Consider the following 228246-nt stretch of genomic DNA (forward strand, 5'->3'; position numbering starts at 1 on the left):
CCACGCGTCTGGCTGCAAATCCCGCAAGACAAAGGCTGGGTCGAATGTGGGTATTGCGACTGCAAGTTCATCCACGCCGAGTTTGAGGGCAAAGTCTGACCAAAGCGTTACGATGGCTGGGCGCCTTTGCGCTTGTGCCAGCGTGTTTTGTGATTGCTGCCCTTATTGGCGCCGTCTGGGCGCCCGGCGTAGCCCAAGACCGTGCGATGCCCACGCGCGACGTGCTTCTGATCCACGGACCGATCCATTACGATCTGCTGATTCCGCTCGATGACATTTCGCGGCCGCGTTTTGCAGCGCTCGAGGCGCGTGGCGTGCCGCTATCGCACCCTGATGCGCGCTGGCTGGTGATCGGCTGGGGCGCGCGCAAGTTTTATACGGAAACCCCGACCTATCGCGAGCTGAAGCCCGGCAATGTCTGGCGCGGTGTTATCGGCGATGACGCAGTCTTGCGGATTGACGTGATCGGCCCAATAGACCGGCAGATCAAACGCCGGAGCGTCGCGATGACAGAACGGCAGTATCGCACGCTGGTAGATAATGTCTGGTCCGAGCTTACACTCGGGCCCGATGGCCTGCCCGAACGCGTGGGGGTCACAGGGTATACCACCACCGACGGATTCTTTGCGGCCAAAGGGCGTTTTAGCATCCTGCGCACCTGTAATGTCTGGATCGGCGACCAGCTGCGTGCGGCGGGCTTGCGTTTTGGGCGTTGGACGCCGCTGCCTCTTTCGGTCAGCCTGTCCTATCAACTTTACCAAAGCGATCACCGCTGACGTGGGACGCTCCGCAGGGAGTTTAAGTGGCAAAATGAAGCCGGTCCCTGTCAATTGGCCGCTGGAGAGTTTGGCTGCTTCGTGACAAAAGAAGGCTTGTCTGAAAGAGGAGCACCGACATGTCCGGCACATTTGGCAAGGGTCACCATCTGCATCTGATCGACGGGTCGGCGTTTATTTTTCGCGCCTACCACGCGCTGCCGCCATTGACGCGCAAATCAGACGGGCTGCCGATCGGAGCCGTTGCAGGATTTTGCAACATGTTGCAGCGCTATGTCGAAGGCAACACCGGGCCCGATGCGCCAACCCATGTGGCCGTGATCTTTGACAAGGGGAGCCACACCTTCCGCAATGACATGTACGACAAGTACAAGGCCAACCGCGAGGCCATGCCCGAAGACCTGCGTCCGCAGATCCCCCTGACCCGCACCGCCACCGAAGCCTTCAACATCGCGTGCAAGGAAAAGCAAGGCTATGAGGCGGATGATATCATCGCGACGCTCGCCGTGCAGGCCCGTGCCGCGGGCGGGCGCTGCACCATCATTAGCTCGGACAAGGATTTGATGCAGCTGGTCGGCGGCGGCGTCGAAATGCTGGATGCGATGAAGAACAAAAGCATCGACCGTGATGGCGTGTTCGAGAAATTCGGCGTGTTCCCCGACCGTGTGGTTGATGTGCAAGCCCTAGCCGGCGATTCCGTCGATAACGTGCCCGGCGCACCCGGAATCGGGATCAAGACCGCCGCGCTGCTGATTAACGAATATGGCGATCTTGATACGTTGCTTGAACGCGCGGGTGAGATCAAACAGCCCAAGCGCCGCCAGACCTTGATCGACCACGCAGATCAAATCCGCCTGTCCCGCGCTCTGGTTCAGCTGGACGAGAATACGCCGCTGGACTTTACGCTGGACGACCTCGAGGTACGCGACCCCAATGCCGACCAGCTGCTCGGTTTCCTTGCCGAGATGGAGTTTCGCACGCTGTCAAAACGCGTAGCAGAGGTTTTGGGCAAAGAGGCCCCCACCATCGCGGACGCACCGGTTGCTGCCGATGCCCCCGCCGCGGCGGACGTGCCCTTTGATCCGGATCTGTATGAACATGTCAGCGACACAGAGGCGCTGAAGGCCTGGATCGACCGGATTTACGAATTCGGCTATGTTGCCGTCGATACAGAGACCACCGGGCTGGACGATATGGTCGCGCAGCTGGTCGGCGTATCGCTTTGCGTCGAACCCGGCAAAGCCTGCTATATCCCGCTCATCCACAAGGCGCGTGGCAGCGATGATCTGTTTGGCTCTGACGATCTGGCTGAGGGGCAGATCCCCCTTGAAGATGCGCTGCGCCTGTTGACCCCGATGTTGCAGGACCCCACGATCCTGAAAATCGGGCAGAACATGAAATACGACAGCAAGATATTTGGGCAGCTCGGCATCAATGTCGCCCCGATCGACGATACGATGCTGCTGTCTTATGCGATGCACGCCGGGCTGCACGGTCACGGCATGGACACGCTGTCAGAACGGTACCTGTCGCACACACCGATCCCGATCAAACCTTTGCTAGGCTCGGGTAAATCCGCGATCACCTTTGATAAGGTACCGCTGGCCGATGCCGTAAAATATGCCGCGGAGGATGCGGATATTACCCTGCGTTTGTGGCAGCTGTTCAAGCCGCAGCTGCACCGCGTCGAGGTGACGAAGGTGTATGAAACGCTTGAACGTCCCTTGGTGCCTGTGTTGGCCGCGATGGAACGGTCTGGCGTCAAGGTTGACCGCGATACGCTAAGCCGGATGTCGAATGCCTTTGCGCAGAAGATGGCAGGGCTTGAGGATGAAATTTATCAACTCGCCGGTCGCAAATTCAATGTCGGATCGCCCAAGCAGCTTGGTGAGATCCTGTTTGACGAGATGGCGCTGGAAGGCGGCAAAAAGGGCAAGACAGGTGCCTATGCCACTGGTGCCGACGTGCTCGAAGATCTGGCAACAGAGCATGACCTGCCCGCACGTGTGCTGGACTGGCGGCAACTGTCGAAGCTGAAATCGACCTATACCGACGCGCTTCAGGACCACATCAACCCTGACACCGGACGCGTACACACCTCATACTCCATCGCGGGGGCATCGACGGGCCGGCTGGCGTCAACCGATCCAAACTTGCAAAACATCCCGATCCGATCCGAAGAAGGCCGCCGCATCCGCGAGGCCTTTGTTGCCGAGCAGGGTAAAGTGCTGATTGCGCTGGACTATTCCCAGATCGAGCTGCGGATCTTGGCGCATATTGCCAACATCCCCGAGCTCAAGCAGGCCTTTCAGGACGGCATCGACATTCACGCCCTGACCGCATCAGAAATGTTCGGCGTCCCCCTCGATGAAATGACATCGGACGTGCGCCGTCAGGCTAAGGCGATCAACTTTGGTGTCATCTATGGCATCTCGGGCTTTGGCCTGGCGCGCAACCTGCGCATTCCGCGAGCCGAGGCACAGGGCTTCATTGACCGTTATTTCGAACGTTTCCCCGGCATCCGCACCTATATGAACGACACCAAAGCGTTCGCGAAAGAGCATGGCTTTGTGCAGACCCTGTTCGGACGCAAAATCCACACGCCAGAGATCAGCGCCAAAGGCCCCCGCGCCGGGTTCGCCCAACGGGCCGCTATTAACGCGCCGATCCAGGGGACAGCCGCAGACGTAATCCGCCGCGCGATGATCCGCATGCCCGACGCGATCAAGGGCTTGCCCGCCACGATGCTGTTGCAGGTGCACGATGAACTGCTGTTCGAGGTGGAAAAAGGGGCTGAAGACGCTCTGATCGACGCCGCGCGTCATGTGATGGAAAACGCAGCCGATCCGGTGGTCAAACTGGACGTAAAGCTGACGGTGGACGCGGGCATCGGGTCAAACTGGGCAGAGGCGCATTAAGCGCCTTTGCCGTTTGTCTAGGTGAGCACCATCCAGTGAGAGCTGCCTTTGGTCCGCGGGAATGGTATATTTTCACCGCCTAACCAGCCGTGATACCCCATGCCGCGCGTCGCAGCGGCTCGCTTTCCGCGCACAAAAAATCAGTCAGGTAGTTCGTCCGACGGGATGATTCCAAAGAAGCTGCCGCCGGACCATACGCCGAACCATCCCTCGTGGTGCTGACCCAGTTCGACCAGCCGGTAAAAGCTTTTCCGGTCGATCAGCGCCTCAAGGTTGCGGCGGATGCGGACATAGGGCGCGGGCTCTCCGGTATCGGGGGCACGCTCGATACGGATCGGCAGATCGGGGCCCGCAACCGCGATATCCCCAAGGTTGGTCTGGAACGTGAGCGTCTGGTCGGTGCCGCTGCCTTCGGCCTCGAAATCGATGGCGACAAAGGGGGCATCTTCGACCTTGATGCCGACCTTTTCGACCGGCGTGATCAGGAAATAATCGTCATCTTCACGGATCAGAATCGACGCAAAGAGTTTCACCAGCCCCATGCGGCCAATCGGGGTGCCTTGATAGAACCAGGTGCCGTCGCGTTTGATCTCCATGTCCAGATCGCCGCAAAACGGAGGGTTCCACTTCTCTACCGGCGGCAATCCGCGTGTTTTGGCGGCGGAAACAGACGCGGCAAGGCTTTCTGCTGTTGGGGTCACGGTTTTTTGTCCACTCATTGCTTTTGCCATTTCCTGTTCACACGATACACTTACATCTAACTGATATAACTCCAAGGACGCAAAAGTCATGACCCAAGCCCGCGATATGGTAGCAGAAATCGAGACGCTTGGCGAAAAGCTGGCCGAGGCCAAGGCGTCGATCAACCGGCGCTTTATCGGACAGGAGCGGGTCGTTGATCTGACACTGACGGCGCTGCTGTGTGGCGGGCACGGGTTGCTGATCGGTCTGCCGGGTCTGGGCAAGACGCGGCTGGTCGAAACGTTGAGCACAGTTATGGGGCTGGATGGCAATCGGGTCCAGTTCACGCCCGACCTAATGCCTGCCGATATTCTGGGGTCAGAGGTTTTGGACACCGCCGCCGATGGCACCCGCGCATTCCGTTTTGTCGAAGGCCCGATTTTTTGCCAGCTGCTGATGGCGGACGAGATCAACCGCGCCTCGCCGCGCACTCAATCCGCGTTGTTGCAGGCGATGCAGGAAAAGACAGTGACCGTTGCTGGACAGGACCGCGCCTTGGGGCATCCGTTTCACGTGCTTGCCACCCAGAATCCGATTGAACAAGAGGGCACCTACCCGTTGCCAGAGGCCCAGCTTGACCGTTTCCTCGTGCAGATCGACGTGGCCTATCCCGACCGCGATACAGAACGCGATATCCTGATGGCGACCACGGGCGATACCGATGCGCAGGCCACGGCTGTGTTTACCACGGAAAAGTTGTTGGCCGCGCAAACGCTGCTGCGGCAGATGCCGGTCGGTGAATCCGTGGTCGAACTGATCCTTGATCTGGTCCGCGCCTTCCGCCCTGACGGTCCCGACGCCAGCCAGAACGTGCGCGATACCGTGGCTTGGGGCCCCGGCCCCCGTGCTGCGCAGGCGTTGATGCTGACCGTGCGCGCGCGCGCCTTGCTACAAGGGCGGTTGGCCCCCTCGGCCGAAGATGTGATTGATATGGCCCGCCCCGTTTTGATGCACCGAATGGCACTGAACTTTGCCGCGCGCGCACGGGGTGACAGCCTGAACACGTTGATCGACGCAACCACGGCCATCCTGATCGGGAAAAAGGCCGCGGCGTGAACAGCCCCGACACCCTTCGCATCCGATCCGAGGAGCAAGCAGCCCGTTTGCCCGCGCTGCTGGCCCGTGCAGAGCATCTGGCCGGCGCGGTCCTGCTGGGCGCGCATGGACGTCGTCGCGCAGGGGTGGGGGATGACTTCTGGCAATACCGTCCGGCACAGGTCGGCGACAGCCGGCGCAGCATCGACCACCGGCGTTCGGCTATGGGGGACCATGAATTTGTGCGCGAACGCGAATGGCAGATCGCGCAGTCGGTCATGCTCTGGGTCGATCAGGGGGCCTCGATGCGCTTTGCCTCGACCGCCGCGCTGGAACAGAAAGCTGACCGCGCACGGCTGCTGGGACTGGCGCTGGCGGTTTTGCTGCAACGGGGCGGTGAACGCGTCGGCCTGACCGGCAGCGCCCTGCCTCCGCGGTCGGGCAGGCCTCAGATTTTACGACTTGCCGAAGCGCTGTGTCAGGACGACGCCGCGGATTATGCGCCGCCGGAGCACCGCGCCATGATCCCCCAAGCGCGGGCTGTATTTATCTCTGACTTTATGGGCGATCTTGCGGGGGTCGCCACGGCCCTGACCAAGGCCGCCGACCGCGGCGTGCGGGGCGTGTTGCTCCATGTGCTTGACCCGTCAGAAGAGGCCTTCCCGTTTGCCGGCCGCACCATCTTTGAAAGCGTCGGCGGCACCTTGCGTCATGAAACGTTGAAGGCGAACGACCTGAAACACCGCTATCTTGAACGGCTCGCCGAACGTAAGGCAGAGCTGCAGCAACTTTGCGCCCTGACCGGCTGGCAGTACGGGCTGCACCACACCGACAGCACGGCGCAATCGGCGCTGCTGTGGCTGTATGGTGCGCTGGATACGCGCAGCGGGGGGGCGGCATGACCGTGTTCGGGGGTATCGGTTTTACCGCGCCTTGGATGCTGCTTGCGCTTCTGGCGCTGCCGATCCTGTGGCTGATCTTGCGGGCTGTGCCACCAGCCCCCACCCGCCGCCGTTTTCCCGGCGTGGCGCTTTTACTCGGCCTCAGCGATGCCGAAAGCGTGTCGGACCGCACGCCGTGGTGGCTGCTGTTGTTGCGCATGCTTGCCGTGGCGGCGCTGATCATCGGGCTGGCTGGACCTATCCTGAACCCGCAAGAAGAACAGACCCAAGGCACCGGCCCGCTCCTGATCGTAGTGGACGGGTCCTGGGCCGGCGCGACCCGCTGGCCGCAGCAAACCGAAGCGCTAGAAGCACAGCTGACCCGTGCCGCACGCGCCGGACGCACCGTTGGCTTCCTGACCCTCACCCGCCCCGAGCAACCCGCCTTTCAGTCTGCCGACGCGGGGCGCAGTCGGCTGGCCGGATTCAAGCCAGCACCATGGCAGCCCGCCCCCACCGATATCGACCGCGCGATTGAGATTACCAGCACACTTGGCGGGTTCGATACAATTTGGTTCAGTGACGGGCTCGCCTATGACGGGCGCGATGCGATGCTTGAGGCGTTACAGGATCAGGGCAGCGTAGAGGTGTACCAGACCGGCGCAGATGTGCTGGCGATGGCACCCGCAACCTATGAGGACGGGGCGATCACCCTTACCGTCAAACGCGCCCTGCCCACTGCCGAACGTGCCGTGACGATCAATGCGCAGGGCCGCGATCCGGCGGGGAATATGCGCACCCTCGCCAGTGTGCCCGCCACATTCGAAGCGGGATCGACACAGGCCACCGCCGCCCTGTCGCTCCCCGCTGAACTGCGCGCCCGGATCACCCGGTTTGACATTGCAGGCCAACGCTCTGCCGGAGCGACAACGCTTGTGGACGATGCGTTGCGGCGGCGCGAGGTCGGGCTGATTGCCGGACGCGAGAACCGCGAGGGGCTAGAGCTGCTGTCGCCGCTACATTATATTGAACAGGCCTTGGCCCCCGCCGCCGACCTGATTGACGGCGCGCTTGGCGATGTGCTGCCCGCCAACCCCGATGTGATCGTGCTGGCCGATATTGCGACCCTGTCCGAGGCAGAACAGGCACCGCTGCTCGACTGGATCGAAGCGGGCGGGATGTTGGTCCGCTTTGCCGGGCCACGCATTGCCGCCAGCGATATCAGCCGCGACACCGAAGACCCGCTGATGCCCGTGCGCCTGCGGTCTGGCGGCCGCAGCGTTGGCGGCGCGATGAGCTGGGGAGCCCCTAAAACACTCGATGCTTTCCGCGAAACCTCTCCGTTTTTCGGGCTGGAAATACCGGAGGATGTGACTGTATCCGCCCAAGTCGTCGCACAGCCCGATCCCACCCTGTCGGACCGCGTGATCGCGGCGCTCAGCGATGGCACGCCGCTCGTCACACGCAAGCAACTGGGTCAGGGGCAGATCATCTTGTTTCACGTAACCGCCACAGCCGAATGGTCAACGCTGCCGCTTTCGGGATTATTTGTGCAGATGATGGAGCGTTTAGCAATTTCTTCATCCTCTGCAGGTATCGAAGCCTCCGACCTGAAGGGCACGACATGGACACCCCTGCGGGTGATGGACGGGTTCGGCACGTTGTCCGACGCGGGCACGCTGCCGGGTGTGGATGGCGCTGATCTGGCGGATGCCCCTGCGGGGCCGAATTTGCAGCCGGGGGTCTATGCTTCTGGCGACAGGCGTATTGCGCGCAACGTGGTGGTGGCCGATACCACGCTCGGGCCTGCAACGTGGCCTGCGGACGTGCCAGTGCGCGGGCTTGATGTCGCAGATGAGCAGCCGCTTTCCGGATGGCTGTTGTCGCTGTCGATTCTGCTGTTGCTGGCCGATGTTGTCGCGTCGCTGTCCCTGTCTGGGCGGCTTCTGAAACACAGCAATGCCGCAGGGCTGATCCTTGCCGCGCTGATTTATGCGCCGACGCAGGCTGATGCGCAGGCAGACGACAGCTTTGCCCTCAACGCCACGGCAGAGATGACGCTGGCCTATGTGGTCACCGGCAATGCGTCGGTCGACGAGATGTCGGATGCCGGATTGCGTGGGCTGTCGGATACGCTCTATTTCCGCACGTCGGTTGAACCTGCCAACCCCATCGGCGTCAATCTGGAGCGGGACGAGCTTGCGTTCTTCCCCATGCTTTATTGGCCCATCACGCCAGAGCAGCCCCGCCCTTCGGATGCTGCCTATACCAAGCTGAACAACTATCTGCGGTCCGGCGGGATGATCCTGTTTGACACGCGTGATGCTAATATCGCGGGGTTCGGTGCCGCAAGCCCCAATGGCCGCAAGCTGCAAGACCTCGCCGCCCCGCTGGACATCCCGCCGCTAGAACCCCTGCCTGCGGATCACGTTCTGACCCGCACTTTCTATTTGCTGCAGGATTTTCCTGGTCGGCACAGCGGGCGCGATCTTTGGGTAGAGGCATCGGCCCCCGATGCAGAGCAGGTAGAAGGAATGCCATTTCGCAATCTCAACGATGGCGTCAGCCCGGTTGTGATTGGCGGCAACGATTGGGCCGCGGCTTGGGCCGTGTCGCCGAACGGTGCCCCGATGGTACCCATCGGGCGCGGCTTTGCGGGGGAACGTCAACGCGAATTGGCATATCGTTTTGGCGTCAATCTGGTCATGCATGTGCTGACCGGTAACTATAAATCCGATCAGGTCCATGTGCCTGCGCTGCTGGACAGGTTGGGCCAATGACGTCGAGCGTTATATTCGATCCGCTAATCCCCTTGCCATTATTGGCGGTGGTTGCAGCGCTGGCGCTGGCCGCCGTGGTCTTGGCAGTGCTGCGCGGGTTGCAGGGTTGGGCGCTACGGGGGGCGGCGATGGCCGTTATTCTTGCGGCCCTCGCCGGCCCCTCCGTCCAACAAGAAGATCGTGCGCCGCTCACGGATATTGTCGTGATGCTGGAAGACGCAAGCGCCAGTCAGAAACTCGCGGATCGCCCCGCACAAACCAGCACTGCCGCGGATACGCTGGCCGCCCAGATCGCGACCCGCGACAACACCGAACTGCGCCGCGTGACCGTGCCGGACGGCGAAGGGGACAGCGGTACGCAGCTGATGACTGCGCTATCAGAGGTGCTGGCTGAAGAACCGCGCGCCCGTATCGCTGGGATTCTGGCACTGAGCGACGGTCGTATCCATGACGCTGATCTACCTGTGGATCTGCCCGCGCCGATGCACCTGCTGATGACCGGAAAGCAAAGCGATTGGGATCGCCGCCTGTCCGTACGCAACGCCCCGGCCTTTGCCATCATCGGCGAACCGGTAATCCTGACCCTGCGCATCGACGACCTTGGTGCCGCCCCGCAAAAAGACGCGCTGGCCCCGCTTGAAATCTCGGTCGACGGGGAGCCGCCGCAAACCTTCCGCGTGCCGGTGGGCCAAGACCTCGAATTGCCCGTGACCCTGCCCCACAGCGGCCGCAACGTCATCCGGTTTTCGCTGCCCGAAGCCAAAGGAGAGCTGACCGACCGTAACAACGCTGCGCTGATCCAGATCAACGGCGTGCGGGATCGGCTGCGCGTTCTGCTGGTCAGCGGCGAACCGCACCAGGGCGGGCGCACATGGCGTAACCTGCTGAAATCCGACAGTTCTGTCGATCTGGTGCACTTTACGATCCTGCGTCCGCCCGAAAAACAGGATGGCGTGCCGGTGGACGAACTGTCCCTGATCGCCTTTCCCACCCGCGAATTGTTCATGGAAAAGATCGAGGATTTCGATCTGATTATCTTTGACCGCTATAAACGACGCGGCATCCTACCGTCGCTGTATCTGGAAAACGTCGCGAATTATGTACGCGGCGGCGGGGCCGTACTGGTCGCAGCCGGCGCGGATTTCGCCAGTGCCGACAGCATCTATCGGTCCCCATTGGGAGACGTCCTGCCCGCCACGCCTACCGCGCGGGTGATCGAACAGCCGTACCGCCCTTTGGTCTCTGAACTGGGCCACCGCCATCCGGTCACCAGCGGCTTGCCCGAACAGGACACATGGGGCCGCTGGCTGCGGCAGATCGACGTGACGGACCCCTTGGGAGATGTCGTGATGACGGGCGAAGGCGACCGACCGCTGTTGATCCTAAACCGGGTCGAAGAAGGGCGCGTTGCGCTGATGGCATCGGATCATGCGTGGCTTTGGAACCGCGGCTATGAAGGCGGCGGGCCGCAGCTTGAACTGCTGCGGCGTCTGGCCCACTGGATGATGAAAGAACCAGAGCTGGAAGAAGAGGCGCTGACCGCAAACGCCGATGGCCAGACCATGCGCATCACCCGCCGTACCCTTGGTGATGAAATTCCATCTGCCACCATCACCAATCCCGATGGCAGCACCGCGCAGCTTGCCCTGACACCCACATCACCCGGCGTTTTCGAAGGCGTGTACGATGGGCCCGAGATTGGGCTCTACCGGCTTGAAAATGGTGACCAAAGTGCCGTGATCGGCTTGGGCCCTGCCGCCCCGAAAGAGTTTGTCGAAACGATCGCGAGCGATGAAACCCTGACCCCCGTACTGGCCCCCGCACGCGGCGGCGTCGCGCGGATCGAAGAGGGTCTGCCCCGTATCCGCGACGTACGTGTCGGTCGCCCCGCTGCAGGTCGCGGATGGATTGGGCTGACACCTCGGAATGCCTATGAAACGCGGGACGTGCGCCAGATGCCGATCCTTCCGGCGTGGCTTGTTCTGTTGCTTGGCAGTGCCCTGATCCTTGCGGCATGGCTGCGCGAAGGACGACGTTAACCACGAAATCGCGCTTACTGGGCGAAAAACGGTGAACCGGTTAAGCAGTTATTCATCTGCAATGCTCCATTCTGCTGTGCAGACAAGGAGGATTCGGAGCGTTGGATGGAAACGTCAGATAGGCTTTTGCAAGAACGCCGCCGCCGCGAACAGGCGGAAGCAAGGCTTGAAAGAAAGCAGGCGGAGCTTTGTGCCGCCCAACGAAAACTTGATAAGCACGCCCAACGCGTACATGACGAAATCTCCGAGACGCGGGCGGAGGTCGAAAGTATCCGTTTTAAAAACCAACGGGTAATGTCCGATCTTTGCGCAGCGCGGGAACAGGTTGAACTGACGGAACGGCGCCTGTGGCATTCGATTGAGACCATCCACGACGGCTTTGCCTTTTTTAACAGACACAGCGAAATGATCATGGCGAACCGATCCTATCTCGCGGTGTTTGACGGTATCGATATTATCCGGCCCGGCGTCAGCTATTTGACCATCCTGCGCATCCTCACCGAAGAGGGTATCATTAACATCGGTCGACACACGCCTGAGGAATGGCGCGCCAAGATGATCCTGCGGTCACAGCAAAAGGCCCCGGAACCGATCATCGTAAGGCTCTGGAACGGCACTTACATCAAAATCGTCGATCAACGCGGCAAAGGCGGCGACACCGTTTCACTGGCCCGCGATATCACCGACAGCGTCGCGCATCAGCGGCAACTGGTCGACGCCCGTGCCACTGCCGAAGCTGCCAACAGTGCGAAATCCTTGTTTCTAGCCAAGATGAGCCATGAAATCCGCACCCCGATGAACGGGATCGTCGGAATGACAGAAGTGCTTGGCGATACCGTGCTGACGCAAGACCAGCGGTTGTATGTCGATACGATTAAAACCTCTGGTGAAGCACTATTGGTTATTATCAACGACGTGTTGGACTTTTCCCGGATCGAAGCAAACCGGCTCAGCATCCATTCCGCCCCCTTTGATCTAGAACGTATTTTCCAAGAGGTATTGCTGCTGCTGCAACCGCTCGCGGTTCAAAAGGGGCTTGATATCGCTTTGGATTTTGACCTCTTTCTGCCACGCAAATTGATCGGGGATGCCGGGCGCATTCGACAGGTGCTGACCAATCTTGTAGGAAATGCGGTGAAGTTTACGCGAAACGGGCACATTCTCATTCGGGCCACGGGCCTGCCAGACAGTGAATCCGACAACGTGCTGATAAAAGTCTCTATCGAGGATACAGGCATCGGCATCCCCCCTGATATCATCGATCATATTATGGGGGAATTCACCCAAGCCAACAGCGAGCCAAGCCCGACTGCAGAAGGGGCCGGCCTGGGGCTGGCGATCTGTCAACGGTTGGTGCAGTTGATGAACGGCGAGATATGGGTCACGTCCGAGCCAGAGGTGGGGTCCTGCTTCGGGTTCGAACTTCCCCTGAAAGTGCAAGTCGACGCGCCGACGCCGACCCTGATGCCGCCTGCGTTTCTGCGACACGTTCTGATCGTCGAAACGGAAACGATCTGCCGGTCCATCCTCCAGCGCAACCTGGAACATATCGGGGTACGGGTCACCACATGCGCCACCGGCGCTTGCGGATTGGTAACCTTGGATGACAGCGTGGATCTGGTTCTTGTTGATCAGATCTTGCCCGATATGGACGGATTTGAATTTGCGCGCGCGGTTCAGGCGCGTCTGTCCGCAACAGACGTGATTTTGTACAGCGAGGCCCCGGATTCAATCCGGGAAAATGTGGGCGACGTGCGTTTGCGCCGGATCATGAAAAATCCGATCAACATCACCGATCTGCTGGCAGAGATGACAAAATCGCCCCCCTTGGCCAACGGCACCCGCCCGATGCGTGTTCTGGCCGCGGAAGATAATAAAACCAACCGCCTCGTCCTGCGCAAGATGCTGCAACGGCTGAACATTGACTTGCAGCTCGCCGTCGATGGAGAGGATGCAGTTACCCTGTTTCAATCCTTCCGGCCTGATCTGGTCTTCATGGATATATCCATGCCGAAAATGAACGGAAAAGAGGCCGCCGCAGCCATTCGCGCCTTGGAGAATGGGGCTCGCGACAGCTGTCCTATTGTCGCTCTGACTGCTCATGTCATTCAGGACGAGAAGGATAATATCCTAGCCGCCGGTCTGGATCATTTCCTTACCAAACCGTTGCGCAAGGCGGAAATCGTGGCGCTTTTGGAACGGTACTGCCCCACCTCGGCCTTCCCGCTTGAGGGTCAGCTGGTGGGATAGGGACGCACAAATACGGGTTTTTCCGGCGTAGACAGATCTGGCTTCCAAGCATACCCGCCGATATCAAAATCCTTGATCGCATCCGAGTCGGTAAGCCGGTTCTGCACAATGAACCGCGCCATCGCGCCGCGCGCTTTCTTGGCGTAGAAGCTGACAATTTTCGGGCCTTTGCCGTCAGATTTGTCTTCCATGAACTGTGGCGTCACGACAGCGGGGACCAGCGCCTTCAGGTCGACCGCGCCAAAGTATTCCTGACTGGCGCAGTTCACCAGAAACCTGCTGTTGGTCTGCTCTGCCTGCTGGTTCAACGCATCGGACAAACGCGCGCCCCAGTATTCGTACAGCGATTTACCCTGCGGCGTCTTCAACCGGCTGCCCATTTCAAGCCGGTAGGCCTGAATTGCATCCAAGGGGCGCAGTACGCCATAAAGCCCCGACAGTATTCGCAGATGATCCTGCGCATAGCTCACTTCATCGGGGTCCAAACTTGTCGCCTCGAGCCCTTGGTAGGTGTCGCCGGCAAAGGCAAATGCAGCGGGGCGCACAGTATCAGGGGTGGGGTTTTCCTCGAACGAGGCAAAACGATCGCGGTTCAGCTGGGCCAGTTTTTCGCTCAGGTGCATCAATGATTGCAAATCACCAACGCTCAGCGCGCGGGCCACCTTGACCAAAGCCACGGCATCATCGTGCAAATCCGGCGTCGTCATCTCGACGGTGCGGGGGGTCCAGTCCATTTTCTTGGCAGGCGAAATGACGGTCAGCATAGGTCTTCCTTATTTGGTCGCGGCAAGAGCTAGCCCGCTTGCTGCAGGACGTCCAGAAATGCGGGGCCAAACCTTTCGGTTCGTTTCTCGCCCAGGATACGCTCTATTGCATCGAGGTTCGGCGCATGAAGTTGCGCCACTTTCGCCAGTAACGACGTCGAGCAGCTCAGGGGTTTTTCGCCGCCGTCCGCGCCCCGTGACAGCGTGGTTTGGACTTCTTGCAGCTGATCAAAGACGGACCCCGCGGCCCGCCCTGCCAGCTTGCGGCGTGTCGGGTGCATTTCGGCCGCAGCGCCGTTGATCACCTCTAGAAACGCATCGCCGAAGTTCTCGAGCTTTTTCGCCCCAACACCGCCGATACGCGCCATCGCGTCCAATGTCGCTGGCCGTTTCTCGGCCATCTCGATCAGCGTGCGGTCATTGAAAATGATGTACGCGGGCACTTTCGCGGCCTCTGCGAGCCCCCGACGTTTGGCCTTGAGCGCCGACAGCAGTGGCGTATCTTCGTCGCTGACCATTGCTTTTACCGCGGGGCGGCGCTGCGCTGCGGCGGCACGAATACTGTCGCGGCGCAGAGAGATAGACGCCTCGCCGCGTAGAATGGGCAGCGCGGCATCGGTCATCCGCAACGCACCGTGGCGCGCAGCGTCAGGGCGCACGAGATCGTGGCCCATCATCTGCCTGAACACGGCCTGCCATTCGCGTTTGTCATATTCCTTTCCCACCCCATACGTCGGCAGGTCGCTATGCCCGCGTTCGCGGATCTTGTCAGTTTCATTGCCAAGCAGGATGTCGATCAAATGACCCGCGCCGAACCATTCCTCGGTGCGCAGCATGGCCGACAGCGCCTTGCGTACCGCCGTGGTGCCGTCGAACACCTCCACAGGCGAGTCGCAGAGGTCACAATTTTCGCAACTCACGTCGCTTTCGTCAAAATATTTAAGCAGGTTCAGGCGGCGACATTCCAGCGCCTCGGCAAGCCCCAGTAGGGCGTTCAATCGGGCATGATCCGCAGCGCGTCGTTCGGGCGGGGCCAGCCCTTCGTCAATTTGGCTGCGCCGCAAACGGATGTCATCGGGACCAAACAGCGTAAGCGTTTCAGCCGGGGCACCGTCGCGGCCCGCGCGTCCGATTTCCTGATAGTAAGCTTCAATGGATTTGGGCAGATCGGCATGGGCGACCCACCGAATGTCCGGTTTGTCGATCCCCATGCCAAAGGCCACGGTCGCCACGACGATCAGCCCGTCCTCTTGTTGGAAGCGGCGTTCTGCCGTGCGGCGGTCGTCTGCTTCCATCCCGCCGTGATAATGCAGAGCCAGATGCCCGTCGTCGCGCAGCGCTTTGGCAAGCCCTTCGGTTTTCGCACGGGTGCCGCAATAGACGATGCCCGACTGCCCCTTACGCGCGCTGGCAAAGTTCAAAATCTGCGCGCGCGGTCCGTTTTTGGCAGCAAAAGCCAGATGGATATTGGGACGGTCGAACCCGCGCAGGAAGGCGCGTGGCGGGGCTCCGTCAAAAAGCTTCTGGATGATCTCGGCTTGAGTTTCGGCATCCGCCGTCGCGGTAAAGGCGGCCAGCGGCACATCCAGCGTGCGTCGCAATTCACCAATGCGCAAATAGTCAGGGCGAAAATCATGGCCCCACTGGCTGACGCAATGCGCCTCATCCACAGCGATCAATGACACGCCGACACGCTTTAACATGCCGGTGACTGACCCCGCGGCGAGCCGTTCGGGTGCCATATACAATAGCTTGAGCGTGCCCGCTTCGAGCCCTTCCCACACGGCATCGGTTTCTTCGGGCGTGTTACCCGAGGTCAGCGCCCCGGCCCCAACGCCAAGCTCTTGCAAGGCGCGTACCTGATCACGCATCAACGCAATAAGCGGAGATATAACGACCGTCACCCCATCCCGCAGCAAAGCAGGCATCTGGAAACACAGGGACTTACCGCCCCCGGTGGGCATGATCGCCAGCGTGTTTTCACCGGCGGTAACGGCCTCTACGATCTCTTGTTGACCAGGACGGAACCCGTCGAACCCAAAGACATCACGAAGTAGCGTGGCAGCGCCTGACATGAAAAACCCAACTGTATCTAACCTGCAGCATGCAGAATCTCATAGTCGCGGGCGGGGGACAATCCCTGCCCGTGCGTCCGGCAGGGCCAAGGCCCCAGAAGATGCCCGATTAGTAGAACATTGCAGCGTTGTTGATCAGCAGGATACGCAGAACAGCGACCGCGATCAGTACGACCAACGGCGCGAGGTCAAGCCCGCCCATCTGCGGCAGAATGCTGCGGACGCGGCCATAGACAGGCTCCAGCAAGCGATTGAGCCCGTCCCAAACTTGCGCCACCAAAGGTTGACGAAGGTTTAAGACTTGAAAATTAATCAGCCAGCTCATGATGACATGCGCGATGATGATGAACCAAACGATGTTCAGCACGAGCATCAGGATCTGAAAAAGGGATGTCATAGGGGGGCCTTTCGTTGCACAGCGCGAAGGTATGTGCGCCCGCGCCAAAGAACAAGAGCAGCGCGGCTTTAGCCCCGCCGCCCTTGTCGAATTCGCATTATTTTACGCTTGCATCGCGTTGATGACGACAGAGAAATCAAGACTGTCGACTTTAAGCATCGACCAATCGGCGAAATGCCGGGTCTCGATCTGTTTTTCATCGAGGATTTTAAAGCCGCTGTGCCGCGCGTCATTGCGAATATTTTCGATCAACCGGTGTACGTCAGCTTCTTCACCTTCCAGCACCTGACAGAAGTTGCGCCCGTTATATGCCAAGGCCCCCGTGACGCTGTGCTTTTCGTTTTCACGCACCGCGATGGTAAATATTTCTGCGACATCGGCTTTGGAAACGGATGGAACTGCGGTGCTGAAATAGAGAAGCCGGATCATCGCCATATAGGGTCTCCTAAAAAATTCTTAACGGGGCATTGTTCTTGATCTTCTTTAGACAAAAGGTTTTTAAAAAGCGACCCTGTTCGAATGTCATAGGACATATCAAAACGCCCTTCCCGCTACGCGGGAGAGCCATTCGCAGACTTGCGTCGCGCCCTGTTGCTGCACTACCGTCGCTTGAAACAGGAGAGAGCAGTCATGGCAGCCACATCAGCGCGAAAGAAGATCTGGGGCTGGTACTTCTTTGACTGGGCCAGCCAGCCCTACAACACGCTCCTTTTGACGTTCATTTTCGGCCCCTATTTCGCCCAAACGGCGACGGCAAATCTGGTCGAGGGTGGTATGGCGCTCGAGGCCGCCAAGGCGCAGGCGCAAGCCTATTGGGGGTATGGCCTGACGGCTGCGGGCATCCTTATTGCGATCCTGGCACCGACGCTCGGGGCGTTTGCGGATTCAACGGGCAAGCGGATGCCGTGGATATGGCTATTTTCTGCACTGTATGTCGTGGGATCGGGCGCGCTTTGGTGGACGGCACCGCAGGATTTCTCGGTTGTTTGGGCGTTGTTCTTTTTCGGCATCGGCCTGATCGGGATGGAGTTCGCGACGATTTTTACCAACTCTTATCTGCCCGAGCTGCACCCCGACCCCGGCGAACGCGGGCGGCTGTCGGGGTCGGGCTGGGCGTTTGGCTATGTCGGCGGTGTTCTGGCGCTGATCGTGATGATCGCGCTTTTTCAGGCAGGCAGCACGGGGCGCACGATGGCAGGGCTAAACCCGCTGTTCGGGCTTGATCCGGCGACCAAGGCTGACACCCGCATTGTCGGCCCGTTAACGGCGATCTGGTACGCCGTTTTCATGATCCCTTTCTTTTTGTATGTGCGCGATACGCCCGTAAAAGGTGCCGCGCGGTACCGGGTGGGCAAAGGGTTGGCGGATCTTTGGGTCACGCTCAAGAACCTGCCGCGCCATCCTTCGCTTCTGGCCTATCTGGGGTCATCGATGTTTTATCGCGATGCCCTTAACGGAATGTACACGTTCGGTGGGATATATGCGCTTGGTGTCTTGAACTGGAGCATTATTGATATCGGGGTCTTTGGGATACTCGCGGCGATTTCCGGCGCGGTGTTCTCTTGGGTCGGGGGGCATGTGGATCGCGCGATTGGGCCGATGCCTGTTATTGTGACCTGCTGTCTGATCCTGATCGCCACGGCTGTGCTGATTATCTCGCTGACCCCTGGCTCAATTATGGGCGTCGCGCTGGCCGAAGGGTCTGCTGTGCCCGACATCGCCTTCTACATCGCCGGTGCGCTGATCGGTGCAGCAGGGGGGGCGTTGCAGGCCTCGTCGCGCAATATGTTGACCCGTCAGGGCAACCCTGATCGCATGACCGAGGCATTTGGCCTTTACGCATTGTCGGGCAAAGCTACATCGTTTTTGGCACCGGCTTTGATCGCTGTCGCCAGCGACCTGTCGGGCAACCAGCGGATCGGGATCGCCCCCGTTGTGGGGCTGTTCATCATCGGTCTGGTTCTGTTAATCTGGGTAAAACCCAACGGAGATTTCGCCAAATGATCCTGTCCCGATTCCTCACTTGTACCGTGCTGGCCCTTGCCCTGGCGGCTTGCGGCGGGTCTTCGTCCAAGCCGAATGCAGAGGCATCCAAAATCCTGCCAACCATCGGATCGTCGGGTGGTGCGCGCAGCAGCGTTCAAGCAAAGAAGCTTTTCGGCGCGAAATCCGATGGCTCTCGGCAGTCTTCCGCCGCCTATGGCAGCTATGCCAAGGGCTGCGTCGCAGGGGGGCAGCAGCTGGCCGACACGGGGCCAACCTGGCAAGCGATGCGCCTGTCGCGCAACCGCAACTGGGGCCACCCAGAGATGATCGATTACATCAAACAGCTTAGCGCAAAGGCAGCGCAGCAACCCGGTTGGGAAGGAATCTATGTCGGTGATATCAGCCAGCCGCGTGGCGGGCCGATGCTGACCGGGCACGCCAGTCACCAGATGGGTTTGGACGCGGATATATGGATGCTCCCGCCTAAATCTCTGTCGCTTAGCCGGTCGCAGCGTGAAAACATTTCGTCCATCTCGATGCGCCGTGCCAGCGGTGCCTATGTGAACAGCAGCTGGACGCCGCAGCACCATCAGGTGCTCAAGGCCGCTGCATCCGACCCGCGTGTTGCGCGTATTTTCGTGTTCCCCGGTGCCAAGGTGCAGATGTGCGCCGATGAAAAGGGGGACCGGAGCTGGCTGCGCAAAATTCGCCCTTGGTACGGGCACCACTATCATTTCCACGTCCGGCTGAGCTGCCCGAAAGGCGCAACCGGTTGCGTTAACCAGGATCCGCCCCCCGCAGGCGACGGCTGCGCGGATGCACGTCAATGGCAGGCGAATATCCTGAACCCGCCCCCACCGAACCCCAATGCCCCCAAGCGCAAGCCAAAACGTGAACTGTTGCTCGCTGATCTGCCTGCCCAGTGCCAATCTGTGCTGGATTCGAACTAAACTTGCTACAGATCCTCTTTGCCCTTGGCTTTGCCTCCGCTGCTCTTGCAGCGGGCGCAAATGGCCCCGTCGTGCATCACACGCAGCTGGATTGGGATAACGACGCCCCTTGGTTCGGCGGCCTGTCGGGTGCCGAGATGCGCGCGGATGGTAAACAAATGACTGTCATCAGCGACCGCGGGCGTATCATAGTGGCCGACCTGACGCGGGATGCGCTTGGCACGTTGACGGGCTTAGAGGTGATACATTCGGTTGCCTTGCGTGATGAAAACGGTGCGGTGATGGACAGGCCCCATACCGATGCCGAAGGGCTGGCGATTGCGCCCGATGGCAGCATCTTTATCAGCTACGAGGGGCAGCACCGCATCGCGCGCACAAATCTAGCCGATGGCACGACCCAGCAAATCATCGCCCCGCCCCAAGGTGCATCGCTAAGGGAAAATGCTGGCTTCGAGGCACTTGCGGTGGATGCCGAAGGGTCGCTATACGCGCTGCCGGAGGATACGCGCAGCAATCAAATACCGCTGTATAAGTATCAAAACGACGCGTGGAGCATTGCCGCCTACCTTGAAAAAGACAGCCCGTTCGTGCCTGTCGGTGCCGATTTCGACGATGAAGGTCGGCTGTATTTACTTGAACGAACGGTAACCCCGCTGGGGTTTCGCACCCGATTGCGGCGGATCGAACTGGCGGGCGACCAGACCTCCGCCGTGACCTTGTTGCAAACCTTGCCTGCGCGGTATGACAACCTCGAGGCGCTGACCGTTTGGCGCGATGGTGTCGGGCGTACGCGTGTGACGATGATTTCAGACGATAATTTCCTATCAGTGCAGCAAACCCAGGTTATCGAGCTGACGATCACACAATAGCTTGCGCGAATGGCATGCGATCCCTACAACGCATGACTGTCTGCGATCCCCGCAGGCCAAGTCGCCGCACCCTTGCACAAAACGGTTCAAATATGACACGCACCTATCTTCCCGGCATTCTTGCTATGGCCGCTATTGTTGTGGCCTCCAACATCCTTGTTCAATTCCTGTTTGGCCAATGGCTGACATGGGGCGCGTTCACCTATCCGCTGGCGTTTCTGGTCACCGATGTGATGAACCGCGTTTACGGGAAAGACGCCGCGCGGCGGGTGGTGCTGGTTGGCTTTGTCGTTGGTTTGGCTTGCTCTTTGATCGGGACGCAGATCATGGGCGAATTCGGGCCACTGGTGACCCTACGCATCGCGATCGGGTCCGGGGTGGCGTTTCTTGTGGCGCAATTGGTCGATGTGGCGATCTTCTCTGCGCTGCGTGATGGCAAATGGTGGCGCGCACCTTTGGCCAGCACTTTGGTCAGCAGCTCGCTTGATACGTTGCTGTTTTTCTCGATCTCGTTTTCCGGCGTCCTGTCATTTCTACACCCCGCGACCGACGTCTCTTGGGCCTCGGAAATGCTGCCTTTGCTAGGCAGTGGCCCGTTGGCGCCTCTGTGGGTGTCGCTGGCAGTTGCGGATTGGTCTGTGAAGCTGGGCATCGCGCTGATCGCCCTGATCCCGTTCCGCATTATCACTGCACAATTGCTGCCCCGCAGCTAAAGGGCGCACCTCTCGGACCCCGACTGGCGTAAAAAACATTTTGTGTTTTCGATTTACTGTGCCAGTCTTCAAGTGAGTTCAACAAATGTAAAGGAGGTGATCCAGTGTCAAGAACGGTATTGGAGAGAGGTGTCGGAACAGCTTGGGAGGTATCCCGTTAGGGCAGCCCCTGGCGGTTGAAACAGCCTAGGTGGATCGCTGATCTAACCGATCCCACCTCCGTAAACCATTCGATTGGGCCGCTCCTCACCGGGGCGGCCCTTTTCGCATGCGGGTGCGGGTCTTTCCCTCGGGTGCAGGCGATGCGATAGTTGCCACGAAGGAGAGCGTGATGCTGCGGATCAACGACGACATTGCCATTCAGGACTGGGAGCTATCAGAAAGCTTTATGCGGGCCTCGGGGCCAGGCGGCCAGAATGTGAACAAAGTATCCAGCGCGGTAGAGCTTCGGTTCGAGGCCGCGACCTCCCCGTCCATACCGACGCCTGTGAAAAACCGTTTACGGCGATTGGCAGGCAGGCGTTGGACGACTGAAGGCGCGTTGGTACTGCAATGCGACGAAACCCGTAGTCAGGTGCGCAACCGCGAGATTATTCGCGAACGGCTGAAGGATCTGATTACCGCTGCGCTGAAACCGCCAAAGAGGCGTATTGCGACACGGCCCACGCTGGGATCGAAAAAGCGCCGGTTAAAGGCAAAAAAGACCCGAGGCGAGGTTAAATCGCTGCGCGGACGGGTTGATCCGCCAGAATAACTTTGTCTGCCCATGGCAGCAGACGTTCCATCAACTTTTAAACAGATATGCCATTTCGCCGGTTCTTGCCGGTATCAACCCTGTGTCGGCAGATCGCCGCCACAGGGCAGATCAGCCATTGGAACGGATCAGCTTTGGCCCGTGTTCCCCTGACAGACATACAAGCAATGTCGTTAGTAAATCTAAGGAGAACTCAGATGAAACTTACAACAACAACACTTATCGCGACCCTGATGGCCACTGGCGTTTCCACCGCGGCGATGGCTCAAACTTCCGTAGACGGTGCCGTAGGCGGCGCTGCTGATGTAAGCTCGGGTGTTAGTGCAGATGTTGGTGCATCCGGTTCACTATCCACTGGTTCCACCGTGAACGATGCAACCGATGCTGTAGCCAAGAACGGCAAAATGGCAAAAGAAAACTACGGCCAGCTGATCCAGGAACTGCGCGCTGGTGCAGAGAGCAACACGCAAACGAAGTCCGAGATCGAGGCATTCGACACAAACGCCAAGCTTGACGTTGTGACGGTGTCCGAACTGAAGTCGGGCAACGGCAATACCACAGCGCTTGACGAAGCACTAGAAGCGCAAGCCGAAGCCGTCGATGACATGCGCGCCTCCGTGGACGCGAACGCGGACCTCAGCGCACAGCTTAAGGCCGAAGGCTATGCTTCGGAAGATGTTGTCGCCGTGCGCGGTAACGGCATGGGCGGGCTGACACTGGTCATTGACGACCGCGGCTAACCCGACCGCCAGTATTCCCCGCACCCTGCGGGAGACATAAGGCAGAGGGGCCGGTGGGAAACCACCGGCCCCTTTCGCGTGTGGGTCAGACGATGACTTTTTGCGCGGTCTGATCACCGACGCCAAAGACACGTTTGTAGCGGTCGATCTCTGACTGCGGGCCCATGGCCTTGTTCGGGTTGTCCGACAATTTGACAGTAGGGTTCCCGTTCGCCTCGACCGCTTTGCATACCAAAGAGAACGGGGCGAGCGCATCATCCGGCACAAGCCCGCGAAAATCATTGGTCAGCAAGGTGCCCCAGCCAAACGAGGCTTTGACCTTGCCCTCAAACTGGCTGTGCAGTTCCTTGATCTTGGCAACATCCAGACCATCACTGAAAATCACACGTTTTTCGCTGGGGTCTTCGCCACGGGACTTCCACCAATCAATCGCCGTTTGCGCCGCGACCGCCGGATCGCCGCTATCCACACGGATGCCTGTCCAACCCGCGAGCCAGTCGGGGGCGTTGTCCAAGAACCCTTTGGTGCCATAGGTGTCGGGTAGAATGATGCGCAGATTGCCTTCGTGTTCCTCGTGCCAGTCTTGCAGAACATCATAGGGCGCTTGGGCCAGCGCGGCATCGTCTTTCGCCAATGCGGCATAGACCATCGGCAGCTCGTGCGCGTTCGTGCCAATTGCTTCGACCTCGCGGCTCATGGCGATTTTGCAGTTCGATGTGCCGGTAAAGGCATTGCCCAAGCCTTCTTGCATGGCCTGCACGCACCAGTCTTGCCACAGGAACGAATGGCGGCGACGGGTGCCGAAATCAGCGATCGACAGGTTGGGTATTCCCCGCAATGCTTCGATCTTTTCCCAGACACGGGTCATGCCGCGCGCATAGAGCACCTGCAGCTCGAACCGGCCCATGCGATCCAGTACGGCGCGGCTGCGCAGTTCCATCAATACCGCGAGGGCGGGAATTTCCCATAGCATCACCTCGGGCCACGAACCTTCGAATGTCAGCTCGTACTGGTCGCCCTTGCGTTCAAGGTGGTAGGGCGGCAGGCGCAACCCTTCGAACCACTCCATGAAATCGGGGCGGAACATCTGTCGTTTGCCGTAAAAGGTATTGCCCCGCAGCCATGTGCTTTCACCGCGGCTAAGCGAAAGGGACCGGATGTGATCCAGCTGTTCGCGCAGCTCGCCTTCGTCGATCAAATCGGCCAGCGGGATGTGTTTGGACCGGTTGATCAGGCTAAAGGTGACCTGCGTTTCCGGCTTGTTGCGGAAAACCGACTGACACATCAATAGCTTATAGAAATCCGTATCGATCAGGGACCGCACGATCGGGTCGATCTTCCACTTGTGGTTCCAGACGCGGCTTGCAATGTCGACCATGGTTAAAGCTCCCTTAGGCGGTGTGTTTGTGGCCCATCCATCTTGGACGGGCAAGGGAATTGCCGCTGACACAGTGCAAAACCTGTGGTAATCCACCGACTTAACCCCCGAAAGGAGCGCTGCTAGATGCTGGAATGGCCCAATCTCTTGCGAGAGTTGATCACACTGTTTGTCGTGATCGACCCTATTGGCAGCCTTCCGGTCTTTCTTTTCGCAACAGCAAACGTCCCGCAACGCCTGCACAAAAGCTTTGCCCTGCGGGCCGTGCTGGTGGCCGGTCTGGTCTTGCTTGGGTTCCTCGTGGGCGGGCAATATCTGCTGGAGAACCTTGGACTGCGGCTGGGGTCGTTTCAAGTCGCGGGTGGGATTATCCTTTTCCTGTTCGCGCTGAGCATGATTTTCGGAGACCCGAAACCCACGCAGGAAATCGAAGCCGCAGAGCGGGATCATCTGGCGGGCGCCGTATTTCCGCTGGCCATGCCCTCTATCGCATCACCGGGTGCAATGCTGGCGATCGTCATTCTGACGGACAATCACACCAACCAGATATCCGACCAGCTGGTGACAGCCGGATTGCTGCTGGTGGTGTTGCTGTTCACCCTTGTATTGCTGTTGCTGGCCGGTCGTATTGGCCATCTGATGGGGACGACAGGTGCCAGCGTGATCAGCCGCGTCATGGGGATCATTCTGGCGACCGTCGCTGTCGATGCTACGCTTGGCGGGCTGGATGCGCTGGACATCCTGAACATCGCCCCCGTCGAGGATGCCCCTCTTAGCGCAGAGTAACCCCCGCCGCCATCATCGCATCCTGCGCGGCAGCCAGCGATCCGTCCAGATCAATGGCACGGCACAAATCCAGCCGGACCTCGACGTCAAAGCCTAGTTTGGCCGCGTCCACAGCCGAAAACTGCACGCAGAAATCAAGCGCCAAACCCACCATCGTCAACTGGGTAATGCCGCGTGTGCGCAGGTATCCCTCTAATCCGGTGGGGGTCTTTTGGTCATTCTCAAAGAAGGCGGAATAGCTGTCGATAGCGGGGTTGTACCCTTTGCGAATGATCATATTCGCACGGGTTTGATCCAGCTTGGGGTGAAACGCAGCACCAGCGCTGCCCTGAATACAGTGGTCGGGCCAAAGCACCTGCGGGCCGTAGGGCATCTGCGTCACGTCAAACGGGGCCTGCCCCACGTGCGACGACGCGAATGAGGAATGCCCCGCCGGATGCCAGTCCTGCGTCAAAACCACGGCATCCGCCTGCTGCATCAGCGCGTTGATACCGTCTATGATCGCGTCGCCATCCGACACAGCAAGCGCCCCGACAGGGCAGAAATCATTTTGCACATCAATCACGATCACGGCGTGGGTCATATCAGGTTCCTCATGGGCCAACTTGCGCTAACGGACATAGCACGGTGCAGGTGGCACGGCACCCCCTTGCCTGAACCGGCACATGGGCGTATCTCAGCGCGCATGTATACCATTGCCGCCCTTTATCACTTCAGCCGCTTTGACGCGCCTGATGCCCTGCGCCCGCCGCTGATTGCCCTTTGTGCACGGCATGAGGTCAAAGGCACGTTGCTTGTCGCCGCCGAAGGCATCAATGGCACGATTGCCGGCTCACGTGCGGGCATCGACGCGGTGATTGCGCATATCCGTGCCCTACCCGGTTGCGCCGATCTGGAGTGGAAGGAAAGCACCGCCACCGAGCCCCCTTTCGGTAAGATGAAAGTCCGGCTGAAACGCGAAATCGTGACGATGGGGCAACCCGACGTCGATCCGCTTGCCAAGGTCGGGCACTATGTCGACCCCGCCGAGTGGAACGATCTGATCGGGCGGGACGATGTTGCGGTGATCGATACACGCAACGACTATGAGGTCGCGATCGGAACGTTCAACGGGGCCATCGACCCCGAAACCCAAAGCTTTGGCGAATTCCCCGCCTGGTGGGAGGCGAACAAAGACCGGTTTCACAATAAGAAAATCGCGATGTTCTGCACCGGCGGCATCCGTTGCGAGAAATCAACCAACTACCTGATCGGTCAGGGTGTCGAGGACGTGTTCCACCTCAAGGGCGGGATCCTCAAATACCTTGAAGAAGTCCCGCAAGAGCAAAGCAGCTGGCAGGGCGATTGCTTTGTTTTTGATAACCGCGTCAGCGTTGGCCACGGGCTGAAAGAAGGCCCGCATATGCTGTGCCACGGCTGCCGCCGCCCGATCCTGCCCGAGGACACAACCAAAGCGGGGTACGAGGCAGGCGTCAGTTGTCCGCACTGCGTCGATCAAACCTCTGACGCCGATAAGGCGCGGTTCCGTGAACGCCAACGCCAGATGACCCTCGCTAAGTCACGCGGCGAAACCCACCGCAGCTGATCACGCGCGGCCCGCTCTTTTCCAAGCGCGGGCCTGTGATGTTGGGTTAAACGCCGAACCCTTCGCGCCCGATGGAAACATAGGCCTTAAACCCGGCGCGCTTCGCGTCTTTGGGACTGTAGATATTGCGCAAGTCCGCCAATACCGGCGTCGCCATCCGTTTGGCCATACGCGTAAGGTCCAGTGCGCGAAACTCGTTCCATTCGGTCAGAATAACCAATGCATCGGCGTTTTGCGCGGCCTTATAGGCGTCATCCATCCAAGACACGCCCGGCAACAAAGCTTCGCCCTCGCGTTTACCCTGCGGATCAACCACACGCACCTTGGCACCATTGCCGACCAACGATGGCACGATGGTCAAGCTCGGGGAATCCCGCATATCGTCCGTGTTCGGTTTGAACGTCACCCCCAAAACAGCGATCGTCTTGCCGTTCACCGAGCCGCCACAAATATCGACGACCTTGTCGATCATCCGGCGTTTGACCTCGTCATTTACCTTGATCACGGTCTCTGTCAGCTGCATGGGGACGGAATGATCCTGCCCCATCCGCGCCAAAGCCTGCGTGTCTTTCGGGAAGCAGCTGCCACCATAGCCAGGCCCCGCATGCAGGAACTTGGACCCGATCCGGTTGTCGAGCCCCATGCCTTTTGACACCATCTTCACGTCCGCGCCGGTACGCTCACAGAGCGCGGCGATTTCGTTAATAAAGGTAATCTTGGTCGCCAGAAATGCATTGGCAGCATATTTGATCATCTCGGCGCTTTCCAGATCGGTAGACATGATCGAAAATTCGCGTAGTGACAGCGGGCGGTAGATATCCTTCATCACTTGCTCGGCGCGTTCATTCTGCGTCCCCACAACCACGCGGTCGGGACGCATGAAATCATCGATCGCGGCCCCTTCGCGCAAGAATTCGGGGTTGGACGCGACATCGAACTCTGCCTTCGGGTTGGCCTTGGACACGACCTGCTTGACCTGGCGGTTGGTGCCCACAGGGACGGTCGATTTGGTGACGATCACGGCGTAACCGGTAAGCTCGGCTGCGATTTCTTCAGCGGCCGCCATGACATAGGTCAGATCGGCATGACCGTCCCCGCGCCGCGTCGGTGTGCCGACGGCGATAAACACGGCATCCGCGCCATCCACAGCTTTTTTCAGGTCGCCGGTGAAAGACAATCGCCCTGCAGCGACATTCTTGGCCATCAGATCATCAAGGCCGGGCTCATAGATTGGGACGATGCCCTGTTCCAGCTTTTCAATCTTGGCCGGATCTTTATCGACGCAAATCACGTCGTGACCGAAATCAGAAAAACAAACACCCGAAACCAAGCCGACATAGCCGGTGCCAATCATCGCAATCTTCATAAAAATCTATCCTAAATCTATTAGACAGTCAGCAAGCCACGCCAGCCGGTGCACCCACATCTAGTAGTCTGAAAGCGCAAAACCAAGATAGGCCAATGGCATCAGCATTCTGCGCATCCGCCCCAGTTCGAACTTTCGCAACGGGTTTTGCATGATCTGTGGGTAGGGCCGGTCGATGGGTTTGTCCATAACCAGATCCGCAATCAATCCGCCAGAATAGCTCCCCATGGCCACACCATTCCCATGATAACAAAGACTTGCATACAAGCCTCCGGGGTCGGGCAGCTTCCCGACAAAGGGCATTTGGGCGCGCGAAAGGCATACCATGCCGGACCAATGATGGGGCGTTTCCACATGTTTCCAGGCGGGAAAAAACTTTTCGAAATCACGCCGCACCCGTCCGACAGCGCGCCCCTCGGCGCTTTTGCCAGTCAATAGGCCGCCCCGCATCCCGAACAACATCCTACGATCCGGCATGAGTCGGAAATAATGTAGCAAATTGCGCGTATCCGAAGCCATAAAATCTGTCGTCCACCCCGCCTCTTCCAGCTCAGTCTCGCTCAGGGGGCGTGTCACAAGGACAGTCGATTGCGCGGGCATATATTGCGCCGTTAGACTTGGCACCACATTTTCAGATGAATAGCCATTCGTCGCGATAATGACTTTTTCCGCTGTCAGTCGACCTTGCGGCGTCTGGATTTCATGCCCCTTGGTCGTCTGCCGTATCTTGATCGCCGCGGTGTCATGATAGATCACCGCGCCAGCCTTCTCCGCCGTGGCAGCAAGTCCGGTCACGTATTTCCGCGGATTTAGCGCAAAGCCGGCCGGGATATGCAATGCCCCATGAAACGGGCCGGACAGGCCGTTCGAGGCAAAATCCTTCCTCTCAATCAGCCGCGCGGACAGCCCGTAGTTTTCGCGCACCGCGTCGACACGCGCGCCGAAACCATCCATATCTTTGGGCCGGTGGGCCAATTCGATCTCGCCATCAGAGTGGCGGTCCACGTCGATATTATGGCGGCTGATCAGGTCGTCGACGAAATTAATTGCCGCAAGCTCCGCTGCGCGAAAGTTCAGCCGATCTTCCCGCCCCGCAAGCTTGTCGAGCGCCGCATCATCAAGCCGCCCCCCACCGAGACAGCAAAAGCCACCGTTGCGACCCGATGCCCCCCAGCCGACGTATCTATGTTCCAGCACGACGACCGAATACCCCGCCTCTGCCAAGCGCAGCGCCGCAGAAAGGCCCGTAAACCCACCACCTACAACTGCAACATCGCACGAAACGTCACCGTTCAAGGCTGGGCGATCCACAATATCGCAGGTTTGATCCCACCAACAGTTCTTCCTAGGCTCATCTGTGTAGGCGAAACCGTTAAATATTCGTTTCATGGGGTCATCATTTCACGCCACTGCCCGCTCAGCCGCCCGAACATCTCGTTGGGCTTTGATCGCTTTGCGTTTAGAAATCAAAGAGGCCGCAATAACCCCGAAGGTCACGATACCGATCATAATGGTCGAAAGCGCGTTGATCTCGGGCGAAACTCCAAGACGCACAGCGCTCCAGATCTTGATCGGTAGAGTTGTCGAGGACGGGCCCGTGGTAAACGAAGCGATAACAAGATCATCCAGTGACAGGGTGAAGGCCAGCAGCCACCCTGAAATAACCGCCGGCGCAATGATTGGCAGGGTCACTAATCGGAAGGCATCAAAGGACGAACACCCAAGATCAAGCGCAGCTTCCTCCAGCGACCGGTCGAACGTCACCAGCCGCGAGGATACGACAACAGACACATAGCACATCGAAAAGGTCGTATGTGCCAGCACAATCGTCAGCGTTCCCCGGTCCAATCCGATCCCGATAAAGAGCAGAAGCAAGGATAGCCCAGTAATCACCTCTGGCATGACAAGCGGCGCGTAAATCATACCCGAGAACAGCGTGCGCCCTGCAAACCGCCCCCCCCGCACCAGGATATAGGCCGCCATCGTCCCCAACACGGTCGCTAGCGTCGAAGACACAACCGCAACCTTAAGCGTTACCAATGCAGCATTCAGGAACGCATCGTTCTGCAGCAACTCTCCATACCATTTTGTCGAAAAACCCGCCCATACGGTGACAAGTTTTGAGCTGTTGAAACTGTAGATGACCAGCAAGACCATCGGGAGATAAAGAAACGCAAACCCCAAGGTGAGCGACGTAATATTGAACCAGCTCGCGCGTCTCATGACTCCACCTCGGCCTGACGTTGCTGATTGCGCTGAAACAAGACAATGGGAACAATCAGGATCACAAGCAGGATCACTGCAACCGCACTTGCCACGGGCCAATCGCGGTTATTAAAGAACTCCTCGAAAAGGACCTTACCAATCATAAGCGTCCCCGATCCCCCTAGCAAAGACGGGATCACAAATTCGCCCAGCGCGGGGATAAATACAAGGAAGCACCCTGCGATAATCCCGTTGCGCGACAACGGAATAGTAACCAGCCAAAACGCCTTTAGCCGTGAACACCCCAAATCTTCGGCGGCCTCGATCAGGGATTCGTCTAGCCGATCCAGCGCGGCATAGATCGGTAGAATCATAAATGGCAGATATGTGTAAACAATTCCTATATAAACAGCGGTGGTCGTGTTCATGATCGTCAAAGGCGCATCAATGATACCCAGCCAAAGAAGAAATTGGTTCAGCAGCCCCTCGTTGCTCAGAATACCAACCCACGCGTAGACGCGGATTAGAAAGCTTGTCCAAAACGGCAAAATCACCAGCATCATCAAGGTTGGACGCCATTCCTCGGGCGCGCGCGCCATGCCGTAGGCCATTGGATAGCCGACTAAGACCGCTAAAACTGTAGATATTAACGCAATCTTCAAACTGCTCAGGTAAGCCCTCCAGTACAGATCGTCTGAAGCTAGAAAAACAAAGTTTTCTACGTCAAATGCCCGAAACATCGCCCAGATTCCGTCCTTAGCAGTCGGAGAATAAGGAGGAATGGACAAAGCCAAATCAGAAAGCGAAATTTTAAAAACAATAATGAAGGGGATCAAAAACAGCGCGAGTAGCCACGCATAAGGCACTGCAATAAGGATGAAGCGGCGTATATTCATCGTTCTAACAGGACGCCGGCGGTGGCGCTCCAGGAAATCCAGACGCGATCTTCCCACGTAATTGTGCGGCGTGACAACCGTCGCGTATTCGCCGTTTGGGCCTTGATCACTTGCCCTCCGGCAAGTTGAACATGGTAGGTGCTGAGGTTGCCGAGATATGCGATATCAAGAACGGTGCCCTGAACAGCGTTTTTCGTTTCTGTCGGCTTATCGACCGAAATGGCGATCTTCTCCGGCCTGATTGCGAGATGGGCTGGCTGGCTTTCACTGAAAGTGCGATCTGATGCTGCAAGCAACGGGGCCTCGTTGGCCACCCAATCAAGATGGTACATTTCGTCACCAGCGGCCTTCACAGTGCCGGAAATGATGTTCACATCGCCGATAAAGTCGGCGACATAAACGGAATTAGGTGCTTCATATATCCTGTCCGGCGTTGCCACCTGGATGATCTGCCCTTCATCCATAACCGCCACGCGGCTGGCAACAGTCATTGCTTCTTCTTGGTCGTGGGTAACGATAACGAAAGTGGTGCCCGTACTTTCCTGAATATCCATCAGTTCAAACTGGGTATCCTGACGCAACTTCTTGTCCAACGCGCCAAGCGGTTCATCTAACAATAATAGCTTCGGCGCTTTGGCGAGAGCACGCGCGAGCGCAACACGTTGCCGCTGCCCACCAGATATCTGGTGGGGCTTGCGTTTGGCAAATTTGGTGAGGCGCGTCAGTTTGAGCATCTCTTCAACGCGCACGGCGATATCCGCTTTGGTCATATCGCCGCGTTTCAAACCGAAGGCGATATTTTCCCAGATCGATAGGTGGGGGAACAGGGCGTAGGATTGAAACATCATGTTCACTGCCCGCTTGTTCGGTGGGACGCCGGCAATATTTTTGCCCGCTAGTTCAATTTTCCCTGCGCTTGGGTTTTCGAACCCTGCAAGCATACGCATCATCGTCGTTTTACCACAGCCGGATGGACCAAGAAGCGCAAAAAACTCGCTTTCGTAAATACTAAGCGAAAGGCTATCGATCGCGACAAAATCACCAAAACGTTTGGTCACATTATCAAATCGGATAAGCGGCTTTTCGTTCGGGTCATCCCATGGGGCGAAAACGGGTTGGCTCACTTTGGTCTATCCTTTGCACAGCGATTTACCCCTTTGGCGAAAGGGGGATGGATCAGGTCAAAACCCTAGGGCTCTGACCTGAAACAGATTTTAGATACCAGATTTAATTTTGGTCCACATACGCGTGATGACACGCTGCAGTTTGGGCGGATATGAAGAAATGGTATACAGGTTTTCCAAGGTGGCCCCGTCAGGATAGATCGCCGTGTCCCCAAGGACTTCTTCGGCCAGGAACTCTTGGCTCGCCTTGTTGCCGTTCGCATAATAAACATAGTTTGATGCTGCGGCCATGTTCTCGGGGTCCATAATGAAATTCAAGAACTTATGCGCCCCATCCGGGTTAGGCGCGTCAGCCGGAATCGCCATGTTGTCGAACCACATCAACGCGCCTTCCTTCGGCGCGTAATAGGCAATTTCCACACCATTGTCCGCTTCGGCTGCACGATCACGTGATTGCAGGATGTCGCCTGACCAACCAAAGGCGACGCAAATGTCCCCGTTTGCCAGTGCGTTGATATATTCTGAACTATGGAATTTTTGCACATAGGGTGCAACCGCTGTCAAAATCGGCTCTGCCTTGGCGATCACGTCAGGGTCTTGTGATTGAGGTGCTTCGCCAACATACTTAAGCGCGGCCGGGATCATTTCTGTCGGTGCATCCAAGAAATGCACGCCACATTCAGCCAGCTTTTCCATGTTTTCGGGATTAAAAACGAGGTCGAGTGAATCGACGGGCGCATCCTCACCCAATACCTCTTTAACCTTGCCGACGTTCACACCCAGACCCGTCGTGCCCCACATGTAATTCACAGCGTACTGGTTATCGGGATCGTACTTTGAAACACGTTCCTCGATTACGTCCCACATATTAACAATGTTAGGCAGCTTGTCTTTGTCGAGTTTTTGGAAAACACCGGCAGATATTTGACGCTCTAGGAACGTGCCTGTGGGAACAACCACATCATAGCCGGAGCCGCCGGCGAGCATTTTGGTTTCAAGCACTTCGTTGCTGTCAAAGACATCATAGATCAGGTCTATGCCGGTTTCTTTTTCAAATTTTTGCAACAAGGTTTCGTCGATGTAGTCGGACCAGTTATAGACCCGCACCTCTTCACCCATTGCGCTGGTGGCGATCAATGCCGTTGCTGCAATTCCGCTAAGCAAGCTGTATTTCATTGTCATCTCCCGTTGTGTAGGCTCGGTTGATCCGGACCTTTCATCAATTTGATCAAGTTTTGCACCATGCGGCAAGATCATTTATAATTTTACGCAGATGCGGGCCGGGGTTTAAAATACGATCGAGTACAATTTAGGCGAATTTAATGAACGTAGACCCCGCAGACCTCGCGCCACAACAGCCCACGGACAGCCCAGCCAAAGTGCCGGCCCATCAGCACGTCTATGAACGTGTACGCAAGCTGATCTTGTTCGGCGATTTCGCCCCCGGTCAGGCCGTGACGATCCAGGGGCTCGCGGAAACCCTGGATGCCGGCATGACCCCGATACGCGAAGCCCTGCGTCGATTGATCGCCGAGGGCGCATTGGTGCATCAGGGCAACCGGCGCGTGTCTGTTCCAGTACTGGACCTCGAAGGGATACAAGAGCTTGAGTTCATGAGGAAAAAGCTTGAGCCAGAACTGGCGAAGCGCGCCGCCGCCCGCATGTCGGAGACCGTTTTAAACGACCTTATCCGTGTCGACGACCTGCTGAACAGCGCCATCAACCGCGGGGATATCGGCGACTATCTGACCCAGAACTACCGCTTTCACACTATTATCAACACCTGCGCCAACGCCCCTATTCTAGCCGCAACGGTCGATCGCTTGTGGCTTATGTTTGGCCCATCCCTGCGTGTGGTGTGCGGTCGGTTCGGCACCTCGAACCTGCCCGATAAGCATGCTGATCTGCTTGCAGCCTTTAGCGAGGGCGATGCAGAAAGGGCGGGGCTGGCAATGACCGAAGATGTTTTGCAGGGCATGTTGCAGATTCAGGCGTCACTTTGATTAAAAGCTGACCGGCTAATCCCCACTTATCAGCACCGCTGCAGAGTGATTCGATTGACTCCGCACAATTTGATCATATCCTGAGGCTAATCTACTCCCATTCCCAGAGGCGCCTCTTATGACCCACATCACCAACCACATGCCCACCGCCGAGCTGCAAGCGCTTGACGCCGCGCACCACATGCACCCGTTTACCACGAATGACGAGCTTGCCGAGAAAGGCGCGCGGATCATCACGCGGGCCAAAGGCGTTTACCTCACCGACAGCGACGGGAACGAGATCCTTGATGGGATGGCCGGTCTTTGGTGCGTCAACATCGGGTATGGCCGTCAGGAAATGGCCGATGTCGCAGCGCGTCAGATGCTCGAGCTGAACTACTATAACACATTCTTCATGACCTCCCACGTGCCCGCCATTGCGCTGGCCAAAGAGATCGCGGCACTGGCCCCTGGCGATCTGAACCATGTGTTTTTTGCCGGATCAGGGTCCGAAGCGAACGATACAAACATTCGCATGGTCCGCACCTATTGGGACATGAAGGGAAAGCCCGAGAAATCCCACATTATCAGCCGTAAGAATGCCTATCACGGGTCGTCGATTGGATCCGGTTCGCTTGGCGGCATGAGCTATATGCACGCACAGGGCGGCATGCCTATCCCCGGCATTCACCACATCAACCAGCCGGACTGGTGGGTCGAGGGCGGGGACCTTACACCCGAGGCATTCGGGCTAGCGCGTGCCCAAGAGCTTGAAGCCAAAATCCTCGAACTAGGGGCCGACAAGGTCGCCGCCTTTATCGGCGAGCCTATTCAAGGTGCCGGCGGCGTCATTATTCCGCCAAGCACATACTGGCCTGAAATCCAGCGGATTTGTGACAAATACAACGTATTGATCATCGCGGATGAGGTTATTTGTGGCTTTGGCCGCACCGGCAACTGGTTCGGGTCTCAAACCATGGGGATCAAGCCGCATATCATGACGATCGCCAAGGGCCTTAGCTCTGGCTACCAGCCGATTGGCGGGTCCATTGTCTGTGACGAGATCGCGCAAACCATCGGATCGGGTGAGTTTAACCATGGTTATACCTATTCAGGCCACCCTGTCTGCTCTGCCGTGGCGCTGGAAAACCTGCGGATCATGCAGGACGAAAAGATTCTGGATCACGTGAACAACGTCGCAGCGCCCGCGCTTCAAGAAGGTCTGGCCAAACTGGCAGAGCACCCTTTGGTGGGTACGGTAAACGTTGCCGGCCTAATGGCGTCGCTGCCACTGTCCCCGCGCAAGGAAACCCGATCAAAGTTCGCAGGCGATGCCGGCACCGTCGGTTTTATGTGCCGGGAACGCTGCTTTGCGAATAACCTGGTGATGCGCCATGTCGGCGACCGGATGATCATCTCTCCGCCGCTGGTCATCACTCCCGAAGAGATTAAGATCTTCATGTCACGCGCTACCAAAGCGCTGGATGAAACCTATGCCGCGGTCAAGGAAGGCAACCTGTTGAAGGCTGCAGAAGACCACGCACATGACGCTGAATCGCCGCTTGGCTAAGCCGCGACTTACATCGGGTCGGGGCGGCAATTGTCGCCCCGACCCGATGTAACTAGGGCTGCATAAACTTGTCCGTTTGCGACATCTGCACCGCCTGAATTGGCTGCAGAACCACCCGCTCCGAGGGTGCAAAAGGCTGCTAAACCTGCAGCATTTATTAACGAATTCCCCTCATTTCAAGCAAGCTGCTCAGTAATTCCGCAGGCAAACGAACTGTTTCTCGTCAAATAACCGCTAATCTTCCTGCAATTGACGCTTTCTGCCCAAAACTGTCGTTAATTGGTTGCAAACTAGAAACCACCCCGCTTTAACTTTCTGTCAACAAGGGCGCTTGAACGTCACAATAAACGGGGAGCCAGCTTTGGCAGATACTTCAGCAACAAATGCGTTTGTAGAATTTGAACGCGTGCAGAAAAGCTATGACGGCGAAAATCTTGTCGTAAAAGATCTTAACCTGTCGATGCCGAAAGGCGAGTTTCTGACGATGCTCGGGCCATCGGGGTCCGGCAAGACCACCTGCCTGATGATGCTCGCGGGTTTCGAAACGGCCACGCACGGCGACATCCGGCTGGATGGCAAATCGATCAATAACATCCCGCCGCACAAACGCGGCATTGGCATGGTGTTCCAGAACTACGCGCTTTTCCCGCATATGACCGTTGCCGAAAACCTCGCCTTTCCGCTTGAGGTCCGCAAAATCGGTAAGTCCGAACGTGAAGCGCAAGTAAAGATCGCGCTGGACCGTGTTCAGATGGGTGATTTCGGCGGCCGCCGTCCGGCACAGCTTTCGGGCGGTCAGCAGCAACGTGTCGCCCTGGCGCGCGCCTTGGTATTCGAACCCGAACTCGTGTTGATGGACGAACCGCTGGGGGCCCTGGACAAACAGCTGCGCGAAACCTTGCAGTTTGAAATCACGCATCTGGCGCATGAACTGGGCATTACCGTGGTTTACGTGACCCACGACCAGACCGAAGCGCTGACAATGTCCGACCGCGTAGCCGTGTTCGAAAATGGGCGCATCCAACAGCTGGCCCCACCGGATCTGCTGTACGAAGAGCCCGAAAACAGCTTTGTCGCGCAGTTCATCGGCGAGAATAACACCCTCGAAGGGGTCGTGAAAGAGATCAAAGGCGGCACCTGCCTTGTGCAACTGGACGGCGGCGGCCTGATCGAGGCAAAGCCGATCAACGTCACACGCGCCGGCGAACGCACCCGCGTCTCGATCCGCCCTGAGCGCGTTGAATTCAACAAGGAACGGATGCAGGAAGGGGCACACACCCTGAAAGCCGAAGTGCTTGAGTTCGTCTATATGGGCGACATCTTCCGCACCCGTCTGCGGGTTGCCGGGACCGACAACTTTATCATCAAGACACGAAACGCACCCGATCAGGTTCGTTTGAAGCCAGGCCAGCAGATCGAAATCGGTTGGCTGGCAGAGGATTGCCGCGCCCTCGACGCGTAAGCGTCAGGTCGCGGTCGGCCGTCCAACGATCGACGGCGTCGTACGAGGGTGTGGTTAAGCCCGATATCACATCCTCAAGACCCTAACGGGCATATAATGGGAGACTTACGAATGAAGTTTACGACAACGCTACTCGCATCCTCCGCGATCATTGGCGCTGGCACATTGGCATTCGCCGATGCGCATGCGGACATGGCCAAAGAGATGACGCTTGTTTCCTGGGGTGGCGCATACCAAGCCAGCCAGGACAAAGCATATCTGCAGCCCTATCTGGAAATGCATCCTGAAATTTCTGCCGTTTGGGACGAAAGCTCGAACGAAGCCGTGGCCAAGCTGCGCGCGATGAACGAAGCCGGCAACGTGACCTGGGATCTGGTCGACGTGGTTGCCGCTGACGCCATCCGCCTGTGTGACGAAGGTCTGGCGATGGAAATCGACGCCGAGGAAATGCTGGCCGCAGCCCCCGACGGGACATCTGCCGAAGACGACTTTGGCGACCTGCTGGTCAGCGACTGCTTTATCCCGCAGATCGTTTATTCGACCACATTCGGCTACCGCACCGATATGGTTGGCGACACGCCCCCGACCAAAATCTGCGACGTTTTCGACACCGAAGCCTACCCAGGCAAGCGCGCACTGGAAAAGCGTCCTATCAACAACATGGAATGGGCGCTGCTCTGTGACGGCGTTGCCAAAGACGAAGTATATGACGTTCTGGCAACCCCCGAAGGTCAAGAGAAGGCTCTGGCCAAGCTCGACACCATCAAGGACGACGTAATCTGGTGGTCCGCCGGTGCCGATACGCCACAGCTGCTGGCCGATGGCGAAGTCGTCATGGGATCGACCTACAACGGCCGTCTGTTCAGCGTCATCGAAGAGCAGGACCAGCCCGTTGCAATGCTTTGGGACGCTCAGGTGTTCGACCTTGACGGTTGGATCATCCCCGCAGGCCTGCCTGACGACCGTCTGGCCCGCGTCAAAGACTTTGTGAAATTCGCGACAGACACACAGCGTCTGGCGGATCAATCGCAGTACATCAGCTACGGCCCTGCCCGTTTGTCCTCCGCTCCTATGGTTGGCAAGCACGCAGAACTGGGCATCGACATGGCACCTCACATGCCAACTGATCCGGCCAACGCAACGAACACGTTCCTGTACAACTACGAGTTCTGGGCTGACTACCGCGACGACATCGACGCGAAATTCCAAGCATGGTTGGCGCAATAAGCGCTTAGCCCGTTCGGAGGAGGCCACGCTGGCCTCCTCCACCCTCCGGTATCCGTTATGCCATTTTCCGAATTTTCCGCGACCTAACCCCATGGGGCCGATATGAGCGACACAGCCGACGCGACGAACGACACATCTGAACAGACCGGCCCCGTGCTTGCGGCCGACGGCACGCCGCTAAAGCGCAGCCTGAACCGGGCACTGCGTCGTCAAAAGCTCAGCGCGCTTCTGCTGATCGCCCCCCTACTGATCTTTATCCTAGTCACCTTTATCGCACCGATTGCCGATATGCTGTTCCGCTCTGTCGAGAACCAGATCGTGCAAAACACGCTGCCCCGCACCACACAAACACTTGCGGAATGGGACAGTGAAAGCGGCGAAACGCCCGGTGCCCCCGTTTACAAAGCACTCTACGAAGACCTGTTTATCGCGCAAGAACGCAAGCTGCACACTCGCTTGGGCTCGCGGCTCAACTACGAATTGACGGGTGCATCGTCCCTGTTTCGCAAGTCGGGCCGTGGCGTCGATGACATCGGCGAAGTGTTTCAGGACCAATTCGAAGACCTGAATGATTTCTGGAAAAAGGGCGAAAATTGGAACGCCCTGCTTGGCTCAGATGCTTGGCTGGCAGAAATTTCCGACTGGAAGGAATCCACCGGCGATGTGCAGCCCGCATTCAAGATGCGCGAAGGCATGGCAGAACTGCTGCCAGAGACCGCCGAATACTACGAGATTTTCGCCGACTTCGTTCAAAACGACGACGAGGAAAACCTGTACAAAGAAGACCCTTGGGCGCTTATCTATTCCGCGTTCTATGACGATCTGAACGGCCCGACCGCGGCGCAGATCGCAAGCTACACCGGTCCTGCCTCTGCTGAACTGATCGAAGCTGCCGCCGCTGCCCCTGCCTTTGAGACTGTCGATTATAAAGCAGCTTTCAGCAAGATTGACAAAGACTGGGGTAAAACACCCATTTGGGGCACGATCCGCGCCTACAGCCCGGCACTCACCAACGGGTATTTCCTGAACGCTGTCGATATGCAGAAGTCTTCGGACGGCCCTGAATTCCGTCCTGAAAACGAGCGCATCTATGGCAAGCTGTTCTTGCGCACGCTATTTATGTCGATCTGCATTACGGTCAGCTGTATCTTGCTGGGCTATCCGGTGGCTTGGATCCTCGCCAACCTGCCCGCCCGCACTGCCAACCTGCTGATGATCCTCGTGCTGCTGCCGTTCTGGACATCGCTTCTGGTGCGCACCTCGGCATGGAAAGTGATGCTGCAACAGCAAGGTGTCATTAACGATACGCTGGTCTGGCTGGGCATCGTAGCCGACGACAGCCGTCTGGCGTTGATCAACAACCAGACCGGTACGATCATCGCGATGACGCATATCCTGCTGCCGTTCATGATCCTGCCGCTCTATTCCGTGATGCAAACGGTACCACCTAGCTATCTGCGCGCGGCTAAATCGCTGGGGGCGACCAACTGGACCGCCTTCTGGCGCGTGTATTTCCCGCAATCGGTGCCCGGCATCGGCGCGGGGTCGATCCTCGTGTTCATCCTGTCGATCGGCTATTACATCACGCCCGAAATCGTTGGAGGCACCACGGGGACATTCATCTCGAACCGGATTGCCTACCACATCTCCAGCTCGCTGAACTGGGGCCTCGCGGCCGCACTCGGGGCGATCCTGCTGGCGGTGGTGCTCGGGCTTTACTGGGCCTACGACAAGATCGTCGGCATCGATAACGTAAAATTGGGAGGCTGAACCAATGGTCGCACTCACACCTATCTCCCGCAAACCGGTGAGCTTTTATGTACCGGTCGTCGCTGCCGCCGGTGCCTTTGCCGGCCTCTTCGTCGGTACCGCCCAAGGCAGCGGTTTACTGGGTATCGTGATCGGGGCGCTGACGATGGGCGCGCTGGCGTTCATCCTGACGCAACTGATCAAGAACGAAACCGTTGGCCGTTGGGCCGCTGTGATCCTGCTCGCCGTCATCGGGTTTTTCCTTGGCGGTGTACCCATGCTGGTGCTCGGGGTCATCTTCGGTTGGTTCTTCGGCTGGTTCAGCTTCTGGCTCTACGAAGGACGCTACCGCGCCAAGGTCGCCCCCTATCTGACACCGGGGCAAGTCCTGTGGCATTTCACCTTCCGCATCATCTGCGGTGCCGTCCTTGTGTTCCTGATCACACCGATCCTCGTGGTCATGCCGCTCAGCTTCAACGCAGAGAACTTCTTTACCTTCACGCCTGAAATGCTGCGCTTTGATCCCGAAGGCTATTCGCTGCGCCACTACAAGGACTTCTTCAACAGCTCTGCATGGCAAGGTGCCGTCTGGAACTCGGTCAAGATCGCGCCTGCCGCGACCTTGCTCTCGGTCAGCTTCGGGACGCTTGCCGCCATCGGCCTCAGCCAGCAGCACGTGCCCTTCCGCCGCGCGATCATGGCGATCCTGATTTCGCCAATGATCGTCCCGCTAATCATCTCAGCCGCTGGGATGTACTTCTTCTACAGCCGCGTTGGCCTGCAAGGAACCTATGTCGGCGTCGTGCTCGCTCACGCGGCCTTGGGCATCCCGTTCGTCATCATCACCGTCACGGCGACGTTGGTGGGCTTTGATCGCTCACTGACGCGCGCCGCGGCGAACATGGGTGCCAATCCGGTCACGACCTTCTTTCGGGTACAAATGCCGCTGATCTTGCCGGGCGTCATTTCAGGCGGGCTGTTCGCCTTCATCACCTCGTTTGACGAAGTCGTCGTGGTCCTTTTTGTCGGCTCTGCCGGTCAGAAAACCCTGCCGTGGCAAATGTTCACCGGCCTGCGCGAACAGATCAGCCCCACGATCCTTGCCGTGGCAACGATCCTCGTGGTGATCTCGATCTGCCTGCTGACCGTGGTCGAAATGCTGCGCCGCCGCTCGGAACGCCTGCGTGGCATGTCACCCGGCTAAGCCGCTTCCAAATGGTAAAAATCCTCGCCGAAGGCATGAGCCGGACCCCAAGGTCCGGCTCGTTTCTTTTTCGGCAGACTATTCGCCCGCGACAGCACGTAAGGCTTCCAACAAACCAAGCGAAGCATAGCCGTCAGGCAGCCGTTCCTGCGACAATTGGAACGCGCGCACCGCGCTGATTGTCAGCGGGCCGATCTTGGCATCAATCTTTACCGTATCGAATCCCTGCGCAGTAAGGCGCGTTTGCAGCTCGATCCGCTCGTCGTAGCTGAGCGCCCGATCCTGCACGGGCCAGCTGTGGCGGATTGGATCACCTCCGGCGATGCGGTCAGCCAAATGTCCGACCCCGATCACATAAGCATCTGCCGAGTTATAGCGTTCGATCACCGCGAAATTGGTATATATCAGAAACGCCGCGCCCTCTGCGCCGCCGGGCAACAGCAAAGACGCAGGCCCGTGATCCTCCAGCGCCCCTGTCACGGGGGCCACTCCGAGGGCTGTCCACTCCTCCGCGGTCTTCAGAATATCGCGGCCCGCCAACAGATAGTCGAACCCGTCGGGCAGTTGCACTTCAACGCCCCAAGGCTGGCCCGAGACCCAGCCAAAGTGCTTGAGATACGCCGCGGTCGAGGCCAGCGCATCACGCGGATCGTCGCCCCAGATGTCACGCTTGCCGTCTGCGGTGAAATCTTCGGCATAAAGCTGGAAGGACGACGGCATGAACTGTGTATGCCCCATTGCCCCGGCCCAACTGCCCTGCATCTGCGTCGGCGTGGTATCGCCTGCCTGCAAAATCCGCAGCGCGTCCAGCAGCTCGCCCTCGAAGAACGCCCGCCGCCGCCCGTCATAGGCCAGCGTCGCGAGCGAGGTCAGCACCGGATCGCTGCCCCTGAACGTGCCATAGGCGCTTTCCAGTCCCCAAATCGCGGTTACGATCTCTTTTTCAACGCCATAGCGTTTTTCAATCTGCGCCAGCGCGTCCGCCTGTTCTGCGAGCGCCTTTTTACCGTTGGCAATCCGCAAGTCAGAGGTCGCGGTTGCCAGATAATCCCAGATGGTTTTGGTGAATTCCGACTGGTTTCGATCACGGCGAATGACCTCTGTGTCATAGCGCACTGTTTGCATTGCGCGGTCAAATACCAAGCCGTCGATTCCTGCCGCCAACGCACGGGCGCGGAACGCTGTCAGCCAGCCTTGCAGCCCCGCGTCGCTTCCAGTCTCTTGCGCGGCGGCAGCAGGACGCGCCGCGCTGTCCGTCTGGGCCAACAACCCTGTCACGGGGCCGACAGTAAACGTCACCCCGGCGGCCAATACAGCAATCGTTAGCAGTTTCATAAACAGACCCTTCCCAGCATCATGCCAAAGCGTAGCGGCAAATGCAGGGGCCAGAAAGAATGATATGCCCGCTGTGCGTGTTATTGCCGGGTGCGTTTGACCTTGAGTTTGACCTTGTCGGACTTGCGCTTGGCCTTGACCGCTTTGCGCTTTGGATTGGTGCGCCCAGCAGAGCCACCGCGCCCGCGCTTGCCGCCTTTGCCGCCCTGTGAAATCGCGTCACCTTCGATCGTCAGCAGCTCCAACGCGATGCCACCTGTGACCGGCACGGCCTCGGACAGGCGCACAGTGACCCGTTGCCCGACAGAGATCATCATGCCGGTGTCCGACCCCATCAGCGTGCCTGCATCCTGATCGAAATGGAAATACTCGCGCCCTAGGGACCGCATGGGCAGCAGCCCGTCGGCACCGGTTTCGTCCAGCTTCACAAAGGCTCCGAACCGCGCGATGCCGCTGATCCGGCCCGAGAATTCATTGCCGACACGTTCAGACAGATAAGACGCCAGATAACGGTCGGTGGTGTCCCGCTCTGCCACCATGGACCGGCGTTCGGTGTCCGAGATATGTGCGCCGGTCTGTTCGATATCCTCGATATCAAGCTGGCTCAGCCCGTCGTTGCCCCAACCGTGTGCAGTGATCAGCGCGCGGTGCACGATCAGATCCGCATAGCGCCGTATCGGAGACGTGAAATGCGCATAGGACCGCAGCGCCAGACCAAAGTGCCCGATGTGCGCAGGCCCGTAATAGGCCTGCGTCATCGACCGCAACGTCGACAGGTTGATGAGCTCGGCATCATCGGTACCCGCCGCGTCATTCAGCAGTTTGTTCAAATGGCGCGTGTGCAGCACCTGCCCCTTGGCCAACGTATAGCCCGCCGCCTGCGCCGTCTCGCGCAGGGCATCCAGCTTGGCAGGCGAGGGTTCTTCGTGAATGCGGTAGAGCAGCGGCGTTTTCTTCGCCAGCAGCGTCTCGGCGGCCGCGACATTGGCCAACACCATGAACTCTTCGATCAGGCGGTGCGCGTCTAGACGGTCCTTAAAGTTCACCGACTTTACGGTCCCGTCCGCGTCCAGTTCGATCCGCCGCTCAGGCAGGTTAAGGTCTAGCGGCTGGCGTTCGGCACGTGCAGCTTTCAGGGCGGCGTAGGCGGCATAAATAGGCTTTAGAACAGACTCTAGCAAAGGGCCCGTGCGGTCATTCGGATTGCCGTCTATCGCGTCTTGCACCTCTTCGTAGTGCAACGAAGCAGGCGACCGCATCAGCCCGCGATGGAACGTATGGCCGATCTTGTTGCCCTCCGCATCCAACACCATACGCACCGCGATACAGGCACGCGGCACGCCTTCGTGCAGCGAACACAGGTCGCCCGACAGACGATCAGGCAGCATCGGGACAACGCGGTCGGGGAAGTAGGTCGAATTGCCCCGTTTGCGCGCTTCGCGGTCCAGCGCAGAGCCGGGGGTGACATAGGCGGCGACATCCGCGATCGCGACCCAGACGACATGGCCACCCTCGTTCTTGGGGTCTTCGTCAGCATGGGCATAGCACGCGTCATCATGGTCACGCGCGTCAGAGGGGTCGATGGTGATTAACGGCAGATCACGCAGATCCTCGCGCCCTTTCAGGCCCTCGGGTTTCGCCGCATCGGCTTGCGCCATCACATCATCAGGGAAGTCGTCGGGAATACCGTGCTGGTGGATCGCGATCAGGGACACGGCCTTGGGGGCGGACGGATCGCCAAGGCGTTCAACGATACGTGCCCGCGGGGACCCCATGCGGGCCTTTGGCCCCGATTGTTCGGCCTCGACCAGCTCGCCGTCTTTGGCACCGTGGGTTGCGTCACCGGGCACCCACCATTCCTTGTCCGACCCTTTATCGATGGGCACAATGCGCCCGCCTTCGGTTGTCTTGCGGAAAATACCCAGCACCCGTTGCGGGTTCGCGCCGATGCGACGGATCAGCCGCGCCTCATAGTGAAAATCCTCGCCCTGAACCAAGGTCAGACGCGCGAGGATGCGGTCCCCTGCACCCAAGGCAGGGTCGGAGGCCCGCGGTATTACGAGCACGATCGGCTCTACGCCTTCGCCCTGCCATTCCATCGGTTTGGCAAACAGGTCGCCGTCCTTATCGGGGCCGGTAATCTGCAACACGGACACTGGCGGCAACCGGTCGGGATCTTGATAACTGCGCTTGCGCTTTTCCAGATGGCCTTCGGCCTCCAGCTCTTTCAGCACGCGTTTCAGGTCAATCCGGGCCGCTCCCTTGATGCCGAACGCCTTAGCGATATCACGCTTGGCGGCCAGAGTGGGGTTTTCGGCGATCCATTCAAGGATCTCGGGCTTTGAAGGTATTTTGCTCATGCTTCACGAGGTAGCACGCGCACCCCGCTTCGTCATGGGCAAATCGTCGATTGCATCCACGTCCCTCAATGTCGCGACCTTTGCAATGCGGTGATCGGGCAGCGTGGCGACAGTATCGGCCAGCGCATGTTCCGTCGACCAGCGGACGTTTTCAAACAGGCGCGGCGGAACGGGGCGGGCGCGTTTCAGGCCGATCAGCCAATAGCCCCCGTCCGGTGCGGGCCCGAACACCGCATCATGCGACCCGAGCGCGCGAAACGCCTCTGCCACCCGTGCAGAGGTCACGCCCGGAATATCGGCACCGATGACGCAAACCGGCCCCGCAGGCGCACCGCGCAGCATGCGGCCCATGCGGTCGCCCAGATCACCGCGCCCTTGCGGCCAGCGGGGCAGATGCGCGGGCCAGACGCGGCTGGACAGCCCTGCCCGATCCGGTGCGACAGCCAGCACCACCTGCCAGCGCGGGTCTTGCACACGGCGGATCAATGCGCGGGTCTGATGTCGGAACCACCACGCGGCGGCGGTCATGCCCAGATCACGGCCAAGCCGCGTCTTGACCCGCCCCGGCAGCGGCTCCTTCACCATAATGACCAATGTGCGGTTCAAAAGGAAAGGACCATCTCGCGGTGGTCAATGCCTGCGTCGTCAAAGACCGGTCCCTGCGCCACAAACCCGAGTTTCTCGTAGAACCCCAACGCATGCAGCTGCGCACCGAGCTTCGCGAACCTCACCGCAGGATCCTTGCGCGCCTCTTCGACGGCCGCACGGATCAGCGCCGCGCCAAGCCCGGTACCGCGGTGGGATTTGATCACACACACCCGCCCGATCTTGGCTGTGTCGCCTTTGATATGCATCCGCGCCGACCCGATGGGGAGCTCTTCTTCGGTCGCAAGGAAATGGGTCGCATCGCCGTCACGGTCGTCCAACTCTTCCGCCTCAGATACGTTCTGTTCTTCGATAAAGACGATGCGGCGCAGCAGGTGGCAGCTGGCAAGGTCTTCGGTCACAGCGATATGGGCGGTCATGCGAAATAGTCCTTCAGGATGCGGGTATAGATTGATTTCAACTGGTGAATCTGCGCCACCTCGACGTTCTCGTCGACCTCATGCATGGATTGCCCGACCAGACCGAATTCGACCACTGGGCAGTGGTGCTTCATGAACCGCGCATCCGATGTCCCGCCAGAGGTAGACAGTTCAGGCGTCACCCCCGTCTCTGCCTGCACCGCCTTGGAGACCAGATCGGACAGATCACCGGGGGGCGTGATAAAGCTTTCGCCCGATATCTTGACCTTCAGTTCGATCTGCACGCCAAAGCTGTCGCGGATCGCGGCGGCCTGCTCTTCCAGCCATGTGGTCAGACTGCCGCCCGAATGCATGTCGTTAAAGCGGATGTTCACCGTCGCGCGGGTTTCAGCGGGGATCACATTGGTCGCGGGGTTGCCGGTATCGACCGTCACAATCGCCAGCGTAGACGGATCGAAATGGTCAGTCCCGTCGTCAAGGGTATGCGAGGCAAGCTGGTCCATCAGTCGCATCATCGCGGGCATCGGATTGTTGGCGCGGTGGGGATAGGCCGCGTGGCCTTGTTTGCCGATCACGCGGAAATGCGCGTTCAGGGACCCGCGCCGCCCAATTTTAATCATCTCGCCCATAGAGTTGGGGCACGTCGGCTCGCCCACCAGACAAACGTCCATCCGCTCGCCCGCGTCTTTCATGTAATCCAGCAATGCGCGGGTGCCGTCGATGCCTTCGGCTTCCTCGTCTCCGGTGATCGCCAGCACAATCGATCCGTCCGGCGGTGTATCACGGACAAAGTCGATGGCCGCGGCGGTAAAGGCGGCCACACCGGATTTCATATCGGTGGTGCCGCGCCCGTACATAATGCCGTCTTTGATCTCTGCGCCAAAGGGCGGCATCGTCCAGTCGGCCTCGTTCCCGATGGGCACGACATCGGTGTGACCGTTAAAGCCAAAGCTACGGGTGTTTCCCTGCTTGCCCCAACGCGCAAAAAGGTTCTTGATCCCGCCACGGTCGGCCCACGCACAGTCAAACCCCGCATCGGTCAACAGATCGTACAACACCTGTTGTGCCCCCCCATCTGCGGGGGTGACCGACGGGCAACGCACCAGTTTGGCGGTTAGGTCTACGGGATCGATGCTGGTCATGTCAGAGCTCCTTTGGCGTGTTTCGCGGTGTTGCCCTACATTTGTGAGGAAAACACACGGAAGCCAAGGGGGCGAGGGTATGCCCTAGTCGAAAAACGGCGTCATTTGCGCAATGATGACCGAGTTTTCATCCAGTGCCCGCGCCATCAACGCGCGTTCATCCTCGTCGATTTCGTGGCCTTCTTCTTCGCGCTCGGCAAGGGTGCCGTATCCGGTCACGTCCAGTGGGTTCGTGTCTGCCTGTTTGAGAATGGCAACCGTTTCGCGCACCGCTTCTGCCTCGTCGATACCAGACGCAAAGCACATCAGCGCGGCACCGGTCGCCTTATCCGGCAAGCCGTCACCGTCCTTGCGCCCGATTTCGACCAACAAGGTATAAACCTGCTGGCGCGACGGTTTTTTGGGTTTCTTCTGGTCAGACATAAAAAGGGCCACCGCATTAAGATGCGGCAGCCCTACCTTGTTCTGCGTCGCCTGAAAAGGGTCAGCTACGTCCGCGTACCAAACGTGTTACCCAGATCAGCAGGCAGGCCCCGATGATCCCGACAACCAGTTGACCGATCCAGCCGCCCAAGGTCGCGCCGACGATGGCAACCAGCAGGAAGTTGGCGACAAGCGCGCCAATGATCCCCAGAATAATGTTCATGATCAGCCCCATATCGGACTTCATGATTTTTTCCGCGATCCACCCGGCCAGACCACCGACGATAATTGCTGCAAACCAACCCAAACCTGTCATTTCAAATTCTCCATAAATCTTGTTTCAGAGAGTGAACTCACAGATCTGTGAAAAGGTTCCCTTAGTCGCGCAAAAGCTCGTTGATCGAGGTTTTCGAGCGTGTTTTCTCGTCCACGCGCTTTACGATGACGGCGCAATAGAGGTGCACACCGTTCTTTGACGGCATGGACCCTGCCACAACGACCGACCCTGCGGGGACTTCGCCATAAAAGACTTCGCCTGTTTCGCGGTCCAGAATTTTGGTCGACTGCCCGATATAAACGCCCATCCCCAGAACAGAGCCTTCGCGCACGATGCAGCCTTCGACAACTTCGGAGCGCGCCCCGATAAAGCAGTTGTCTTCGATGATCGTTGGCCCGGCCTGCATGGGTTCAAGCACGCCACCAATGCCAACGCCGCCCGACAGGTGAACGTTCTTGCCGATCTGCGCGCAGGACCCGACGGTCGCCCATGTGTCGACCATTGTGCCGCTGTCGACATAGGCACCGATGTTCACGAACGACGGCATCAGGACCACGCCCGGCGCGATAAAGGCCGACTTGCGCACGACGCAGTTTGGCACAGCGCGAAAGCCTGCTTCTTTCCAGTCGGCGTCATTCCAGCCTTTGAACTTGCTATCGACCTTGTCCCACCAGCCGCTGCCCTGCGGGCCGCCGTCGTGCTGTTCCATATCCTTGATACGGAAGCCCAGCAGAACCGCCTTTTTGGCCCATTGGTTCACATGCCAATCGCCATTTTCCATTTTTTCGGCGACGCGCAGCTTGCCACTGTCAAGCGCGGCCAGCGTGTCTTCGATCGCGTCGCGTGTTTCGCCTGTGGTGGCGGATGTGATCGTGTCACGGGCATCCCAAGCGGCTTCGATGGCGGTTTCAAGTTGGGCGTTCGACATGGGTGTAGCTCCGGCGAATGAGGGTCAAATGTTGCGACTGGCTATACAGTCGTCAGGCCCGTCGTGCAATGACGTCGGATGGCGTGGTCATTTGCGCCAAAGGCGGGCATGTTGCGATAAAGGGCGCGAACCGCCCGCATAGACCGGAGAGTATGATGACCGATTCAAAACGCCACCCCTTGCGGCAGGCCGGCGACGACCGCGCCACGGCACAGGATGTTCCCGACACGCCGCAGACGCGGGCCCCTGCCTACCGGCTGGCCTTTACCGATGATGATTTTATGTGTCGTCAGGAATTGCGCCCCGTCCGGCTGCAACTTGAACTGCTGAAGCCCGAGATGGCGTTGGATGCGCATGGCGTCAAATCCACCATCGTGCTGTTCGGCGGCGCGCGTATCCCCGCGCCCGCCCACAAGGACAAGGCCCGCACCAAGACGCTGGCCGATCTGTCGCATTTCTATGATGAAGCCCGCGAATTCGCGCGGCTGATGACGCTGAAATCGATGGAGAGCGACGGCCAGGATAACGTCATCGTCACAGGCGGTGGCCCAGGCGTGATGGAGGCAGGCAACCGCGGCGCCGTCGACGCAGGCGGGCAATCCATCGGGCTGAATATCGTGCTCCCGTTTGAACAGGCGCCGAATGAATACGTCACACCCGAGCTGTGCTTTAACTTTCACTACTTCGCGATCCGCAAGATGCATTTCCTGATGCGTGCACGTGCGATCTGCGTATTCCCGGGCGGTTTCGGAACCCTGGACGAGATGTTCGAGACGCTGACCCTGATCCAGACGGGCCGCATGTCGCGGATACCCTTCCTGCTGTTCGGTCGTGCGTTCTGGGAAAAGATCATCAACTGGGATGCGCTGGCCGACGCGGGCACGATCTCGGATCAGGATCTGGACCTGTTCCAATTTGTAGAATCCGCCGACGAGGCGATGAAGCTGATCGAAAATTGGGATACTGCCCCCGCCCGAGAGGAAGTCCCCGGACGCTGAAAGACCCTTTTGTCAGATCACACGCACAGATCAGCCGGAAGCACACAGACCTCTACGTGATGCGGCAGCGTTTCCAGAACGGAACCGTGGTCCGTGTCACGTACCCCATAGCCATAGCCGGCCAGACGATCTTTCCATTCGCGGTAGGACAAGGCGCTTTCGCGTTCGCGGGTTACAAGTGCCAGTACATCGGCAGTGATAAAGGCGTCGTTTTTAATAATGATAGTCATCGCAGTATCGCTCCTGATTGTGTTGTCGATGGAAACAATATTCTGGGCGATGATGACTTAATTTCTGCTTAAATGCGGCGGACCCAAGGTCATTTCACGGTGAGCGCGCCACAATCGACCGCTACAAATGCAAACAGCCGCCCCAAATCGGGACGGCTGCATCATGCTATTCACTTGAAACTAATGGGTTACATCCCCGCGTCAGCCTCGATCTGCTTGCGCGATTTGCGTTCGCGTTCGGTCGCAGATTTCAACTGACCACACGCGGCCATGATGTCTTCGCCGCGCGGTTTGCGCACGGGCGAGGCATAGCCGGCCTGATACACAATCTCGGAGAACGCGCGGATACGGTTGTTCGACGACCGTTTGTACGGTGCGCCGGGCCATTCGTTGAACGGGATCAGGTTGATCTTGGCCGGAATGCCACGGATCAGCTCTACGAGGCGGTACGCGTCGGCGTCTGAATCGTTCACCCCGTCGAGCATCACATATTCAAACGTGATCCGTTCAGAATTGCTGACCCTGGGATAGGCCCGCAGCGCTTCTATCAGCTCTGCGATGTTCCAGCGCTTGTTGATCGGCACCAGCTTGTTGCGCACCTCATCCGTGGTCGCGTGGAACGACACGGCCAGCTGACAGCCGATTTCTTCGGCTGTGCGGGCGATCTCTGGCACCACACCCGAGGTCGATAGCGTAATCCGGCGGCGTGACAGCTGGATGCCCTCGGGGTCCATTGCGATCTTCATCGCGTCGCGCACGTTTTCAAAGTTATACAGCGGCTCGCCCATGCCCATTAGGACGATGTTGGACAACAGCCGTGGTGCCTCGGAGATGGTCCCGGGCACTGGCCATTCGCCCAAATCATCCCGCGCCACCATCACCTGCCCGATGATCTCGGCCGCAGTCAGGTTGCGCACGAGTTTTTGCGTACCTGTGTGGCAGAAGGAACACGTCAGCGTACACCCAACCTGCGAGCTGACACAAAGCGTGCCGCGGCCTTCTTCGGGGATATACACCACCTCGACCTCATGACCGCCCGCGATGCGCACCAGATATTTGCGGGTGCCATCCTCTGACACCTGCTTGGTCACGACCTCCGGCACTTCTATCACAAACTTCTCGGCCAGCTCGGCGCGGAACGCTTTCGACAGGTTGGTCATGTCGGCAAAGTCACGGGTGCCCCATTGATAGATCCACTGCCAGATCTGCCCGACGCGCATCTTCGCCTGCTTTTCAGGCGTACCTTCGGCAATCAACGCAGCGCGCATGGCGTCACGGGTCAGCCCGACAAGGTTCATCGGCCCCTCCGCCTGCTTACGCGGAATGGTCATGACATCTTGAGTGATCGGCGCGGTCGCAGACATGGGGATTCTCCGGTGTGCAGGGGTTTGAGCGCTCTATATAGGGATTTTTCCCTAAATCAAAAGGAAACGCCGCATTGCTGACGCAGCCTCAGTGCATGGCTGGGACCGTCAGGGCCCGTTTGTGGGCCGTGTCGTACCGAAAAAAGCCCCGCCAAGGGCAGGGCTTTGCAATCAGATCAGGCGAAAAACCTTAGCCGCCGCAGCGTTTGGCAGCGTCGTCAACCGCGGCTGTGAACCCCAACAACGAGAACGAGTCTTCGGTCTGGGTGCCACGGCCCGAACGGCCCGTCAGCTTGGCATCAGAACCGCGCTTCATGGCGGCGATGATCTTGTTGTCATCCTCGGTGGTTGCAGGCCAGGCCCACTCGCCCTCCGTGAACAGTTCAAACGTAGTGCCGCCGATGTTCATGTTGACGGTCGACCCAGAAGCAAAGGGATAGCCGCCGGTAAAGGCCACCTGCCCCTTGGCACCCGCGCTTGGACGGTAGAAGACCATCAACAACGTCTGGCCCCGGCTTACAGATACAACGCGGCCATCCCGCGAGTTCACGGATTCTTTCGGTGTGGACACGCCCCAACATTCGGTCGGGTTGTCTTCGACGAATACGCTCCAGTCCGTCTCTGCCGCTACGCGGTTCGTGCTTTGCGCTTGCGCGAACACGCTGCCTGCGCTCAGCCCCGCCAGCGCCGCCGCTAAACCAATCGTCCTAAAGTTCATCATCTACCTGGGCCTCCAGCCGCCAATAACCTCAACGTCACTACAATCCCCCAATGGCAGCCCTTCGGGAGGCGCTCTTGTCAAAGGAACTGTATTTCTTTCGTCAACAAGCATAATAACGTCAAACAGGCGACACACGAAACCCTGATTGGCAGGAATTCGCCAACGAAAAGGACAAATCATGGCCCAAGCAGCCCCCTTTGCCGAAATCTGGCGTGGTCCGTTTCTGGAAAGCGTGCATTCGGGTCATGCGGTGGTCTGTGACAGCAGCGGTCAGATCCTGCACGCTTGGGGGGATCCCGACACGGTGATCCTGCCTCGGTCCTCTGCCAAAATGATTCAGGCGCTGCCTCTGGTCCAGTCTGGCGCTGCTGATGCCTATGGCCTTGGCTCGCAACATCTGGCCCTTGCGTGCGCATCGCATCAGGCAGCGGATTTGCATGTGGGAATCATCTCTGACTGGCTTGATACTTTAGGACTGAACGACAGCGCCTTTCGCTGCGGAGCAGCCGAACCGGGCGACGTGGCCGCGCGCAATGCACTGGCCTGCGCAGACCAGCAGCCGTACCAAATTCACCACGAATGCTCTGGCAAACACGCGGGCTTCCTGTCGGTCAACGCACATACGGGCGGCGGTGCGGACTACGAAAAGCCGGACCACCCCGTGCAGCGCGCCTGCCTTGAGGCATTTGAACGGGTGACCGGCACCACCTCTCCGGGTTTTGGCATCGACGGCTGCTCTGTCCCGAATTTTGCGACGACCCTACATGGCATGGCCCGTGCGATGGCCCATTTCGCCGCCGCGCCTGATGGTTCGGCCGAGGCGCGCCTGCATCAAGCCATGCGTTTGCATCCCGACCTTGTCGCCGGCGAAACCCGCGCCTGCACCAACCTGATGCGTGCGACGAGCGGCAAAGTCGCGCTCAAGACCGGTGCCGAAGGGTTTTTTATCGCGATCCTGCCGGATCAGAAAATCGGCGTGGCACTCAAAGCCGCCTGCGGCACCAAACGCGCCGCAGAATGTGCGATTACATCAATCCTGATCAAACTGGGCGCGCTTGACCCGAACCACCCCGAGGCTCTGAAATACCGCAACGCCCCGATTGAAAACCGTCGCGGCATCATCACCGGCATGCTCAAGCCCGCAGCGGGTTTTGCCTAAAGCCGCTTCCAAATGGTGCAAAATCCCGGGGTATGGGGCAGCGCCCCATGCACCTCTCGGAATTAGCTGACGAATTCGTCCTTGGTGTATCCCTGCACATAGAGCAGCGCCGTCAGGTCGCCAAAGTTGATCCGGACATCGCATTCAGCAGCGACTGCGGGCTTGGCGTGCAACGCCACCCCCATGCCGGCGCGGGCCAGCATACCCAGATCATTAGCCCCGTCGCCCACGGCGATCACATCGGCCTCGGTCAAACCCAGCCGCGCGGTGATCTCTTCCAGCGCATCGACTTTGGCTTGTCTCCCAAGGATCGGCACCCCCACATCGCCGGTCAACACCCCGTCTGAGGCCAGCAATGTATTCGCGCGGTTCTCGTCGAACCCAAGCGCCTTTGCGACCGCAGCGGTAAACGCCGTGAACCCGCCCGAGACGAGCGCCGCGTAGGCACCGTTCGCTTTCATCGTCGCGATCAAGGTCTGTCCGCCGGGCATATGGGTGATCCGCTCTGCCAAAACGCGCGTGATAACCGCTTCATCTAGCCCCTTTAGCAGGCCGACGCGTTCGCGCAGCGCCTCTTCGAAATCCAGCTCGCCGTTCATGGCGCGTGTGGTGATCTCTTTTACGCGGTCGCCCACACCAGCCTCATCGGCCAATTCGTCGATGCATTCTTGCTGGATCATGGTGCTGTCCATATCAGCCAGCAGCATCTTCTTGCGCGCCCCTTCGGACGGGGTGATCACCAGATCGACGCCCATCCCCTGACATTCGGCCCAGACATCCCAACGATTGCCAGGCATCCGCTTCATGTCAAAGCGCGCGGCCTCGTCCGGAGCCAGCCAAACGGCATCCCCGCCCCCCCATGCATTTCGAACAGCATCGACCAAAGACGCCTCAAGCTGCGGGCGTTGAGGAGAGGTTAACAGGGTCACACTATGCATGGGGTAGGTCCGTTCGCGTCAATTCAATCTGGGGCGCATCTGCGCATTGTTTCACCGAGGTTTCCACCCCTGTTTCAGGGCTCCTGCGGGGGAAGGTTGAACAAGAAGCCGTCCGTGCCGCAGCGCGGCTCACACCCCAGCCTCATGTTACAAAATATCGAGACTGAAAAATGTCAGGTAACATTTAAGTTGCGTCGAATCGCGACTATCCCTAGGCTCATCAACCAAGGGAGACTTTTATGGACGCTTTTATTTGTGACGCACAGCGCACACCCATCGGCCGCTTTGGCGGCGCATTGTCATCGGTGCGTGCCGATGATCTTGCAGCGGCACCCATTGCTGCATTGATGGCCCGCAATCCTGATCTGGATTGGTCCAAAATTGATGACGTGATCTTTGGCTGCGCCAATCAGGCCGGCGAAGACAACCGTAACGTGGCACGTATGGCAGCACTGCTGGCGGGCTTGCCGGTCGATGTGCCCGGTGCAACGATCAACCGCCTTTGTGCCTCCGGTATGGATGCCGTCGGTGCTGCTGCCCGCGCGATCAAGGCAGGCGACATGGATCTGGCGATTGCCGGCGGTGTCGAAAGCATGACCCGTGCGCCTTTTGTGATGCCCAAGGCGGAAACCGCATTCTCGCGCAACAACGCCGTCTATGACACCACCATCGGCTGGCGCTTTGTAAACCCCAAGATGAAGGCGCAATACGGCGTCGAATCCATGCCCGAAACCGGCGATAATGTCGCCACAGACTATGACATCAGCCGCGCCGACCAGGACGCTTTTGCCAAGCGCAGCCAGGACCGTTGGGAAGCCGCGGACAAGGCGGGCGTGTTTGCCGATGAAATCACCCCGGTCTCGATCCCGCAGCGCAAGGGCGACCCGATTGTATTTGCCCGCGACGAACACCCGCGGCCCGGCACCACGATCGAAGCGCTGACCAAACTGCGCCCGATCAATGGCCCCGACCTGACCGTCACTGCGGGCAATGCCTCTGGCGTGAACGATGGCGCGGCGGCAATGCTGATGGCGTCCGGGGCGGCGGCGTCGCAGCACGGGCTGACCCCGATTGCGCGTGTTGTTGGTATCTCTGCCGCCGGTGTTGAACCGCGCGTCATGGGGATCGGCCCTGTCCCCGCCAGCCAGAAAGTTCTGGCCCGCGCAGGTCTGACCATCGACCAGATGGATGTGATTGAACTGAACGAAGCATTCGCTTCGCAAGGGATCGCCACATTGCGGGCTTTGGGTGTGGCCGATGACGCCCCCCATGTGAACGCCAACGGCGGCGCGATTGCCATCGGTCACCCGCTGGGGATGTCCGGTGCGCGTCTGGTCATGACCGCAGCCCTGCAACTGAAACGCACAGGCGGCCGCTATGCGCTGTGCACCATGTGTGTCGGCGTCGGCCAAGGCGTCGCTATCATTCTCGAACGCGCTTAACGCAATTATCCCCCTGAAAGGATCTGAACAATGTATGCACAGATGATCAAATCCACCGGCCAAGGTGTCAAATCTCTCGAAGAGATGGATCCGCAGGAACGCGCCTTTCAGGAACGGATAAATGCGGGCGGCAAGATCGAGCCGAAAGACTGGATGCCGGACGGGTATCGCAAGAACCTGATCCGGCAAATCGGCCAGCACGCGCATTCGGAAATCGTGGGCCAGTTGCCAGAGGGCAACTGGATCACCCGCGCCCCGACGCTGGAACGCAAAGCGATCCTGCTGGCAAAGGTGCAAGACGAGGCAGGCCACGGCCTGTATCTTTACTGTGCCGCTGAAACACTGGGGGTCAGCCGCGACCAGCTGACCCGCGACTTGCTGTCGGGCAAGATGAAATACAGCTCTATATTCAATTATCCGACCCTAACATGGGCCGATATGGGCGCCGTAGGCTGGCTCGTGGATGGTGCCGCGATCATGAATCAGGTCCCGCTGCAGCGTACATCCTACGGCCCCTACGCCCGCGCGATGGTGCGTATCTGCAAGGAGGAATCCTTTCACCAGCGCCAAGGCTACGACATCATGATGAAGATGGCGAAGGGCACAGACGCGCAGCGCAAGATGGCGCAGGACGCGTTAAACAGGTTCTGGGGACCTGCGTTGATGATGTTCGGCCCGTCGGACGAAAATTCCGTCCATTCGGCGCAATCGATGGCGTGGAAGATCAAGATGAACTCCAACGACGAGCTGCGTCAGAAGTTCGTCGATGAATGTGTGCCGCAGGCCGAATATCTGGGCCTGACCGTCCCCGACCCCGAACTGAAGTGGAACGAGGAACGCGGGCATTATGACTTTACCCAGCCCGATTGGGACGAATTCTTTGACGTGCTCAAGGGCAATGGTCCCTGCAATACCGAACGTCTCGCTGCGCGCAACAAAGCGTGGGACGACGGCGCATGGGTACGCGACGGCCTGATGGCACATGCGGCGAAGAAACGCGCCGCGAAACTGGCAGCGGAGTAGGCAAGATGAGCAGCACAACACATGAATGGCCCCTGTTCGAGATTTTCATTCGCGGCCAGCACGGGCTCAGCCACCGGCATGTTGGCTCTCTGCACGCGGCAGATGCCGAAATGGCGATCAAGAACGCCCGTGATGTTTACACCCGTCGCAACGAAGGCGTGAGCATCTGGGTCGTCGAAGCGACCCAAATCGCCGCCTCCTCGCCCGAGGAAAAAGGCCCGCTGTATGAGCCGGCCAACGACAAAGTCTATCGCCACCCCACCTTCTTTGACATTCCAGACGAAGTGGGGGCGATGTGAGCACATCCCAAACAGACCCTAACAAAGGCGATTTGTTCGAGTTTCTGTGCCGGATGGGGGACAATACCCTCGTTCTCGGGCACCGCGTTTCGGAATGGTGCGGGCACGCCCCCGTGCTGGAAGAAGACATCGCGCTGGCGAATACCGCGCTGGATCTCATCGGGCAGACGATGCTGTGGCTGGATCTCGCGGGCGAGGTAGAAGACGCGGGCCGCGATGCCGACCGGCTTGCCTTTCATCGTGACGTTTGGGATTTCCGCAACCTGCTGCTGGTCGAACAACCCAACGGTGATTTCGGTCAGACCCTCATGCGCCAGTTCCTGTTTGACGCATGGCATTTGTCACAGCTGACCGCGCTGATGGGCAGCAATAATACGCAGATCGCCGCCATCGCGGAAAAGTCGAGCAAAGAGGTGACCTATCATCTGGAGCGTGCGACGGACACTGTGATCGGCCTTGGTGACGGGACCGAAGAAAGCCACCGCAGAATGCAAAATGCGGTGGACCTGTTGTGGCCCTATGTCGGGGAAATGTTCATGGGCGACGCCGTCGATGATGCCATGGTCGCTGCAGGCATCGCGCCCGATCCCGCGTCCCTACGCCCCGCCTATGATACGTTAGTGAATGATGTCTTCACCGCAGCCACACTGACAAAACCCCAAGATGATTTCGGCCATCGCGGCGGCAAATCAGGCAAACGCCATTCGGAACATCTGGGGCATATGCTGACGCAAATGCAATGGCTTCAACGCGCCTACCCGGATGCGACATGGTAGTTGAAAAGCCCGCGTTAGAGACAGTTTGGGGCTGGCTGGACGCTGTGCCCGACCCCGAGATCCCGGCGATCTCCCTCACTGATCTGGGGATCATCCGCAATGTGCAATGGCAGGATGACACGCTCGAGGTTACGGTGACGCCGACCTATTCCGGCTGCCCCGCGACAACGATCATCAACCTTGATATCGAAACGGCATTGCGCGGGCACGGGATCGAAAAGCTGACCCTAAAGCGGCAACTCTCGCCTGCCTGGACCTCGGACTGGATGAGCGACACGGGCCGCGCCAAGCTCGAAGGTTACGGCATCGCCCCGCCCCAACCCGCAGGTGGCCCCGAACGCTGCCCCCGCTGCCAGTCGACGCATCTGGAAAAGATCAGCCAGTTCGGATCAACCCCCTGCAAGGCGCAATGGCGCTGCACCGACTGTCTGGAACCCTTCGATTATTTTAAGTGTATCTGACCCATGAGCCAATTTCTCCCCTTATTAGTGACTGATATTCACCGCACGATCCGCGACGCCGTCGTGTTAACCCTGCAACCCGAAGACCCAACGGCTTTCGCCTTCAAGCAGGGGCAGTATCTGACATTCAGACAGGATTTCGGCGGTACCGAACTGCGCCGCAACTATTCCATCTGCGCGGGTCTGGACGACGGTGTGTTGCAAGTCGGGATCAAGCGGGTGGATGGCGGCGCGTTCTCTAGCTTTGCGAACGAGATGTTACAGGTCGGGGATACGCTGCACGCAATGCCCCCTCAAGGCGCGTTTTCCGCCGTATTAGAGCCTGATCACGCGAAGAATTACCTTGGATTTGCCGGCGGGTCGGGGATCACGCCGGTGCTGTCGATCCTCAAGACCGTTCTGAAACGCGAGCCCAAATCAACCTTTACGCTGGTCTATGCCAACCGCGCCGTGAACACGATCATGTTCCGCGAAGAGCTGGAGGACCTCAAGAATCGGTATATGGGTCGGTTGAGCGTCATCCACATGTTGGAAAGCGGGCAGGATATCGATCTGTTCACCGGCCGTGTGGACCGAAACAAATGCGCCGAGCTGTTCAAGACATGGATCGACGTGTCTGACATGGATATGGCCTTTATCTGCGGCCCTGAACCGATGATGCTTGCTATTGCTGACACACTAAAAACCCACGGGTTAGAGCCTGATCAAATTAAATTCGAGCTCTTCAGCGAAAGCCAGCAAGGTCGTCTGGCGAAACAGGAAATGGCCAAGCGCAGCGAAGGTCAGGCCGAAACGCAAGTCACCGTAAAAATCGACGGCGCGCAGCACAGCTTTACCATGGCCAAGGGTCAGTCTGTGCTCGACGCGGCGCTGGAAAACAACCTTGATGCGCCCTTTGCCTGCAAAGCAGGGGTCTGTTCGACCTGCATGTGCAAGGTGACCGAAGGCGAGGTCGAGATGCTGTCGAACCACGCGCTGGAAGATTACGAGGTCGAACGCGGTTACCGCCTGAGCTGCCAAAGCTATCCGCTGAGCGACACGCTTTTCATTGACTACGACCATCACTAAGGGGCCTGACATGCGCGATATTCAAAGCTTTGCCGCCGGACAATGGATCAACCCCGGTGCCGGTGCACGCCACATCGCAAGCGCGATTACCGGCGATGTTATCGCCCAAGCAGGCAATGACGCGCTGCAGGTTCAGGCAATGCTGGGCTACGCCCGTGACATCGGTGGGCCTGCCCTGCGCAGGCTGACGTTTCATGACCGTGCCAAGATGCTCAAGGCTGTCGCGCTATACCTGAATGACCATAAAAAGAGCCTATACGAGCTGTCGTTCGACACGGGCGGTACGCAGTCCGACCACCTGATCGACGTGGATGGCGGCATCGGCACGATGCAGGTCTATGCCGCCAAGGGCCGTCGCGAGATGCCGGATGATCAGGTCTATCTGGACGGTCCCGTGGAACAGTTGGGCCGCACCGGTCAGTTCATGGGGCGCCACATCTGCACGCCGCTGCAAGGCGTCGCGGTGCATATCAACGCCTTCAACTTCCCCGTTTGGGGCATGTTGGAAAAGCTCGCCCCGACGCTGCTCGCCGGTGTGCCCGCCATCGTCAAACCAGCCACCGCCACCTGTCAGGTGACCGAAGCCTGTTTCCGCCTGATGATCCAGTCCGGCATTCTGCCAGATGGCGCGATCCAGCTGGTGACGGGGGGCTTGGGCGATATGTTGGACCACCTCGATTGTCAGGATGTGGTCAGCTTTACCGGATCAGCCGAAACGGCCCTGAAACTGCGCAGCAACCCTGTGCTGGTCGAACGCTCTGTCCGGTTCGCGTCTGAGCAAGATAGTCTCAATGCCTCTGTGTTAGGGTCTGATGCGGGCCCCGGCACGCCGGAGTTTGACCTGTTCGTCAAAGAGGTCCAGCGCGAGGTGACGGCCAAGGCGGGGCAGAAATGTACTGCCATCCGCCGTATCATGGTGCCGCAACCCCATGTGGATGCGATGATTGCAGCCCTGACGGATCGCTTGGCCAAAGTCACCATCGGGGACCCGCGACTGGACAGCACGAAGATGGGCGCGCTTGTCTCACTTTCGCAACGTCGTGACGTGCTGACGAAAGCCGCGCTGATCGGGTCAGAGGCGGAGCGTGTCTTTGGCGACCCCGATGCCTTCGCGTTAGAGGGCGCGGATGCACAGAAAGGTGCCTTTGTCCCGCCGATGCTGTTCCACTGCGCCGATCCCGATGCCGCCACCCATGTGCACGACACCGAAGCCTTTGGCCCTGTGTCCACCATCATGCCCTACCGCGATACCGAACATGCCATCGCATTGTTGAACAAGGGCAAAGGGTCGCTGGTTGCGTCGATCATCACCCGCGACGGCGATGTTGCACGGCAAATGGCGATGGGGGCCGGCGCGTTTCACGGGCGGCTCTATTTCAACAACCGCGTCTCTATGGCCGAGGCGACGGGCCACGGTGCCCCCCTGCCCCATATGGTGCACGGCGGGCCCGGGCGTGCGGGCGGCGGCGAGGAGCTTGGCGGCGTGCGCGGCGTCATGCATTACATGCAGCGTACCGCCATTCAGGGCAGCCCCGACATTCTGACCGCCATCAGCAAGCAATGGACCCCCGGCGCGACCGAGATTTCGGACCGCGGCCACCCGTTCACCCGCCACTTTGGTGCGCTTGATCTGGGCGAGACGTTCAATTCGGCCAGCCGTGTCGTGTCGCTGGAAGACATCGAAACCTTTGCGCATTTCACCGGCGATACGTTCTATGCGCATATGGACGACGCCGCGGCCAAGGCGAACCCGTTCTTTCCCGGCCGCGTTGCCCATGGGTACCTGCTGCTCAGCTTTGCCGCAGGTCTGTTCGTGCAACCCGACCCCGGACCTGTGCTGGCGAACACCGGGTTGGACAACCTGCGGTTCATGGCACCCGTGCAGGCGGGCGATAGCATCAAGGTGCGCCTAAGCGTCAAGGCAAAGACGCCTCGCAATGATGACTACGGTGAGGTACGCTGGCACGTGACCCTGACCAATCAGGATGATGCCGCCGTGGCCGAATATGAATTGCTGACCATGAATGCCTATTGACGACTTTAACCTTGCGATCGCACCTCTGAAAGACCTTGGCGGGCAGCGGGTCTGGTCCCTGATGATCAGCCTCTTTGGCGACATGGCCAGACAAGAGGGGCAGATTATTGGCGGGCCGGTGTTGTCGGCGATCATGACGGCAATGGATGTCCGCCCCGAAGCAGCTAGGGTCGCCTTGCACCGCTTGCGCAAAGACAAATGGATCGCGTCAGAAAAGCACGGGCGGATCAGCCACCACAGCCTGACGCCCGCAGGTCGCGCGCAAAGTCAGGCGGCAAGTGGCAGGATTTATGCGACACCTGCCGAGCTGCCGGAACACTGGCAGATGATCGTGACCGAGGATGCCGATAGTGATGCACCGGAGAAGGCGGGGTTCACTGCCCTGATGCCGCGCCTGTATGTCGGCAATGCGTCCCTGCCTGTGCCAAAAGGGGCCGCCGCCCTGTCCGGGCAAGACGCGCCTGACTGGATGAAACGCCAGCTAGAGCCCGCATCGCTGGCCGAAAGCTATACGCAACTGTCAGACGCGCTGCACAGGGTGGCGCGTGACCTCTCCGCAGCCGAGACTTTGACCCCGTTGCAAATTGCGACCCTACGCTGCTTGATTGTGCATAACTGGCGTCGTCTCGCTCTCAAACATCCGGCGTTGCCCCGCCCCTTGATCCGCGACGATTGGGCCGGATTGACCGCGCATCAGATGGTCGCAGAGCTTTTGTCACGCTATCCGCGCCCCGATCTGCCGGAAATCGCCACCGTCTGAAGCTGCACACAAAGCGATGCTTTCCCAAAGCGCACCAGCGGGATATAGGGAAGGCATGACAAATACAGTTTACCAAAATGACCTGCCCGACGGGCTGAAGCTTGGACCGATGGTCGCGATTGATTGCGAAACCATGGGGCTGCATCCGCACCGCGATCGGCTTTGTGTCGTGCAACTCTCTGGTGGCGATGGCAACGCCCATCTGATCCAGATTGCCAAAGGCCAGACCGAGGCGCCTAATCTTTGCGCCCTGCTCGAAGATCCCCATGTGCTCAAGCTGTTCCACTATGGGCGCTTTGACATCGCGGCGCTGCTGAACACCTTTGGGGCAAAGGCCGCACCGGTCTATTGCACCAAGATCGCCAGCCGCCTTGTGCGCACCTATACCGACCGCCACGGGCTTGCCAAACTTTGCCAAGAACTGCTGAGCGTCGATATCTCCAAGCAGCAACAATCCAGCGATTGGGGGGCCGAAAAGCTGACCAAGGCGCAGATCGACTATGCTGCGTCCGACGTGCTGCACCTGCACAAACTGCGCGACGTGCTGAACCAGATGTTGATCCGCGAAGGTCGGATCGAGCTCGCGCAAGCGTGTTTTGAATTTTTGCCAACCCGTGCCCAGCTTGACTTGGACGGCTGGCCCGAAACGGATATTTTTGCACACGCATGACCACACCATTCCTAGATACAGCCCGCCGCGTCATTCGCACCGAAGCCCAAGCGCTTGAGCAACTGGCCGACAGCCTTGATGATCGTTTTCGTCAGGCGATCGACCTGTTGGTTGCGACCCGCGGGCGCGTGATTGTCACCGGCATCGGCAAATCCGGCCATATCGCCAAAAAGATCGCGGCGACGCTGGCCAGCACCGGCACGCCCGCGCAATTCGTCCATCCCGCTGAGGCGAGCCACGGCGATTTGGGCATGATCACCGCCGATGATGTCGTGCTTGCGATCTCGAACTCGGGCGAGGCACCTGAACTGGCCAATCTGATCGCCTATTCGCGTCGCTTTTCCATCCCGCTGATCGGTATCACCAGCCGTGCGACAAGCAGCCTTGGCGCGCATTGCGACGTGGTGCTTGAACTGCCCCAGCTGCCAGAGGCCTGCGGCACCGGCGTTGTCCCGTCGACCTCGACCACGATGACGCTGGCAATGGGGGATGCCGTGGCGATTGCGCTGATGGAAAACCGCTCTTTCACCGCCGAACATTTCCGTGAATTCCACCCCGGCGGAAAACTGGGCGCACGGCTCAGCCGCGTTGCAGACCTGATGCACACAGGCGATGCGTTGCCCTTGGTGCAGGCCGATGCCCCCATGTCTGATGCGCTGATGGCAATGAGCAGCAAATCCTTTGGTGTGGTGATCGTCACCGACGCCAGCGGTGCCTTGGCAGGGATCATCACCAGCGGCGATCTGGGGCGGCATCTGGACGGGCTGATGGAAAAAACGGCGCGCGAGGTTATGACGCCAACGCCTGTGACCGTCGCCCCTGATGCGCTGGCGGAAAAGGCCGTGGGCATCATGAACGCGCGCAAGATCACTTGTTTGCTGGTACTGGACCCCACCCAAGGGAACGTCCCTGCGGGTCTGCTGCATATCCACGATTGCCTGCGCGTCGGTCTGGGCTAAGCCGCGATGCAACGGGACCGCTATACCAGACTGATCGCTTGGCTGAAGGTGCTGTTCCCGCTTGCAGCGCTTGGCCTGCTGTCGACGCTGTTCCTGCTGTCGCGCGCGATTGATCCCGGGCAGGCGATCCCCTTTGCTGAAAAGGATGTGCAGGACCGCCTGCGCGACCAGCAGATCACCGGCCCCTTCTTTACTGGTGCGACGGCTGACGGTGACGAGCTGTCATTCTATGCTGATGTGCTGACCCGTCCGGACGGGCAGACCGGCATGAACCACGCTGAAAACCTGCGCGCGACCATAAAGACCCCCGAAGGATCGACTTTTCGCCTGCAATCGGACCTGGCCGATTTCGACATCGCCAAAGACGTTGCCGACCTGCTGGGCGGGGTGGTGCTGACGACCTCTACGGGGTACCGGCTGCAAAGTGACAAAATCACCTCTGACCTGTCCGGCCTGAACATCCAATCGCCGGGGACAGTGTATGGCACAGCCCCGGGTGGCACCCTAGAGGCCGGTGCCATGTCGATCACACAAACAGACGACCAAGCCTCGCCCCAATTGGTTTTCACAAATCGAGTGAAGCTGATATACAAACCGAAACCCAAATCAGAGTGACGCGCGTGAAACACCTATTAATGTCTGTTTTCCTGCTTTTTTCTGCGATGCCAATCGCCGCACAAGGGACCAACGTGGCCTTTGGGACGATCCGTCAGGATACGGGCCTCCCCGTCGAGGTGACCGCCGATAACCTGTCTGTCGATCAAGGCGATGGGACGGCTGTTTTCACCGGAAATGTGCTAATCGGTCAGGGCGAGATGCGCTTGTCCGCCGCACGTGTTCTAGTTGTATATCGCGCCGAAGCCGAGGGCATCGCCCGGCTGGAAGCGACCGGCGGTGTGACCCTTGTGTCGGGCAAAGACGCCGCCGAATCAGAGCGGGCGGATTACGATATCGACACGGGCACGATCGTCATGTCGGGCAATGTGTTGCTGACCCAAGGGCGCAACGCGCTCAGCTCTGAAACCATGAGCGTCAAATTATCCGAGGGCACAGCGCAAATGTCCGGCGGCGTGAAAACCATTCTGCAAACGGGCAGCAAGAACTGATGTCTGCCCCCAATTTAACGGTTACGGATGGCGCAAGCGGTCTGCGCATTGAACATCTGCGTAAATCATACCGCAAGAAAACCGTGATCCGCGACTTCTCGATGGAGCTGAACCGCGGCGAAGTCGTCGCCCTGCTCGGGCCGAACGGATCCGGTAAAACCACTACCTTTTATGCGGTGGCTGGTCTGGTGATGCCCGAAGGTGGCACCGTCACCATCGATGGCAAGAACGTCACCACCCTGCCGATGTATCGCCGCGCACAGCTGGGTATCGGCTATCTGCCCCAAGAGATGAGCATCTTTCGCGGGCTAAGCGTGCAGGACAATATCTCGGCCATTCTGGACATCTCGATCTCTGATGCGCGCGGGCGCCGCGAAAGGCTCGAGGCATTGCTGTCGGAATTTTCCATCGAACACCTGCGCCGCGCGCCTGCCTTGGCGCTGTCGGGCGGGGAGCGCCGCCGGGTCGAAATTGCCCGCTGTCTGGCCGCCGATCCCAAATACCTACTGCTGGATGAACCCTTTGCCGGGGTCGATCCGATTTCTGTGGATGACATCCGGCATCTAGTCGCCGACCTGAAAAAACGCGGTATCGGCGTGCTGATCACGGACCATAACGTTCGGGAAACGCTGGATATTGTGGATCGCGCCTACATTTTGCACGAAGGCACGGTATTGATGTCAGGCACCCCCGAAGAGGTCGTACAGAACGAAAACGTACGCCGCGTCTACCTTGGCGATAACTTCCGCATTTCCTAATCAACTACAGAAATATTGCGCTAGTTTCCGCACAGATTTAAGCCGGATTCATTTGACAACGCAGCCCATTCGGGCGCTCAATGGTCCCATGGCGAGACTGCGTATCATGTTCGTGCTGCATCCCCCCCTTCCCGAAGGGGTAATGCTTCACACGCTGGTCGCATCGTCATTCACCCGCATCTGACCCCGCCTTTACCGCATTCATTGCGGCCATTGGTGTTGTCCGGATCATTAGAGTAAGGAGATTTTATGCGGTACCAAATCAGTGGCAAACAAATCGACATCGGCGAAGCCCTGCAAACGCATGTGAAAACGGAATTGGGCGAAGCTGTCCAGAAGTATGCTGAACGTCCGACGGACGCGAATGTCATCTTTTCAAAATCCGGTCACGAATTTGTCTGCGAAGCGACGGTGCACTTATCGACTGGCCTTACGGCGTCAGCGAAAGCACATGCTACTGATATTTATGGATCTTTCGATTCATGTGCGGCGAAGATGGAAAAGCAACTGCGCCGCTACAAGCGTCGGTTGAAGGATCACCATCGCGAGCGTGCGCAACCGGTTGAACTTTTCGGTGCGTCCTCGTATATCCTCGCTTCAGAAAGCGATTCAGACGCGCAGGAACCCGAAACCCTCCAACCCATGATCATTGCGGAAATGCAGACCAAGATTGCGACCTTGTCTGTCGGTGAAGCTGTGATGCAGATGGAAATTTCGGGTACACCTGTCGTGGTCTTTCGCAAAGACGGCCAAGAAGGCGTGAATGTTGTCTACCGCCGCGAGGATGGCAACATCGGCTGGATTGATCCGTCGTAACAGAAACCGGACCCGTAAGCGGCCGAGAACAGAGCGAGCAGAATGAATTTTGCGAAACTCCTAAAACCGGGGGCTGTCAAAGTCCTCACATCGGCCTCAAGCAAAAAACGCCTGCTCCACGATATCGGGGAGCTGGCGCATAATGCTTACGGGTTAAAGGCCGCTGCGGTGGTCGATGCCTTGATGACGCGTGAATCCCTTGGCCCAACAGGTGTGGGCCAAGGGGTTGCGCTGCCCCATGCGCGTCTTGAAGGACTAGAAGAAGTGTTGGGGGCCTTTGTGCTTCTCGACAAACCGATTGATTTCAACGCGGTTGACCGCCAGCCGGTTGATATCGCTTTTGCGCTGTTCGCCCCCGAAAGTGCTGGTGTCGAACACCTCAAGGCGCTCGCGCTGGTGTCGCGCACCCTGCGCAACGCCTCTGTCTGCGCCAAGCTGCGGGCCAATCCGGATCCTGCCACGTTGTATGCGATCCTGACCGAAGCACAGGCGACACAGGCCGCCTAAGCGGCCCTAGCGCCAGCTGTTAAATCCGAAAATCATATAGTCCCGCTGATACGCGTCGGACGTAAGTTTCTCGATCTCGGCGTCGTAGATGTCGGCCAGCACATAGGGTTGGGTCACCGAGCGCAACGTCACCGTGGCCGGGGGCTGAATGCCAACGCCTTGCGCCAGCGCTGACAGCTCTGCTGCCAACTCGTCTTCGCGGATGATCCGGTCGGGCAGGGCAAACTCTCCGAAACCCTGCACCGCTTGCGCTTGGGTGCACCACGCCTGATCCACTCGGATCGCCGTCTGCCCGTTCAGGTTCCCCTTGAGAAACGTCAGAAATGCCTTGAACGCGGCGCGATGTGCATCAGCGTCATAGCTATTGTCCGGCTCGCCCTGGGGCAGCGGCATCTTATAGCGTTTGATCAGCGTTTCGCGCAGCTGAGCGTAGCTGCCTTTGCCCGTGGTCAGAATATGCCGGCAGAAAGCGTCATGGGCGCGGTCTACGGGGTGCCGTAGCACGGTAAAGCTGCGGTGACCGGGATGCTTGCGCTTCCACTGGCGCAATTGCTTTTGGTTGAGCTTGGTTTGCAAAGCGCCCCGCCCGACACCGTCCAGCGCCGCCAACCAATCCAGCACCTGCGGTTCGGGCCCGCTGCGCAGTGGCAGATATAGCAGCGGAGCGTTGGCCGCGACAACATAGGACGGCACCACTGGCCCGCGTCGGGGTTCGAAATTCGGCGTTCGGGTCAGGTCGAAGCGATCCATCCGGCCAAGCGCGTCCAGCATTTCATCATAGTTGCTGACCTTGGCCGAGATCGGTTCGGGGTTCTGCTTTTTCAGGCTCTTGTCCAGTGCGTCGAGCTGATGATCAACCCCCAGATACCGCGCCAAACCGTTCATCACCTCGACACTTTGCAGGTCTTCGTACGCCACATAGAACGCCGTCTGCCCCAGCTTTTGAAGCCGGTTCAACAGCGTCAACTGGAACTCTTGCAGCGCCTCAAGATGGTCAGAGAACTCTGCCTCGTCGAACACCGCTTGCGCCTTTTTATGCGCCTTGACATCAGTCAGCTTCCATTGTCCCGTGCTGCGCGCGATCTTCCAGCTGACATAGCTTTCCACTGGATTCCGCGTCAGAATGATCTTGGCGCAGGTGTCATCTTCCAGCAGCGGGTCCAGCACGCGCGGGTCGTGGTTGTGAAAATAGCGAAATCCGCCGATGCCCTTGGTCTTGTCACGTATCGCGGCCAGCAACTTGGCCGGATCATCGTCCCGCGTTTCCTGATCCACGCCCAAAATCTCTGCGCTTTTGGGGTAGCCGATGAAATGCGGGTTGAACGCCTCCCCGTGACAGGTGATCCCGTCAAAGGCGTTCAGGTTGCTTTCCAGAAAATTGGAGCCTGTGCGCATTTCGGCAAAGACGACGAAGCTTTTGAATTTCAAAGTCATATTTTATTGCACCAAATAGGGTTTGCGCGGCGGTTTCTGGGCGGCCGACATGCCACGTTCAACGGGAAAATCGCCCATCAGATAGGGGTGCATCCCCTGGTTTTTGAGGTTTTGCAGGAATTGCCCAAAGCCTGTCAGATCCGCCATCTTCGGCACCTCGGACAAACGGCCGGTTTTGACCTGACCGATCTCGTCGAGAATGCTTTGCAACGGTTCCATCGGGGCTTCGATGAATTCCGCCATTGTCCAGATACGCACCCGCGCCTTGGCATAATGCGACCGCAGGATCGCCATATGCTCGCTTTCGATCTTTTGCAGCGCGGCAGCGGTACGGCGGATATCGGCAAAGTCCTTATTCGACCGAAACAGTGGCACGGCCCACGCGCCGGTGATCACCGACACCTGTGCATTCGGGTCTTTGGCGATCTCCCAGCAGATGTCCTGATTGTCCTGCGGACTGAACTGAAAGCACTGACGTTCGCCACGGGTGTTCCAGATCAGATTGGTCAGAAACGCCTTGGGGTCATAATTGCGGATTTTGGCGCTATTGCTAAGCGCACCATTGATCGCATTCTGCCCATCTGCAAAATGCACGCGGTCCGGTGCAAACAGATGGCCGTGGACCCGCGCGCCGGTGGATTTTGCCAGCCAAGGCTCGAAATTCTCGAACAGTGCGACGAAGCCCTGGAAGACCGAATAGGGCGCGGCGGTGACACCGTTTTCCCAACCTTCGTTCGGAAAGCGGCTTTGCATATACAGCCCTGCGCGCCCGCGCGTGCGGCGTTCAACGGCTTTGGCAAAGACGCGGTCGATCTTGCCCGGGTTCGGCTCTGTCCGTTTCATCGCGCCCGCCTCATCGGTCAGGAACGCGTCATAGAGACGGCCCGCCTTGGGCCAGATCTTGCGTGCGACGAAACAATCGGACCGCCGTAAAAGCTGCAGGTGATCGTCGTAAAAAATATGTGGCTTGCCCTGAAAATCGAACTTGGAAAGGGTCAGCGACCGGCTTTCGATCTGGGTGGAATAGAGCCGCGCGAGCGTCTGGAAATAGCTTTCATCCGGAATCCAGACATGGCGGAAATAGGCGTCGTATCCGGCGCGTTTCGGGTCCTGAAGGATCGCCGACAGGGTTTGGCGCGTCAGGCACCACCATTGCGAGCCCATATGCGGCACGATGCCCTTAGGGATACGCCGCTTGAGCCCGACGAAGCGCTGAACAGCAACCGACTTGTCGAAAAGATACCGGTGCCGCTTCCACGAAAAGGGGAAACGCATGGTAAAGCGTTCGACATCCAGCCCCCCAACAGTCCAGGGGACATCTGCCGTGGTCGCGCTTTCGATGAAGTCGGTACGCGGACGGGCGGCAAGATAATCGATCAGCTCTTTCACCGGACGCAGCGGCAGGCATGAACCGGACGCCAGATAGACATGGCGCACGTCTGCGAAGCCATTCAACATCATTTCGGACGCGGTCTGAGACGCGGCAACCAGCCCCCACGTCCCCCATTCGCAGCGATAGCGTTTGCTGAACACCAGATTAGGGACATCAGCCAGCGCCTGCACAAAATCGTCATGGGTTTTCACCGGCACCGATTTGTCGACGTGGATCACCACCGGACAGCCCGCAGCAGCCCAATGCCGCGCCACCTGTTCGGCGCGGTCCAGGGCGGTATGCACCAGCATGACCAGTCCGACGCTCATGCCCAGTTGCCCTTGGACATAAGGCCCAGAATCTCGAGCTGGCGCCAGTTAATGTATTTCTCGGACCACTTCCCCCAAAGCTGTGGGTCTTGGTCCCGGCTATTGGCATAGGCCTTATATTCAACGGATTTGGCATAATGCTGTCCGCGCTCAAGCTCTTCTGCGGCCTTGGCCCCGAAGGTGTCCAGGAACTTGGCATGTAGCAAGACGCCCGAGGCTTTCTCTCCGCCCCATTCGTCATAAACCCGGTTCAGCCCGCGCGGCAGCAGCGTATGGGTCGAACTGACATAAGCATAGCGACGGTCCCATTTAACCAAAGGCACCTTGTTGAGCGCAGGTGCCTTGGCAGGCTTGTGCTTGAAGAACACCCGCGCACGCGGCCCACCCTGTATCCAGAGGTTGCCGTATTTCGCATTGCGCGAAATCGCGTAGTTGCCGCTATCGAACCACGAGGCGATCTCCATCGGGTTTTGACCGGCTTGATAGGGTTCATCCCCCAGCCGCCCCTTGGGGTACACATCCAGCAGCATCGCGCCAAAGCTGCGGATCTCGCAGTTATCCAGCCAGTCGGTCAGCGCCTGAACCGGCCGCGTATCACAGAACGGATAGACAAAGAATTCATCCGGATCGACCACCAGCACCCAATGGCCATGCGCGTATTTGCGTTTAAGATAGTTCATCCAGTCGATACCGAAACCGGATCGACGATAGCTGGCGTCGGTGTGCCAGACGGACACGTCCTTCATCCCGCACAGGTAATCGGCACTGCCGTCGTCGGACCCGTTATCGACAAATAGGAAGTGGTTGATCCCGAGCGCGCGATAATACTCTAGAAAGTAGGGCAGCCGGATTTTTTCGTTCCGCATTGTGCAGACAAGCAAGACATCGTCAGGACGGATCGCGCGGGTATTGTCCTGAACATTTTTCAGCTCGGACGACTTGCGCAGGGCCCGGATCAACCTCCGCTTGCGCCGCACGCGCATCTTGTAAGAATCCCAAAGGCTCACGTGTTCTCCATACCCTGCTCAGAACGCCCCGCCCGTGCGTCGCCTTTATTGCATCAGGTTTAAGGACAATATGTCATGGGCCGTCTTTATAAACAACGTAATTTGAAACAGTTACACGCTGCACTGATGGATTAGCAGCTGGTACAGTGATTAGCCCCAAGGGCTGCGCATCAGGCAGCAGGCTTCCAGATCCGCCGGCCCGCTATAGCGCCGCGCGCCCTCGTGCCACAGATCGGGGGCGGTCGCGATCTGATCATAGTACCCGTCAAACTGTTCAGGCGTATGAAAATGCTGCCCACGCGCCTTTTCCTGAAGGGATTTCGGTATGATCTCTGGCAGGAACTTACTGTGTAGCAACACCCCTGACGGGGCCTCCCCTCCCGGCCCATCATAGAGCTCGTTCAACGCCGGTGGCAGCAAAGAGTGGGTCGAATTGACGTAGACATAGCGCCGGTTCCAGCGCACCAGCGGTATCTTGTTCAGCGTCGGCGATTGCATCGGCTGGTCAGCAAAGAACATGCGTTCACGCGCCCCGCCCTGCACCCAAAGGTTGTTCAGCGGCCACTGACGCACAGCGCGGTATGGTCCGGCGTCAAACCAGTTCAATATGCGCGACGGATCATCCCCCGGCACATAGGCCTGCGCCCCCAAGGGCCCTTTTGGGAAAATATCCAACATCAGCGTACCGAACCCGACGCGGCCTCCCCTCTCAAGCTGCCCCGCGAGCGCGGGCAGCTTGTGCGCGTCCATCTGGTCATAGACCAGCAGCTCGTCGGCATCGACGGTCAGGCACCAGCGCCCGTGCCCGTGCCGCCACAGCAGCCAGTTGAGCCAATCCAGACCGAACCGCGACCCGCGGTAGCTGGCGGTCGTTTGCCACAGGGTCACATCGGGCTGCGCCGCCAGCAGGTCGGCGCTGCCATCGTCGCTGCCATTGTCGACAATCAGAAAATGCGCAACGCCAAGATCGCGGTAGTGCTGCAGAAAATACGGAAGCCGCGCGGCCTCGTTACGCAGCACGACAAAGGCCAGCACCCCGTCAGGCGGGATTGCCCCATGCCCCGACGAGGCCCCGAGCTGATGCCTCGCCCGCAATGCACGCCACAGCAGCCGCCGCCGTTTCAACCGCATCCGGTAGGCACCCGACAGGCGGGCCCATCGGGACGCAGGACCAGCGGCGCTGTCCGTCATGCGCTATAGTCGCCGGTTTGGTGCCATCTCCATGCGTCGGCGATCATCTGCGGCAGGGTCGATCGTTTGGGCAGCCACCCCAGTTCAGTCTCTGCACGGACCGATCCTGATACCAGCTTGGTGCAATCACCCGGTCGCCGGTCGCCTTCGGTCATCGGCACGGCGCGGTTGGTCACCTCACGACTGTGTTCAACAACCTCGCGCACCGAAAACCCTGTGCCGGTGCCCAAATTGAACACGCGGCTTCCCTTATCCTCAAGCAGCCAGTTCAACCCCAACACATGGGCGTCGACCAGATCGCATACATGCACATAATCGCGGATGCAGGTGCCATCGGGGGTGTCGTAATCGGTGCCAAAAATCGTCAGCGCATCGCGTTTCCCGTCGATGGCATCCAACATCAGCGGGATCAAATGCGTCTCGGGGCGGTGGAATTCGCCCACTTCGCCCTCGGGGTCGGCACCGGCCACGTTGAAATAGCGAAAGATCACGCTTTGCAGCCCATAGGCGGCCTCGAAATCGCGCAGGATATCTTCGATTGCGCGCTTGGAGGCCCCGTAGGCATTAATCGGATGTTGCGCGCTGTTTTCGTCCAACACGACATTATCCTGATCGCCATAGGTCGCACAGGTGGATGAAAAGACAAACTGTTTGCAGCCCGCCGCGACCGTCGCCTCGATCAGGTTCAGCGACCCTTCGACATTATTGCGCCAATAGGTGCCGGGCTGCTTCATGCTGTCGCCCACCTGACTGAGCGCGGCGAAATGCATGACGGCGACCGGTTGGTACTGTTCAAACACGGCATCAATCTCGGCCCGGTTCAGCAGATCACCCTGTACAAAGGGGCCGAATTTCACCGCATCGCGCCAGCCGGTGACTAAATTGTCAAAGGTGACGGGCGTATGGCCTGCAGCAGCCAGCGCCTTGCACGCATGCGACCCGATGTACCCCGCGCCGCCGGTGACCAAGATATTCGCCATACGCCCGTCCTTTGTGTCCAGCGCTTATTGCGCCGTAGTTTCGCCCTGCATGATGTCTTGCAAATACGCCCGCAGATCATCGCGCAGTTCCTCGCGGGCCAACCCGAAGGAGACCGTCGCCTGCAAGAATCCAGATTTAGAGCCGCAGTCGAAACGCTGGCCCTTAAAGCGGTAGCCGTAGACATCGTTGCCTTGGGTCAGCTCCGCCGCGATGGCATCTGTCAGCTGGATTTCCCCGCCCGAGCCGGACTTTAGCTGGTTCAGGTTCTTCAGCACGTTCGGCGACAGGATATAGCGACCGATCACGGCAAGGTTTGACGGTGCGTCTTCGGCTTTGGGCTTTTCGACCATGCCTTTGACCTTGACCAAGGCCCCATCGGATTGACCGTCATCAATGTCCAACATCCCGTAAGAAGAGGACTTTTCAGGGTTCACTTCCATCGCCGCAACCATGTTTCCGCCGGTTTCATTATATGCTTCGATCATCTGTTGCAGGCAGGGCTTGTCAGCTGCAATCACGTCATCGGGCAGCATCACCGCAAAAGGTTCGTTGCCGATCAGACGACGGGCACACCATACGGCGTGGCCCAGACCAAGTGCTTTGTGCTGGCGGATATAGGCGATGGCACCACTATCCATATTGGTGTCTTTAAGGATCTCCAACAGCTCTGTTTTGCCCTTGGAGCGGAGCTCCTGTTCCAGCACGGGAGAGTGGTCAAAGTAGTCCTCCAGCGCACCCTTGCCGCGGGATGTGACAAAGATGAATTCCTTGATCCCGGCCGCGCGCGCTTCGTCGATGGCGTATTGCACCAGCGGGCGATCGACCAGGGTCATGATCTCTTTGGGGACAGATTTCGTCGCGGGCAAAAACCGCGTTCCCAAACCAGCCACCGGAAAAATCGCTTTTGTTACTTTCTTAGCCATGTGAAATCGCTGCCCTTATAAATATACGTGCGGATAACCGAAGTTAGTGCTCAGTGAATTGCAAACCATCATGCTGCCAGTCCTAAATAAGACCAGCGCCCGAATTGTGGCGGCTTCTTGCTGATTTCGCGGCACAAAAACCCCCTTGCGTCACAGCCTGCGCAATTTTGCGCCTTATCCACCGTTTTCTGAAAATAAATGAAAACCTTGGCGTGCTGCGGGCCTATTCGTTGCAGATTGCCCGCCCAAACGCAATCTCGGCGAAAGCGATTGGGCAGCGCGGTCAGTCCAGCCCCATCTCGGCCATCATTGCTTCGATCTTGGGCACATCTTCGGGGTTGTTTAGCTCCCAGAACTGGCGGCCCTTGGCCTCGACCTCGACACAAAGCACCTTATGGCTGTTTTCCATGAACCGCAGTTGTTCAAGCCCTTCGAGCTGTTCAAGCGGGCCCACGTTCCACGACGAGTAGGACGCCAACGCATCGGGGCGATAGGCATAGACGCCCACGTGGTGAAAGACCGGTGTTGCGGCCGCATCGTCATAGGTTTTCGATGTGAACGGCACGACTTCCTTAGAGAAGTACATCGCCGCATGATCAGCCGCGAACACGGCAGTGGTGCCCCCCACGCGACCGGCCTTGCGATCTGCCAGCAGCCCGTTCAACGCGGCACCATCGCAGCGCAACACAGGTGTCGCAATCCCTGCGTTAGTATCGTTTCGCAGACCCTGCACGAGGCTTTCGACAAACCAATGCGGCGTGAGCGGTGCGTCGCCTTGCAAGTTCACAACGATGTCGTACCCGCCGCCCAGAACCGTATGGGCTTCGGCGCAACGTTCTGTGCCGTTGGCGCAATTGACTGACGTCATCACAACCTCGGCCCCGAAGGCTTCGGCGGCGTCCTTGATGCGGTCGTCATCGGTGGCCACGACCACTTTGTCGACGCCCTGGACCTCGCAGGCTGCACGCCAGCTGCGCTCGATCAAGCTGCGCGTATTGCCGCCCGCCCCCGTCAGCATCGCCAGCGGTTTAGCGGGATAGCGCGTAGAGGCATACCGCGCAGGAATAACAATCAGGACAGACATCAGGAGGCTTTCAAATCAACGCCCGGCGCATGGGCGAGAAAGAAAGGGTTGGCAAAATCGGCTTTGCCGTAAGTGAGCGGGGTCAGATCGTCAAAACGCACAACTGCGCCCCCAGCACCGGTCAGAACGGCATGGCCCGCGGCCGTGTCCCATTCCATCGTCCGGCCAACGCGCGGGTAAAGGTCCGCCTCGCCGGTCGCGATCAGACAAAACTTGAGCGACGAGCCCGCGCTTTTCATATCGCGCACATTGTATTTGGCGATGTAATCATCGGTCGCCTCATCGCGGTGCGACTTTGACGCCACCACCATCAGAGCCGCATTATCCGGTTTAGAGACTGTTATCGGCTGAACCGGCCCCCTACTGTCCTTAGGGAAATCGCCGGTTTCCTCGACGGAACTGCCGTCGGCCAACGTAAAGAACATCCGCGACCGGGCCGGCGCATAGACGACACCGCGCGTCGGTACGCCGCCTTCAACCAGCGCGATATTCACGGTAAAATCGCCACGGCGGTTGATGAATTCCTTGGTCCCGTCCAGCGGGTCCACGATAAGAAAAGTATCGCCCGACGCCGAATGGGTGGCGGATTGCTCTTCGGTTACAAGCACCACATCAGGGAAAGCGGCGCGCAGCCCGTCCGAGATGATCTGGTCCGCGGCTTCGTCGGCGATGGTCACGGGGCTTTCGTCAGATTTGGTTTTGACCTCGAAATCATCCGAGCCGTAAATCTCCATGATCTTGTCGCCTGCTTCGATCGACAAACGGCGCATCACCGTTACCAGCTGTTCATAATCCATAATGTCGCGACCTTTTCAGTTTCGTTGATTACTTTGCGCAAACCCCTTATGATTGCGTGTTGACGGAACAGCAAGAATTCCGTGCGAGGGTACGTCACAAAGAGGCTACAACAATGTTTCAACCACGGCGCACCAACAGGGGCAATATAGGCTCGGCAGTCAACTTTTTCGAACTTGTCTACCATTCGATCGTGCGCTCTGTGCGCAAGCAGCACAACAATGCGTTTGCAGCCATCGCCATCAACATTATGCAAACGGTCATTTTCGTGGGCGTGTTCTATGTGATGTTTTCGATCCTCGGTATGCGCGGGTCCGCCATTCGGGGTGATTTCGTGATCTATATCATGACGGGGATTTTCCTGTTCATGATGCACACCAAGACGGTATCGGCCGTGGCCGGTTCCGAAGGGCCCGCCAGCGCCATGATGAAACATGCGCCGATGACCACGATGATTTCTCTGGCGGCTGCAGCACTGGGATCGCTCTACATCCAGATGCTGTCGCTGATCCTGATCATGTCGATCTACCATTTGGCGTTCAACCCGATCGTGATTTACGACACGGCTGGGGTGTTTTTCATGATGCTGATCGCATGGTTCACCGGGGTTGCTGTCGGCATGGTGTTGCTGGCCATCAAACCCTGGGCACCCTCTTTTACGCAGATCTTTACGACGATCTACCAGCGGGCGAATATGATTGCTTCAGGCAAGATGTTTCTGGCCAATTCGCTGCCGTCCTTCATGCTGGCCATGTTTGACTGGAACCCCCTATTCCACGCCATCGATCAGGCCCGCGGGTATGCATTTATCAATTACAACCCGCGCTATAGTAACTGGGAATATGCCGTTTGGGTCGGGGTAGTGCTGATGGTGATCGGGCTGATGGGCGAATTCTATACGCGCAAACACGCCTCTGCCAGCTGGAGCGCGCGACGCTGATCTCAGGTCGCAACCCTGAGCGTGATGTTGATCCTCCCACCCTTGGGCAGCAACGTCGAAGACCCCGCGCGGATGCGGTCGATGCCGTGATGGTTCAGGCGCGCCTCGCCTCCCATGACAACGACATCCCCTGATTGCAGCCAAAGGCTGTCCGTCTTGCCGCCGCGTTTTTGCCCGCCAACGCGCAGCAATCCTTCGTCCCCAAGCGAGATTGACACGACAGGCCAGCGAAAATCGGTCTCGTTCCGGTCCTGATGCAACCCCATTTTAGCATCCGACGCGTAGTAGTTAATCAGGCAAGAATCCGGCTGGCGCTCCAATCCGGTCAGGTCATTCCAGATCGTAAGAACATCCGAGGGGATGGCGGGCCAGGGCGTGCCGTTGGGATGGGCCTCGGCATAGCGGTAGCCCTGCGCGTCTGACAGCCACCCATAATCGCCCGCAGACGTCATGCGCACCGACATCTGCTGCCCACCCGGCATGACGGGGCGAAAGAACGGTGCCTGCTTTACCACCCCGCGCACAGTATCCAGCAACGTGCGTTGTGCTGGCAGCGTAAGGTGGGATTTATGAATTTCGAAGCCGCGTAACCGCAATATCGTCATCTAAACGCCCTTCTTGCCTGCTTTGGCGAAAAATCCACGCAGAATCCGCGTTTCCTTTCTCATGCAACGGTTGCAGGGTCCATATCTGCTCCTTATATACGCCGAGAACCGCTGAAGGCATCCGGCCTTTGGTGAAAAAGATCGGGGCAAGGGTGCCACAACGGGCCTGTGCTTCGTGTCATCGCCTTGAGTAAATGAGGGATCAAACATGGCCAAAGTTATTGGTATCGACCTAGGAACGACAAACAGCTGTATCGCCATCATGGACGGCAGCCAGCCTCGCGTTGTTGAAAACGCCGAAGGTGCACGCACCACGCCATCCATCGTCGCCTTTACCGACGACGAACGTCTGGTTGGCCAGCCTGCCAAACGGCAAGCGGTTACCAACCCTGAGAACACAATTTTCGGCGTTAAGCGCCTGATCGGCCGTCGCAATGACGACGTGGATCTGGCCAAGGACAAAAAGAACCTGCCCTTCACCGTGATCGACGGTGGGAACGGCGACGCTTGGGTAAAAGCCAAGGGCGAGAAATACTCCCCTTCGCAAATCTCTGCGTTCATCCTTGGCAAAATGAAGGAAACAGCTGAATCCTATCTGGGCGAAGAAGTCACCCAGGCGGTCATCACTGTTCCTGCCTACTTTAACGACGCTCAGCGTCAGGCCACAAAAGACGCGGGCAAGATTGCCGGTCTGGAAGTGCTGCGGATCATCAACGAACCGACAGCGGCCGCGCTGGCCTATGGTCTGGACAAGAAAGAAACGCAAACCATCGCGGTCTATGACCTTGGCGGCGGTACTTTCGACGTGACTATCCTCGAAATCGACGACGGACTTTTCGAAGTCAAATCCACCAACGGTGATACATTCCTGGGTGGTGAAGACTTTGACATGCGCATCGTGAACTACCTTGCGGATGAATTCAAAAAGACCAACGGCGTTGACTTGACCCAAGACAAGATGGCGCTCCAGCGTCTGAAAGAAGCGGCAGAGAAGGCCAAGATCGAACTGTCGAGCGCAAGCCAGACAGAGATCAACCAGCCGTTCATCTCGATGGGCAAAGACGGCTCGCCTTTGCACATGGTGATGAAGCTGACCCGCTCCAAGCTGGAGCAGCTGGTAGGTGACCTGATCAAAGCGTCGATGAAACCCTGCGCTGCTGCGTTGAAAGATGCCGGTGTATCCGCATCCGAGATCGACGAAGTCGTTCTGGTTGGCGGTATGACCCGCATGCCACGCGTGATCGAAGAAGTGACCAAGTTCTTTGGCAAAGAGCCGCACAAGGGTGTGAACCCTGACGAGGTTGTTGCCTTGGGTGCCGCCATTCAGGCGGGTGTTCTGCAAGGCGACGTTAAAGACGTTGTTCTGTTGGACGTCACACCGCTGAGCCTTGGTATCGAAACGCTGGGTGGCGTGTTCACCCGTCTGATCGACCGCAACACCACGATCCCGACGAAAAAGTCGCAGGTCTTCTCGACCGCTGAGGACAACCAAAGCGCCGTGACCATCCGCGTCTTCCAAGGGGAACGTGAAATGGCTGCGGACAACAAGATCCTTGGCGCGTTCAATCTGGAAAGCATCCCCCCCGCACCGCGCGGTATGCCCCAGATCGAAGTGACCTTTGACATCGACGCAAACGGTATTGTTGCTGTTGGCGCGCTGGATAAAGGCACGGGCAAAGAGCAGAAGATCACGATCCAGGCTTCTGGCGGTCTGTCCGATGCGGACATCGAAAAAATGGTGAAAGACGCCGAGGAAAATGCAGATGCTGATAAAGAGCGCCGCGCATTGATCGAAGCGAAGAACCAGGCTGAATCGCTGATCCACTCGACCGAGCGGTCGCTGGAAGAGCATGGTGACAAGGTTGACCCGACCACCGTCGAAGCGATCGAATTGGCCATTGCTGCGCTGAACGATGAACTGGCAACTGACAACGTTGATAAAATCAAAAATGGCATCCAGAACGTCACTGAGGCAGCCATGAAACTGGGCGAAGCCATCTATAAGGCGGCTCAGGACGAAAACGAAGACGTTGCCCCGGCTGCTGACGCATCCGCAGGTGACGACGATATCCTCGATGCCGATTTCGAAGATCTGGACGATAACAAGCGCGCGTAAGCACGCCCACGGAACCACTGATGGGGCCGGTCCGCTTGCCGGGCCGGCCCGTCACGTTCCAGCGTAGGAGTTAATTCATGGCAAAACGTGATTACTACGAGACGCTCGGCGTCGCCAAAGGAGCCGCTGCCGACGAGATCAAAAAAGGCTACCGCACCAAAGCCAAGGAATTGCACCCCGACCGCAATGCCGACAACCCCAACGCCGAAGCCCAGTTCAAAGAAGCGAACGAAGCTTACGAAGTTCTGAAAGACCCCGAAAAGAAAGCCGCCTATGACCGCTATGGTCACGCGGCCTTTGAAGGGGGCATGGGCGGTGGCGGCCAACGACCCGGCGGGTTCGGTGGTGGTGCCGGTCAAGGCGACTTTTCCTCGGCGTTTTCTGATGTGTTTGACGACCTGTTTGGCGACTTCATGGGCGGCCAACGGGGCGGTGGCGGACGGCGTGCCGCACGCGGTGCCGATCTGCGCTACAACCTCGGTATCACGCTCGAAGATGCGTACCGGGGCATGCAAAAGTCGATTAATGTGCCCACCTCGGTTGCCTGTGATTCTTGTAGCGGCTCCGGGTCAGAGGGCGGCGTAGAGCCGACGACTTGTCCCACCTGCTCTGGCATGGGCAAAGTCCGCGCGCAGCAGGGTTTCTTCACCGTCGAACGCACCTGTCCCACCTGTTCGGGCATGGGCCAGATCGTCAAGAACCCGTGTAAATCCTGCCGTGGCGCTGGCCGCGTCGAAAAAGACCGCGCACTGTCTGTGAACATCCCTGCGGGCGTTGAAACCGGCACGCGCATTCGTCTGGCCGGCGAAGGCGAAGCGGGTATGCGAGGCGGTCCAACGGGTGATTTGTACATCTTTATCGAGGTGCAGGAACACAAGCTGTTTGAACGCGACGGGCCAAACCTGTTCTGCCGCGTTCCCGTGTCGATGAGCACAGCCGCCCTTGGGGGCAGCATCGAAGTGCCGACGATCGACGGTGGCCGTGGGCGCGTGCAAATTCCGGCGGGCAGCCAGTCTGGTCGCCAGATGCGTCTGCGTGGCAAGGGTATGCCCCCGCTGCGTGGGGGCGGCACGGGCGATATGATCATCGAACTGGCAGTCGAGACGCCGGTAAACCTGACCAGCCGCCAAAAGGAATTGTTGCAGGAATTCGAAAAAGAATCCTCTAACAACAACCCTGAAAGCAGCAGCTTCTTTTCGTCGGTGAAATCCTTCTGGGACTCGATGAAGGGCTGATTGGCCGACATTGAAGACATCGGGCGGGGCGCAGGCTCCGCCCTTTTTTGTTCCCCCTCTGCCCGCATTAACGTGATGATAACTTCTATGGCCACAGTCTGGGCCTATGGGACGCAACAACGCTCATTTCTCTGACCCGCGCCTGCCCTTTCTGGGGGATGAGGCTGTGGCGGTGCCTGCACCCTCGGGCAAACAACCGTCTTATATCGCGGATCACCGGCAACGGCTGCGCGCGCGCTTTATGCAGGGCGGTGCTGCTGCCATCCCCGACTACGAGCTGCTTGAACTGGTCCTGTTCCGCGCCATCCCCCGCCGTGACGTGAAACCGCTGGCCCGAACGCTGATGGACCGTTTCGGCGACTTCAACCGTGTGATCACCGCCTCAGAGCCACGGCTACGGGACGTTTCCGGTGTGGGCGACGCGGTCATCGTCGAACTCAAGATAATAGAGGCAGCGGCCCACCGCATGGCGCGTTCAAGGCTCCTGCGCCAACATGTGCTGTCGAGCTGGGACGCGCTGCTGGATTATTGCCACACCACCATGGCGCACCGAGAAACCGAACAGTTCCGCGTGATCTACCTTGATCGCAAGAACGTCGTGATCGGCGACGAGGAACAAGGCAAAGGCACAGTAGATCACGTGCCTGTCTACCCCCGCGAGGTTGCAAAACGCGCGCTAGAGCTGAACGCCAGCGCGCTTATTCTGGTGCACAACCACCCGTCGGGCGACCCGACGCCATCACAGGCCGACATCGACATGACACAGCAGATTTTTGCGGCCTGCAGCACATTGGGGCTAACGTTGCACGACCATCTAATTATCGGCAAATCGCGCGAGCTAAGCTTTCGCAGCGCCGGATATTTGTGATTGCAAAGCAGCCCTGTGCGCCAGCGCCGGTACAGGGCCGATGCTAGCGAACCCAGACCTCTACACGGCGGTTGGCCTGCCGACCCCACGCCGTATCATCGCAGGCCATCGGCATCGCTTCGCCAAAGGCATCAAGATCCAGCGTGACCCGTTCAAGATTGGCGGTGACCGCGGCGGCGATGACAGCTTCGCGCACCGCCTCGGCACGGCGCAGCGCGATGTCACGGTTGGCAAAAGACGCACCCTGCCCGTCGCTGAAACCCGCAAACAACAGACGGCGGGCATCGTATTGACCGACCTCTAGCGCCCGCGCGAGCTGCTGCACGTTTGATCGCGACTGTGCATCCAGCCGCACCGACCCGGCCTCGAACCTAAAAGAGGTCGACAGCCGCGCCATGGGTTTCAGCGTCGCGTTCATCCGCTGCAATTCACCAAGCGTGATCTCCGGCCCTGCGACCGCAATCGCGTTGGTAAAGCGATTGCCCTGCTCCTCTATCGGGATTTCCTCGGGTGCCTGATCGACAAATCCGGCACGCCGGATCACGATTTGGGCAGCAGGGCTGCGGGTGAATGCCAGAAATTCGCGGGCCACCTGCGGCAAACGTCGGGCCGGGAAATACAGAAACATCGGCGCGGTCAGCGGGTAGTCTTCGGTCTTGATGGTCCGGCGCGATGCGTCCAGCGCAAAGCCGCAGCTGCCCGACAGCGTTAAAACCTCAGTATCGCGCTGTTCGGCATAGCTGGTGATACCAAGCGCAAAACTGTCTTTGGCAACGGCTTCGGCCAGATCGGCGGGTCGGGCGTGTCGCGTGATCGTGTCCGTAAACGTAAGCGTTGCGGGGCGCATGACCTGATCACTGATCGCCTGTGCTAACCCGCTGCTGTCGTCGGGCAAATGCAGGTCAATCGGCGCGTCCGGCCCGCCAAGTGCTTGCCAGTTCGTCACCTTGCCGGCGAACGCCCGCGCCAGCATCAGCGGCGATATCTGCTTTACCGGATTCGACGCCGACACCACAGGGACCGCCGCATCCAGCGACAGTACGCGGCTGCGGTTCAGGCCCGTCATGTCGCCCATTCCTGCTTCGCGAGCGCGGACCCGTTCCTCGGGCCGCATCTCACGCAGGGACATCACAATGTCTGCCTCATCCGCCAACAGATCGGCAAAGCCTTCGTCGCTGTTGCTGGCCCGAAACATAAATAGGGCAACGGTTTGGCCGCTTTTCTCGTCGACCAGACGATAGGTGAAACGGTTGCCCTCTTCGTCCTCGCGGGTGGCTTGATAGCCATTGCGCTGCGCGAACCCGTCGATCAGGGCAGGCATCAGTATCTCGCCCATTGTGGCAGACCCCGAAAGCTGCAGTTCTGCGATGAAATGATCCAGATTGGGACAACCGGGCCCCTCGCATTGCACGCCGGTGCTATCAATCGTTAACTCGCCGTATTCGGTTTCGACGCGATAAAATTCGCCATCGAAACCCAGCAGTGTGCCGCTCAACTCGATTTTGCCATCGCGGGACGAAAGCGCGATATCCTGCGCCCATATCGATTGCGCCGCCGAACATAAGAAAAGTGCGGCGAAAACCGCCGCACGTATAATCGTGATCATAAGGCCCCAAGCGTTGCGTTAGTGTCCCGCAACCTTCATGTCTTGGAGCAGATTATTCAACACAAGAAAGCTGCCTACGGCATCACAATCCGGCACCGCAACGCTCAGGTCCTGGGTTTTGATCTTTGCATCCCCAAGAAGTTCGATGGATTGCGCTTCGATTTCCTGACCACAATTCGCCTTGATCACCTCGGCTTCGACCGTCAGCGCAACGCGTGCGTCCTGACCTTCGGTCAGCGCGGGGAAAGTATAGACCTCCGCGATCAGGGGCTCAGCCGCGCTGAGGTCGCCGTTCACCGTCATGAACCCGCCCTCTCCGGTGATGGCTGACGCCACGCTGCGCGGCTTGCCTGCCCAGACATGGCCGGCACCGTCATAGTCGGACCCGAATTCGCGTGCGTGCATCTGGAAACCAGTATCGCCTTTCCATTGCAGAACCACCCGGTCGAACTCTGCCAGATCGTCGATCTTGGCCTCTGCAATCGCCCCGTCGCCATTGCCAAACGCAATGACGAAAGTCGCGTCTTGCGAAAGCGCCGGGACAGTGATGTCGAGGGTGCCCTTTTCCGAAGTCGTTTGCGTAAAGATCATCCCGTTGTGATGTACGGTGATCCGTTCATTGGGCATGCACGGGGCAGCCAGCGTCAGGTTCACCATGGCACCAGCCACAGGGCGCGCATTGGCGGAGATATCGCAGGTATGTGGCTCAGCCGCATGAGGCTGGGGCGTTTCCGCCGAAATTGGGGCGGAAACTGGGCGCGAAATCGGTTCATCTGCGCTTGCCGCGGCCAACATGACGGGGGCAGCATCAGGCAGCGCCAGCGTGGGCTCAAGCGGAGCAGCGTTGAACTCGGCCGAGGTCAGCACGATGTCTTCGACCTCTAGTACAGCGTTCTCGCTGCTTAGCCTACGTAGCTCTTGTTCTTTCACGGCGGCCTCAGACCCATAGCGGGCTGTCGCTGCGTCCGTACTTTGCATCACATAGCCGATGCCCAAGGCGCAGGCGAGCGTGCCAGCAGCTGTCGCGATCTCTTTCATACGTGCCATCTGATGGTCCTCACTGGGAATAACTTCCCAATAAATATCGCGCATCACAGCGGCCCTGTTATGACCCTTGAGGGGAAAGATTTGGGCGGTTTTGAGGCACACCCAAGCCCTGATCAACTATCGTAATAGCCCTTGCCGTAGCTGCCATAGGCACCGTATTCGCCACCGTATCCGTAGCGTTTCATGCCCTTTTCATCGATCTGGCTCAGCACCAGACCAGTGATCCGCTGGTTCGAATTGTGGAAGAACCGCATAGATTCTTCGACCAAGCCCTTGTTCGTGCTGTCCCATTTGACCGAAAACAGGATCGCGTCGGCGTTTTGGGAAATGATACGTGCATCGGGAACAACCAGAACCGGCGGCGTATCGATGATAATGAAATCATACTGGTCGCGCATCTCGGAGATAAAGGCTTTGAACCGGTCGGAGGAGAAGATATCCGCCGCATTCACATTGGTCTTTTCCCCGCCCAAGACATCTGCGCCGAAACCGTCCGGCCTATGGATCGCATCCGCGAATTTCACATCGCCGTTAAGCACCGACGCGATACCGTTGCGCGGCATGTCGGGAAAATATTCGTGCAGGGTACGGCGGCGGATATCGCCTTCGACCAGCAGGACCGATTTTCCGAGACCTGACAGGAATTTAGCCAGCGACAGCGAAACCGTGGTCTTACCTTCGCCGGGGATCGATGACGTGGAGACGATAACCTGAGGCTTCTTGTCGAGGTTCGACAGCATCAATGATGTACGCAGGTTGCGGATCGCTTCGGCGGCGGCAGAGGTGGGCTTATCCTCCAGATACTTAAGGGTGTTTTTCCGATCACGCGCAGGGATCAAAGGGATTTGTCCGATCACAGTGTAGCCGGTGTGATGCTCCAGCTCAGTCGCGGTGCGGAAGGTGCGGGTTCTGAATTCGCGAAGCAGCACCAAGCCGGAACCAACCATCGCGCCCAGGATCATTGCCAGCGCAATGATCTGCGATTTCTTGGGCGCGCTTGGCGCATCAGGGACCACTGAATTCGACAGCATGCGGCTGTCGGCCTTTTGGATACCCTCTTGGGCGGAGGTTTCTTTCAGGCGGGTCAGGAAATATTCATAGAGCAGCCGTGTCGCCTCGGATTCTCGGGTCAACTGCTGCAGCGCGATCAGATCTTGGCCCTGTGATGCCAACTGCGCGGCAAGCTCGGTTTCCGAGGTACGCAGCGCTTCAAGCTGCTGGCTACTGCGCGCAAGATCAGACCGAACCCGTCCCAGCACCGTTTCGAACCGTAGATCGAATGCCGTCTGGTTCGTGGCAGACGAAAGACCATTGCTAAAAATACGCGTCAACGCGGCGTCTTGTGCGGCATCGCGCTTTTCTGCGGGTGTCTGCGCGGCTTCCAGATTGGCGAGCCGTGCTTCTAGCGCTTGGCGTGAGAGTGCGGCACCCTCAATACGGTCGCGCAATTCCTTGATCTGACGCTCCAGTGCTTGCAGCCCTTCGATCGAGACAAGCTGCGTGCGTGCAGTAAATTCAGAGACCTTTTTCTCCGCGTTCTCGAGTTCGATCTGAAGCTCGGACACCCGGTTGCTCAGCCATTCTGTGGCTTTCTCCGTCGCCTCGAATTTCACTTCGATCTGGTTCAGGATGTACAGCTCGGCAATTGTGTTGGCGATCAGGGCCGATTTTACCGCCGATTCTGTTTCGACAGTAACGTTAAAAACCAGGCTTTGGCGAATGTTGGAAACCGAAACCTTGTTCAGCAAAGCCTGCACGACGGAATCGCGGATTTTGGTTTTCTGGAGTTCGGGGTCCAGCTCTTCTGTAGGGGTGCGTGATGTCAAAACCCCGCGCAAGCTCGAGATCATACCGCCGATCATCGACGGTTCGCGTAGTTTGCCATTAAACTCCGGATCATCGATCAGGTTCATACGGTCGACAACCTTTCCCGCCAGCCCGCGCGAGCGCAAGACTTCGACCTCGGTGTTAACCTCGGTTGAATCGCCGGAAAACCCGCCCACTACGGCTTGCAGGTCAACAATGCTGTCTTCCTTGGTATCCAACACCACAACCGCCGTTGACCGGTAGGTCGGGACCGCGACGCCGTAGGCGTAATACCCGGCCAGAAGCATAAAAATCAGCGTGACCGCAGCGATGATCAATTTGCCGCGCCATAATGTACCAATCAGCGCGCCAAGGTCGATGGTATCGTCATCTTCGTCCCTAGGCCCGGAAAAGTTCGATTGGCTTTGGTTCATCATATGCATGTCGTCCGTTGGTCATTGCCGGAAATGGCTAAAAAGAAGGGTCGAGGCAAAGCGCCTTCGAAATCACAGATATGCGGGTTGGTCATCATGGAGAGAGGATCTGCCTGTCCTGCGATTGCGCCCCGAGGGGTGATGGCGGCTTTGCTAAATCCTTATGAGAAAAATTCAATCAGAAGTCGTATAAAATTTGCTACATCTCGGAAAATGATCCCGTAGAAACATCATTTAAGACCATTCTTCGCGATATAGCTGGCCAAATCAAGGATCAGTTGCCCGCGCGCCTTAGCGATGGCCGCGGGGCCGCCCTTGGGGTCGAATGCGACGGTCAGATCAAATAACCCCGATCTTTCACGCCCGCCGGTCAGGACAGCGACGAAGTACTGTCCGGAAGCGCGGAACTGGCCCGCTTCGGTCGCCAGCAATTCGCTGAACCGCAGCTCAAGGCGGGCGTCGGGATAGGCTTCGAACGGCCATGGTTCTGACGCGATGCGGCGGCTTGTGAGGCGCGACAGGTTCTCGCTTAGCTCTAGGGCTACGGCGCGTTCGGGCGCGTCGGCCCACAGCTCGTCCGAAGAGCTGACCAAGGCACCATTGGACGCGCGTATATGGATCTCGTCGGCAGCTGCATAGCTGGGCAGTGATACGTCACGTACCTCAACAGCGTTGAATTGGATGCTGACACGCTCTGTGACAGGGGGCATCTCCACGGCATAGCGGTCGGCAGACCCGCAGGCCGCCAAGAATGCCACCAGACCAAGGCTTGCGATACTTTTTACTACGTTCATATTTTACCGTCCCAGCAACAATGAATTGGGGTTACGTTCGATTGTGCGCGCCAAAGATGCAAGCGCATCGGCCGCTTTTTGGATGTCACGCATGGTTTCCTGTGCGGTGCGGCTGATCTGGTCGCCTTTGTTGTACCCTTCGATCGTGCGCTCTGCTTGTGTGAAAACCGACGACAGGCGGTTCACTATCAGCGGCAAATCCTTCGCCGAAACGGCGATGTTATCCGCCGCGTTACGCGCCGAGGCCAAGGTACGGTTCACGTTCTCGACCGCCCCACCCTCGCGGAGCTCGCGCAGCGTATAGTTCAGCTCGTCCAACGCATTCTTAAGCGATCCGGGCAGCGCAACGGCATCCGGTGTGCCGATTACCTGATCCGCCGATCGGGTCAGCGCTGTCAGCTCGTCGACCAGCTGTTGCAGTTCAAGCTCGCTTGCGTTGGCGGCGACAGTCTTCATTTCTTCAATCAACTCTGGCACACCCTCGGTTGAGGTGGTGAAGGAATCTGCGGCTTCGGAGACAGAGTCCACCGCGGCCAGCAGACGTGCTGCCATTTGTTCTTCCTCAAGCGTGGCGACAAGCGTTTCGACGCGCGAAAGCGTGGCATTCAGCGAGACGGGAATATTCTGCACCGATTCAGACGAGACCAACCCCGTGACCTCGTTGATTAATGTGCGGACATCGCGTGGGGTCTGTTGCAGTTCATCGCTGCCGACAAAGGCTTGCAGCGAATTCATCAGACCAATGGCGCTGTTCAGCAGCTCTTCGATGGGCAGGTTGTTGATACGGCTAAAGACACCTTCGACCGTGGCTGCGGCGTCAGATGTTTCGTTCTTGGTCGTGGGCATCACGGGGAAGTTGTCGCCCGCAGGGACAAGCCGCGCGGTCGGAGCGTTGTCGACGACCACCAGTTCCACTTTCAGACCGCCCGTCAGCAGGCTTGCAGATGCAAGTCTTGCCCGAAGCCCATTCACGACACGATCTTGCAAGAAGGCAAACGCACTTTCCGCAGTCACATCCCCCGGTAGCCCAAGGCGCGCCGGCTGGATCGCCAGTGTTGCGTTCAACCGCACACGGCTGTCGCCGAACTGGTCAAAATCCACGATCCCAGACAGGGTATCGACTTCGCCGATGTTCAGCCCGCTCAACTCTACCGTGGCACCGACGGCGAGGCCCGAGACGTTGTCGTCGAAAATAACGTTAAGCATCAAAGGTTCGACGTCAGTGGCATTAAACACTGCGCTGCGCGCGTCCTCCTTGGTGGCGAAGATATCGAACACAGTGCCATCTTGCACACGGTCGCCACCAGAGACGAAAGTGTCAAAGGTAATCCCCCCGCCGATCAACGTCGCAATTGATTCAAAATCGACTTCGGCCCCGCCGGGTCCAAAGGACAGGCTGAACCCCGAGGTATCCCAGAAACGTGTGCTGCTGTTGATCAGGTTGCGGTGCTCTTCGTAAATTAGCGCCTCTACGATGGCAAAATTGCCCCTTGGGGCGATCGCTGCCTTGCCGATACGACCAACCTCGATCCCGCGATAGAGAATGGGGGCGTCATCCGTCAGCGTTCCATTACCCACGGTGCGAAAGGCGATTTGCAAACCGGATTGGCCCGCGCGGATCAGGGGCGGCGCATCCGACCCGACGAAGCGTTCGGCAAAATCGCCTATTTCATCGTTCCAGGTGCCTTCGATGTAGACGCCGCTCAGCACGGTGCCCAAGCCGGTGATGCCCTGCGCCGATACCTGAGGCTGCACGATCCAGAAAGACGCGCTGGCGTCGATGAAGGGGCCGACGTTCTTGTCGACACGGATTGTCGCGACAACTTTGCCCAAGCCGGTGGTAAAACCAACTTCCTCGACGCGGCCCACGGTCACGTCACGATAGCGTAGTTCGGTTTCGCCTGCCTTGATACCGGCCCCTTTGTTGAATTCAACATAGATCACAGGACCGCGGGAATTGTAGCTGCTGACTGCCACACCCAATGCCGCAACCAGTGCCAAAATCGGAATGATCCAGACGATGGACGCGCCGCTCAGGAACAGTTTGCGCGCGGATTTAACCTTAACCTCGGGTGGCGTGTCAGACATGTTGATCGGGATCCCCATCGGAAGCGTTCGTGTCCCAGATCAGTCTGGAGTCGAATGCTTGTGCAGATAGCATGGTAAAGATGACCGACAAGGCGAAGAACATGCTCGCAGGGCCGGGATTAATTGTCGCCAATGTCTTGAGTTGCACCAGCGACGAAAGGATCGCAACCACAAAGATATCGATCATCGACCAGCGGCCGATATACTCTACGATTTCATACATCACATGGCGCGACCGCTGCGCTTGGGCATTGGGTCTTTTGACGCTGACAGCCAAAAAGGCGATGGCCCAGAACTTGGCCAACGGGATTGCGACCGACGCCAGCAGGATGATGAACGCAATGCCAAAGGCCCCGTGATGCGCCAGTTCGACCGCACCGCCGACAATGGTGCTTTCGTCCACCTGAAACAGCGTGCGCGTCTTGAGCATCGGGTAGGCATTGGCCGGAATGTAGCATAGCAGCCCCATGACCCAGAACGCCCAAACCCGCTGCATACTGCCAAAGTCGCGCGACAGCATCTTGTGGCCGCAGCGCTGGCAAACCGGTGTGCCGATGGGCCAGGCACGGGTACAGCGTGTGCAGGCCACCAAACCCATTTCGCGGGCGCTTAGGATTTTTTCGGATTTTCCAGCGAATTCCATACCGACCACTTACACATGAATTTGTCCTGCGCCACAATCAGAACAACTAAACCACAGAACATCCAGAATGCTGGCCCAAACCCCACAGTTGCCAGATCGGCGATCTTGACCAGCGCCACCGCACAGCCAAGCGCAAAGATTTCGGCCATCGACCAAGGCTGCAACGCCTGCGACAAACGGAATGCCTGCATCGCGTGACGCGCAGGTGGCAGGTCCAGCACAACGGGCACCAGCACATAGAGTGTCAGCATCACCCGCGCCAAGGGTACCAGCATAATCAGGGCAGCCGTCGCCAGCGAAAGCAACAGCAGCGGCCCGGTGGAAAACGCCAGAGCCGCATCCATCACCGAGACAGAATTCTTGTTCCCAGCCGCATCGATATTCAAAAACGGAAAGAACGTCGCGCCTAGGATCAGGACAAAAGTCGCGATGGCGATGGCGATGATTTTCAGCCCCGCCTGTTTGCGCGGCTCGATCAGTACCGTGTGGCAGCGTTCGCACACTGCTTTTTCGCCGATCTTGGGAATTTTCAGCTGATACACAGCATCGCACTGGGGGCAGACGATTATCTGCTCCAGATCAGGGGGGGAGGTGTGATCGACCGTGTCTTTCATCCCGCTGGTATAGTGGAGATCAAGAACCGTGTGTATCGGTTTCTAGACACGAAATGGTCATCCCTGACGCAGGCAAGAGCCCGCCAGTGCTGCTTTCCGCGCAGGAACATTCGCTATGCCGCGACGTTGTGTCGGTGAAGATAGCGAACACGAAAGGAGCTTTCTAATGACACAGATCACAGACGCGAAAATTCTGATCCTATCCACCAATGGTTTCGAGCAATCCGAACTGGAACGCCCGTTGAATGACCTTAAAGCCAAAGGCGCAACAGTCCATGTCGCGACCCCCGACGGAAACGACATCAAAGGTTGGGACAAGGACGACTGGGGCAACACCATTGCCGCTGACAAGGCACTGTCAGACGTCACCATCGGTGACTATGACGCGATTGTGCTGCCAGGCGGTCAGATCAACCCCGACCTGCTGCGCGCCAATAAGGACGCCGTAGCCCTGATCAAAGGCTTTGCCGACGCGGGCAAGACCGTGGCTGCGATCTGCCACGCCCCTTGGCTGCTAATCGAGGCAGGCATCCTCAAGGGCCGCGCTGCTACTTCCTATGCCTCTATCGCGACAGACTTGAAAAACGCCGGTGCGGATTACGAGGACAGCGAAGTGGTTGTGGATCAAGGCATCATCACCAGCCGCTCTCCCGAGGATTTGGAAGCGTTTATCGCCAAGATTGTCGAGGAAGTGGAAGAAGGTGAACACAACCGCAAAGCCGCATAAATCCGGTGTAGCGGAGGACGAAGGCGGGGCAGATGTCCCGCCTTTTTTCATGCGTGCCCGCGGTCTACGTTACCGTGACGGGCATCAGCACATTGCGTGACCCTTCCTCGAACGCATCCAGTTTTTGATGCCAGACGGTTCCGGGCCAGCGGTGTTCCATCTCGCGTTTTCTCGGGCGATAGACGGCGGTGTAAAGCGTGCCAAAGCCTGCGTTGAACTGGTGCGAATAAAGCGGCGGCTTGAGGAACGTGCTGATGAACTTTTCTTCCGGATCACGGTGAAACCGCAGCCGTTGCAGCAGGTATCTTTCACGCTCGACCGTCGCGGTGAACCGTGCGTGGCTGATCCATTCGACGTTCTCCTGATGGTTCGTCGCCACGGCCGCCTTGGTGATGATCGCCGGACGATCCGGTGCCATCAGCGCGGTCAGATACTTGCGTTTGCGGTCCAGCACGGTGACGTTATAGCTCATGTGGGTCGGCACACGCGCCAGAATTTCACCGGCCTGTTCCGTAGTTTCGCAAGTTTGCAACACATAACGCAGGATCAGCGGCACGCCAAAACCAACGCCCACTACACGACGGCCACCAAACGTCAGCGAAATCGACAAACCCGCGTCATTCACCCCGTCGACCAACCCGAACAGCCCGTCGGATGTGCCCATCACGCGACGACCGTTCCAGCCGGTGCGCAAAACCAGACTGTCGAACGCGTTGGTATTATAATCATAGTTGCGCACCATGACGGGTTCCTTGCCGCCCCAAACCGCCTGACTGCACCCCGATAGATAGGGCGGCGGGCAATAGAAGCTCAGGAACCGCGCAGCCAGATCACCGCCGCCCGCCTGGTCGCACAGGTCTTCGTAAAGCGGGATTAGGTCGGGCATATGAGTTTTAAGCGCACGACGGCATTCGGCATAGGTCGGGCGCGCGGGCTCACCTTCCTTCAGCCACCATTTACGGTAGAAAGGCCAATATTCGGCGAAAAGCCCGGCCCATTTCGGGCCGGGCAATTCTTCTGAAATGGCACGCCACAGCATGTGCTGCCCTTTCGGTGCTTAGAGTATCTTGAACGCCGGATCAGACATCGCTGGCCCCGCCTCGGCGACGGGCAACGGACGACCATTCACCGATTGCTTGATCCCGTGAATCCACTTTTTCGCGCGCTCATTCAACTGGAAAGACTTGGTCATCGACCGCCCACGGGTCACAAGGATGCCAATGTCGGCCCCTTCATAGCGGTAATCACCCGGTCGCAAGATGCGCAGGAAAAACGCCTCGTTCTCGGATTCCACGGCACGACGGTGATAGTCAAAGCGGTCAAACACCACACTGCCGTCTTCCTTCATCTTGTAGATACCAGTCTCTGGCGCTTCGGTGCAGATATCGACGCTGTCGTCGGTGTGTTTGATCACCATCTGGCTCCAGCCGTCGATGTTCTGCGGGTCGGCCCAGCGGTTGTTCAGCTCTTCGACATCCAGATTGAACTTCTTTTTGCTGAACTCCAGCAGGTGGAACAGGAACAGCGGCGCATCGGCGTGCGCAAAGGCCGCGTGGTTCGTCATCGACGACGCGCCTGTGATGCGCGGGTTCAGCTCGCCCAGCCAGATGTCTCCGGTCTTTTTGTCGATCAGGAAATCCAGTTCGAAATAGCCACGATAGCCTTCCTTGCGCAGCTGTTCCCCGAATTTATAAGTCAGCTCGCGCGCTTTCTGGCGGACCTTGGGCGGAAAGGCCGTCGACAGGATTTCATTACCACACCAACCCCCGCGATAGGGCGTCAGATCCTTAAAACCAACGAGCTCGGTCATCAGCGGGCCCACGATCGTGCCTTCCTTGGTGGCACATGCCTCGATGGCCGAGCCGCGACAGTCGATGCGCTTCATGATCTTGATCTCGCCCTCGCCGACGATCTCGGATTCATGACGGCGGAAGTCTGCTTCGGACTTGATAAAGAACGTCGTGTGACCACTGTCGCCAAAGGCGGATTGCAGCACCAGATCGTGCCCGATCCCGGCCTTCTCGCAGGTCTTTTTGAGGTCTTCGTAATCCTTGACCTCGGCCAGCACGTTCGGCACCGACGGCACACCGGCTTTGTTGCCGATACGGACGGTTTCGATCTTGTTGTCCATCTTGGTGCGCAGCTTGGCCTTGGGGAACCAGACATCCGCCCCCAGCTCTTTCGACAGGCGTTCGGTTTCCTCGTCAAACATCAGGAACACGAACTTGGGCTTGCCACCGCGCCGCTTGATGAAGTCGATAACCTCTTTGTGCTGCAGCAGATAATTGTTGATGTCTTCGATGCTCTGGAATTCCGCATGGGGCTGCTCCGAGGGGCAAAACACGTTCGGGTGCTTGCCGCCGTAGCAGTCAATATAGCAGATGTATTTGAAGTTTTTCACCCACTCATCGAGACCCAGAAGGTTAAAGTTCGTGGCCGAGATAAAGTACACAGGGTCTTCGTTACGGTGAAAGAACCGGCGAATTTCCGAGATATTCTTGAGAACAGTCGTTGTCATGATATTTTGGTCCTTTGCTTAATCTTAGTCAGGTGAAGACGACAGGTTTTTCTTGCGCACCCGTTTCAGCGCCGCATCCGTAAAGACGCGTAGCCCCAGATCGGGGCGGTAACCGTGGATTTCGCTGACGTCCAAATTCCGCATGAACGACAAGATTTCCTGGCTCACCACCTGTCCAGGTACAAGGATGGGAAAGCCGGGGGGATAGGGGATGATAAAGCTGGCAGACACGACCGTCTGGTTGGCGTCCATCGCATCCTTTAGCGTGCCGTTCAGTTCAAGGTAATCGGTGTTCTTTTCGTCATAAGCGAGGAAGAACGCCGTGCGAATATCACCTTCTGAGGTCACGTTGTCGTTTCGGAACGCCTCGTGGAAACGGCTAAAGTCCGGCAGCGGCGGATAGTTCTCCATCAGGTTGGCAACGCGGTTGTCGAAGGACCGGCGTTCCATCTTGCTGGCGTCATCCAGACGGTCATCCAACGATCTGGCGATCTCGACCAGCACTTCGATCAGATAGGCGACGCTGGACCGCGTGGTGCCGATGTTGGTCATGAACAAAACGGTATTGCGCGAGGTCTTGTTGATCTGGATGCCGTATTTGTCCATCAGGATATCGGTCTTGAACGTGTCACCGTCCCAGCCCGTACCGCCGACTAGCAGCGTCACACGGCTGGCATCCAAGACAAACTGGTCCTTCTCCCAGCAGTCCCACATATCGGTCCAGCCCTGTTGCTGATCGTAATAGCTGGTCACCCCGCTTTCGCGATATTCTTGCGGGATCATGTCGCCCGCGGTCAGCACCTTAAAGTATTTGTTCAGCAGCGGGTGGTCGGCAATCGCGCGGCGCATCGACAAAGCGGCCTCGATCTGGCGCTGCACGAATTCAAAGCCTTCAAGCTCGACCTGACGCCGCCCCACATCAAGCGAGGCGATGATCTGGTAGTTCGGCGAGGTCGAGGTATGGGTCATATAGGCTTCGTGGAAGCTCTGCTCCACCTCGCCCTTAAAGTCCTGATCGTTCACGTGAATCATCGACCCCTGTCGCAGGGATGTCAGCGTTTTATGGGTCGATTGCGTGGTATAGACCCGCACCCGCGCGTTGGGCGCAGGGATCAGCCGCGTATTCAGCAACGTTTCGTCGTCTGCGTCTTTCAGCTCTGCCTGCTGCTTTTCATAGGCGGCGCGATGATCGTCCGACTTGAACCGCACACGCAGCGTATTGGCGGCGTTCATGCCGGTACGCTGGCGGTAGGTCGGGTTAAAGCGGGCAAAGGCAAACCACGCCTCGTCCCACAGGAAGATCAGGTCGGGCTTGATCGCCAGACACTCCTCCATCACCCGCTCGACGTTATAGACCAGCCCGTCGAACGTGCAGTTGGTCAGCAGCAACATGCGCACCTGATTCAGCTTGCCCGCCGCCTTGAGCGCCAGCAACTGATGCTTGATCTCGCGCAGCGGCACGGCACCATACATGGAATATTCGTTCAGCGGATAGCTATCGAGGTAACACACCTGCGCACCTGCCAGCACCATCCCGTAGTGGTGGGATTTGTGGCAGTCGCGGTCCACCAGCACGATGTCACCGGGCCGGACCAGCGCCTGCACGACGATCTTGTTACAGGTCGACGTCCCGTTGGTGGCAAAGAAGGTCTGCTTGGATCCGAAAGCGCGGCTTGCCAGTTCCTGCGCCTCTTTGATGGGCCCATGGGGTTCCAGCAAGCTGTCCAGCCCCCCAGACGTGGCTGAGGTTTCCGCAAGAAAGATGTTCGGCCCGTAAAACGCCCCCATGTCCTGGATCCAGTGCGACCGCGTGATCGACTTGCCGCGGCTGATCGGCATGGCGTGGAAGACACCCGTGGGCTGTTTGGAATATTCGACAAGCGCCGTAAAGAATGGCGATTTGTTCCGGGCCTGCACCCCGCGCAAAATGTTCAGGTGCAGCTCCATAAAGTCTTCTTGGTTGTAAAAGACCCGACGGCAGATCCCCAGATCCAGACCCGCGATGTCTTCGACTGACCGTTCCGTGACCAGATAGGCATCAAGCTCGGGGCGTACCTTAGCGATCATCCGGCATAGTTCGGGGCCATAGTTTTCGGGCTGGAGCTTGTCGATCTCCTCCTGCCCGCCGGCGCGCGCGAGGTAGCGGACCAGAATTGTCTCGTCCATTTTGGATTTGAGCGTCAGGCCCGGGCGCACAACGATGGCTTGGATATTGTGGTTGAACAGCACCGCGATCAGCGCGTCTTCGATGGATTTGACCACCACCGCCTCATAGTGGAACGGGTCTTCGGGGCGGCGCATCCGGCTGACGTTGGATTTCAGCCAGCGTTCCTGCTGGTCATTCACGTCATCGACGATCAACACCTCGAAATACGGCTTGGTCAGCGCCCGCGCTTCGGGGGACAGCATGGCCTCGTCGTCATGTTCGTCATGGTCGATGCTGTCGCGTTCCAGCGGGATGGTGCGACGGCGATAGGCCCCCGTTGTCAGCGCCCGCGTGATGCGGTTCACGGCAAAGGACATATCGCCAACGCTGTTGTTGTTCAGCATCCGCTGCAGGTGTTCGAACGCTGCCATGCCCGGAAAGGCCCAATAGGGTTCGATCAGCGACAGTGATTCAAACAGCGTTGCGCATTTGGCGCGCAGGGTGTCGGTTTCTTTCGCTGTGGTGGCGCGGGTGAGCCCGCTTGCCGCTTCACGCAGCGCGCTCCATCGGTCGGACCGCAACTGAATTGCCGACGAATAGTCGTTCATAGAATGCATCAATCGTACTCCGCTTTGGGCGGTCGACTGCTGCATCCCGATGTCCGGCACTTTTGAAAAGCACCGGACCTGAGTGCCGCAGCCTAGCCGCTAGATGTCGGCCCGCTGCCCGGTAGATCACCGAGCTTTGCGGGTGGGTTTGGTGTCGCTGCAGCCGGAGCTACAGGCGGTGCGACGGGCGCCGCGATAGTGGCAGTCCCCGCCGTAGGATTTGGCAGCGGTTCGGGGGCAAAGCCCGGTTGAACCGCAGGTATTGTTGTTTCATGCCCCTTGAACGCAGGCGCATCGGGCACGCGCTGTGCGGGCACATCAACGTGCAGACCGGCGCGGGTCCCCTGATGCGGCACCTCAAGCGGGCCAAGTGTGTTCAGATAGGCGTCCGTCCCGCTGGAGCGGTCATAGATCGAGAAATCGGTAGACCGGTCGCGGAAGGATTTAAGCACCTGCCCCAGACCTTTCATGCCGGTTTCGCGCTGACGGCGCACCATCGACAGGTCGACTTCGATCGGGAACATGTCTTCTTGACCGGCGGACTGGTGCAGCACCATCGACGTGGGATCAACGACCAGCGATTTACCGACGCCACCCGCGCCCAAACCGTTGACGGCAAAGACATAACACTGGAACTGCGCCGCGGTCGCACGGGCAATCGCCAGCTCTGCATCGCGGTCGGTGGTGCCGGTCAGAACCGGTGTCAGCAACACTTCGACGCCTTGGCTGGTCAGCTGGCGCGTGGTTTCGGGGAACCACATGTCATAGCAGATCGACAGCCCGAAACGCCCGACCTCTGGCACGTCAAAGACGCAGAATTCAGTGCCCGCCGCGATGCCGGATTCATAAGGCCGGAACGGGAACATTTTGGCGTAACGGCGGATGATCTCGCCCTCGGGGTTGATCACCACGGCGGTGTTGTACACGCGCCCGTCCTCGGGATTTTTGAGGAACATGGAGCCGGGGATCAGCCAGACACGGTGCTTGCGTGCAGCAGCCTGAAACACCTCAAGCGTTTCATTTTCGGGGGGCAATGCAAACTGGTCAAGCGGGCCAAAAGGCGCCAGCTCGGAAAACAGGACCATCTGGGTCCATGGAAAACGCGCCATCAGGATGTCCAGTCGCTGGATCATGCCATCAACGTTGGACTCCAGCGCGTTGACGTACATCTGTACGCCTGCAATCGCAAAAGGTGTCATAACTTGTCACTCCGTCCAAATGGGCGGAAGGGGCCGGAAATACTCCGCCCATACGCCCAAGGTGACGAGTCCATACCCCCATTGTTGGGAATATTAAACACGTGACGTGATGGTGACCCCACCGGCATTTGCATGGCCTCTATGCGTAACCTGCACAAACTAATTTTCTACACCACCGCTTCTTTGCGCGCCGCACGCGCTGTGCGACCCCGTTGCAGCACGACCACGAGGGCCAGCAGTAACAGCGCGGGGATGAACATCCAATATTTACTTGGGGTTGGGACGGGTTTCAGGACACGCAGCACCTCTTGATCCCAATCGAGACCGGCAGCTTGCGCGGCTGAACCATAGAGCACATCGTCGATGAACATCTTATCGTCCTCGACACGGGTGATCACGCCCGCTGCCTCCAGCCGTTCCTCGCCGGTGGTGCCTTCGCTGATTGGCAACAAGGCGACAAAGTCGATCGGATCGCCCAAATCATTGATACCGGCCACCCGCAGACGCAGGTCTTCGCCCAATGGGGTATCGGCGGCGGCCTGAACGATCGCGGCTGGTGCCTCTTCGGTATAGGGCGGAAAGACCATATCCATCCAGAAACCGGGCCGGAACAGGGTGAAGGCAATCAGCAGCAGGGCAATCGTCTCGTAGAAACGGTTGCGGGCCATAAACCACCCTTGGGTCGCTGCCGCGAACAGCAGCATCGCAATGGTCGCGACAATGAAGACAAAGATGCCCTGCACCACCGTCACATCGATCAACAGAAGTTCGGTGTTGAAGATGAACAGGAATGGCAGCGCCGCAGTCCGCAAGCTGTAAAAGAACGCAACAACACCGGTCTTGATCGGGTCCCCACCGGACACGGCGGCGGCGGCAAAGCTGGCAAGACCCACGGGCGGTGTCACGTCAGCCATGATGCCGAAGTAGAACACAAAGAGATGCACCGCGATCAGCGGCACGATCAAGCCGTTCTGCTGGCCAAGCGTCACGATAACGGGCGCAAGCAGGGCCGATACAACGATATAGTTCGCCGTTGTCGGCAACCCCATCCCAAGGATCAGCGACAGGATCGCGGTCAGGAACAGGATCGCAAGGATATTACCGCCCGAAAGCACCTCGACCACATCTGCCAGCGCAGAGCCAACGCCGGTCTGGCTCACGACACCTACGATCACGCCGGCGGTCGCCGTAGCGATACCGATGCCGATCATATTGCGCGCACCCACGACCAACCCATCGATCAAATCACGGATACCCGCGACCACATCATTGGCGAACTGGCTTTCACCACGGAACAACGCCATCAGCGGACGCTGTGTCACGAGGATAAAGACCATATAGGTCGTGGCCCAGAACGCCGACAGACCCGGCGACAGGCGATCCACCATCAGCGCCCAAACCAGCACGACGATGGGCAGGATAAAGTGCAAACCCGACCGCACCGTGGGCCCCGGTAAGGGCAGACGCGTGACGGGTTCATTCGGATCATCCAGCACCAGCGGCTCTTCTTTCGAACCGATATACAGCAGACCGGCATAGACCGCCGTTAGCAGCGCAAAGATGATATAGCCCGCAGTGTCGGGGAAGGCCGGGCGCAGCCAACCCATGCCATAATAGACACCAAAGCTCAGCGCGCAGATACAGGCGATGATAAAGGCAGACACTAGCAGACGTTGCACAATCGGCTTGGGCGTATAGGGGCGTTCAAGCCCGACCATACCGGCCTTCAAGGCTTCGAGGTGCACGATATAGACCAGCGCGATGTAGGATATCACGGCAGGCAAAAAGGCGTGTTTGACCACGTCGAAATAGGGAATGCCTACATATTCAACCATCAAGAAGGCCGCAGCGCCCATCACGGGCGGCATGATCTGCCCGTTGACCGACGATGCCACCTCTACCGCGCCGGCTTTTTCAGAGCTGAATCCCACCTTTTTCATCAACGGGATGGTAAATGTCCCCGTGGTCACCACGTTCGCGATGGAGGACCCCGAAATCAGACCCGTCATCGCAGAGGACACCACGGCAGCCTTTGCCGGCCCGCCCTTCATGTGGCCCATCAGGCTGAACGCAACCTGGATGAAATAGTTACCGGCACCGGCCTTATCTAGCAGGGCGCCGAACAGCACAAAGAGGAAGACGAACGAGGTAGAAACCCCAAGTGCGATCCCGAACACGCCTTCGGTGGTGATCCACTGGTGGTTCACGATCTCTGACAGGGAATTCCCTTTGTGCGCGATGATGTCGGGCATCATCTGCCCCAGCACATTGTACACAAGGAAAACCGAGGCGACGATCATCAACGCAGGCCCGAGTGCGCGGCGCGTTGCTTCAAGCAGGATCATAATGCCGATCACAAAGACGACCGTATCCTGCATGTTCGGTGCCCCCACGCGGCCCGAGATTTCGCGGTAATAGACAAACAAATATAGGGCCGACGCCGCACCGACCAGCGCCAAGGCCCATTCCCAAAGCGGGATACGATCCTTGGGCGATCCAAGCACAACGGTTGCGACAATGGCGATGGCGACCAGCGGGATCCACCACGTCGGCGTGCCGTCTTTGGCCGCAACCATAAACAGATAAGCCAGCATCACCGGCACAAGAATGCCAAGCCCCAGCTGCACCTTTGTGCGCGCTGCAGGGAAGGCCGCGATGCCAAGGAAAATAGCAAAAGCCAGATGGATCGAGCGTGCCTCGGTGTCGTTAAAGACGCCCCAGCCGAAAATAAAAGGAAGAGGGGATGCGATCCACAGTTGGAACAGCGACCATGCCAGCGCAGTTAGCGCAAGAAAAACACCAACGCTGCCGGTCGCAGACCTGCCGCCCGTATCCGAAGACGCGACAAGTTCGTCGAGGTCGCTCTGGCTCAGCCCGGCTTTGCCGGCGGCTTCAGCTTCTACTGCGGCGGCTTGGTGTTGGTCATTTTGTGACATCTTCGTCCCCTTGGTGGCCCCGTATCAGGACAGGTGCACGTTTATTGTCTTACTGCTGCGGTCGTTGCCGCAGGGTACGAACGCGAGGTCTCCCCCGCGTTCGAAAATGGTCAAACGTTAGGCTTATTCAATCCAGCCACGCTCTTTGTAGTACTTCGCCGCACCGTCGTGCAGAGGCGCAGACAGGCCGTCTTTGATCATATCTGCTTCTTTGAGGTTCTCAAACGCGGGGTGCAGCTTTTTGAAGCGGTCAAAGTTGTCGAACACGGCTTTGACAACTTCGTACACGACCTCGTCATCCACGTCGGAAGAGGTCACAAAAGTCGCTTTCACGCCGAATGTTTTTACATCCGCATCGGTGCCTTTGTACATGCCACCGGGGATGGTGGAGTAGGCGTAGAAGGGGTTATCGGCGACCAGCTTGTCGATCGCTTCGCCTTCAACCGGCACCAGCTTGGCGTCTACGGTGGATACGGCTTCCTGGATCGACCCGTTGGGGTGGCCCACGGTATAGATGATCGCGTCGACTTTGTTATCGCCCAAAGCAGCAGCTTGTTCGGCTGGCTTCAGCTCGGATGCGAGCGCGAAATCATCCAGGGTCCAGCCTTTGGCGTCCAGAACGACTTCCATTGTGGCGCGCTGACCGGAACCGGGGTTGCCGATGTTGACACGTTTGCCTTTCAGGTCGTCAAAGCTTTCGATGCCGGAGTCAGCACGCGCGATCACGTTGAAGGGCTCGGCGTGGACAGAGAATACCGCCCGCTCTTTGTCGAACTTGTCGCCTTCGAACTGCGAAGACCCGTTGTAGGCGTGGAACTGCCAGTCGGACTGGGCAACACCCATGTCCATGTCACCCGCCTTGATGGCGTTGATGTTGGCGATGGAACCACCGGTGGACGGGGCGGTACATTTCAGGCCGGTCTTGGCGCTGTCACGGTTTACCAAGCGGCAGATCGACTGACCCACAACAAAGTATACCCCGGTCTGGCCGCCGGTCCCGATAGTGATGAATTTTTCCTGCGCGGTGGCTGCGGTACCCGCGACCAGTGCAGAGGCGATGGCGATTGACTTGAAAATCGTCATTTGAAGTCTCCCAACTTAGTTGTCTGAACATACGTCATTGATGCGTATGCTCTCCGTTATGATTGAAATGAGCGCAGATATTCCGAAGCAAAACAAGCGGATTTATTCCGTTTCCTCCCCGAAAACATGCTCTGACCCTATATGTTTCGCGTGATGAAACTGTGTTTTATTTTCACTATGCGGTACAAAAAGGCCACCGTCATTTAACGGACGCAGGGCAGAAATAACAATGCGTTAGTCCTGTAATCAACTGATTTTTCATAGCTAATTCTATATGCCCATTCCAATATCAGACAATGATAGCGCGGATTGGCGAAATATCAAAACTGCGCGCCGCCAGTAGGGACGAACATCCGACTGGGTTGCGCAGTACATTGAGGTTTATCGTGCTATATACCCTCCGAAAAAGGTGCATTTGACCTTCGCCATTCCAGCAGGAGCCTCCTCCCTATGAAAGCACTACAGTCCCTCGGCCGCTTTGGCCCTTTTGCGCTAATCTCTGTGCTTTTCGTCCTGTTCGCGGCGCTTTCGGCGCTGTGGTCATTATGGATGATCCTACCGGCAGTGATCTTGGGCACCCTCATGGCGATGGGGATTTACGATCTGATCCAAACCAAACATTCGATCCTGCGCAACTATCCTGTTCTGGGTCACATGCGGTTCTTCTTTGAAGGCATCCGCCCGGAAATAAGGCAGTACCTGATTGAATCCGATCAGGACGAAGAACCCTTCAGCCGCGATGACCGGTCGTTGGTCTACCAACGCGCCAAGGGCGTTGAAGACGCGCGACCGTTCGGGACGCGGATGCGGGTCTATGATGCCGGATATTCATGGGTCACCCACTCGGTGCAGCCTGTGCATATCACCGATACGGATTTTCGCGTGACCATCGGCAACAAGGACTGCAAGAAACCCTACGATGCGTCGATCTATAACATCTCTGCCATGAGCTTTGGGTCACTGTCGGCCAATGCGATCAGTGCGCTGAACAAAGGGGCCAAGATGGGCCAGTTCGCCCATGACACCGGCGAAGGCGGGATCAGCCGGTATCACCGCGAGGGCGGCGGCGATCTGATTTATGAAATCGGGTCGGGCTATTTTGGATGCCGCACAGAAGATGGTCAGTTTGACCCCGATAAGTTCAAAGAACAGGCCGCCAGCGACCAGATCAAGATGATCGAGCTCAAGCTTAGCCAAGGGGCCAAACCGGGCCACGGGGGGATGCTGCCCGCGTCAAAGATCAGCGCCGAGATCGCGGCAGCCCGGGGGATTCCCATGGGGCACGACTGCATCTCGCCCGCAGCCCACTCTGCCTTCACCTCGCCCGTGCAGATGATGGAGTTTCTAGGCAAGCTGCGCGATCTGTCAGGCGGCAAACCCGTCGGGTTCAAGCTGTGCATCGGACACCAGCGCGAATTCATGTGTATGGTCAAGGCGATGCTGGAGACCGGGATCGTGCCCGACTTTATCGTCGTGGATGGGACCGAAGGCGGCACCGGCGCCGCCCCGTTGGAGTTTGCCAACCACGTCGGCATGCCGATGGTCGAGGGGCTGACCTTTGTGCACAATACTTTGCGCGGTGCCGGTATCCGCGATCAGGTGAAACTGGGGGCAGCGGGCAAAGTTGTGTCGGCCTTTGATATTTCGCGGGCGCTGGCCTTGGGCGCGGATTGGTGCAATTCGGCCCGTGGGTTCATGTTTGCAGTGGGTTGCATTCAGGCGCAGGCGTGCCACACTAATCAGTGCCCCGTTGGCGTCGCGACCCAAGATCCCACGCGGCAACGCGCGCTGGATGTGGACGACAAAAGCCAGCGTGTCGCGCGGTTCCACCGCAATACGCTGATGGCCTTGGGCGAGATGGCCGGTGCCGCCGGTCTGGAAAGCCCCAGCAATTTCCTGCCCCGCCATATGATGATGCGGCAAAGCGATAACAGCATGGTGCAGGGGGATCAGGTCTATGGCTACCTGCCCGAAGGCTATTTGCTGGACGATCAATCACCCGATTATAACGGCAACAAAACCCGTTGGGCACGGGCACAGGCCGACAGCTTTGTGCCCTTCGACTAATGACAGCCAAGGTCAGAAACACAAAAGGCGCGCAGGTATCCCGGCGCGCCTTTCATTAAATCGGGACAGTTTACTTTGCGTCTTCGGCAACCGCAGCAACGACGGAGGCTTCGAAAATCTCGAGCCCCTCTTCGATGATCGCATCGGACGCGGTCAGCGGCACCATAACACGCACGGCGTTGCCCTGCATGCCACAGCTTAGCAGCAACAGGCCCCGCTTGAGCGCATGCGCAATGACACGTTTGGTAAAGTCGCCATCGGGTGTTGCGGTGTCAAAGTCGGTCACGAATTCGACTGCAACCATCGCACCCAAACCACGGATATCCCACATGCGGAACGGCGCGGAGCGTGCACCGATCTCGGCAAAGCGCGCCTTGAGGTGTTCGCCCATATCCAAGGAACGCTGCAACAGGCCCTCTTCCTCGATCGCCTCAATCGCGGCAAGCGCTGCCGCACAGGCGACGGGGTTGCCGCCATAGGTGCCCCCCAGACCGCCAGGGATCATCGCGTCCATAACATCGGCGCGGCCAATAACACCGGCCAAAGGATAACCGCCCGCCATGGATTTCGCGACGGTGATCAGGTCAGGCTCTACGCCGGAGTGTTCAATCGCGAACCATTTGCCAGTCCGACCAAAGCCTGCCTGAACCTCGTCTGCAATCAGCATAATGCCGTGCTGGTCACAGATCTCGCGGAGCTGGCGCATCATGTCAAAAGGCACTGGGGTATAGCCGCCCTCGCCCAGAACGGGTTCGATGATGATCGCGGCCACACGTTCGGGCTGCGCATCGGTCAGGAACAGGTTTTTCAGACCGGTGATCGCGTCCTCAACGGTGATCCTGTCACGGGCTGATGGGAAGGGCGCGCGGAAGATATCCGACGGGAAGGGGCCCACATCTTTTTTGTATGGGGAAATTTTACCGGTCATCCCCAGCGTCAACAGCGTGCGCCCGTGATAGCCGCCGGTAAAGGCGATCACACCGGGGCGGCCTGTCGCGGCGCGCGCGATCTTAACGGCGTTTTCCACCGCTTCGGCACCGGTTGTGACCAGCAGGGTTTTCTTGGGTGTATCCCCAGGGGCCAGCGCGTTCAGCTTTTCCGCCAGATCGATATAGGGCCCATAAGGCACGACCTGAAAGCTGGTGTGCGTGTACTGGTCTTCTTGCGCCTTTGCCGCGGCGATCACCTTGGGGTGACGGTGGCCGGTGTTCAGCACACCAATGCCGCCGACGAAATCGATATAGCGGTTGCCCTCTACGTCCCAGAGCTCTGCGTTCTCGGCGTATTTCGCATAGATCGGCGCGGCAGAAGCGACACCACGTGGGACGGCAAGGTCACGGCGTGCAACCAGCTGTGCATTGGTTTCGACAGATACATTTGCATCAAGCATGTCGGGCACGACGCTGCTTTTTGCCGGTTTCTTTGCAGCGGCATTGCGCGGCTGTTTTTTGACAGTGCTAGGCATATACAAATCCTCTTGTTGAAACGCGACCTGCGTTTAAAATCCTATTATTGCGTTTAATTTAATTGTCAATATAGATCTACCGTAGCGAAATTGACTTAAAGTTTCTGCGCAAAAATTAGCCTGTGATCGCACCATGATACGGGTTATGCAGCAGATAGAAATAATCCGGGGACCGGACGTGGATATAGGTCAAAGACTAAGATCGATAAGAGAAGACCGCGGCCTGTCTCAGCGCGAACTGGCGACCAAGGCGGGGCTGACCAACGGCACCATCTCCCTCATTGAAAAGAACAAGACAAGCCCTTCGGTTGCGTCTTTGAAAAGCTTGCTGGACGCGATCCCGATCAGCATGGCGGAATTCTTTTCGACGTTGGAAGACACCCAGACCCCCAAGGTGTTCTACCGCGAGAGCGAATTTACCAAAGTGTCCCCGACCAGCGACGGTCAGGTTTCGCTTCGGCAGCTTGGAAACGCCGAACAGCATTCGCTACAGGTGTTGCACGAAACCTACCCCCCCGGCGCAGATACGGGGCCCGAATTTTTGGTGCACGAAGGCGAAGAAGCTGGCGTTGTCATATCGGGGGAGATCGAAGTCACGGTAGATGGTGCTGTGGCTGTTCTGAGCCCTGGCGATGGCTACCTGTTCGACAGCCGGCTGCCGCACCGTTTCAGAAACATCGGCGACGTTCTATGCATCGTCGTAAGTGCATGTACGCCGCCGAGTTTTTGAATTCGTTATTTGTGGAAGTGCGGATGACCCGCACTGAACCGTTGATTATCGTTCGTCGTCGCGCCGGATAGGGCGATGCAAAGACGATCTTTGGCGCTTTTTCTCTTCGCTGCCGCGCTGCGTGGTCAGCGAAACGATAGCGATTGCGGCCAAAGCGAGAATCAAAAATGATGCGATAAACAAGTCTGTCGTCATTGATGCCTCCTGTACGCTTGTGTGGCTCTTTCAGGAGAGTAACAGTCGGGCGGCCCCAAGGTTCCAGCCTTGGAACCCCCTAAATGCTGCACCGCAGAGCATGGGCTATAACCTGCTGCGACCAAGAATGTCGCCTGACATAGACCTAGAGAGCTACAACCGACGCGATATCGGTAAAATGCCCCTGAATCCCGATAGTTGCGTCAGAAGAGCACCTGATAGCTGACCGGCACCAGATACATCCGCGACATAGCAAAAAAAATTAAATTATTTTCGGTTTACGCCACGGCACCTTAGTAGTCGTAAACTTCTTTCGCTTGCAGGGGGACGTGGAATTCTACCCGAAGAACATAGAGGGCGTCGTCCTCTGTAATCTCCACCTGCCCGTTCAACTGCCGCGAAAACGCGTTTATCAAACGAGAACCGAGCCCTGTGCCGGCTTCGATTTCGCCCTTGCCGAGGGTGTTCTTGACCAACAGCAGCGCCATTTCCGGTTGGGTGTGGGACAGGCTCACTTCAATCTGCCCCGAGCCGTTCGCGTCGGCAGCGACGTATTTCAGCGCGTTTGTAATCGCCTCTGACACCAGCAACGTCAAAGGGGCTGCGTCATCAGGGTCCAATTGCACGGGTTCGTAGTTCTGTATCACTTTCACGGCGGAGCCCGAAGGCAACCCAACGCTAAGCAGCTGGTTCACGATCTCATGCAACAGTGCGCCCCCGTCGACGCGGGACAGGTTATCGTTTTGATACAGGCTTTTGTGCACGGTCGCGAGGCTAAGGATCCGGTCTTGAAGGCGCTGCAACACGCGCTTTGAATCTGGCGTGGCAGCCTGACGGATCTGCATGTTCATGATCGACGAGATCAGCTGAAGATTGTTCTTCACCCGGTGGTGGACTTCTTTCAGCAAGATATTCTTTTGTCGCAAGTTGTCTTCGAGCGCGGCCTCATCCCGTAAAATAGATTCCGCCATGCCTACGAAAGCATTTTCCATATTCACGATTTCGGTTGGAACGACACCGCCGAGCGTCGTCCGCGGCAGAGTTCGGTTCAGCGCGAAATGGTGCATTTGTCGGCCAAGTTTGCGAATATGTTTGATTGCCAGGCGGTTCAGCGCCCAAAACGCGACGATTAGGCTGGCCAGCCACATCGCGATCGGAAGCACAAAGCTTAACCGGGTCATTGCGCCAGCTTTCAGCATGGGGGAATTCTTGGGCCAAACGCTCATGGCATAACCGACACCAGACACGATCGGCAGCACCGCGTATACGCGCTCCTCACCAGCTTGGTTGGTCTCGTGGAAGACACGGCCAGACTTGCCCGCATACCATTTCAACGCGGCAAATGAGGGCAATTCTTTTTGCGTGGTGGCCAGCTCGCCTTTTGTCGTCAGAATATCGCCCTGCGCATTGAAAGTCAGCATGGCGATCGGGTGCGCCGATTGCTCGGTTACGGGAGCCTCATCGAAATTTTTAAGCGGAACGGACAGGTTGATGAATCCGATTAACTCATCATCCACCTTCAACGGATTTGTGAGGATCATCACCGGCTCGGAGCTTTGCGCCGGATTGGCAGTGACATTCGCCATCCGGGTTTTGAATTGGGTCATCTTTTGAAAGACTTCCCGGTCCGACACATTGCCTGAGACCCCGGTTGAAACGCAGTCCATGCTCCCGTCGGGCGTAATGAAGCTCACGACGGTATAAAGCTCGGATAGTTCTTGGTATTCGCGCAGAAAGGCACTGCACGACACGTCGTCGGATTTTATCAGATTGACCACGGACGCCAAAGCGGCAGCCGCCCCAAAGGCCTCTCTGATCGTGCCATTTTCCAACGTCGAAGCCTGCTCTGTTATCGCAAGCAAGGAAAGCTCTGCGTTTTCAAGGCTTTGATCGGATATCTCGCGAGTTTGTACGACAGCAATCAGACCAATTGGCAACAGGGCGAGCGATAGGAAAAGCAGCACGCGAAACGCGAGGCCACGAAAAATATTCGTTGATAGGAACCCCGACGTCATCGTCAGAAGGAAGAAACTTTGGATGCAGAAATTACAGACATTGTCGCATCATCCGTCATTTCGAGGCTCTCGTCGTCACGCAACCCCATCAACTCTGCAAGGCGCGCACGCGCACGGTTGGTTCGGCTTTTGATTGTACCTACTGCCACGCCACACATATCTGCCGCTTCCTCGTAAGAGAAGCCCGAAGCACCAACAAGCAACAGAGCTTCGCGCTGTTCGTCTTTCAACAGACCCAAGGCCTTGCGGAAGTCGGTCATCTGCATATGCCCGTCGTGGGCCGGCTTTTCGGCTAGGCTTTCGGTGAACACACCATCAACATCCGCGACTTCACGGTTGGCTTTTCGACGCGACGAATAATAAGTGTTCCGCAAAATAGTGAAGAGCCACGCACGCATATTCGTGCCGACTTCAAACTTCTCGATATTCGTCCAGGCTTTGACCAAAGTGTCCTGAACCATGTCATCGGCGATCGCACCGTTGCGGGTCAGGCTAATGGCAAAGGCGCGCATGGCTGGCAAATGCTCTACCAGTTGATCGCGCGGATCAGCGGCGCTCATCCCTTTTTACCAACTGTTTTATCCTGCTCTTTCAACTGATTAAGCAGGTCCTTGAATTTATCTGGAACACCCTCTTCCATCGTTTCATCGTAAACGCGGCGAAGATTTTCATCGATAAAGCGCTCACGCTCGTCGTTTTGGCCTGATTGCATCAACAAGTTTCCTGCCTTCTCTAAATACTATATATATACATATGACATGGAACCAAACTTAACGTTAGGGGGTTTGGTTCCAGAAATATTTTAAAAGGACGACAATAAATGACGGATGTCACCGAAACACCAAGTGTCAGCGATGCGTTGGGTGAATGCCTTCCTTACCTGCGTCGCTACGCGCGCGCTCTTACCGGTAGCCAAAACAGCGGCGATGCTTTTGCAGCCGCGTCGCTCGAAGCGATCTTGACGGATCGTTCGGTTCTGGATGGTGTCGATACGCGTACGGGTGTTTTTCGGGTGTTGTACGGCATTTGGGCCAGTGCCGGTGCACCTGTTGAAGAAGGCGAAAGCGGTCTGCGGGCCAAAGCGCAAAAACACCTCGCCAAGCTGACCAACCACAGCCGCGAAGCGTTGCTACTTCACACGATTGAAGGGTTTTCGTTCAAAGAGGTCGGTCAAATCATCGGCGTTGAAGAAACCGAAGCCAGCCAGCTGGTGCAGATTGCGCGTCGCGAGATGGCCGATAGTGTAACCGGTTCGGTCATGATTATCGAAGACGAGGCAATTATCGCGATGGATATCGAATCCATCGTTGCCGAGATGGGTCACCGCGTCACTGGTGTTGCACGCACCCGTGAAGAGGCCGTGAAGCTGGGCAAAGCCGACGTGCCGGACCTGATCCTCGCCGACATTCAATTGGCCGACAACTCCTCCGGTATCGATGCAGTTAACGACTTGCTGCGCGACCTGGGCAACCGTCCGGTTATCTTCATCACAGCCTTCCCCGAACGCCTGCTGACCGGCGACAAGCCTGAGCCCGCGTTCTTGATCTCGAAACCATATACTGTGGATCAGGTTGTTTCTGCTGTTTCGCAGGCGATGTTCTTCTCTTCGACAGAGACGCTGAATAGCTAAGCCGCGCGTTACCATCGTACAAAAGGCCACGGGTTCCACCGTGGCCTTTTTTTTATCCGCGATGTGCCACGTGAAACACATTGCGTCGGAACTTATATCCACAGGACGCGTTTGGTTGGTGAACACATGAATATTGGAGATCACCATGGCCAAGGACGTAACCAACACAAAAGCTCTGTCTGTCGATGACATTTCAATCCAGCTGAGCGTCTTGAAAGACGACATTGCGTCTCTGACAAGCACGATGGCAGATCTAACCAAAGCCAAAAGCGCCGAGGCCGCCTCAACGGCGAAATCCACCGCTCAGGATATAGCAAACTCCGGTCGCGATAAGGCACTAGAGGCCCAAAAAACCGCCGAAGACTTCGTACGCACTCAACCCACTGCCGCCCTGGGCATCGCTGCTGGTGTCGGGTTCATCGCCGGTCTGTTCGCGACACGTCGCTGATGTTCGAATATGTGACAGATAGGGTTGCCCTCAAGGCGACCCGAACTGCGCAAACCGCAGCGATTGGTTTCGGCGCAATGCTCTGCCTTATTGTAGGTGGGGCATTTCTTGCAGTTGCCTTTTGGCTGTTTCTGCTGACGTTCACATCGGCTTTGGTGGCGTGCCTGATTTTGGGTAGCTTGTTCTTTGGGCTCGGCTTTGTCCTGATCGCCGTCCTGTCGATCCGTGCCCGCGCAATTCGGCTTCAAAAACGCGAAGCGGCCTTGCGTGCACAAGCAATGCAACAGGCCCAAGCTACTGGCGGCGTTGGCGGAATTGCTGCGATCATTATGGCTTTCGTCAACGGACTAAACGCAGGGAAGCAAGCGCGTCACTGACGCCTTGCATCATGGTTTCATTGGTGAAAGGCCGATCGACGACAGAAAAGACATACTGCTCGGGGAGAGCCAGACCTTGGCCGTATAAGACATAGGCCACGTTGGATTTGGGCAGATCGTAGGCAAAAAGTTCTGCCAAATCGTTCTTCGTGCCAGATATAAGCGCGACCGCTTGGGCAGAACAGCTATGCAGGTCCTGTACAAATGCCGTCAGGCTCTCGGACACAAACAGAGCAGTGCAGCCGCATGCCTGTTCAAGGATATCGACCACATCCGCCCGAACAATCGGGTCTTTATCAAAGACGAAAAAAGGAATCACAACGCGCCTTTCTGTTGACGCAAGTGTAGCAAGTTTTGTCCGGCATCGCGTTAAACTATGACATACGAGTTAGGAATTTTTTAATGGGTATCGATTGTCGTTATTGTCCGCTTCACAAAAAAGATGCCTTTGTCACGATGACACGGGAAGAGCTCGAATTCATGAAGAAATTCAAGGTTGGCGAGCTATCCGTCGATCCCGGCACCACAATCCTGATGCAAGGATCAAACTCCCCCCAACTCTATACAGTGCTTTCGGGCATGGGGATTCGCCATAGGTCGCTGGACAATGGCGAACGACAAGTCATCAATTTCGTTTTCCCGGGTGATTTCCTTGGGCTACAGGCCGGTATGCTGGGCGAAATGGGGCATAGCATTGATGCGCGCACCCATATGCGTATGTGCGTGTTCAATCGATCCGACTTCTGGACCTTTTTCCGCAGTAGCCCCAATCGCGCCTTCGACATCACGTGGCTCGCTGCAATCGAGGAACATTTCCTCGGCGAGACGCTGGCCACTGTCGGTCAACGCACCGCCTTGCAGGCCGTGTCATGGGCGATGCTCAAGTTCTTTGAACGCGGTATAGGACTGGGTATGGTCACCAACAATACGATGCCCCTTCCCTTTACACAGCGCGATCTGGCGGATGCTTTGGGCCTGTCGCTGGTCCACACCAATAAAACCCTTGCAAAGCTGCGTGATCAGCAGCTTGCGTCGTGGTCCGATCAGGTGTTGCAGGTTAACGATCTGGACAGGCTCGCAGAGGTGGCCGAGACGGAACGAAGCAAACCGACCAAACGTCCGTTGATGTAGCAGTTATTCCTCTGACAAACCGACCAGATTATCCGCAACATACGCGCCCCGGTTCCCCCGCGGCCGATCAGGCCCGATGGTGCTGTCAGGACGTGTGCGCAGTTCGACCTGTGCGTTCCACGAGGCCCCCATCAACACCAGAAAACTGCTGATCCACAGCCAGACCAGCATGGCGATGACAGCCCCGATGGACCCATAGACCTGATTATAATTCCCGAAGTTCGCCACGTAATAGCTGAATGCGATCGACACGACGGCCCATGAAAATACCGCAAAGACAGCACCCCATGTAAGCCAGCCGATCCGCGCGGCGCGACGGTTCGGTCCGAATCGATAGAGCACGCCCACACCGGCCAACAAAACTAGGATTGCGATGCTCCAACGGATGACCTCTGCCACGAAATAACCGAACACGCCCATCGGGATAAACGACAGGACGATGGGCGCAATCACCACCGTCACAAGCGCAATCAATCCGACCAGCACCAAGGTAGCAGTCAATGTAAGCGCGCGGAAATAATGCCGTGCGGCGTTCCTGTTTCGCTCACTATAGACGCTGTTCAAACCGATCATCATCGCGCCAACGCCCGCTCGCGCCGACCACATCGCCACCAGAACAGAGACAGCACCCGCCCAGCCGAGCTTGCCAGTGCTGGTCGTCACCAAAGAAACGACCTGATCGTTCAAAATATCATAGACATCATTCGGCAGAAGGCCACGCATGTCCTCTAGCTGGGCAATTACAACGACCGGGTCCGAAATCAGGCTGAGGATCGTGACCAACGCCGCAATCGCCGGAAACAGCGACAGCATCGCATAAAACGCCACCCCCGCAGCGATCAGCGATACGTTTTTATCGGCGATATCAACCAGCGCTGCCTTCAACGCGTCCCAGTACAGCTTGAAGATGCCCACTGATTTTTCTGCCAAAAGCCCTGATCCTTGTCTCCTGCAGCCGCTACAGCTACCGCATCAATTATTCGCCTACTTGTTTTCTTCTACCTCATCGCGCACTTGACCCCAAGCGACGAGCGTAAAGATGATCGTTCCTCCGACGATGTTGCCCGCAAGCACCGGTAGGAAAAACTCGAACACCGCTGCAAACACGCCAAGCTGACCGTCCAGGATCATCACCGCCATCTCAACCGACCCCGCAACAATATGCGCAAAGTCCCCTGCTGCGATGAGCCAAGTGAATACCAGGATCAGGAAAAAAGACGTCTCATCCGCCTGCGGCATCATCCAAACGATGAGCGCCACAATCACCCCCGCCGGTATAGCCCGCCAGAACCCCTGATAGGCCCCCATGCTGGTTGCGTGATGCGACAGGTCAAGTATCGACGACAGCACATCGGGCGAGATGGCCGGCGTCCACAGAAACAGCATCGCGGCGGCAAATGCGCCCACCACATTCGCCGTCAGTACGACCCCCCACAGACGGAACATGCACATCAGCGAATGCCAAGTCTTGGCCCGCATGATTGGCAAAACGGTGGTAATGGTGTTTTCAGTAAACAACTGCATCCGGCCCATGATCACGGCCAGAAATCCCAGCGAATAGCCCAGATTTTCGATCAGAAACCGGTGCGGCGTGTCGGGCAGATAGGTGCGAAACACCGCCTCGCCCAAAACCGACAGGCTGATCATGATACCAGCGGCGATCCCCGACCAGATCAAAGACCGCTTGCTGCGCGCCAGCTCTTCCTCGCCCTCGCGGCGGATAACCTCGTAAATCAGCTTGGGCGACAGGGCCGTCGCTTCGCTCACAGATTTCTCTTCGGCCTGCGCATCTTGCGATTTCTTGCGCGAAACCCTGCGTTGAATAAGAGGGGCCATGTCTGCGCTCCTGAAAAAGGCTAAGGAATAGGGCCGAGGCCTAAAAATACCATTGTTATCCAGCATCAAACTAGCGCAGAAACTGCATAAGCACACAAAGTAACGTAGCGGAGCGCTAGAATGTTCACCGATAATCCCAAACTCATGACAGCAATCCGCGACAGCTTTGCCCATGTAGACAACTGCCCGTTTCAGGGTCCGCGCGTGTTTTTCGAAAACGCTGGCGGCGCGCTAACGCTGAAATCTGTCGTCGGTACTTCTGGCAAATTCGCGGCGATCCCTGACAACCAAGGCCGCGATAATCCGGCATCCCATGCGCTGGTCGATGTTATCAAAAAGGCTCGCGCCGACATGGCGCTGTTCTTTAACGCGCCCGACGGCCAGTTCTTTGTTGGCGAAAGCGGGACCGAGCTGTCGTTCCGGCTGATCCGCACCGCGGTCATGGGCAGCGCAGAAGGGGCCGTCATCGGGTCCACCGTCGAACACCCCGCCTCGCGCAGCGCCGCGCAACACTGGGCCGATGTCGCGGGCAAACCCTATATCAGCGTACCCCATGACAACGCCACCGGGCAGGTCACGCCCGACGCCTACGCCGCGTTGATGTCACCCGAGGTGCGCGTCGCTACGATTTTGCACACCTCGCCAGTTACAGGAATTGCCAACGATGTGGCGGGCATCAGCGCCGCGATCCGCGCCGTCTCTCCCGATGCCTTTATCTTTGTTGATGGCATCCAGCACGCCAGCCACGGCCATATCGACATCGCCAGCTACGACATCGACGGCTATGTGATCTCGCCCTACAAACTGTTCTCGCGCCACGGCTATGGCATCGCATGGGCCTCCGATCGCCTATCCGCGCTGCCGATTGAAACACTGGCAAACGGTCCCGCTGGCAACTGGGAAATGGGTACCCGAGACACGGGGGCCTATGCGACATTTTCGGATGTGGTGCGTTATTTTGACTGGCTGGGGACGCAAGTATCCGACGCCAGCGATCCGCGCGCACGTATCGAAGCCGCCGCGGCTGCAATCCACGCGCATGAACATCAGCTTACCAACGCGCTGATGTTCGGTACAGGCAACCTTGCCGGCCTTGCTGATCTCGCGGGTGTCACCATCCTTGGCGGAACAGACAACCCCGACCGCGAGGGGTTGGTATCGTTCACGCTCGACACCCTGCCCGCTGCGGATATCGTGTCAAAGCTCAACGCCCAAGGGATCCGGACCCACGTGCGCAAGGCCGATCACTATTCTGGCAACATCCTGACCCCGCTGGGGCTGGATGCTGCGGTACGCGTGTCTCTGTGCCATTACAATTCGATGGACGAAGTCCGCGCCCTGCTCACCGCGATGAAGGACATCGCTGCATAAACGCCCGGTCGCGGCTTCATTTTGCAAAATAAACTCAAATCCGACAGGAGAACAGCAAACTCTGCTTGCCATATATGAACGACCGTTCAAACATGGCGTCATGACAAGCACACTCTCTACCGCCATTATCGCCAAGCGTGACGACCTGATCGCCCTGACCCAAGATTTGATCCGCATCCCGACGCTGAACCCGCCGGGGCATGACTATCGTTTGATCTGCGAATACCTCGATATCCGTCTGCGCAAGCACGGGTTCGAGACGCAGCTGATCCGCGCCTTTGGCACCCCCGGCGACAGCGAGAAATACCCCCGCTGGAACATCATCGCCCGTCGCGAAGGACGCAGGGCCGGCGAATGCGTGCATTTTAACAGCCATACCGACGTGGTCGAGGTGGGCGCTGGTTGGACGTTCGACCCATTCGGGGCGGAAATCTCGGATGGCAAGATCTATGGCCGAGGCACCTGCGATATGAAGGGCGGGCTAGCGGCCTCAATTATCGCGGCGGAAGCCTTTATCGAACAACATCCCGACTTTAGCGGGGCCATCGAAATCTCTGGCACGGCGGATGAGGAATCCGGCGGCTATGGTGGCGTCGCCTATCTGGCAGAACACGGGCATTTCAACCCCGACCGCGTGCAGCACGTGATCATCCCCGAGCCGTTGCAAAAAGACCGTATCTGTCTGGGTCACCGCGGCGGCTGGTGGGCCGAGATCGAAACCAAGGGCGAAATCGCCCACGGCTCGATGCCGTTTCTAGGCGACTGCGCCGTGCGCCACATGGGCGCGGTGCTGTCCGAGTTCGAAAACAAGCTTTTTCCCGCCATGGCCGCCCGCCACACCGATATGCCCGTGGTGCCCGAAGGGGCGCGTAGTTCGACGATGAACATAAATTCTATCCACGGCGGGCAAAAGGAAAACGATGCGGACTTTGACGGGCTGCCGGCGCATTGCGTCCCCGACAGCTGCCGCATCACCATCGACCGGCGGTTTCTGCTGGAAGAGCCACTGGATCAGGTGCGCGGCGAAGTGCGTGCGCTGCTGGAAGGGCTACGCGAAACACGGGTCGATTTTGACTATGAACTGACAGAGCTGAACTCTGTCCTGCCGTCGATGACCGACCGTGATGCCCCTGTCGTAAAGACCGTCGCCGACGCGATTGAAAGTATCATGGGCAAAGCGCCCGAATACGTCGCGTCTCCGGGATCATATGACCAGAAACACATCGACCGTATTGGCAAGCTCAAGAACTGCATCGCCTATGGCCCGGGCCTGCTGGAGCTGGCGCATAAACCTGACGAATATATCGGCATCGACGATATGGTCGACAGTGCCTGCGTTATGGGTGCCGCGCTAGAGACGCTCCTGCTCCCGAAAGAATAACGTCAGCCCGCGTCGTCACACGTCGGAAAATGCGTGTGGCGCTGCGATGGCTAGCCCGTCGACGATTGCTGTCATCGCAGCCCCCCGATGCACCTCGGCGTGAGGGAAGGCGTCGCGCATGGCGCGGTCGATGACCCCCATCAAGCTCGACCCGCCGACAAAGATCAGCTTGGTCACGGCGTCGGTCTTCACCTCTGCCTGCGCCGCCAGATCGGTCGCCACCTGAGCAACCTCTGCCGACATTCCCGACAGGGTCGCCGCCATCATCGCCTGCGGCAACGGCACCGTCAGCCCGCGCTCAACAATCTTGAGGTCGATCTGTGGCAGGGCGCGGGCACCGGGATCATTGGCGGCAATTTTTCCAGCCTCGACGGCAAAGGCCATGTCGTGGCCAAGCTCGTCTTCCAAGACGCGGGCAAGCCGGTTCAACAGCTTCGGCTCTACCGCGTATTTCACCAGATCCTCGACCGCGCGGCGTTGTTCGCGGGTATAAAGGAACGGGATTTTCTGCCACGTCGCCAGATCGGCAAATACGGCATGCGGAGCCGCGTGGGTTTCATCACCGAACACATGCTTGATCTGGCTGCCCATCCCCAGATGCGGCATCACGTGCTGAAGGCTCAGTTCGCGATCAAAATCTGTACCGCCGATGCGAACGCCTTTGCTCGCAAGAATATGAATGCCGACGTCACCTTGCTGCCGGAAAAGGGTAAAGTCAGAGGTACCGCCGCCAATATCGACGATCAGCCCCAGATCGCCAGGCTCTAACGCAGCGCGGTTGGCCAGTGCTGCCGCCTCTGGTTCGGGCATAAAACGGACGTCTTTGAATCCGGCTTGGGTATAGCATTCGGTCAGATCCACCAACGCCTGCGCATCCCGCGCGGGATCGGCGCTATGGAACATCACGGGCCGCCCGGACAGCGCCCGATCAAAACTCTGGCCCGTCGCGCTCTCTGCTTTTGCTTTCAACTCCGCTAGAAAGCTCGCCACAATGGCGATGAAATCCATGCGCTTGCCCAACAAAACACGGCTTTCCCGCATCAAGGGCGTCCCCAGCAGACTTTTGAGCGCGCGCATATACCGCCCGTCCTCGCCGCCGATCAGCGCCTTTTGGGCACCGCGCCCATAAATGATACGCTTTTCCTCATTATCGAAAAACAGAGCGGTCGGCAGCGTGTTCTGCCCCGCCTCGACGTTGATCAGGTGCGGCACGCCGTCTATCGCATAGCCGGCGGCAGAGTTCGACGTCCCGAAATCAATACCCAAAGTGGTAGATATCGTAGCCATGGTGCGCCCCTGCAAAACCTCAAAAAACGGCGCATAAACCGCAGACAGGCAAGGCACAACCGATAATCGTTTAGCGAACCCGACGCTGGTCAAACCTGACAGAACTGGTTACCATTTTTTATTATTTCTAACAGGAGGCGTTCATGGCCCATCTTCGCAAACTTATCATAGGCACCTGCGCTGCCGCGCTGATGGCCAGTGGCGTCGCTGCGAAAAGCGATATCACCGTCGCGATGCAGCTAAACCACCGCATCTGGACCCGACCAGCGCCGCGGCGGGGGCTATTGATTCTGTGCTTTATTCCAACGTTTTCGAAGGCTTGACGCGGTTTATGGGGGACGGATCGATCGTACCCGGACTTGCGCAATCTTGGGAAATCTCTGACGACGGCCTAACCTATACGTTCAAGTTGCAAAGCGGTGTGACCTTTCACGACGGCACGACGATGGACGCCGCCGACGTTAAATTTTCACTTGATCGGATCAATGCCGAAGACAGCGCAAATGCACAAAAAGCGCTGTTCGCCGCGATTTCCGAGGTGACCATCGTCGACCCCTCCACCGTTGAGATCAAACTGTCAGAGCCGGATGGAAACCTGTTGTTCAACCTCGCATGGGGCGACGCGGTGATTGTGGCTCCCGAAAGCATCGACAACATCAAACAGCTGCCCATCGGGACCGGCGCGTTCAAATTCACCAGCTGGACCCAGGGCGACAATATCCGCATTGAAAAGAACCCGAATTATTGGGGGACACCGGCTGCGCTGGACATGGCCACGTTCAAATTCATCTCTGACCCGACCGCCGCATTCGCGTCGATGATGGCGGAAGATGTCGACGTTTTCGTCAGCTTCCCCGCGCCTGAAAACCTGCCGCAGTTCGAAGCGGACCCCCGGTTTCAAGTGCTTGTCGGCTCATCCGAGGGCGAGACAATTCTGGCGATGAACAACAAGCAGCCTCCGTTTGATAATCCGAAGGTCCGCGAAGCGGTAGCGCACGCCATTGACCGACAAGCCATCATCGACGGGGCAATGTTCGGATATGGCACGCCCATCGGCACACATTTCGCGCCCCACAATCCAGCCTACGTCGACCAAACCGCGCTGAGCATGTATGACGTCGACAAATCCAAAGCGCTACTGGCCGAAGCCGGCTTTGCCAATGGGTTTGAAACCACTCTGGATTTGCCGCCCCCTTCGTATGCCCGCCGCGGCGGGGAAATCATCGCCGCGCAACTCGCCGAAGTCGGTATCACCGCCAAGATCAACAACGTAGAATGGGCCCAGTGGCTGGAAACAGTGTTCAAGGGCAAGAATTTTGGTCTGACCATCGTTAGCCACACCGAGCCGATGGACATCGGCGTCTATGCCAACCCCGACTACTACTTTCAGTACGACAATCCCGACTTCCAAACGTTAATGGCCAAGTTGAACACAACGACAGACCCCGACATGCGCAACGATGTCCTGGGCGAGGCACAAACCATGATCTCTCAGGATTACGTCAACGGGTTCCTCTTCCAGCTTGCTTCGCTCTCTGTCGCTAAGGCGGGACTAACCGGGCTTTGGCGCAACGCACCGACACAGGCTGTCGATCTGACCGGAGTGGCCTGGACGGACTGATATAACAGCTAGGGTGTTCTAGGGAGCATTGGGCACAGCATGCGGTGCCCAATGCTCTACACCATGTGAAAAAGATCATCTATTCCCCACCTGTGCTGTTCCATTTCCGCGCGAGGGCAACGTCCGAACCTTAGCCGCAACCCGCGCCGGATATGGCTGCCCTAGGACTTCCTCTGTCGGGCCGAACCGTTTCATGCGCCCGTCAGATAGGATTAATACCTTATTCAAAGCCGAAATTGCGCAAGGCTGACGCGCTGTAATCACCACTGTGCAGCTTTTGTTCCGCATTTGGCGTGTGACGTCGTGCACGATCTCCTCGACATCAGGGCAGCGGCAAAGGGAGCGGCGAGGATCATCCAACACGATGAGCGCAGGGTCGTAAACTAAGGTCCGTGCCAAGCCGATTTTCTGTAGGTGCGCTTGGCTCAGAACCGATTGCTCCCCCCTCCCTAGGAATGTCGAATACCCGTCGGGGAGCGCCATAATTTCATCATGCACCCGCGCAAGCTTGGCCGCGCTGATAACCTGCGCATCTGTGGCTTCGGCGCGGAACCTCGAGATGTTGTCAAAGATCGTAGCCGGCAAAAGCTCTACCATCTCTGGCAGGTAGCCGATGGCAGGACCGATCTGGGAAGACGGCCAGAGGCTCAGTTTGACCGCATCAAAACGAACCTCACCGGCGGTCGGCTGCGAAATACCTACCAAGAGCTTCGCCAACGCGCTCTTCCCTGCGTCGAGGCCTCCCAGAATACACAGGCCATCCCCTGGTTGCAGGTCGAACGAGATGTCCTGTAGGCTATATTGTGAACCGTCCCCCCGCGGAGGGGCTGGTGTCTGAGAAACAGATGAAACCGATATGCGCCCTCTCGGCGCAGGGAGTTCAACCGTTTCGAGTGTCGGCGCATAGTGTTCAAAATAGGTATGTAGCTGTCGATGTGCGGCCCAACCGCCAGCGATTAGCCGCCAGCCACCGGTGATTTGGTCAATGGGTGCCAGCACGCGCCCCGCCAAGATGGATGCCGCCATAATCATTCCGGCGGAAATTTTTCCCTGAATTACCAAAACAGCACCCACCGTGAGGATCGCCGATTGCAACATCAGGCGAAACGTTTTGCTGAAGGCTGCCAATGCATCAGGGGCAGAATGCAACCGTTGGTGCCAAACCAGGCTGCTGCGCTGCAGTCCAAGCCAATATGCCGCAAGATCATCTTGCATACGCATGGCGCGCAAGGGCTCGGCCAGTCGGCGGCTTTGATACGACATATCAGTGAGAATAGTGTCTTGAGCGACAGAGGCGATACCTGTCGTACGCGTCAACCAGCGGCCGAACACCACCATACCACAGGCCAACGCGGCCGCCGCGAGAACCATTGTCCCCAACCATGGATGGATGAGATACAGCGCCATCAGGAATATCGGTACAAACGGCATATCACACACACTCACGAATGCGGGGCTGGACAACAGTCGCCTGAGGTGAACCAATTGCTGCAGAGGCGGCTGCTCCCCTCCCTCGTGCGCGCGGCTATGATTTTGAACGCTGATCCAATCACTAAAGCATGCAGCCCCAAGCGTCATATCCAAGCGCACTGAAATGCGCGCCAAAAGCCGTTGCCTCGTGAGATCAAATAGACCCAGAAAACAGTATATAAGCAGCACTATCCCGAATAATCCAAGCAGGGTCACAATAGACCCGCTAGGCAAAACACGGTCGTATATCTGGATCATATAGATAGACCCAGTCAGCATCAAAAGGTTGACCAATCCACTGATCGCAACGAGCAGCCCGATCCCACCTGCCTGAGCCTTTAAGGCGATATCATAGATATTCTGCGTGGGCACGTTACCTATAACCCCCAATACAAATCGGTCATTTTTGGCCGGCAATTGTTCGCGACCCTGTATCAGAGCTAAAGAAATTTCCTTACTAAACTGCAAAAGTCGGCGACCGCAAAACGTCTTGTTAGGTCAAATTGGATATTCATCGTGCGGCGAGGTAGGTGCCTCGTCCAACATCCAAAGGCCCGCCCCGAATACGAAAAAGACGAAACCGTAGATAGCACCCCAAATATGCACCGTCGTCAGTGATAGGCTTAGGCCAACGAAGCATAAAACCCAGCCACATCGCATCTGTCGCAATGTTGGGTCCCCCTGGAAATTTTTACGGCCAACCCGCCAAAGTGCGAGCCCATAGCCGACGGACAGAAAAACAAACGCCGGCAGCCCAAAACGCATTGCGATGAAAAGCCAAAAATTGTCGATACTTGTGGTGTGCATCCAGATCGGTTTAAGCCAATCATGCAGCCCGATCCCTGTCATCGGCGCACTCCAAATGTTGACCATGCCCCATTGAAAAATCGCCGATCTCCAATAGGCACTTTGAGCCGAAAATGTGGCGTAGCTCATGAAAACTTGGATCGGTGTGCGGTTAGAGAGCAGATCAACGAGAATGTAGAGGGCCACCACACCGACCGATAGCACAAGCCACTTTTGCGCGAGTCTTCGACACAAGAAGCCCCATAATATCAGACCTATCTGCACGAGAGCGGCGAGAAGTGCGCCGCTGGAAAGAGACAGAAAGCAACTGGCGCAGATCACTGCCAGTATCATCACCCGCAACCCAAAACTGTGCTGCCGCGCCAGACCGACAAAATATAGCGACGTGGCAATGGTGCAAAACAATCCCCAATGAATGGGATGCTCGAAAGCGAGCTGAACGCGCTCCAATCCCATCCGGCGATCGATCGAAAGGTCAGGCGGCGTAGACAGACCTGTCATTTGCCAAAGCTGGATCGGAACCGAGGTGCCGTTTTGGGATTCGATCACTGCGAGGGGAAAGCAGAGCACAATCAACGTCGTCAGAATTTTTATTAAGGCGGCAAAACTATGTCTGTCTCGGACATAGGCACGTCCGATTAAGTACCCCCCTAGAAACTCAACCCCGATGGACCCTGCGTTTTCCGTCGCTTGCATGGGATTATTAATCATCAGGGAGAGCCCCACCCACAAAAAATGTAGCAGGAACAAAATATCCGTTAGTTGGATGCGCCCGAAATGCCCACAAAACAAACGCACAGCAAGCGGTACGATGACGCAAGCCAGAAGGATCCTGGTGCCGGTTAGATAGACCGACCCGATGCTAAACCCCGCGGGGAGCAGCAGCAAAAGCATATACACAAGCACTACCATTGAGACAGGAGGGCTTCGGCGCATCAGACGTCGTTTTGCCGCGCAGCACGGTACGGGCGTATATCGGTATTCTAAGTCCAAATCATAGCTGTCCTCTCACAAGCAGAATCGACGTTTTAGCGACCGTGGAGGCTAAACTTTAATATTACGTAAAAATTAAACGTGCCCCCGCCTGCTTGGTGCCAAAAGCAACACTATGGCATCGCTGATATACGTCACAGCTTGAGCAAACTGATCGCAAGAGGCTGGCTATGCAAATGACACTCGGTGTGGGGATGAGATTGGGGCAAACTGGGACAGGGTCGCATGCCCTAAACTCTTTGCGCGCTGCAGAAATTTTGGCTGATGGCTGGCAGGCGCTACAGAGCGACATGTCGGATTATTCGAACGCGCTTGAACCACAAGGATTATTGGTTTCTCGCCCGGGATTTGACCGGTTCGCCACGCCCACCGTAGTTGAAACAACAGTCTATCTCACCGGCCGGGTCAGGCAGCCCTATCCTGATCAATCAAATGTTACGGACAACTCGGACGCTTGTTCAGAATTTGTTTACTCCGGCGATAGTATTAAAGGTGCATCTAATCACAGCATGCGGCCAGCGCCCCAGCCAATTGCGATGTGGTTGAACCATGATCGCGAACGCGTTGTCAGCGCTGCACATGAACTACGTATCGCCATTGCGCACGCCCATGCCCGGGACGGGCAGCCTGTCGCTGCCGTTAAGTTTATCGTGAAAGATGCCGTTGGGAATGAGGTGACCCAGCTAGCAACAACGCAAAGCAGTTTGAAGTTTGAGGCGTCAGGTCTGCACATCCCGCATTTTGCGGCCACTGTTGACCTATCCAGCCTTGCTCAGGGGGGGCTGCTGACGGTGGACGCCACTATCTATCCTTGGGTGGGGGATGCCTTTACACTTTCAACAGGCACCGATCCCTATCCGTCCCCGAACCTAACGACACTACGCCTGCTGAATGACACGAACGGAGGATATGGAACCTTTTATGCACTGGTAAACTCGGCAACGGGCGATGACGCCACGGGTCAGGCGGCGACAGCTCGGGCAGATGCCGCGACATCGCCCTTTGCGACCATCCTTGCAGCGGCCGGGGCGATAAAAAACCTGAATGCTGCGTACCACGGTCGGGTAGATGACGCCGGCGGCGGTGTTATTCTGTTGGCCGAAGGGGTCCATAGGCTTACCCCTTTCAAAACCGCGGGTCACTCGGTCGATATCCCTTTGTGCGTTGAGGCTTCTGATCCTGCCAAACGTGATACCACGGTCCTGACAGATAATGGCGTCAATCGGTTCAACGGGATTCCAACGCGGCTTAGGTTGCGTGACCTAACTTTGCGAAAGGGCGGGCCGAACTCCGTCTTTCTAGACAGCGGAGCGGCGTCGGCTGAAAATCTGTTGATCGCGGAAAATTGCGTTTGGGATGCGAATGGAATGGGAAGTTATGGGGCTTGGGTCTATCGCGTCGGACGTTTTGTGCAAATCAACTGTACAGTCATCGAAGGAAATGACCCCCGTCAGGGAAACTCTTTTTCGACAGAGGCAATCATGGTCAACGCGATCGGCTGCAAGGGCTGCGCCGGCACCATTACGTATAATGCAGTAGGCTGTTGTGACCTTGACGAATTTACGCTTCGTGCACCGGTCGGCGACCGGCCTGCGATGGTTGGGACCTTCCTAGGTTGGAATAATTTTAGCAACGGCAGCGCCACAAATGCAATTGTCGCGATAAGTACCGAAATCGGCCAACGCGGTTTTGCATTCGTCGGGAATGTAATCGAAAGCTGGGGCACGTCTACCAATGCCGCGTTGAGGCTGAATGCAGATAGCGATGAAAATCCGGCGCAGAATATTGTCGTTCACAACAATACCATCGCGGGAGAACGCGCAAATTTGCTGTATCTGGATGGTGCGGTGAGAACGTCCCTAAGTCGGGCTCCTTCCGTAATAATTTATTTCACCGCATAAATATAAAAAGCGACGTATTTTCCGCTCGCGCATCAAACACCGGAAACTGGCCCGCACGGTACAAGGTCGGGTGGGCGGACAACGTGGCAATCGCCGGATCAAGCAATGAACCCGAGTATGGTGCGTCATCATGGTTGGGGGAGTTTCCTTCCGTTCGGGAGGTTGCTCATATCGCAACACCTTGGGTCGATGATCGCTCTCACAGTGGGGACAATACGGGCGGGGGCAACTACGCGCCCGCTGCGTCATCTTCGCTCCCCAAGGTTGCGCCTGAAAACATGCCCTATGCGACCGATCTGTTTGGCAACACGCCGGTGGCCGAAGGGGCCTTTATCGGAGCTGTGTTTTCGATCGCCTAAGCTGTTGCCCGCGCTGACTGCTTTTCCGCCAAAAGTCAGCGCGGGGTTTTCGACCCAATGCCAGGATATAATGGCGCAGATCAAGGTTAACGGGAGCGCTATAGCTATGTTTGCAACCGGCGTCATGTCGCCCCATAGCCATACGGTAAAACCCTGTAGGGGCATCGCATAAACATATATGCCGTATGAATAATCGCCGACTTTATTGAATATAAGCAGAGGGGGAACCGTGCAGTAGCCCGCCCATAAACTGCTATAAGTCACGGTTAATGCCAACATCGGGAAAGCGAGAACTGTGCCTTGCGTGGCCCATGCGAGCCCAATTGATGCGAGTACGATCGGCCACCACAAGAAGATATGTGCGCGCCAGATCCAGCATGCTGCGCCAATCACAAAAGGGAACGAAAGCAACTGCGTCTGCTGTATCCGCGGATGGACGAACTCTTGGAGCGATGGCATGGCGACCCAGCTTAGAAGGTAAAGCACCGCCAGCACCGCCATCACAGACTTTCGCTGCAGTACCCCCGCGAGGCCAATCAGCAGGATCAACGCATAGCAGGCGACCTCATGCGCAAGGGTCCAGATGGACCCTTCAACGGCAGGGTAAGGGTTGTCGCAAAACACGCCAGGCAACGTGTATTGTGGCTTGAAAATCAGGATATTTTGGACAACGAACCGCGCCGTATCCGGGTGGGAAAAGTAGCTTGCGAGGTCAAGCGTGCTGACCAGCGGGCCGATGATTAACGCAACGAACAGGATCGATACAGCCAACCCCGGCAAAAGACGGGACGCGCGTGCCAAAATGAAGGAAAAAGCAGATGCCTGCCGTACATAGCTACCCGCGATAAAAAAGCCGGAAAGGCCAAAGAATACAAAGACCGCGAGCTCCCCCAGTGAGTACCCAAGCGCGTTTTTCAACGGTTCTACCGTACCCCGCCCAAGGGCGAGCGGCCACGCATGAGAGACCAGCACCGCCCCTGCCGCGAGAAAGCGGATCAGGTTAAAATGGTTATCGCGCCCGACGGCGAGGTCAGACAATCGTGGCTGTTTGATGCTTGCCGTCATGAGAATGGGTTAAGAATTTTTCGACCACAGCCTGACATGCAGACCGTTATTATTGCCCAAAGAACCCGGGACCGCAGGAGGCTCCATTCCATCATCTATTCCTTTTCTAGGTAAAATTTTGCGTACCCCGATCAACGCCATTGCCATCCACGCGATCAGCATTGTGAAGCCCGCAATCCGGTAGCCAGGAGGATCGTCATGCGTAAGAACCGCCCAAATCAGCGTCCCAGCCAACCAGATCAATGGTGCCCAGAGCGGGCGCAGCGGCACATGTTGCACCCGATTCATCCATAGCAGCGCAATCACCATCCCAGCGCCTTCGCCCAGCGCCGCGATTTGCACCACGCGGACCAAGCTTGCGCCCTGTATGACGATCCATGCGGCAAGGGGCAGAAACGCGATACGCAAAAGATCGGTCATCAGCTCGGTTTTGCGAAACCCTTTGCCCAGCGCCACAATCGCGCAACCGCCTTTGACAACCCGTAAGGCCTGCGCCACCGACAGAAGTGTGAGCAGCGGTAGGGCCGCGCGGTATGTGTCGTCCAATACGTACTGCACGAATGGCGCACCAAGCAGGCTGACCAACGCCACCATCACGCCCGCAAGTACGATATGGCCGCGGAGTGTGTTGACCGCGCACGCCGCAAACGCATTGGGCCCGCCACAAGCCGTCAGGCGCGGCAGGAAAAAGCTCATCGTGCTGCGCATCAGGACCAGCGACGGCACTAGCGTCAGGGATACCGCCATGGAGAAAAGGGCCAATGGCTCTAGCCCCAAAAACCGGCCGACGATGGCACGTTCTCCGTTGAACACCACAAACATCACTGCGCCGCTGGCCAATAGGGGCCACCCGAACTGCAAACTGTGCAGCGTGATCGCGAGGTTGAGCCGCAGCCGGTAGGAGCGCTTAGCGACAGCATGGGACACGAGGGTGCCCAGCGCCATATGAACCAAAAGCGCACCGAGCATGATCCGGAAATCATCGAAAAGAACCGCCAGCGGCACAACCGCAATCAGCGACCCAAGCGGGGGGGCCAGAGCGATCCATACTGCTGCGCGATGTTTGTGCTGGCGGGTCTGGCGGTAAACATCAAGGTGCACCCCCCCCTGCATCAGTGGCACCACTGCCAACAGTTGAAACGCCCAGACCAGATGCGAAAGCCCGAAGGCATCGGCCATAGGAGAGGCGAGCACCAAGAGCACCCCCGCCCCGAACACACCACGCATCATCGCCACACCGTGCAGAGCGCTGTGATAGTTTGGGTCATCCCCATGTGGCGAGTTTACAATTTGTTGCTGGAATCCGAGCGCGGTCAGCATCTCTATCAATGTCAGTGAGAGAACAAGGCTCACGCCAATGCCGAAATTCTCTAGGTTGATGAGGTGCGAGATAAGCACCGTTCGCAGTAGTAAAATTCCGGCAGCGCAGGCGTTACCCGACAGAAGAAAGCTGAAGGCGCGGATCATTGCCCCTCGCGTCGGACTTGGGGGAACGTCACGGCAGGTCAAAACGGTTCCACCGTTGCAACAGCCGGTTCGGGTCGTTTCCATACAGCAGATGCAACATGCGCTTGGCGCGATATAGTCGAACAGAGGCTAGACCGATGAACGCCATCACCCGATTACGCCTACCGTTGATCCGGGCGCTGGTAAAAATCTGCGGCACGGCACCAAGAGGCGAGGCGATGAGCAGCAGAGACTTAGCCGCCCACCAGATATTGTCCCTGTGCCGGCTGCATCGCACCCAATCATGGGCAAGCTGTCGGTCCCATTTCGCTTGCAACCCTGAAGCCGTGTGGGGCGGATGATAGACAATCAACTCGGGCGCAAAAGCCATGCGATGCCCCGCGGCTGTGGCACGCTGCCCCCAGTCGCGATCCTCGGCAAAGCGCAGCCCCTTGAACGGCCCGACTGCGTGAAACACCTTGCGATGCACGATCAGATTCCCTGTCCCCGTAAACCCCTGACGCGCGATGTAGTGGTCCATTCGGTAGGCAAAGATTACTTGGTAGGCTGTCGTGGCGTCCATCTTGTAGCCCGCCCCACACGCGATGCGAACATCCCCGCCGAGGATCGTATCGGGGTCCCGCTGCAGGCGTTGCGCAGCGCGCTCTAGCCAGTGGGGGTCGGGCTGGCAATCTGCGTCCAGAAAGGCAAGAACCGCACCCTGCGCCCGTGTCGCGCCAAGATTACGGGCAGGGCCGGGGCCGGGGATCGTCTGCTTGATCAGGGATACCCATGGGTAATCGTTAACAATCTCTTTCGGCAATCGGACAGAGCCATTGTCGACGACGATCACCTCGGCCGGTTCAATCGTACCCCCCGCAAGCGCAGCGAGGCAGCGTGCAAGGGCATCGGGTTGGTTTAGATGTGGAATCACAACAGTGATGCTGGGCAAGGCGGGCGCGGTGTTCATCCCCCTTTAAGACCGGAAGAAAGTAAAGATTTCGCTAAGGCTGGTGGGGGATCAGCCGCGAAACCCACGCCGGAGCTGGCTGCTGATAGGTTCGGCCAGATAGCTGAGCACGGTTCGGTCACCTGTTTTCAAGAATGCTTCGATCGGCATGCCGGGTACCAGACGGGCAGAGGCGGGCAGCCGGCTAAGCTCGGTGCTAGGGATTTCGAGGCTGACCCGGTAGAAACTTTCGCCGGTGTTCGGATCAATCACCACCTTCGGAGAGATACCCCGCACGGTACCGGTCAAGCGCGGCGTCGTGTGCGGATCAAACGCAGAAAGCACAATGGTGGCGGACTGGTCATAGCGCACCAGATTGATAGAGCGCGGATCGACACGCACCTCGAATTCGAACATCTCGCGTTGCGGCACAATATCCATCAAGGTTGCGCCTGCTGCCACGACCCCCCCGACCGTTGTCGCGCGAAGCTCATGTACCATCCCATCTGCAGGCGCGCGAATGACGATACGGTCCATTTGTGCCTGGCGGGTGATGGTGGCCAGGACAAGCTGTTGTACTGCGGCGTTCACTTCGCGCAGTTCAAGCGCAACCTCTTCCTGCAAGCGACGGTCCGCTTGCAGGCTTTCAAGTTTGAGCGTCCCGCGCTGATGGATCAATTGGGCGAGCTCTGCCCGACGGGCGGCCAGATCACCGCGCAATCCCGCCTGAGAGGACTGCAACTGTGACAGCCGCACCTGCGGTGCCAACCCTTTTGCAACCAAGACCGACAGGCTGGCCAGCTCATCGGTAAGGATCGCAAGCTGCTGTTCTGAAGCAAGAATCTGCCCGTTGATGCCAGTGACCTGCATGTCGACAGCGTCAAGATTGTTGGCGATACGATCAAGCATACCAGCACGCATCTGGGCGCGCGCTTTAAATATCGCGCCCTGCCCTGCGCGCGCTTGGGCCATATCTAGCGGGCGAATGTTACCGGGCAACTCTATCGTGTCGAACCCCGGCACAGCGCTGCCATCACGCTCTGCTTCGAGCCGGGCACGCAGCCCGATCGCATCGGCGAGGCGGGCGCGGGCCATGCGCAGATCGATTTGCAAGGCAGCCGCGTCAAACCGCACGAGCACCTGACCCGCCTTTACGATATCGCCGCTCTGAACCGCCAGTTCTGCCAGCACGCCGCCATCGACCGTCTGGATCACCTTGGGTTTGCCTGCCACATCAATTTGACCCGTCGCAATCACCGCCCCCGCAATCTGCGTCGTCGCGGCCCATCCTCCGAGCACCCCCACCAAGCAGAAGATTGCCGCAGTCACGCCGGCGGTCAGGTGCCAAAGGCCCGTCTTGGGAGAGTTAGTTTCAGGATGTTGCATGGTAGGCTCCTTGTGGTGACAGGCCCAACGTGGATGTCGAGGCTGTCCTACATCATGGGCTGCGACTTAGGGCCCGACGGCGGCGTACTTGCGGCGGAAATGTGACGGCAAATGTGCGGTCAGAGGTTCGGGCAAAGGGAAGGAGCAGCAGAGATTTTGCATAGCATAGCCATGAAGTTCGCCCGTTTTCGTGTAGAATTTATATGCAAAATATAATATTTTCAAATAGTTATTCGATTTCTCGCCGGGACCATGTCAGCAAGGCAGACCAGCCTTGCCCGGCAGGATGTTGCCCTATTCTTTGTCCAATCCGGTCATATCGCCAAGCACCGCGCATTTTAGGCGAATTTTAGGCGTTAGGCTCGGCACGTACGCTCGCGGCGCGGTTCGGTATCATTGTTGCCTATTTCGGTTTAATCCACGCCTCATGGACGCATTGCCCCATCTCTATCAAAGACCTCCCTCGGTTCACTTGCTCGCCAGAACCCCGACACGGTCGGCATCGATACCACGCGTGAGCAAACCCGCAGCTCGGCCTAAGGCCTGATATACGTATGCCAGACATGCAAAAGGCGGGCGCATCACTGCACCCGCCTTGGAAAATACCCTAAGGGGCTATGTTTTATTTGTCGCCTGGCAGACCAGCAGCGGCTTCGCCGACTGTTGCGTCAAGGTTCTGGTTACATACAACCAAGAAGCTTTCCATCGCGGCTTCGTCCATTGGCTCAGCGGTCATGTTGGATTCGGCGGTGTTGCCACCGGTTGCTGCGTTAGCCGAGTTTTCATCAACGATTAAGTCTTTCTCAGCTTCGTCATCTGTTGCTTCGGCAGCCGTTACGGTTGTTGTCGTGTCTTCGTCACGCTCGCTACCACCGATCGAGCCGCCGTTGTCACCATCGTCGATCTCTGCGATCGCGGCCGAGGCCACCATCATTTGATCGTCTTTCGACAGTTCATTAAATTCAGCGCAGGTCATCAGAGGGCTGGCGTGTGCTGCTGCGAAGGCCGGGGCGGATACTGTACCCATAAGGGCAGCGATGGCGAGTGTTTTAAATGTATTGGTCATTGATAAGCTCCTAATTTCTCGTTTTTGGTTGACTAACCCCGTGAAGCGCGAATTGGTTCCGTAGTTGGAGATCCAATCGCATCACCAAAAAGAGAGCGCGCGGTAACCCGTTCGCCTTAAAAAGGTTTTTCTGCGCTGGACGCTGTTGATTTGCACGCCTACCTTCGGCCTCATGATCCGGTATCTGCTCAAACGTTTGCTCTCGCTTTGTATCAGCCTGGCTGTTGCATCGCTGGTGATCTTTACCGTTATCGAAATTGCCCCCGGTGATCCGGCCTCCTTTATGCTGGGGATGAACGCACAGCCTGAAACCCTTGCCGCGCTGCGCAGTGAGCTTGGGCTCGATGTATCGAAACCGGCACGCTATCTTGCGTGGGTCGGTGGGCTGCTGCAGGGGGATTTCGGCACCTCCTACACCTACCGCACCCCGGTCTCCGACATGATTGCCGCGCGACTTTGGGTATCCCTGCCGCTGGCGCTCTATGCTCTTGGGCTGTCGACGCTGATCGCGTTTCCGGCGGGTATCTACGCGGCGGCGCGGCGCGGCAAAGCAGGCGATGTCGGTGTCATGGGAGCCACGCAGCTGGGTGTCGCGGTGCCGAATTTCTGGTTCGCGATGATCCTCGTGCTGATCTTTGCGATCAATCTGCGCTGGTTTTCCGCCGGTGGCTTTATTGGCTGGGATCAGGGCGTGCTGACGGGGCTGCATGGGCTGACCCTGCCCGCCATCGCACTCGCCCTCCCCCAAGCTGCAATTCTAGCGCGGGTCATGCGGTCTGCACTGCTTGATGTCTTGGGCGAAGATTACATGCGCACCGCCCGCGCCAAGGGGCTGACCGAACGGCAGGCGCTGTGGCGTCACGGGTTGCGCAATGCGCTGATCCCGGTGCTGACGATCATCGGCCTGCAATTCTCGTTTCTGCTGGCGGGGTCGATCATCATTGAACAAGTGTTCTATCTGCCGGGCCTCGGACGGCTGGTGTTTCAATCCATCTCGGCCCGGGATCTGATCGTGGTTGAATCTGTGGTCATGCTGCTTGTGTTTTCGGTCATTCTGGTGAACTTCCTAGTGGACCTGGCCTATGCCGCCGTTGATCCCCGTCTCAGGTCGCGCGCATGAACCGGAACCTGATCCTTGGCGCGCTGCTTACATCCGTCTTTCTGTTGTCGGCAGTTGTGTCCTTTGTCTGGACGCCGTTTTCCCACACGGGGATGGATATCCCGAACAAACTGCAAGGCGTGGGCGGGGCGCACCTTCTGGGGACCGATCACTTTGGCCGCGATATCCTAAGCATGATTATGGTCGGGGCGCGCACCTCTATCGCGGTGGCGCTGGTGGCTGTGGGGATCGGAATGGGGCTTGGCGTGCCGCTTGGCCTTTGGGCGGCGGCCAAACGCGGGTCACTGGTGGATGAAATCATCATGCGCGGGAATGATCTGATCTTTGCCTTCCCCTCGTTGGTGATCGCGATCCTGATCACGGCGATCTTCGGGGCCAGCGCGATCAACGCCATCATCGCCATCGGTATTTTCAACATCCCCGTCTTTGCCCGCATCACCCGCGGTGCCGCGCTCAGTCTGTGGGAGCGTGAGTTCATTCTCGCCGCGCGGGTCGCTGGCAAATCCGCGGCGCGGATCTCGGTCGAACATATCCTGCCCAATGTCACAAATCTGCTGATCGTGCAGGGCACGATCCAGTTCAGCCTTGGTATTCTGGCCGAGGCAGGGCTGTCCTATGTCGGGCTTGGTGCGCAACCGCCGACACCTTCCTGGGGCCGCATGCTGGCCGACGCGCAAACCATGGTAAGCATCGCGCCGCATATGGCGCTGGTGCCCGGCTTTGCGATTATCCTGACGGTGCTGGGGCTGAACCTGATGGGCGACGGGCTGCGCGATGCACTGGACCCACGGCTGCGGGTGACCCGTAAATGACCTTGCTGAGTATCACCAACCTGTCGCTGGCGATCCACCGGTTCGACATCCTGCATGATGTCACCCTGTCCGTCGATGCCGGAGAGATCGTGGCCGTGACCGGCGAAAGCGGCTCTGGCAAATCCATGACCGCCCTTGCCGCCATGCAGTTGCTGCCCAAAGGCACCCTTGCGCGCGGCCATATCATGCTGGGCGACCAAGACCTGCTGACCCTGCCCGAACCCGATCTGTGCGCAATCCGCGGCAATGACATCGGCATGGTGTTTCAGGAACCGATGACCGCGCTAAACCCCGTGCAGACCATCGGACATCAGGTCGCCGAAACCATTCGCATCCATGACAAAACCGTGTCTCGCCAAGCCGCAGCCAAGCGGGCGGCCGAAACGCTGGAAAGGGTCGGCCTGCCCAACGATCGCTTTCCGCTGGCCCGCTACCCCCACGAGCTATCCGGCGGGCAAAGACAACGGGTGGTCATCGCCATGGCCATCGCGCTGCGCCCCCGTCTGCTTATTGCAGATGAACCAACCACCGCGCTGGATGTAACGACGCAGGCGCAGATCCTTGTTCTACTGAAATCACTGGCGCGGGACGACGGTATGGGGCTGTTGATGATCACCCATGATCTGGCTGTGGTAGCTGATATGGCGGATCGGATCGTCGTGATGCGTAAAGGCGAGATCGTCGAACAGGGTGCCACGCAGACCTTGCTGCAAACCATGCATCACCCCTATACGCGGATGCTTTTTGCCGCCTCGAACCACAGCGTGACGCTGCCGCCAGCCCCGGCGCCGCACCCCCTGCTGAGCGTGCAAAACGTCTGCCGCGACTACGCGCTGCCACGCAAGACGCTGTTCGGCAAACCGGGGCGTTTCCGCGCGGTGGATGATGTTTCATTTACGCTGCAACGGGGCGAACGTCTGGGCCTCGTGGGCGAAAGCGGATGCGGTAAATCGACCCTGACAAGGGCGCTTTTGGGTCTAGAGCCCGTGCAATCGGGCAGCATCACACTCGACGGCACTGCGGTCTATAGCGGCACCAAACCCAACCTTGATGTGCGCCGCAAGATGCAGGTGGTGTTTCAAGACCCGTTCGGTAGCTTCAACCCGCGCCACCGTGTCGACCGGCTGATCACCGAACCTTTCCACCTGCTGCCAGCCCCCCCAAGCGGCAGCGCCCGAACCGACGCCATCGCCGATGCATTGACCGCCGTGGGCCTGTCCCCCGATGATGCGACCAAATATATCCATGAATTCTCGGGCGGCCAGCGCCAGCGGATCGCCATTGCCCGTGCGTTGATTATCCGCCCTGACCTGATCCTCTTTGACGAAGCGGTCAGCGCGCTGGACGTTTCTGTGCGGGCGCAAATTCTTGATCTGCTGGCAGAGCTGTGCAGCGCCTATGACCTGACTTACCTGTTCATTTCCCATGACCTGTCTGTGGTGCGCACGATCACGGATAGCGTGCTGGTGATGAAATCCGGCCAGATCGTCGAACAAGGTGCCACCGCCGATGTTTTCGACCACCCTCAGCACCCCTACACTCAAAAACTCCTCGCCGCCGCGCCACGTTTGCCGGACCTGTGATGCCCCAGCTTCATTTTGCCAAATAAACTCCCCGCGGCGCGTCCCGCACCAACCAAAGGCACAGCGTTATGAAACCCGGACCCAGAAATCTCATCACCGATGTGCCCGGCCTGCGTGTGGGCAACGCGCAGGATGACTCGCTCAAATCAGGTACGACGGTGCTTCTGGCGGATGCGCCTTTTACCGCGTCAGTGCATGTGATGGGCGGTGCCCCCGGCACGCGCGAGACGGATTTGCTCGCCCCAGATAAATCGGTTGCGGCGGTGGATGCGCTGGTGTTGTCGGGGGGCTCTGCCTACGGGCTGGATGCCTGTTCGGGCGTGGTCGACGCGCTGCGCGCTGCGGGGCGCGGGTTCCGGCTGGGCGATGCCACGATCCCGCTGGTGCCGGGGGCGATCCTGTTTGACCTGCTCAACGGCGGTGACAAGACGTGGGAACATAACCCCTACCGCGCCTTAGGGCGTGCGGCCTATGACGCCGCAACCGAGGACTTTAACCTTGGCACCATTGGTGCCGGCACCGGTGCGCTGAGTGCGATGGTCAAGGGCGGGCTTGGATCAGCTTCGCTAGAGTTGCCCGATGGCACGATAGTGGGCGCGCTGGTCGCTTCCAATCCGGTGGGCGCGGTCACCACGCCGGGCGACAAGTATTTCTATGCCGCCCCCTTTGAGGTGAATGGCGAATTTGGCGGTAGGGGCACGGACCCTGCAACGGGGCTTGGGATGACGATGGATAGCCGCAAGATGGCCTCCATGTCCCCGCGTGAAAATACCACCATCGCGATTGTTGCCACAAATGCGACCCTAACAAAGGCACAATGCCAACGCATGTCTGTTGCCGCCCATGACGGGATCGGGCGTGCGACGGTGCCTGCCCACACGCCTTATGACGGCGATCTTGTCTTTGGCCTAAGCACGGCGGCCCACGAGGCCGCCGAGAGCATCCTGCCGTTGATCGGCCATGCCGCGTCGCTGTGCCTGGCGCGGGCCATTGCGCGAGCAGCCTATTTTGCCACGCCAGCAGCGGGCGATCTGTTGCCCTGCTGGTCGGACCTCAACAGCTGATACGCATAAAAAAACCCGCGTCTCCATTTGGAAACGCGGGCCTTTTACGCGGGTTAGAGCCGCTTATTCAGTTTTCTCGGCCTCGGCATCCTTGGCCATTGGCGCATCTGCTTCTGCTTCTGCTTCGGGCGAGAAAGTTGCGAGATAGGCCGCGACGTCTTCGCCGCCTTTGCGCATTCTGAACGACATTTTCGAACGCGCCTTTTTGTCATCCAGCGTGGTGCGCAGGAAGTCGGTCGGATTGACTAGATATTCGGCCATGTTGGCCTCGTCCCAGATCAGGCCTGCTTCGCCGGCAGCGACCAAATCATCACCATAGCGATAGTCTTCGACGGTGCCCGCCTGCTTGCTGATGATCCCGAAAAGGTTCGGACCGACCTTGCCGCCCCGCTGGATCGTCTCGCCTGCGTCGTCGACGATCATGTGGCAGGCTTTGCATTTGCCGAACTGCTTTTCGCCGGCTTCGGCGTCGCCCATGCTGTGGCTGTCTGCCAGTGCCGGACCCGCGATCACGGTGGCGAGTAGTGCGCTATAAAGATATTTCATTGCGATTTCCCATATTCATTCATCATCGTTTAACCTAGCTCAGGCTCCCATATGTCAACGGGGGCCTGTTTTCGCGGGGCGATGTTGGGGTTTCAGACGCGTGGGCCTATCTTGACCTCAAGCGTAGCGATCCCGTCCACACCGCCGGTCACGACATCCCCTTCGACAAGGGCCGCAACGCCGGCAGGTGTGCCCGTCATGATGATATCACCCGGTGCAAGCGACATGGAATGCGACAAGATCGCCACGTGTTCGCGCACCGACCAGATCAGATCTGCCAGATCGGCGTCCTGCCGTACCGTCCCGTTCACAGCCAGCCAGATGCGTCCCTGTTCAATCGATGGCACATCGGCGATGGGTTTCAGCGGCGCAATCGGGGCGGAGTTGTCGAACGCTTTGCCCCAATCCCATGGGCGCCCTGCTTTCTTTGCCTCGGCCTGCAGATCGCGGCGTGTCAGGTCGATCCCGACAGAGGCCCCCCAGACGTGACCCATCACGTCTTCCTCGGCGATGTTGCGCCCGCCTTTGCCAATGGCGATCACCAGTTCAATCTCGTGGTGCAGATCCTCTGTCTGGGGCGGGTAGGGGATCGTGCAGGGCGTATCCAGCGCGGCGTCGGCAGGTTTGGTGAAAAAGAACGGTGCCTCGCGGGTCGGATCGTTGCCCATCTCGCGGGCATGCGCCTCGTAGTTGCGGCCTACGCAAAAAATCCGGCGAATGGGAAAGCGGGCGTCTGTGCCCTGCACTGCCAGACTGGCCTGAGGGGCAGGGAGAAATACGAAATCATCAGCGGGCATGGGGCATATCCTTTGGTTTATCGTGTTACTGCCCTGCATACGCCCCTGCGCAGGCGCCGTCACCAGATAAGACACCAAAACGCCCGGTAGGGCCTGTCACCACGCAAAAGGCCGACACTCAATGTGCCGGCCTTTGTCAGAATTACCATGACGCCAATGTGCTATTTTTCGGGTTGCGCGACTGGTTCTTCAGCCGGATCAACCGCGCCTGCTGGCGCATCGTCGATCAGCTCTGCATCCTCGATATCGGCGCGTGTGGCAACGGCTGGCTTTGCATCGGCACCGGAGTTGTCCTCCAGCGCGCCCACAATCAGTGGCAGCATCTGCACGCCGCCGGGCATCGCGACTTCGGACATGGGCGGCGTTTTCCACGCCAGCGTATCGAAGCTGTGGCAGTTTTCGCAGATCGGTTTCCAGTTTGCGTGAATGTGGTGGCAGTTGTCACAGATCCATTGCGGGCCGCGCGACACCGTCAGTGCCCGTGCCAGCCAGCCTTTGACGACTGTGTCCGACGCGCCTTCGCCCCGTTCGATGGCGGCCATCAGGGTGACCGAGCGGGCCGTCGGATCGGTTTCGACGAGATCGCCCAAAGACCGGCGCGCCTGCGGGAAATCCTCGGCGGCGATGTTCAGCTCTGCCAGCAGCATCTTAGTTTCAGGATGGTCCGGCTGCACGCGTGTAAGCGCGGTAAAGCGTTTCAGCCGCTCTTTCGGCGTTTCATCCGGCTGAATCGCGGCGAAAGCACCGGCAAGATCGGGATGCGGCTGCACGCTCCATGCCTTTTTCAGCACGCGGGCCGCGTATTTCGGTTTGCCCTGATCGATGTACCCATGCGCGGCCATCACGGCCGCAGGGATCAGATCGGGCGACAGACGGTTCGCTTCGATCGAGGCTTCGCGTGCTTCGATGCTGTTGCCTTCGGCGATGATGTCTTTCGCTTCGGACAGGGCAAGCACGGCGTCGCGGCGCTTGTGGACATCGCGCGGCATCTGACCGTTCTTGAGCTTGGTGTTCAGCGTTTGACGTGCGCCGGCCCAGTCTTCCTTCTCTGCTTGGAGCTTGAGCAGTACATCGCCGGTTTCCGCATGCTTCGGTTTGATGGCAAAGGCTTTCTCGGCCAGTTTCAACGCTGTCTCGGTGTCGCCTTCGGCCAGTTTTTGCTTCATGATGCCGCGCACACCGACGAAACGGGTGCGCTCATTGGTCACCAGCTTGCGATAGGTTTCTTCCGCCTTGCGGTGGTCACCTGCCAGTTCAGCAGCTTGCGCAATCAGCAAGTGTGTCAGGTCAGGACGTTCAAGATATTTGTCTGCCTTTGCGGCCTTGGCCATTGCCAAACGCCCTTCGCCACTGGCCAGCGCCATCAACCCTTCGGACAGGGCCTCGTATCCCTTGCGTTCGCGGTTGCGGTCGAAATAACGCGACAGCGCCGTTTCGTCCCCGTTCAAGAAATGCCAAACCGCTACGAGCAGCGCAAAAATCTTGAGCAAGATCCAAACGGCGACAACCAACAGCACCACCGCGATCACGGATTGCAGCGGGCCAAAGCTGTATTCGGTGCCCATCACAGTCACTTGCAACCCGCCCGAGCTTTCCAGCAGGAACGATGCGCCCCAAGTGATGGCGGCAATCACCGCAACGAACACAACGATCTTAATCAGTGACCAAAGCATAAATCAGGTTCCTCAGTTCGCCGTCAGGCGTTGTGTCAATGTCTGTACGGCGTCTTGGGCATCCTGCCGCGCTTGCGCATCGGCGAGCCAATCGGACATGGGGTCCTGGGCCTCTGGCGGCAGGGCTTTCACCTCGGCCAGCGCCTCGTCTAGGCGCCCGTCGCGAATGGCAGCTTCGGCACGGGACAGAATGGCATCAGCGTCGTCCCCGTCACGGGGTGCCACCGACCGCGCGCCCAACTGTTGTTTAAAGAAGCCACCAATACCGCCGCCGTCTGCCTCTGGGGTCGCGGCACGTGCCGCTGCAAGCGTCGCGCGGGCCACATCGGGAAAGCGGTCTTGTAGGTTGGCACCCGTGACAACCCCCGTCGCGGCGTTATCTGCAAGCGCGGCGGGAATGTCCTGAATACCATTTTCCTGAAGCGCTGCGATCTCGGCTTCAAACGGTTGGCCTGTGGTAACAGCCGATACGATCCGTCCCAAAGCAGACTGCAACGTCGCAGCCTGTGCGGCCTGCGCGGTCGCTTCTTCAACACTAAGCGCGTTGTCCAGCAAACGTTCGATTTCGTCGCGCTGCGTCTCGACCGAGGATTTCAGCGCGGCCAGTTCCTGTTCAAAGCCCGAGGTATCGACGGGGGCTGCTGCCTCTGCCGCAGGACGATTGCCAAGCGCTTCAACACGTGTCGCCAAATCAGCGACCTGCGCTTGAACCTCTTGCAGGGCTGCGTCATCGGCGGGCGCTGCGACGGGGCCGGCTTCTTCCAGCGCCTTGATCCGGGCCTCTTGCGTGGCGAGCGTATCTGTCAGGGTAGATTGCGTGGTATCTGCGGGGCGCAGGCCAGCTTGTTCCAGTACATCATATTCCGCCACGGCAAAGCCGATCCCGCCGGCGATGACCCCGCCAAAGAGCATGGGCCAAAAGACACCGCCACGCTTTTCAGGCTCTGCCTTGGGGGGCGCAGGCGGCGGCGTCTTGGTCATTTCAGCAGGTTTCACTGTCGCAGCGCTGGAGGGAGTTGCAGGTTTTGCGCTCTCGGGCTTTGACGCGGGTGCCGCCGGTTTGGTTGCTGCTGTGTCCGGTTTCACGTCTTTCAGATCGGGTTTTGTATCGCTTGGCGTCGTTTCGGATCTGGTAGAGCTTGTGGCACTGGACGCTGCAGCGGTGGCCGAGGGTACCTTGGCAGGTGTGTCGCTCGCTTTTGTTGTCGCGGGGGGGTGTGTGGTCACATCCTTGGTGGGTGTTGTGTTTGCAGAGGTCGACGGTGTGTCGTCAGGCATCGCTGTCACGCCCGCCGCCTTGCCCGTCGATGTATCCTTAGCCGTATTAGCTGTCGCCGTTTTATCAGGCGTCGTTTTATCAGGCGTCGTTTTATCAGGCGTCGCCGCGCTGGCCGGCGATGGTTTGACCGCGGGCTTGGGTTTGGCTGTCGAAGATGTCGACGTGGATGCCGTCGTCTTCGCCGCGGCGGGTGATCCGGTTTTTTTGGCAGTCGTCTTCGGCTTGGCGGCGGCAGCAGACGCCCGCGATGTCGAAGATGTCTTCGGGGTGTCGTCACCTGAATTTGGTGTTTTCGCTTTCGCCACGCTTAAAAACCTTTCCGATTCTGACCTGATATCAGACGTATTCATGAACCTTAGACGGCATATAGGCCGACCTTCAAGCTAACCTGTTCCAATCCACCGCAGTTTCAAGCGTAAAACGCAGTGACGTGGCAGTTGGTTCAGCTGCGACCAGCAATTGTCGAACCTCCCTGGGCCCCAATGCCTCGGCCACTGCATCGCTGAGGGCTATGATGATCGCATTCGCCATATCGGGCACCTGATCGGCAAATTGGGCGGCGGTGCGTGGGGAAAATAACGGCACGATGGCCGGAGCCCCGCCCACCAGTGCAGCTTGCGCGGCATCGGTCAGCTGCACCGCCTTTTGATCATACAGCACCGCAACATGCGTCGGCAGACCGGCCCGCGTCAGCTTATCGGCAACATCCCCGCGTTGGTGGGTGCCGCGCAGGTGCAGCAGCGGCGTCGCGGGGCCGTGTTGAACCAGCATGGGTACCAACCGCGCTGCATCCGGGGCGTGAAATTGCACCCGCCATCCGCGTGCTGTGGCGGCCTCTGCCGTGATCTCGCCCACACAATAGGCCGTGACCCCGTCCCCATCAGGCCCATGCATCACGCCATTGGCCGAGGTGAAAATCACCCCACCGACCCCGTCAAGGTCAACAGGCGTATTAACCAGTTCGATCTGCAGCAAAGGACTGATCACCAGCGTCACCCGGGACAGCAGCTTGGGCGACAGGCTTTGCGCAAAGCGGGTGCAGGCCAAGCGAGGGCGGGTCAGGATCAACGCCGGTTTTGTCATCTTTCGGTATGGCCCCAAGGATTGTTCCACATGCCCCAAGGTGTTACTTGCCCCCTGTCACCCTTGCAATGGAAACAGCCATGTTACTTCTTGGATTGGAAAGCAGCTGCGACGATACCGCCGCCGCGCTGGTACGCCAGATGCCGGGTCAGCGCGCTCGGGTGTTGTCGTCTGTCGTGGTGGGGCAAACCGAATTGCATGCCTCTTTTGGCGGTGTCGTCCCCGAGATCGCAGCACGAGCCCATGCGGAAAAATTGGACCTTTGCGTGGAAATGGCGCTGGCCGAGGCCGATCTGTCTTTGGCAGATGTTGACGGTTTTGCCGTGACGGCGGGGCCAGGGCTGATTGGCGGCGTGCTGTCGGGGGTGATGTGCGCCAAGGGGCTGTCGGCGGCGACGGGCAAACCGCTATACGGGGTGAACCATCTGGCCGGCCACGCGCTGACGCCACGGCTGACCGATGATGTGCCCTATCCCTATCTGATGCTGCTCGTATCGGGCGGGCATTGCCAGTTTCTGCTGGTGCATGGGCCGGACCGGTTTGAACGACTGGGTGGCACCATCGACGACGCACCGGGCGAAGCCTTTGACAAAGTTGCACGCCTGATCTCGCTGCCGCAACCGGGCGGGCCTGCGATTGAACAGGCTGCCAAGGCGGGGGACTCCAAACGCTTTGCCCTGCCGCGCCCCCTGCTGGACCGGCCCGATTGCGATATGTCATTCTCGGGGCTGAAAACCGCCGTGCTGCGCACCCGCGACAAGGTCATTGAACAAAAGGGCGGGTTGAGCGTTCAGGATCAGGCCGATCTGGCCGCAGGGTTCCAAGCGGCTGTAACCGACGTGCTGGCCGAAAAGACCCGCCGCGCGTTGCGGAAATATCTGGATCACGCGCCTGACGTGCGGACCCTGTGCGTTGCGGGTGGTGTCGCTGCCAACAAGGCAATAGGCCACGGATTAGAGACTGTTTCACGTGAATTAGACTGCGCCTTTATCGCGCCGCCGCTGTCATTATGTACGGATAACGCCGCCATGATCGCCTTTGCCGCGATTGAACAAAGCCAGCTGCGCGGCCCCGATGATCTGACCCTGTCGGCCCGACCGCGCTGGCCGCTGGACACAAGCCAGCCCGCCATGTTGGGCAGTGGCAAAAAAGGAGCGAAAGCATGAGCATTGCTGTTCTCGGCGCTGGCGCCTTTGGCACCGCGTTGGCGATTTCTTTGGCTGGAAAGGGCGCGGTGACCCTGTGGGCAAGGGATGCGCAAGGCATGGGGCAAAGCCGAGAGAACACCGCCCGCCTGCCCGGTTGCCCGCTGCCCGAGGGGCTGTTCGTCACCGAGGATCTGGCAGAAGCCGCCAAGGCCCAGACCTTGCTGGCGGCGGTGCCGATGCAAAAGCTGCGTGGTTTTCTGACCGAGAACGCCACCGCGCTGGATGGCAAGACCATCGTCGCCTGCTGCAAGGGGATCGAGCTGAACACCGGTCTAGGCCCTGTCGCCGTGATCCGCGAGGTGCTGCCGAATGCCACGGCTGCGATCCTCACCGGACCCAGCTTTGCCGCCGATATCGCACGGGGGTTACCCACGGCGTTGACGATTGCCTGTGCCGACAAGCCTACCTGTGCGGCTCTACAACAGAGCCTAACAACGGCAAACCTGCGCCTTTATCGCACCTCTGACACTGTGGGTGCCGAACTGGGCGGGGCGCTCAAGAACGTCGTGGCAATCGCCTGCGGTGCCGCAATCGGGGCCGGTCTGGGCGAAAGCGCCCGCGCCGCCGTGATGACCCGCGGCTTTGCCGAGATGCAGCGGCTTGCCGCGCATCACCATGCCGATCCCGTGACACTGGCGGGGCTTTCCGGCTTTGGCGATCTGACACTGACCTGTACATCGACCCAGTCGCGGAACTACCGTTTGGGGCTTGCCCTGGGCCGGGGGGAACCCTTTGACAGCGCCACCACCGTCGAAGGGGCCGCCACCGCGCGCGCCGTGGATACGCTGGCGCAAGACAACGGGCTGGACCTGCCTATCACCGCCGCCGTTGCAGGTCTGGTCGAGAACCGCTTAGATGTGGCAAGCGCGATGAAAGCGCTTTTGACCCGCCCCTTAAAGGAAGAATAACATGTTGGTTGCCCTTATTGCCAAAGACAAAGCTGGCGCGCTTTCCGTGCGTCAGGAAAACCGCCCCGCCCATGTCGACTATCTGAAATCCACTGGTTGCGTGGCCCAAGCTGGCCCGCTGCTGGATGATACCGGTGACATGATCGGGTCTTTGGTCATTCTGGATGTTGCAGATAAAGCCGCAGCACAGGAATGGGCCGACAATGACCCCTATGCCAAAGCAGGGCTGTTCGCCGATGTGCAGCTGATCCCTTGGAACCGGGTGATCGGGTAGTGGCCTACTGGCTGTTCAAATCCGAACCCTCGGCCTGGGGCTGGCAAGATCAGGTCGCCAAAGGCGCGGCGGGCGAGGAATGGGACGGCGTGCGCAACTATCAGGCGCGTAACTTTATGCGAGAGATGGCGGTCGGCGATCTGGGGTTCTTTTACCATTCGCAAGGGGAACGCGCGATTGTCGGCATCGTCGAAGTCTGTGCCGCAGCACATCAGGACAGTTCGACCGAGGATGCGCGGTGGGAATGTGTTGATATCAAAGCCCTGCGCCCGTTTGAGACACCTGTGACACTGGACGATATCAAGGCCGATGGCCGGTTCGACGATATGCCCTTGGTCAAAAGCCCGCGCCTGTCAGTGCAACCTGTCACGCCGGAACAATGGACCGCGATCTGCGCGATGGGGAACACCCAAAGCTAGACCCTATCAAGGGATTGCGACATGAAAAACGCCCGCTTGGCAAAGCGGGCGTTTCATATTCAATTCACTAGAACTTACCCGTAAACGGAATCTTTGCCGAAGTGTTTGGTTAGCATATAATAGACCACAGCGCGGTATTTATTCCGCTCGGACTTACCGTAGGTTTCGACGGCCTTATGGATCGCATCCATCAGGTCAGGGCTGTCAGAGAGGCCGAGCTTTTTCATCAGAAAGTTGGCTTTTACCAGTTCAAGCTCGCTTTCTTGCGACGCGGCGATGGTTTGGGCGTCGGCGTTATAGATCGACGGACCGCAGCCGATGGTCACCTTTGTCAGCAGGCCCATGTCCGGCGTCATGCCGCATTTCGTTTTCAGATCGTCAGCGTATTTTTCGATCCATTCGTCTCTCTTGCCCATAGGGTGTCTCCAACCGTTGATGTGACCGGTAGCTCCGGCCTTGGGTCAAAGCCTAGAGCGGTTTTGGCGCGTTCGAAAGAAATTTTTCCCGCAACACTGGTCCTGCGCCGTTTCCGGCACAACCAGTGCGCCCGCAGCTTAGCTTTTCAGGGGCATTCAAAAACCCTACCGAAAATCGGGTGCCCCCTAACTTTAAGGTGTCATACTGCGCTGTTAGACGCATAGGTTAAGCGAGTGGAGGGACCGAGAATGTTCAAGCGATATGCCATCTATTATACGCCGCGCCCGGGGGATTTTGCCCAGCGGGGTGCAGCGTGGTTGGGCTGGGACCTGCAGGCGGGGATACCTGTCGAGCATCCTGCCATTGACGATCTGGACATTGCCAAACTGACCGACCGGCCACGAAAATACGGGCTGCACGGCACAGTCAAAGCCCCGTTTGAGCTGACAAAGGCGTCGACCGAAGCGCAGCTCGCCGAGGGCGTTGCGACCTTTTGCAAAGGTCAGGCACCGGTACAGCTTGACGGGTTGGCGCTGTCGCAGATCGGGCGGTTTCTGGCGCTGGTGCCGCAGGGGGATACCACCGCGCTTGGCAGTCTTGCGGGCACGGCCAATGTCGTGCTGGATGCGTTCCGTGCCCCTTTGTCCGAGGCTGAGTTTACCCGCAAGAACGCGCCCTACCTCACCGACCAGCAGCGGATTTACCTTAAAAACTACGGATACCCGCATATTATGGAGTATTTCCGGTTTCACATCACCCTTACGGGCCCGCTTGCGCCCGATCAAATTACGCCCGTCAAAACGGCTCTGCGGCGTTATTTAGGGACAGATATTCCCGCCCCCTTTGTCATCGACAGCCTGACCCTATGTGGTGAGGATACCGATGGGCGTTTTCACGAAATTGAACGCTTTACCCTCGGGGAATGACAAATGAAAAACGCCGCCTGAACAACTGTTCAGACGGCGTTTTATCAGACGAATTACGCCGGTTTAGTAGCGGTAGTGTTCCGGCTTGAACGGGCCTTCGGGTGTAACGCCGATATAGGCGGCTTGTTCGCTGCTCAATTGGGTCAGCTTCACACCGATACGATCAAGGTGCAGACGCGCGACTTTCTCGTCCAGATGCTTGGGCAGGATATAGACCTGGTTTTCGTATTTACCGGTGTTTTCCCACAGTTCGATCTGCGCCAACACCTGGTTGGTGAACGAGGCGGACATGACGAACGATGGATGACCCGTGGCATTGCCAAGGTTCAACAGGCGCCCTTCGGAGAGCAGGATCAGACGATTGCCCGAAGGCATCTCGATCATGTCGACCTGTTCTTTGATGTTGGTCCACTTGTGGTTCTTCAGCGCGGCGACTTGAATTTCGTTATCAAAGTGGCCGATGTTGCCGACGATCGCCATGTCCTTCATCGCGCGCATGTGCTCGATGCGGATCACGTCTTTGTTGCCGGTGGTGGTGATAAAGATATCGGCGGTGTCGAGCACGTCTTCCAGCAGGATCACCTCGAACCCGTCCATTGCGGCTTGCAGCGCGCAAATCGGGTCGGCTTCGGTCACTTTCACACGGGCACCGGCACCGGCCAGCGATGCGGCAGAACCTTTGCCAACGTCGCCATAGCCACAAACAACGGCAACCTTACCGGCCATCATCACGTCGGTGGCACGGCGGATGCCATCGACCAGCGATTCACGGCAGCCGTATTTATTGTCGAACTTCGACTTGGTGACACTGTCGTTCACGTTGATCGCGGGGAAGGGCAGCTGGCCTTGCTTCACCAGATCGTACAGACGGTGCACGCCTGTGGTGGTTTCCTCAGACACGCCTTTGATCTGGTCGCGCATTTTGGTGAACCAGCCGGGGGATTGCGCCATCCGCTTTTTAATCTGTGCCTTAATCGCGATTTCTTCTTCCGACGTCGGGACAGCGATCACGTCTTCGCCGGCTTCGGCACGGGCACCCAGCAGGATGTAAAGCGTAGCGTCGCCACCATCGTCGAGAATCAGGTTCGGGCCTTCGGGGAACTGGAAGGATTTATCCAGATAGTCCCAGTGCTCCTCTAGCGACTGGCCCTTAATCGCGAACACGGGCGTGCCGCCTTCGGCGATGGCCGCAGCGGCGTGGTCTTGGGTAGAGAAGATATTGCAGGACGCCCAGCGCACATCGGCACCAAGCACGACCAGCGTTTCGATCAGCACGGCGGTCTGGATCGTCATGTGCAGCGAGCCCACGATGCGTGAACCGGACAGCGGTTTGCTTTCGCCATATTCGGCACGCAGCGCCATCAGGCCGGGCATTTCGGTTTCCGCAATATCAAGTTCTTTGCGGCCAAAGGCGGCAAGGCTTATGTCTTTAACGATGTAATCGTTGGCCATCGGGGGCATCCCTTTTCAAAAGATCGGCAATGTTTCTATATTTGAAAAGGGCCGTAGCACTTTGGGGGAGTGATCTCAACGGTGGTGGTTCGCCGTCACACGAAACGGTTACTCTGCCGAGGCGACGACCATTTGATCAGTATTCATCCCCGCCATCCAGTTTTGACCCTGTGCGGTCACGCACGCCATCCCGTTCGACAGTGTTCTCACGGCAGACCATGTACCAGTATTGTCCGACGCCCAGATTTGAACGGCTCTGTCATCCTGTCCTTCGACCGGTGTTTCGCCGTACCAGTCCACCAGTGACGCCTTGAGCTCTTGCGCGGGCATACAGACATCGTTAGCCAACGCTGGCGCGGCAACAGTCCCGAGGCCAAGGGCGATTGTGAGAGCGGAAATTACAGGTTTCATGATCTTCTCCTTCGTGGGAAGAACACAATGAACCCGCAAATGTTCCACGTGAAAAAAGGCAGAACAACACAATGGCGCAGCAATCGCGTGCATGGCAACGCATGTTATCCGGTCGCAGGCTTGATCTGCTGGACCCGACGCCGGTCGATATAGAGATCGAAGATATCGCGCACGGGCTAGCCTTTGTGGCGCGTTGGAATGGTCAGACGCGGGGGGATTTTGCCTATTCTGTGGCTGAACATGCGCTTCTGGTCGAAACCCTTTTCGGGCGGATGAACCCCAAGGCGCCGGCGAAATGGCGATTGGCCGCCTTGCTGCATGATGCGCCGGAATATGTGATCGGGGATATGATCTCTCCGGTGAAAGCCGCAGTCGGGCCGGAATACGGTGCGCTGGATGACCGGTTGATGGCGGCGATCCACATCCGCTTTGGTCTGCCCGCAGCGCTACCCAAATCGGTCAAGCAGCAGATCAAACGCGCCGATAAGGTCAGCGCCTGGATGGAGGCGACGCAGATCGCCGGATTTTCCGAAACCGAAGCGTCCAAGCTTTTTGGCCGGCCCAAACCCGAGGTGATGGAGGGGCTGTCCATCGTGCTGCGCCCGCCGGTAGAGCCGCGCAATGATTTCACCGCGCGCCACCTGGATTTACTCGGCGCGCTGTGATGGTCAAGGTCCGCCCCCCTATCGCGCTGGATGCGTCCAACATGGCGCAGCTGTTAAACGAGATTATCACCATTGGCGGCACCACCGCGATGACGCGCCCTGTCACCGGTAAGGATCTGACCGAGTGGATGGCCGCCAACGCCAACCAAAGCGCATGGCATGTGGCGCTGGATGACCAAGAGAACGTCGTCGGTTTTCAATGGATCAGCCCACACCCTAACCTGCCACCCGAGGCCTGCGATATCGCGAGCTTTGTGCAGGTCGGTCGCACCGGTCTTGGCGTCGGGTCCGCGCTGTTTGATGCCACGGCACAGGCGGCGGAACAGCTGGGCTATGTCTGGATCAACGCCACAATCCGCGCCGACAACGACGGCGGGCTGACCTATTACCAAAGCCGCGGATTTCGCGACTGGCACTTTGACCAAGGTGTCACACTTGCGTCTGGTCAGATCGTGGACAAGATCAGCAAACGGTACGACGTCTAGCGCCCTATTGCGGTGACCGCTTTGCCAGAATGCGCTGCAAGGTCCGGCGATGCATGTTCAACCGACGCGCTGTTTCGGACACGTTCCTGTCGCACAGTTCATAGACGCGCTGGATATGTTCCCACCGCACGCGATCCGCGCTCATGGGGTTTTCCGGTGGCGGCGGCAAGTCATCGCCCGTGGCCAGCAGCGCATTGACGATGTCAGTCGCATCAGCCGGTTTTGACAGATAATCCGTCGCGCCGATTTTGACCGCGGCAACGGCGGTGGCGATGGCCCCGTATCCCGTCAGCACCACAACCCGCGCATCGGGGCGTTTATCGCGCAATACCTCGACCACATCCAACCCATTGCCGTCCTGCAACCGCAGATCAACCACCGCATAGGCCGTGGGCCGTGCTGTGGCGATCGCAACGCCAGCGGCGACAGAGCCCGCGGTCTCTACCTCGAAACCACGTTTTTCCATCGCTTTGGCCAGACGGCGCAGAAACGGTTCGTCGTCATCCACCAGAAGGAGGGACCGATCCTCGCCTAGGTCGAGCGTATTTTCCTGAACCATATCATGCTCCGCTGGTTGAATGTTGTACCCGTCTTTATCCAGATATGTGGCGCGAGCATAGGGAGGTCAAATTTTCTACTGGTTGTCCACAAAGCACGCGACCTTGTCGGCCAACTGCTCTGGCGGGACATCGCGGCGAAAGAAGTCGACGAAACCGTCTTCGGGCATCACCAGATAGCTAAAGGTCGAGTGATCCACGAGATAGTTTTCGTCTTCGGCCTCATGCGCCTTGTAGTAGGTCCGGTAGGCGTCGCTCGCGGCTTTGACTTGCGCGGGCGATCCGGTCAGGCCGATCATCTTGGGGTGCATGTTGGCCGCAAAATCCCCAACAACTTCAGGGGTATCGCGGCCAGGATCGACAGAAATGAACACAGGCGTTACCGAAATACCGCGCGTTTCCAGTTCATCTACGGCGCGGGCGTTGCGGTCTACGTCCAGCGGGCAAACGTCAGGGCAGAAGGTATAACCAAAGTAAACGAGGCTGGGTTCGGTGATCACATCCGTGTCCGTTACGGTCTGGCCTTGCGCATTCACCAGCTCAAACGGCCCGCCCAATTCGGCCCCCCCGGCCACGGCAGAGTTCCTGCACTGCGCGTATTTGTCGCTGTCGCTATCGGACCGGTAGACGAGCATCAAGGATACCGCCAGAAAGGCCAGCACGACCAGCACCGCACCAATTGCCATTACTCTTCTCATATTCATTCTCCTGCGCGGTTAGGCGCTCTTGATCCCGGTCGGACACAGACCTACGCTTTCCCTCTATCAACGCAATCGACATTTTGAAAAGGTGCGCCGATGACGCAGGCCGCTGACATTCCCGTGGGGAGAGGCTTGGGCAAGGGTGCCCGCGCCAACTGGATCAGGCTACGCACCATGATTGTGCTGCGATGGGTGGCGATTGCGGGGCAGCTGACGGCGATCACCGTGGCGCAGCGCATCTTTGGCCTGCAGTTGGAACTGGGGCTATGTTACTTTGCCATCGGTGTATCGGTACTCGGGAACCTGATCGCCATTCTGGTCTTTCCCGAAAACAAACGTCTGTCTGAATACGAAAACCTGCTGATGGTGCTGTTCGATCTGGTGCAGCTGGCGTTTCTGCTGTTCCTGACGGGCGGGCTGCATAACCCGTTCTCGCTGCTGTTGTTGGGGCCTGTGACCATTTCTGCCACGGCGCTAAGCCTGCGTTCGACCATTGTGCTGTGCGGTACAGCGATTGTGCTGGCGACGCTGCTGGCGCTGTACCACTTGCCATTGATCACGCAAAACGGCGGGCGACTGGAACTGCCAAGCATCTTTATCTTTGGCATCTGGATTGCGCTGGTGATCGCGATTTTGTTTTCTACCGCGTATTCCCGCCGCGTTACGACGGAAATCCATTCGATGGCCGACGCCTTGGCCGCGACGCAAATGGCGCTGGCGCGGGAACAAAAGCTGACCGACCTTGGCGGCGTGGTGGCTGCTGCCGCACATGAACTGGGGACGCCGCTTGCCACGATCAAGCTTGCCAGCGGCGAGCTTTGGAACGAGCTGCAAGACCAGCCTGAACTGGCCGAAGACGCGGCCTTGATCCGCGATCAAGCGGACCGATGCCGCGATATTTTGCGTAATATGGGGCGTGCAGGCAAAGACGATCTACATCTGCGTCAGGCCCCGTTCATGACCGTTCTGGAAGAAGCTGCCGAACCGCACCGTATGCGCGGCAAGACATTTACCTTTACCCTTGGCCCTGATGCGGGTGATGCCGCCGACCAGCCCGCGATCCTGCGCCGACCAGAGATTATCCACGGGCTGCGCAACCTAATGCAGAACGCGGTCGATTTTGCGGCAACGACAGTCTGGGTCGAAGCCAACTGGACCGATACCGTGATCTCAATCCGGATTTTCGACGATGGTGCCGGTTTCCCGCCAGATATCCTTGGCCGTATCGGAGACCCGTTCATGCGGCGGCGGCGGTCTGACCCGAACGCTGCGCAGCGGCCCGAATATGAGGGCATGGGGCTGGGGCTGTTCATCGCCAAAACGCTGCTGGAACGATCTGGCGCAGAGCTGCGCTTTGCCAATGGGCCCGAAACCGCACTGCGCACCGAAACGCACGTCGGGGCTGTGGTCAAAGTGACCTGGCCGCGGGCGAAGATCGACGCCGACCACGGGGACACGCCGCGCGCTACGGGGGAAAATACACAGTTTTCGTGGTAAACCTTACGCGAATAGACGGTTAGCGCCCCCTCGGACAAAACCCGCCGATCTCTGGGTCGGTTAATAAACCGTTAACTCTTTGGCGCTTAATTTAGCGGAACCCTAAGGAAATGAGTCTCGTCGTGGCTTCCACATTTGACATCGCGCTTGTGATAATGGCCATTCTACCCAGTGGCTACGTCGCCTATCTTTGGCTGAATAGCCCTGAACGCCGGGACAAACCCGTCCTTCAGGGCGAGCCAGAGCTGTCTTATCTGTTCGACCACGGTGTGTTGCAGCATGCCTCTAGTGCGGCGCAACAGTTCTGCCCGCTAGAAGCAGGGCACCATGAATGGCCCGATTTACATCACAATATCTTGCCGCGTTTCGGGCTGTTCCCGGACAAGCCCCCTTCAACCGGCGAAGGCCAGATGATTGTCGCGGCCACCGATCCCAAAATTCAGACATTGCTGCGGATCAATTGGGACAAACACCTGTGCCGTGTCGTTGTGCTGGATCCCAAAGACGTCGGCGTCGACCTGCGCTCAGAGGCAGAGGTCACGCTGTCGCGGGTGCGCTCTCACGTTTCTGTGCCGCTTTGGCACACCGATCAACACCACCGTTTGCTGTGGTACAATGATGCCTACCACGCGCTCTTTAAGGTATGTCACCCTACGCTGGCCATCGAAAGCCGACCGCTGTTCCCTGCGGATTTCAGCAATGCGACCCACCGGCTTGCGCTGCGCGATCAGACCACCGGCGCGAAAAACTGGTATGCCGTGACCCATAGCCAGTCACGCACCACCAATTGTTACCAAGCGACATGCATCACGCCCCTGATCCGCGCCGAAGAAGCACAGCGCAACTTTGTCCAGACCCTGACCAAGACCTTTGCCCAGCTGTCGATCGGGCTCGCTATTTTTGATCGCAAAAACCAGCTTGTCCTGTTTAATCCGGCCCTCATCGACCTGACCGGCCTTGGGGCGCAGTTCCTGAGTGCCCGCCCCGAGATCCAGACATTTTTTGACAAACTGCGCGAGACACGCAAAATTCCCGAACCCAAAAACTATGCGTCATGGCGCAATACCATATCCGAATTGATAAGCGCTGCGCATGATGGCCGTTACGAAGAAATCTGGTCGCTGGAGTCCGGTCAGACGTTTCGGGTCAAGGGGCGCCCCCATCCCGACGGAGCCACAGCCTTTCTGATCGAAGACATCAGCGCGCAGGTCACCCAAACCCGCAGCTTCAAGGCCGAACTGGAACAGGGCCAAGCCATGCTGGACACCTTGGATGACGCCATCGGCGTATTCTCATCCTCGGGGGTTTTGACGTTTTCGAACAGAGCCTACCAAGAGCTCTGGAAGGTCGAACCGGACGCTGCCTTTGCCGACATCACCATCCATGATGCTATTCAGGTCTGGAAACGGCGGTCGGCGCCCAATCTGCCGTGGGAGCAGATACAGGGCTTTGTAGAAAACAGGGAGGATCGCCTGAATTGGAGCATGCCGCTGTATCTTGTCGATGGGACCGAGCTGACCTGCCTGATCTCACCGATCCTTGACGGGGCCACGCTGATCCGGTTTCACCAGCGGAAAAAACATCCCGCAGAGATCGAAAATTCTGACGCCGTGAAGTCGCCACAAGACGCCTGATCCCCGCTTTCGCCTTGCGGCGCACCACCGCGGACAAGTATCCTTGCCGCATGGCATCACACGCACTTGATCTTACGCTGCAGGACGCAGACCAAACCGCCCGCTTGGCCGTGACGCTAGGGCGCGTGCTGACAGCAGGCGACGTTGTTTTATTGACCGGCGACGTCGGCGCGGGCAAAACGCATTTCGCCCGCGCATTGATCCAGTCCTTGCTCGACGTGCCCGAAGACGTTCCCTCGCCCACATTTACGCTGGTGCAGACCTATGACACCCGCGATGCCGCGATCTGGCATGCGGATCTCTATCGGCTGACCTCCGTCTACGAGATCGAAGAGCTGGGGCTGACCGATGCCTTCAGCGATGCCATCTGCCTTGTGGAATGGCCCGACCGGCTGGGCGATGTGCGCCCCGAAGATGCGCTGAACCTGACCCTGACTGTCACTGGTGATGACACACGGCGGCTGTCTGCCACGTGGAACGACGATAAATGGCACGAAAAGCTGGGGGCATGGCGCAAATGACCGACCGTATAACCGCCATCCAGAGCTTCCTTGCCGATGCGGGATGGGCGCTGGCGCGGCGTGATCTGCTGGCCGGCGACGCGTCGAACCGCCGGTATGACCGTTTGACAAAGCCCGACGGCAACACCGCTGTGCTCATGGACGCCCCCGCCGAAAAAGGCGAAGACGTGCGCCCGTTCATCCGCATCGCCAACTGGCTGCGCACACAAGGTGCCAGCGCGCCCGAGGTATATGCCGAAGATATCGATAATGGTTTTCTGCTGATCGAGGATCTGGGCGATGACCTGTTCGCACGTTTGATGATCCAGACGCCCGCGATGACGCATGCGCTGTATACTGCTGCGACAGATTGCCTGCTGCACCTGCACAAGGCACCGCACCCCGATCTGCCGCTTTGTGATGCGGACTGGTTGACAGACGCGGCGCAAATGGTGTTCGAATGGTACGCCCCCGACAGCGACGCCGCGGCAGAGTTTAACGCATTGTTCACCCCATTGGCGCGCATATTGGACAGCGCTCCCCGCGTGATCATCCTGCGCGACTATCACGCTGAAAACCTGTTGTGGCTTCCCGAACGTTCCGGTTCTGCCCGCGTCGGGCTGCTGGATTTCCAGGATGCACTGCAAGGCCATCCCGCCTATGATCTGGTGTCGATCCTGCAAGACGCGCGGCGCGACGTTGCCCCAGCCGTCGAGGCCGAGATGATCGCGCATTACATCCAGCACAGCGGGCAGGACGGCACAGCGTTCCGCAGCGCCTATGCTCTGCTTGGGCTACAACGAAACCTGCGGATTTTGGGGATATTTGCGCGGCTGTGTCTGCGCGATGGCAAAGCGCACTATGTCGATTTCGTCCCCCGTGTTTGGGAATATGTGCAGCGCAACCTTGATGATCCGGCGCTTGAACCGCTGGCCAAGGTGCTGCACGCCGCGCTCCCCACGCCGACCCCCGATTTTCTAGAGGATTTAAAAGCCAGATGCGCAACGCCCCCAAAGCCGTAATGATGTTTGCCGCCGGGTTTGGCACGCGGATGCAGCATTTGACCAAAGACCAGCCCAAGCCGATGATCCCCGTCGCGGGGCGCCCCCTGATCGACCATGCGTTAGATCTGGCGCGCGGTATCGCGCCGGAACGCATTGTCGTGAACCTGCACTATAAACCCGACGCGCTGCTACAGCACCTTGCAGGGCGCGATGTGCAAACGATCGTGGAACAGCCTGATATTCTGGAAACCGGCGGCGGGCTGCGCAATGCGCTGTCGCTGCTGGGCAACGGGCCCGTTTTTACCATGAACACCGATGCGATCTGGGCCGGCCCCAACCCGCTGTCGTTACTGGCGGATGCATGGGACCCTGCCAAGATGGACGCACTGCTAATGGGCGTGCCCGTGGCGCAGGCTGTGGGTCACGCCGGTGACGGCGACTTTACGATGGATGCCGACGGTCAGCTGAAACGCGGGCCGGGTGTCGTCTATGGCGGGGTCCAGATCATCAAAACCGACCTGTTAGAGACGATTTCAGAGCGTGCCTTCTCGCTTAACCTCTTGTGGGACGTGATGCTGGACCGTGGGCGCATGTACGGGCTGGCATACCCCGGGCGCTGGTGCGATGTGGGCCACCCCGGTGGGATCACCCTTGCCGAAGATATGCTGGACGCCGCCGATGTTTGAACCGCAAGACGACCCGCGCGTTTTCGGGCTGGCCCCCGGTGTCGACTTTCCCAAGGAACTGGTGGGCGGGTTGCTTTCGCGGCTCTTAGGGCAGCCCGCCCACGCCATCGGGCGCATCGATCTGGTGGTGAACACCCGCCGGATGCAACGCCGCTTGCGCGAAATTTTCGATGCCGGTCCGGCCAGCCTGCTGCCGCGCATCCACCTGATCGACAACCTTGATACCCTGGGGACCGGCGTTGATCTGCCGCGGCCTGGTCCGGCTCTACGCCGCCGGTTAGAGCTGATAACCTTGGTGTCGAAACTGCTGGATCAAGCACCCGAGCTTGCCCCACGGGCGTCGCTTTATGACCTTTCGGATAGCCTAGCGCAGTTGATCGATGAAATGCAGGGCGAAGGCGTGCCAGTCGAGGCGGTAACCGAGCTGGATGTCAGCGACCAGTCTGGCCACTGGGAACGCGCGAAACAATTCCTTGATATTGCGCATCGTTATCTGGGCGAAAGCGTTACCCGTCCTGATCCGCGCGCGCGGCAAAGGCAGGTTGCGTTGCGGCTGATTGCGGACTGGCAAGAAAACCCGCCACAGCATCCGGTGATTGTCGCCGGCTCTACCGGATCACGGGGGACCTCGGCACTGTTAATGGAAGCAGTGGCAAAGCTGCCCCAAGGTGCGCTGGTGCTACCGGGTTTCTGTTTCGACATGCCACAGGCGGTCTGGACCGATCTGGGCGAGGATCAGGAAAAGATCGCGCAGGATCACCCGCAATACCGGTTCCGCGATCTGCTGTGCCGGCTTGAAATGTCGCGCAGCAAGATCGAGGCCTGGACCGACACGCCGCCCCCCTCTGCCGCGCGTAACGCTTTGGTGTCGCTGTCATTGCGCCCTGCCCCTGTCACCCACGTCTGGCTGACCGAAGGGCCGAAACTGCCCGATCTACACGAAGCCACCGAAGGGTTAACCCTGATTCAGGCCCCCACCCCCCGTGCCGAAGCGCTGGCCATTGCACTGCGCTTGCGTCAAGCGGTGGCAGACGGCAAAACCGCCGCGCTGATCACCCCCGACCGGATGCTGTCGCGTCAGGTCACCTCGGCGTTGGACCGCTGGAATATCCTGCCCGACGACAGCGCGGGCTTGCCGCTGCACCTGTCCCCTCCGGGTCGTTTTTTGCGTCACGTGGGCGATCTGTTCCTGCGTAAGCTCGATTCAGAGGCCTTGTTAACCTTGCTGAAGCACCCGCTGACCCATAGTGGCGGGGATCGCAACATCCACCAGCTCAACACTCAGCGGCTTGAACTGCAACTGCGCCGCGACGGGCTGCCCTACCCCGATGCAGATGGGGTTTTGAGACTGGCGCGCAAGACGGTATCGCGGTCGAAAGATCCTGCGCAGATGGATGTTTGGGCCGATTGGGTCGGCACCCACCTGACCGATTGTGAACTAACAGGCGACCGGCCACTGGAAGAATGGGTCGCCCTGCATATGGCGCTGGCCGATGCCATCGCCGACGGTGCCGCGCCAAGCCAGCCCAACGGATTGTGGCAGCACCACGCGGGCGAAGAGGCGGCAAAGGTGATGAACGACCTTGCCGAAAACGCGCCCTATGGCGGCGAAATGTCGGCGTCGGATTACACCGATTTGGTCGGCGCGCTGCTGCAACAGGGCGAAATCCGCGACCGCGACGCGCCGCATCCAAACGTCATGATCTGGGGCACGCTAGAGGCCCGCGTGCAGGGCGCCGATCTGGTGATCCTTGGCGGGCTCAACGACGGCGTCTGGCCCGAAGCGCCGCCGCCGGACCCTTGGCTGAATCGCCAGATGCGCCTGAAGGCCGGATTGCTGTTGCCTGAACGGCGGATTGGCCTGTCTGCACATGACTATCAACAATCCATCGCCGCGCCCGAGGTCTGTTTGACCCGCGCGATCCGGTCGGACGAGGCGGAAACCGTGCCCTCGCGCTGGCTGAACCGTCTAGGCAACCTGCTGAACGGTCTGCCCGCACAGGGTGGTGATGCGGCGTGGAAGGCGATGATCAGACGCGGCGATCACTGGCTGGATCAGGCGCGCGCTTTGGAAACCGTCGACCGTGTGACACCCGCGCCGCGCCCGTCACCGCGCCCGCCCCGTGCCGCGCGCCCCCACGCGTTGTCGGTGACAGAGATCAAACGTCTGATCCGCGACCCTTATGCGATCTACGCCAAACACAGCCTCAAACTGCGCGCGCTGAACCCGCTGGTGCAGTCGCCCGACGCCCCTGTCCGTGGCATCATTGTGCACGAAATCATGGAACGTTTCATCAAATCGGTGACAGCAGACCCCGCGCTTTTGACGAAATCGCACTTGCTAGAGACGGCAAAAACCGTGTTAGAGACCGAAGCCCCCTGGCCTGCCGCCCGTGTCATGTGGCTGACCAAGATCGAACGCATCGCCGATTGGTTCATCGAGAACGAGACGCAGCGACAAAGCTATTCCACCCCTGCCGCGTTTGAAAAAGCCGCCAAAGGCAGCCATAGTTTCGCAGATCTGGGCTTTACCCTCACCGGCTATGCTGACCGGATCGACCGGACGGAAGATGGCGATATTTTGATCTATGACTACAAGACCGGCACACCACCTAGCGTGGCTGAACAGAAAGCTTTTGATAAGCAGTTGCTGCTAGAGGCCGCCATGGTCGAAGAAGGCGGGTTCAAGGAAATCGGCCCTGCCCCCGTCGCCCAAGCCGCCTATATCGGGTTGGGCAGCAAGCCGGTAGAACGCCCTGCGCCTCTGGAAGACGAACCACCGGCAGAGGTTCTGGCCAAGCTGCACGCGCTGATCACCAGCTATCTGTCTGATGAACAAGGCTTTACCTCGCGCCGGATGGTGAAGACCACGGATTTTGAGGGCGATTACGACCAGTTGGCGCGGTTTGGAGAGTGGGATGCCACGACCGAACCTGCGCCGGAGGATTTGACATGACCGCCCCCTTTGACGACGCAACCCGCGCCCAGATCGACGCGGCGCGGCCTGATGCTTCGACCTGGTTGGGGGCGAATGCGGGGTCGGGCAAGACCCGCGTGCTGACCGACCGCGTGGCGCGGCTGTTGCTGAACGGGGTTGAGCCGCAGCATATCCTGTGTCTGACCTATACCAAAGCCGCCGCGTCCGAGATGCAGAACCGGCTGTTCAAACGGCTGGGCGCATGGGCGATGCTGACAGATACCGACCTGCGCCATTCGCTGTCTGAACTGGGCGTCGAGGACGGTTTTAGCCCTGAAAAGCTGCGCATGGCCCGCACGCTGTTTGCCCGCGCGATCGAAACCCCGGGCGGGCTGAAGATCCAGACCATTCACTCGTTTTGTGCGTCTCTATTACGGCGCTTTCCGCTAGAGGCAGGGGTAAGCCCGCAGTTCACCGAGATCGAAGACCGCGCCGCCGATCTGTTGCGGGCCGAGATTGTCGATACCATGGCCGAGGGTCACGATGCCGCCCTGATCACCACGCTGGCACGGATGTACACGGGCGAGGATTTCAGCAAGCTCACCCGCAGTATCGTCGGCCAACGCGAAGGTTTTGCCGATGTATTGTCGTGGGAAGATGTGCTGGCGCTGTTCGACCACCCCGCCGATCTGACCGAAGAAAAAATCACGGCTTCGGTGTTTCTGGGGTCAGAGGCGATGATCCTTGAACAGTTGATCCCACCGATGCGGGCCAAGGGTGGGCTGGACGGGAAGGCTGCGGAAAAGCTTGCCACGATCCAGACGATGGGCATCACCGCCCTGCCCGTTCTGGAAGACGTGATGCTGACTGGTGCGGGCGCCAAGGAACCCTTTACCGCTAAGGTCGGCACCCTGCCCACCAAACCGACCCAAAAGCTGCTGTTTGATCTGATGCCGCAGGTCGATGATCTGATGCGACGGGTCGAAGATGCCCGGGACGCGCGGCTGGCACTGCGAGCTGCGCAGAAGACCCATGTGCTGCACCAATTTGCGCAGCGGTTCCTCGAGATTTATGCCCGCGAGAAACAAAAACGCGGCTGGCTGGATTTTGATGATCTTATCCTCAAGGCACGGGCGTTGCTGACCAATCCGGCGGTTGCGGCATGGGTGCTTTACCGGATCGACGGTGGCATTGATCATATTCTGGTGGATGAAGCGCAAGACACCAGCCCGCGCCAATGGGATGTGATCGAACGGCTGGCCGATGAGTTCTATAGCGGCGATGGTGCCCGCGAAGAGGAAGACCGCACGCTGTTTGTCGTCGGTGATAAAAAGCAGTCGATCTATTCCTTTCAGGGCGCCGACCCGCGTGAATTCGACCACAAACAGGACCTGTTCGAGCAAAAAATCACCCAAGCCGGCCAGACCTTCCAGCGGCGCAGCCTTGAGTATTCGTTCCGATCGTCCTCGGCGATCCTGCAACTGGTAGATACGACGCTGGCCCCCCATACCGACGCAGGGTTTCAGGCAGACGCCGCGCATAAAGCGTTCAAATCCGCCCTGCCCGGCCGTGTCGATCTATGGCCCGTGGTCGAGAAGACAGACGAGGCCGATGACCGTGAATGGTCCGATCCGGTGGATCAGAAATCTGCGCATCACCATGCGGTCGTTCTGGCCGACCAGGTCGCGTCCCAGATCAAGGAACTGATCGAGGGCGACCATTATTTGCCCGTCGATACCGACACCCCGGGTGCCTTTGCCCGACGGCGCATCCGTGCGGGCGATTTCCTGATCCTTGTGCAACGCCGCAGCGATCTGTTTTCAGAAATCATTCGCGCCTGCAAGACCGCCGGTGTCCCTATTGCGGGGGCCGACCGGCTCAAGGTCGGGGCCGAACTGGCGGTCAAGGATCTGGCGGCGCTGCTGTCGTTTCTTGCCACGCCCGAGGATAACCTGTCGCTGGCGACGGCGCTGAAATCGCCTCTGTTTGGCTGGACAGAGCAGATGTTGTTCACCCTGTCCCACTACCGCAAGGAAGATCACCTGTGGCAGGCGTTGCGCAGCAGCGACGCATATCCTGAAACCGTCGCGATCTTGCGGGATTTGCGGGCGCAGGTCGATTTCCTGCGGCCCTATGACCTGATTGAACGCATCCTCACCCGCCACGACGGGCGCCGCAAGCTGCTGGCGCGGCTGGGATCAGAGGCGGAAGACGGGATCAACGCCATGCTCTCGCAGGCGCTGTCGTATGAGCGCGGCGCGATCCCGAGCCTCACCGGTTTTCTGGTGTGGATGCAGACCGACGACCTCGAGATCAAGCGCCAGATTGATAACGCGTCAGATCAGGTGCGCGTGATGACCGTGCACGGGGCCAAGGGGCTTGAGGCACCGATCGTGATCCTGCCGGATACCGGCAAGCGCCCGTTGGTGATCCGCGACGAAATTATCAAAATCGGCGACACGCCTGTGTGGAAACTTTCCGAAGGTGACATGCCGGCCGCGATGCGCGGTGCGCTGGACGACCGCAAAGCGCGCGAAATGGCGGAACGGCTGCGGCTGCTTTACGTGGCGATGACGCGCGCCGAAAAATGGCTGATCGTCGCCGCAGCGGGTGATCTGCCCAAAGATGGCAATAGCTGGTATCAGATGGTCGGCGCTGCCATGGGTCAGGCCGGTGCAAAACCGGTAGGCAGCTCGGGCGGAATGCGCTTTGAACACGGCGACTGGGATGCGCTGCCGGTGGTTGATACTGCATCAAAAACCGACATTAAGCCTTTATTAGAGCCTATTTTCAGCACGCCCCTCACCAATATCCCCGAGCGTGCCAAGACGATGGCCCCTTCAGACCTGGGTGGTGCCAAAGCCCTTCCCGGTGACGATGGCCAGTCAGAGGCAGAGGCGAAGTCATACGGCAATCTGGTCCATAAGATGCTGGAAACACTGCCGATGATGCAAAGCGACCGGTGGAACGGCGTGCTGCAAACCTTAGCCCAAGGGTATGATGATGTGACAGCTCAGGCTGCGTTGAAAGAGGCGATTGCCGTGCTCAATACGCCCGCCATTGCGCATGTCTTTGGCAAGGATGCGCTCGCAGAGGTCCCGATTACTGCGCCGTTGGGCAGCGCGCGCCTGCATGGTACAATCGACCGGCTGCTCGTATCCGATACGGATGTGTTGCTGGTGGATTATAAAACCAACCGCGTGGTGCCAGACACGCCGGATCGCTGTCCCGAAGGGATTCTGCGCCAGATGGGTGCCTATGCCGCAGCACTGGCGCAGGTGTTTCCCGACCACCGTATTCGCACTGCGATCTTGTGGACGCGTACTGCTGCGCTGATGGAACTGCCCGATGCACTGATCACAAACGCCCTATCGCGGGTGCGCGATCTTGACGGGACGCATGGGGCTACATAGGTTCCCATTCTAACCAACCCCCGTGCAGGAGCAGCAAAATGGCAACCGTCGCAGTCACAGACGCAACATTCGACGCAGAAGTTAAGAATTCCGATATCCCCGTCGTGGTGGATTTCTGGGCTGAATGGTGCGGCCCCTGTAAGCAAATCGGCCCCGCGCTGGAGGAACTCTCCGCCGAGATGGATGGCAAGGTAAAGATCGTCAAAGTCAACGTTGACGAAAACCCCAACAGCCCCGCCCAGATGGGTGTGCGTGGCATCCCTGCCCTGTTCATCTTCAAGAATGGTGAAGTCGTATCAAACCTGGCCGGCGCCCGCCCAAAGGCGGCACTGCAAGGCTGGATCGAAGAGTCGATTTAAGCTACCGCACCCGTAGCAAGCACATTATTTGGCGCGTCAGGCAAAAGCTTGGCGCGCTATTTTTTTAATCCGCTCGAACCGCATCACATTGGCGAGCGAGGCATGTTCCTGAATGCGGTTCCAGTCGGTTAAAATCTGCACCCGCGTTAGGAATTGCACCGTGGGATCATCGGGCGGCACAAAGGTGTATCCTTGGAAAAATGCCTCCCATGCGGCGGGGGGTACGGCGTATCGCTTGGGCAACGCGTCGAGGTCTCCGACCATCTGGGTGTAGCTTTGCAGCAGTCGCGCGATGTCATATCCCACAGGCGATGGCGTGGTCGCTGAAAAGTCGAATGCTGCAGTTTCATCCACTGACATCACCAGATTAAGCCCGTTCAGATCACCATGTTTGGCCGCGATGCTGCCCGCGTGCCCTTGGGCCTGCGGCGCATAATCGGCAATGCGGTCCACATAAGCCGCAAAGCGCTGCTTGCCATTGATGCGACGCTGGCCGCTTTCGATACGCGCCACCAACCGCTGCAGGTGATTGACCATGAAGTGCGGCTGGAACGGGCGTGTGCCCTGCACCGTGGCCCCGTGGTACGCCGCCAGCCAGCCACCGGCACGGCGCAGCAAGGGCGCGTGATCTTCTGTCTTTCGACACAGGTCCAGAAACGTGTCCCCCTTGGCAAAGCGCATCAGATAGGCCTGCGCCTCGTGATCCGCCGCCAATATCTGCGGCACCGTATAGGCGGGTATCCCGTCCAGCGCGTCACAGGCCGCCTGATGCGCCACCAGCATCTTGGTGAACCGGTCGGTATCCGCAGGACGTGTGACATATTTCAACACCACAGCAGCACCATCGCGCCCGTCATACCGCTGCACGATCTGGCGTTGTTTCTGATCGTCCTTGATCCACTCCGCGCCACACACGTAGGTTTCTGCCGCGAGACCCGCTTTTCCGGACAATCTGCCAAACACTTGAAAAGCCTCGACTTTAAGGGCGTCTACCGGGGGCATTCAAATCCTTTCCGGACAATAGCCTTGCGAAACAGCGGCGGGGTTTTCATATAGGTTTGAACTATGGAGGCTACATGTCAAAGCAAGAATTCCCCGGCTGGCACGGGACCACCATCATCGGTGTGAAGAAAGACGGCGAAGTCGTGATCGCGGGCGACGGTCAGGTCAGCCTTGGCCAGACCGTCATCAAAGGGACCGCGCGCAAGGTGCGCCGTCTCAGCCCCGGTGGGTTTGACGTTGTCGCGGGCTTTGCCGGTTCTACCGCAGATGCTTTCACGCTGCTGGAACGGCTTGAAGCCAAGCTGGAGGCGACGCCGGGTCAATTGGCGCGGGCCAGTGTCGAGCTTGCCAAGGACTGGCGCACCGATAAATACCTGCAAAAGCTCGAGGCGATGCTGATTGTGACGGACGGGCGAGAACTGCTGGTGATCACAGGCGCGGGCGACGTGCTGGAACCCGAACACAGCGTCGCGGCTATCGGGTCGGGCGGGAATTATGCACTGGCCGCCGCGCGCGGCATGATGGACAGCGACCGCGACGCCGAAACCATCGCCCGCGACGCGATGAAGATCGCGTCTGACATCTGCGTTTATACCAATGGCAACCTCACGGTGGAGAAAATCTCACAATGACCGATCTTACCCCCCGCGAAATCGTATCCGAACTTGATCGTTTTATCATCGGCCAGAACGACGCCAAACGAGCCGTGGCCGTGGCCCTGCGCAACCGCTGGCGCCGCAAGCAGTTGGGCGATGACCTGCGCGACGAAGTATACCCCAAGAACATCCTGATGATCGGGCCCACCGGCGTCGGTAAAACCGAAATCAGCCGCCGGCTGGCAAAACTGGCGCGGGCGCCGTTCCTCAAGGTGGAAGCTACAAAGTTCACCGAAGTCGGCTATGTCGGGCGCGATGTAGAACAGATTATCCGCGACCTGATCGATAGTGCCATTGTGATGATCCGCGAACACATGCGCGAAGACGTGAAGGTCAGCGCCCATAAAGCCGCGGAGGAACGCGTGGTGGACGCGATTGCCGGAAAAGATGCCCGCGAAGGCACCCGCGACATGTTCCGCAAAAAGCTGAAATCGGGCGAGCTGGACGACACGATGATCGAGCTTGAAGTCGCCGACACCTCTAGCCCGTTTCCCACCATGGATATCCCCGGGCAACCCGGCGGTGGCATGGGGATGATGAACATTGGCGACCTGTTTGGCAAAGCCATGGGCGGTCGCACGGTCAAGAAGCGTCTTTCGGTGTCCGAAAGTTACGAGGTACTGATCAGCGAAGAGGCCGACAAGCTGCTGGATGACGAAACCGTCAACCGCGCGGCAATCGAGTCTGTGGAGCAGAACGGCATCGTGTTTCTGGACGAGATCGACAAGGTCTGCGCCCGCTCTGACGCGCGCGGCGGTGATGTCAGCCGCGAAGGCGTGCAGCGCGATTTGCTGCCGCTGATCGAGGGTACCACCGTGTCGACGAAATACGGTCCGGTGAAAACTGACCATATCCTGTTTATCGCCTCGGGTGCCTTCCACATTGCCAAACCGTCGGATCTGTTGCCCGAATTGCAGGGTCGTTTGCCCATCCGGGTTGAACTGCGTGCGCTGACGGAAGATGACTTTGTTCGTATTCTGACCGAAACCGATAACGCGCTGACGCTGCAATATACCGCGCTGATGGGCACCGAAGAAGTCGAGGTCAATTTTACTGACGAAGGCATCAGGGCACTGGCCAAGATTGCGGCCGATGTGAACCAGTCCATCGAAAACATCGGGGCACGGCGCCTGTACACCGTGATGGAGCGCGTCTTTGAAGAGCTGTCGTTCACTGCGCCGGATCGCACCGGCGAAAAGATCACCGTCGACGGCGATTTCGTTGAAAAGAATCTGGGCGAGCTGACTCGATCCACCGATCTGTCGCGCTACGTTCTTTAGGTCTTTTCAATCTGCCATGCGCCTGAGAAGGATGGCGCATGGCATACTTCAGATTTATCCGCGCCAATTGGGTGTTCTTGTTGGCGGGTTTCCTGCTGACATTCACGTCGGCCTATGGGCAAACCTATTTCATCTCGCTTTTCGCAGGCGAGATTAAGGGCAGCTTTGGCCTGTCTGATGGGCAATGGGGCGGCATTTACACGATCGGCACCACGCTATCGGCGATCACGATGGTCTGGGCCGGTGTGCTTACTGACAGGTTTCGGGTACGCCGTTTGTCGTTCTGGGTGATGGTCGCGTTGGCGGGGGCCTGTCTGGCGATGGCTGCCGTGCCGAACTGGATCGCGCTGATCTTTGTCATCTATGCGCTGCGGTTGACGGGTCAGGGGATGATGTCCCAGCTGAGTGCCGTTGCCATGGTCCGCTGGTTCGAGGCCGCGCGCGGCAAGGCCTTGTCCCTGTCGTCGATGGGGTTTGCAGCGGGTCAGGCGATCTTGCCCGTTGTATTCGTAGCCCTTTTTGCCAGTTTCCACTGGCGCAGCCTATGGGTGCTGGCGGCCGTGCTGGTGGTGATCACCATGCCTGTCATGCTACTATTGCTGCAGCAGGAACGGACGCCGCAATCCATGGCGCAAAGCACGCAATCGGCGGGGATGGACGGCCAACACTGGACACGGTTGCAGATGTTCCGGCACGGGTTGTTCTGGCTGATGATCCCCTTGGTCATCGGGCCTGCCGCGTGGGGCACGGCGTTATTCTTTCAACAGGTCCACCTGACAGAGGTGAAGGGCTGGACGCTGGTCAGCTTTGTCGCGCTGATGCCGCTTTATACCGTGACATCCGTGATTTCGACCTTTGTGTCGGGCTGGGCCATTGACCGGTTCGGCGTGACGCGGGTGACACCCTTGCAGATGGTGCCCTTTGCCGTGGCGTTCGCGGTGCTGGCCTTTGCCGATACCATTGCAATGGCGGGTGTGGGGTTGATGATCTTTGGCGTGGGGCAGGGCATGCAGGCGACCGCGACCTCTGTGTTCTGGGCCGAATTCTATGGCACACGCTATATCGGATCGATCAAGGCCGTGGGGGCCGCGCTGATGGTCTTTGGATCGGCCATTGGGCCGGGTGTCACGGGGCTTTTCATTGATCTGGGCGTCGATTTTCCGCAGCAGATGATCCCGATCGCGATCTATTATGTCATCGCAGCGATCATGGCGACCGCCGGTGTGCTGCTGTATCGCAAGCGGCTGGTAGCCCGCTAGGGATTTTTACCTGTGGCGGCGCAGGTAAACGTAGTAGGCGCCGCCACCGCCGTGGCTGATATGCGCCTGACTGACCTGAAGCACCGCAGACGACAGCGGCGGCATCGACAGCCATTGCGGCACCTGATGGCGCAGCACGCCGTGGCGCACGGGGATAGGGCCGCCTTCGTCGCGCATCTTGCCCTTGCCGGTGATCACCAACACAAGGCGCCGCCCTTTGGCATGAGACCCGAGAATGAATTTGGTCAGGGCAGGATGGGCGCGGTCCAGCGTCATGCCGTGCAGGTCGATCCGGCCTTCGGGGCGCATCTTGCCGCGCTTGAGCTTGCCGAAGGCTTTTGAATCCATCTGAACCGGCGACTGGCGCAATTGTTCAGGCAACGAAGGCACCAGATCATGGGTGTTGCGCCGTGGTTTGGGATTGGGCTTGCCCAGCAGGACAGAGGTCGTCTTGCGGATCTGCGGCGGCGTCGGGCCAGGGCCCTTAAGTGCAGTGGCGCCGTCGATTTCGGCACGGAACAGCTTGTCGACGTCCAGCTTTTCTGTCCGCTCTGCCACCTTTTTCCAAAGGGAAAGATCATCCTTGTTCAAGCGTTTTCGGGTCATAGCAGTGGCTCCGGCAGGAGAGCGTAAGCCCGCTGGATCGGCATCAATACCATCATTCGCCCAGGGTCTCGCAGCTTTCCGGCGGCACGGCCCGCCTCGTCACCGGTGCCAAAGAACACATCCGCCCGCTGAGCGCCCTTGATCGCCGAACCGGTGTCCTGCGCGATCATCAAGCGGTGCATCGGTTCACTGCCCTGTTTTTCGATCCAGACAGGCGCCCCGAGCGGTATAAACTTGGGGTCAACGGCGATGGTGCGTAGGGTTGTCACGGACCGGTTCATCGCGCCGAGCGGCCCTTGGTCGGCGGGCACCTGACTGACCTCGCGAAAGAACACATAGGACGGATTGTGGTACAGCAGTTCGCGCCCGTCTTCGGGGTTGCGCCGGACCCAGTTCTTGATCACCTCGGCGCTGACCTGATGCGGATCATAGACGCCACGGCGCACCAGTTCGACGCCGATCGACCGGTACGGGTGGCCGTTCGCACCACGATAGCCCACGCGCCGATAGCTGCCGTCGGGCAACCTTATCCGGCCAGACCCTTGAATTTGCAGAAAGAAAAGCTCTACCGGGTCGTCAACATAGGCGATTTCAAGGCCGCGCCCCTTCATCACATCAGTGTCCAGAATATCACGGCGCGGCAGCCATGGGTTATTCTCTTTTGCCTCTGGCGGCATGGCATAAACCGGATAGCGATAGCGGTCAGACGGGTAGAGATCGCCATCAAGTTCGGGTTCGAAATAGCCGGTGAACATCGCCTCGGCGCCGTCTTCGATCAACACGGGCCGGAACAGCAGTTCAAAGAACTGGCGCGGATCGGGATCGGACTTGGCATAGGCGCAGATGTTGCGCCAATCCACGCTCTTCATATCGCCGCAGGTGTTTACAAAGGTGCGCAACGCTGCGGCATGGTCGTCGGTTTCCCAGCCGTCAAGCTGGTCATAAGACAGGATGCTATAGGACACATCGGTCGCAGAAGCGGGCGGAGCCATCAGGCCCGCCCACAGAAATGCACCCGCACAGGCACTTTTTAACCGTCTGTAGAAACAAGCAGCCAATTTGGATCATCCGAGCCCATGACACGAGCAAACACCCATGTGTCTTTTTGACGATTGACCGCTGTCGCGCTGCCTTCGACGATTTCACCGTCGCGGTCTTTCACGACCGACGTCAGCTCGGCTACGAAACGGATCGTCAGTTCCGCCTCGTTGGTGGTTTTGTCCATCGTGGCGCTTTCAAGCTCCATCTCGCGGATGCCGACGAAATGGCTTTCCACGGTCAGGCCCTGATCTTCGCGTGCGGCGACGCCTTCGACAAAGCTTTCGTAGATCTCTTCCGACAGGAAGGGTTTGATGTCGTCGAGGTTGCCATGCTCGTAGCCCATCACGATCATCTCATAGGCACCGCGGGCACCGCCCAGAAAATCGCTGACGCCAAAGGATGGCTCAATGCGTTTCATCTCGGCCAGGGCGAGCGCTGTGTCGGACCCTTCGGGCGCGTGATCGGTGATATCCAGATCGGGGCCGCCTTCGATCACTTCGAATGCGGGGCCGGTGGGGCGTTCAGGCTTCTCGCTGACCTCAGCCGGTTTTTCGAAACCGGTGCGCGTGCCAAGCACATTCTTGAGGCGCAGGATCAGGAACACGGCAATAGCGGCCAGTACCAGAAGCTGTATCATGGGCGAATTCATAGGTACCTCGTGCTAAGAAACATGGAAACGTCGGTCTAGTGCCCCTATGTAGGGTGTGAACAGGGCCAAGTCCACTCTGGCCCATAGGAAAGGACGCCTGCCATGTGGCTGTTTTTAGCTTTTATTGCCGTACCGCTGATAGAAATAACGTTGTTCATTCAAGTGGGTGGGGCGATTGGCCTCGGCTGGACCTTGGCGATTGTTGTGTCGACAGCGATTATCGGCACCTATCTGATGCGCGCACAGGGGGCGCTGGCACTTGGCCAGATCAAATCATCCCTGTCCGAAGTCCGCGATCCGACCGAACCGCTGGTGCATGGCGCGATGATCCTGTTTGCCGGTGCCTTGCTGCTGACCCCGGGTTTTTTCACTGATGCTATCGGCTTTGCCCTTTTGATACCGGGCGTGCGCACGGCTGCCTTCAAAGCGGTCCGGAGCAAGGTTAGCGTATCTGGTGTTCACATGGGCGGCACCACCGGGCCCCGACGGCCGCAGCCCCATCGTCCGATGCAGGGCGACGTCATCGACGGCGAATATCACGAGCTGTCAGAGCAGGACCGCGGGCCCAAGCGCCCGTCTGGCTGGACAGACCATTGAGCGCGGCCAAGCGATCTGATAAGCCCGACGAAATGAGTTTTTAGTCTTAAGGAGCCTTTGAATGGCTGAAGAAGAAGCAACACAACCGACCCAAGCTGCACAGCCGAAAATGCGCATCCTGGGTCAGTTCATCCGCGATATGTCGTTTGAAAACATCATGGCACAAAAGGGCGCGCCAACGGATGTGCAGCCAGACGTGCAGGTTCAGGTCAATCTGGATGCGAAAAAGCGGTCTGCTGACAATCAGTATGAATCCGCGATCAAGCTCAAGGTGACATCAAAGGCCAAAGGCGGCGACGCAACGCTGTTCTTGCTTGAAATCGACTATGTCGGGATTTTCCACGTCGAGAGCGTGCCAGAAGATCAGATGCACCCGTTCCTGCTGATCGAATGCCCGCGCATGATCTTCCCGTTTCTGCGCCGTGTTGTCAGCGATGTGACCCGTGACGGTGGCTTCCCGCCGCTGAACCTCGAGAACATCGACTTTGTCGCGCTGTATCGCAACGAAATCGCGCGCCGTCAGTCAGAGAATACGCAAAAAGCAGACGCCTAAAGCGTCTTCCACACAGCGCTGTCGCCCAGTTTATCGACAAATTCGGTATGGGCGGCAGTCTCTTGCGGGGTAATCCGCGAGGGCAGGGGCGTCGGGCGCGGTTTGGGCGCCCAGTCGGGGGTGGTATCACCTTCTTTGCGCTCTGGCTTGGTCGACAGACCAAAATCAGGCTGCCGCCCGCCAATCAGTTCAAGATACACCTCCGCGAGAATTTCACTATCAAGCAAAGCCCCGTGCAACGTACGCGACGCGTTATCGATGCCGAAACGACGGCACAGCGCATCCAGCGACGCCGGTGAGCCAGGAAAGCGTTTGCGTGCGATGGCCAGCGTATCCAGCGCCTGTTCCCACGGGATCTGGGGCAGGCCCATCCACTTGAGTTCAGCATTCAGGAATTTGATGTCAAAAGCCGCGTTGTGGATCACCAGCTTTGAATCGCCGATAAAATCCAGAAATTCCTGCCCGATCTGCGCAAATTTGGGTTTGTCGCGCAGGAAATCATCCCCCAGCCCGTGCACCTCGAATGCCTCGGCGGGCATGCTACGTTCGGGATTGATATACTGGTGGTACGTATTGCCGGTCGCCACGTGGCCCATTAGCTCAACCGCGCCAATTTCTACGATCCTATCGCCGCTTTGAGGGTCGAATCCGGTGGTTTCCGTATCCAGCACGATCTCACGCATGGGAAAGCTTTCCTTTGATATTGTCGATGACGGCCTGCACCTGCGCACGGGCGTGGGGCAGGGTGTCTGTTTCAATCACATAGTCGGCCAAGGCGCATTTTTCATCGTTTGGCATCTGTTTCGCACGTATGTTTTCGAACTGTTCCAACGTCATTGTGCCGCGTTCCATCACCCGCTTTTGCTGGATTTCCTCCGAAACAGTGACGCATGCAACCGCATCCATGCGTTTGTTACCGCCGGTTTCAAAAATCAACGGAATATCAAGCACGACAATCTCTGCCTTGGTATCGGCCAGAAAGGCCGCGCGGTCTTCGCCAACCAACGGATGCACAATGGCTTCGATCTTTTTCAACACGGTCGGGTCCGCATCAATCAGGTTTTTCAGCGCGGGTCGTGACACTTCGCCCGCGACGACGGCATCGGGCAACTCCTTTTGAAAGGCAGAAACTGCGGCGCCGCCCTGGGCATAAAGGCGATGTACCGCGGCATCGGCGTCCCAAACGGCACATCCCAGTTCAGCGAACATTTTTGCGGTGGTCGATTTCCCCATACCGATCGACCCGGTCAGGCCCAGTAGAAACATCAGCGCAACGCCGCCAAGCGTGTTTCGTGGTCCACTGTGGGGCGCGTGCCGAACCATCGTTCGAACCCCGGCACAGCCTGATGCAAAAGCATGCCTAAGCCGTCAACAGTGACACATCCTGCCGCTTCTGCCGCTTCCAAAAGGCTTGTCTTTAGCGGTGCATACACGAGATCCGTAACGACCGTATCTGCGCGCAGCCCGTTCAGCGGCACGCGCAGCTCTGATTTGCCAATCATCCCAAGCGACGTGGTGTTCACCACCAATGCAGCGTGGCCCACCATCATGCCCATCTGCGACCAATCATAGACGGTAACACGGTTTCCAAATACCGACCGCAGGCGTTCAGCCCGCTCTCGGGTGCGGTTGGAGAGCAGGATTTCAGGGACACCTGCATCCAGCAACGACCAAATCACGGCCCGCGCAGCGCCACCAGCGCCAAACACGCATGCGGGGCCAGACGACGGCACCCAATCCGGCGCACCGGCTTTCAGATTTTCGATAAACCCGTAGCCATCTGTATTGTCGCCCTGGATTTTGCCATCGGCGCGAAAGGTGATCGTATTCACCGCACCAATCATCGCCGCACGGTCCGTAATGATGTCCGCGATCTCGATCACGGCTTCCTTATGGGGGATCGTGACATTGGCCCCGACAAACCCCATTTTCGGCATCGTCTCTAGGACTTGGCGCACATTTTCGGGTTCGACGTGTAGCGGGATATAGGCGCCTTGCAGGCCAAGCGTTTTCAGCCAATGCCCGTGTATCTGCGGGGATTTCGAATGGGCAATCGGTGACCCGATCACACCTGCTAGCGGTATTTTGGCCAGGCTCATGCGGATAGATCCCCCCGTAGCGTCAAATAATTCAACAGTTCAAGCAAAGGTAACCCTAGGACATTAAAGTAATCCCCTTCAATGCCGGTGAACAGCCTGACGCCTTCTTCCTCCAGCTTATAGGCACCGACCGCGTGCTGGATACTGTCCCAGTTTCGCGCAACGTAGTCTTCTATATAGTCGTCCGAAGCATCGCGCATCCGCAACCGGACCTGACCCACGTGGCGCCAGATCGGTTTGCCATCTTCGACGATAACCGCAGCTGACAACAAACTATGGCGATCACCCCGCAGGGATTTCAGCTGCGCAATCGCTTCGTCGGGCGTTGCGGGTTTCGACAGCAGCGTGCCGCGATGGTCGAGCACCTGATCGCAGCCCAGTACCAACGCACCGGGGGTCTTGTCGCTGACCTTGCGGGCTTTCATCTCTGCCAGTGTATCGGCGATGTCACGTGGGGGCGCCTGCTCTGCCAGCAGGGCCATCTTAATCATTTGTTCATCAATTCGCGCGACGCTCACCTCGTGAGGGACGCAAGCCTGTTGCAGCAACTGTGACCGGATCGACGAGCCGGAGGCGAGGATGAGACGTTGGGGCATGTGGATAAACCTGTGTGCGACGCTAGGAAGTTCTTAGGGATTTTTCCCCCGAATGGCGAGGGTCCGCAAAACCGTCGGGAAAACCCATGCCCTCCAGCCGGAATTTCATGTTTTATACGGGCAGGCATAAGGATAAATCCGAAATCCCCTGAACGGAGTTAATCCCAAGCTTATCCACAGACCTACACAGGTTATCCCCCGATTTTTTTTCGAATAACCCACTGAAAATATTAATTTTAATTTGACATCCCGTGACTTATCACTGTCGGAGGATTTACGAAGTACACAGGTGGATAAATCGAGGTACAAAACAGTAATCCACAGAAAATGGTCTCCCTACTTACATCATCATCTTTCTTCTTTTCTTATTTATATTAGTAAGAAGACCCAAACCGGAGTCTGACATGACCGACCTGCTTGCCATCGCCTACCCTTGGGTAAAATCGCTTCATATCATTTCGGTCATTTCGTGGATGGCCGCGCTGTTCTATCTGCCGCGCCTTCTCGTCCATCATACCGAGCAGGTAGGCCAAAGCGGCCCGACCCATGATCTTTTCAAAATGATGGAGTTCAAGCTCGCCACAGTCATCATGCGTCCTGCGATGATCGGCACGTGGATCTTTGGGCTGGCGCTGGTTCTCACGCCCGGCATTGTTGACTGGGGCGCTGTGTGGCCCTGGACTAAGGGTGCCAGTGTGTTTGCAATGACGGGCTTTCACGGGTGGCTTGTCGGGCGTGTGCGGGCCTTTGCAGCGGGGGAGAACAGCCTAAGCGGAAAACGTTACCGGATCATGAACGAAGTACCGACCCTGCTGATGATCATCATTGTGTTCTCGGTTGTCGTGAAATTCTAAGTTGATTGACGAAACCGGCCAATCTGAGTATGTGTTTGCTGCACCCCGTCCGGGGTTTGTATTAATCTGCCCATTTTTATGACACGACCCGCCCGTATTCCGGGACCGGAACAGGATATTTCCATGACAACCGAAACACTTAACCTTGCCGATCTAAAGGCGCAGACGCCCAAGAATCTTTTGGCGATGGCCGAAGAGCTTGAGATCGAAAACGCATCCACGATGCGTAAAGGCGAGATGATGTTCCAGATTCTGCGCGAACGCGCGGATGAAGGGTGGGAAATCTCTGGCGATGGTGTGCTGGAAGTGTTGCAGGACGGCTTCGGTTTCCTCCGCTCGCCCGAGGCAAACTACCTGCCGGGCCCCGATGATATCTACGTTTCGCCCGAGATGATCCGCCAGCACTCGCTGCGCACGGGGGACACGATCGAAGGATTGATCAAGGCGCCGGATGATACCGAACGCTACTTTGCGCTGACCGAAGTGACCAAGATCAACTTTGAGGAGCCCGAAAAGGCCCGCCACAAGGTTGCTTTTGAAAACCTGACGCCGCTTTACCCCGACGAACGCCTCACGATGGAAGTCGATGATCCAACGATCAAGGACCGCTCGGCACGTATTATCGATCTGGTATCGCCCATCGGTAAAGGCCAGCGCTGTTTGATCGTGGCGCCGCCACGGACTGGTAAAACCGTTTTGCTGCAAAATATTGCCAATTCGATCGAAAAGAACCACCCTGAGTGCTATTTGATCGTTTTGCTGATCGATGAACGCCCCGAAGAAGTCACTGATATGCAGCGTAGTGTCAAAGGGGAGGTCGTCTCCTCGACCTTCGACGAGCCTGCGACCCGTCACGTTGCTGTGTCCGAAATGGTTATCGAAAAGGCAAAACGTCTGGTTGAACACAAGCGCGACGTCGTAATTTTGCTGGATTCGATCACCCGTTTGGGGCGCGCCTTTAACACTGTGGTACCATCGTCCGGTAAGGTTCTGACCGGTGGTGTTGATGCGAACGCGCTGCAACGTCCGAAGCGTTTCTTTGGTGCCGCGCGTAATATCGAAGAGGGCGGGTCGCTGACCATTATCGCGACCGCACTGATCGATACCGGCAGCCGCATGGACGAAGTCATCTTTGAAGAATTCAAAGGGACCGGTAACTCTGAAATCGTGCTGGATCGCAAGATCGCAGACAAACGCGTCTTCCCTGCGATGGATATCCTCAAGTCCGGCACGCGGAAAGAAGATCTGTTGGTCGATAAAATCGATCTGCAAAAGACATTTGTCTTGCGTCGTATTCTGAACCCAATGGGTACCACGGATGCAATCGAATTCCTGATCGGGAAATTGAAGCAAACGAAGACAAATTCCGATTTCTTCGACTCGATGAACAGCTAAATATTCACTTAATTCAGTGGGTTAAATGATATGGATACGATATTCGCCCAAGCCACAGCGCAGGGGCGGGCCGGTGTTTGCGTCATTCGTATCTCGGGCCCGCAGGCTTTTTTAATCGCAAATGCCATCGCATCGCCCCTGCCAGCAGTGCGCCAAGCCGCGGTTCGCGCGGTCAGCGACGCCGAGGGGCAAATCCTTGATCGCGCGTTGGTTCTCACGTTTAAGGGGCCTAACAGTTTTACCGGCGAAGACACGGTAGAGTTGCACCTACACGGGAGTATTGCGGTAGTGCGGGCTGTGCTACGATTACTCTCCGGCTTCGACAACGCTCGCCTCGCGGAACCTGGCGAATTTACGCGTCGAGCGATGGAGAACGGTAAGCTTGATCTCACCCAGGTCGAAGGCTTGGGTGATTTGATCGAGGCGGAGACTGAGGTTCAGCGCAAGCAAGCGTTACGCGTTCTGTCCGGTCACTTGGGCCAGAAAGTTGACATCTGGCGCGAAAAACTAATACGCGCCGCTGCTCTGCTCGAAGTAACCATCGATTTCGCTGACGAGGATGTCCCGGTGGACGTTTCGCCGGAAGTGACTGCGCTTCTTACTGCGGTGAATGCCGACATTTCAAAAGAACTTGCAGGTACACACACCGCCGAACGGATCAGAACCGGATTTGAGGTCGCTATTATCGGACGACCGAATGCTGGTAAGTCGACTTTACTGAATGCTCTGGCGGGACGCGATGCTGCGATCACCTCGGCTGTTGCGGGCACGACGCGTGATATCATCGAGGTCCGGATGGATCTAGGCGGATTACCTGTCACACTCCTTGATACTGCCGGTCTACGAGAGGGCGCCGACGAGGTTGAAGCGATCGGAATTGACCGCGCTAAACATAGAGCTCAACAGGCAGACCTACGGGTCTTTTTGGTTGAGCAAGGCGAGGAGCTTCCTGTTTCTCTTATCCCCGATGATATTATCTTGCGCCCGAAGGCCGATCTTTTAGACGACCCAAAGGGGGCAATATCAGGTGTCACCGGGCAGGGCGTAAAGCAACTCGTTGATAGAATTCAAGAAATTCTAAGTGTTCGGAGCTTGAACGCCGGATTGGCCACGCATGAGCGTCATCGCGTTGCATTGCAGAAATCTGCCGAAGGTCTGGCATCTGCGATGTTGGTACTGGATCATGGGCCTGATCAATATGATATAGCGTCAGAAGAACTGCGCCATTCGATTCGTGCGCTTGAGGCGTTGGTTGGTCGGATTGACGTGGAAAATCTGCTAGATGTAATCTTCTCGAGCTTTTGCTTGGGTAAATAGATTGGAAAGTTTCACGTGAAACATTTTGATGTCATTGTTATTGGTGGTGGGCATGCCGGCGCCGAGGCTGCGCATGCGTCGGCACGTTTAGGTGCAAGTACCGCTTTGATAACAATGTCGCGCGATGGAATCGGCGTGATGTCCTGTAACCCTGCAATCGGCGGATTGGGAAAAGGGCACCTTGTGCGCGAAATTGACGCGATGGACGGCGTGATGGGCCGAGTTGCGGATAAGGCCGGCATTCAGTTTCGTCTTCTTAATCGTCGCAAGGGCCCAGCCGTACAGGGACCGCGCGCCCAAGCAGATCGCGCCATATATCGTCGCGAAATGCTTTCAGAGACCGAACAGCAAGCCAATCTTGAGATTATTGAGGGCGAAGTCACCGACTTTATCGTTACAAACGGGCGCGTAGGCGGAGCTGTGCTGTCCGATGGATTGAAAATTTCTGCGGCGGCGGTTGTTCTGACCACTGGCACGTTCCTTCGCGGCGTTATTCATATCGGTGATGTGTCACGCTCTGGTGGCCGAATGGGCGATAAGGCCTCCGTTGATCTCGCAAAACGTATCGATTCATTTGACCTGCCACTTGGGCGTTTGAAGACAGGAACGCCACCGCGGCTAGATGGTCGGACCATTGACTGGGAGAAGCTTGAATCCCAGCCAGGGGATGCCGAGCCTGTGCTTTTTTCGTTCTTGTCTAAAGCGACATCAGCGCCCCAAATTGCTTGCGGCATCACCCATACGAATGAGAAAACCCACGACATTATTCGCAGCAACCTCGCGCGTTCCGCGATGTATGGCGGTCATATAGATGGTGTTGGCCCGCGCTATTGTCCCTCGATCGAGGATAAGGTCGTAAGGTTTGCCGATAAGACCTCTCATCAGGTGTTTCTAGAGCCTGAGGGCGCTGACGACCACACCATTTATCCGAACGGTATTTCTACATCTTTACCCGAAGATGTGCAGCTTGAGTACGTACGTTCTATGGTCGGATTAGAGCGGGTTGAGATCATCCAGCCTGGTTATGCGATTGAATACGACTACGTAGACCCTCGGGCCCTTGACCTGACGCTCGCCGTGCGAAGCGTGCCGGGCCTTTTCTTGGCGGGTCAGATTAACGGAACGACCGGTTATGAAGAGGCTGCTGCGCAAGGATTGGTCGCTGGGTTGAACGCCGGGCTACTGGCTCAGGGCAAGGAAGCAATTACCTTTAGCCGGTCGGGAAGCTACATCGGGGTGATGGTTGATGACCTTACAACGCGGGGTGTAGCCGAGCCTTATCGGATGTTTACATCGCGAGCCGAATTCCGCCTTTCGCTTCGCGCGGATAATGCAGACCAGAGATTGACGCCGATTGCTATGGCATTGGGTGTCGCCGGTGCGGAGCGGATCGAGAGCTTTCAGACTAAGATGGCCAAAATCGAAGACGCTATGGAGATGCTTACCAAGTCTGCTTACGCCTCTAAGACCATTGAGTCTGCTGGGATTAAGGTTAGTCAAGACGGGTCCAAGCGAACTGGCTTTGAGCTTCTGGCGTTCCCAGATGTGACGTTCGAACACCTCATTAAGATTAGCTCTGAGCTTGAGATTATCGAGCCCCAAATTCGGCGACAGGTCGAACGCGACGCACTGTACGCACATTACATTGTGCGGCAGAAGAGGGATATAGACCTTCTACAGAAGGACGAAGCACATGTTATTCCTATTGAATTTGATTATAGTTCGATAGATGGGTTGTCTAATGAACTGAAATCGAAACTATCGCTTTCCCGGCCCGGAAACCTTTCACAGGCGGCCCGGATTGATGGCATGACTCCATCTGCGCTAACACTGCTACTATCACATCTAAAACGTGACAGCCGAAAGAAGTCAGCATAATGATCGGATCAGATGGCGATGTTTCACGTGAAACATTGAATAAGCTTCAGCATTTTGCAGGTCTCGTAGAAAAGTGGACAGTGAAGATCAATCTCGTTTCCAAGGCAAGCGTGTCCGAGCTTTGGGATCGGCATATTCAAGATTCTATTCAGCTTTACGCGCACGCACCAAAGGCAGACCATTGGGTCGATTTGGGAAGTGGCGGCGGGTTCCCGGCAATAATACTAGCGTTGATGGCAGAGCAAGAGGGACGGGATACTAGGTTCACCCTGGTTGAAAGCGATCAGAGAAAGTGTGTATTTCTGCGCACGGCAATTCGTGAGCTTAGTCTCAGCGCGTCGGTGGTAAATGACCGGATTGAATCAATCGAGCCGCTATCGGCAGATGTGCTTAGCGCACGAGCTCTCGCTGATCTATCTACCCTAATGGGATTTGCCAGCCTTCATATGAGCCCATCTGGAACTGCGCTCTTTCCGAAAGGCGAAAATTGGCGCGAGGAGCATAACGCGGCGAAATTGAAGTGGGCCTATACCTACGAGGCGATCCCGAGTAAGACGAACAGCTCAGCTGCAATCCTTAAGATCAAGGAAATCAATCATGTCTGACCTGTCTAGGCCATCAGGACCAAAGATTATTGCGATTGCGAACCAGAAAGGCGGCGTGGGAAAAACCACAACGACGATAAATTTGGCTGCCGCATTGGTCGAGCAAAAGCAACGCGTTCTCGTGATCGACCTTGATCCGCAGGGGAATGCCTCAACGGGTTTGGGTATCGAACTCGATGATAGAGAGTTTACAACATACGAACTGCTGCTCGAAGATATCGATCTGGACCAAGTTATCATGTCAACCGAAACGGAGGGCCTGCACATCGTTGCTGCGACGGTCGATCTCAGTTCGGCTGATATGGAGCTTATCTCTAACGAAAAGAGAAGCTTTCTATTGCATGACGCATTGCGTCAGACCCAAATGGACAGCTACGCCTTTGATTATATCTTAATCGACTGCCCCCCATCGCTGAACTTGTTGACGGTGAACGCGATGATCGCGGCGCATTCAGTTCTGGTCCCACTGCAAAGCGAATTTTTTGCTTTGGAAGGGCTCTCGCAGCTTATGCTTACAATCCGAGAGGTCAGGCAGAACGGTAATAAAGATCTTCGGATCGAGGGGGTTCTTCTGACGATGTATGATCGGCGGAATAATCTGTCTCAACAGGTTGAGCAGGACGCCCGAAGTAATCTGGGTGAACTGGTATATAGAACTGTCATCCCGCGGAATGTCCGCGTCAGCGAGGCACCAAGCTACGCGATGCCGGTTCTTAGCTATGATAGCGGATCGAAAGGTGCCAAGGCGTATCGCGATCTCGCGCGAGAAGTACTGGCGAATAGTGTTATATAAATAAGGGGTCAGGCAATGGCAGATAGAGACAAACGACGCGGTTTGGGTCGCGGATTGTCGGCTTTGATGGCAGATGTAGCGGAGACACAAACGGTGGCATCAGAAGGCGCAGCGGAACAGTATGTTCCGATCGAAAAAATCTCTCCTAACCCGGAGCAGCCGCGCAAGCGATTTGATCCACAGGATCTGGAGGATCTTGCGAATTCGATCCGAGAAAAAGGGGTCATCCAGCCGCTGATCGTGCGCCGCCGCGAGGACGGAACATTCGAGATTGTTGCCGGCGAACGGCGCTGGCGTGCGTCGCAAATGGCGCAGCTGCACCAGCTGCCGATCATTGTCCGCGAATTTACCGACGTCGAAGTTCTTGAAGTCGCGATTATCGAAAACATTCAGCGCGCGGACCTCAACTCGATCGAAGAGGCTGCAGGTTATCGCCAGCTGATGGATCGTTTCGGGCACACGCAGGAAAAAATGGCCGAAGCCCTGGGTAAAAGTCGAAGCCATATTGCCAACTTACTGCGGCTTTTGAACCTGCCTGAAAATGTGCTGGAATTGGTGCGGCAGGGTGATCTGACGGCTGGACACGCACGGACCTTGGTTCCGTCAAAGAACCCCGAAAAGCTTGCGAAGCAGATTATTGCGGGCGGCTTGTCGGTACGGGCTGCCGAAGCTTTGATTAAGAAAGAGCATCAGGCAGAAAATGGTGGTGTTGAAAAACGCACCGCTCGACCGACTGGTGAGAAAGATGCAGACACCCGCGCACTTGAAGGCGATCTTTCGGCGAATCTGGGCCTGAAAGTAACGCTGAACCATAAACCCGGGCAGGAAGCCGGCCAGATGGTACTGCATTACACGACCATGGATGAGCTGGACGAACTCTGCCAACGTTTGTCGGCTTCTTAATCGGACAATAGCTCGGCCAGGATAGCGTTCAGCACCATAAAACCCTGATCAGTGACAAAAAGCTGATCATGAACCCTAGAAATCATCCCGATGTCCTGCATCTGGGTGATTTTTTTTGTCGATAGGGGGGCACCCGCGAGGGCCTCGTAACGTCGAAGGTCAACACCTTCTTTCAAGCGCAGGCCCATCATCAAAAACTCGCTGCCTTGATCCTCGGTGGTAAGCAGCTCGCGGGGTTTTTCTGTGGCTCCACTTACGCTCGCGTCGAGCCAGCGTTTGGGGTTGCTGAAGCATTCGGTCGCAAATCGATTGCCATTCTGGGTCAAACGTCCATGCGCCCCGGGGCCGATACCCAGATAATCGCCGTACCGCCAGTAGATGAGGTTATGCCGCGATTGGGCGCCGTCGCGCGCATGGTTAGACACCTCGTAAGATGGCATACCCATCTCTCCGCAGATGTCTTGGGTTGCTGCATACATATCGGCACCAAGGTCATCAGTGGGAAGCCCTCGAAGCTTTCCGATCGCGTAGCGATCCCCAAAGGCGGTGCCTTGTTCGATCGTCAATTGGTACAAAGACATATGGTCTATCGCGAGGGATAGGGCCTGCTTCAGTTCGGCCTGCCAGTCGACCAAGGTCTGGTTCTGGCGCCCATAGATAAGATCAAAGCTGACGCGGTCGAATGTCGTGCGGGCAATATCGAACGCTGCCAGTCCCTCTGCGATGGTATGAATTCGCCCAAGCCGTTTCAGGTCAGCGTCGTTCAGCGCCTGTATCCCCATCGAAATACGGTTAACGCCGGCCTGCCGGAAAGCGGCGAAGCGATCGGCCTCGACCGAGCCTGGGTTCGCTTCAAGGGTAATTTCCAAGTCATTAGCTGTTGGCCAAAGGCGCCGAATTGCGGCAATGACGTCCGCGACGACATCAGGGTCCATCAAGCTTGGGGTGCCGCCGCCGAAAAAGACAGCGTTCAACACACGTCCTTGGGTTTCGGCTGCGCCGCGTTCCAGCTCTGACAGATAGGCGTCACGCCAAGCGCGTTGGTCGATTGAGCGACTAACATGGCTGTTAAAGTCACAATAGGGGCATTTAGCCTCGCAAAATGGCCAATGGATATAAAGGCCAAATCCGCCCTGACGCCAATCCTCAGTCAAAGCAGGCAGAAATCAGTTTGGCGAAAGCATCCGCACGGTGGCTGATTGCGTTTTTCGCGTCGGCGGACATTTCGCCGAAGGTTTGATTGTGTCCATCGGGCTGGAACATTGGATCGTAGCCGTGACCGATTTCGCCACGGATTGGCCAAACGAGGGAACCGTTAACCCGACCTTCGAAAATCTCTTCGTGGCCGTCTGGCCAGACCAACACCAATGTCGCGCAGAACCGAGCACGACGGGGATGGGGGGCGTTTGCCTCTTCCAACAGGTTATGGGTCTTGGTCATTGCCATGACGAAATCACGCCCGTTCGGCGTTTCGGACCAGTCGGCAGTGTAGACACCGGGGGCACCGTCCAGCGCTTCGACCTCTATGCCGGAATCATCCGCAAGGGCAGGGAGGCCTGTCGCCTCGACTGCCGCACGTGCTTTGATGCGGGCATTGCCGATAAAAGTGCTTTCGGTTTCTTCAGGTTCGCCCAGGTTCATTTCGGCGGCACCTTTGACAGAGACGCCGAAGGGGGCGAAAAGCTCTGTCATTTCTTGCAGTTTGCCCGCGTTGTGGGTGGCGACCAAAATCTGGTCGCCAGTAAATTTGCGGGTCATGCGGTGGCTGCCTTTTGCATCTCAACCAGCTCTGCCACGCCCTTTTCAGCGAGGTCCATCAGCTGGTTCATCTGGTCGCGTGAATAGGTAGAGCCTTCGGCGCTCATCTGGATCTCGATCAGCTTGCCAGTGCCGGTCATGATAAAGTTACCGTCAACGCCCGCTTCGGAATCCTCGGGGTAGTCGAGGTCGAGCACGGGCTGTCCCGCGTAGATACCACAACTGATCGCCGCGACCGGATCAACCAGCGGGTCGCTGATGACATCACCGGCCTTCATGAGTTTGTTTACCGCGAGCTTCAATGCGACCCAACCGCCCGTGATAGACGCACAACGTGTGCCACCGTCGGCCTGCAGCACGTCGCAGTCGATGGTGATCTGGCGTTCGCCCAAGGCACTGCGATCCACACCGGCGCGCAGGGCACGGCCGATAAGACGTTGAATTTCAACGGTGCGCCCGCCTTGTTTGCCCATCGCGGCCTCGCGGCGCATACGGGTGTTGGTAGCGCGCGGCAGCATGCCGTATTCGGCGGTGACCCAACCCAGACCGGAGCCTTTGATAAACGGGGGCACGCGGTCTTCGATCGTTGCTGTACACAGCACGTGGGTGTCGCCCATCTTGATCAGGGCCGATCCTTCGGCGTGTTTGGTAAAGCCGGTTTCAATCGACACGGCACGCAATTCATCAAGTTTCCGACCAGAGGGGCGCATAGGTAATTCCTTTTCCATTTGCCTTTGGGGATAACTCTGCGTTGCGGCGCGATGCAACCCCGATTGACGTTTGCCCCCTGACGCACATACTTCTGACTATATGGACAAAGCACCAACAGTTTTAGAAGAAATGAATGATCGCTCGCGTGAAGTTTTCCGCCGCGTGGTCGAAGGCTATCTGGCCAATGGGGACCCTGTGGGGTCGCGCACGCTGACCCGTGATTTCAGCGAAAAGGTCAGCGCAGCCACCATTCGCAATGTGATGCAGGATCTTGAATATATGGGCCTGCTTGGCAGCCCCCATGTCAGCGCGGGCCGTATCCCGACGCAGATGGGCCTGCGGATGTTCGTTGACGGCATGATCGAGATTGGCGACCCGACAGAAACCGACCGCGAAAAGATTGATGCGACCGTTGGCAACAACAACGCCGATGTCGGCGGTATCCTTGATCGCGTGGGGTCGGCATTGTCCGGCGTGACACAAGGCGCCTCGCTCGTGCTGACGCCAAAGCACGAAGCGCCGATTAAGCATATCGAATTCGTTTCACTGTCTCACGACAGGGCGCTGGTCGTTCTGGTGTTTTCGGACGGTCACGTGGAAAACCGCTTGTTCACCCCCCCGCCGGGCCAGACCCCCAGCAGCATGCGCGAGGCCGCGAATTTCCTGAACGCGCTGGTCGAGGGGAAGACCATCTCGGAATTGCAGCGCACCATCGCGCATGAGATCAGCCAGCGGCGCCAGCAGATCGACATTCTGGCGCAGCAACTTGTCGAAAGCGGGCTGGCCTTGTGGCAGGGTGAGGGCGAGACACCCGAGCGATTGATCGTGCGGGGGCGGTCGAATCTGATCAACGCCGAAGGCGAGGCAGAGAACGTCGAATTGATCCGCCAGCTGTTTGACGACCTTGAACGCAAGCGGGACATCGCCGAATTCCTCGAATTGGCCGATGCGGGCGACGGTGTGCGCATTTTTATTGGTTCTGAGAATAAACTTTTTTCACTTTCGGGTTCCTCTCTGGTGGTTTCCCCTTATATGAACGCTGATCGTAAGGTGATCGGGGCGGTCGGAGTGATCGGCCCCACGCGCCTGAATTATGGACGTATCGTGCCGATTGTGAATTACACGGCGCAGCTGGTTGGAAAGCTGATTTCGAACCGCAGCTAGAGGTGAATTATGGCAGAGCCGAAAGAGAACGAATTTCTGGATGATATCGATGACGCAGAGGCCGAGGCCTATGCTGATGAGATGGCCGAAATTGACGACGAAGCGTTGGAACTGGACGAATTGCGTGCCGAACGCGACCAGTTTAAAGACCGCTTTATGCGCGCCTTGGCCGACGCAGAGAACGCGCGCAAACGGTCTGATAAAGACCGTCGCGAGGCCGAGAACTATGGCGGGTCAAAGCTGGCCCGCGACATGCTGCCGGTTTACGACAACATGAAACGCGCATTGGAAGCCGCCACGGAAGAGCAGCGCACCATCTCTGGTCCGTTGCTGGAAGGCATCGAGCTGACGATGCGTGAATTGCTGAGCGTGTTCAAAAAGCACGGCATGGAAGTTATCGCACCTGAAGTGGGCGAAAAATTTGATCCTCAGCATCACCAAGCGATGTTCGAGGCCCCCGTGCCTGGTACCAAAGCAGGCGATATCATTCAGGTCGCCGCGGAAGGTTTCATGTTGCACGACCGTTTGCTGCGTCCGGCGCAGGTTGGCGTATCCTCTACCCCCGCAGGGTAAACGCCCGGGATAGAGCGGCCCTTCGGGGAGGATTTAAATCCATTTGGAAATGAGGGAGGCGGTCAGTTTTTGGCCGCCTCTTTTAGTTTGTACATCCATTCGAGTGCTTCACGTGGAGAGAGCTCATCGGGAATGATGTCTGCCAGCGTCTCTTCCAGCTTTGAGGTCTGTTTCGGTTGCGGCGCGGGTGTAGGGGCCACGGCGAACAGCGGCAGGTCGTCAATCAAAGTCTTCTGGGTTGCGCCGCCTTCGCGTTCGCCTTTTTCCAACGCTTCAAGCACGACGCGGGCGCGGGCAATGACGGAGGCAGGCAATCCGGCAAGCTGCGCAACCTGCACGCCATAAGACCGATCGGCAGCGCCCTTTTTGACTTCGTGCAGGAAGATAACCTCACCATCCCACTCCTTGACTGCGACGGTGGCATTATCGACCCCGTCCAATTTGTTCGAAAGGGCGGTCATCTCATGGTAGTGCGTGGCAAAGAGCGCACGCGAACGGTTGATGTCATGCAGATGTTCCAGCGTGGCCCAAGCGATGGACAGGCCGTCATAGGTCGCGGTGCCGCGCCCGATCTCATCCAGGATCACCAGCGCACGATCGTCCGCCTGATTGAGGATCGCGGCGGTTTCGACCATTTCGACCATAAACGTGGAACGCCCCCGTGCCAGATCGTCAGAGGCGCCTACGCGGCTGAAAATCTGGCTGATCAGGCCGATATGGGCGCTGGCGGCAGGCACATAGCTGCCCATCTGGGCCATCAAAGCGATGATCGCGTTCTGCCGCAGGAAGGTCGATTTACCCGCCATGTTGGGGCCGGTCAGCAGCCAGATGTTCGCGTTGTCACCATCGGCCGACAGGGTGCAATCGTTGGCAATAAACGGGCTGCCCGATTGCTGGGCCAAAGCACGTTCCACTACCGGGTGACGGCCACCCTGAATGTCGAAGGCACGTGAATTATCGACGCGGGGTTTCACCCAGTTCTGAGACTGTGCAAGCTCGGCCAGCCCAGCAGCCAGATCAATTTCTGCCAGTCCGGCCGATGCCACGCCGATGGGGCCTGAGTGGTCCAGAATGGCACGTTTCAGCGTTTCATAGAGCCGCTTTTCGATCTCTAACGCATGGTTGCCCGCGTTAAGGATCTTGGTCTCCATTTCAGAAAGCTCCACGGTAGTGAAACGGACCTGATTGGCTGTGGTTTGACGGTGGATAAAAGTATCCGTCAGCGGCGCCGACAGCATCTTTTCGGCATGAGTCGCTGTGACCTCGGCGAAATAGCCAAGCACATTGTTGTGTTTGATCTTGAGCGTAGAGATACCGGTGAGCGTGACGAAATCCTGTTGCATCTGCGCAATGACACTGCGGCCTTCGTCGCGCAGGGTGCGCACTTCGTCGAGCTCGCTGTTGTAACCGGGCGCGATAAACCCGCCATCGCGGGCGAGCAGGGGCGGCTCTGCGATCAAGGCTTCGTCCAGCAGGTCGATCAGGTCGTCATGGCCGGAGAGCCCTTTGGCGGCTTGGGCCAGCAGATCAGGTAGGGTGGCGGTTTGCATTTTTTCTGCCAATTGCCCTGCTTCGGTCAAGCCATTGCGGAGGGCTGCAAGGTCGCGGGGGCCACCACGATCAAGCGACAGGCGCGACAGGGCGCGGTCCAGATCAGGCACATTGCGCAGGTGCTGGCGGATATCGCTACGGATGGTCGGCGTATCATAGGCAAAGGAAATGGCGTCCAGACGGGCTTGAATCGTCTCTAACACACGCGAAGGCGACGAAATGCGCCGTTCGAGCAGGCGCGCACCACCTGCCGTTACGGTCTTGTCCATCACCGACAGCAGCGTGCCCGAACGACCACCCGTCAACGCGTGGGTCAGTTCAAGGTTGCGCCTTGTGGCGGCGTCGATCTGCACGCTGCGTGCCTCTGCTTCTTTTTGCGGCGGGCGGAGCAGGGGCAGTTTGCCTTTTTGCGTGATCTCAAGGTAGTCGATGATCGCGCCCATGGCGGAGATATCGGCGCGTTCAAAGCTGCCGAACGCATCCAGAGACCCGATACCAAACAGATCGCAGACCCTTTTCTCGGCCCCGCTGCTATCAAAGGCGGAACGGGCGATTGGGGTAAGTGCGATATCAAAATCAGACACTAAATCGCGCAAATCGGCCTCTTTCGCCTCTGACACGATCAGCTCTGACGGGGCCAGACGTGCCAGTTCGGGGCCGAGACGCGACAGGGTCAGGGGCATGACGTGAAACGCGCCGGTAGAGATATCAACCCACGCCAATGCATGGCCGTCGCGTACCTCTGCAAAAGCTGCAAGATAGTTGTGGCGCCGCGCTTCGAGCAGGGATTCTTCGGTCAAAGTACCGGGGGTGACCAGCCGCACGACATCGCGTTTGACCACCGACTTATAGCCGCGTTTTTTTGCCTCTGCCGGGCTTTCCATCTGTTCGCAGACCGCGACGCGAAACCCCTTGCGGATCAGCGTCAGCAAATATCCTTCGGCGGCATGTACCGGAACGCCACACATGGGGATATCTTCGCCGCCGTGCTTGCCGCGTTTGGTCAGGGCAATGTCCAGCGCCTCTGCTGCCGCGACGGCATCGTCAAAGAACATCTCGTAGAAGTCGCCCATACGGTAGAACAGCAGCGCTTCGGCGTACTGGGATTTGAGCTCTAGATATTGCGCCATCATTGGCGTGATTTTTTCTTCGGTCACTCTGCGCCCCCGGTTCGAGTTAACGCTGTGTACAAAACCGCGCCCCCAGACGAAAGGGCGGACCGACCACTGCGCGCACGGGGTCGCCGCGACGTCGCCCAAAGCGTGAGCGCCATCATGATTGTGTGAAGGGGCGATCGGCGATATCAAGCGAGAAACCAAGAGGAAAGCCGTTCCAGTGAACAAAAACCGTATTACGCCAGAAGAGGCGCTAGCCTTTCACCTTGAACCCACACCCGGCAAGTTCGAGATCACCGCGACCGTCCCTATGACGACCCAGCGAGATCTGAGCCTTGCCTATTCCCCCGGTGTCGCCGTCCCGTGCGAGGCCATCGCCGAGAACCCCGAACTGGCGTATGACTATACCAACAAGGGCAATTTGGTCGCGGTGATTTCTAACGGGACGGCGGTTCTGGGGTTGGGTAACCTTGGTGCGCTGGCGTCAAAGCCGGTGATGGAAGGCAAATCGGTGCTGTTCAAACGGTTCGCCGATGTGAACTCCATCGACATCGAACTGGATACCGAAGACCCCGAAGCGTTCATCAATGCGGTCAAGCTGATGGGCCCGACGTTCGGCGGGATAAACCTTGAGGATATCAAGGCGCCTGAGTGTTTCATCATCGAACAGCGCCTGAAAGAAGAGATGGACATCCCCGTCTTTCATGATGACCAACACGGAACGGCGGTAATCTGTGCCGCGGGGCTGCTGAACGCCTTGCGCATTTCGGGCAAAAAGATCGAAGACGTGCAGATCGTTTTGAACGGTGCCGGCGCGGCGGGGATCGCCTGTCTTGAGCTTCTCAAGGCGATGGGGGCCAAGCATAACAACTGCATTATGTGCGACACTAAAGGCGTGATCTATCAAGGTCGTACCGAAGGCATGAACCAGTGGAAATCGGCCCACGCCGCACAGACTGATCTGCGGACCCTGGAAGAGGCGATGAAGAACGCGGATGTGTTCCTTGGCGTGTCTGTCAAGGGCGCTGTGACGCCCGCGATGGTCGCCAGCATGGCCGATAATCCGGTGATCTTTGCGATGGCAAACCCCGATCCCGAAATCACCCCCGAAGAAGCACACGAAGTCCGCGCCGACGCGATTGTCGCCACAGGCCGCAGTGACTACCCCAATCAGGTAAATAACGTGTTGGGCTTTCCCTATCTGTTCCGCGGGGCGCTCGATATTCATGCGCGCGCCATCAACGACGAGATGAAGATCGCCTGCGCCCACGCGCTGGCCGATCTTGCGCGCGAGGATGTGCCGGACGAAGTGGCGCTCGCCTATGGCAAGAACCTCACCTTTGGTCGCGATTACATTATCCCGACGCCGTTTGACCCGCGATTGATCCACCGTATTCCGCCGGCCGTTGCACGTGCAGGGATGAATACCGGTGCCGCGCGGCGCCCGATCATCGATATGGACGCCTACGAGCTGAGCCTGAAGTCGCGCATGGACCCGACGGCGAATATCCTGCGGGGGATCAATGCCCGTGCCCGCGCCAATCAGGCGCGGATGATCTTTGCCGAGGGCGATGACCCCAAGGTCTTGCGCGCGGCGGTCATGTACCAACGCTCCGGTCTGGGCAAGGCGCTGGTGGTCGGGCGGCTTGACGACGTCAAGGCCAAGCTGACCGCCGCAGGAATGGAGGATGCACACCGCGAGCTCGAGATCGTGAACGCGGCCAATACCCAGTATCTGGATACGTATAAGTCATATCTTTACAACAGGTTGCAGCGCAAAGGGTCGGACAGCAAAGACATACACCGTCTTGCAGCACGAGATCGTCACGTGTTCGCCGCATTGATGCTGGCACATGGGCATGGCGACGGTCTGGTGACCGGTGCGACCCGTAAATCTGCGCATGTGCTTGAACGGCTGAACCACGTGTTCGACGCCAACGCCCAACATGGCGCCGTCGGCATTACCGCGTTGCTGCACAAGGGGCGGATCGTATTTATCGGCGATACGCTGGTGCACGAATGGCCAAACGAAGAGGATCTGGCCAACATTGCCGAAAAAGGGGCTAAGGTCGCGCGTCACATGGGGCTTGAGCCTCGGGTTGCTTTCGTCAGCTTCTCTACCTTTGGCTATCCGGTTTCCGAGCGGGCGGAAAAGATGCAGCGCGCCCCCGATGTGCTGGACGCCCGCGGCGTTGAATTCGAATACGAAGGCGAGATGACCGTTGATGTCGCGCTGAACGCCGAGAGCCAGAAGAACTATCCGTTCTCGCGTTTGACGGGGCCTGCGAATATTCTGGTGGTCCCCGCGCGACATTCCGCGAGCATTTCTGTGAAACTGATGCAGGAAATGGCGGGCGCCACTGTGATCGGGCCGATTTTGACCGGTTTGGACAAATCGATCCAGATTTGTTCGACGACATCCACGGCGAACGACATTTTGAACATGGCCATTCTAGCAGCCTGTAAGGTCGGCGAATGATCTGGAACCTCGGCTCTATCAACGCAGATAACTTCTACTATCTGCGGCATTTGCCTGCGCCGGGGGAAACAATTGCCGCGCATGATTTCCGGCAGGGTTTGGGCGGGAAGGGGGCCAATATGTCGGTCGCCGCCGCCCGTGCCGGCACGCGCGTCACGCATATCGGCGCCGTGGGGCCGGATGGCAAATGGGCCGTGGAACGATTGCTGGAATATGGTGTCGAGACGCAGCATATCAGCGTGATCGATACGGCCACCGGCCATGCGAATATCTGTGTTGCTGATGATGGTGAAAACGCTATCGTTTTGTTTTCAGGGGCCAATCACGAAATCACCACCCAGATGATCGGTGCCGCTTTGTCCGAGGCGTCGCCGGGTGATTTTCTGCTCATGCAAAACGAAACATTGGGCCAACGCTTTGCCGCGCGCACTGCGCATACGCTGGGATTGCGCGTGGCCTATGCCGCCGCACCCTTCGATGCGGAGATCGTGGCGGAGGTATTGCCAGACATCGATCTCCTTGTGCTAAACGAAGTCGAAGCTGCCGCGCTTGAGAAAGCCGTTGGCACCAGCATCGACGCCCTGCCGATCGACGATATTATCGTAACCTTGGGCGCCGAGGGCTGCAAATGGGTCTCTAAACAGGCAAAATCAGTGATGAATTTCCCTGCCTATCCCGTGATTTCCGTCGATACGACGGGCGCAGGCGACACGTTTACCGGTTATCTCATAGCCGCATTGGATCGCAAACTTTCAATGCAAGATGCGATTATACTGGCGATGCAGGCGGGTGCCTTGATGGTGACGCGTCAGGGAACGGCCGACGTGATCCCGGACCTCAAAGACATCCAGGACCATGGTTTCGACGGTGATTGAACCCAACGATTAACGCTGGGTTAATACTTATTTTACGAACGGAGCAGCACTACCCCAAAGCTGTTTCACGCGCTGGTCGCGCCCGCAGCCGTTACGATAGCGTTTATATGCGACGGACTTTTTCACACCCAACCCGACGCTGGTAAAGGCAAGGCGTTCATCGCTTTTGTAATAGTCCTGATGATAGGCATCGGCGGGATAGAACGCAGTTTTTCCCAAGATCGGGGTAACCACGGTTTTCCCTAAAGCGGCCTGAGCCTGTGATTTCGCGTTCTCTGCAGCGGCTTTCTGGCCGGCACCATCCGCAAAGATCGCAGTGCGATAACTGTCGCCGCGGTCGCAGAATTGCCCACCGGCATCGGTCGGATCGACCGAGCGGAAGAACATCGCCAGCAATTGGTCGGCAGAAACAACCGCAGGATCATATTGGATCTGCGCCGCTTCATAGTGGCCCGTTCCGCCCGCGACGACCTGCTTGTACGTCGGGTTCTTCACATTTCCGCCCGCGAAACCGGATACAACTTCTTTGACGCCCTTCACGGCTTCGAAATCGGATTCGACGCACCAAAAGCAGCCTCCAGCAACCAAAAGCGTCTCTGTTCCGGCGGCTTTTGCGGTTGTCGCCTGTGCCGCGAGGCCCAGACCGATGGCGGCGCTCAGCACGATCAGGCGCATATTTGTGGCAATACTCATGAATACTCTCCATCATTTTTTCAAACCGTGACGCCAATAGCGCCGCGAGGCAACTCAGGTGCCCGTGATGTCACGCCCTAGTGATGTAGGTTTCACCCTTGGCCCCGTGGCGTGAAGTTCTTAGCGTCAACCGCAAAGAAGGAGCAACTTGATGCAAGATCACGTCACCACACACCAAGCCCAAGAAGATGCCCGTAACGAAGACATCTTGATCTATTTAAACGGCCGGATTGTCCCCAAGGCGCAGGCGGTTGTCAGCGTCTATGACAGCGGTTTCATGTTGGGTGACGGAATCTGGGAAGGGCTGAGGCTTTATGATGGTACATGGGCCTTCCTAAGCGATCATTTCGACCGCCTGTTCGAAGCCGCAAAGGCCATTGATCTGGACATCGGGATGACACGTGAGCAGCTCGTTTCCGCATTGTTAGAGACCCAAAGCGTCAATGGAATGACCACAGACGCCCACGCGCGATTGATGATCACCCGTGGCCCTAAAACGCGGCCGTTCCAGCACCCGTCGCTGTCGCAATCCGGCCCCACAATCGCGATCATAATGGAGCATTCCCGGCCCAATATGCCGCGCCCGATCCGGCTTGCTACCGTGCCCCATATGCGGGGGCTGCCGATGACCCAGGACCCGAAACTGAATAGTCATTCAAAATTGAATTGTATCCTTGCTTGTATTGCCGCGGAAAAAGCCGGTGCCGACGAGGGTTTGATGCTGGATATTAACGGGTTCGTGAATACAACAAACGCCTGTAATTTTTTCATCGTCGGCAAGGGGGAGGTTTGGACCAGCACTGGCGACTACTGCATGAATGGGATCACCCGTCAGAAAGTGATCAATCTGTGTCGCGCCAACGACATCCCCTGTTTTGAGCGGAACTATTCGCTTGTCGACACCTATGGTGCCGACGAGGCATTCTTGACGGGCACCTTCGGCGCGCAAACCCCCGTCGCGATGATCGATGGTCGCCAGATCGGCGACGGCGAAATGGGGCCTGTGACCAAAAAACTACGCGAATTGTACAAGGCCCTCATCGCAAAGGAATGTGCCTGATGCGTATCGCAATGTGGTCCGGCCCGCGTAATCTAAGCACGGCGATGATGTATAGTTTCGGCAATCGCGCTGATTTCACCGCGATGGATGAGCCGTTCTATGCACCCTATCTTAAACAAACCGGCATTAACCATCCGATGCACCAAGAAATCATCGCGCACCATGAATGTGACCCTGCCAAAGTCGCGGCGCAGTGCGCGCTCGCCGGCACCCCACACCGCTATATGAAGCATATGCCGCATCACATGATTGACGGCTTTCCGATGGATTGGGCCAAAGGCTGTGTCCATGTCCATCTGATACGCCATCCTGCGCACGTAATTGCCAGCTATACTGCAAAGCGAGAAGCACCGAATTTTAACGATATCGGCTATGGTCAACAAACCGCGCTTTTCGATCAAATTGGCGGAATGGTGATTGATTCAGCAGATATCAGGGCGAATCCGGAACAGATGCTGCGCAAACTTTGCAGCGCAATCGACCTGCGTTTCGATCCCGCTATGCTGTCTTGGGCCGCCGGTCCCCGCGCAGAAGACGGGATCTGGGCAGCGCATTGGTACGGTGCCGTTCATAAAAGCACCGGGTTCGCCGGGGCCGAAGGGCCTCTGCCTACGCTCACCGGTGAGGCGGAAATGCTGTGCGCGCAGGCAATGCCCCATTACCAAAAGCTTTATGATCAAAGACTTAGGTGAGTAATGGCTAGAAAATGGCGGAGTATCGAAACTAAATCTCTGTGGTTGGCGTGTCTATCAGACAAGTTCAACACAACCTGGAGATTTAACATGAAGATGTTTGCAGCAACCGCACTGTCCCTCACGCTCGTCGCGGGCACGGCTTTCGCCGCAGCCCACAGCAACGCTATGGTAGAAGCGATGGATCAAGATGTGTCCAACGGCGTCGTCAGCGCCGATAAAGTGATGGCATCGGAAAACGGTTGGATGGTCGTGCACCGCACCGATGCAGAGATGAAGCCGGGCCCGGTCGTCGGCTACGCACCCTTGCGTGCCGGTGAGAACATCGACGTCAGCGCCATTCTGCAAGAAGACGTTAAATCCGGCGATATGCTGATGCTTATGGTCCACTCAGAAGAGGGCGGCATGAAAACCGGTGGCTTCGAATACACTTTGGGCGCAAAGGAAGACGGCCCTATCAAGCCTGATGGTAAATTGGTGATGACGGTCATCACTGCCGAATAAACCGGTATGAATTAAAGAAAAGGCCCGGAGAGATTATGCTCTGTCCGGGCCTTTTTCATCCTAACCTTTGAGGCGTTTGTCGCGTGCCGCCAAAAGCTTGAGTCGAAGCGCGTTCAACTGAATGAAGCCCGCAGCGTCTTTTTGATCATAGGCACCAGCGTCATCTTCGAACGTGACATGCGCTTCGGAATATAGCGAATGCTCCGACCAGCGGCCAACCGTGCGGACATGGCCTTTGTACAATTTCAATCTAACTGTACCGGTCACATGTGTCTGGGAGGCATCAATCGCGGCTTGCAGCATGGTGCGTTCGGGGCTGTACCAAAAACCATTATAGATCAGCTCTGCATAACGCGGCATCAGCTCGTCTTTTAGGTGCATCGCGCCGCGGTCGAGGGTAATCGATTCGATGCCGCGGTGTGCTTCGAGCAGCAATGTCCCGCCGGGGGTCTCATAGATCCCACGGGACTTCATACCGACAAAGCGCCCCTCAACAAGATCAAGGCGGCCGCAGCCGTGCTTGCCGCCAAGTTCGTTCAATTTAGCCAAAAGTGTCGCTGGCGACATGTTTTCGCCATTGATGCTGACCGCATCGCCACCTTCAAAACCAACTTCGACATATTCGGGCGTGTCGGGTGCCTGCTCTGGCGAAACCGTACGCTGATAAACATATTCGGGTGCGTCCACGGCCGGATCTTCCAGCACTTTTCCTTCGGAGGACGTGTGAAGGAGATTTGCATCCACACTAAAGGGTGCTTCGCCACGTTTGTCTTTTGCCACGGGGATCTGATGTTTTTCAGCAAATTCGATCAATTTCGTCCGGCTGGTCAGATCCCACTCACGCCAAGGCGCGATTACTTTGATGTCAGGGTTCAAGGCATAGGCAGCCAATTCGAAACGGACCTGATCATTGCCCTTGCCCGTCGCACCATGCGCAACCGCATCGGCTCCGGTTTCGGCGGCAATTTCAACCAAGCGTTTAGAAATCAACGGCCGAGCGATCGAGGTGCCCAACAGGTAAAGCCCTTCGTAGACGGCATTGGCGCGAAACATCGGGAAGACGAAATCTCGCACGAATTCTTCGCGGACATCTTCGACATAGATTTCCGACGCGCCCATCATTTCGGCTTTGGCGCGGGCAGGCTCAAGTTCTTCGCCTTGGCCGAGATCAGCGGTAAAGGTGACCACTTCGCAGCCATATTCGGTTTGCAGCCATTTTAGGATAATCGAGGTATCAAGCCCACCAGAATAGGCGAGCACAACTTTTTTGGGCGCGGACATGATGTTTCCTTTTCGGTTTGCACCGCGAAGTACCTGTTTTCCATGGTATGAGCAAGATTGAAGGCTGCGTTGACCGCACCGGCGCGGGATCGTATCGAAAGGTATCCAACGCAAAGGTCAATGAAATGACGGATCTGTTCAAAACTGCGGCTCGCAGCGCTACGCTATCGATGCGCGAGGTGTTTCCCGCCACCCCATTGATGCGCAACGAACATTTGTCCGAAAAATATGACGCGGATATTTGGTTGAAGCGAGAAGACCTAAGCCCGGTCAGGTCATATAAGCTGCGCGGCGCGTTCAACGCGATGCGCAAGGTGATCCCCGAACAGTCGGTTTTTGTTTGTGCAAGCGCAGGAAATCATGCCCAAGGTGTTGCATTTATGTGCAGTCATTTTGGTGTGAAGGGCGTTATATTTATGCCCGTAACGACCCCTCAGCAGAAGATCCAGAAAACAAAAATCTTTGGCGGGCTTCAGGTGGAGGTGCGGCTGGTTGGGGACTATTTTGATAAAACCCTGCAAGCGGCGCAGCAATATTGCACGGAAGAGGGCGCTCATTTTCTGTCTCCTTTCGATGATGAAGATGTCATCGAGGGGCAAGCCTCTGTTGCGGTTGAAATAGAAAAGCAGTTGGGCCGTGTTCCGGACCACATCATGCTGCCCGTTGGCGGCGGCGGATTGTCGTCGGGGATCTACAGCTATTTTCAAGATACATGTCGATATAGCTTCGTTGAACCTAAAGGTGCGCCTAGTTTAGCTCGGGCATTGGTGGCTGGAGCTCCTGTTGATGTATCTCCTATCAATAGTTTTGTTGACGGTGCCGCTGTGGCAAAGATTGGTGAGCGTAATTTTAAGCGATTGCGCACTGTGCCGGTTGAGAGCGTGATCCACCTGGCCGAAGATCGCATCTGCGTCACGATCATTGAAATGTTGAACGTCGAAGGCATCGTCCTTGAGCCTGCCGGAGCTCTTTCAATTGAAGCCTTGGGTGAGGTTTCTGAACAGATAAAGGGCAAGACCGTCGTCTGTGTCGCATCAGGCGGGAACTTTGATTTTGAACGTCTCCCTGAGGTAAAGGAACGGGCTCAGCGCTATTCTGGGGTTAAGAAATACTTCATCCTGCGGATGCCGCAGCGGCCCGGTGCGCTGAAGGAGTTTCTGGGCATTCTAGGGCCTGACGATGACATTTGCCGTTTCGAATATCTGAAAAAATCAGCACGTAATTTCGGGTCAGTTCTTATCGGGATCGAAACGCGCAGTTCCGATAGCTTCGCTCCTTTCTTGTCACAGCTTAACGCAGCCGGGTTCACCTATACCGACATCACGAATGATGAAACTTTGGCGCAGTTTGTGCTATAGCGCGGGATTTTGACCCACAGCTTGTCAGAAACTGCAGCTTGGATTTCTCGTAGATGGTAAAAAGGTCCTCTATAAGGGGCTGCATCGATTTGCCTAACGCGAGTTCTTTTTCCGCGCGCAGGCAATGTTCCGAAAACTCGATAAAACCTAAGCTCAGCGCACTTCCTTTAACGAAATGAAGAGTGTCTCGAATGGTTTTAGTAGCCCTGCTGTCCCGAAGTTTGCTTTTTGCTTCTTCTACCTCCAAAAAAAAAACCACGATAATTTCTTCGAATGCGCTGGGGCCAACAGCTTCTTTCAGCACAGAGATTTGCTCCCAGTCGATCAACGATTCGCCTCCTTTTCTGCGGTCACCCTGACGCGAAAACCTTAACAAATAGTTCCGTCTGCTTATCTGATCGTAGCGATCAATCTTTTAGCGCTGGCTGCTGCGTCTGATGAATGAATGCCTTGGAACCGAGGAAGGCCCCATCGCAGGGGCTATCGTCCGTCTGCGCGAGGCGCGGTATCAATGGCTTCGTCACGGATAATATTAGACAGGATTCACGGTATCTTAATCCGACATCCCATAGGCTTCCGATAAGAGATATCGAAAGCCTTTGAGATGCTGCCGCAGACAACCGAAAAAACACAGATACTACCTGAATCAGCGCGGTTTCGCGCGGTCAAAACTGTCATGGTCGTGGACGACAGCGCACTACAACGGTGCATTTTAACCGCGACCTTGACGCGATGGGGGTTCACCGTCCAAGAGGCGGCATCGGCAGTGGACGCGCTAAAAATGTGTCGAAATCGTCTGCCAGATTTGATCATCAGCGATTGGATTATGCCCGGGATGTCGGGGCTACAGTTCTGCCGTGCGTTCCGTGAACTCTCTAAGGGGCGCTACGGATATTTCATTCTACTGACCGCAAAATCCGATAAATCAGAGGTGGTCAGGGGGCTCGATAGCGGCGCGGATGATTTCGTTAGCAAGCCGGTTAACGTGGACGAATTGCGCGCTCGCATCATGGCGGGCGAAAGAATTTTGACAATGCAACGCGAACTGTCATCGAAGAATCGCGTCATCAGTGAAGCGCTGTCTGCACTGCAGGTGGTGCATAGCGCGCTTGATCGTGATCTTGATGAGGCGCGGAAATTTCAGGAATCCCTGCTGCAGGATCCGCTGCACGACTTTAGCGAGGGAACGATTTCCTTGATGCTGCGATCAAGTGGTCACGTGGGTGGCGACTTGGTGGGGTATTTCGCCGCCGGCCGCAGCTTGGGGGTATATGGGTTGGATGTATCTGGGCACGGTGTCAGCTCCGCTCTGATGGCGGCGCGGCTTGCCGGAACCTTCTCTGCTGTCGCGCCGGACCATAACATTGCTTTGACGCGTCAACCGAACGGGATGTACAGGATGCGGTCGCCGGATCGAGTGGTGGCAGACCTGAACAGGTTGGTCCTCTCTGATATGGAGACGGAGCAATACTTTACGATCTTTTTAGCCAAAATTGACCTTGATACCGGCTATATTCAAGCGACGCAGGCCGGACACCCTCATCCATATATACAAAGAAAAAATGGTGTTCTGGTACAGTTGGGGCAGGGAGGGCTGCCTGTCGGCCTGATACCTGATGCGCATTATGACACGACGGTTGCACAGCTAGAACCAGGCGATCGATTTATCATTTTATCCGATGGTGTAACGGAGTGCCCTAACGCATCGGGGAAAATGCTGGACGACGACGGGGTGGCCCGCGTTCTGCATGACCTATATTCCGTTCGAGGCGCGCAATTTTTCGACGCGCTTTCCACCCATCTGGAGGAATATGCGGGCGGTGTAGATTTCCCGGATGATGTGTCGGGAATTTGCTTCGATTATCAGGGTCGCATCGCCAAAAATCGATCAAGGAAATACCTGTCTCCGTCGTTCCCTAGCACAGAAATGGCTTCTTCCCCCGACATAACAACCGTGGCGTGGTCCGGCTCGATCGGCTGGGCTACCTGATGGACTGGATGGGCGACATACACTTGGCAGATTTTCTCGGCCCACATATCATACTCGGGCATATAGGCGAACCGTCGGAACGCCCCCAATCGCCGGGGGCGGGCGATGGTCCACCCGATTTCCTCCATTACCTCGCGGTGGAGCGTTTGGAGCGGCGATTCACCAGGGTCAATTCCACCGCCAGGAAGTTGAACATCGACCTCGGGGCGCAACTGGGCAGTCAACAAAAACCGTCCCTTAAGGGGCAAGATCGCATAGACACCGGGTCGAGATCGATATGTTTTGCCGGGCACGGGCGGCTTCCCTACACGTCGCATCATTTGACACCCCCTTTTCGCACGGGTTGTTGCGCTTATATAGACGCGGTATGCCAACCGTCTGCCGGTAAGGAAAGTCAAATGACCCAAGGAAACAAAATCGCGTGGGACGATACCGTTCTACCCTTTCAACTCGATGCCTCTGACATCCGGGGGCGTGTCGCCCGTCTGGATGGCGTGCTGGAAGGGATCTTGCGTCAGCACGATTATCCCGAAAAGGTCGAAGCACTGGTCGCGGAAATGGCCTTGCTTACGGCGTTGATCGGCCAGACGATCAAACTGCGATGGAAACTGCAACTGCAGGTTCAGTCGAACGGGCCGGTGCGGATGATTGCAACGGACTATTATGGTCCGACCGACGATGGCGAACCTGCGCGTATCCGTGCTTACGCCAGCTATGATGCTGACCGGATCACCGATGGGCCGGCGTTTGATCAGGTCGGCGAGGGATATTTCGCCGTTATGATCGATCAAGGGAACGGTATGACACCCTATCAGGGGATTACGCCGCTTACTGGAAAATCCCTCTCCGAATGTGCAGAGGCGTATTTCGCGCAGTCCGAGCAGCTGCCAACCCGGTTCGAGTTGAGCTTTGGCAAATCCACAACGCCTGGTCAGGATGAACACTGGCGTGCTGGCGGTGTTATGTTGCAACATATGCCCAAAGCGTCGCCCTTTGCCGCGCAGGGCGAAGGCAGCGGTGACGTGCTTCTTGCCTCTGACCTCGTTGACGGCGAAGAGGGCGATAACTGGCGTCGTGTGAATGTGTTGCTGGATACAGTAGACGAGCTTGAACTGATCGGGCCAAGTCTGCCACCGACCGACTTGCTGAAACGCCTGTTTCACGAGGAAGTGCCGCGGGTATTCGACGCGCAGGCTGTTCGATTTGGCTGCACCTGCTCGGAAGATCGGGTTCGGCAAAGCCTATCTATCTATTCAGCGGGCGATATTAAAACGATGACAACTGACGACGGTCGGGTCACCGCAGATTGTCAGTTCTGTGGCGCGCATTACGATCTGGACCCGAAAACTGTCGGGTTCGAGGCTGAAGATAACAGTGGCAGCTGATCAACTTGCCCATTTTCGGACGGCGTTGGCGCAAACTGGTGTCACGTCGTCTGATTTTGACCTGAATAAAGAGACGGTGCTGCCGGCCAATCGCACCTTGCGTCCTGCCGGCGTGCTGGCCCCGATTATCGAGCGTAATGGCCGTTTTGACCTTATCCTGACCAAGCGGTCCTCGGCTCTAAAGCACCATCCAGGACAAATTTCCTTTCCCGGTGGCAAACAGGATGGTGACGATGCTGACGTGGTGGCGGCAGCGTTGCGTGAGGCGCGAGAAGAGATCGGTTTGCCGTCGCATCTGGTTGAGGTGTTGGGCACGTTGCCCGCGCATGAAACAGTGACCAACTTTCTAGTGACCCCAGTGATCGCCTTTGTGAAAGAAGATTTCAAAATCGTCGCTGAACCGGGTGAAGTTGAGGAAGTCTTTACCGTTCCGTTGGATCATGTGCTGAACGCTGACAATTATGTGGTTCAGTCACGACGATGGCAGGGGCAACGACGGTATTATTACACTGTTCCTTACGGTCCCTATTACATTTGGGGGGCAACCGCGCGTATGTTACGGGCATGGACCGAACGTATGATGTGACCCTTCCCGCGAGCACCCGCTGGCTTGTTGACCCTGACGCCCAAGCTGTGTGCGATGCGGTGAAGGATGGGGGGCATGTGATCTATTTCGTTGGCGGCTGTGTGCGCAATGCGCTGCTGGGCGTGGCCGACAGCGATGTCGATATGTCGACCAACGCATTGCCGGAAAGGGTGATGGCGCTCGCGGCGCGCGCTGGGCTCAAAGCCGTGCCGACGGGGGTGGAACATGGAACGGTCACTGTGGTCAGTGGCGGCAAAGGGTTCGAGGTAACGACCTTCCGCCGCGATGTGGAAACGGATGGCCGGCGCGCCGTGGTAGCGTTCTCTGACAGTATCATTGACGACGCGTTACGCCGCGATTTCACCATGAATGCTCTTTATGCGGACGCGCAGGGTCGGGTCATTGATCCGCTTGAAAGTCTTCCTGATCTGCGGGCGCGACGGGTGCGATTTATTGAGGATGCGGCGCAACGTATTCGCGAGGATTACCTGCGCACATTGCGATATTTCCGGTTTTGCGCGTGGTATGCCGACCCGGCAGAGGGGTTTAGTCCAGATGCTTTGGCCGCGATTGCAGCGCATACGGATGGCCTGGAAAGCCTGTCGGCCGAACGTATCGGGGCGGAATTTGCGAAACTATTGGCCGCGCCGGATCCTGCGCCTTCGGTGGCAGCGATGCGCCAAACCGGTGTGCTGGGGGTTGTCCTGCCCGGCAGCGATGATCGCTGGCTTGCGATGGTCGTGCATTTTGAACATCTTTTGCAGCTGGCTCCTGATTGGCGCACGCGTTTGGCAGCGCTTGGCGGCGAAGACGTGGACCAACGGTTACGGCTGAGCAAGGCAGATGCGAAATACCTTCATCGGTTAAGGGAGGCCGCCTTCGGGGCCGAGACCGTCGCCGCGATTGCCTATCTTGATGGCGGGGATATCGCGCGCGCGGTCGTTATCCTGCGGGCCTGCCTTTCTGAAACGCCGCCCGATCCCGCCGTTCTTGAGGGGATCTTTCAAGCGGAAAATGCTGTGTTTCCCGTGAAAGCCGCTGATTTGATGCCGCGATATCGGGGCCCTGAATTGGGGAAACGGTTGGCCGAGTTAAAAGCGCTTTGGATTGCTTCGGGGTTCGCAGCAACTCGGGAAAGCTTGCTGGATGCGCCAGAAAGCTAATGCGCCCTGTGGCCATTCTGAAGCGGCTCTTTCTATAGTGGCGGCGAACGCACGGCCTACAGGTGAAATATGTTTCGATTTTTCGAAAATCTTGTCGATCCCTACGCAGATTACGCCGAACAAGACACGCCACCCACAAGGCTGTGGCCCTTTTTCCGAAGCTACAGTGGGCCGTTCAAAACTGTATTCTGGGTGACAGGCGTATTGTCGATTGTGGTCGCCGCGATCGAGATCGGTCTAATCTACTATATGGGTCGCCTCGTCGATCTGATGGATAGCAGCCCCGCCGAGGTGTGGCGTAGCTATGGGGAGGAGTTTATCGTCGTGGCGTTGCTGATCCTAATCGCGCGCCCTGCTGTCCAAGCCGCGCATGTGTTGCTGTTGAACAATGCCGTGTTGCCGAACTACGGCACACTGTTCCGCTGGCGCGGGCATCGGCAAGTGTTGCGGCAATCGGTCGGCTGGTTTGAAGACGACTTTGCCGGACGCATTGCCAACCGCATCATGCAAACGCCTCCCGCCGCGGGAGAGGTCGTGTTTCAGGTGTTCGACGCGATTTCCTTTGCGCTTGCCTATCTGATTGGCGCGGCGATCCTGTTAACCACATCGGACTGGCAGCTGTTGATCCCGTTGGTGGCGTGGTTCGCGCTTTATGCGCTGCTTACCCGATGGACGATAAAACGTGTCGCGGTCGCCTCGCAAGCGGCGTCGGATGCGCGGTCCGAGGTGACGGGCCGTGTGGTCGACAGCTATAGCAACATCCATTCGGTCAAGATGTTCGCCCATCATGACCGCGAAATTGAATATGCCAAAGGGGCCATCGAGAAGGCGCGCGTCACTTTCCAAAAGGAAATGCGGATATTCACCATCATGGATATCTGTCTGGTCAGCTTGAACGGTTTGTTAATCGTTGGGGTCGTAGGGTGGGCGTTCTACCTGTGGTCCACGGGCAATGCGACCGTGGGTGTGGTGACGGCGGCGACGGCGCTGACGCTTCGGCTGAATTCTATGACCGCGTGGATCATGTGGGCACTTTCGACATTTTTTCAGCAGCTTGGCGTGGTTGCAGAGGGGCTTGAAACGATTGCGCAGCCGATCACACTGGTGGACGAACACGACGCGCAGCCGTTGGTATTGACCGATGGCTGCGTGGAAATGCGATGCCTGACCCATCACTATGGGCGCGGGTCAGGCGGGTTGGATCACATCGATATCACAGTGCTGCCGGGCGAAAAGATTGGCCTGATTGGGCGGTCGGGCGCGGGTAAATCGACCTTGGTTAAGCTGCTGTTGCGCTTTTACGATCCTGAAGGCGGCCGTATTCTGATTGATGGGCAGGATATCACGACCGTTCGTCAGGACAGTCTGCGGCAAGCAATCGGAATGGTGCAGCAGGACAATGCTTTGTTGCACCGGTCGATCCGCGAGAACATCCTTTATGGACGCCCCTCCGCTACCGAAGCAGAGGTGATCGCCGCCGCAAAACAGGCCCAGGCCCATGATTTCATTCAGGATTTAAACGATCAAGGGGGCCGGTCAGGATATGATGCACAGGTCGGGGAGCGGGGTGTGAAACTGTCTGGCGGACAGCGGCAACGTATCGCTTTGGCGCGTGTTATCTTGAAGAACGCGCCGATTCTTTTGCTGGACGAAGCCACAAGCGCGCTGGACAGCGAGGTAGAGGCCACAATCCAGAAGACGCTTTATGGCATGATGGAAGGCAAGACCGTGATCGCCATCGCGCATCGCCTATCCACCATCGCCGAGATGGACCGCATTTTGGTGATGGACGGGGGGCGTATTGTCGAAGAAGGCACCCACGAGGTGCTTTTGACCAAGGGCGGGCTATATTCAGATCTCTGGAACCGGCAATCCGGCGGGTTCCTACGCACAGAAGAGCCGACATCGTAATGCCGTTCAAATGGATCGACCCGTTTTCCCCCGCCGACACCGCGCCGCCGCGCCGTCTGGCGGCTTTCTTTCGTTGGGCTTTAAAGGGCAGCGGTGCCGCGCTTTGTGTGGCGGGGGTGCTCTCCATCTGCGCTGGCGTGATCGAGGTCATGGCCGCATTGGTCCTTGGCTGGGTTGTTGACGCAGCACTTGCGGCAGAGGCGGGGGCCGTTTTTGCGGACCATACGGGGCTGCTGTTGGCGGGACTGGCGTTCTTTTTGCTGCTGCGTCCGGCGCTGTTTGGCGTCAGTTCGTATATGCAGTCGATCGTCGTGGCACCCAATGTGTTCAACCTCGTGCTATCACGGTTGCATCGCTACACGCTGGGACAAGCGGTCACGTTCTTCGACAATGATTTCGCAGGCCGGATTTCCCAAAAGGAAATGCAGACCAGCCGTGCGCTGACCGATGTTGTGACCGAGGTGCTGCACACGGTGCTGTTCGCGGCGGCGTCCTTTATCGGGGCGGTGATGCTTTTGGGGACGGTGGACTGGCGTATCGCTGCTGGTTTGGTGTTGTGGATGGTGGGGTATGTCTTTTTGATCCGCCATTTCATGCCTCGGGTGCGCAAATTTTCAAAGGCGCGGGCAGGCGCGCGCGCGATGGTGACGGGGCAGGTGGTCGATACGATCACCAATATCAAGACCGTGAAACTGTTCGCCCATGCCGACCACGAAGACCGCGCCGCCTTAGGCGCGATGCGCAAATTTCTGGACACGAGCCTCGATTTTGGGCGGGTTAGTGTGTCTTTCCGGTTCTGGCTGATGGCGATTGCAGGGGTTCTGCCGGTGCTGCTGGTGGGCGGCGCGCTATGGTATTGGTCACTTGGGTTGGTGACGGCGGGTGATATCGCTGCAACGGGGGCGGTGTCGCTGCGGCTGGCGCAAATGACCGGCTGGGTCAGTTTTACGCTCATGGCGCTTTATGCGAATATGGGCGAGGTCGAGGACGGTATGCGCACCCTCGCGGCCCCGCAGCAGCTGCGTGATGCGGATGGCGCCGCGGATCTGGATGTTCACGAAGGGGCGATCCATTTTGATGGGCTGCGCTTTACCTATGGCCGCGACACAGGCGGCATCGAAGATCTGAACCTGTCGATCAAGCCGGGCGAAAAATTGGGGATTGTAGGGGCCTCTGGCGCGGGTAAATCGACCTTGGTTTCCCTTCTGTTGCGGCTCTATCCTGCGGAACAGGGTCACATTTTGATCGACGGGCAGGATGTGAGCCAAGTGACCAAGCAAAGCTTGCGGCGTCAGATCGGGATGGTCACGCAGGAAACCGCTATGTTCAACCGGTCGGCGTTCGACAACATACGCTACGGTAAGCCCGATGCGACCCAAGCCGAGGTGATCGCCGCCGCCCGCAAAGCCGAAGCGCATGCGTTCATCGAAAGTATGCAGGACCACACGGGCCGCAGCGGCTATGACGCGCATTTGGGCGAACGTGGTGTGAAGCTGTCGGGCGGGCAACGTCAACGCATCGCGCTGGCACGGGCGATCCTGAAAGACGCACCAATCCTGATATTGGATGAGGCAACCAGCGCGCTTGATAGCGAGGTCGAAGCATCAATCCAAAGTGCACTGACCCGGGTGATGAAGGGCAAGACCGTGATGGCCATCGCGCACCGCCTTTCAACCCTGACCGAGATGGACCGCATCGCTGTAATGGACGCTGGCCGCATCGTAGAGATAGGCACCCACGAGGCGTTGCTGTCCAAAGACGGGCTTTATGCGCGGTACTGGCAGCGGCAGTCAGGTGGGTTTTTGGATATGAAGGCCGCAGAATAAGGCTTTTGCTGCGCACGGCTTCGCGGTAAGCCCTGCGCATGACAGAATATACAATCCAGCGACTTGGCCACCTGGGCGACGGCATTGTGTCCGGCCCTTTATTTGCACCGATGACCCTGCCGGGCGAGGTGGTCACAGGCACGCCTGACGGCCAGACCCTGACCGATATTCGTATCGTCAGACCGTCTGAAAAGCGGGTCGCGCCCCCGTGCCGTCACTTCAAGGCCTGTGGCGGATGTCAGTTGCAGCATGCATCAGATGATTTCGTTGCGGAATTCAAGCTGGGCGTGGTCAAAGCGTCGCTGGATGCCCACGGGATAGAGACTGTTTTCAAGCCTCTCCAGACCTCGCCAGCGCAATCGCGCCGTCGTGCGACCTTTGCAGCGAAGCGTACCAAAAAGGGTGCGATGGCCGGTTTCCACGGGCGCGGGTCCGATGTCGTGATCGAAATTCCAGGGTGTCAGTTGTTGGACCCTGCCGTATTGGGCGCACTGCCAATTGCCGAAAAGCTGGCCGTGATCGGGACCAGCCGCAAGGCACCACTGGCCGTGACAGTTACCGCATCGCGAGGCGGGCTCGATATCTCGGTCCAGAACGGCAAGGAGCTTGATGGCCCGCTGCGGCAAGAGCTGGCGCATTTGTGTGACAGTCTGGGGCTGGCGCGGCTGACCTGGGACGGAGACGTGATCGCCATGCGCACGCCGCCGGTACAGCGGTTCGGCACGGCCAAGGTGACGCCCCCGCCCGGCGCGTTCCTGCAAGCCACCCCCCATGGCGAGGCCGCATTGATCACTGCTGTGCGCGAGGCTGTTGGCGATGCGCGCCACGTGATCGATCTTTTTGCGGGATCTGGCACGTTCAGTCTGCCCTTGGCTGATCGTGCAGAGGTACATGCGGTCGAGGGTGACGCCGCCATGACCGCGGCGCTGGACCACGGGTGGCGCATGTCGACCGGCCTAAAGCCCGTCACGCACGAGACCCGAGACCTGTTCCGCCGTCCCTTGCTGCCCGATGAACTGGCCAAGACCGACGCGGTCGTAATCGACCCGCCACGTGCCGGCGCAGAGGCGCAGATTGCCGAGATCGTCAAAGCGATGCCGCCAGTTCTGGCTTATGTTTCGTGCAACCCGGTCACCTTTGCGCGGGATGCCGCTGTGCTGATTGCCGCCGGTTATACGCTGAATTGGGTGCAAGTCGTTGATCAATTCCGCTGGTCATCCCATGTGGAGCTGGCAGCGCAGTTCACTGCGCCGGAAGTACAACGCAAGCGCAGATAACGCACAGCTAAGGTGGGCAGGACAAACATGCGGGAACGTCTGGGAAGATGGGTCGAAGGACGGGCCGTCAGCAATTTCATCATCGGTGTCATTGTGTTCAACGCCGCCCTGCTGGGCATGGAAACCGCGCCTTCGTTGATGGAGAAATATGGCGCGGTAATCCTGTTTCTCGACCGTGTATGTCTGTTCATTTTCGTCGCTGAAATCACGCTCAAGATCTTTGCGCGCGGGATCGGGTTCTTTCGCAACGGTTGGAATGTATTCGACTTTACCGTCGTTGCCATCGCGCTGGTGCCTGCCGTGCAAGGCCTGTCGGTACTGCGCGCATTGCGTATTTTGCGGGTGTTGCGCGTGCTATCCGTCGCCCCCCGTCTGCGCCGCGTCGTCGAAGGTTTCATCACCGCGCTGCCCGGCATGGGCTCGGTCTTTTTGCTGATGACGATTATCTTTTATATCGGTTCGGTGATCGCGACCAAGCTGTTTAGCACTCACTTTCCTGAATGGTTCGGATCGCTGCCCGCCAGCGCCTATAGCCTGTTCCAGATCATGACGCTGGAAAGCTGGTCGATGGGCATCGTGCGGCCCGTGATGGAAGTGTACCCTTATGCGTGGGTGTTTTTCGTGCCGTTTATTCTGGTCACGACCTTTGCCGTGGTGAACTTGCTGGTCGGTCTGATCGTGAACTCGATGCAGGATGCGCATAACGAAGAAGAAACCGTGCGCACCGATGCCTACCGGCTTGAGGTGATGGAGAAGCTGGAAGCGATCGAAAAGCGGCTGGCAGAGACCACCCGCCAGTAACGGCTTTTTGACCGCATCGATATTTGCTACATGGTAGGGCATCCACATAAGGGCCGAAAAGGCCACGGGAACGAGGCATTGTGAACATGAAACGCAGAAATCTGATTCTGGGTGGCACCGCGCTTGTGGCGCTTGGGGCCTGCAGCAGCAGTAAATTTAAACGGTACAACGGGCCACAGGTCACCTATGTGATCGTCAACAAAGGCGACCGACGGATGTACCTGATGCACCACGATAAGGTGTTGGAATCATATGATATCAAACTGGGATTCGCACCCGTAGGCCATAAGGTCTATGAGGGGGACGGCCGTACGCCCGAAGGAATCTATCGGATCGACCGGCGCAATCCGAACAGTCGGTTCCACCTGTCGATCGGGATCGATTACCCCAACGAGATGGACCGGGCGCGCGCCAATGAGATGGGTAAAAGCCCCGGTGGCGATATCTTTATCCACGGTCAAAAGACTGCCAAGGACAAGAATCGCACGGATTGGACATGGGGATGTATCTCTGTCACTAATGACGAGATGGAGGATATCTACGCGATGGTCGGCAATAATACACCCATCGCGCTGAACCCCTGAGTAGTCAGAACTTTAGAAAGTGACCGTGATGGTCACTTTCCCATCACCATCGTCCACCAGATCTTGCCGTTTTCTTCCTGGTGCCAGGAAAAGCCCATGTTCAAAGCGTCTTTGGACATGACGATTCGGCGGGTATCTGGTTGTTCCATCCAGGCGGCGAGGGTTTCCAGCTCTGTCTCGTAGGTCTCCGAGATGACTTCGCCGACCAACGCACCGGTATAGCCCACGCGCTGAATACGATCGACGGGCGACGACCCGTCCGACCCAAAGTGCCACGGGCGGTTTTGCACGGCCATATCGCGCGCATGGGTTGCTGCGGCGGCGTTAAGCTGTGCGTTCAGTTGCACCTGCGAAAGACCCGAAGCACCGCGCAGCGCGTTTACGGAATCCAGCATGCGGAACTGCAATTTGCCGGTGTCATTGCGGCCGATCTTGTACACGGATGGGGCCGCGCGGCCGTCAGATGCCATGGTTTGCGGCGCAGGGGTACAAGCCGCCAGCGCCACGGTCAGGGAAATAAGGATTGAAAACAGACGGATCATGGCGCAACTCCACGCGATTGGTTTTGTTGTGCCATACAGCGTGATGCGTTGCAGATCAAACGCACATGAGCGTGAGCGCGCCTGTTAACGCTTGTTTGATTTGAAACTGCGACTTTCAAGCCATATACGACAATATTATACTAGGTTGTAACTACCTTCAGGAGACATTTGATGTCTGATAAGAAATTTACCCTTTCGTCACGCCGTGCCTTCCTTGCAGGAAGCGCCGCGATGCTCGCAACACCTGCCTTGGCCCAAAGCAGTGTGAACGGCGACGCGACGACCGAGACGGAGCGTGACCTGACCGAAAGCGTGCGCCGCAACACCTCTAGCTTCCGCACGCTGGATTGGCAGCCCTATTTCACCAACACCAAGAACGGCGCCATTCTGGTCGATATCGACAGCCGCGCCGTGCATTACTGGTCCGAAGACCAGTCGATTTACAAGCTGTACCCCTCTAGCGTGCCGCTGACCGAAGAGCTGACCCGCCGTGGTCGTACCAGCGTTATCCAAAAGGTTGTCGGCCCTACATGGCGCCCCACACCGTCGATGCTGGAACGTAACCCGGAATGGCCTGCGGTCATCGGGCCGGGCCCTGACAACCCCTTGGGCACCCATGCGCTGTACCTCAGCTGGACGTATTACCGTATCCATGGGACGCATGACACACGCAAGATCGGCCGTCGTTCGTCGAATGGCTGTGTCGGCCTGTACAATGAACATATCGCTGAACTTTTCGGCATGGCAAACGTAGGCACCCAAGTGTTGCTTATTTGACAACTTTTTAGCGATTGTGGTGCTCAAATGCTGAATCCGTGTTTGCAATTCCCCGCTGATGCTGTTTAGAAAGTTTTACGAGGTAAGTCTTGGGCGCGTGCTATCACCCTGTGAAGTACGCCTTTTCTGGAGGTTATGTTATGAAGAAACTTGTTCTCGCCGCTGCTTTGACAGCTGCCGCATCGACAGCATTCGCTGGTTCGCTCGCAGAGCCAATCATCGAAGCACCCGTAATCGTTGAAGAGTCCACCTCTTCTTCCTCGGGCATCCTGATCCCCCTGCTGCTGCTGGCCGTTGTAGCTGCTGCAGTTGCTTCCGACTAATTTAGTCGAAGTTTCAGTTAGAAAAGGCGGTGTTTTACACCGCCTTTTTTTATGCCTGATGACCAACGCCAGATGTCATACGGACAAAAGAAAAAGCGCCTGTAGCAACAGGCGCTTTCTTTGTTTCCAGACCCGGGCTTGACGGGGCCGGGTGGATCAGTCGATCCAGCCCTGTAGGTTTTCCTCGATCACATTCGACAGCGCCTTGATGTGCAGAGCGTCGTCATTGAGGCAGGGGATATAGTGAAACTCCTCGCCGCCCGCATGTTCAAAGCTTTCCTTGATCTCTTCGTTGATCTCTTCGAGCGTTTCGATGCAATCGGCTGAAAAGGCCGGGGCGCAGACGGCGATCTTTTTGTTGCCGGCTTCGGCCTGCCGCGCGACCTCTTCCACGGTATAGGGCTGTAGCCATTCTTCGGGGCCGAACTTCGACTGGAAGGTGGTCATGATCTGCGTGTCGTCCCAGCCCAGCCGTTCTTTCAACAGGCGCGTCGTTTTCTGACACTGGCAGTGATAGGGGTCGCCCTCCATCAGATAGCGCAGCGGGACACCGTGGTAGGAGCACAGCAGTTTGTCGGGCTTTGTCTCCATCTTGGCGTAGGCCTTCTCGATCGAGGTGGCGAGCGCTTCGATATAGTCGGGGCGGTCGAAATAGGGCTGAACCGTACGTGCGGCGGGCTGCCATTTCTCTTTGCCTAACGCCGCGAAAAACGCATCATTTGCAGTGGCCGATGTGGCACCGGCGTAGTGCGGATATAGCGGAAAGAACAAGATCTTCTGACAGCCCGCGGCGGTCATCGCTGCGACCTTGGACTGGGTCGACGGGTTGCCGTAGCGCATGCAAAAATCGACCATAACTGCGTCACCATACCGCGCCTGCATCGCCTCTTTTATCTTCGCGGTTTGCTGTTTGGTGATGGTCATCAGCGGGCTTTCCCCCGCCTCGTGGTTCCAGATCGACTTGTAGGCGGCCCCGCTGGTGAATGGGCGTTTCGACAAAATCACCAGCTGAAGCAACGGTTGCCATTTCCACGGGCTATAGTCGATCACGCGGCGATCAGACAGAAATTCCGATAGATAACGGCGCATTGACCAGTAATCGTAGTTGTCTGGCGTGCCGAGGTTGGCCAGCAGGATGCCCACCTTGGCGGAGGGAACGGCGGGGTGGTCAGGTTGGGCATGGGCTGGGCGCAGCTGCGTCATCTGGCATTCCTTTTCTGCATTTATCGCTGAGATAAACGGTTTGGGTCGGGCGTCAATCGCGCAGCGGCGTTTCGGCCGTGGCCAGCGCATCCGCCAACCGCTGCTGCGCAGAGCCGGGTCGCAAGGGTTTCGGCTGGCTGTCCGCCGGTGCCCAGCCCGCCAGAAACACCAGCTCAAACGTTGCTTTGATGCGCCCCTCTGGGGTCGCATAGTGGTCACGGTAAAGCTGCCCCGCGGCCTCAAAAATCGCGCGGTCACTGGGGCGGCGCAACCGGCTGTCCATCGCGTTGGCCTCGCCCATGGCGCGCAGGTCGCGCATCAGGTGCCAAATGTCGGTATATTCAACGGTCAACGTCACGGAATCGGCCACCGGCAGGGCAAGTCCCGCGCGTTGCAACAGCCCGCCGATGTCGCGCAGTTCGGCCATGGGGGCGATGCGCGGCGACAGGCCGCCGGTGATCGCGGCTTCGGCTTGCCCCAGACAGGCGCGCAGTTCGTGCAGGGTTTGCCCACCAAACCCGACGCTGAGGAACAGCCCGTCGGGTTGCAGTGCACGGCGCGACTGGATGATCTGCCCCACCGGATCATTCGCCCAATGCATCCCCATGGCATGTACCACCAGATCATGCGCGCCTTGGGTCAGCGCCAGCGTGTCCGTATCGCTGACCAGCGTCGCATTCGGGTGCAATGCGCCCCAGACCTGCGGAAAACCTGTGACAATCGCCGCAGATTTAAAGCTTCTGTTAACCAAAGCCAGCCGATCATCGACTTCTTCAAAGGCGGCACGGTGCAGAAACAGGGCGTCATCTGTGGCGCGGCTGCGGTTGCGGGTCAGGGCCGCGCGATCTGTCAGGGTGTGTGAAGCGTTCATGAAAGGATACTAAGGTCATGCGAGGCCAGTTACAAACCGCTGTTGCGTTGATTTACCCGCCGTCCTGTCTGGCGTGCGGCGCACCTGTGGACGGGGATGGCGGGCTATGCGGCCCGTGCTGGCGCGATACGGCGTTTATTGACGGCGTTGTCTGTGAAACCTGCGGTGTGCCATTGCTGGGCGACGGTGCCGACGGGGATGCTTTATGTGACGCCTGTCTGGCCCACCCGCCTTTGTGGGATCATGGGCGTGCGGCGCTGCTATACCGCGAGACGGGGCGCCGTCTGGTTCTGGCGCTCAAGCATGGCGACCGTCAGGACATTGCCAAACCCGCAGGCCGCTGGATGGCACGCGTGATTGCGCCGTTCGTCACGCCCACGACGCTGGTTATACCGGTGCCGCTACATTGGTCGCGGCTGTGGAAACGGCGGTTCAACCAGTCGGCCCTGCTCGCTAAGGCGATTGCCCGCGAGCGGGGGCTCGGGTGGTGCCCCGATGCGCTGCGCAGGGTCAGGCGTACGCAATCGCTGGATGGCAAAGGGCGGGGCGAACGCTTTGCCCATCTGGACGGTGCGATCACGGCCCACCCGCGCCGCGCCCACTTAATGGCGGGGCGGCCTGTGCTGTTGGTGGATGATGTGATGACCTCTGGTGCGACGTTGCAGGCGGCGGCTTTGGCCTGTCTGGCGGTCGGGGCAGGTCCAATCTGCATTGTGACACTGGCAAGAGTGGCAAAAGATACTTAAGTCTTGATCCAACCCATTTGTTGAAAGGACATGCAACATGCAACCTGTCGAGATCTATACATCGCCGCTTTGCGGTTTTTGCCATGCTGCCAAACGTCTGCTGAATGAAAAAGGCATCAGCTTTGCCGAAGTCGACGTATTGGCTCAGCCAGAGCGCAAGTCCGAGATGATCACGCGTGCCAATGGCGGGCGCACGGTGCCGCAAATCTTTATCGGAGATACCCATGTCGGCGGCTGTGACGATCTGTATGCGCTGGAACGTGCGGGCAAGCTGGACGCGTTGTTGGCAGCCTGATGCAGGCGGCCCTGATCCAGCTGAATGTCAGCGACACACCGGCCCGCAATCTGGCGGGCACGGTAGAGATGGTGCGCGATGCCGCGGCGCAGGGGGCTGAATTTATCCTTACCCCCGAGGTGACGAACTGCGTGTCCACCAGCCGCGATCATCAGCGCAGCATTTTGCAGCACGAGGATGACGACATCACTCTAGCCGCACTGCGCGACGCGGCGCGAGAGGCTGGCATCTGGTTGTTGATCGGATCGCTGGGGCTCAAGACGGGGGATGCGGATGGGCGCTTTGCCAACCGGTCGTTCCTGATTGATCCGCAGGGGCAGATCAAAGCCCGCTATGACAAGATCCACATGTTCGACGTGGATATCGACGAAGGCGAAAGCTACCGCGAATCAGCGGGCTACCGTCCCGGCGATCAAGCCGTTGTGGCGCAGACCTCTTTTGCCAAAATCGGGATGAGCATCTGTTACGATATGCGCTTTCCCAAGCTTTATCAGGCGCTGGCGGATGCAGGGGCCACGATCCTGACCATGCCTGCCGCGTTTTCCCCTGTGACCGGTGCCGCCCATTGGCATACGCTGCTGCGCGCCCGCGCGATCGAGACAGGGTGTTTCGTGTTGGCCCCCGCGCAAACCGGCACCCATGCCAGCGATAGTCACAAGACCCGCGACACCTATGGCCATTCGCTGGTCGTCGCCCCGTGGGGAGAGGTGCTTTTGGATGCCGGCACCGCGCCGGGCATTTACCCGTTCACGCTGGACATGGCGCGTGTACAAGAGGCACGTACCCGCGTAGCCAGTCTTGCCAACCGGCGGGAATTTGGGGCACCTTAGAAGACGACTATGACGGAAAATCGAAACTCACTTGCGATCACCTTGATCAGCGAATTGCTGTCGGCTGATCAACGGATGCGCACCCGGCTGACCCGGGCGCTGCCTAAAGGGATGGAGATTTCGCATTTTTCGGTGCTGAACAATCTGGCATGGCATGACGGCGAAAAGACCCCCGCGCAACTGGCCGAAACGTTCAACGTTACCCGTGGCGCGATGACGAATACGCTGAACAAACTGGTTTGGGCGGGCTATGTGCATATCCGCCCGGATTGGGACGATGCGCGGCGCAAGATGGTGGCGATCAGCCCTGCGGGCCGGAATGCTCGGGACCATGCGATCCGGCAAATATCCCCGTTGATCAATGACGTGGCGGATGATCTGGGCGAGGCGCAGGTGCGTGCCACGCTCGAAACCCTACGCGCCCTGCGGCGCCAGCTGGAAGGCTGACGCCGTCTTGGGTCACTCTGGCTTTAGGCTGGCGGTGACGTAATTCACGCTCAGGTCACGGTCCGACAGACGCCACGACCAGGTGATCGGGTTAAACACGAACCCCTTGCGATCTACCGCCGTTAACCCTGCCTTATGCAGCAGGTCAAAGAGTTCGTCAGGTGTGATGAACTTTGACCAGTCATGTGTGCCTTTGGGCAGCCAGCGCATGACATGCTCTGCGCCGACAATCGCCATCATGAACGACTTTGGGTTCCGGTTCAGGGTCGAGCAGAGGTGCAACCCGCCGGGCTTTAGCAGGGTGCGGCAGGCGATCAGATAGTCGATGGGCGAGGCGACGTGTTCGACAACTTCCATGTTCAGCACAACGTCGAACTGTTCACCCGCTTCAGCCAGTGCCTCGGCCGTGGTGTGGCGATAGTCGATCTCGAGCCCCGATTGCTGCGCATGGACTTGGGCCACCGGAATGTTGCCCGCAGCGGCATCGGCACCGACCACGGTCGCACCCAAACGCGCCATCGGTTCAGACAGCAGCCCGCCGCCGCAGCCGATATCCAGAATGCGCAGCCCGCGAAACGGCTGGGGGGCTTTCAGATCGCGGTCGAACTCTCCGGCGATTTGAGTGGTGATGTAATCCAGACGGCAGGGGTTGAGCATATGCAGCGGCTTGAACTTGCCGTTCTCGTCCCACCATTCAGCGGCCATGGCCTGAAACTTTTCGATCTCGGCGGGGTCAACAGTGCTTTGAGGCGCTTGCATTCTGATCTCTCTGTGCTCTTTTGGGTCCAATGACTATATAGGGCTGTAATGGACAAAATCCCGGACCAAAAGCGCGCAGTGCAATATCTTCACCCGCCGATCGATCCGTTCGATCAGCGGATGATGGACATGGGCGATGGTCATTCGATCTATGTTGAACAATGCGGCAACCCTGATGGCATCCCCGTCGTGGTGTTGCACGGCGGCCCCGGCGGCGGGTGCAGCCCGTCGATGCGGCGCTATTTCGATGCCGAGAAATACCATGTGATCCTGTTTGATCAACGCGGGTGCGGGCGGTCCAAGCCTTTTGCGTCGGTCATCAACAACACGACGTGGGATCTGGTGTCGGATATCGAACATATCCGCGAAGCGCTTGGCATCGAGAAATGGATCGCCTTTGGCGGCAGCTGGGGGGCGACACTGGCGTTGATCTATGCCGAAACGCACCCTGATCGGGTCCGCAACATCATCCTGCGCGGCGTCTTTATGATGACGCAGGCCGAGCTTGACTGGTTCTATGGCGGTGGCGCGGGCAAGTTCTGGCCTGACCTTTGGGCGCGGTTCACCAGCCTGATCCCCGAGGCAGAGCACGGCGATCTGATCGCGGCCTATCACCGGCGCTTGTTCTGTGGCGATCGCATGACTGAAGTGAAATACGGCAAGGCCTGGGCCGCGTGGGAAAACGGGCTGGCGTCGATCCATTCATCGGGCGGGTCGTATGAGGGACCGGGAGAGTATTCGCGTACCTTTGCCCGGTTAGAGAATCACTATTTCACGAACGCGGGTTTTCTTGAGTTTGACGGACAGATCCTTGCGCATGTGGATCGCATTGCCCATATTCCTGGCGTGATTGTCCAAGGCCGCTACGATATGATTTGCCCCCCTTCAAGCGCGTATGAGCTGGCACAGGCTTGGCCTAATGCCGAGCTCAAGATGGTGCGTAATGCCGGCCATGCGCTGTCCGAACCCGGGATCAGCGCCGAACTTGTGCGCACGATGGACGGGATTGCAGCGCAATGACCCGTTCTTTGATGGACCGTCGTGCGTTATTTGCCTCGGGTGCCGCTGCTGCCTTGTTGGCTGCGACGGGCGTGTCGGCGGCGTCCATGCCCAAGGCGGGCGGGCGGTTGCGGATGGCGCTTTCGGGTGCGGCGCGCAGCGATACATGGGGGCAGGGCGACGGTCTGTTCATGCAGGTCGCGCGGCAGGGTCTGATCTTTGACACGCTGACCGAAATCGCTGCAGACGGGACATTGCGCGGAGAGCTGGCAACCGCGTGGCAGGGCAGCGAAGACGGGCGTGTCTGGCTGGTCGATCTGCGCAAGGATGTGTTGTTTCACGACCAGCAACCGCTGACCGCGCGCGATGTTGCAGCCTCGCTGGCGTTGGATGGTGTGGTAGAGGCGACCGGAACGCATCAGGTGCGCATCACGATGACTATGCCTGCGATGGATCTGCCCTTTACGCTGGCGGACCCGCGCCATGTCATTCGCGCTGCCCATGCGATGGACGATGGCATCGGCACCGGCCTGTACCGTCTGCGTCGTTTTACGCCGGGTCAGCAGGTTTTGGCCGAACGTGTGACGGATCACTACAAAGGCCGCAGCGCCGGATGGTTCGATACGGTGGAACTGGTTTCCATCCCCGCGCAGCAGGTCCGTGCACAAGCAATGGCCGAATATCTGGTCGAAGCTGCCGACCTGAACGATGGCGAAGCCCTTCAATCCTTTGATGATATTGCCCTGTTGCCCCATGCCCGGGGGGTGACGCACGCGGTGTCGCGCAGCATCGCCATGCCCCTGCGTACCGGCCAACATCGACCACTGGATAACCTGCGTGCGGCCGAACGTTGGTGGCTGGCCTAGGCGGGGCAGGCACACAGGGCTTGCAGTTTCACATATACGGGCGTATATGGCTTCATAACAGCGGCGCACCGGGGTCCACACCTGAGGCTCCACCGATCTTGAACACGGGCCGCGCGCCCGTTTTTTTGTGCCTGCTCAAAACTGCAGGATGATAGTGAGAATATGAACAACGACCTGATTGCAAAAGCAGCCATTGATCGCCGCATGGCCGAGATCATCACACCGGTGATCGAGGATCTGGGGTTTGAACTTGTGCGCGTGCGCCTGATGTCAGGCAAAACGACCACCTTGCAGCTTATGGCGGACCGCCCTGACGGCGGCATCGAAGTGGACGAGCTGGCCTTGATCAGCCAGTCTGTCAGTGCCGTTCTCGACGTCGAGGACCCGATCATCGAAGAGTATACTCTTGAGGTTTCCAGCCCCGGTATCGACCGCCCGCTGACGCGCCTCAAGGATTTCGAGATGTTCGAGGGCTACGAGGCCAAGATCGAAACCGCCGATCTGATCGATGGGCGCCGCCGCTTTAAGGGCGAACTGGCGGGCATTGAGGGCGACGAGGTGCTGATCAACGTTGAAGAGGGCACCATTGGCCTGAAGTTCGACTGGCTGACCGACGCGAAACTGGTCCTGACCGACGACCTGATCAAAGAAATGCTGCGCCAGCGTAAAGCGTCCGGTGCGATTGACGAAACCAAATTCGATGACATCGAGACCGAAGGGTCCACCGAGGGAGACGACTAAATGGCCATTACATCTGCCAACCAGCTGGAACTGCTGCAAACCGCCGAGGCTGTGGCCCGCGAAAAGATGATCGACCCCAATCTGGTGGTTGAAGCGATGGAAGAATCGCTCGCTCGGGCGGCCAAGTCGCGGTACGGCGCTGAAATGGACATTCGCGTCGCGATCGACCGCAAGACAGGGCGCGCGACCTTTACCCGTGTCCGTACGGTTGTGGCCGACGACGAGTTTGAAAACTATCAGGCAGAATTCACGGTTGAGCAGGCCAAGCAGTATATGGCCAACCCCGAAGTCGGTCAGGAATTCAGCGAAGAAGTCCCGCCGGTTGAGATGGGCCGCATCGCGGCGCAATCCGCCAAGCAGGTGATCTTGCAAAAGGTCCGCGAAGCAGAGCGTGACCGCCAGTACGAAGAATTCAAAGACCGCGCCGGCACGATCATCAACGGTTTGGTCAAGCGCGAGGAATACGGCAACGTCATCGTCGATGTGGGTGCTGGCGAAGCGATCCTGCGTCGTAACGAAAAGATCGGCCGCGAAAGCTACCGTCCGAACGACCGTATCCGCGTCTACATCAAAGACGTGCGCCGCGAACAGCGTGGCCCGCAAATCTTCCTGAGCCGTACCGCGCCCGAATTCATGGCCGAACTGTTCAAGATGGAAGTGCCCGAAATCTATGACGGCATCATCGAGATTAAGGCTGTTGCCCGTGATCCAGGTTCGCGTGCCAAGATTGCCGTGATCAGCTATGATAACTCAATCGATCCGGTTGGTGCCTGCGTTGGTATGCGCGGCAGCCGTGTTCAGGCTGTTGTGAACGAGCTTCAGGGCGAAAAGATCGACATTATTCCGTGGAACGAGGACCAGCCAACGTTCTTGGTCAACGCGCTTCAGCCTGCTGAAGTCTCCAAGGTTGTTCTGGACGAAGAAGCCGGTAAAATCGAAGTTGTTGTACCAGAAGAGCAACTGTCGCTGGCGATTGGCCGTCGTGGTCAAAACGTGCGTCTCGCGTCGCAACTGACCGGGCTGACCATCGACATTATGACCGAAGAGCAAGAGAGCCAGCGCCGTCAGGCCGAGTTCGAACTGCGCACCAAGCTGTTCATGGACAATCTGGATCTAGACGAATTCTTTGCCCAGCTTCTGGTTTCCGAAGGGTTCAGCAACCTTGAAGAAGTCGCATATGTCGAAGTAGGCGAGCTGCTGGTCATCGACGGCGTTGACGAAGACACGGCCAGCGAACTGCAGGCCCGTGCCCGCGACGTGATCGAAGCGCACAACAAAGCGGCGATTGATGCGGCCCGTGCCTTGGGCGTGGACGACACGCTTATTGAATTCGACGGCCTGACACCCCAAATGATTGAGGCGCTGGCCAAGGACGACGTCAAAACGCTCGAAGATTTCGCGACTTGCGCGGATTGGGAACTGGCTGGCGGCTGGACGACCGTGAATGGCGAACGCACCAAGGATGACGGGACACTTGAACCTTTCGACCTTTCGCTGGAAGATGCGCAAAAGTTGATCATGACGGCGCGCGTATTGCTGGGCTGGGTAGATCCCGCTGAGCTTGAGACCGATGAGGTTGAAGAAGACCTTGATATCGACACGGACGAGGAGGCCGAGGCCTGATCGCGGGGCTTTGGGGAACGATATGACACGTGGTGGCGTTTCTAAAGACCGGGAAGACGGTCCCGAACGAAAGTGTATCGCCACTGGCGAGGCGCAGCCCAAAAACGGGCTGATCCGCTTTGTTGTTGGTCCCGACATGCATGTTTTCCCGGATATTCTGGGAAAACTACCCGGACGAGGGATGTATGTGTCGGCGGATCGGGATGCGTTGGAAAAAGCGGCCAAGAAGGGCTTGTTCGCCCGCTCGGCCAAGCAACCTGTAAAGGTTGCGGATGATTTGGTGGAAGAAGTTGAAAAGCAGCTTGTTCGCCGTGTGGTTGATCTGATTTCGTTGCAACGCAAGGCGGGTAAGGCCGTTGCGGGCTACGAAAAAGTCAAAGGTTGGCTGCAAATGGAAGAAGCCGAAGTGTTGATCCAGGCAGTAGATGGATCGGGCCGCGGCAAATCGAAACTAAGTACGCCGCATTTCGGTCATTACATTGGCTGGCTGACGGCAGACGAATTGGGTTTGGCTTTCGGACGCCAAACTGTGATACATGGGGCGCTCGCCTCTGGTGGTCTTACCTCTCGTGTTGTAGAGGAAGCTCAGCGGTTAAAAGGCGTGCGCATAAACGAGGGTGGCAACGGTCACCCGAAAGGATAGACGAGCTTCATGAGCGATAGTGACGGCAAAAAGACATTGGGCCTGCGGGGTGCGCCTTCGCGCCCTGGTAACGTAAAGCAAAGCTTTAGCCACGGACGGACGAAAAACGTCGTGGTCGAGACCAAGCGCAAGCGCGTTGTGGTGCCCAAACCTGCTGGCGCAAAAGCCGGCGGCGGTAGCAATCCATCGCTCGGGGATCCCTCCAAGCGTCCGGCAGGCATTACGGATTCCGAAATGGAACGCCGGCTGAAGGCGGTTCAGGCGGCCCGCGCCCGCGAGGCAGAAGAAGCCGAAGCACGTGCCGCTGACGAAAAGGCCCGCGCGGAAGACCGCGAGCGCCGTCGTGCCGAAATCGATGCGAAAGAAGCCGAAGAACGCGAGCGCGTCGAAAGCCTGAAGGCGAAAGCCGAAGAGGACGAGCGTCGCAAACAAGAAGCGGAAGCTGCGGCAGTCGCTGCATCAGCACCCGCAGCGGCCCCCGCCGCACCGCGTACGCCAAACGTCAAATCTGGCGTACCCACACCTGTGGTACGCAAGAAAGAAGGCGACCGCGAGGAAACCAACAAGCGCAACAAGGGTGGCGACGATAGCCGCCGTTCGGGTAAACTGACGCTGAACCAGGCTCTGTCCGGTGGCGAAGGTGGCCGTCAGCGCTCTATGGCGCAGATGAAGCGCAAGCAGGAACGTCAGCGCCAGAAGGCCATGGGCGGTTCGGTCGAGCGTGAAAAGATCGTGCGCAACGTCAATCTTCCGCCGGCGATTGTTGTCTCCGAGCTGGCCAACCGTATGGCCGAACGCGTCGGCGCGGTTGTCAAAGCTTTGATGACCAACGGCATGATGGTGACGCAGAATGAAACCATCGACGCGGATACCGCCGAACTGATCATCGAGGAATTCGGCCACAAAGTCGTACGCGTTTCTGACGCCGACGTCGAAGACGTGATCAAAGAAGCCGAAGACGATCCGAAAGACCTGGTTTCGCGTCCTCCGGTCATCACGATCATGGGACACGTTGACCATGGTAAAACATCGCTGCTTGACGCGATCCGCAAAGCCAAGGTTCAGACCGGCGAAGCGGGCGGTATCACGCAGCACATCGGTGCCTATCAGGTCACAACCGACAATGGTCAGGTTCTGAGCTTCCTCGATACACCGGGCCACGCGGCCTTTACCTCGATGCGGTCGCGCGGTGCGCAAGTCACCGACATCGTTGTGCTGGTCGTCGCTGCGGATGACGCTGTGATGCCTCAGACGATCGAAGCGATCCACCACGCGAAAGCGGCAAAAGTGCCGATGATCGTGGCGATCAACAAGATCGACAAATACGAAGCCAACCCTGACAAAGTTCGCACCGATCTGCTGCAACACGAGGTCATCGTCGAAAAGATGTCCGGTGAAACGCAGGACGTCGAAGTGTCGGCTGTAACGGGTCAAGGTCTGGACGAACTGCTGGAAGCCATCGCGCTGCAGGCGGAACTGCTGGAACTGAAAGCGAACCCGAACCGTGCCGCGGTTGGTGCCGTGATCGAAGCGCAGCTTGACGTGGGCCGTGGCCCTGTCGCGACTGTGCTTATTCAAAATGGTACCCTGCGCCAAGGCGACATCTTTGTTGTGGGCGAGCAATACGGTAAGGTACGTGCGCTGATCAACGACATGGGCGAACGCGTCACAGAAGCCGGCCCGTCGGTGCCTGTCGAGGTGCTTGGCCTCAATGGGACACCAGGTGCGGGCGACGTGTTGAACGTGACCGAAACCGAAGCGCAGGCGCGTGAGATCGCAGAATATCGCGAAAAAGCCGCCAAGGATAAACGCGCTGCGGCCGGTGCGGCGACGACGCTGGAACAGCTGATGGCGAACGCCAAGGTGAACGAGACCGTCAGCGAGCTGCCTTTGTTGATCAAAGCAGACGTGCGTGGCTCTGCCGAAGCGATCGTGCAAGCGATGGAGAAAATCGGCAACGATGAAGTCCGCGTACGGATTCTGCATTCGGGTGTCGGTGCGATCACAGACACTGATGTCGGCCTTGCCGAAGCATCGAACGCGCCCATCATCGGCTTTAACGTCCGTGCAAACGCTTCTGCCCGTGCCTCGGCGAACCAAAAAGGCGTCGAGATCCGTTATTACTCTGTCATCTATGACATGATTGATGATGTGAAAGCGGCAGCGAGCGGCCTGCTGAGCAACGAGATCCGCGAACACTTCATCGGCTATGCGTCGATCAAAGAAGTGTTCAAAGTGACCGGCGTTGGCAAGGTTGCGGGCTGTCTTGTGACCGAAGGCAAAGCAAGCCGCGCTGCTGGTGTTCGCTTGCTCCGCGAGAACGTTGTGATCCACGAAGGCACGCTGAAAACGCTCAAGCGCTTCAAGGATGAAGTTTCCGAAGTACCGTCAGGCCAGGAATGTGGTATGGCGTTCGAGAACTACGAAGACATCCGCCCCGGCGACGTTATCGAGATCTTCACACGTGAAGAAGTCGTCCGCACGCTCGAGTGATCTAAACTTCGTTCGATATTTGATGATCAGAAGCCCGGTTGAATGTCCGGGCTTCTGTCGTTTCAAACACCCGTTTATCCTCGTTAAAGCTCAGCCGGTCGACACAGACCCGATCGTCCGCGATTTTGATGACGTTGAAGTCGTTCGGCTCTCCGCGTACTCGCGACGATAGGCTCGTCCCCGCGTGCAACTGGATCGCAGTCGTTCCGCCAGATTCCACGGTGAAGTTTTCCGCGTGCCACGTGTGCAAGTGCCCCGAGAGGATCAGGTTCGCCCCGCAAGACAGCAGTTTTTCCAGCGCCACGTCTGCGCCGGGGATCGGTTTCTTTTTGGTATGGTTGGGATGCTGTAGCGGATGATGAACGACCAGAATACGTGCCTTGCGCGCGGCGGTTTCATCCATGGCTATACAGGCGTGGGCAATCCGCCCCGCCGTCAGCTTCCCTGTCTGCCATGAAAACCGGTCGACCGAGTTGATGCCGATCACCACCATATCGTCGTTTTCGAACCGTGGGGTAAGGTCGGTGTTGATCCACTTGCGGTACCGGCGCCACGGCATAAAGAACCGTTGAAAGGGGCGGTCCAGCAACACATCATGGTTGCCCGGCACGCCTAGAACGGGTGCATTGAGGCGCTGGATAAAGTTATGTGCTTCTTCAAACTGGCTACGCCGTGCGCGTTGCGTGAAATCGCCCGATATTGCGACGATATCCGGCTCAAGCGCGTTCACGCAGGACAACAGTGGTTCCAGCAGATCCGGTCGGTCTTTGCCAAAGTGTAAATCGGATAGGTGCACCAATGTGCTCATCTTACAACCTCGTTGAATTCGGCGGGCACGATCAATTGCAACGCCTCGCGCTGCATCTCTAGCTTGAACGGACCTTTCATGCGGGTCAGTTCTCCGTCGCGGGCGACGGGGCGTGATTTATGCGCCATCTCAAGCGTGATCTCGTTCCCGCAGTGCATTTGATAGTCGGTTTCCCGTTTCGCAACGCCAAACGCCAATGCTGCAGCGTGTTTGAACAGGCCCCATCGGTCTGTGTCCGGGGCTACCAGCAGCACCATGCCGCCCTTGGCGATACAATCTTCGCCGCTGAGGCCCATCTGGTTCAACTGAAAGGCGTTGCTGATCGCAAAGACCAAAGGGGTCCGGTGTTTAAACGATTTTCCATCGACTGTGACTGTCAGTTTAAGAGGCGCACGAAGCGTTGCCAACGCCTTAACCACCGACCAATAGGCGGCGATTCGGCTGCGGCCCCAGCGATCGTATATGCCTTCGCGGGTTTTCAGAATGGCGGCATAGGCCCCGATGCTGGCGTTGTTCAGGAAGACGTTGCCGTTGATCTTGGCGATATCCGTGGGCCGCAACGCACCATTGGCGATGACATCGACAGCTTCATCCACCGTTTCGGGCAGGTTCAAGGAGCGCGCGAAATAGTTGAATGTCCCCGCAGGAATAATGCCCATCTGATTGGGCACATTCGCCAGCCCCGCGGCAACGCCGCTGATTGTGCCGTCCCCACCAGAGGCGACAATGGTCGCGTCGGGGTTATCCTCGGCTGTAGATTGCGCCAACTTGCCAAGATCCGCGCCATTGGGCGAAAATTCAACGAAGCTGACGGGAATGTCGTGGTGTTCAAACCGGTCTGAAATACGGGACCTGCGTTCTATCCCGTCTTTGCGGCCAGAGCCCTTGTTTAAGATAACGATTACGCGCGAAGGCTTCATGTTTGATCCATCCTTGATGACCTAAGCAAACGCTTGGGAAAGAGGATGGTTCAGATGTTTCGCGGCAGTTTGGTCTCTCGGCAGGTCAGCTTTGGCGCTGAATCGGCTTGCCTGTGTAGATCGCGTTATCAACCTTAACCGTTATGCGGCCATCGGGCATGTCGCGCACAAAAATACCCTGGACTGAAACCGTAGACCCGATTGTGATTGTACGTAGCATTACTTCCTCCTCGAAGAACCAGCAGTTGCATCTTTATAGGCGACTATTTGCTCACGTCTAGCAACAAAAAAGTCGTTAGCGCAGCATTTTAACGCTTAGAGAAACAGAGGCGCAGGGGCGCTGGCGCTACAGCCAGTCGCGCAGGATCGGGATCAGTGGAATGTCGGCGGGCGGCATGGGATAGTCCCTTAGCGCATTGGCACGGACCCATTTCAGGGTCTGTCCTTCGCGCGCCTGCGGTGTGCCATTCCATTTGCGGCAGGCAAACAGGGGCATCAGCAGGTGAAAATCATCATAGGCGTGGCTGGCAAAGGTCAGCGGCGCAAGGCACGATGCCCAAGTGTCGATGCCCAGTTCTTCCTGCAGCTCGCGGATCAGCGCGGCTTCGGGTGTTTCGCCGGCCTCGACCTTGCCGCCCGGAAACTCCCAAAGACCAGCCATGGATTTGCCGGGCGGGCGCTGTGCCAAAAGCACGCGCCCGTCCACATCGATCAGGGCAACCGCCGAGACCAATACAATCTTCACGAACGATAGTCCGCGTTGATTTCAATATAGCCGTGGGTCAGGTCGCAGGTCCAAACCGTTGCCTTGCCGTCGCCAAGGCCCAGATCAACACCGATGGTGATGTTCTGACCCTTCATATGCGCCGCCGCTGCCTCTTCCGAGTAGTCGGGGCTGCGCCAGCCGTCTTTTGCGACCTCGATATCGCCAAAGCGGATCGACAGACGATCCCGATCAGCCGCGGCACCGGATTTACCGATCGCCATAACAACGCGGCCCCAGTTCGGGTCTTGGCCGGCAATCGCGGTTTTGATCAGCGGTGAGTTGGCAATGGCCATGCCGTGCGTTTTGGCATCCGCATCCGTCGCGGCACCTGTGATGGCGATTTCAACGAATTTGGTTGCCCCTTCGCCGTCTTGCACGACCTGATGCGCAAGGTTCAACATAACGCGGTGCAACGCATCAGAAAACGCTTCGCTTTCGCTCGCATCCACGCCCGACGCGCCGGTCGCTGCAAGGATCAAACTGTCGGAGGTCGATGTGTCGCTATCCACGGTGATGCAGTTAAAGGTGCTATCCGTGTGAGTGGACAGCATCTTTTGCAGGGCAGGTTGGCTAACAACTGCGTCGGTAAAGATATAGACCAGCATCGTCGCCATATCCGGCGCGATCATACCCGAACCCTTCGCAATCCCAGCGATAGAGACTGTTTTGCCGTCAATCTCGACCTCGGCACGCGCCCCTTTGGGGAAGGTATCCGTGGTCATGATCGCCTTGGCGGCATCCGAAATACCCTTGTCGGACAGCGCGCCCTTGAGGTCGGCGAGAACAGCCGTGATCCGGTCGTGGGGCAATGGTTCGCCAATCACGCCGGTCGACGAGGTGAAAACCCGCGACTGGGGGATGTTGCACACATCGGCAACCGCGGCGGTAATCGCCTCGACTGCGGTGACGCCGCCTTTGCCGGTAAAGGCATTGGCGTTGCCAGAATTGACCAAGATCGCAGCGCCCGTATCCGATGTCGCGCCGATTTTGGCCTGACAGTCCAGAACAGGGGCCGCACGGGTGGCAGAGCGGGTAAACGCCCCCGCCACCGTAGAGCCGGGAGTCAATTCAGCCAGCATCACATCCGTGCGGCCTTGATACCGTACCCCCGCCGCGATGGTGGCAAAACGCACACCATCAATGACAGGAAGATCAGGAAAGTGATCGGGTGCCAGCGGGGATACAGCGGTGATCTTGCCCATTGATTACTCCAACAAGCCCAGGTTGGTCAGAACCGTGGGATCAACTGCTTCAGCAGCCGAACGGTCAACATCTGCGGCTTCGGTGGTTTCTTCAATCAACGCTTGTGCTTTGACTTGGCGCACCTGAGTTTCCAGCTCGTCTTTTACTTCGTCGAGCGCAGGCGCTTCTTTCTGGCGCTTCTCGTCCAGTTTGATGACATGCCAGCCAAACTGGGTTTCAACCGGTTCGGATACAGCACCGACTTCAAGCTCGGCGACAGCGGTTTCAAACGCGGGCACCATCATGCCGGGCCCGAACCATCCCAGAGTACCGCCTGCAGGACCGGAGGGACCCGTGGATTTTTCTTTCGCCAGCTCGGCGAAATCCGCACCCTCATCAAGCTCGGTCTTGACGGCTTTGGCATCTTCTTCTGTCTCTAGCAGAATGTGCGACGCGCTGAATTCTTCGGTAGGCTCTGCCGCGGCATAGGCTTCGTCATAGGCGGCTTGCAACTCTTCTTCGGACACGTCCTGTGCCATCGCTTTTTCGATCACTTCGCCGGCGATCAGCTGGCGGCGTTCGTTTTCCAGCGCCAATGTAATGCGCGTTGGCAGATCGCCTTCGTAATCCTGCGACAGGGCGGTTTGCTGCACGAGCTGGTCCAGAATGCCCTTGAACAGAACCTCTGGCGGCAGTTGTTGATACTGCTCTGGCAAGGTGGCGCGGGCGATAATCATGTTGCCGATCGTGATATTCGTGCCGTTTACCGTCGCGACCACTGTTTCAGCAGTAACGGCCATTTGTGCATCGGTCTGCGCATCGGTGTTTGCGGCAGCGTCGTCCTGCGCAAAAGCGGGCAGGGCAAGCGAAGCTGCCACCATGAATGGTGCCAGAAAAGTGAGAGGTTTTTGCATGTATCTGTCCTTGGTTTGGCAGCCGCAAAGGGCTGCTACATTGACACGGTTTAGTGCGACCCTTACATCGCCCTATGGGCGCGGCCTTGGCGCACGTTCAGTCTTGTATCTAGGGGCTGTCCGGCGGCTCGGCAAGCAGATGGACGCCTAGGAACTTAACTTCGGCAGGAGATTGCATGCTGGGCATCGGAACACTCGCCAAAAAAGTCTTTGGGACCCCAAACGACCGTAAAATCAAGGCGACCCGCCCGCTGGTTGAACAAATCAACGCGCTGGAAGACGAATTCTTGGCTTTGACCGACGACGGTCTAAAGCAAAAAACAGAAGAGCTGCGCAAGCGGGCAAACGATGGCGAAAGCCTGGAAGACCTGCTGCCGGAAGCCTTTGCAAACTGCCGTGAAGGCGCACGCCGGACCTTGGGTCTGCGCGCCTTTGACACGCAGTTGATGTCCGCGATTTTCCTGCATCAGGGCAATATATCCGAGCAGAAAACCGGTGAAGGTAAAACCCTGACCGCCACGCTGGCCGCCTATCTGAATGCGCTGACCGGCAAGGGCGTGCATGTGGTGACGGTGAACGAATACCTCGTGAAGCGGGACGCCGACTGGATGGGCAAGGTCTTTGCCTCGCTGGGGCTGACCACCGGTGCCGCGGTCTCTGGCATGACCGAAGAAGACAAACGCGCCGCGTATGAATGCGATGTGACCTATGCCACGAACAACGAGCTGGGCTTTGATTATCTCCGCGATAACATGAAATCCGAGCTGAGCCAGATTTTCCAGAAGCAGCACAACTTTGCCATCGTGGATGAGGTCGACAGTATTCTGATCGATGAAGCACGGACGCCACTGATTATCTCTGGCCCGTCGCAAGACCGCTCCGAGATGTATAAAGTCGTCGATGATGTGATCCCGCTGCTTGACGAAAGCCACTACGAGCTGGACGAAAAAACCCGCAATGTGACCTTTACCGACGAAGGGAACGACTTCCTCGAGAAAGAGCTGCTGAGCCGCGGCCTGCTGGAAGAAGGGTTCACGATGTATGACCCTGAAAGCACCACGGTCGTGCACCACATAAACCAGGGTTTGCGGGCGCATAAGCTGTTCATGCGCGACAAAGATTACATCGTGCGCGATGGCGAAGTGATGCTGATCGACGAATTCACCGGGCGCATGATGTCCGGTCGCCGTCTGTCCGACGGTCTGCACCAAGCGATCGAAGCGAAGGAAGGCTGCCAGATCCAGCCTGAGAACGTCACGCTCGCGTCCGTCACTTTCCAGAACTATTTCCGACTGTACAACAAGCTCGCCGGGATGACCGGTACGGCCGAAACCGAAGCCGAAGAATTTGCCGAGATCTACGGTCTGGGTGTTGTGGTTGTGCCGACCAACGTGCCGGTTGCACGCGTTGACGAAGATGACCAAGTCTATCGTTCCGCGCTGGAAAAATATCAGGCGATGATCGAAAAGGTCAAAGAAGCCAATGCGATAGGGCAGCCGGTTCTGGTCGGTACCACGTCCATCGAAAAGTCCGAAATGCTCAGCCAGATGCTGACCGAAGGGGGCATTACGCATAACGTTCTGAACGCACGCCAGCACGAACAAGAAGCCCAGATCGTCGCAGATGCGGGCAAATTCGGCGCGGTGACCATTGCCACAAACATGGCCGGTCGCGGCACCGACATTCAGCTGGGCGGCAACGTAGAGCTGAAGGTGATCGAAGCACTGGACGCCGATCCAGAGGCCGATCCCGTTGCCATTCGTGAAAAGATCGAGGCGGAACACGCGGACGAAAAGAAAAAAGTGCTGGAGGCCGGTGGCCTTTATGTTCTGGCCTCTGAACGTCACGAAAGCCGTCGGATCGATAACCAGCTGCGTGGTCGTTCCGGCCGTCAGGGTGACCCGGGCCGCTCGTCGTTCTATCTGTCGCTCGAGGACGATTTGATGCGTATCTTCGGGTCGGAACGGCTTGAGAAAGTGCTGACCACGCTTGGCTTGAAAGAAGGCGAGGCGATTGTGCACCCTTGGGTGAACAAGTCGCTCGAACGGGCACAGGCCAAGGTCGAAGGTCGCAACTTTGACATTCGCAAACAGCTGTTGAAGTTCGATGATGTGATGAATGACCAGCGGAAGGTCATCTTTGGCCAGCGCCGCGACATCATGGAAGCCGCGGACCTGCAAGAGATTACGTCGGACATGCGCGAACAGGTGATCGACGATCTGATCGACCAGTTTATGCCTCCGAAAACCTATGCAGATCAGTGGGATACCCAGGGGTTCCAAGCGGCTGTTGTCGAGCAGTTGAACCTGAACGTACCTGTTTCGGCCTGGTGTGAAGAAGAGGGCGTGGACGACGAAGTGATCCGCGAACGTCTGATCGAGGCCAGCGATTCCATGATGGCACAGAAGGCTGAACAGTTCGGCCCAGAAAACATGCGCAACATTGAAAAGCAGGTGTTGTTGCAGGCGATCGACGGCAAATGGCGTGACCACCTTCTGACGCTAGAGCATCTGCGGTCGGTCGTGGGCTTCCGCGGTTACGCGCAGCGGGATCCGTTGAACGAGTATAAAAACGAATCCTTCCAGCTGTTCGAAAGCATGCTGGACAGTCTTCGGACCGAAGTGACGCAGAAACTGGGGCAAATTCGTCCGATGACGGAAGAAGAGCAACAGCAGCTGATGTCACAAATGCAGGAACGTCAGGCGGGTGCACAGGTTGCAGCTGCGCAGGCGGCCGAAGAAAACAGCGCAGCGCCGGCGGCTACGGAGACTACGGCGGCTA

At 58.0% G+C, this 228246-nt stretch carries 213 protein-coding genes and 2 pseudogenes (2 of these 215 only partly in view); 116 read left to right on the forward strand and 99 right to left on the reverse strand.

The window, feature by feature from the left end:
• The 3 genes from ACVBAU_RS01055 to polA all read left to right on the forward strand — a co-directional run.
• Positions 1–99, forward strand: partial view of a zinc-finger domain-containing protein gene (locus tag ACVBAU_RS01055; protein ID WP_093732042.1) — the 3' portion only. The gene continues 81 nt to the left of window position 1, outside the view; only the last 99 of its 180 coding nucleotides appear in the window; the start codon falls outside the window, past its left edge; it ends in the stop codon at positions 97–99.
• A gap of 50 nt (positions 100–149) precedes the next feature.
• A complete protein-coding gene (locus ACVBAU_RS01060) occupies positions 150–776 on the forward strand; it encodes a TIGR02117 family protein (RefSeq protein WP_273073400.1) in 627 nt (208 codons plus the stop codon).
• Between the two features lie 119 nt (positions 777–895).
• A complete protein-coding gene (polA, locus tag ACVBAU_RS01065) occupies positions 896–3694 on the forward strand; it encodes a DNA polymerase I (protein WP_448327390.1) in 2799 nt (932 codons plus the stop codon).
• 140 nt (positions 3695–3834) lie between these two features.
• Here the strand turns inward: polA and ACVBAU_RS01070 are convergent, their stop codons facing one another.
• Positions 3835–4413, reverse strand: coding sequence for a DUF1285 domain-containing protein (locus tag ACVBAU_RS01070; protein ID WP_448327392.1), 579 nt, complete (start codon positions 4411–4413; stop codon positions 3835–3837).
• 70 nt (positions 4414–4483) lie between these two features.
• Between ACVBAU_RS01070 and ACVBAU_RS01075 the strand changes: the two genes are divergently transcribed.
• The 4 genes from ACVBAU_RS01075 to ACVBAU_RS01090 are packed head-to-tail and all read left to right on the forward strand — an operon-like array spanning position 4484 to position 11170.
• Positions 4484–5491: an AAA family ATPase gene (locus ACVBAU_RS01075; RefSeq protein WP_448327394.1), complete on the forward strand. Its 1008-nt coding sequence runs from the start codon at positions 4484–4486 to the stop codon at positions 5489–5491.
• Entirely contained in the window at positions 5488–6372 is an 885-nt protein-coding gene (locus ACVBAU_RS01080) for a DUF58 domain-containing protein (RefSeq protein WP_448327396.1), read from the forward strand. Before ACVBAU_RS01075 ends, ACVBAU_RS01080 begins: the two co-directional genes overlap by 4 nt.
• Entirely contained in the window at positions 6369–9131 is a 2763-nt protein-coding gene (locus ACVBAU_RS01085; protein WP_448327398.1) for a DUF4159 domain-containing protein, read from the forward strand. Before ACVBAU_RS01080 ends, ACVBAU_RS01085 begins: the two co-directional genes overlap by 4 nt.
• Positions 9128–11170 (forward strand): hypothetical protein, encoded by a 2043-nt coding sequence (locus tag ACVBAU_RS01090; RefSeq protein WP_448327400.1) that lies wholly within the window; start codon positions 9128–9130, stop codon positions 11168–11170. The genes ACVBAU_RS01085 and ACVBAU_RS01090 overlap by 4 nt, the downstream gene beginning before the upstream one ends.
• A 114-nt stretch (positions 11171–11284) precedes the next feature.
• Here ACVBAU_RS01090 and ACVBAU_RS01095 read toward each other — a convergent pair whose 3' ends face one another.
• Positions 11285–11542: a hypothetical protein gene (locus ACVBAU_RS01095; protein ID WP_448327401.1), complete on the reverse strand. Its 258-nt coding sequence runs from the start codon at positions 11540–11542 to the stop codon at positions 11285–11287.
• Positions 11543–11581: 39 nt separating this feature from the next.
• On the opposite strand from ACVBAU_RS01095, the gene ACVBAU_RS01100 reads away from it, so the two are divergent.
• Positions 11582–13420: a response regulator gene (locus ACVBAU_RS01100; RefSeq protein WP_448327403.1), complete on the forward strand. Its 1839-nt coding sequence runs from the start codon at positions 11582–11584 to the stop codon at positions 13418–13420.
• Here ACVBAU_RS01100 and yaaA read toward each other — a convergent pair.
• The 4 genes from yaaA to ACVBAU_RS01120 all read right to left on the reverse strand — a co-directional run bounded on the left by yaaA (position 13405) and on the right by ACVBAU_RS01120 (position 17091).
• Complete coding sequence (yaaA, locus tag ACVBAU_RS01105) at positions 13405–14184, reverse strand: peroxide stress protein YaaA (RefSeq protein ID WP_448327405.1); 780 nt, start codon at positions 14182–14184, stop codon at positions 13405–13407. The genes ACVBAU_RS01100 and yaaA overlap by 16 nt on opposite strands.
• A gap of 29 nt (positions 14185–14213) precedes the next feature.
• Complete coding sequence (gene recQ / locus ACVBAU_RS01110; protein ID WP_448327406.1) at positions 14214–16259, reverse strand: DNA helicase RecQ; 2046 nt, start codon at positions 16257–16259, stop codon at positions 14214–14216.
• 109 nt (positions 16260–16368) lie between these two features.
• Positions 16369–16656 (reverse strand): YggT family protein, encoded by a 288-nt coding sequence (locus ACVBAU_RS01115; protein WP_448327408.1) that lies wholly within the window; start codon positions 16654–16656, stop codon positions 16369–16371.
• A 102-nt stretch (positions 16657–16758) separates the two neighbouring features.
• Positions 16759–17091: a BLUF domain-containing protein gene (locus ACVBAU_RS01120; RefSeq protein ID WP_093732054.1), complete on the reverse strand. Its 333-nt coding sequence runs from the start codon at positions 17089–17091 to the stop codon at positions 16759–16761.
• 195 nt (positions 17092–17286) lie between these two features.
• Here ACVBAU_RS01120 and ACVBAU_RS01125 point away from each other — a divergent pair, with 195 nt between their 5' ends.
• The 6 genes from ACVBAU_RS01125 (at position 17287) to ACVBAU_RS01150 (ending at position 22668) form a co-directional block, all read left to right on the forward strand.
• Entirely contained in the window at positions 17287–18660 is a 1374-nt protein-coding gene (locus ACVBAU_RS01125; protein ID WP_448327409.1) for an MFS transporter, read from the forward strand.
• Positions 18657–19592 carry a penicillin-insensitive murein endopeptidase gene (gene mepA, locus ACVBAU_RS01130; protein ID WP_335744642.1) on the forward strand — a complete coding sequence of 312 codons (936 nt, stop codon included), beginning with the start codon at positions 18657–18659 and terminating at the stop codon, positions 19590–19592. The genes ACVBAU_RS01125 and mepA overlap by 4 nt, the downstream gene beginning before the upstream one ends.
• A 2-nt stretch (positions 19593–19594) precedes the next feature.
• Positions 19595–20461 (forward strand): esterase-like activity of phytase family protein, encoded by an 867-nt coding sequence (locus ACVBAU_RS01135; RefSeq protein WP_138924770.1) that lies wholly within the window; start codon positions 19595–19597, stop codon positions 20459–20461.
• Positions 20462–20553: 92 nt separating this feature from the next.
• Positions 20554–21174, forward strand: a complete 621-nt coding sequence (locus tag ACVBAU_RS01140) for a queuosine precursor transporter (RefSeq protein ID WP_138924769.1) — start codon at positions 20554–20556, stop codon at positions 21172–21174.
• A gap of 331 nt (positions 21175–21505) precedes the next feature.
• A complete protein-coding gene (arfB, locus tag ACVBAU_RS01145) occupies positions 21506–21928 on the forward strand; it encodes an alternative ribosome rescue aminoacyl-tRNA hydrolase ArfB (protein WP_138924768.1) in 423 nt (140 codons plus the stop codon).
• 197 nt (positions 21929–22125) lie between these two features.
• Positions 22126–22668, forward strand: coding sequence for a nicotinate phosphoribosyltransferase (locus ACVBAU_RS01150; protein WP_448327412.1), 543 nt, complete (start codon positions 22126–22128; stop codon positions 22666–22668).
• 85 nt (positions 22669–22753) lie between these two features.
• On the opposite strand, the gene pncB is transcribed toward ACVBAU_RS01150, so the two are convergent.
• A complete protein-coding gene (gene pncB / locus ACVBAU_RS01155) occupies positions 22754–24046 on the reverse strand; it encodes a nicotinate phosphoribosyltransferase (protein ID WP_138924766.1) in 1293 nt (430 codons plus the stop codon).
• A 126-nt stretch (positions 24047–24172) separates the two neighbouring features.
• Here pncB and ACVBAU_RS01160 point away from each other — a divergent pair, with 126 nt between their 5' ends.
• On the forward strand, positions 24173–24832 hold the full coding sequence (locus tag ACVBAU_RS01160; protein WP_093732062.1) for a MarC family protein: 660 nt from the start codon (positions 24173–24175) through the stop codon (positions 24830–24832).
• Here ACVBAU_RS01160 and pncA read toward each other — a convergent pair.
• On the reverse strand, positions 24819–25415 hold the full coding sequence (gene pncA, locus ACVBAU_RS01165) for a bifunctional nicotinamidase/pyrazinamidase (protein WP_448327415.1): 597 nt from the start codon (positions 25413–25415) through the stop codon (positions 24819–24821). The two genes, ACVBAU_RS01160 and pncA, sit on opposite strands and share 14 nt — an antisense overlap.
• 102 nt (positions 25416–25517) lie before the next feature.
• Between pncA and trhO the strand changes: the two genes are divergently transcribed.
• Positions 25518–26417, forward strand: coding sequence for an oxygen-dependent tRNA uridine(34) hydroxylase TrhO (gene trhO / locus ACVBAU_RS01170; protein WP_335744646.1), 900 nt, complete (start codon positions 25518–25520; stop codon positions 26415–26417).
• A gap of 46 nt (positions 26418–26463) precedes the next feature.
• Here trhO and ACVBAU_RS01175 read toward each other — a convergent pair whose 3' ends face one another.
• The 6 genes from ACVBAU_RS01175 to ACVBAU_RS01200 form a co-directional block, all read right to left on the reverse strand.
• Positions 26464–27783 carry a UDP-glucose dehydrogenase family protein gene (locus tag ACVBAU_RS01175; RefSeq protein WP_448327417.1) on the reverse strand — a complete coding sequence of 440 codons (1320 nt, stop codon included), beginning with the start codon at positions 27781–27783 and terminating at the stop codon, positions 26464–26466.
• 60 nt (positions 27784–27843) lie between these two features.
• Positions 27844–29172: an NAD(P)/FAD-dependent oxidoreductase gene (locus tag ACVBAU_RS01180; RefSeq protein WP_448327419.1), complete on the reverse strand. Its 1329-nt coding sequence runs from the start codon at positions 29170–29172 to the stop codon at positions 27844–27846.
• A gap of 12 nt (positions 29173–29184) precedes the next feature.
• Positions 29185–30006, reverse strand: coding sequence for an ABC transporter permease (locus ACVBAU_RS01185; RefSeq protein WP_138924761.1), 822 nt, complete (start codon positions 30004–30006; stop codon positions 29185–29187).
• Entirely contained in the window at positions 30003–30884 is an 882-nt protein-coding gene (locus ACVBAU_RS01190; RefSeq protein ID WP_138925222.1) for an ABC transporter permease subunit, read from the reverse strand. Before ACVBAU_RS01190 ends, ACVBAU_RS01185 begins: the two co-directional genes overlap by 4 nt.
• Positions 30881–32008 (reverse strand): ABC transporter ATP-binding protein, encoded by a 1128-nt coding sequence (locus ACVBAU_RS01195; protein ID WP_138924760.1) that lies wholly within the window; start codon positions 32006–32008, stop codon positions 30881–30883. Before ACVBAU_RS01195 ends, ACVBAU_RS01190 begins: the two co-directional genes overlap by 4 nt.
• Before the next feature lie 90 nt (positions 32009–32098).
• Complete coding sequence (locus ACVBAU_RS01200) at positions 32099–33184, reverse strand: polyamine ABC transporter substrate-binding protein (protein WP_335744765.1); 1086 nt, start codon at positions 33182–33184, stop codon at positions 32099–32101.
• A gap of 146 nt (positions 33185–33330) precedes the next feature.
• Between ACVBAU_RS01200 and ACVBAU_RS01205 the strand changes: the two genes are divergently transcribed.
• From ACVBAU_RS01205 to ACVBAU_RS01230, 6 genes are all read left to right on the forward strand, one after another.
• Complete coding sequence (locus tag ACVBAU_RS01205) at positions 33331–34011, forward strand: GntR family transcriptional regulator (protein WP_448327422.1); 681 nt, start codon at positions 33331–33333, stop codon at positions 34009–34011.
• Positions 34012–34129: 118 nt separating this feature from the next.
• Positions 34130–35560, forward strand: coding sequence for an aspartate aminotransferase family protein (locus tag ACVBAU_RS01210; protein ID WP_335744649.1), 1431 nt, complete (start codon positions 34130–34132; stop codon positions 35558–35560).
• A gap of 361 nt (positions 35561–35921) precedes the next feature.
• Positions 35922–37022 (forward strand): ABC transporter ATP-binding protein, encoded by a 1101-nt coding sequence (locus ACVBAU_RS01215; protein WP_448327424.1) that lies wholly within the window; start codon positions 35922–35924, stop codon positions 37020–37022.
• A gap of 111 nt (positions 37023–37133) precedes the next feature.
• Positions 37134–38249, forward strand: coding sequence for an extracellular solute-binding protein (locus ACVBAU_RS01220; RefSeq protein ID WP_138924756.1), 1116 nt, complete (start codon positions 37134–37136; stop codon positions 38247–38249).
• A gap of 102 nt (positions 38250–38351) precedes the next feature.
• A complete protein-coding gene (locus ACVBAU_RS01225) occupies positions 38352–40019 on the forward strand; it encodes an ABC transporter permease (RefSeq protein WP_335744651.1) in 1668 nt (555 codons plus the stop codon).
• A gap of 4 nt (positions 40020–40023) precedes the next feature.
• Positions 40024–41202, forward strand: a complete 1179-nt coding sequence (locus ACVBAU_RS01230) for an ABC transporter permease (protein WP_448327426.1) — start codon at positions 40024–40026, stop codon at positions 41200–41202.
• Positions 41203–41280: 78 nt separating this feature from the next.
• On the opposite strand, the gene ACVBAU_RS01235 is transcribed toward ACVBAU_RS01230, so the two are convergent.
• The 8 genes from ACVBAU_RS01235 to dapD all read right to left on the reverse strand — a co-directional run bounded on the left by ACVBAU_RS01235 (position 41281) and on the right by dapD (position 48692).
• A complete protein-coding gene (locus ACVBAU_RS01235) occupies positions 41281–42537 on the reverse strand; it encodes a lytic murein transglycosylase (protein WP_448327428.1) in 1257 nt (418 codons plus the stop codon).
• An 80-nt stretch (positions 42538–42617) separates the two neighbouring features.
• Positions 42618–44897 carry a ribonuclease R gene (gene rnr / locus ACVBAU_RS01240; protein WP_448327430.1) on the reverse strand — a complete coding sequence of 760 codons (2280 nt, stop codon included), beginning with the start codon at positions 44895–44897 and terminating at the stop codon, positions 42618–42620.
• A 3-nt stretch (positions 44898–44900) separates the two neighbouring features.
• Entirely contained in the window at positions 44901–45503 is a 603-nt protein-coding gene (locus tag ACVBAU_RS01245; RefSeq protein ID WP_448327432.1) for a TIGR04282 family arsenosugar biosynthesis glycosyltransferase, read from the reverse strand.
• Positions 45500–45922, reverse strand: coding sequence for a GNAT family N-acetyltransferase (locus ACVBAU_RS01250; protein ID WP_323803920.1), 423 nt, complete (start codon positions 45920–45922; stop codon positions 45500–45502). The genes ACVBAU_RS01245 and ACVBAU_RS01250 overlap by 4 nt, the downstream gene beginning before the upstream one ends.
• Positions 45919–47064, reverse strand: coding sequence for a succinyl-diaminopimelate desuccinylase (dapE, locus tag ACVBAU_RS01255; protein WP_448327434.1), 1146 nt, complete (start codon positions 47062–47064; stop codon positions 45919–45921). The genes ACVBAU_RS01250 and dapE overlap by 4 nt, the downstream gene beginning before the upstream one ends.
• An 84-nt stretch (positions 47065–47148) precedes the next feature.
• Positions 47149–47487: a hypothetical protein gene (locus tag ACVBAU_RS01260; protein ID WP_093732081.1), complete on the reverse strand. Its 339-nt coding sequence runs from the start codon at positions 47485–47487 to the stop codon at positions 47149–47151.
• A gap of 61 nt (positions 47488–47548) precedes the next feature.
• The gene (locus ACVBAU_RS01265; RefSeq protein ID WP_138924748.1) at positions 47549–47803 is read right to left on the reverse strand and encodes a GlsB/YeaQ/YmgE family stress response membrane protein; all 255 of its coding nucleotides are present in this window, start codon (positions 47801–47803) and stop codon (positions 47549–47551) included.
• 61 nt (positions 47804–47864) lie between these two features.
• The gene (gene dapD, locus ACVBAU_RS01270; protein WP_138924747.1) at positions 47865–48692 is read right to left on the reverse strand and encodes a 2,3,4,5-tetrahydropyridine-2,6-dicarboxylate N-succinyltransferase; all 828 of its coding nucleotides are present in this window, start codon (positions 48690–48692) and stop codon (positions 47865–47867) included.
• 152 nt (positions 48693–48844) lie between these two features.
• On the opposite strand from dapD, the gene ACVBAU_RS01275 reads away from it, so the two are divergent.
• On the forward strand, positions 48845–49690 hold the full coding sequence (locus tag ACVBAU_RS01275) for an LOG family protein (RefSeq protein ID WP_138924746.1): 846 nt from the start codon (positions 48845–48847) through the stop codon (positions 49688–49690).
• A gap of 17 nt (positions 49691–49707) precedes the next feature.
• Here ACVBAU_RS01275 and ACVBAU_RS01280 read toward each other — a convergent pair whose 3' ends face one another.
• The 3 genes from ACVBAU_RS01280 to ACVBAU_RS01290 all read right to left on the reverse strand — a co-directional run bounded on the left by ACVBAU_RS01280 (position 49708) and on the right by ACVBAU_RS01290 (position 52005).
• A complete protein-coding gene (locus tag ACVBAU_RS01280) occupies positions 49708–49920 on the reverse strand; it encodes a hypothetical protein (protein WP_448327436.1) in 213 nt (70 codons plus the stop codon).
• A gap of 188 nt (positions 49921–50108) precedes the next feature.
• Positions 50109–51284, reverse strand: coding sequence for a 23S rRNA (adenine(2503)-C(2))-methyltransferase RlmN (gene rlmN, locus ACVBAU_RS01285; RefSeq protein WP_335744657.1), 1176 nt, complete (start codon positions 51282–51284; stop codon positions 50109–50111).
• Between the two features lie 190 nt (positions 51285–51474).
• Entirely contained in the window at positions 51475–52005 is a 531-nt protein-coding gene (locus ACVBAU_RS01290) for an invasion associated locus B family protein (RefSeq protein ID WP_138924744.1), read from the reverse strand.
• Between the two features lie 178 nt (positions 52006–52183).
• Between ACVBAU_RS01290 and ACVBAU_RS01295 the strand changes: the two genes are divergently transcribed.
• Entirely contained in the window at positions 52184–53164 is a 981-nt protein-coding gene (locus tag ACVBAU_RS01295; protein ID WP_448327439.1) for an asparaginase, read from the forward strand.
• 62 nt (positions 53165–53226) lie between these two features.
• Here ACVBAU_RS01295 and serB read toward each other — a convergent pair whose 3' ends face one another.
• Complete coding sequence (gene serB / locus ACVBAU_RS01300) at positions 53227–54102, reverse strand: phosphoserine phosphatase SerB (protein ID WP_138924742.1); 876 nt, start codon at positions 54100–54102, stop codon at positions 53227–53229.
• Positions 54103–54341: 239 nt separating this feature from the next.
• Between serB and pcaF the strand changes: the two genes are divergently transcribed.
• The 15 genes from pcaF to ACVBAU_RS01375 all read left to right on the forward strand — a co-directional run bounded on the left by pcaF (position 54342) and on the right by ACVBAU_RS01375 (position 66782).
• Positions 54342–55544 carry a 3-oxoadipyl-CoA thiolase gene (gene pcaF, locus ACVBAU_RS01305; RefSeq protein ID WP_448327441.1) on the forward strand — a complete coding sequence of 401 codons (1203 nt, stop codon included), beginning with the start codon at positions 54342–54344 and terminating at the stop codon, positions 55542–55544.
• A 30-nt stretch (positions 55545–55574) separates the two neighbouring features.
• A complete protein-coding gene (gene paaA / locus ACVBAU_RS01310) occupies positions 55575–56567 on the forward strand; it encodes a 1,2-phenylacetyl-CoA epoxidase subunit PaaA (RefSeq protein ID WP_138924740.1) in 993 nt (330 codons plus the stop codon).
• A 5-nt stretch (positions 56568–56572) separates the two neighbouring features.
• Entirely contained in the window at positions 56573–56866 is a 294-nt protein-coding gene (gene paaB / locus ACVBAU_RS01315) for a 1,2-phenylacetyl-CoA epoxidase subunit PaaB (RefSeq protein ID WP_093732089.1), read from the forward strand.
• Between the two features lie 53 nt (positions 56867–56919).
• Entirely contained in the window at positions 56920–57642 is a 723-nt protein-coding gene (gene paaC / locus ACVBAU_RS01320; protein WP_448328871.1) for a 1,2-phenylacetyl-CoA epoxidase subunit PaaC, read from the forward strand.
• A complete protein-coding gene (gene paaD / locus ACVBAU_RS01325) occupies positions 57636–58103 on the forward strand; it encodes a 1,2-phenylacetyl-CoA epoxidase subunit PaaD (RefSeq protein WP_448327444.1) in 468 nt (155 codons plus the stop codon). The genes paaC and paaD overlap by 7 nt, the downstream gene beginning before the upstream one ends.
• Positions 58104–58106: 3 nt before the next feature.
• Complete coding sequence (locus ACVBAU_RS01330; protein ID WP_448327446.1) at positions 58107–59171, forward strand: 2Fe-2S iron-sulfur cluster-binding protein; 1065 nt, start codon at positions 58107–58109, stop codon at positions 59169–59171.
• A gap of 10 nt (positions 59172–59181) precedes the next feature.
• Complete coding sequence (paaZ, locus tag ACVBAU_RS01335; RefSeq protein WP_448327448.1) at positions 59182–61206, forward strand: phenylacetic acid degradation bifunctional protein PaaZ; 2025 nt, start codon at positions 59182–59184, stop codon at positions 61204–61206.
• Complete coding sequence (locus tag ACVBAU_RS01340) at positions 61196–61966, forward strand: PaaX family transcriptional regulator C-terminal domain-containing protein (RefSeq protein ID WP_448327450.1); 771 nt, start codon at positions 61196–61198, stop codon at positions 61964–61966. The genes paaZ and ACVBAU_RS01340 overlap by 11 nt, the downstream gene beginning before the upstream one ends.
• A 55-nt stretch (positions 61967–62021) precedes the next feature.
• On the forward strand, positions 62022–62636 hold the full coding sequence (locus ACVBAU_RS01345; protein ID WP_138924735.1) for a ribonuclease D: 615 nt from the start codon (positions 62022–62024) through the stop codon (positions 62634–62636).
• On the forward strand, positions 62633–63595 hold the full coding sequence (locus ACVBAU_RS01350; RefSeq protein WP_335744662.1) for a KpsF/GutQ family sugar-phosphate isomerase: 963 nt from the start codon (positions 62633–62635) through the stop codon (positions 63593–63595). Before ACVBAU_RS01345 ends, ACVBAU_RS01350 begins: the two co-directional genes overlap by 4 nt.
• A 6-nt stretch (positions 63596–63601) precedes the next feature.
• Positions 63602–64210 carry a hypothetical protein gene (locus ACVBAU_RS01355; RefSeq protein ID WP_138924733.1) on the forward strand — a complete coding sequence of 203 codons (609 nt, stop codon included), beginning with the start codon at positions 63602–63604 and terminating at the stop codon, positions 64208–64210.
• A complete protein-coding gene (locus tag ACVBAU_RS01360; protein WP_138924732.1) occupies positions 64207–64701 on the forward strand; it encodes an LptA/OstA family protein in 495 nt (164 codons plus the stop codon). The genes ACVBAU_RS01355 and ACVBAU_RS01360 overlap by 4 nt, the downstream gene beginning before the upstream one ends.
• Entirely contained in the window at positions 64701–65459 is a 759-nt protein-coding gene (gene lptB, locus ACVBAU_RS01365; protein ID WP_093732099.1) for an LPS export ABC transporter ATP-binding protein, read from the forward strand. The genes ACVBAU_RS01360 and lptB overlap by 1 nt, the downstream gene beginning before the upstream one ends.
• A gap of 249 nt (positions 65460–65708) precedes the next feature.
• Positions 65709–66275, forward strand: coding sequence for a ribosome hibernation-promoting factor, HPF/YfiA family (gene hpf, locus ACVBAU_RS01370; RefSeq protein WP_138924731.1), 567 nt, complete (start codon positions 65709–65711; stop codon positions 66273–66275).
• Positions 66276–66317: 42 nt separating this feature from the next.
• The gene (locus tag ACVBAU_RS01375) at positions 66318–66782 is read left to right on the forward strand and encodes a PTS sugar transporter subunit IIA (RefSeq protein ID WP_138924730.1); all 465 of its coding nucleotides are present in this window, start codon (positions 66318–66320) and stop codon (positions 66780–66782) included.
• Positions 66783–66788: 6 nt separating this feature from the next.
• Here the strand turns inward: ACVBAU_RS01375 and ACVBAU_RS01380 are convergent, their stop codons facing one another.
• From ACVBAU_RS01380 to cysQ, 8 genes are all read right to left on the reverse strand, one after another.
• Complete coding sequence (locus ACVBAU_RS01380; RefSeq protein ID WP_448327454.1) at positions 66789–68216, reverse strand: nodulation protein NodH; 1428 nt, start codon at positions 68214–68216, stop codon at positions 66789–66791.
• Between the two features lie 3 nt (positions 68217–68219).
• Positions 68220–69917, reverse strand: a complete 1698-nt coding sequence (locus ACVBAU_RS01385; RefSeq protein ID WP_138924728.1) for a DUF5927 domain-containing protein — start codon at positions 69915–69917, stop codon at positions 68220–68222.
• Complete coding sequence (locus ACVBAU_RS01390) at positions 69914–70900, reverse strand: glycosyltransferase family 2 protein (protein WP_448328872.1); 987 nt, start codon at positions 70898–70900, stop codon at positions 69914–69916. Before ACVBAU_RS01390 ends, ACVBAU_RS01385 begins: the two co-directional genes overlap by 4 nt.
• 174 nt (positions 70901–71074) lie before the next feature.
• Positions 71075–72115: a glycosyltransferase family 2 protein gene (locus tag ACVBAU_RS01395; RefSeq protein ID WP_335744666.1), complete on the reverse strand. Its 1041-nt coding sequence runs from the start codon at positions 72113–72115 to the stop codon at positions 71075–71077.
• Positions 72112–73095 (reverse strand): UDP-glucose 4-epimerase GalE, encoded by a 984-nt coding sequence (gene galE, locus ACVBAU_RS01400; protein WP_138924726.1) that lies wholly within the window; start codon positions 73093–73095, stop codon positions 72112–72114. The genes ACVBAU_RS01395 and galE overlap by 4 nt, the downstream gene beginning before the upstream one ends.
• A 24-nt stretch (positions 73096–73119) precedes the next feature.
• Complete coding sequence (galU, locus tag ACVBAU_RS01405) at positions 73120–74019, reverse strand: UTP--glucose-1-phosphate uridylyltransferase GalU (RefSeq protein WP_448327456.1); 900 nt, start codon at positions 74017–74019, stop codon at positions 73120–73122.
• Between the two features lie 283 nt (positions 74020–74302).
• Entirely contained in the window at positions 74303–75103 is an 801-nt protein-coding gene (locus tag ACVBAU_RS01410; protein ID WP_448327458.1) for a 3-deoxy-manno-octulosonate cytidylyltransferase, read from the reverse strand.
• On the reverse strand, positions 75103–75900 hold the full coding sequence (gene cysQ, locus ACVBAU_RS01415) for a 3'(2'),5'-bisphosphate nucleotidase CysQ (RefSeq protein WP_448327460.1): 798 nt from the start codon (positions 75898–75900) through the stop codon (positions 75103–75105). Before cysQ ends, ACVBAU_RS01410 begins: the two co-directional genes overlap by 1 nt.
• A gap of 113 nt (positions 75901–76013) precedes the next feature.
• Between cysQ and ACVBAU_RS01420 the strand changes: the two genes are divergently transcribed.
• Positions 76014–76838: an ABC transporter permease gene (locus ACVBAU_RS01420; protein WP_138924722.1), complete on the forward strand. Its 825-nt coding sequence runs from the start codon at positions 76014–76016 to the stop codon at positions 76836–76838.
• Between the two features lie 2 nt (positions 76839–76840).
• On the opposite strand, the gene ACVBAU_RS01425 is transcribed toward ACVBAU_RS01420, so the two are convergent.
• A complete protein-coding gene (locus ACVBAU_RS01425) occupies positions 76841–77443 on the reverse strand; it encodes an alpha-ketoglutarate-dependent dioxygenase AlkB family protein (RefSeq protein WP_448327462.1) in 603 nt (200 codons plus the stop codon).
• Between the two features lie 208 nt (positions 77444–77651).
• Here ACVBAU_RS01425 and dnaK point away from each other — a divergent pair, with 208 nt between their 5' ends.
• The 3 genes from dnaK (at position 77652) to radC (ending at position 81662) form a co-directional block, all read left to right on the forward strand.
• Positions 77652–79559, forward strand: a complete 1908-nt coding sequence (gene dnaK, locus ACVBAU_RS01430; protein WP_138924720.1) for a molecular chaperone DnaK — start codon at positions 77652–77654, stop codon at positions 79557–79559.
• Positions 79560–79636: 77 nt separating this feature from the next.
• On the forward strand, positions 79637–80794 hold the full coding sequence (gene dnaJ, locus ACVBAU_RS01435) for a molecular chaperone DnaJ (RefSeq protein WP_138924719.1): 1158 nt from the start codon (positions 79637–79639) through the stop codon (positions 80792–80794).
• Positions 80795–80900: 106 nt separating this feature from the next.
• Positions 80901–81662 carry a RadC family protein gene (gene radC / locus ACVBAU_RS01440; RefSeq protein ID WP_093732116.1) on the forward strand — a complete coding sequence of 254 codons (762 nt, stop codon included), beginning with the start codon at positions 80901–80903 and terminating at the stop codon, positions 81660–81662.
• A gap of 43 nt (positions 81663–81705) precedes the next feature.
• Here the strand turns inward: radC and ACVBAU_RS01445 are convergent, their stop codons facing one another.
• The 7 genes from ACVBAU_RS01445 to ACVBAU_RS01475 all read right to left on the reverse strand — a co-directional run bounded on the left by ACVBAU_RS01445 (position 81706) and on the right by ACVBAU_RS01475 (position 90694).
• Positions 81706–83268: a substrate-binding domain-containing protein gene (locus ACVBAU_RS01445; RefSeq protein WP_448327465.1), complete on the reverse strand. Its 1563-nt coding sequence runs from the start codon at positions 83266–83268 to the stop codon at positions 81706–81708.
• 18 nt (positions 83269–83286) lie between these two features.
• Positions 83287–84360 carry a hypothetical protein gene (locus ACVBAU_RS01450; RefSeq protein ID WP_448327467.1) on the reverse strand — a complete coding sequence of 358 codons (1074 nt, stop codon included), beginning with the start codon at positions 84358–84360 and terminating at the stop codon, positions 83287–83289.
• 68 nt (positions 84361–84428) lie between these two features.
• Complete coding sequence (locus tag ACVBAU_RS01455) at positions 84429–86564, reverse strand: polysaccharide biosynthesis tyrosine autokinase (RefSeq protein ID WP_448327469.1); 2136 nt, start codon at positions 86562–86564, stop codon at positions 84429–84431.
• A 221-nt stretch (positions 86565–86785) separates the two neighbouring features.
• A complete protein-coding gene (locus tag ACVBAU_RS01460) occupies positions 86786–87349 on the reverse strand; it encodes a PqiC family protein (protein ID WP_335744674.1) in 564 nt (187 codons plus the stop codon).
• A 3-nt stretch (positions 87350–87352) separates the two neighbouring features.
• Positions 87353–89437: a PqiB family protein gene (locus tag ACVBAU_RS01465; protein ID WP_254700480.1), complete on the reverse strand. Its 2085-nt coding sequence runs from the start codon at positions 89435–89437 to the stop codon at positions 87353–87355.
• Positions 89430–90035 (reverse strand): paraquat-inducible protein A, encoded by a 606-nt coding sequence (locus tag ACVBAU_RS01470; protein ID WP_138925218.1) that lies wholly within the window; start codon positions 90033–90035, stop codon positions 89430–89432. Before ACVBAU_RS01470 ends, ACVBAU_RS01465 begins: the two co-directional genes overlap by 8 nt.
• 11 nt (positions 90036–90046) lie before the next feature.
• Positions 90047–90694 (reverse strand): paraquat-inducible protein A, encoded by a 648-nt coding sequence (locus tag ACVBAU_RS01475; RefSeq protein WP_448327471.1) that lies wholly within the window; start codon positions 90692–90694, stop codon positions 90047–90049.
• A 166-nt stretch (positions 90695–90860) separates the two neighbouring features.
• Between ACVBAU_RS01475 and ACVBAU_RS01480 the strand changes: the two genes are divergently transcribed.
• Positions 90861–91421, forward strand: coding sequence for a type 1 glutamine amidotransferase domain-containing protein (locus tag ACVBAU_RS01480; RefSeq protein WP_448327473.1), 561 nt, complete (start codon positions 90861–90863; stop codon positions 91419–91421).
• Positions 91422–91485: 64 nt separating this feature from the next.
• Here ACVBAU_RS01480 and ACVBAU_RS01485 read toward each other — a convergent pair whose 3' ends face one another.
• From ACVBAU_RS01485 to ACVBAU_RS01510, 6 genes are all read right to left on the reverse strand, one after another.
• Positions 91486–92460 carry a C45 family autoproteolytic acyltransferase/hydolase gene (locus ACVBAU_RS01485; protein ID WP_448327475.1) on the reverse strand — a complete coding sequence of 325 codons (975 nt, stop codon included), beginning with the start codon at positions 92458–92460 and terminating at the stop codon, positions 91486–91488.
• Between the two features lie 18 nt (positions 92461–92478).
• Positions 92479–93939 carry a biotin carboxylase gene (locus ACVBAU_RS01490; RefSeq protein WP_138924710.1) on the reverse strand — a complete coding sequence of 487 codons (1461 nt, stop codon included), beginning with the start codon at positions 93937–93939 and terminating at the stop codon, positions 92479–92481.
• A 24-nt stretch (positions 93940–93963) separates the two neighbouring features.
• Positions 93964–96702 (reverse strand): aminotransferase class I/II-fold pyridoxal phosphate-dependent enzyme, encoded by a 2739-nt coding sequence (locus tag ACVBAU_RS01495; RefSeq protein WP_138924709.1) that lies wholly within the window; start codon positions 96700–96702, stop codon positions 93964–93966.
• A gap of 83 nt (positions 96703–96785) precedes the next feature.
• The gene (locus tag ACVBAU_RS01500) at positions 96786–97892 is read right to left on the reverse strand and encodes a carbon-nitrogen hydrolase family protein (RefSeq protein WP_335744680.1); all 1107 of its coding nucleotides are present in this window, start codon (positions 97890–97892) and stop codon (positions 96786–96788) included.
• Positions 97893–98059: 167 nt separating this feature from the next.
• A complete protein-coding gene (locus tag ACVBAU_RS01505; RefSeq protein WP_138924707.1) occupies positions 98060–100828 on the reverse strand; it encodes a TRAP transporter permease in 2769 nt (922 codons plus the stop codon).
• 123 nt (positions 100829–100951) lie between these two features.
• The gene (locus tag ACVBAU_RS01510; RefSeq protein WP_138924706.1) at positions 100952–101911 is read right to left on the reverse strand and encodes a TAXI family TRAP transporter solute-binding subunit; all 960 of its coding nucleotides are present in this window, start codon (positions 101909–101911) and stop codon (positions 100952–100954) included.
• 450 nt (positions 101912–102361) lie between these two features.
• On the opposite strand from ACVBAU_RS01510, the gene ACVBAU_RS01515 reads away from it, so the two are divergent.
• A complete protein-coding gene (locus ACVBAU_RS01515) occupies positions 102362–103978 on the forward strand; it encodes an FMN-binding glutamate synthase family protein (RefSeq protein WP_448327479.1) in 1617 nt (538 codons plus the stop codon).
• Positions 103979–104048: 70 nt separating this feature from the next.
• On the opposite strand, the gene gabT is transcribed toward ACVBAU_RS01515, so the two are convergent.
• Positions 104049–105368: a 4-aminobutyrate--2-oxoglutarate transaminase gene (gabT, locus tag ACVBAU_RS01520; protein WP_448328874.1), complete on the reverse strand. Its 1320-nt coding sequence runs from the start codon at positions 105366–105368 to the stop codon at positions 104049–104051.
• A gap of 253 nt (positions 105369–105621) precedes the next feature.
• On the opposite strand from gabT, the gene ACVBAU_RS01525 reads away from it, so the two are divergent.
• Entirely contained in the window at positions 105622–106173 is a 552-nt protein-coding gene (locus ACVBAU_RS01525; RefSeq protein WP_448327481.1) for a cupin domain-containing protein, read from the forward strand.
• A gap of 488 nt (positions 106174–106661) precedes the next feature.
• Here the strand turns inward: ACVBAU_RS01525 and ACVBAU_RS01530 are convergent, their stop codons facing one another.
• From ACVBAU_RS01530 to ACVBAU_RS01540, 3 genes are read right to left on the reverse strand one after another with little or no spacing between them, the layout of a single operon-like run.
• Positions 106662–108332 carry a sensor histidine kinase gene (locus ACVBAU_RS01530; RefSeq protein ID WP_448327483.1) on the reverse strand — a complete coding sequence of 557 codons (1671 nt, stop codon included), beginning with the start codon at positions 108330–108332 and terminating at the stop codon, positions 106662–106664.
• A gap of 53 nt (positions 108333–108385) precedes the next feature.
• A complete protein-coding gene (locus ACVBAU_RS01535; protein WP_093732132.1) occupies positions 108386–108943 on the reverse strand; it encodes an RNA polymerase sigma factor in 558 nt (185 codons plus the stop codon).
• The gene (locus ACVBAU_RS01540) at positions 108940–109095 is read right to left on the reverse strand and encodes a NepR family anti-sigma factor (RefSeq protein ID WP_093732133.1); all 156 of its coding nucleotides are present in this window, start codon (positions 109093–109095) and stop codon (positions 108940–108942) included. Before ACVBAU_RS01540 ends, ACVBAU_RS01535 begins: the two co-directional genes overlap by 4 nt.
• Before the next feature lie 108 nt (positions 109096–109203).
• Here ACVBAU_RS01540 and ACVBAU_RS01545 point away from each other — a divergent pair, with 108 nt between their 5' ends.
• The 3 genes from ACVBAU_RS01545 to ACVBAU_RS01555 all read left to right on the forward strand — a co-directional run bounded on the left by ACVBAU_RS01545 (position 109204) and on the right by ACVBAU_RS01555 (position 110838).
• The gene (locus ACVBAU_RS01545; protein ID WP_138924701.1) at positions 109204–110013 is read left to right on the forward strand and encodes a response regulator; all 810 of its coding nucleotides are present in this window, start codon (positions 109204–109206) and stop codon (positions 110011–110013) included.
• A 145-nt stretch (positions 110014–110158) separates the two neighbouring features.
• Positions 110159–110461, forward strand: a complete 303-nt coding sequence (locus ACVBAU_RS01550; protein WP_254700478.1) for a DUF883 family protein — start codon at positions 110159–110161, stop codon at positions 110459–110461.
• 11 nt (positions 110462–110472) lie between these two features.
• A complete protein-coding gene (locus ACVBAU_RS01555) occupies positions 110473–110838 on the forward strand; it encodes a hypothetical protein (protein ID WP_448327486.1) in 366 nt (121 codons plus the stop codon).
• Here the strand turns inward: ACVBAU_RS01555 and ACVBAU_RS01560 are convergent.
• Positions 110801–111157: a hypothetical protein gene (locus ACVBAU_RS01560; protein WP_138924698.1), complete on the reverse strand. Its 357-nt coding sequence runs from the start codon at positions 111155–111157 to the stop codon at positions 110801–110803. The two genes, ACVBAU_RS01555 and ACVBAU_RS01560, sit on opposite strands and share 38 nt — an antisense overlap.
• Positions 111158–111240: 83 nt before the next feature.
• Between ACVBAU_RS01560 and ACVBAU_RS01565 the strand changes: the two genes are divergently transcribed.
• On the forward strand, positions 111241–111969 hold the full coding sequence (locus tag ACVBAU_RS01565; RefSeq protein WP_448327488.1) for a Crp/Fnr family transcriptional regulator: 729 nt from the start codon (positions 111241–111243) through the stop codon (positions 111967–111969).
• 3 nt (positions 111970–111972) lie between these two features.
• Here ACVBAU_RS01565 and ACVBAU_RS01570 read toward each other — a convergent pair whose 3' ends face one another.
• Together ACVBAU_RS01570 and ACVBAU_RS01575 are read right to left on the reverse strand one after the other, a co-directional pair.
• Positions 111973–112899, reverse strand: coding sequence for a YihY/virulence factor BrkB family protein (locus tag ACVBAU_RS01570; protein WP_448327490.1), 927 nt, complete (start codon positions 112897–112899; stop codon positions 111973–111975).
• A 54-nt stretch (positions 112900–112953) separates the two neighbouring features.
• Entirely contained in the window at positions 112954–113805 is an 852-nt protein-coding gene (locus ACVBAU_RS01575; RefSeq protein WP_335744685.1) for a formate/nitrite transporter family protein, read from the reverse strand.
• Between the two features lie 120 nt (positions 113806–113925).
• On the opposite strand from ACVBAU_RS01575, the gene ACVBAU_RS01580 reads away from it, so the two are divergent.
• Together ACVBAU_RS01580 and ACVBAU_RS01585 are read left to right on the forward strand one after the other, a co-directional pair.
• A complete protein-coding gene (locus ACVBAU_RS01580; protein WP_448327492.1) occupies positions 113926–115176 on the forward strand; it encodes an aminotransferase class V-fold PLP-dependent enzyme in 1251 nt (416 codons plus the stop codon).
• Positions 115177–115276: 100 nt separating this feature from the next.
• Positions 115277–116557, forward strand: coding sequence for an acetylornithine deacetylase/succinyl-diaminopimelate desuccinylase family protein (locus tag ACVBAU_RS01585; protein ID WP_448327494.1), 1281 nt, complete (start codon positions 115277–115279; stop codon positions 116555–116557).
• Positions 116558–116572: 15 nt separating this feature from the next.
• Here ACVBAU_RS01585 and ACVBAU_RS01590 read toward each other — a convergent pair whose 3' ends face one another.
• The gene (locus tag ACVBAU_RS01590) at positions 116573–117844 is read right to left on the reverse strand and encodes an Hsp70 family protein (RefSeq protein ID WP_448327496.1); all 1272 of its coding nucleotides are present in this window, start codon (positions 117842–117844) and stop codon (positions 116573–116575) included.
• A gap of 143 nt (positions 117845–117987) precedes the next feature.
• Between ACVBAU_RS01590 and ACVBAU_RS01595 the strand changes: the two are divergent.
• Positions 117988–119465 (forward strand): annotated as a pseudogene (locus tag ACVBAU_RS01595) (ABC transporter substrate-binding protein).
• A 75-nt stretch (positions 119466–119540) separates the two neighbouring features.
• Here the strand turns inward: ACVBAU_RS01595 and ACVBAU_RS01600 are convergent.
• Positions 119541–121403, reverse strand: coding sequence for a type I secretion system permease/ATPase (locus tag ACVBAU_RS01600; protein WP_448327498.1), 1863 nt, complete (start codon positions 121401–121403; stop codon positions 119541–119543).
• A 30-nt stretch (positions 121404–121433) separates the two neighbouring features.
• Positions 121434–122636: an O-antigen ligase family protein gene (locus ACVBAU_RS01605; RefSeq protein WP_448328875.1), complete on the reverse strand. Its 1203-nt coding sequence runs from the start codon at positions 122634–122636 to the stop codon at positions 121434–121436.
• Between the two features lie 641 nt (positions 122637–123277).
• Between ACVBAU_RS01605 and ACVBAU_RS01610 the strand changes: the two genes are divergently transcribed.
• Complete coding sequence (locus ACVBAU_RS01610; protein WP_448327500.1) at positions 123278–124636, forward strand: hypothetical protein; 1359 nt, start codon at positions 123278–123280, stop codon at positions 124634–124636.
• A 245-nt stretch (positions 124637–124881) separates the two neighbouring features.
• On the opposite strand, the gene ACVBAU_RS01615 is transcribed toward ACVBAU_RS01610, so the two are convergent.
• The 5 genes from ACVBAU_RS01615 to ACVBAU_RS01635 form a co-directional block, all read right to left on the reverse strand.
• A complete protein-coding gene (locus tag ACVBAU_RS01615) occupies positions 124882–125913 on the reverse strand; it encodes an acyltransferase family protein (protein WP_448327502.1) in 1032 nt (343 codons plus the stop codon).
• Between the two features lie 156 nt (positions 125914–126069).
• Positions 126070–127527 (reverse strand): oligosaccharide flippase family protein, encoded by a 1458-nt coding sequence (locus ACVBAU_RS01620; protein ID WP_448327504.1) that lies wholly within the window; start codon positions 127525–127527, stop codon positions 126070–126072.
• A gap of 28 nt (positions 127528–127555) precedes the next feature.
• Positions 127556–128476, reverse strand: coding sequence for a glycosyltransferase family 2 protein (locus tag ACVBAU_RS01625; protein ID WP_448327506.1), 921 nt, complete (start codon positions 128474–128476; stop codon positions 127556–127558).
• Between the two features lie 51 nt (positions 128477–128527).
• On the reverse strand, positions 128528–129841 hold the full coding sequence (locus ACVBAU_RS01630; protein WP_448327507.1) for an HlyD family type I secretion periplasmic adaptor subunit: 1314 nt from the start codon (positions 129839–129841) through the stop codon (positions 128528–128530).
• Positions 129842–130463: 622 nt separating this feature from the next.
• Complete coding sequence (locus ACVBAU_RS01635) at positions 130464–130907, reverse strand: hypothetical protein (protein ID WP_448327509.1); 444 nt, start codon at positions 130905–130907, stop codon at positions 130464–130466.
• A gap of 172 nt (positions 130908–131079) precedes the next feature.
• Between ACVBAU_RS01635 and ACVBAU_RS01640 the strand changes: the two genes are divergently transcribed.
• The 4 genes from ACVBAU_RS01640 to ACVBAU_RS01655 all read left to right on the forward strand — a co-directional run bounded on the left by ACVBAU_RS01640 (position 131080) and on the right by ACVBAU_RS01655 (position 135486).
• Entirely contained in the window at positions 131080–132027 is a 948-nt protein-coding gene (locus ACVBAU_RS01640; protein WP_448328877.1) for an ABC transporter permease, read from the forward strand.
• The gene (locus ACVBAU_RS01645; RefSeq protein WP_448327511.1) at positions 132024–132839 is read left to right on the forward strand and encodes an ABC transporter permease; all 816 of its coding nucleotides are present in this window, start codon (positions 132024–132026) and stop codon (positions 132837–132839) included. The genes ACVBAU_RS01640 and ACVBAU_RS01645 overlap by 4 nt, the downstream gene beginning before the upstream one ends.
• Positions 132836–134422 (forward strand): ABC transporter ATP-binding protein, encoded by a 1587-nt coding sequence (locus ACVBAU_RS01650; RefSeq protein ID WP_448327512.1) that lies wholly within the window; start codon positions 132836–132838, stop codon positions 134420–134422. Before ACVBAU_RS01645 ends, ACVBAU_RS01650 begins: the two co-directional genes overlap by 4 nt.
• A gap of 68 nt (positions 134423–134490) precedes the next feature.
• Positions 134491–135486 carry a P1 family peptidase gene (locus tag ACVBAU_RS01655; RefSeq protein ID WP_448327514.1) on the forward strand — a complete coding sequence of 332 codons (996 nt, stop codon included), beginning with the start codon at positions 134491–134493 and terminating at the stop codon, positions 135484–135486.
• A 63-nt stretch (positions 135487–135549) separates the two neighbouring features.
• Here the strand turns inward: ACVBAU_RS01655 and ACVBAU_RS01660 are convergent, their stop codons facing one another.
• The 4 genes from ACVBAU_RS01660 to ACVBAU_RS01675 form a co-directional block, all read right to left on the reverse strand.
• On the reverse strand, positions 135550–136032 hold the full coding sequence (locus tag ACVBAU_RS01660; RefSeq protein WP_448327515.1) for a c-type cytochrome: 483 nt from the start codon (positions 136030–136032) through the stop codon (positions 135550–135552).
• A 92-nt stretch (positions 136033–136124) separates the two neighbouring features.
• Positions 136125–136829, reverse strand: coding sequence for a fumarylacetoacetate hydrolase family protein (locus ACVBAU_RS01665; RefSeq protein WP_448327517.1), 705 nt, complete (start codon positions 136827–136829; stop codon positions 136125–136127).
• A gap of 161 nt (positions 136830–136990) precedes the next feature.
• A complete protein-coding gene (locus ACVBAU_RS01670; protein ID WP_448327519.1) occupies positions 136991–138502 on the reverse strand; it encodes a heme biosynthesis HemY N-terminal domain-containing protein in 1512 nt (503 codons plus the stop codon).
• A gap of 12 nt (positions 138503–138514) precedes the next feature.
• On the reverse strand, positions 138515–139483 hold the full coding sequence (locus ACVBAU_RS01675; RefSeq protein WP_448327521.1) for a COG4223 family protein: 969 nt from the start codon (positions 139481–139483) through the stop codon (positions 138515–138517).
• On the opposite strand from ACVBAU_RS01675, the gene ACVBAU_RS01680 reads away from it, so the two are divergent.
• Positions 139476–140168 (forward strand): hypothetical protein, encoded by a 693-nt coding sequence (locus ACVBAU_RS01680; RefSeq protein WP_448327522.1) that lies wholly within the window; start codon positions 139476–139478, stop codon positions 140166–140168. The two genes, ACVBAU_RS01675 and ACVBAU_RS01680, sit on opposite strands and share 8 nt — an antisense overlap.
• On the opposite strand, the gene ACVBAU_RS01685 is transcribed toward ACVBAU_RS01680, so the two are convergent.
• Complete coding sequence (locus ACVBAU_RS01685) at positions 140160–140864, reverse strand: uroporphyrinogen-III synthase (RefSeq protein WP_448327524.1); 705 nt, start codon at positions 140862–140864, stop codon at positions 140160–140162. The two genes, ACVBAU_RS01680 and ACVBAU_RS01685, sit on opposite strands and share 9 nt — an antisense overlap.
• Before the next feature lie 68 nt (positions 140865–140932).
• Here ACVBAU_RS01685 and tsaD point away from each other — a divergent pair, with 68 nt between their 5' ends.
• The 4 genes from tsaD to ACVBAU_RS01705 are packed head-to-tail and all read left to right on the forward strand — an operon-like array spanning position 140933 to position 143673.
• Entirely contained in the window at positions 140933–142030 is a 1098-nt protein-coding gene (gene tsaD / locus ACVBAU_RS01690) for a tRNA (adenosine(37)-N6)-threonylcarbamoyltransferase complex transferase subunit TsaD (protein ID WP_448328879.1), read from the forward strand.
• On the forward strand, positions 142027–142980 hold the full coding sequence (locus ACVBAU_RS01695) for an NAD(P)H-dependent glycerol-3-phosphate dehydrogenase (RefSeq protein WP_448327525.1): 954 nt from the start codon (positions 142027–142029) through the stop codon (positions 142978–142980). Before tsaD ends, ACVBAU_RS01695 begins: the two co-directional genes overlap by 4 nt.
• A 1-nt stretch (position 142981) precedes the next feature.
• Positions 142982–143254: a YciI family protein gene (locus ACVBAU_RS01700; protein WP_138924674.1), complete on the forward strand. Its 273-nt coding sequence runs from the start codon at positions 142982–142984 to the stop codon at positions 143252–143254.
• The gene (locus ACVBAU_RS01705) at positions 143254–143673 is read left to right on the forward strand and encodes an EVE domain-containing protein (protein WP_335744706.1); all 420 of its coding nucleotides are present in this window, start codon (positions 143254–143256) and stop codon (positions 143671–143673) included. Before ACVBAU_RS01700 ends, ACVBAU_RS01705 begins: the two co-directional genes overlap by 1 nt.
• A 74-nt stretch (positions 143674–143747) precedes the next feature.
• Here ACVBAU_RS01705 and ACVBAU_RS01710 read toward each other — a convergent pair whose 3' ends face one another.
• Positions 143748–144089, reverse strand: coding sequence for a DUF2853 family protein (locus tag ACVBAU_RS01710; RefSeq protein WP_448327527.1), 342 nt, complete (start codon positions 144087–144089; stop codon positions 143748–143750).
• A 249-nt stretch (positions 144090–144338) separates the two neighbouring features.
• Between ACVBAU_RS01710 and ACVBAU_RS01715 the strand changes: the two genes are divergently transcribed.
• On the forward strand, positions 144339–145016 hold the full coding sequence (locus tag ACVBAU_RS01715; protein ID WP_448327529.1) for a DUF1045 domain-containing protein: 678 nt from the start codon (positions 144339–144341) through the stop codon (positions 145014–145016).
• Between the two features lie 63 nt (positions 145017–145079).
• Here the strand turns inward: ACVBAU_RS01715 and ahcY are convergent, their stop codons facing one another.
• Both ahcY and ACVBAU_RS01725 read right to left on the reverse strand, forming a co-directional pair.
• Complete coding sequence (ahcY, locus tag ACVBAU_RS01720; protein WP_448327531.1) at positions 145080–146468, reverse strand: adenosylhomocysteinase; 1389 nt, start codon at positions 146466–146468, stop codon at positions 145080–145082.
• 108 nt (positions 146469–146576) lie between these two features.
• Complete coding sequence (locus ACVBAU_RS01725) at positions 146577–146879, reverse strand: S-adenosyl-L-homocysteine hydrolase (RefSeq protein ID WP_448327532.1); 303 nt, start codon at positions 146877–146879, stop codon at positions 146577–146579.
• Positions 146880–146950: 71 nt separating this feature from the next.
• On the opposite strand from ACVBAU_RS01725, the gene ACVBAU_RS01730 reads away from it, so the two are divergent.
• Together ACVBAU_RS01730 and ACVBAU_RS01735 are read left to right on the forward strand one after the other, a co-directional pair.
• Entirely contained in the window at positions 146951–147544 is a 594-nt protein-coding gene (locus ACVBAU_RS01730) for an HD domain-containing protein (protein ID WP_448327534.1), read from the forward strand.
• Positions 147544–148029 carry an N-acetyltransferase family protein gene (locus ACVBAU_RS01735; protein ID WP_448327536.1) on the forward strand — a complete coding sequence of 162 codons (486 nt, stop codon included), beginning with the start codon at positions 147544–147546 and terminating at the stop codon, positions 148027–148029. Before ACVBAU_RS01730 ends, ACVBAU_RS01735 begins: the two co-directional genes overlap by 1 nt.
• A 4-nt stretch (positions 148030–148033) precedes the next feature.
• Here the strand turns inward: ACVBAU_RS01735 and ACVBAU_RS01740 are convergent, their stop codons facing one another.
• Both ACVBAU_RS01740 and ACVBAU_RS01745 read right to left on the reverse strand, forming a co-directional pair.
• The gene (locus ACVBAU_RS01740; RefSeq protein WP_138924666.1) at positions 148034–148588 is read right to left on the reverse strand and encodes an ActR/PrrA/RegA family redox response regulator transcription factor; all 555 of its coding nucleotides are present in this window, start codon (positions 148586–148588) and stop codon (positions 148034–148036) included.
• A gap of 75 nt (positions 148589–148663) precedes the next feature.
• Complete coding sequence (locus ACVBAU_RS01745; RefSeq protein ID WP_138924665.1) at positions 148664–149290, reverse strand: SCO family protein; 627 nt, start codon at positions 149288–149290, stop codon at positions 148664–148666.
• Positions 149291–149383: 93 nt separating this feature from the next.
• Between ACVBAU_RS01745 and regB the strand changes: the two genes are divergently transcribed.
• From regB to trxA, 8 genes are all read left to right on the forward strand, one after another.
• Positions 149384–150784 (forward strand): sensor histidine kinase RegB, encoded by a 1401-nt coding sequence (gene regB / locus ACVBAU_RS01750; RefSeq protein WP_335744711.1) that lies wholly within the window; start codon positions 149384–149386, stop codon positions 150782–150784.
• A gap of 122 nt (positions 150785–150906) precedes the next feature.
• Positions 150907–152418: a PAS-domain containing protein gene (locus tag ACVBAU_RS01755; protein ID WP_448327539.1), complete on the forward strand. Its 1512-nt coding sequence runs from the start codon at positions 150907–150909 to the stop codon at positions 152416–152418.
• A 50-nt stretch (positions 152419–152468) separates the two neighbouring features.
• A complete protein-coding gene (gene tsaE, locus ACVBAU_RS01760; protein ID WP_448327541.1) occupies positions 152469–152939 on the forward strand; it encodes a tRNA (adenosine(37)-N6)-threonylcarbamoyltransferase complex ATPase subunit type 1 TsaE in 471 nt (156 codons plus the stop codon).
• On the forward strand, positions 152927–153940 hold the full coding sequence (locus tag ACVBAU_RS01765; RefSeq protein ID WP_448327542.1) for an aminoglycoside phosphotransferase family protein: 1014 nt from the start codon (positions 152927–152929) through the stop codon (positions 153938–153940). Before tsaE ends, ACVBAU_RS01765 begins: the two co-directional genes overlap by 13 nt.
• A complete protein-coding gene (locus tag ACVBAU_RS01770) occupies positions 153916–154608 on the forward strand; it encodes a nucleotidyltransferase family protein (protein WP_448327544.1) in 693 nt (230 codons plus the stop codon). Before ACVBAU_RS01765 ends, ACVBAU_RS01770 begins: the two co-directional genes overlap by 25 nt.
• On the forward strand, positions 154601–157564 hold the full coding sequence (gene addB, locus ACVBAU_RS01775) for a double-strand break repair protein AddB (RefSeq protein ID WP_448327546.1): 2964 nt from the start codon (positions 154601–154603) through the stop codon (positions 157562–157564). Before ACVBAU_RS01770 ends, addB begins: the two co-directional genes overlap by 8 nt.
• Complete coding sequence (addA, locus tag ACVBAU_RS01780) at positions 157561–160938, forward strand: double-strand break repair helicase AddA (protein ID WP_448327548.1); 3378 nt, start codon at positions 157561–157563, stop codon at positions 160936–160938. The genes addB and addA overlap by 4 nt, the downstream gene beginning before the upstream one ends.
• Before the next feature lie 38 nt (positions 160939–160976).
• Positions 160977–161297: a thioredoxin gene (trxA, locus tag ACVBAU_RS01785; protein WP_093732802.1), complete on the forward strand. Its 321-nt coding sequence runs from the start codon at positions 160977–160979 to the stop codon at positions 161295–161297.
• A gap of 36 nt (positions 161298–161333) precedes the next feature.
• Here trxA and ACVBAU_RS01790 read toward each other — a convergent pair whose 3' ends face one another.
• Complete coding sequence (locus tag ACVBAU_RS01790; RefSeq protein WP_448327550.1) at positions 161334–162299, reverse strand: phosphotransferase; 966 nt, start codon at positions 162297–162299, stop codon at positions 161334–161336.
• 74 nt (positions 162300–162373) lie between these two features.
• Between ACVBAU_RS01790 and hslV the strand changes: the two genes are divergently transcribed.
• From hslV to ACVBAU_RS01805, 3 genes are read left to right on the forward strand one after another with little or no spacing between them, the layout of a single operon-like run.
• Entirely contained in the window at positions 162374–162931 is a 558-nt protein-coding gene (gene hslV, locus ACVBAU_RS01795) for an ATP-dependent protease subunit HslV (RefSeq protein WP_138924654.1), read from the forward strand.
• Positions 162928–164235: an ATP-dependent protease ATPase subunit HslU gene (gene hslU / locus ACVBAU_RS01800; RefSeq protein ID WP_448327553.1), complete on the forward strand. Its 1308-nt coding sequence runs from the start codon at positions 162928–162930 to the stop codon at positions 164233–164235. Before hslV ends, hslU begins: the two co-directional genes overlap by 4 nt.
• Positions 164236–164273: 38 nt before the next feature.
• Entirely contained in the window at positions 164274–165494 is a 1221-nt protein-coding gene (locus ACVBAU_RS01805) for an MFS transporter (protein ID WP_448327555.1), read from the forward strand.
• Positions 165495–165500: 6 nt separating this feature from the next.
• Here the strand turns inward: ACVBAU_RS01805 and ACVBAU_RS01810 are convergent, their stop codons facing one another.
• The 3 genes from ACVBAU_RS01810 to ACVBAU_RS01820 are packed head-to-tail and all read right to left on the reverse strand — an operon-like array spanning position 165501 to position 167790.
• On the reverse strand, positions 165501–166100 hold the full coding sequence (locus tag ACVBAU_RS01810; RefSeq protein WP_448327557.1) for a Smr/MutS family protein: 600 nt from the start codon (positions 166098–166100) through the stop codon (positions 165501–165503).
• Positions 166097–167092 carry a murein transglycosylase A gene (gene mltA / locus ACVBAU_RS01815; RefSeq protein ID WP_448327559.1) on the reverse strand — a complete coding sequence of 332 codons (996 nt, stop codon included), beginning with the start codon at positions 167090–167092 and terminating at the stop codon, positions 166097–166099. Before mltA ends, ACVBAU_RS01810 begins: the two co-directional genes overlap by 4 nt.
• Positions 167093–167130: 38 nt before the next feature.
• Positions 167131–167790: a Tim44/TimA family putative adaptor protein gene (locus ACVBAU_RS01820; protein ID WP_138924649.1), complete on the reverse strand. Its 660-nt coding sequence runs from the start codon at positions 167788–167790 to the stop codon at positions 167131–167133.
• Between the two features lie 102 nt (positions 167791–167892).
• Between ACVBAU_RS01820 and ACVBAU_RS01825 the strand changes: the two genes are divergently transcribed.
• Positions 167893–168387, forward strand: coding sequence for an FxsA family protein (locus ACVBAU_RS01825; RefSeq protein ID WP_448327561.1), 495 nt, complete (start codon positions 167893–167895; stop codon positions 168385–168387).
• Positions 168388–168448: 61 nt separating this feature from the next.
• Positions 168449–168940 carry a protein-export chaperone SecB gene (gene secB / locus ACVBAU_RS01830; RefSeq protein ID WP_448327563.1) on the forward strand — a complete coding sequence of 164 codons (492 nt, stop codon included), beginning with the start codon at positions 168449–168451 and terminating at the stop codon, positions 168938–168940.
• On the opposite strand, the gene dnaQ is transcribed toward secB, so the two are convergent.
• Genes dnaQ through ACVBAU_RS01850 form a run of 4 tightly spaced genes read right to left on the reverse strand, consistent with a single transcriptional unit; the run spans position 168937 to position 171635 of the window.
• Complete coding sequence (gene dnaQ, locus ACVBAU_RS01835) at positions 168937–169623, reverse strand: DNA polymerase III subunit epsilon (RefSeq protein ID WP_335744720.1); 687 nt, start codon at positions 169621–169623, stop codon at positions 168937–168939. The genes secB and dnaQ overlap by 4 nt on opposite strands.
• Positions 169616–170206: a dephospho-CoA kinase gene (gene coaE / locus ACVBAU_RS01840; protein WP_448327565.1), complete on the reverse strand. Its 591-nt coding sequence runs from the start codon at positions 170204–170206 to the stop codon at positions 169616–169618. The genes dnaQ and coaE overlap by 8 nt, the downstream gene beginning before the upstream one ends.
• The gene (locus ACVBAU_RS01845; RefSeq protein WP_448327567.1) at positions 170206–171039 is read right to left on the reverse strand and encodes a shikimate dehydrogenase; all 834 of its coding nucleotides are present in this window, start codon (positions 171037–171039) and stop codon (positions 170206–170208) included. Before ACVBAU_RS01845 ends, coaE begins: the two co-directional genes overlap by 1 nt.
• Positions 171036–171635, reverse strand: coding sequence for a Maf family protein (locus tag ACVBAU_RS01850; RefSeq protein ID WP_138924641.1), 600 nt, complete (start codon positions 171633–171635; stop codon positions 171036–171038). Before ACVBAU_RS01850 ends, ACVBAU_RS01845 begins: the two co-directional genes overlap by 4 nt.
• Positions 171636–172039: 404 nt before the next feature.
• Here ACVBAU_RS01850 and ACVBAU_RS01855 point away from each other — a divergent pair, with 404 nt between their 5' ends.
• From ACVBAU_RS01855 to ACVBAU_RS01885, 7 genes are all read left to right on the forward strand, one after another.
• Positions 172040–172489: a CopD family protein gene (locus tag ACVBAU_RS01855; protein WP_335744723.1), complete on the forward strand. Its 450-nt coding sequence runs from the start codon at positions 172040–172042 to the stop codon at positions 172487–172489.
• 123 nt (positions 172490–172612) lie between these two features.
• Positions 172613–173884, forward strand: a complete 1272-nt coding sequence (rho, locus tag ACVBAU_RS01860) for a transcription termination factor Rho (RefSeq protein ID WP_138924639.1) — start codon at positions 172613–172615, stop codon at positions 173882–173884.
• Positions 173885–173914: 30 nt separating this feature from the next.
• The gene (mnmE, locus tag ACVBAU_RS01865) at positions 173915–175201 is read left to right on the forward strand and encodes a tRNA uridine-5-carboxymethylaminomethyl(34) synthesis GTPase MnmE (RefSeq protein ID WP_448327568.1); all 1287 of its coding nucleotides are present in this window, start codon (positions 173915–173917) and stop codon (positions 175199–175201) included.
• A 15-nt stretch (positions 175202–175216) separates the two neighbouring features.
• Positions 175217–177079 (forward strand): tRNA uridine-5-carboxymethylaminomethyl(34) synthesis enzyme MnmG, encoded by a 1863-nt coding sequence (gene mnmG / locus ACVBAU_RS01870; RefSeq protein ID WP_448327570.1) that lies wholly within the window; start codon positions 175217–175219, stop codon positions 177077–177079.
• On the forward strand, positions 177079–177684 hold the full coding sequence (rsmG, locus tag ACVBAU_RS01875) for a 16S rRNA (guanine(527)-N(7))-methyltransferase RsmG (protein WP_448327572.1): 606 nt from the start codon (positions 177079–177081) through the stop codon (positions 177682–177684). The genes mnmG and rsmG overlap by 1 nt, the downstream gene beginning before the upstream one ends.
• Positions 177677–178477, forward strand: coding sequence for a ParA family protein (locus tag ACVBAU_RS01880; protein WP_138924633.1), 801 nt, complete (start codon positions 177677–177679; stop codon positions 178475–178477). Before rsmG ends, ACVBAU_RS01880 begins: the two co-directional genes overlap by 8 nt.
• A 66-nt stretch (positions 178478–178543) precedes the next feature.
• Positions 178544–179380: a ParB/RepB/Spo0J family partition protein gene (locus ACVBAU_RS01885; protein WP_335744727.1), complete on the forward strand. Its 837-nt coding sequence runs from the start codon at positions 178544–178546 to the stop codon at positions 179378–179380.
• On the opposite strand, the gene hemW is transcribed toward ACVBAU_RS01885, so the two are convergent.
• From hemW to rph, 3 genes are read right to left on the reverse strand one after another with little or no spacing between them, the layout of a single operon-like run.
• The gene (gene hemW / locus ACVBAU_RS01890) at positions 179377–180534 is read right to left on the reverse strand and encodes a radical SAM family heme chaperone HemW (protein ID WP_448327574.1); all 1158 of its coding nucleotides are present in this window, start codon (positions 180532–180534) and stop codon (positions 179377–179379) included. The two genes, ACVBAU_RS01885 and hemW, sit on opposite strands and share 4 nt — an antisense overlap.
• Positions 180527–181138, reverse strand: a complete 612-nt coding sequence (gene rdgB, locus ACVBAU_RS01895) for an RdgB/HAM1 family non-canonical purine NTP pyrophosphatase (RefSeq protein ID WP_138924630.1) — start codon at positions 181136–181138, stop codon at positions 180527–180529. Before rdgB ends, hemW begins: the two co-directional genes overlap by 8 nt.
• Positions 181135–181848 carry a ribonuclease PH gene (gene rph, locus ACVBAU_RS01900; protein WP_138924629.1) on the reverse strand — a complete coding sequence of 238 codons (714 nt, stop codon included), beginning with the start codon at positions 181846–181848 and terminating at the stop codon, positions 181135–181137. The genes rdgB and rph overlap by 4 nt, the downstream gene beginning before the upstream one ends.
• Positions 181849–181978: 130 nt before the next feature.
• On the opposite strand from rph, the gene hrcA reads away from it, so the two are divergent.
• Together hrcA and ACVBAU_RS01910 are read left to right on the forward strand one after the other, a co-directional pair.
• Entirely contained in the window at positions 181979–183013 is a 1035-nt protein-coding gene (gene hrcA / locus ACVBAU_RS01905; RefSeq protein WP_138924627.1) for a heat-inducible transcriptional repressor HrcA, read from the forward strand.
• A gap of 9 nt (positions 183014–183022) precedes the next feature.
• Complete coding sequence (locus tag ACVBAU_RS01910; protein ID WP_138924625.1) at positions 183023–183586, forward strand: nucleotide exchange factor GrpE; 564 nt, start codon at positions 183023–183025, stop codon at positions 183584–183586.
• A 62-nt stretch (positions 183587–183648) separates the two neighbouring features.
• On the opposite strand, the gene mutS is transcribed toward ACVBAU_RS01910, so the two are convergent.
• A complete protein-coding gene (mutS, locus tag ACVBAU_RS01915) occupies positions 183649–186270 on the reverse strand; it encodes a DNA mismatch repair protein MutS (RefSeq protein ID WP_138925213.1) in 2622 nt (873 codons plus the stop codon).
• 202 nt (positions 186271–186472) lie between these two features.
• On the opposite strand from mutS, the gene ACVBAU_RS01920 reads away from it, so the two are divergent.
• Both ACVBAU_RS01920 and ACVBAU_RS01925 read left to right on the forward strand, forming a co-directional pair.
• A complete protein-coding gene (locus tag ACVBAU_RS01920) occupies positions 186473–188731 on the forward strand; it encodes an NADP-dependent malic enzyme (RefSeq protein ID WP_448327578.1) in 2259 nt (752 codons plus the stop codon).
• On the forward strand, positions 188728–189606 hold the full coding sequence (locus tag ACVBAU_RS01925; RefSeq protein ID WP_448327579.1) for a ribokinase: 879 nt from the start codon (positions 188728–188730) through the stop codon (positions 189604–189606). The genes ACVBAU_RS01920 and ACVBAU_RS01925 overlap by 4 nt, the downstream gene beginning before the upstream one ends.
• 27 nt (positions 189607–189633) lie before the next feature.
• Here ACVBAU_RS01925 and msrA read toward each other — a convergent pair whose 3' ends face one another.
• On the reverse strand, positions 189634–190299 hold the full coding sequence (msrA, locus tag ACVBAU_RS01930) for a peptide-methionine (S)-S-oxide reductase MsrA (protein ID WP_138924622.1): 666 nt from the start codon (positions 190297–190299) through the stop codon (positions 189634–189636).
• 151 nt (positions 190300–190450) lie between these two features.
• On the opposite strand from msrA, the gene ACVBAU_RS01935 reads away from it, so the two are divergent.
• The 3 genes from ACVBAU_RS01935 (at position 190451) to ACVBAU_RS01945 (ending at position 192555) form a co-directional block, all read left to right on the forward strand.
• On the forward strand, positions 190451–191359 hold the full coding sequence (locus ACVBAU_RS01935; protein ID WP_448327581.1) for a D-amino acid aminotransferase: 909 nt from the start codon (positions 190451–190453) through the stop codon (positions 191357–191359).
• Positions 191359–192051, forward strand: coding sequence for a sulfotransferase-like domain-containing protein (locus tag ACVBAU_RS01940; protein ID WP_335744732.1), 693 nt, complete (start codon positions 191359–191361; stop codon positions 192049–192051). The genes ACVBAU_RS01935 and ACVBAU_RS01940 overlap by 1 nt, the downstream gene beginning before the upstream one ends.
• Before the next feature lie 90 nt (positions 192052–192141).
• Positions 192142–192555 carry a DUF7282 domain-containing protein gene (locus ACVBAU_RS01945; protein ID WP_093732771.1) on the forward strand — a complete coding sequence of 138 codons (414 nt, stop codon included), beginning with the start codon at positions 192142–192144 and terminating at the stop codon, positions 192553–192555.
• A 60-nt stretch (positions 192556–192615) separates the two neighbouring features.
• Here ACVBAU_RS01945 and ACVBAU_RS01950 read toward each other — a convergent pair whose 3' ends face one another.
• Entirely contained in the window at positions 192616–193836 is a 1221-nt protein-coding gene (locus tag ACVBAU_RS01950) for an argininosuccinate synthase (protein ID WP_138924619.1), read from the reverse strand.
• Positions 193837–193961: 125 nt separating this feature from the next.
• Here ACVBAU_RS01950 and ilvA point away from each other — a divergent pair, with 125 nt between their 5' ends.
• Positions 193962–195194, forward strand: coding sequence for a threonine ammonia-lyase IlvA (ilvA, locus tag ACVBAU_RS01955; RefSeq protein ID WP_335744771.1), 1233 nt, complete (start codon positions 193962–193964; stop codon positions 195192–195194).
• On the opposite strand, the gene ACVBAU_RS01960 is transcribed toward ilvA, so the two are convergent.
• A complete protein-coding gene (locus tag ACVBAU_RS01960; RefSeq protein WP_335744733.1) occupies positions 195157–195522 on the reverse strand; it encodes an Hpt domain-containing protein in 366 nt (121 codons plus the stop codon). The genes ilvA and ACVBAU_RS01960 overlap by 38 nt on opposite strands.
• Before the next feature lie 348 nt (positions 195523–195870).
• Between ACVBAU_RS01960 and ACVBAU_RS01965 the strand changes: the two are divergent.
• A pseudogene (locus ACVBAU_RS01965) lies at positions 195871–197043 on the forward strand (SpoIIE family protein phosphatase); the annotation flags it as partial.
• A gap of 14 nt (positions 197044–197057) precedes the next feature.
• On the opposite strand, the gene ACVBAU_RS01970 reads toward ACVBAU_RS01965, so the two are convergent.
• On the reverse strand, positions 197058–197504 hold the full coding sequence (locus tag ACVBAU_RS01970) for an NUDIX domain-containing protein (protein WP_448327584.1): 447 nt from the start codon (positions 197502–197504) through the stop codon (positions 197058–197060).
• 78 nt (positions 197505–197582) lie between these two features.
• Between ACVBAU_RS01970 and hslO the strand changes: the two genes are divergently transcribed.
• The 8 genes from hslO to ACVBAU_RS02010 all read left to right on the forward strand — a co-directional run bounded on the left by hslO (position 197583) and on the right by ACVBAU_RS02010 (position 206717).
• On the forward strand, positions 197583–198569 hold the full coding sequence (hslO, locus tag ACVBAU_RS01975) for an Hsp33 family molecular chaperone HslO (protein WP_138924616.1): 987 nt from the start codon (positions 197583–197585) through the stop codon (positions 198567–198569).
• The gene (locus ACVBAU_RS01980; RefSeq protein ID WP_138924615.1) at positions 198559–199155 is read left to right on the forward strand and encodes a CoA pyrophosphatase; all 597 of its coding nucleotides are present in this window, start codon (positions 198559–198561) and stop codon (positions 199153–199155) included. The genes hslO and ACVBAU_RS01980 overlap by 11 nt, the downstream gene beginning before the upstream one ends.
• Positions 199134–200318: a CCA tRNA nucleotidyltransferase gene (locus ACVBAU_RS01985; RefSeq protein WP_448327586.1), complete on the forward strand. Its 1185-nt coding sequence runs from the start codon at positions 199134–199136 to the stop codon at positions 200316–200318. The genes ACVBAU_RS01980 and ACVBAU_RS01985 overlap by 22 nt, the downstream gene beginning before the upstream one ends.
• A 69-nt stretch (positions 200319–200387) precedes the next feature.
• On the forward strand, positions 200388–202229 hold the full coding sequence (locus ACVBAU_RS01990; protein ID WP_448327588.1) for an ABC transporter ATP-binding protein: 1842 nt from the start codon (positions 200388–200390) through the stop codon (positions 202227–202229).
• A complete protein-coding gene (locus ACVBAU_RS01995) occupies positions 202229–204055 on the forward strand; it encodes an ABC transporter ATP-binding protein (protein WP_448327590.1) in 1827 nt (608 codons plus the stop codon). The genes ACVBAU_RS01990 and ACVBAU_RS01995 overlap by 1 nt, the downstream gene beginning before the upstream one ends.
• A 38-nt stretch (positions 204056–204093) precedes the next feature.
• Positions 204094–205332, forward strand: a complete 1239-nt coding sequence (locus ACVBAU_RS02000; RefSeq protein WP_448327592.1) for a class I SAM-dependent RNA methyltransferase — start codon at positions 204094–204096, stop codon at positions 205330–205332.
• A gap of 27 nt (positions 205333–205359) precedes the next feature.
• A complete protein-coding gene (locus tag ACVBAU_RS02005; RefSeq protein ID WP_138924610.1) occupies positions 205360–206133 on the forward strand; it encodes an ion transporter in 774 nt (257 codons plus the stop codon).
• Positions 206134–206219: 86 nt separating this feature from the next.
• A complete protein-coding gene (locus ACVBAU_RS02010; RefSeq protein ID WP_093732759.1) occupies positions 206220–206717 on the forward strand; it encodes a L,D-transpeptidase family protein in 498 nt (165 codons plus the stop codon).
• A gap of 32 nt (positions 206718–206749) precedes the next feature.
• On the opposite strand, the gene ACVBAU_RS02015 is transcribed toward ACVBAU_RS02010, so the two are convergent.
• The gene (locus ACVBAU_RS02015) at positions 206750–207259 is read right to left on the reverse strand and encodes a CAP domain-containing protein (protein WP_273053680.1); all 510 of its coding nucleotides are present in this window, start codon (positions 207257–207259) and stop codon (positions 206750–206752) included.
• Between the two features lie 171 nt (positions 207260–207430).
• Between ACVBAU_RS02015 and ACVBAU_RS02020 the strand changes: the two genes are divergently transcribed.
• Both ACVBAU_RS02020 and ACVBAU_RS02025 read left to right on the forward strand, forming a co-directional pair.
• A complete protein-coding gene (locus ACVBAU_RS02020; protein WP_093732757.1) occupies positions 207431–208036 on the forward strand; it encodes a L,D-transpeptidase in 606 nt (201 codons plus the stop codon).
• Between the two features lie 140 nt (positions 208037–208176).
• Positions 208177–208359, forward strand: coding sequence for a hypothetical protein (locus ACVBAU_RS02025; RefSeq protein ID WP_138924608.1), 183 nt, complete (start codon positions 208177–208179; stop codon positions 208357–208359).
• Between the two features lie 156 nt (positions 208360–208515).
• Here ACVBAU_RS02025 and hemH read toward each other — a convergent pair whose 3' ends face one another.
• Both hemH and ACVBAU_RS02035 read right to left on the reverse strand, forming a co-directional pair.
• Entirely contained in the window at positions 208516–209562 is a 1047-nt protein-coding gene (gene hemH / locus ACVBAU_RS02030) for a ferrochelatase (RefSeq protein WP_335744738.1), read from the reverse strand.
• Between the two features lie 52 nt (positions 209563–209614).
• A complete protein-coding gene (locus ACVBAU_RS02035) occupies positions 209615–210433 on the reverse strand; it encodes an SAM-dependent methyltransferase (protein WP_448327596.1) in 819 nt (272 codons plus the stop codon).
• Between the two features lie 17 nt (positions 210434–210450).
• Here ACVBAU_RS02035 and ACVBAU_RS02040 point away from each other — a divergent pair, with 17 nt between their 5' ends.
• The 4 genes from ACVBAU_RS02040 to ACVBAU_RS02055 are packed head-to-tail and all read left to right on the forward strand — an operon-like array spanning position 210451 to position 212751.
• Positions 210451–211179 carry a ComF family protein gene (locus tag ACVBAU_RS02040; RefSeq protein WP_138924605.1) on the forward strand — a complete coding sequence of 243 codons (729 nt, stop codon included), beginning with the start codon at positions 210451–210453 and terminating at the stop codon, positions 211177–211179.
• A gap of 37 nt (positions 211180–211216) precedes the next feature.
• A complete protein-coding gene (gene grxC / locus ACVBAU_RS02045; protein ID WP_093732752.1) occupies positions 211217–211474 on the forward strand; it encodes a glutaredoxin 3 in 258 nt (85 codons plus the stop codon).
• Positions 211474–212304, forward strand: a complete 831-nt coding sequence (locus ACVBAU_RS02050; RefSeq protein WP_448327598.1) for a carbon-nitrogen hydrolase family protein — start codon at positions 211474–211476, stop codon at positions 212302–212304. The genes grxC and ACVBAU_RS02050 overlap by 1 nt, the downstream gene beginning before the upstream one ends.
• A gap of 9 nt (positions 212305–212313) precedes the next feature.
• Entirely contained in the window at positions 212314–212751 is a 438-nt protein-coding gene (locus tag ACVBAU_RS02055) for a MarR family winged helix-turn-helix transcriptional regulator (RefSeq protein WP_093732750.1), read from the forward strand.
• Positions 212752–212763: 12 nt separating this feature from the next.
• On the opposite strand, the gene ubiG is transcribed toward ACVBAU_RS02055, so the two are convergent.
• Positions 212764–213510, reverse strand: coding sequence for a bifunctional 2-polyprenyl-6-hydroxyphenol methylase/3-demethylubiquinol 3-O-methyltransferase UbiG (gene ubiG / locus ACVBAU_RS02060; protein WP_335744742.1), 747 nt, complete (start codon positions 213508–213510; stop codon positions 212764–212766).
• A 48-nt stretch (positions 213511–213558) separates the two neighbouring features.
• Between ubiG and pip the strand changes: the two genes are divergently transcribed.
• The 6 genes from pip (at position 213559) to infB (ending at position 220875) form a co-directional block, all read left to right on the forward strand.
• Positions 213559–214530, forward strand: a complete 972-nt coding sequence (gene pip / locus ACVBAU_RS02065; protein WP_448327600.1) for a prolyl aminopeptidase — start codon at positions 213559–213561, stop codon at positions 214528–214530.
• The gene (locus tag ACVBAU_RS02070; RefSeq protein ID WP_138924601.1) at positions 214527–215375 is read left to right on the forward strand and encodes an ABC transporter substrate-binding protein; all 849 of its coding nucleotides are present in this window, start codon (positions 214527–214529) and stop codon (positions 215373–215375) included. Before pip ends, ACVBAU_RS02070 begins: the two co-directional genes overlap by 4 nt.
• A gap of 162 nt (positions 215376–215537) precedes the next feature.
• A complete protein-coding gene (rimP, locus tag ACVBAU_RS02075; protein ID WP_138924600.1) occupies positions 215538–216116 on the forward strand; it encodes a ribosome maturation factor RimP in 579 nt (192 codons plus the stop codon).
• Entirely contained in the window at positions 216117–217739 is a 1623-nt protein-coding gene (gene nusA, locus ACVBAU_RS02080; RefSeq protein ID WP_138924599.1) for a transcription termination factor NusA, read from the forward strand.
• A 22-nt stretch (positions 217740–217761) separates the two neighbouring features.
• Positions 217762–218382, forward strand: coding sequence for an RNA-binding protein (locus ACVBAU_RS02085; protein ID WP_093732744.1), 621 nt, complete (start codon positions 217762–217764; stop codon positions 218380–218382).
• A 9-nt stretch (positions 218383–218391) separates the two neighbouring features.
• Complete coding sequence (gene infB / locus ACVBAU_RS02090) at positions 218392–220875, forward strand: translation initiation factor IF-2 (RefSeq protein WP_448327602.1); 2484 nt, start codon at positions 218392–218394, stop codon at positions 220873–220875.
• A 1-nt stretch (position 220876) separates the two neighbouring features.
• On the opposite strand, the gene ACVBAU_RS02095 is transcribed toward infB, so the two are convergent.
• The 6 genes from ACVBAU_RS02095 to ACVBAU_RS02120 all read right to left on the reverse strand — a co-directional run bounded on the left by ACVBAU_RS02095 (position 220877) and on the right by ACVBAU_RS02120 (position 225465).
• Positions 220877–221683, reverse strand: a complete 807-nt coding sequence (locus ACVBAU_RS02095) for a metallophosphoesterase family protein (RefSeq protein ID WP_448327603.1) — start codon at positions 221681–221683, stop codon at positions 220877–220879.
• The gene (locus ACVBAU_RS02100) at positions 221680–222603 is read right to left on the reverse strand and encodes a diacylglycerol/lipid kinase family protein (RefSeq protein ID WP_448327605.1); all 924 of its coding nucleotides are present in this window, start codon (positions 222601–222603) and stop codon (positions 221680–221682) included. The genes ACVBAU_RS02095 and ACVBAU_RS02100 overlap by 4 nt, the downstream gene beginning before the upstream one ends.
• An 85-nt stretch (positions 222604–222688) precedes the next feature.
• Positions 222689–222823 carry a hypothetical protein gene (locus ACVBAU_RS02105; RefSeq protein WP_448327607.1) on the reverse strand — a complete coding sequence of 45 codons (135 nt, stop codon included), beginning with the start codon at positions 222821–222823 and terminating at the stop codon, positions 222689–222691.
• Positions 222824–222949: 126 nt separating this feature from the next.
• Positions 222950–223348, reverse strand: a complete 399-nt coding sequence (mutT, locus tag ACVBAU_RS02110; RefSeq protein ID WP_448327608.1) for an 8-oxo-dGTP diphosphatase MutT — start codon at positions 223346–223348, stop codon at positions 222950–222952.
• Entirely contained in the window at positions 223345–224571 is a 1227-nt protein-coding gene (gene argJ, locus ACVBAU_RS02115) for a bifunctional glutamate N-acetyltransferase/amino-acid acetyltransferase ArgJ (protein ID WP_448327610.1), read from the reverse strand. Before argJ ends, mutT begins: the two co-directional genes overlap by 4 nt.
• A gap of 3 nt (positions 224572–224574) precedes the next feature.
• The gene (locus ACVBAU_RS02120) at positions 224575–225465 is read right to left on the reverse strand and encodes a peptidylprolyl isomerase (RefSeq protein WP_448327612.1); all 891 of its coding nucleotides are present in this window, start codon (positions 225463–225465) and stop codon (positions 224575–224577) included.
• Between the two features lie 176 nt (positions 225466–225641).
• Here ACVBAU_RS02120 and secA point away from each other — a divergent pair, with 176 nt between their 5' ends.
• Positions 225642–228246, forward strand: partial view of a preprotein translocase subunit SecA gene (secA, locus tag ACVBAU_RS02125; protein WP_335744747.1) — the 5' portion only. It continues 134 nt past the right edge of the window; only the first 2605 of its 2739 coding nucleotides appear in the window; it begins with the start codon at positions 225642–225644; its stop codon lies off the right edge, out of view.

It is taken from the genome of Sulfitobacter sp. M13 (genome assembly GCF_053474885.1).

What these genes read in the sequence shown, in the direction of transcription:
- ACVBAU_RS01660 (WP_448327515.1), bottom strand. Translation starts at nt 136,032, where the DNA reads ATGAAATATCTTTATAGCGCACTACTCGCCACCGTGATCGCGGGTCCG.
- ACVBAU_RS02085 (WP_093732744.1), top strand. Translation starts at nt 217,762, where the DNA reads ATGACACGTGGTGGCGTTTCTAAAGACCGGGAAGACGGTCCCGAACGA.
- ACVBAU_RS02105 (WP_448327607.1), bottom strand. Translation starts at nt 222,823, where the DNA reads ATGCTACGTACAATCACAATCGGGTCTACGGTTTCAGTCCAGGGTATT.
- ACVBAU_RS01985 (WP_448327586.1), top strand. Translation starts at nt 199,134, where the DNA reads ATGGACCGAACGTATGATGTGACCCTTCCCGCGAGCACCCGCTGGCTT.
- ACVBAU_RS01940 (WP_335744732.1), top strand. Translation starts at nt 191,359, where the DNA reads ATGCGTATCGCAATGTGGTCCGGCCCGCGTAATCTAAGCACGGCGATG.
- ACVBAU_RS01665 (WP_448327517.1), bottom strand. Translation starts at nt 136,829, where the DNA reads ATGCCCGCTGATGATTTCGTATTTCTCCCTGCCCCTCAGGCCAGTCTG.
- ACVBAU_RS02000 (WP_448327592.1), top strand. Translation starts at nt 204,094, where the DNA reads ATGACAGAATATACAATCCAGCGACTTGGCCACCTGGGCGACGGCATT.
- ACVBAU_RS01125 (WP_448327409.1), top strand. Translation starts at nt 17,287, where the DNA reads ATGGCAGCCACATCAGCGCGAAAGAAGATCTGGGGCTGGTACTTCTTT.
- ACVBAU_RS01620 (WP_448327504.1), bottom strand. Translation starts at nt 127,527, where the DNA reads ATGATCCGCGCCTTCAGCTTTCTTCTGTCGGGTAACGCCTGCGCTGCC.
- ACVBAU_RS01345 (WP_138924735.1), top strand. Translation starts at nt 62,022, where the DNA reads ATGACAAATACAGTTTACCAAAATGACCTGCCCGACGGGCTGAAGCTT.
- ACVBAU_RS01990 (WP_448327588.1), top strand. Translation starts at nt 200,388, where the DNA reads ATGTTTCGATTTTTCGAAAATCTTGTCGATCCCTACGCAGATTACGCC.
- ACVBAU_RS01410 (WP_448327458.1), bottom strand. Translation starts at nt 75,103, where the DNA reads ATGTCTGTCCTGATTGTTATTCCTGCGCGGTATGCCTCTACGCGCTAT.
- ACVBAU_RS01910 (WP_138924625.1), top strand. Translation starts at nt 183,023, where the DNA reads ATGGCAGAGCCGAAAGAGAACGAATTTCTGGATGATATCGATGACGCA.
- ACVBAU_RS01500 (WP_335744680.1), bottom strand. Translation starts at nt 97,892, where the DNA reads ATGACACCTTTTGCGATTGCAGGCGTACAGATGTACGTCAACGCGCTG.
- ACVBAU_RS01970 (WP_448327584.1), bottom strand. Translation starts at nt 197,504, where the DNA reads ATGATGCGACGTGTAGGGAAGCCGCCCGTGCCCGGCAAAACATATCGA.
- ACVBAU_RS01455 (WP_448327469.1), bottom strand. Translation starts at nt 86,564, where the DNA reads ATGCATATGATGAACCAAAGCCAATCGAACTTTTCCGGGCCTAGGGAC.
- ACVBAU_RS01470 (WP_138925218.1), bottom strand. Translation starts at nt 90,035, where the DNA reads ATGGGTTTGGTGGCCTGCACACGCTGTACCCGTGCCTGGCCCATCGGC.
- ACVBAU_RS01175 (WP_448327417.1), bottom strand. Translation starts at nt 27,783, where the DNA reads ATGAAGATTGCGATGATTGGCACCGGCTATGTCGGCTTGGTTTCGGGT.
- ACVBAU_RS01805 (WP_448327555.1), top strand. Translation starts at nt 164,274, where the DNA reads ATGGCATACTTCAGATTTATCCGCGCCAATTGGGTGTTCTTGTTGGCG.
- ACVBAU_RS01280 (WP_448327436.1), bottom strand. Translation starts at nt 49,920, where the DNA reads ATGACTATCATTATTAAAAACGACGCCTTTATCACTGCCGATGTACTG.
- ACVBAU_RS01420 (WP_138924722.1), top strand. Translation starts at nt 76,014, where the DNA reads ATGTTTCAACCACGGCGCACCAACAGGGGCAATATAGGCTCGGCAGTC.
- ACVBAU_RS01925 (WP_448327579.1), top strand. Translation starts at nt 188,728, where the DNA reads ATGATCTGGAACCTCGGCTCTATCAACGCAGATAACTTCTACTATCTG.
- ACVBAU_RS01230 (WP_448327426.1), top strand. Translation starts at nt 40,024, where the DNA reads ATGGTCGCACTCACACCTATCTCCCGCAAACCGGTGAGCTTTTATGTA.
- ACVBAU_RS01695 (WP_448327525.1), top strand. Translation starts at nt 142,027, where the DNA reads ATGAGCATTGCTGTTCTCGGCGCTGGCGCCTTTGGCACCGCGTTGGCG.
- dnaJ (WP_138924719.1), top strand. Translation starts at nt 79,637, where the DNA reads ATGGCAAAACGTGATTACTACGAGACGCTCGGCGTCGCCAAAGGAGCC.
- ACVBAU_RS01730 (WP_448327534.1), top strand. Translation starts at nt 146,951, where the DNA reads ATGGCGCAGCAATCGCGTGCATGGCAACGCATGTTATCCGGTCGCAGG.
- ACVBAU_RS01510 (WP_138924706.1), bottom strand. Translation starts at nt 101,911, where the DNA reads ATGACGATTTTCAAGTCAATCGCCATCGCCTCTGCACTGGTCGCGGGT.
- rph (WP_138924629.1), bottom strand. Translation starts at nt 181,848, where the DNA reads ATGCGCCCCTCTGGTCGGAAACTTGATGAATTGCGTGCCGTGTCGATT.
- galE (WP_138924726.1), bottom strand. Translation starts at nt 73,095, where the DNA reads ATGGCGAATATCTTGGTCACCGGCGGCGCGGGGTACATCGGGTCGCAT.
- ACVBAU_RS01075 (WP_448327394.1), top strand. Translation starts at nt 4,484, where the DNA reads ATGACCCAAGCCCGCGATATGGTAGCAGAAATCGAGACGCTTGGCGAA.
- ACVBAU_RS01070 (WP_448327392.1), bottom strand. Translation starts at nt 4,413, where the DNA reads ATGAGTGGACAAAAAACCGTGACCCCAACAGCAGAAAGCCTTGCCGCG.
- ahcY (WP_448327531.1), bottom strand. Translation starts at nt 146,468, where the DNA reads ATGGCCAACGATTACATCGTTAAAGACATAAGCCTTGCCGCCTTTGGC.
- ACVBAU_RS01185 (WP_138924761.1), bottom strand. Translation starts at nt 30,006, where the DNA reads ATGAGACGCGCGAGCTGGTTCAATATTACGTCGCTCACCTTGGGGTTT.
- hslO (WP_138924616.1), top strand. Translation starts at nt 197,583, where the DNA reads ATGACCCAAGGAAACAAAATCGCGTGGGACGATACCGTTCTACCCTTT.
- ACVBAU_RS01385 (WP_138924728.1), bottom strand. Translation starts at nt 69,917, where the DNA reads ATGAGCGTCGGACTGGTCATGCTGGTGCATACCGCCCTGGACCGCGCC.
- hemH (WP_335744738.1), bottom strand. Translation starts at nt 209,562, where the DNA reads ATGACGCAGCTGCGCCCAGCCCATGCCCAACCTGACCACCCCGCCGTT.
- ACVBAU_RS02025 (WP_138924608.1), top strand. Translation starts at nt 208,177, where the DNA reads ATGAAGAAACTTGTTCTCGCCGCTGCTTTGACAGCTGCCGCATCGACA.
- grxC (WP_093732752.1), top strand. Translation starts at nt 211,217, where the DNA reads ATGCAACCTGTCGAGATCTATACATCGCCGCTTTGCGGTTTTTGCCAT.
- ACVBAU_RS01205 (WP_448327422.1), top strand. Translation starts at nt 33,331, where the DNA reads ATGAACGTAGACCCCGCAGACCTCGCGCCACAACAGCCCACGGACAGC.
- ACVBAU_RS01950 (WP_138924619.1), bottom strand. Translation starts at nt 193,836, where the DNA reads ATGTCCGCGCCCAAAAAAGTTGTGCTCGCCTATTCTGGTGGGCTTGAT.
- ACVBAU_RS01540 (WP_093732133.1), bottom strand. Translation starts at nt 109,095, where the DNA reads ATGCAATCAGGCCAAAACGACGAGCGTGAGCGCTTTATCGATGAAAAT.
- dapE (WP_448327434.1), bottom strand. Translation starts at nt 47,064, where the DNA reads ATGACCAGCATCGATCCCGTAGACCTAACCGCCAAACTGGTGCGTTGC.
- nusA (WP_138924599.1), top strand. Translation starts at nt 216,117, where the DNA reads ATGGCCATTACATCTGCCAACCAGCTGGAACTGCTGCAAACCGCCGAG.
- ACVBAU_RS01425 (WP_448327462.1), bottom strand. Translation starts at nt 77,443, where the DNA reads ATGACGATATTGCGGTTACGCGGCTTCGAAATTCATAAATCCCACCTT.
- ACVBAU_RS01550 (WP_254700478.1), top strand. Translation starts at nt 110,159, where the DNA reads ATGGCCAAGGACGTAACCAACACAAAAGCTCTGTCTGTCGATGACATT.
- ACVBAU_RS01085 (WP_448327398.1), top strand. Translation starts at nt 6,369, where the DNA reads ATGACCGTGTTCGGGGGTATCGGTTTTACCGCGCCTTGGATGCTGCTT.
- ACVBAU_RS01180 (WP_448327419.1), bottom strand. Translation starts at nt 29,172, where the DNA reads ATGAAACGAATATTTAACGGTTTCGCCTACACAGATGAGCCTAGGAAG.
- ACVBAU_RS01495 (WP_138924709.1), bottom strand. Translation starts at nt 96,702, where the DNA reads ATGCATTCTATGAACGACTATTCGTCGGCAATTCAGTTGCGGTCCGAC.
- hpf (WP_138924731.1), top strand. Translation starts at nt 65,709, where the DNA reads ATGCGGTACCAAATCAGTGGCAAACAAATCGACATCGGCGAAGCCCTG.
- ilvA (WP_335744771.1), top strand. Translation starts at nt 193,962, where the DNA reads ATGACGGATCTGTTCAAAACTGCGGCTCGCAGCGCTACGCTATCGATG.
- ACVBAU_RS01340 (WP_448327450.1), top strand. Translation starts at nt 61,196, where the DNA reads ATGCCTATTGACGACTTTAACCTTGCGATCGCACCTCTGAAAGACCTT.
- ACVBAU_RS01845 (WP_448327567.1), bottom strand. Translation starts at nt 171,039, where the DNA reads ATGAGCCTGGCCAAAATACCGCTAGCAGGTGTGATCGGGTCACCGATT.
- ACVBAU_RS02035 (WP_448327596.1), bottom strand. Translation starts at nt 210,433, where the DNA reads ATGAACGCTTCACACACCCTGACAGATCGCGCGGCCCTGACCCGCAAC.
- infB (WP_448327602.1), top strand. Translation starts at nt 218,392, where the DNA reads ATGAGCGATAGTGACGGCAAAAAGACATTGGGCCTGCGGGGTGCGCCT.
- ACVBAU_RS01735 (WP_448327536.1), top strand. Translation starts at nt 147,544, where the DNA reads ATGGTCAAGGTCCGCCCCCCTATCGCGCTGGATGCGTCCAACATGGCG.
- ACVBAU_RS01630 (WP_448327507.1), bottom strand. Translation starts at nt 129,841, where the DNA reads ATGCAACATCCTGAAACTAACTCTCCCAAGACGGGCCTTTGGCACCTG.
- rsmG (WP_448327572.1), top strand. Translation starts at nt 177,079, where the DNA reads ATGATCGGATCAGATGGCGATGTTTCACGTGAAACATTGAATAAGCTT.
- ACVBAU_RS01885 (WP_335744727.1), top strand. Translation starts at nt 178,544, where the DNA reads ATGGCAGATGTAGCGGAGACACAAACGGTGGCATCAGAAGGCGCAGCG.
- rdgB (WP_138924630.1), bottom strand. Translation starts at nt 181,138, where the DNA reads ATGACCCGCAAATTTACTGGCGACCAGATTTTGGTCGCCACCCACAAC.
- hrcA (WP_138924627.1), top strand. Translation starts at nt 181,979, where the DNA reads ATGAATGATCGCTCGCGTGAAGTTTTCCGCCGCGTGGTCGAAGGCTAT.
- secB (WP_448327563.1), top strand. Translation starts at nt 168,449, where the DNA reads ATGGCTGAAGAAGAAGCAACACAACCGACCCAAGCTGCACAGCCGAAA.
- ACVBAU_RS01650 (WP_448327512.1), top strand. Translation starts at nt 132,836, where the DNA reads ATGACCTTGCTGAGTATCACCAACCTGTCGCTGGCGATCCACCGGTTC.
- radC (WP_093732116.1), top strand. Translation starts at nt 80,901, where the DNA reads ATGGGACGCAACAACGCTCATTTCTCTGACCCGCGCCTGCCCTTTCTG.
- ACVBAU_RS01790 (WP_448327550.1), bottom strand. Translation starts at nt 162,299, where the DNA reads ATGCCCCCGGTAGACGCCCTTAAAGTCGAGGCTTTTCAAGTGTTTGGC.
- trxA (WP_093732802.1), top strand. Translation starts at nt 160,977, where the DNA reads ATGGCAACCGTCGCAGTCACAGACGCAACATTCGACGCAGAAGTTAAG.
- ACVBAU_RS01685 (WP_448327524.1), bottom strand. Translation starts at nt 140,864, where the DNA reads ATGACAAAACCGGCGTTGATCCTGACCCGCCCTCGCTTGGCCTGCACC.
- ACVBAU_RS01390 (WP_448328872.1), bottom strand. Translation starts at nt 70,900, where the DNA reads ATGCGCGTGCGGCGCAAGCGGAGGTTGATCCGGGCCCTGCGCAAGTCG.
- ACVBAU_RS01395 (WP_335744666.1), bottom strand. Translation starts at nt 72,115, where the DNA reads ATGACGGACAGCGCCGCTGGTCCTGCGTCCCGATGGGCCCGCCTGTCG.
- ACVBAU_RS01820 (WP_138924649.1), bottom strand. Translation starts at nt 167,790, where the DNA reads ATGAATTCGCCCATGATACAGCTTCTGGTACTGGCCGCTATTGCCGTG.
- addB (WP_448327546.1), top strand. Translation starts at nt 154,601, where the DNA reads ATGTTTGAACCGCAAGACGACCCGCGCGTTTTCGGGCTGGCCCCCGGT.
- ACVBAU_RS01580 (WP_448327492.1), top strand. Translation starts at nt 113,926, where the DNA reads ATGTTCACCGATAATCCCAAACTCATGACAGCAATCCGCGACAGCTTT.
- coaE (WP_448327565.1), bottom strand. Translation starts at nt 170,206, where the DNA reads ATGTTTCTACTGGGCCTGACCGGGTCGATCGGTATGGGGAAATCGACC.
- dnaK (WP_138924720.1), top strand. Translation starts at nt 77,652, where the DNA reads ATGGCCAAAGTTATTGGTATCGACCTAGGAACGACAAACAGCTGTATC.
- ACVBAU_RS01515 (WP_448327479.1), top strand. Translation starts at nt 102,362, where the DNA reads ATGAAAGCACTACAGTCCCTCGGCCGCTTTGGCCCTTTTGCGCTAATC.
- mltA (WP_448327559.1), bottom strand. Translation starts at nt 167,092, where the DNA reads ATGGCTCCGCCCGCTTCTGCGACCGATGTGTCCTATAGCATCCTGTCT.
- ACVBAU_RS01945 (WP_093732771.1), top strand. Translation starts at nt 192,142, where the DNA reads ATGAAGATGTTTGCAGCAACCGCACTGTCCCTCACGCTCGTCGCGGGC.
- ACVBAU_RS01585 (WP_448327494.1), top strand. Translation starts at nt 115,277, where the DNA reads ATGACAAGCACACTCTCTACCGCCATTATCGCCAAGCGTGACGACCTG.
- ACVBAU_RS02100 (WP_448327605.1), bottom strand. Translation starts at nt 222,603, where the DNA reads ATGAAGCCTTCGCGCGTAATCGTTATCTTAAACAAGGGCTCTGGCCGC.
- trhO (WP_335744646.1), top strand. Translation starts at nt 25,518, where the DNA reads ATGTATACCATTGCCGCCCTTTATCACTTCAGCCGCTTTGACGCGCCT.
- ACVBAU_RS02055 (WP_093732750.1), top strand. Translation starts at nt 212,314, where the DNA reads ATGACGGAAAATCGAAACTCACTTGCGATCACCTTGATCAGCGAATTG.
- ACVBAU_RS01505 (WP_138924707.1), bottom strand. Translation starts at nt 100,828, where the DNA reads ATGTCACAAAATGACCAACACCAAGCCGCCGCAGTAGAAGCTGAAGCC.
- tsaD (WP_448328879.1), top strand. Translation starts at nt 140,933, where the DNA reads ATGGAAACAGCCATGTTACTTCTTGGATTGGAAAGCAGCTGCGACGAT.
- ACVBAU_RS01445 (WP_448327465.1), bottom strand. Translation starts at nt 83,268, where the DNA reads ATGATCACGATTATACGTGCGGCGGTTTTCGCCGCACTTTTCTTATGT.
- hslU (WP_448327553.1), top strand. Translation starts at nt 162,928, where the DNA reads ATGACCGATCTTACCCCCCGCGAAATCGTATCCGAACTTGATCGTTTT.
- argJ (WP_448327610.1), bottom strand. Translation starts at nt 224,571, where the DNA reads ATGGGCAAGATCACCGCTGTATCCCCGCTGGCACCCGATCACTTTCCT.
- ACVBAU_RS01935 (WP_448327581.1), top strand. Translation starts at nt 190,451, where the DNA reads ATGCAAGATCACGTCACCACACACCAAGCCCAAGAAGATGCCCGTAAC.
- ACVBAU_RS01120 (WP_093732054.1), bottom strand. Translation starts at nt 17,091, where the DNA reads ATGGCGATGATCCGGCTTCTCTATTTCAGCACCGCAGTTCCATCCGTT.
- ACVBAU_RS02050 (WP_448327598.1), top strand. Translation starts at nt 211,474, where the DNA reads ATGCAGGCGGCCCTGATCCAGCTGAATGTCAGCGACACACCGGCCCGC.
- dapD (WP_138924747.1), bottom strand. Translation starts at nt 48,692, where the DNA reads ATGTCGAACGCCCAACTTGAAACCGCCATCGAAGCCGCTTGGGATGCC.
- ACVBAU_RS01115 (WP_448327408.1), bottom strand. Translation starts at nt 16,656, where the DNA reads ATGACATCCCTTTTTCAGATCCTGATGCTCGTGCTGAACATCGTTTGG.
- ACVBAU_RS01625 (WP_448327506.1), bottom strand. Translation starts at nt 128,476, where the DNA reads ATGAACACCGCGCCCGCCTTGCCCAGCATCACTGTTGTGATTCCACAT.
- galU (WP_448327456.1), bottom strand. Translation starts at nt 74,019, where the DNA reads ATGGCTAAGAAAGTAACAAAAGCGATTTTTCCGGTGGCTGGTTTGGGA.
- addA (WP_448327548.1), top strand. Translation starts at nt 157,561, where the DNA reads ATGACCGCCCCCTTTGACGACGCAACCCGCGCCCAGATCGACGCGGCG.
- paaB (WP_093732089.1), top strand. Translation starts at nt 56,573, where the DNA reads ATGAGCAGCACAACACATGAATGGCCCCTGTTCGAGATTTTCATTCGC.
- ACVBAU_RS01880 (WP_138924633.1), top strand. Translation starts at nt 177,677, where the DNA reads ATGTCTGACCTGTCTAGGCCATCAGGACCAAAGATTATTGCGATTGCG.
- gabT (WP_448328874.1), bottom strand. Translation starts at nt 105,368, where the DNA reads ATGCTTGATGCAAATGTATCTGTCGAAACCAATGCACAGCTGGTTGCA.
- ACVBAU_RS01715 (WP_448327529.1), top strand. Translation starts at nt 144,339, where the DNA reads ATGTTCAAGCGATATGCCATCTATTATACGCCGCGCCCGGGGGATTTT.
- ACVBAU_RS01355 (WP_138924733.1), top strand. Translation starts at nt 63,602, where the DNA reads ATGCAACGGGACCGCTATACCAGACTGATCGCTTGGCTGAAGGTGCTG.
- ACVBAU_RS01150 (WP_448327412.1), top strand. Translation starts at nt 22,126, where the DNA reads ATGAAACTTACAACAACAACACTTATCGCGACCCTGATGGCCACTGGC.
- polA (WP_448327390.1), top strand. Translation starts at nt 896, where the DNA reads ATGTCCGGCACATTTGGCAAGGGTCACCATCTGCATCTGATCGACGGG.
- ACVBAU_RS01375 (WP_138924730.1), top strand. Translation starts at nt 66,318, where the DNA reads ATGAATTTTGCGAAACTCCTAAAACCGGGGGCTGTCAAAGTCCTCACA.
- ACVBAU_RS02070 (WP_138924601.1), top strand. Translation starts at nt 214,527, where the DNA reads ATGACCCGTTCTTTGATGGACCGTCGTGCGTTATTTGCCTCGGGTGCC.
- ACVBAU_RS01740 (WP_138924666.1), bottom strand. Translation starts at nt 148,588, where the DNA reads ATGGTTCAGGAAAATACGCTCGACCTAGGCGAGGATCGGTCCCTCCTT.
- ACVBAU_RS01675 (WP_448327521.1), bottom strand. Translation starts at nt 139,483, where the DNA reads ATGACCAAGACGCCGCCGCCTGCGCCCCCCAAGGCAGAGCCTGAAAAG.
- ACVBAU_RS01745 (WP_138924665.1), bottom strand. Translation starts at nt 149,290, where the DNA reads ATGAATATGAGAAGAGTAATGGCAATTGGTGCGGTGCTGGTCGTGCTG.
- ACVBAU_RS01090 (WP_448327400.1), top strand. Translation starts at nt 9,128, where the DNA reads ATGACGTCGAGCGTTATATTCGATCCGCTAATCCCCTTGCCATTATTG.
- ACVBAU_RS01460 (WP_335744674.1), bottom strand. Translation starts at nt 87,349, where the DNA reads ATGAACGTAGTAAAAAGTATCGCAAGCCTTGGTCTGGTGGCATTCTTG.
- ACVBAU_RS01810 (WP_448327557.1), bottom strand. Translation starts at nt 166,100, where the DNA reads ATGACCCGAAAACGCTTGAACAAGGATGATCTTTCCCTTTGGAAAAAG.
- paaA (WP_138924740.1), top strand. Translation starts at nt 55,575, where the DNA reads ATGTATGCACAGATGATCAAATCCACCGGCCAAGGTGTCAAATCTCTC.
- ACVBAU_RS01295 (WP_448327439.1), top strand. Translation starts at nt 52,184, where the DNA reads ATGGCCCAAGCAGCCCCCTTTGCCGAAATCTGGCGTGGTCCGTTTCTG.
- ACVBAU_RS01855 (WP_335744723.1), top strand. Translation starts at nt 172,040, where the DNA reads ATGACCGACCTGCTTGCCATCGCCTACCCTTGGGTAAAATCGCTTCAT.
- pip (WP_448327600.1), top strand. Translation starts at nt 213,559, where the DNA reads ATGGACAAAATCCCGGACCAAAAGCGCGCAGTGCAATATCTTCACCCG.
- tsaE (WP_448327541.1), top strand. Translation starts at nt 152,469, where the DNA reads ATGGCATCACACGCACTTGATCTTACGCTGCAGGACGCAGACCAAACC.
- pncB (WP_138924766.1), bottom strand. Translation starts at nt 24,046, where the DNA reads ATGGTCGACATTGCAAGCCGCGTCTGGAACCACAAGTGGAAGATCGAC.
- rimP (WP_138924600.1), top strand. Translation starts at nt 215,538, where the DNA reads ATGAACAACGACCTGATTGCAAAAGCAGCCATTGATCGCCGCATGGCC.
- paaD (WP_448327444.1), top strand. Translation starts at nt 57,636, where the DNA reads ATGGTAGTTGAAAAGCCCGCGTTAGAGACAGTTTGGGGCTGGCTGGAC.
- ACVBAU_RS01265 (WP_138924748.1), bottom strand. Translation starts at nt 47,803, where the DNA reads ATGACAGGTTTGGGTTGGTTTGCAGCAATTATCGTCGGTGGTCTGGCC.
- ACVBAU_RS01635 (WP_448327509.1), bottom strand. Translation starts at nt 130,907, where the DNA reads ATGACCAATACATTTAAAACACTCGCCATCGCTGCCCTTATGGGTACA.
- ACVBAU_RS01220 (WP_138924756.1), top strand. Translation starts at nt 37,134, where the DNA reads ATGAAGTTTACGACAACGCTACTCGCATCCTCCGCGATCATTGGCGCT.
- ACVBAU_RS01160 (WP_093732062.1), top strand. Translation starts at nt 24,173, where the DNA reads ATGCTGGAATGGCCCAATCTCTTGCGAGAGTTGATCACACTGTTTGTC.
- ACVBAU_RS01700 (WP_138924674.1), top strand. Translation starts at nt 142,982, where the DNA reads ATGTTGGTTGCCCTTATTGCCAAAGACAAAGCTGGCGCGCTTTCCGTG.
- ACVBAU_RS01275 (WP_138924746.1), top strand. Translation starts at nt 48,845, where the DNA reads ATGATGACCGATTCAAAACGCCACCCCTTGCGGCAGGCCGGCGACGAC.
- ACVBAU_RS01200 (WP_335744765.1), bottom strand. Translation starts at nt 33,184, where the DNA reads ATGAAATACAGCTTGCTTAGCGGAATTGCAGCAACGGCATTGATCGCC.
- ACVBAU_RS01770 (WP_448327544.1), top strand. Translation starts at nt 153,916, where the DNA reads ATGCGCAACGCCCCCAAAGCCGTAATGATGTTTGCCGCCGGGTTTGGC.
- ACVBAU_RS01480 (WP_448327473.1), top strand. Translation starts at nt 90,861, where the DNA reads ATGACACAGATCACAGACGCGAAAATTCTGATCCTATCCACCAATGGT.
- ACVBAU_RS01190 (WP_138925222.1), bottom strand. Translation starts at nt 30,884, where the DNA reads ATGAATATACGCCGCTTCATCCTTATTGCAGTGCCTTATGCGTGGCTA.
- ACVBAU_RS02020 (WP_093732757.1), top strand. Translation starts at nt 207,431, where the DNA reads ATGTCTGATAAGAAATTTACCCTTTCGTCACGCCGTGCCTTCCTTGCA.
- ACVBAU_RS01725 (WP_448327532.1), bottom strand. Translation starts at nt 146,879, where the DNA reads ATGAAACCTGTAATTTCCGCTCTCACAATCGCCCTTGGCCTCGGGACT.
- ACVBAU_RS01765 (WP_448327542.1), top strand. Translation starts at nt 152,927, where the DNA reads ATGGCGCAAATGACCGACCGTATAACCGCCATCCAGAGCTTCCTTGCC.
- ACVBAU_RS01545 (WP_138924701.1), top strand. Translation starts at nt 109,204, where the DNA reads ATGACGGATGTCACCGAAACACCAAGTGTCAGCGATGCGTTGGGTGAA.
- paaZ (WP_448327448.1), top strand. Translation starts at nt 59,182, where the DNA reads ATGCGCGATATTCAAAGCTTTGCCGCCGGACAATGGATCAACCCCGGT.
- ACVBAU_RS01640 (WP_448328877.1), top strand. Translation starts at nt 131,080, where the DNA reads ATGATCCGGTATCTGCTCAAACGTTTGCTCTCGCTTTGTATCAGCCTG.
- ACVBAU_RS01605 (WP_448328875.1), bottom strand. Translation starts at nt 122,636, where the DNA reads ATGCTTTTGCTGCTGCTCCCCGCGGGGTTTAGCATCGGGTCGGTCTAT.
- ACVBAU_RS02040 (WP_138924605.1), top strand. Translation starts at nt 210,451, where the DNA reads ATGCGAGGCCAGTTACAAACCGCTGTTGCGTTGATTTACCCGCCGTCC.
- ACVBAU_RS01100 (WP_448327403.1), top strand. Translation starts at nt 11,582, where the DNA reads ATGGCGAACCGATCCTATCTCGCGGTGTTTGACGGTATCGATATTATC.
- lptB (WP_093732099.1), top strand. Translation starts at nt 64,701, where the DNA reads ATGTCTGCCCCCAATTTAACGGTTACGGATGGCGCAAGCGGTCTGCGC.
- ACVBAU_RS01475 (WP_448327471.1), bottom strand. Translation starts at nt 90,694, where the DNA reads ATGAAAGACACGGTCGATCACACCTCCCCCCCTGATCTGGAGCAGATA.
- ACVBAU_RS01465 (WP_254700480.1), bottom strand. Translation starts at nt 89,437, where the DNA reads ATGTCTGACACGCCACCCGAGGTTAAGGTTAAATCCGCGCGCAAACTG.
- ACVBAU_RS01225 (WP_335744651.1), top strand. Translation starts at nt 38,352, where the DNA reads ATGAGCGACACAGCCGACGCGACGAACGACACATCTGAACAGACCGGC.
- ubiG (WP_335744742.1), bottom strand. Translation starts at nt 213,510, where the DNA reads ATGCAAGCGCCTCAAAGCACTGTTGACCCCGCCGAGATCGAAAAGTTT.
- dnaQ (WP_335744720.1), bottom strand. Translation starts at nt 169,623, where the DNA reads ATGCGTGAGATCGTGCTGGATACGGAAACCACCGGATTCGACCCTCAA.
- yaaA (WP_448327405.1), bottom strand. Translation starts at nt 14,184, where the DNA reads ATGCTGACCGTCATTTCGCCTGCCAAGAAAATGGACTGGACCCCCCGC.
- ACVBAU_RS01235 (WP_448327428.1), bottom strand. Translation starts at nt 42,537, where the DNA reads ATGAAACTGCTAACGATTGCTGTATTGGCCGCCGGGGTGACGTTTACT.
- mnmE (WP_448327568.1), top strand. Translation starts at nt 173,915, where the DNA reads ATGGATACGATATTCGCCCAAGCCACAGCGCAGGGGCGGGCCGGTGTT.
- ACVBAU_RS01250 (WP_323803920.1), bottom strand. Translation starts at nt 45,922, where the DNA reads ATGACCGCCCATATCGCTGTGACCGAAGACCTTGCCAGCTGCCACCTG.
- rlmN (WP_335744657.1), bottom strand. Translation starts at nt 51,284, where the DNA reads ATGTCTGCGACCGCGCCGATCACTCAAGATGTCATGACCATTCCGCGT.
- ACVBAU_RS01590 (WP_448327496.1), bottom strand. Translation starts at nt 117,844, where the DNA reads ATGGCTACGATATCTACCACTTTGGGTATTGATTTCGGGACGTCGAAC.
- arfB (WP_138924768.1), top strand. Translation starts at nt 21,506, where the DNA reads ATGCTGCGGATCAACGACGACATTGCCATTCAGGACTGGGAGCTATCA.
- ACVBAU_RS01380 (WP_448327454.1), bottom strand. Translation starts at nt 68,216, where the DNA reads ATGACTTTGAAATTCAAAAGCTTCGTCGTCTTTGCCGAAATGCGCACA.
- ACVBAU_RS01825 (WP_448327561.1), top strand. Translation starts at nt 167,893, where the DNA reads ATGTGGCTGTTTTTAGCTTTTATTGCCGTACCGCTGATAGAAATAACG.
- msrA (WP_138924622.1), bottom strand. Translation starts at nt 190,299, where the DNA reads ATGAGTATTGCCACAAATATGCGCCTGATCGTGCTGAGCGCCGCCATC.
- ACVBAU_RS01645 (WP_448327511.1), top strand. Translation starts at nt 132,024, where the DNA reads ATGAACCGGAACCTGATCCTTGGCGCGCTGCTTACATCCGTCTTTCTG.
- cysQ (WP_448327460.1), bottom strand. Translation starts at nt 75,900, where the DNA reads ATGGATTATGAACAGCTGGTAACGGTGATGCGCCGTTTGTCGATCGAA.
- pncA (WP_448327415.1), bottom strand. Translation starts at nt 25,415, where the DNA reads ATGACCCACGCCGTGATCGTGATTGATGTGCAAAATGATTTCTGCCCT.
- recQ (WP_448327406.1), bottom strand. Translation starts at nt 16,259, where the DNA reads ATGTCAGGCGCTGCCACGCTACTTCGTGATGTCTTTGGGTTCGACGGG.
- mutS (WP_138925213.1), bottom strand. Translation starts at nt 186,270, where the DNA reads ATGATGGCGCAATATCTAGAGCTCAAATCCCAGTACGCCGAAGCGCTG.
- ACVBAU_RS01350 (WP_335744662.1), top strand. Translation starts at nt 62,633, where the DNA reads ATGACCACACCATTCCTAGATACAGCCCGCCGCGTCATTCGCACCGAA.
- ACVBAU_RS01710 (WP_448327527.1), bottom strand. Translation starts at nt 144,089, where the DNA reads ATGGGCAAGAGAGACGAATGGATCGAAAAATACGCTGACGATCTGAAA.
- ACVBAU_RS02015 (WP_273053680.1), bottom strand. Translation starts at nt 207,259, where the DNA reads ATGATCCGTCTGTTTTCAATCCTTATTTCCCTGACCGTGGCGCTGGCG.
- regB (WP_335744711.1), top strand. Translation starts at nt 149,384, where the DNA reads ATGACGCAGGCCGCTGACATTCCCGTGGGGAGAGGCTTGGGCAAGGGT.
- pcaF (WP_448327441.1), top strand. Translation starts at nt 54,342, where the DNA reads ATGGACGCTTTTATTTGTGACGCACAGCGCACACCCATCGGCCGCTTT.
- rho (WP_138924639.1), top strand. Translation starts at nt 172,613, where the DNA reads ATGACAACCGAAACACTTAACCTTGCCGATCTAAAGGCGCAGACGCCC.
- ACVBAU_RS01535 (WP_093732132.1), bottom strand. Translation starts at nt 108,943, where the DNA reads ATGAGCGCCGCTGATCCGCGCGATCAACTGGTAGAGCATTTGCCAGCC.
- ACVBAU_RS01670 (WP_448327519.1), bottom strand. Translation starts at nt 138,502, where the DNA reads ATGCTTTGGTCACTGATTAAGATCGTTGTGTTCGTTGCGGTGATTGCC.
- mepA (WP_335744642.1), top strand. Translation starts at nt 18,657, where the DNA reads ATGATCCTGTCCCGATTCCTCACTTGTACCGTGCTGGCCCTTGCCCTG.
- ACVBAU_RS01575 (WP_335744685.1), bottom strand. Translation starts at nt 113,805, where the DNA reads ATGGCCCCTCTTATTCAACGCAGGGTTTCGCGCAAGAAATCGCAAGAT.
- rnr (WP_448327430.1), bottom strand. Translation starts at nt 44,897, where the DNA reads ATGAGCAAAATACCTTCAAAGCCCGAGATCCTTGAATGGATCGCCGAA.
- ACVBAU_RS01290 (WP_138924744.1), bottom strand. Translation starts at nt 52,005, where the DNA reads ATGATGAACTTTAGGACGATTGGTTTAGCGGCGGCGCTGGCGGGGCTG.
- ACVBAU_RS01995 (WP_448327590.1), top strand. Translation starts at nt 202,229, where the DNA reads ATGCCGTTCAAATGGATCGACCCGTTTTCCCCCGCCGACACCGCGCCG.
- ACVBAU_RS01450 (WP_448327467.1), bottom strand. Translation starts at nt 84,360, where the DNA reads ATGCGCGATATTTATTGGGAAGTTATTCCCAGTGAGGACCATCAGATG.
- hslV (WP_138924654.1), top strand. Translation starts at nt 162,374, where the DNA reads ATGTCAAAGCAAGAATTCCCCGGCTGGCACGGGACCACCATCATCGGT.
- ACVBAU_RS01655 (WP_448327514.1), top strand. Translation starts at nt 134,491, where the DNA reads ATGAAACCCGGACCCAGAAATCTCATCACCGATGTGCCCGGCCTGCGT.
- ACVBAU_RS02120 (WP_448327612.1), bottom strand. Translation starts at nt 225,465, where the DNA reads ATGCAAAAACCTCTCACTTTTCTGGCACCATTCATGGTGGCAGCTTCG.
- paaC (WP_448328871.1), top strand. Translation starts at nt 56,920, where the DNA reads ATGGGGGACAATACCCTCGTTCTCGGGCACCGCGTTTCGGAATGGTGC.
- ACVBAU_RS01140 (WP_138924769.1), top strand. Translation starts at nt 20,554, where the DNA reads ATGACACGCACCTATCTTCCCGGCATTCTTGCTATGGCCGCTATTGTT.
- ACVBAU_RS01490 (WP_138924710.1), bottom strand. Translation starts at nt 93,939, where the DNA reads ATGACAACGACTGTTCTCAAGAATATCTCGGAAATTCGCCGGTTCTTT.
- ACVBAU_RS01485 (WP_448327475.1), bottom strand. Translation starts at nt 92,460, where the DNA reads ATGCTGTGGCGTGCCATTTCAGAAGAATTGCCCGGCCCGAAATGGGCC.
- ACVBAU_RS02010 (WP_093732759.1), top strand. Translation starts at nt 206,220, where the DNA reads ATGAAACGCAGAAATCTGATTCTGGGTGGCACCGCGCTTGTGGCGCTT.
- ACVBAU_RS01330 (WP_448327446.1), top strand. Translation starts at nt 58,107, where the DNA reads ATGAGCCAATTTCTCCCCTTATTAGTGACTGATATTCACCGCACGATC.
- serB (WP_138924742.1), bottom strand. Translation starts at nt 54,102, where the DNA reads ATGCATAGTGTGACCCTGTTAACCTCTCCTCAACGCCCGCAGCTTGAG.
- ACVBAU_RS02005 (WP_138924610.1), top strand. Translation starts at nt 205,360, where the DNA reads ATGCGGGAACGTCTGGGAAGATGGGTCGAAGGACGGGCCGTCAGCAAT.
- ACVBAU_RS01260 (WP_093732081.1), bottom strand. Translation starts at nt 47,487, where the DNA reads ATGTCTGACCAGAAGAAACCCAAAAAACCGTCGCGCCAGCAGGTTTAT.
- ACVBAU_RS01850 (WP_138924641.1), bottom strand. Translation starts at nt 171,635, where the DNA reads ATGCCCCAACGTCTCATCCTCGCCTCCGGCTCGTCGATCCGGTCACAG.
- ACVBAU_RS01565 (WP_448327488.1), top strand. Translation starts at nt 111,241, where the DNA reads ATGGGTATCGATTGTCGTTATTGTCCGCTTCACAAAAAAGATGCCTTT.
- ACVBAU_RS01210 (WP_335744649.1), top strand. Translation starts at nt 34,130, where the DNA reads ATGACCCACATCACCAACCACATGCCCACCGCCGAGCTGCAAGCGCTT.
- ACVBAU_RS02095 (WP_448327603.1), bottom strand. Translation starts at nt 221,683, where the DNA reads ATGAGCACATTGGTGCACCTATCCGATTTACACTTTGGCAAAGACCGA.